Below are 230,686 nucleotides of genomic sequence, written 5' to 3'. Positions count from 1 at the left end.
GCTCTGGGCAGAACGGAAGGCGGACAAAAAATCGATTACAGTTTGATTGAGGCGCTGCCGGCCATGCAAATTGAAGCTCCGGCAGTTTGGGCTGACTGGTCGCGTGTCACTCCGAGCAATGATGTCAAACCTTTTGGCGCCACCGTATCTGGTACTTTCTTTCATGCTCTTATGGAGCATGTTACTTCTGTTCCAACCGGCTTGACCAGAGAGGTGATTGAGTCGCTGGCTTTTGCACAGGGCGACGTGGTTGCTCATCCGGATTCCCTGGCTCGCCTGGTTTCCGAGGGTGAGCGACTTCTGGCAGTTTTTCAAGACAGCAAACTATCATCACTGCTTAAGACATCCAGGCGACACTTTCATGAAATTCCGTATCTGCTGTTGGACGATGAAAACTCTTCCACCAAACGTCCGGATCTTTTAATTGAAGATGAGTCTGGAAAGTGGATTATTGTTGATTACAAAACGGACAAATTTCAACAAGAGAAAATGGTTCAGCAAGCCGCAAAACACCATGAACAGCTGACTGAATACGCTCGCGATTTGAATCGATTAACCGGGATAGAGGCTGAGACGTATATCTATTTCGCAGAGTTCGGCGTACTTTTTGATTCGACCAGACGCGCTGTTGTGTAGCCAGAGAATTTTGTCCTGTACATGATTAGAGATTGAATCCCTATTACAATTCGGGATATGACGATGGCAAGCCAGATTCCGCTGTAGCCAAATTCGAGTGTGACTGCGAAAAAATATGCCAGTGGCAGTCGACATAGAATGTATCCTGTGAACTGGGCAATGAGTGAGAGATTCGTTTCACCTGCGCCTTCCAGTGCGGCAATGAGTATTGAGCTTATGGCAATCAGAGGCAGTGATATGTTGGCCGACGCTGTGCTGATGAAGACTTGTTTCAAAACCGAGGCGTCGGCAGTAAAGAGTGCACCTAATGGCAGACCAGCGTTGCTAATCACGCTTCCGCAAATTAACATCCCCAGTGCTGCGGCGACTGTTAGTTGCCATCCAAGCCTTCTTGCTTGAATGAGTCGTTTTGCTCCAACTTGATGTCCTACTAGAGTGGCGCACACCGTCGATAACGCAAGTAGTGGAAGAATTCCAAATGTCTCTTCGATTTTCAAAGCGACTGTATATGCTGCTTGCAGTCTTTCGCTGTCGGGCAACCGGCCCAGGAGCGCATATATAGCGGCAAGTGACAACAGGCAGCAAGCTTCCGATAGAAGTACGGGAACACCAACGCTGTAGAAATTCTTCAACCTGGCCAGGCATTGACCGCTTTCCATGACTGGGTTTCTAGTGAACAATGTCTTCCCAAGGAAGTGTGCTGCAAGTCCCACACCAGCTACAGCTCCGATGTCCCACGCCACTGCCAGTGATGTCAGTGAGTTTGTCATTGTGGTTTCATTGCCGTAAAAAAGATAAAGTCCGCCGGCAATTGAGATGATTCCGATTAGACTCCAGAGTTTGAGACATTGTGCGGTGTGACCCATCGACCTCAGAATGGCTGCCTGGACAAGGACGATTGTGAACGGTAAATTGCCAAAGGCGCAGGTTTGCAGATATGGCAGTGCAACTGATTTCGTTGCCATTGTGCAGCCTGAAAATTCAATCAGTGCTTGGGCTCCCACGTAGCATGAGATAGATGCGAGTATCCCGATGCAAAGCGCCAGGAGAAGCCCATCGATTGCGTACTGGCGTGCTCTTGATGGCTGGTTTGCCCCCAGTGATTGGGACACGAAGCAACCAGTTGCCGCGGCTAAACCAGTGCCAATCAACATCGTCGCGAATATGCACTGGTCGGCAATGCCTACAGCGGCTTGTGCGGCGGCGCTTTGCCAACCTGCAATGGTCATATCGACGGCGCCAATCAAACAAAAAACAAATGATGTCGCTACTAGCGGCAGCGAAAGCCGCAATGCGCCAGACAGAGTCATATTGCTTTCGTCTAGATATGTCGTTTTGCCGATAGCCTTGCATTCCACTTCTGTTTCGTTTGGATGGTGTGTTTTTTCGTCCTCGAGCTCTTTCATTTCTCCTCCAAGACAACCTGTAGTCTGGGACCAAATCTGGACCCAGCCCGCAAAAATGTGGTATAACGATTGAACGTGGTAACGTTACCACGATTAATCGTTGTTGGCAAGGAGATCATTTCTGCCATGGCTGAAAAGCGCGTCGTGACCTGGTACGAAGCTCTTAACGAGCAGGTTGAGTGGAAAGACAGAGCCATGATGCTGGGCTGGCTGACTGATGTGTTTGGGCATGCGGTTGAGCCTGGTCCCGAGGCACTGGAGCAGTTCAGCGTTTCACTACGCCGCATGCGCCTGCAGCTAGGCGATGCCCACTTTGAAAAAAACTTTGATTTCGCCTGGTTGAACGAAGAGCTGAAGGAGTGTCGAATGCAGTTCGAGCGTCGCTCCGATAGTAAGCCTGATGATCGCCTGCCTGCTCTGATCGCTTCGCCGTGCACAGTTGACGATGTTAGTGCGCGCTCCGGCAGAGGCGTTAACTCAGATGTATGTTTGCGCAACCTGGATGCGGATTCACTGCTCGACATTTTGAGACGCACTCTGCTTTTACAATTCGCACAATTTTTTAGTAGTATCGTAGATGGTGGCGCTGATGACGCTCCGCGAATCGACCGATGCCGTGGACTTTATCGCGACGATTCAAGCGTGGCAGAGGAAGCGGCTTTTCCGCTCAATATTGAAAAGAGGTGGCGCGACGAAATTGAGCTGCTTGTACAGCATGAAAGAGTTGCCTCAGATATAGGGCGTTGCGAATATTTCTTTCCGCGCACGCCGAAGGGACGTTTCTGCTCTGACAGCTGTCGCTTCAGTACTTTCCAGATTACAAAGCAGCTGGAAGAGCCGAACTATCTGGCCGACAAGCAGAAGCGATATCGATCAAGCAAGAAAAGCTGATAGATATTGCGATCGATATCGCGATTGAATCAAGGCTCAAATATTCAGTAGCAGTTTATTTGACTGAGATTGACTGAACTACTTTATCGATCTCGTCCAGGTTCGGAGTGAAGCTACTTGACGGCAGAGCACTTAGAAAGGCTTTTGCCTTTTTCGATGGACAGTCTTTTGGAAAGCCGTTCGCCTTGACTGGAATTGAAAGTGAAACATAGTACTTCAGATCATCTGTAATACCCTGGTATGTGTAGAAGAAGTCTCCGTTATTGATCGGTGCTTCATCTTGCGCATATGCGGTCACGTAGGCGATGCCTTTGCCTTGCTTGAAAAGCAGATGTTTTACGTGTGTGTGAAATACTTGATAAGCTTCTATAGCTGGCAGCGCCGGTAGTTCTTTCATGCCGCCGTCTTCTTTTTTGGCAATCACTGTTTGTAGATTCCAGACTGTTTTATCAAATTGAGCTTTTTCTTTCCCTTTAAATAACTTGCCGTACTCGGCCAACGGGTAAACGACCAGCATCCGATCGCCAAGCCCTGTGTAGTCAGGCACTTTGTCGCTGTCGAATTGAACATAAAAGTGCTCTGGTTCGCCGTTCATAAAAGGCGGGCCGCTTGGGTCATTGGCGATTGCCGGCATGGTTTTTACTGTCACCTTTTTGGCGACAGTTCCAGGTGAAACCGTAAGGGTCACATTCTTGAGCGCCGATGGTTTTGCTGGAGACAAAGCCTGCACCATTGCTGGTGCGCAGTTGGCCAGCAAAATACCACTGCACAAAGTCAGCCAAATTCTCTTTTTAAGCATTGCTATCCCCCGTTTAGCATATCCAGAAAACTCTTGCTTTTCATCCAGGCTCCGCCATCTGCCGTCATTACATCGCCTGTAATGTAGCCAGCTTTCGATGAACACAAAAACAAAGCGAGGTCGGCAATTTCGTCTACCGTTGCCAGCCGTCCCAGCGGAACATTCTTCTCGATCACTTTCTGTGCTTGCTCGTTGTCGAACATCAGATTTTTGGACGCTCCCTCAGTCACCATAGCTCCCGGAGCCAGTGCGTTGACGCGGATTCCGTAGTGTCCCCATTCTGCGGCAAGCGTGCGTGTCATCGCCAATACACCAGCTTTTGCAGACGCAGAATGCACCACGCCTGGTGATCCCGTCATGGCATAGGTAGCAATGATGTTGAGGATGCAGCCGCTTTTTTGCTCAATCATCTGTTTGCCGGCTAAGCTGCTGCAAAACCAGGTGCCATCGAGAACGATTCTCACCACGGCATTCCAGCCGTTTGGCGTCAGTTTTTCGGAAGGTACCAGAAAATTTCCAGCTGCGTTGTTAATTAGAATGTCAATCCGCCCAAACTTTTCGACAGTTGTTTTGACGAGTGTTTCAACTTGACTATGGTCTCTCACATCGGTGGGCACTGCCAGAACAGTTCCGCCCTCAGCAGCAATGGCATTGGCTGTGGATTGTAGATGTTCCATACTGCGGCTGGCAATAACGACTTTCGCGCCTTCCCTTGCCAGTTTAAGAGACATTTCTTTGCCAAGACCTGTGCCGCCGCCGGTGACGATTGCGACCTGGTTGGCAAATTCTCTTTCTTTCACTGTTCGACCCAAATAAGGAAGAGCAGATCGTAATTTGCCGACGTGCTATGCGTCAAGCGCTTCATGCAAGGCGGAAAGTTGATGACTACTACTCAAATTCATGCTTTGATAGAGACGCTCATCTTAACGGCGGAGAAATTATGGACAGAATGTATCTCAAAAATACTTTGGAACTGCTGCAGCGCGAAAGAGATGCTCATGGAACCAAATTTGGAGACAATCCTGTTCATTCGAAATGCCTGCCAAATTTCGAAGCCGCGATCGCGAAACTGCAGAAAGAATTGGACAAATTCAACGACGAAAGTCCGTTACCAGGTTCCGGTGGCGCGACGGTCTAGTCGGCTTCGTCATCACCACGAGTTTCGCACTCTAAACCAACGGGTGCGGATAATCCCTGTTCGTCTTTTTTGATATCTTTTTTCGGTTCTTCAACTGCTTTTCGCCCAGCTCCCATCGAGAATGCTTCATCTCGCTCTTCTCTGGTTGGCTTTGGTTGACACTGCCCGGTTCGAGATTTGCTCACTTCGTCCATATCTTCTCCTCGAACGCCGTTCGCCTTCGCATCAGCGTTTCCACAATATTCTTCTTTGAAAGGGATTGGACGGATTGCTGCAACTATAGTTCCAGGCTGGGAAAAGAGCGGTTCGATTCATAAGAGCTGAACAGTTCTGACCAAATGAGTGAGTTCCTCAAAGCAGAAGAGCTCGACCGTAGCCGAGCTCTTCGGAATGTTTGAGGCGGCGCGAGACCGTTTAACGCATCATCTGCCACCAGACATGCTTGATTAGCCGCAGGAGTTCTTTGTTGATGAACAGGTTGAAGCCTCAGCCTTGCCTTCTACTTCAAAACCTTTTTCGGCGAATGAATTGAATCCGCCAACCAGTTCTTGCACTCTGTATCCTTTCTGAGCGAGCAATAGAGCTGCTTTTGCAGAGAGGTGGCAGGTGATGTCATAGCAGTAGACGATGGTATTTACGTCTTTGTTGAGTTTGGGCAAATATGCTTCGAGTTCGTCGTATTGTACGTTTACAGCTGTTGGAACATGACCTTTCTTAAACAGCTCTGGTGTGCGCAAGTCGATGACTTGTACCTTCTCTTTGTTCTGGATCAGATGATTCAATCCAACCGGACCCTGTTCATAAGCCAGTTTTGCTTCAAAAAATTTGACGGCGGCTTCGGTTGTTTCTTTTGTCAATGTGACAGACATTGTTCCTCCTTCATGAGCGATGCTCAGAGTTATATGTTCGAGTAACTGCAGCTGATCGTATGATCTTTGGTATCTATTCGCAAGCAGGCACTGAATTGTGCTGTAGTATGCCAATTGATACCAATGTGAACCTGAGCCGTATACGGGGTTTGCCGTAACGCGTCAGAAGTTGCCAGGGCATCAATATATCATGAATATGGTTTCAGAAATCAGTAAATTGCAACTTTCGATTTTGCGAAGTCTGGACGTTCATCCGCAGCTAGCTTCAACGATAAATTATCGAGATGTACAGGTTGCTTCGACTCGAGTTTGATTTCGAAGAATTCGTTGGGCTGGTTTAGAGATTCTCTGCTGAGGCTTCCAGAGAGTTTGAATTCTTTTCCGGTGATTGCTTTTATGCTGTTTGGAAGATTTAGATCGGAACCTAAATTTGTCATGTTGCGCACATCTACTTTGGAGAGAACGCTGACTGCTTCTTCTGCGAATGTGCCGCTTACAGTCACATTGATGAAAGTTGACTGGCCCAGTCCTTGAGGTACGGCATAACGTTTTACGAACGGATTTTGCGCTGAAATTATTATCGGAGATGATTCCAGCACAGAGTCCTGCAGCACTTTCGCTGTAGAACCCCCACCTTTTGACGGATTGGCGCCCAGGCACAAGAAGAGGCGATATTGCCCGGCCTGGTTTCCAAAGTCTGGTGATAAGTCATTGAATGAATCTTTGCTGTCTTTAGTCAGCCAACATTTACCCTTCGCAGCAGATGCAGTCAGTGGTTCTGAATATCTCGCGTCTAACTTGGGTTGAGTTTCACTGAGCAGCTTGCAGCCGCTGAATCCATTTAGTGTGGGGGCAACCAGCTTACCGTCTTCGGTGCGTATAAATGAACCATATATGGTGGCGTGCCCGTCTGGTGACGATATCGATATCGAATTCTCGCCGTTCTTAAGGAGGGAAAGCGGCACGACCACTCCACGCCATTGTCTCATCTGCTCGGGGTTCTTGTTGCTGACTCCGCCAAATACTGAGTAGTTGACCATCAAATTCTTGTCGGATGTGAACGTCGATAGAGGTGCAAGTGTTTCGCCTAATTTGGTTTTGTTTACTTCAATTACTGCATGAGTTATCGAAGTGTCTCCGTCGATTACGAGCATTGCCCAATCGGCTTTGTCGGGCGAAGTGAGCTGTACGGATCGATTGGCGATTGTGTTCCCTTTCAATTGACACTGCCACTCTGGAACGTTTCTGGCCGTGGTAGCAAAAGCACTGCAAATAATTGCCGCTGGAATAATTTGCAAGCAGAGACTGAGAGGAAACGCTTTCTTATTGCCTGTAACAGCAACGACAGCCGTGCTCATCGCTGCCGCCGCACAGACAAATAGCAACCAGATTACAAACTCTGTAAATTGCTCCAACTGACATGATTGCATGATGCTATGAAAGTCGAATGTGCATAGCGCAATCCAGATAGAAACTGCCAGTAACAGATAGCCGCCAACGACTTTTCTTTGTTTTGTCGATTTCACCGTCTGGTACAGCGCATAGCTGGCCAGTAAAACGATAAAGGGCATTGAAGTGAAGGCTTGCCGGGGACTGGCGTTGAAAATCATGTAGATCAGGTGGCTGACAAGGAGTGTAGCGCTCAGATAAATGACCGGGCGAACTAGTTTGTCTGTACTCTGGTCTTCCGTCTTGCCGTGAGTTTTGCTTTCATTTGGACTCTTCTTGAACATGATCAAAAGTGCCCCAAACGCTGCGAGGGACAAAATGATTTGATGCCAGATCCATTGCGCAGGCAGAGGCATGCCGAGGAATTTGCTCAGGCAGTCGTTCCATGGGCAGCTCCAGAGTCGGGCGACACGGCGTATGGCTATGTTCGAGAGGCGAGAAAAGTTCGCCTGCCATATACCAAGAAAGGTGCCGCCTTTATCACCATTGACGGTGTCGAATAGCTTGACGAAACCGGTTTCTGGATTTTCCGACCAGCCGTCGTTTTCGCTATTTCCACCGATGACGATGTTCAAAACCGGCTCGCGCTGAGCCGTGACTGAATAGCTACCGGTTGCTTCTTTCGTGAACAATAACCATGGTGCGAGAACAAGCATCAACCCGATCGCTGCGGACATCGCATGTACTAACAGCCGTTTGCACGTCCACGCTGCATCAGCTTCGCTATCTCTCCAGAGAATAAAAGCTACGACGATAAATCCTGCCAGAAGTCCCGGCAAGAGAGCTGCTTTGAGCAGCACCACTGTGGCTGCTATACAGCTCAGGGCGAAGCTGCGCAGATATCTGTCCGAAAGCCTGGAGGGAACCAGGCACGCAGCGGAAAGCAGCAACGTAGATGTGATGTTCTCGGTCATGAACCTGCCCGCACCGAGTACAGCCGACGGAAACGCCGCCCAGAGGAGCCCTGCGAACAACGCCCATCTGTTGTTGCGCAGCAGACGTCGGGCCGCTAAGTACATGCAGCACGCAGATGCCGCGTGCAATAAAGCTTGCAAAGCAAGCGCAGCTCTCATGTCGAACAGATCTGGACTTTTGTGGATGAGACTGAACCAGGCTGCGCCCAGCAACGGCAATACGGGACCATCCATCATTAGCGGTTCTTTCAAGGCGCTGCAAATCGTTTGCCATTCCTGTAGCGTGAAATGGTGAATGAATGTTGTTGCATTCATCACCATCTGAGTGCTTGAGATGTATTTGCCTGAATCAAACATCGGTGCTACGTCGAGAGCTGCATGCGAGAAGTTGGTTCGCAAACACAGAACCAGACCCGTGATAAAGCATATGCTGAGCCCCAGCGCATTGAATTTCCAACCGTCTAAATTTGTGTTCTTTTGAAATGGGGCAGTCGCTCCGTCACTGTATGTAGTGGCGGATGCTTTGGCGTTGGTATCTTCCCTGGTTTCAATCATTTTGATTTTCGCAACTCGACATGATTGGCTACCAGTGCCTGACTGAGCAGATCGAAGAAGCGCATTCCCCCCAGACCATTCAGATGTGCGGAGTCGGCAAAATATCCTCGATTGAAAGTACCGGGTAAGTTCATGTCAATCAACTTGCTATCGTATTTCGCCGACAGAGTTTGTATTTGCGTTAGATAGTTCTGGTAGAAACCTGGCGGCATCAGCGCCACGTTGTCGGACGTAAGAGGCATGTTGATCAGAACGACGTTGATTTTCTGGTCCTTGCCATACTGCAACAGCTGCTCCAGATAACCCAGTTGATTTTTGAACATCCTGGCATTCATGTGCGCGTAGCGCTGCCTGTATTCAGCGAGATTATCTAGATAAGGAACTGGCGGATCGCCATAGGGGCAAACCATTGTCTCGTTGCTGGCTACATCTTCGAGCAGATCCTTAAGAGCGATTCGACGTAATTCGAACGGCACCTTGTATGTGTCCAGGTTGCGGTGACCGATGCCTTCCAGCAACGACTTGAATGCATGCTGCTGCATGCACAGCAGATCTACCCGGTGCTTATAGATGAAGCTTATGTTTTCCAGCCCGCGGTCCATGACCTCAAAGAATGATGGCTTGGCAGCTGCGAATGTTTTCGAAAGATCTCCGACTCGAGCCAGATATCTGAATGTCTCGGTCGTTGTCACGTTTGTCAGCGTGTTGTCCATGAAATCGCGTGGAGCTATTCCATAGACGATTGTGGTTGGTTTGTCTTTTCCCCGCAGCAGGGTTGACGCAATCGCGTATGCGTCTGATGCCATTTGCCCGGCAATGGCGAATGAGAATGTGTGAGGCTTGTAGCCGAGTTTTGCTTGTAAGTCATCTTGCAGGCAGGAGCTTGTGTGGTGCAGTGAGACATTCTGCGCTTTGTGCAAATATGTCGCGTCGCCTGTATTAAGCGCCTCCAGCATCAGTGAAGATCCAAGCAGCACTATATCTGGTGTCTGTGGTTGTCTGTGAAAATCGCTGACCGCCCACCATATCCAGCTCTTATTGGGCGAGTCGAAGCGGTCGATATTCCAGTATTGATATGACAAGCGGGCGGATAGATCCAGAATAAAGAGAGCTGCCAGTGCCAGCAATCCATAGCTCAAGTAGTGCTTGCCACCAGCCGACTTCGCTGGTGCAGCCGGTTTTACTTGTGTTGGAGCTTTGGGAAGAGCCTGAACCATCTGTGCTTCCTAGAACTGGAAGTAAATAAAGCGAGGAGATTTGTCTGGCGAAAAGATCACGATGAGTAAGATCATCGCTACACACCATGCTGCTTTGACTAGCTTGGGCGAGTTTTCGACCAGATTGGTTTTATCGATTTTGCCCATAAGTATGTGGGCTATGGCCAGAATCGGAAGCACGAAATAAATGGCCGGATAAATGAGCGGATAGTTGATTGCTGGAAGACTCATAGCAAGCGGTGAGGCGTGCGCCTTCAGTGCATCGATGAAGAAGAGTTTCTCGAGAATTTGTCCGCAGCTTGCAATATCTTCAGCACGGAAGAGAACCCAGCCGATGCATACTGTATGGAAAGTCAGAAGCATTGAAAATGCTTTGCCCAGCCCGGTATCGAAGGCCGCGGAAACTGCTTTGACGGATTCTCTGAAAGTTGAGAACTCTTTGTGGGCAACCAGCAGAAGGCCGTGAAAAAGACCCCACAAGAGAAAGTGCATCGCCGCACCGTGCCAGAGTCCGCCGAGCGTCATGGTGATTACTAGATTACGCGCGTTCATCCATTTAGAACAACGGGAACCGCCCAGTGGAATGAACAGGTAGTCTCTCAGCCATGTTGAGAGTGAAATGTGCCAGCGGTGCCAGAATTCGGCGATACTCGTCGCCAGATACGGCAGGTTGAAGTTGATTGGCACCTTGTATCCGAACAGCATCGCTGAACCGCGGGCGATGTCTGTGTAGCCGGAGAAATCGAAGTAGATCTGGAAGGCAAATGCATAGGTAAAAATCCACAGATCGAGCCCGTGGAACAGTTCTGGATGGGCGAACCCGCCCTGAACAAAGAAGGCTAGATTGTCGGCGATCAAAACCTTCTTAAACAGTCCCAGCAGAATCAGGGCAATTCCATCATCGAAATGCTGAAGGCAAAATTTCGCAGGTGACATGAACTGCGGAATGAAGTCCTGGAAGCGTTTGATGGGACCGGCGATCTGAGTTGGAAAGAAGCTGGCGAAAAGTGCAAAGGCAAAGAACGATTTGATTGGTTCATTGCCTCTATAGACGTCAGTGCAGTAGTGAATGAATTCAAAGACGAAAAAGGAGATGCCGAGGGGCAAGATGATATCAAACGGTAGCTTGCTAACCGTTATACCAAGCGGCGCCAGGCAGCTGGCTGCCAGGTCGTCGAAGAAATATGCATATTTGAAGAAAGCCAGCGTTGCAAGATTAAGAACGACTGAAACGGTGAGCCAGAATTTTTTTCTGTTTTCACTTTTCCAGATGGCATTTGCCAGCAGGTAATTCACTACCGTAAGCGCGATGATCAGTACGATGAATGCCGGGCGCCAGCTCATGTAGAAGATGTAACTGGCGATGAGCAAAATCGGCACGCGCCACTTCTGAGGACTTGCCCAGAACAGCGCCACTACGATTGGCAAAAATATCGCGTACTTCAGTGAGTTAAAAAGCATGGCACCGTTGGGTTTAGCGACTCGCAGATAAGCTTGTCAATAATACCGACCACGGGCACGCGCCGCCTTAACCTAGTTACATCTAAAGGTTGTTGGCTGAAATCGATTTAAGGTGACGCTGGTACTAAATACGGTGCAACAGCAAAACCCGGTCTTGTGGACCGGGTTTCGAGGGAGGAGGGGGGTAAAACTGTTTGATCTGTAAAGCTGTTCAGGAGGTTAACGGTTCGTGATTTATTTCTCGCCAGCGCCCTGACAGCAGGCTGCACAGGTGCTCGAAGTGATGACGTGCTGATTTGACTTCGTTTCCATCGATTCGAATTGTCGGTGAACCTCCGATTTGTCCGGCTTCTTCCACCATCTCGATGGGAATCGGTAGTCGCTCGTCGGCGATCGCCATTTCCAAGGTCTTCCGCGCTTTTGCAAAGCTCGTGCATCCTGGAGCATACAGAAGTTCAACACGCATAGATTCGAACCCTCCTTTCAACAGTGGAAAAAGGGATGCCTGAGCCGCTCTCGGGATGGAGAGCTGCGGCGAGAAAAATATAAAGGAATCCTGAAAATCTCGCTTAACAGAAGTATAAGCGAACGATGTCCAAAGGCAAAATTAAAGCGTATCCAACGTCGGTTAACATTCACTCATAGTCTGCGGTTGTTCTGTTCGTGCCGGAATGATCTGAAACTAACGCCGCCGCTGAACAAGACGCGGCCGGCATAACTGCCAGGAAACTTTGATGAACACTGATCGTCAGTAGGTGAGTTGAGAGGTTTTTTTGCGCTATGAGCAAGCCGAGCATTGTAAGTTGTGCGAAAGCTCTGAGCTTGTCTTCGTTTCTCGCGGTGACAGCAGTTTCGGCTGCCAATTCTCCAACCGCTCCATCAACAAATCTGCAAGCTCAAAAGCCTGTTCTAGACATGTCCTTGCCGGCATCTTCATCCGTCCCAACGCAGAGGCGTGTTCCTGCTCCCAGTCTGGATGACCAGAGTGTTGCCGGACCAGACTATGGCAAGCCTCTCGGTGAAACAATCGAACGTGAAGCTGCGGCGCCCGTCTCTGAGCCCTCCAGTGTTGCGTCCGCAGCATCTGTACAAGCCGATGGCGCTACTCTGGCGCCATTTCATCGAGCCAACAATTCATTCGCACCTCTTCGTGGCATGCAGCTGCCGCGTCCGCTGAACATTCCTCGAGATGCGAGCCCGGCGTTGAAAGAGGCTGCCTCAATGATTTCCAATATGTCTGTGGTCTCACCTCATTTAATTCGCGGTGCGCAGCCTACGGTACCGGCGCTATCAGTTTTGAAGTCCGCGGGCGTGAAGACGATCATCAATCTGCGAAATGAACCGATTCTCGTCGCACAAGAAGCCGGAGCTGCAAAACGCGCCGGGCTCAACTACATCAATATTCCGATGGCATTATTCGAAACGCCGACTAAGCAGCAGTTTCAAAAATTCTTGAGCGCAGTCGACAATAATGGTCCCGTATTCGTGCACTGTCAGATGGGCGAAGACCGTACCGGTACAATGGTTGCGGTCTATCGTATGGCTCGAGAGGGCTGGGACGCTAATCGTGCTTATCAGGAGATGACTTCGATGGGCTTCAAGACCTTTCTCGGTTCGCTTAAGGGCGCCGTTTTCGAGTATTCTGCAATGCTGGGGCGCCCGGCACGTCTTCCTGCACCTGATTTCGGCGGTTTCGCTTCCATCTTGAGGCACTAATGCCTGGCCCATGAAGACATGAAGTTCTTGTGCCCTGGTGTTATTGATCACGTCTTGACCGCTGTTGACGTTGTGTCTTTCTGGCAGGCTATGCGCAATGAGCCGATATTCAGAGAATACCGGCTCATCTGCGTGAAACCTCACAACGAAGTGCATTACGGCGTTAGTCGATTTCTGTCTCTCGGAAAGAGGACCGCCAACTTAACTGTCGGTAGCCCGAGAAGCTGCTTGGTCAGCCGTTCCAGTCCGATCGCAAGACCGCCATGTGGTGGCATGCCGTAGCGGAAGCATTGCAAGTAATCGGCGAAATTCTCCGGCTCCAGTCCACGCGATTGCATAGACTCGATCAGTTCGTCGGCTCTGTGCAGGCGCTGCCCGCCCGTTGTTACCTCCAGTCCTTTGTAGAGCAAGTCGAAGCTGTGGCTCAGACCTTCTGCCGTCGGCATGGCGTAAAACGGACGTACGCTGCGAGGGTAGTGCGTCAAATACAAGAGATCCGAATTCTCCTTCTCTGCGAAGTATTGGCACAAGAGTCGCTCACCTTCAGGGTCGAGGTCGGTCGTATCGGCGCTCGGTTTCCAATTCAACTTATTCCGCAGAAGCTCCTGTGCTTCATGCAATTTCAGTTGAGGGATAGTTGAAAATCTGGGCACCGTCGCGCCAAACATCGCTAATTCGGCAGCGCACGTTTCTTCTACATGAGCGAAGATGTGCTGCATCAGCCTGATTTGCATGGCAATCAGGTCTTGTTCGCTCTCGATGAATCCCATCTCGAAGTCCAGGCTGATGTACTCGTTGAGATGCCTGGTTGTGTCGTGTTCTTCGGCACGATAGACCGGACCAATTTCAAACACTCGCTCAAAGGCGCCCACCATCATCTGTTTGTAGAATTGGGGACTTTGCGCAAGAAATGCTTGTTTGCCGAAATAGTCCAGCTTAAACAAGTTGGCACCACCCTCGGTTCCTGTTGAAACAATTTTCGGCGAGTGAATTTCAACGAAATCCTCGCTGGTCAGGAAGTTCGCGAAGGCTCGCCCTATTGCCGCTTGCACCTTGAAGACGGCGCGTACTTTAGGACTTCGCAGGGTCAGAGGACGGTAGTCCAACATCGCTGTTAGAGACAAGGTATCCATTTTCGATTGTTTGGAAATTTCCACCGGCGGCACTTCTGTCGGTCCTGAGAGCAACTCGATCGAGTCAGCGCGAACCTCGACTGGTGCATTCTTCTGAGGCGATTGAACGACGGCGCCTTTGATTACGACGGCGGTTTCTGCAGAAATGCCGCTTGCTTTTGAAATCAATGCTTTGTCATCAAGCACAACTTGAACACAGCCCGTGCGGTCGCGCACGGTGATGAACATCAGGTTGCCCAGGTCTCGAACCGCCTGTGCGTGCCCTTTTAGTTCGACTCTTTCACCAACGTGCAGCTGTATTTGTTGACTTTGAATTTCTACTGTTTGCATGATGACCTCATAAGCAAAAGACCGCAAGCTCTGTGTCTTGCGGTCGGAATATTGTTTGGGGTTTATAACGCCAGCAATCCGACCGCTAGAGGCGGTTATCGTCGCTATTGTTATTATTATTGAATGATGCAGGAGCAACTATGGCTGCCGTTTCTGGCAGCTCGCCGAGTTTTGCGCTAGTGATGTGCACTTTCACAGTTCGGTCCTACATAGATACTCTGCCCCTGAGGGGCGTTCTCGAATACTAGCCTAAGATGCAACCAGACGTCAATGAAATATCTCTTTCATTGCGAAAGAGGGAAGAGTTTTTCTTTCGCAGTGCAACAACTATTCGTGTGCGATTTTATTGCTGGTCTGATCAAACTGCAAAAGGTCGGACAGCATCCAATCGAAAATCTGCTTGGTGCCGGCGCCCGGGTCCATTTCGTCGCGGATCTCTGACGATGCATTCAACGGTCTGTAGCCGTCGATAAAAGTCAAATGGTCGATATTGCGAAAGACTCGAGCCAGGTAGACGTCTGTCGATGCTTTTAGCTTGGGCAATTCGTTTTCGTGTACCAGTGCGGAGCTCGCACAGGCGTCAGGGGGCAAGAAAACTGCGCTCGATACAGGCGTGATACCGTCGTTCAGTTGGTATACGAAATTCGAGCCGGTTTTAGTCCGCACCTTCTTGTCGGCAACTACAGTGCCCATATCGCGGTTAAGCAGCTTCAGCACAGGATGTTCGCGACCAAGGTGCGATGGGATTTTTACCGAGAGCAAGGTGTATGGTGCCGTCAAGGTTGTATCAATTTTGCGTTTCGCGTCAGGCATCATGTACGGGTTGAGGAGATAGCCGCTGTAAGTAATCAGTTTTTTCTTATCAAACGGCTGATTGTTCAAATCGGCCAGCCGTTTGTTGACATCGTTCTCTACAGTTAAATCGCCCTTAGGACCGAACGGCAACAGCGAGCGGAAAGATCCGACGTCTGGAATCGATTGATCTGTGTTGTCCCAGCCAAAATCTCGCACCAGACCATTGTTCTTGTGGAAATAGAATCGATATGCAAGTGAGTGATCTATGCGCGTCCATGGGAAAGAAAGATTCTTATAGACGCTGTATTGCAGCCAGTCCATGCAGAATATGGGTGACCCTCTGAATGGCGTCCCCAATGTGAAAGCAAGTCTGATAGCGTTGTCTGTCGCCTTGTCGTGCATAGCCTCGTAGACTAAGTTGCCGCCTATACTGAGCGCCAGAACGGTTATAGGGCGCTTCTGGCAGGCGTTATAGAGTGTGGCGATAGACTGCTGAAAGTCTGGAATTGAGCGAACCGTGGCGAGCGAGTCATGTCGCATTAAGTAGACTTTGTACCGACTGTCGAATTCCGGACTGCTCGTAAATTTCTTGATAATTTTTGCCCAGCGGAAGGAGCGATAGTACTCCCCTCTCAAACCGTGCACGAAGAGGAATGGAGCGCGGTTCCCCAGCGGCTTATCGTCCCATTGATAGATCTCCGCCCTGGTCGGTCTCTTCTTAAGCGCTTTCTTAACAGGCAGCGTGGGGAATTCGTTTTGAACGAAGCTTAGATTGCTCGAAAGGGCAGGCTGGCTTGCCGCTACAGAAGTAGCTTCTGCATTTGCCGCAGTCGATGGAGCGGCTCCGAATAAGGTGGCGCATGCAAAAGACAAGATCGCGTTGCGCATGGTGGATTTGTTTGCAGAATGGTACATTAGGCTAGGATTTGCATAAATAGGGAACAGAACTAGTGCAGTATCCTACCGTGCCTCGAACAAAATAGCCAGTTGGCTGCATTGGGGATTCTTTAGAAACAATGGCGAAATTCAAGATCGCGTTCTTTTTCTCCGACACTGGGGGCGGGCATCGAAGCGCTACAGAGGCGATCGAAGCAGGCATCAGAGAGATTGCCGCTCATGACGCACTTGGTCACGAATTCGAAATAGTAGCCGAGAACATCGTTGAGCACAGTCACCCGCTTAATCGTAAGTTTGTGGATTTTTATAACTACCTGTTGCGTCACAATCAGCAGGCGATGCAGTGGTACTACTGGTTCATCAACGCCTTCAAGCCGAATGATTCTGAGTTTGGCTACAAGCTCTGCGGGCAGTATGTCGAGAAAGTATTAATTGCGGCAGAACCAGATGTGGTTGTCTCAGTTCATCCGATGACGAATCAGTTCATCGCCCGGGCGCTTCAGGAAACCAAGCTTAATCGCACTTCAAAATTGGTCACCGTCGTTACAGATCCAAATGGTGATTTCTGGCGCGGATGGGCTTGTCCTTCGGCCGATTTGACGATAGTGCCAAACGAACTCGGTCGCCAGCAGTTGATTGCCTGGGGGGTTCCGGCGGAGCGGATCAGAGCACTCGGCATGGCGATCAATCCGGATTTCCTGAAACCTCCATCTATGGGGCGCGAAGAATTCAGGCATCATCTCGGACTTCATCGCGATAGATTGACCGTCTGTATCAATGCCGGATGGGCCGGCGGCGGCAATATGATGGAAATTTATCGAGAGCTTGCTCATGTAAAACGACAGATCCAGGTGATTTTTCTCTGCGGTCACAATCGCACTCTATACGAAAAAGCTAAACGCGAAGCTCGTAAATCTGACATTCCTACTGCAGTGTTGCCGTTTCACGACAAGATCTCTGATTTGATGAGTGCGGTAGATTTGATGGTCACCAAGTCTGGTGGCTTAACGACTTTTGAAGCTGTTGCTAAACGGTTGCCTATGGCGCTGGACATGTTAACTAAGCCGATGCCGCAAGAATTAGGAACAGCTAAGATCTTGATCGAGAATGGACTGGCGCAAGCGGTGCAGCAGAAGCAAGATATCATCAAGATCGTCGAGGAACTCGTTCCCGTCGAAGATCGAACGCAGGTTAAGCTGCCTACTAATTTGTGTCTCGATCGTGCCGGCGCTGTCTATGACATTGCCAGAGCAATCATGAGCTATTGTGATCCGCTCTATCAACCGAATCCCGAGCATCGACCAGTCGTCGAGCGAATCACCCCATAATTTTTCCGTGAAGCTGCACGTAACGACCGCTGGTCACCTAGATTTCAACAAAGGTAACCGCTCGGATGTGATTCTCATTCACGGCACCGGATCTGGTGCTGAGATGTGGAAGCCGCAAGTGGACATGCTGGTGCAAAGGGGATACCGCTGTTTCGTTCCTGATTTGCGTGGTCACGGATTGACCCATGACCCGGGTGAACATACTGACATTGAAGTACATATTGAGGACGTTCTTGAAACGTTTAAGGACTTAGATATTGAGTTTCCCTGTATTTTTATAGGGCATTCGCTGGGCGCAATTATTTCATTGACGCTGGCGGAGCGCCAGCCTGAGCTGTTTCAGCAGGTATTTGCCGTAGGGATGCCCGGTCGAGTATTGCCACCAATATCGATGGCATTCAGGCTGTTTCTGAATTCGCCGTACGAAAAATTGCGCGGCACAGCATTGCATGAAGCTATGTCATGGCGCCCTAAAACTATGATCAGCACTCACCGTAACGCACTCACTCAAATCGTGAACAATTTCGGTCAGCTCGACTATGTTTCCCGCGCATTAGACGTCAAATGCCCCGTGCACTTTGCCGTGGGTCGGTGGGATCCGGTTGCACCCCACTATTTCGTTGAAAAAATGCATCGTGCGCTTCCGGGCTCGACATTGCACGTTTTCGAATGGGCTGGTCACAACATGATGGACCAGTATCCACAACAGTTTAACGACTGGCTTTCGCGCTACTTAAGGGACCACAGAAAATCCGAGACGCACACTAGAGCTTGAGCGCGTCTTTCATCCAGCCCCAGAACCGTTGAGATTTGCCCATCAAGTCGTTGACTTCGAAAGGCGGCTGAGGCACTAATGTTTGCTGTGTTTTGCCGTTAGTTCCCGTGGGTTCGGTCTCACTTGCTTTTGGCATCAGCTTGGCCAGCAGAGACAAATTGTAGAGCAAATCGTCCGGGGTCAAAATATCTGGACGCCGCTGTTTCACGACTTCCTGCGCATCGCGCGGCAGGTATATGGTGCGGCGAACTGTCTGTCCGTCGGCCAGAAACAGTGTCGCTTCGCCGGTCTCTTCCGAGAACATGAAAGCCTCACCCTCTTTCAGAGTGCCCGTGCCGTGATCTGCCAGATAACGTAGTCTCACCGACCATGGATCATCGCTATTTGGTGCAATGATCGGTTTGTAAGGTTTGGGCTCTTCATTCAGTGGAGGTGCAGGTACAGGCTGCGCTGCCACCTCATCTTTGTTCTCGTTGCCGATGTTGTGTGTGTTCAACAGAGTTGAATTTAAATTGGCAAGATTTGGAAATTGGAAGTTGGTTTTGGCTGCGCTTGAAATTGCCGCGTTAGCCAGAGCTGCTACCTTTTCGACAATTTGTCGGGGCTGGTCAGGCTTTTCGAATGTCTCTACTTGTGTTGGAACCACGGGCGGTGGCTCCGGCTTGAGGGGTGGTATGCTTCTGACTATGGCGTCTCCGGGTTTGGAGTCGTCGTCGGCTACGATAGGTGGTGGTGCGGGCGGTGCCTGGTTTTGTTCTTCCTGGCTGGTATCTAGTGCCGTCATGATGCGCGAAAACCAGTTCTTCTTCGCGCGTTTGTGAGATTTTGACGTGCCGTTTCCGGCGCTTTTGTCAGGCTTTGATTCTCCCGGCGGCAAAGACGGAAGATGTGCAGCGTCAAGGTTCGCCGCTTCCTGAACTGTGTCTGCTTTTGAATTTGAATCGCCGCTCCACCCAGCCGAGTCTGATGGTGTGGAGGAGCCATTTTTTTCGTTGTCAGGGAAGAACATTCGCAGCGTATTGGGCAGGGCGTTGGGTAGCTGCGCCACTAAAGAAGCTGCGCTATTGTCGCTTCTTTTGGGCTCCATGATTTGAACTGTGTCTTCTTGAACTTTCTCAGGTTTGGGTTTGCTATTTTTGCGGGATTTTTTTGTGTTGCCCTTCTGTTCAGCTTTGTCTGCGGCTTTGTCGATGGAATTGTCAGATTTGCCAGAATTTCCAACGGTCAGTTTGCCGATGCCTTCAGCGACATTCTCTGGCAAAAGCGTATGCAAGGACTGCAAAACTGTTGATTGAGGTAATTCTTCCTCCTCATTGGTTTTGGGAGCTACGCTGATGCCCAGCGATTGCCCGAGCTGTTGCATTGCTCCTCCGACGTTGCCCTGCTGAATCTGAATGGTGGCAAGTAGGATGCGCCCTTCGTGATAATCCGGCTTCAGGGCAAGAGCTTGTTCTAATGCCGATTGTGCCAGTTTGAGATAGCCTCTTTCTCTGAAGATCAGAGCCTGCTCGTAAAAAGCTTTAGTCAAACGAGGATTTTCTTGAGTGGCTTTGAGAAATTCCACGAGGGCGTGTGACTTGTCGCCCTTCTGTTTGAAGTACATGGCCTTCTGGTAGTGGCTGCTTGGATATGCCGCCCGGGCCTTTTTGCGCAGTGATCGTTTTAGCGGCACCGGCGCACTCTTCGGCAGCGCAACGCTCTTCGGTAGCACCATGTTCGGTGCAGGCGCAATGAGAGTGCCGTTGGCGGCCAGTGATCGTTTGCTTGTTGAGGCTGATGGAGCGCCAAGATCCTGCGCTATAGCGTTTGAACATGCTAGCGCGCACGAAAATGATATGAGGGTATATGTGGTTGGCCTATTCAACGGAATCCCGCATGATTACCGGTTTTCAAACGTCCAGAGAAGCGTTTGCGCAACTCCAAACTAACTCAATCTGAAACTATTTTCAAGCGGAGAGTTTCATCTCACGGCTTGATAAAGCATCTTTCCAGTTTGCGGAAAAAGAGAACGTAAGACGGTTCGTTCATTGTCTTGAGCGGCCAGACGAGGATCGTTTTCATACCGGCGCGGTGACCACCCCAGACATCGGTAAGGGGGCGATCGCCTACGACAACCACCTGGTCTGCGGGCAGTTCGAACTCGTCAAGCACGCGAAGAAACAGTTTCCGACTTGGCTTTGCCGCCCTGCCAAGCACTGTCATGTTGAGATGCTCTTGCACCTTTTGTATATATGGATCGTTCTTGTTGTTGCTGACGACGGCAAGCTTGAAGTTTTCGCGAGCGAGTTCCAGCCATGTGGCGGTTTCGGCTGTAATTTTGCCCGAATGCGGCGCCATGATGGTGCTGTCGAGGTCGAAAATAATGCCTTTGATGCCGTCTCGTGTGAGCTGGTCGAGGTCGATATCGGTGACGTCACCGTCGATTAGATAGGTCGGGCGAAGGAATACCATGCACCAAGAATATTAATTGGCATCGCTAATGTCCAGAGCTGTCGCACCTTGTAAATCGTCGTATTGAGCATGTTGTTGTGCTGGAGGCTCGGGAAGCCTTTTAGATACACGAGTTGAGAGATTCTTTATTCTAGGATTTTTTTGAAACAGTCTGTTCACCAGACAAAGCATGGTTTTGCTGAGCCGGTTACAATGACATCGGAACTAATCGAGATGGGCAGGGGCTTGGCTAAGGCACCATCAAAACAGAAACCTGACAACAAACCCAATGTCGAAAAGGTGCAAGACGGCGGCGCTTTGCCGCTTGACCACGTCGCCATTATTATGGACGGCAACCGACGTTGGGCCGCAGATCGCCATCAGCCTCGCATGATGGGTCACAAAGCGGGCGTAAAGACTTTGAAAGAGCTCGTGCGTCATGTTGGACGGCTGCGTCTCAAGTTTTTGACTGTTTATGCATTCTCGAGTGAAAACTGGCAGCGTAGTAAAGAAGAAGTCGGATTTTTGCTCGACCTCTTTCAAAACGTCCTGGTTACCGAACTCGAGGAATTGTCGGAGAACAATGTGCGGCTGACTTTTCTCGGCGATCTCATGCAATTGCCTGAAAATCTGCAGGCATCGATGCGCCGAGCCATGGAGAAGACCAGCAACAACACAGGTCTGTGCTTGCAAGTAGCGATCAATTATGGCTCTCGTCTGGAAATCACCGAAGCGGTCAAGAAAATTGGTCGCGAGATTGCTGCTGGGCGGCTGCAGGTGGAAGAAATTACAGATGAGTTGATCAGCGCTCACTTATATACGAGCGGAATGCCTGACCCGGCTTTGCTAATTCGGACGGGTGGCGAGATGCGCCTGTCCAATTATTTGTTGTGGCAGGCGGCTTACACTGAGCTGTATGTGACGCCTATTCTCTGGCCGGATTTTACGCCTGAGGCTTTCGATAAGGCTATTGTTGAATTTTGCTCGCGCCAGAGACGCTGGGGCACGTAAACACGCTGGAGACAGCAGCAAGGGGCTGGGCCGGAGCAATACGCGGGACCAGTAGCAAAGGCGCCGGGCCGGTGGCGAGACTCTCGAGCGCGCAGAAAGTCTTGAGCCCTCGTTACTGCTGAGGTGGAGGATAGTAGCCAGCCGGTGGTTGCTGCAGCGGATACTGCGGACCGGGGTAGGCTTGTTGCGGCGGTGCGTATCCTTGAGGGTAGCCACCATACTGCGGTGGAGGTGCATAAACCGGCATCGCAGCAGTCACTTGCATGTTGTCGGTAAGTTTGACCGGTAAGGAAGAGCCCGCTTTGATTTTGATTTCGGAGCCCTTGCGTACGCCGGCTCCCACCAGCCCTACTCCGCCACCAAGGGCGGTGCCAAAGGCGGCTCCCATACCGGTTGAGCGACCTACTTGCCCGCCACCGGTAGCTCCGACGATAGCACCAAGAGCGGTGCCCAGAGCGGCGCCGCCACCGGCACCAACTCCTGTTGTGAGCAGGCTTTTGCCTACGCGTCCGCCGGTAGTGCCTCCGCTCAAGCTGAGAGAGTTTTCGTCGATAGAAGCACTGAGAGGAATTTTGCGACCGTCGGGCGTTTCGACGCTAGTGAATTTGATGTCGATTTTTCCGTTGGCTCCAAATTTGAAACGCTTTGCCGACACCACATTTGTGACGCTGCCAAGCACTTTGCTGCCTGCCGGAACTACTTCCACTCCGCCCTGCAGAATAGGCGCTGCGAGCGTCGCCTCTACCGGTTCACCAACTACAGTTGTTTCGGAGTCGAGACCATTTTTTAGTGTTGCCTGAAACTGTGTGCCGGAAGCGACCGTTGTGACGCGTCCTTGCAGCGGTGCGCCTGGTGGCGGATATGGTGCTGGCTGGGCATAGCCACCTTGCAGCGGTGGATACCCGGGCACAGGCTGTGCATAAGCGCCGGTCTGGTATGGCGCAGCAGGTGGGTATTGCGGCTGGTATTGAGGCGGTGGCAGATACTGTGGTTGAGCCTGGGGTGGATAGATGGGTGGTGGACTGGCAGCTACCTGTTGACTGACTCTCGCCTGGAACTGCTGGGGCGGATAGCCGTAACCATTAGCACCATAAGGAGGAGTGCCGCTGTAGCCTACCTGGGGTGGCATGCCGGCTGCTGTCTGTGTCGGCGGCACTCCATTTGACGGCGGCGCTCCAGCTGCTGGCTGTGGCGTTTCTGCCGCTGCCAGTGCCTGCTCAGTCGTGTCTTGAATAGTCTGATGTGTTACATATTGATTGAGGCGGTAGAGAAGACCGGCAGCTTCGCCTCGCGTACAAATCTTTGTCGCTTCAATCACTTTCGGATTGGGACCAACGATGATTTTCGCTATGGTTGCCTGGGCGATACCAACCTTAGCCCATTCTGGAATTTTGTTCTTGTCTGTATACGTCGAAAGAGTTTTATCTATCGCCGCTTTATCTGGTGTCGGTGCATTCAAGGTGCGGGCGATGATCGAAATCAGATCTGCCCTTTGAATTAGCTGGTTGGGCCGAAATCCATCTGCATAGCCTGATATGTAGTTGTTCTGACGAATGATTTCGATCGGCTTGTAACACCAATCAGTCACTTTCACATCAGCGAAGCTTGGCTTTCCTGACACCGGTTGAGTATCCAGACCCAGGACTTTGACCAGCCAGTAAGCAAAAACAGCTCGCGTAACGGGCTGATTGGGCAAAAATTTGCCGTCTGGCTCGGCGCCGATCACACCTTGATCCGACAACATGTTGATGTATTTTTCGGACCAGATTCCGCTCAGGTCTGTGAAACGGGCAGCTTGAGCCGACTGCGCTATCAAAGAGATGCAAATTGCTGTGGTTATCGACCTGAACAGAAGGGCTGAACGCATTTGCAGTTCTCGCGGCGTGACATGCTTCGACACTGTGCATACTTACAATATACCCAGCAGGTGCGGGTTCATGCTTGATGAGTGATGATCAAGCTGCGACAGTGCGGCATCGATGCGGAATTAGATCTCTGCTCTAGACCATGCGTGAAAGAGACTTGCCCTGCTCTTCCACTGAACGAATCAAGCCTTCCAGATTGATACGCTGACCCTTGGCCGTCAGGACAACGAGGAAATGTCCGTTTGCTTCGTAGAAGTGCAAGATTCCCTGATCGGTGAGCAATGTCATCTGGACGAGATTGCCGCGATTCATACGCTGGATCGAGACGTCATTGTTGGAGAACAGAGTGGCACTGAGAGCACCAATCATATGCACGTCGACTTCTGCAGGCAGCGACGATGAGACGACCGTGCCGTCTTTGGCAACCAGCAGGCAACCTAGAATGCCGTGTTTGCCATTCAGCGAAGTTAGAAGCTGCTGGATTTGCTGGATATCTGACATGTACATTCTCCTGAAACAACTTGTTCGCTGCGTGTCCTCACATATTGTAAGGCCTTGCTCTGCTATTCGTAGGCGTCGGTTTCGAACTAGGGCTTAACGTCTTTGCCTTTGATTTCGACTTCGGTATCGCCCGCTTTCTTGTCTTTGTCCTTATCTTTCTCTTTTTCTTCCGCGATCTTCTTGTCGTCTGGCGCTGCTTTCAGCAGTTTCAGGCGAAGCACGTCGACCCAGGGTTCGTCGAGCGCAGTGCTGAACTCTTTGCCTGTGATCTCAAGCTGGTCGCCATCTTTCAGTTTGGCGAGAAGGGTGTTTTCGGCGTCTTTTTCTTTCGGAATAGGCATCGCCAATTTCAATTCTGATAGCGGAATGTGTGAACCGTCTTTCAAAATCAGGAATGACAAGTGTGTTTTTGCCGGTCTCAACGCAGGCTTGTAATCAAGTGCCAGACTGCTGAAGGCAAAAAAGTTGGCGACGAATTTGACGTTCTTGTTCAGATAATCGTGAGGCTTGTCAACGAGTTGCTCGGCAGTCACGGTCACGACATTTTCAATGACTGGCTCCGGAGCCGGTTTCGTGGTTTTGTCGGCGGCTTTCTCGGGAGTCTTTTCTGCGGGTTTCGCCGGAGCTGGTTTCGCTGCTGGTGCGGGTGCGGCATAGAGTGGAGCTACACCTGTCGCTGCTGCAATCATCGCCACCGTCAATGTGGCCGCACGGAAAGTTTGTTTATTCATCATTTGTCGCCGTAAATAAATGCCTGAGCCATCTTTAATCATCAATGTTTTTGATATGCCTCATCGATATGCCTGAACCTTTCATATTACCAGAAGCTTATTATCGAAGCCGCGTTTCAGACTGTAATATTGAGCCTTGTGTCCGAGTCTGTCTTGCCTGAAGCAGCGGGGCGCTAAGAAGTTTCAAGTAGAGGATAGCAACGTGCCAGACGAGCCTGCAGCCAGCGCGCAGCTTTCGCCATTAATGCGTCAGTATTGGGATATTAAGTCGCAGAATACCGATGCGCTTTTATTTTTCAGAGTAGGCGATTTCTATGAGATGTTCGATGCCGATGCGCACGTCGCCTCTCGCGAACTCGACATTACTCTGACCAGTCGTCCTGAACCGAGCTATCCCAATGGCCGAATGCCAATGGCGGGTGTTCCTGCCAGAGCTGCCGATCTGTACCTGGGGCGCCTGGTTGCAAAGGGTTATTCGGTAGCTATCTGTGAGCAGGTAGGAATTGTCGGGGCGGAGAAAGGTCCTGTCGAGCGCCAGGTGACTCGAATATTGACACCAGGGACGGTGCTGGAGTCGCATTTGCTGCCGCAGCGCGAGAACAACTATTTGCTCTCCCTCGTCAAGGGCGGCGATTTGTGGGGATTGGCTTGTGTTGACGCTTCCTGCGGTGAGTTCTTCGTCACACAGCTGAGCGAAGAGCAATTGATTTTAGAAGTTGGACGCCTGGAACCAAAGGAAATTTTGGTGGCCAAGAAAATGGTCAAGCCTGGTCCAAATGAAGTGATGCCGCGTGAAGTGCTGGAAGTTCCTCAGTCTCTGCTTGCTTCTTCGTATCGATTCACCGGGCGTCCAGGCATGTTCTTTCAGTTCGAGCCTGCGCAAAGACGTATTTTGCAGACATTCGGAGTTGCCACGCTGGAGGGCTTTGGCTGTCAATCTCTGCCTCTTGCTGTCAGTGCCGCCGGTGCCGCGCTTGAGTATCTCGAAAAGACACAAGCGGCCGAGATGCCTAAATTCGCCGGTATTTCTGCCTATACGACAGATGGACATCTGACTCTCGACAGCAATACCAGGCGAAATTTGGAATTGACTGAGACTTCGCGAGATCGTGGATTTGACGGCAGTTTGCTGTGGACTCTCGACCAGACCCGATCCGGCATGGGCAGTCGTATGTTGCGCAAATGGCTGCTTAAACCGCTTTACTCGGTGCCCGCCATCTGGGAACGTCAAGATGCCGTTGCCGAACTTTCGCGCAATGCCCAGCAACGTGACGAAATAGGTAATGCTCTCGCCAGGTTGTCTGATGTGGAGCGTCTTTCGGTCAAGCTCACATCCGCTACGGTCTGCCCGCGCGATTTGATGGCAATTCAGTGTTCAATCGACGCGCTCGAGCCAATCAGCAAGGCTGTCAAAGATTCATCCAATCCATATTTGAGCTCACTGCAGGCGGTGCCGGCCAAACTGACTGAGCTGGCTGGTCTCATTTCACGTGCCATTGCGCCTGAACCTCCGCGCGAACTGACTGAAGGCGGTATATTTGCTGATGGTTACAATGCGGAAATCGATGAAATTCGCGCCTTGCTGGGTGGTGGCAAACAGTGGATTGAAGACTTCCAGCGCCAGGAGCAGGAACGCACCGGCATCAAGAGTTTGAAGGTGAACTTCAACCGCAACTTCGGCTATTTCATTGAAATCACCAATTCCAACAAACAGAACGCTCCTGCTGATTACATTCGCAAGCAGACTCTGACTAATGCCGAGCGTTTCATAACGCCCGAGCTGAAAGAGTATGAAGCGAAGATTCTCAATGCCGAGAAAAATCAGAATGATGTTGAATACAAGCTGTTCTTGGAATTCAGGCAAAGTCTCGTGCAATACGGGCAGGAATTGCTGCACTACGCAACTCGCCTGGCCAGTCTTGATGCGCTTCTTTCACTGGCGCAAGTGGCCGTTGAGCGCAAGTACGTGCGACCTACCGTGGACGATTCGCTTACGCTCGATATCAAGCAAGGGCGTCACCCTGTGCTCGAAAAGATTCTGCCGATGGGTAAGTATGTCGCTAACGACACGCGTCTCGAGGGCGACAGCGAAGATCATCAATTGATCATTCTCACCGGGCCTAATATGTCCGGTAAATCGAGCTTGCTGCGCCAGGTTGCGCACATTGTCATTCTTTCGCAGATGGGCTCATTTGTGCCTGCTGAATCAGCGCACGTGGGAGTCGTCGATCGTATCTTCACTCGCATCGGTGCGGTGGATGATTTGACTCAGGGCCAGTCGACATTCCTTGTAGAAATGGCTGAGACGACGCAGTGCTGCCTCTCTGCAACGCCGCGTTCGCTCATCTTGTTGGACGAAGTCGGGCGTGGTACGAGCACATATGATGGTGTCGCGATCGCCTGGTCAGTGGCTGAATATCTTGCTCGCGACGTGCGGGCACGCACTATTTTCGCCACGCATTATCATGAGCTAAACGGGTTGGCGAGTTTCTTTCCGCAGATTGAGAACTATCAGGTACTTGTGCGTGAGCTGGATGGACACGTTGAATTCATTCGATCGGTCGTACCGGGTGGGGCAAGCCGCAGCTACGGAGTGCAGGTTGCTCGCATGGCTGGTTTGCCTGCCAGTGTCATCGATCGTGCTCAATATCTGATGGGTCAGATGGAGAAGAAGGGCGCCGCTGCAAAAATTCTCGATGGACCGAAATTCCGCAATATTCCCATGGATGAAGTGATGCAACTATCGCTTTTCGAGCCAAAAGCAAGCGATAGGGTGGATAATGTGGCATTAATGAGTGGTGTGGAAGAAAAATAGTGCTGAGGGCTAGATGACTTCAAATGAACTAAGCAGCAATCGTTTGATCGCGAGGGCTTTAAGTTATGTCTTGACGGTTGCGACGCTGGGCAGTTGTCTGCAACCGCTCGCTGTTTATGCTAAAGATGAGCCTGCTGCGCCGACTGCACAGACAAGTGCAAGTCAGTCCGGCGATAGTTCCGATAAGAAGTCTAAGAAGAAGCATAAGTCGGATTCTGCTCAGAAGTCTGATAAGAATGACAGCTCCGAGACGAAAGACAAGCCCGAGACGACAGGCAAGTCCGAGAAGAAAGACAAGAAAGAAAAGTCTGCAAAGAAAGAAAAGTCCAACAAAAAGAAGACTGCAAAACACTCCAAGTCTGCACCATCCAGCACCGGACTTGACCAGCAAACGTTGAGTCTGATCAACCGTGGAGAATGGAAAGCGGCAGCCGAGCGACTCGAGACAATTGCTGCCGCACGTACCGAGATTGGCAAGCCCGAATCGTGGCTTGCTTTCGCTTACATGTTCTTAGGCAAATGCGATCCGCTCAAAGAACTGGCCAAGAAGGCTGGTATATCAGACAATCCGGATGCCCCCAGACCGGATAATATTCACGCCGTCGAGATCAAAGCCTACAATGAAATGTGTCAGCAGAAGCTTGATCTGGCCGACAAAACTTTGCAGAACATACCTGACACTTATGCCAACGATCCGACTGTGTTTTTCGCTCTGGCAGCCGTTTCCGGTAAGCAGGGTAAAGCATCGAATGCCATTGATTACACCAGGCAATGCGTCGATCTGGCACCTGACTTTGCCTGGGGCTATCGCACCATAGGCTTTTTGGAACAGCGCTTTATCAAAGACAACAAAAAGGCTGATGAAGCTTTCGCCAGGGCTTTTGAAATCGAACCTAATTTGAAAGAGGCGGCTGAAACGCTCATTGATTTGCGCCTTTCCAATAACAACTTTGATGGTGCGCTTGATGTTGCCGAGAAGGCTCTTCAAGCTAATCCAAATGAAGCATCAAATTATTATCGTATCGCTCAGATCTTTATTCAGCAGTGGCGTTTGCGGGAAGCTCTGGACGAGTTGCAGAGCGCCATTTCAATTGACCCCAACGACCCGCGCTTTTATCGCAGTCGTGCTTCGATAAAACGTTTTCAGGGTGATCTGAGCGGTGCCATCGCCGATCAGACTAAGGCTGTTGAATTCGGTAAAGATAAGGCTTTCGAGTTAGTTGAGCTGGCAAACATGAACTTGCTTGCTGGAAATAAGACGCCTGCCATTGCAAATTTGCAAGAGGCGTTCAAAATCGATCCCAAGAATTTGAACACTCGAGATAAGCTTGCCACGCTGCTCATGAGCGAGAAACGCTATGAAGATCTGGCAGCTTTGTATAAGCAGGAAATTGCCCAAAATCCTAAGGACGCAAAATTGCATCTTGGCTATGCGAACACTCTTGCTTTGATGGATCGCCTTGATGAAGCCGTGAAGGAGTTCGTCGCTGCTTCCAACCTCGATCCTCTCGATCCTGAACCGCATCGCTCCGTGGGCTCGCTGCGTATTAAACAGCGAGATTATTCTGCTGCGGCTGAGGAGTTCAAGAAGGCGCTCAGCATCAATCCTTCTGTCTCCGACCTGGTTGCGCTCGGTTACTGCTATGCCTTGAACCATGATTATGTCGAAGCGGAAACGGCACTTGTCACATCGCTGGCGTTGCAGCAATTGACGCAGGCGAATACACCAAACGCGGTGCCGACTCGTATTCAAATCAATCGCTCCCTTGCCGATCTGTGGTTGACAGAAGGACGCTACAGTGACTCAGTGGTAAGTTTTGAAGCGATTTATGCGACGACGAAGAATACTTCTGACGGACCAATGGACAATTTCGCCTTGTCTGAGGCCAAGGCATTGCGTGACCGCACCGCCAGCGCAGCAGACGCCCTTATATCCGCGTATGGTGCATTGAATGATAAGCAAAAGGCAGACAACAAGAACGCTGTAGTGGCAACTCTGCTCAAGCTGGAAAAAGTTCAAAACGCTCTTGCCATTGCCGGTGATTCCGAAACCGACGACCCGAATCTTAATTTGAGTCTGGCCAAAGCGGCTCGGTTGTCCAAAGATTACAGCAAGGCGGAAGCGATTGCATCGCGTGTGGTGGCATCGAGTAAAGTCACGGCTGAGCAAAAATCAGCCGCACAGGAAGAACTGGCCCAGATAGCGCTGGCGCAGGGAAACATCGACAAGGCTGATGAACTGGCTCGCAAAGCGGTGGAAAGTTTTTCGAAGAATTACGAAGCATACGAAACTATCGGTCGCGTTTTTATGAAGAAGAACGACTATAAGGGCGCTATCGATTCCGCTCTAACAGCCTCCAAGCGTAACCCGTACTACGCTAACGCGCTGATTTTGCTGGGCGATGCTCAATTGGCGTCAGGCAATACGAAGGAAGCATCTGCGACGTATCGCAAGGCTTCTGAGCTGTACCCGGGTTTGCTCGAAGCGCATAAATCATTGTTGCAGACTCTGGTCAAGCTTTCGATGAAAGAGGAAGCTCGTAAGGAAGAAGAACAGATTGCTCAGATGGAAAAGCAGCACTGAAAAGGCAGCAGCACTGAACAAACAGCAGCACTGAACAGGTAGCAGCACTGAACAAACAGCAGCGTTGAATCGGAAGCAGTATTGACCGAGCTTTAAGGGCGGCTGACTTTCTCTTTGATCCAACGAGCGCTGGACTTCATATGTTCCGCTTCCGCTTCGCGGTAGGTAAGCGAGAGCAGAGTGCCGTAGCCCTCAAGTGATTGTGCTACGTCTGGATGGTTCGGCCCGAGCACTTTCTGTCTGATTGCCAAAGCTCGCTGGTAGAGTGGTTCCGCCAGGTCGTAGCGGGCATCGAATCGCAGTGTTTCAGCGATATAGTGCAAACAAGTTGCCACTTCGGGATGATCTGGTCCGTATTCTTGCTCCCGCACATCGAGCAATGTGCGCCACATCGCTTCTGATTCTTTGTATTTACCTTGTTGGAATGTTGCGATAGCCAGGTTGTACAGGCAATCGTTGATGTCGTTGGGACTGGCCAGCGTCTTCTCTTTGAGCGTCTTCAGTCTGCGCCAGAATGGTTCTGCTTTGGCATATCTGCCGCTGCGTTGATAAAGCATGGCCAGATTCAAAACCGCAGTTTGCACATCAGGATGTTCGGGCGAGAGTGTCTTTTCACAAATGGTCAGGGCTTCTTTATACAGCGATTCCGCCTGGGCAAATTTTTGCTGCGCCTGATAGACCATGGCGAGATTGGAAATGTATCCGGCAATTTGTGGATTTTGCCGCCCCAGAGAGCGTTCCTTCATCGTCAAGATGCGCTTGTACAGTCGCTCTGCCTCATCAAGCCTGCCTTGATGGAAGTGAAATATCGCCAACTGTTCCAGTGAGTTGACCACATCCGGATGAGTCGGGCCCAGATTGATTTCTTTGATGGCAACAAGCTGCTGATAATAAGGAGCTGCCTGTCCTTCTTTTCCTTGAGCTTTGAGCACTGCAACCAGATTGTTGAGCGTGTCGGAGAGATCGGAGCTTTCCGCTCCCAGTGCCGCTTCAAGAGTGGTCAGGGCGCGCTCGTATAAGAGTTCCGCCTCGCTAAATTTATTCTGCTCGTGATAGAGACCAGCCAGATGATTCAGGCTCACGCCGACGTCTTGATGGTCCGAGCCGAGAGCTTTTTCCATGATTAAAAGGGCACGTTTGAATACCTGTTCAGATTCCTGATATTTGCGCTGTGCTTTCAGCAGAAGGGCGAGGTTGTTTAAGCTGGTTGCCACTTCCGGGTGGTCTTCGCCCAATACGTTTTCATAAATGGCGGTCAGTTGACGGCAAAGTGGTTCGGCTTCAGCGTGCTTTTCCTGGAAGAAGTAAAGAGCGGAGAGGTTGTTCAGGCTTGCCACAATCTCTTCATGTTCAGGCTCCAGCGTGCGTTCGCGGATAGTCAGTGAGCGCTGATAGAGCGGCTCCGCTTTGTCATATTTGCCCTGCTCAAAAAATACTTCAGCGAGATTGTCCAGGCTGAGCGCCAATTTCATGTCATCGCCCAGGGTCTCGGCTTCCATGACGGCGGCGTGCATGAAGTTTTCAGCGTCGCTGAACCGCCCCTCCTGGAACGCGGTGGCGCCGAGTTCGACGTACTCTTCCCAATTTTTGCTCATAGTCACCGTAGAAACAAAGACCTAATAACCTAAATGCCCGGTTCTCGACGAAATTATTCCCAGAGCCTTGGGCACTCAGCCGGGCGGCAGTCGCGCCCCATACCAGCCTGATGTGGACCTGGAGGTGCTCACACGCAGTGCGTGCGCCATCAGGATAGATTCTGGCATATTTCGCAGCGCTTGCCATCTGTTTTTGCAGAACTGATTCGCCTTTCGACGAAAATGGCACCATTTTTAGTTGTTGCTACACTTGCATTGTGAGTCGAGAAACATTTGTCTTTAAATCGTTGATACCGGCGCCCGCCCGGGAAGTTTTCAATTGGCACAAGCGGCAGGGCGCTTTTGAACGGCTGTCACCGCCATGGGTCGACTGCAAAATTCTCAGCCGCAGTGGCGGCATTGAAAACGGTGCGCAGGTCACCCTTTTAATCTCCAATGGACCGATAACTGTCAAGTGGTCGCTCGAGCATAAAGATTACGTGGAAGGGCGTCAGTTTTGCGACTTCCAAAGGGAAGGTCCATTCGCGTTCTGGCAACAAATTCACCGTGTTGTGCCTGAGACCGACACCTCGTGCTATCTGGAAGACATCGTTGAATACGAGCTGCCTGCCGGTGGACTGGGTGATCTTGCTGGTGGGCGTATCATTCATCATGAACTGGAGAGTCTGTTCAATTACCGCCATCGCACGCTCATTCAAGATCTTGTCTATGCCCGAGAGGCGAACATCAGACCGATTCGAGTGCTTGTCTCGGGCTCCACAGGTCTGATTGGCTCTGCGCTCGTGCCTTATCTGACGTCTCAGGGGCATGAGGTGGCACGACTGCTTCGACCGGGAACGGTCGTGCCCGACACTGACCACAACGAGCGGATTCGCTGGGACCCCTATGAACCCAAAGTCGACACCAGATTGTTGGAAGGTTTTGATGCCGTTGTGCATCTTGCCGGAGACAATATCGCTTCAGAGCGCTGGACTGATGCGAAGAAAAAGAAAATGATTTACAGCCGGCTGAAGCCGACTCAGTTTCTCTGTCAAGCTCTGAACTCTCTCAATAAACCACCGGCGGTGCTCGTGGCTGCATCGGCGATCGGCATTTACGGCGATCGAGGGCTTGAGGACCTTACAGAGGAGAGTCCGCACGGTGAGGGCTTCCTGGCTGATACCTGTGTTCAGTGGGAGGCGGCCGCGAGGGGCGTGGATACTGACGTGCGTCTGGTCAACCTGCGGCTCGGGGTTGTGCTCACACCCAGAGGTGGGGCGTTGCAGAAAATGCTCTTACCTTTCCAGATGGGTGGCGGCGGTCCGATCGGCACGGGGCAACAGTTCTTCAGCTGGATTGATATTGACGATGTTCTCGGTTCTATCTTTCACTCGATTGTCACCGGCACCGTATCTGGTCCTGTAAACGCAGTTGCACCGTATCCGGTGCAGAATGCAGATTATGCAAAAGTGCTCGGCAAAATCATTGGGCGTCCTGCAATCGTTCCAATGCCTGCTTTTGCTGCTCGTACAATGTTTGGTCAGATGGCCGATGAATGTCTACTTGCCAGTCAGAGAGTGTTGCCTGTGAAGCTTACAGAAACGGGATATGAGTTTCGTTATCCATACCTGGAAAAGTCTCTCCGTCACGTGCTGGGCAAATTCGCCGACTAGTTTCTGGTGATTGAAACTCGTGTCAAAAGGGAGCCACAATTACTGTGGCTCCCTCATGTCTCGTCGAGACGCGCTCAATTGAGTCTTACTTCGTCGGCACAGCGATCACGTCTTTCTTTGAACCGGACCAGGCCTCTACTTCATAGGGTGGTGGCACGGGTGCACCGGCACTCTGGCCGGGTGTGAGCAGCAAGTTTGGCTCCGGGGTTTCACCGATTATCGGGCGAGGCAACGGTGGCTGCGTAGTCAGCATCGACAATTCGCTCTGTTGAGCAACTGGTTTTGCGAACAGCGATGTCACGTCAACTGTGGCTACTGGTGTGTGATCCGAGTTGTTTCGCAAGGAGAGGTAGATCTTGCTTGCGAGGACAGCTTTGATCAATTTCTGTGCATCGTCTGGTGCGATGGCGACAGTGACGGAGCTGGCCGGCGCCGCCTGGGAAGCACCAGGTGATTTCTGGAATGTCTGTCCAACAGCAATTACTTCCACGTCTGAAAGTATAGGTTTCGCTTTGGTATCCGGACCTGAGCCCACCATGCTGATGATGTCGACGTGACTTTCAGGTGCTACAAATCCGGCGACACCGCTGTTGTTATCCACGGCGAACGTGACCGCTCTCATACCAGCTTTCAAGCGGGCTTCAAAACCCATCGAGATGCCTACTGCCAGCAGATCGTGCTGTGACACAATCGTTCCAGCCGAGATCCCATATTTGCAGACACGTCCGGCTGCCATTGCCGAAGAAGCTATCGCGTCTGCCGGTTGCTTTGCTGCATCGATCTGGCGCTCCTCAAGCGCTTCTGATGGAATTGTCTGTCCTTCCGGAATATCTCTGACTGCATAGACTACTGTAGATTTTTTCGACAGCTCTGCGGTCATAGCGTCCGTTTTTTGTTTGTAGGCATCCTCTTGTTGCTTCAATCTGTCTGTAACGAGAAAGGTGACACCAACTGCAAGCCCGATGATTGTGGCGAGCATAACGGCTGGTGGCATGCGCGAGATGCCAACGAACAGTGCGCGTAATGGATTCATTACGATTCCCCCTTGGGTTAGGAGAAAGACTAACCAATTCCATTTTTCTTCTCCGGTTCTCAAGCGATAACAGGGTAAACCCTGGGAACTGTCTCGTGTTTGATAAATCAAAATTCATACTTGTCTGTGCATGTTATGTCGGTGCATGCTTTCGTGACTGCACACCTGCTCGTCTGAAGCGGGCTTCGGATACGGCTTTTGTGCCCAGGCATAAAGTCAGAAAAAAAGCACGCCTTGCGAGCGTGCTTTTGAATTTCTAGTTAGCAGTGATTACCGTTCTGGAACGGTGATCAGGTCTTTCTTTCCACCGGACCAGGCTTCGATCTGGTGATTTTGTCTTTCCGGTGCAGGTGCTGAAGCCAGTTGGGGACCAGGACCGTCTGGTTCGTCGCCCGGCTCATAGTGGTGTTCCATCGGCATTGCAGGCGGCGGTGCCGGCACGCCGAAGTTCATGTTAGCTACAGCAGCCGTGTTCTTGCTGTTGTACAGCTGGGTCACGTCGACAGTGGCTACTGGTGTGTGGTCGTTGCTGTTGCGAAGCGACAGGTAGAGCTTGCTTGCCAGAACTGCTTTGATTAGTTTGGTTGTGTCTTCCGGAGTCACTGCAACGGTCACTGAACTGGCCGGGGTGGCGGTGGTGGTGCCGTTAGTCGTAGTGCGCTGGTATGTTTGCCCTACTGCTATCACTTCAACGTCGGAGAGAATTGGTTTGGCACGAGTGTCTGACCCTGAGCCGACCATACCGATGATGTCGATATGACTTTCGGGACTGATGAAACCGGCAACGCCACTGTTGTTATCGACGGCGAAAGTAACAGCGCGAAAACCGGTCTTCAAGCGTGCATCGAAGGAAAGGCTTTGACCTTGCGCTTGCAGGTCATGTTGCGAAACGATCTGACCGGCAGCGACACCATATTTGGTGACTCGTCCGCTCGCCAGTGTCGCTGATGTAATCGCATCCTCGGGCATTTTAGACTGCTCGATTTGGCGCTCTTCCAGAGCTTCAGAAGGAATCGTCTGGCCTTCAGGAATATCTTTGATTGCGTAGACGACGGTTACCTTTGCTGAATACTTGGCATCCAGTTCCTTTTGCTTTTCGGCATACATCTGTTCGCCTGAATTGATCTTGGTCGTCACCATCCATGCCACCACGAAGGCGAGCAGGACGATACCTGCAATCATGACAGCGGGAGGGATTCGCGTTAAGCCCATAAAGACTGAGCGTAGTGGTTTCATCGATGTTTTACCTTCTAGAAACTGGAAGACAAGAATTACCCACACATTGTATATCGACAAGGTGTGTCAGAAGGTGTGAAAAAGCCAGGAGACGGCTATGGTAAATAAATTACTTATCAGTGAAAGTAGTACAGCAGACCGGCAATGCCGGAAATGACTACGAACAATGCCCAGAATGCAGCTGCTCGCAAGCGCATGGTTCTCGCTTCCCAGTTTTGCAGTTGAGCGAATGTATCCTTGTCGATGAGCGCTTCTTCACTGGGTGGCTGACCTGCTTCGAAGCTGCGCATACGATTGAGAGTGTTAGCTCCCATCAGTTCTTCCAGGCTGACTGGCAAATCTGGAAGCTTGTTGATTAATTGAGTTAAACGAATCTTCAAGCCCTGGTTAAGATCCGGCACATCAACTTCGCTGTAGTCGAGATATTCGAACTTTCCGTCTTTGAGCATAAGGAGTGTGCGGATGGCGGCGTATCCATCAGCTTTGCCGTTTTTCAGTTTGCCGCCGACTACAAAAATTCCGTTGAGAATGCAAATTTCGCCTTCTATCGTGTCGTGCGGTCCTAACACGTGCAGAACGCCGACTGCGACTTTCTTGTACTTCATCACACTCCAGAGAATCTCTCGCGTCGTGCGATTAGCCCAGATTTTTCCCTGAGTTAGCAGTCGAACTTTCGGCATTTTGTTGGTTACCCTGGTCGCTTAGTCAGTATATGCCCACAACTTGCGTCGCTGTATGTCGCGCTTAACGGGCAGGCGGTTTTAGCGCTGTTAGGTTATTTAAACCGATTGAATGGTCAGGGCATAGGGGGCAACGTTTAATTCTTACCTGCACAATGAGAAAGAGCGGTGAGTGCTTACTCTCCGCTCTTTCTTTTAGTTTGCGTTTCTTATCGAATTGCACGTCTGCAACAAGCAGTTAGCCTTGCGACCAGACTGCGCGTGGCGAGATAGAACCTCAGGCTGTGACTGGCACTTTGCCGCAGGCTTCTGCAACACCGGCGTGAACGATTTCACCCTGGTGGATGTTGACACCGCGATGCAGTGAAGGATCATCCAAAACAGCCTGGTAGCCGAATTTGGCGAGCTTCAAAGCATAAGGCATGGTGGCATTGGTCAGGGCGCGGGTCGATGTCCATGGCACAGCACCCGGGATGTTCGCTACTGCATAGTGGAGAACACCTTCTTCAACATAGGTTGGAGCTGAGTGTGTTGTGGAATGGATTGTTTCGATGCAACCGCCCTGGTCAACGCTGACGTCAACGATGACCGAGCCCTGTTTCATCTTCTTGACCATGTTTCTCGTGATGATTCTCGGAGCTGTCTTACCAGGAATCAAAACGGCACCGATGACCAGGTCTGCTGTTGGCAGTACTTGTTCCAGATAGTGGCCGACTGAGAATACTGTGCGCAGTTGACCGTTGAAGATGTCGTCGAGATAGCGCAATCTTTCCAGTGAACGATCGAAGATTGTCACGCGTGCGCCCAGTCCCAGAGCGATTTTGGCAGCGTTGGTACCAACGATGCCGCCGCCGATGATGACGACTTCGCCAGGTTCAACACCAGGAACGCCACCGAGCAAGACTCCTCGACCACCCATTGGGCGCTCCAGGTAGTTCGCACCAATTTGAGTAGCCAGACGTCCGGCGATTTCACTCATCGGGGTGAGCAAAGGCAGATAGCCATTGTCGTTTTGTACAGTTTCATAGGCGATACAGGTGGCGCCTGTTTTTGCCAGGTCCTCTGCCAACTTCGGGTGAGCGGCGAGGTGCAAATATGTGAACAGCAATTGACCCTTTTTAAGGAGCGACACTTCTTTTGCTTGTGGCTCCTTAACTTTCAGGATGAGGTCTGCTTCAGCAAATACAGCTGCAGCGTCTGGCAAAATTTTTGCGCCGGCTGCTTTGTATTCTTCATCGGTGATACCACTGCCAACACCAGCATTTTTCTCAATGTAGACGGTGTTGCCGTCTGCCACGAGAGCGCTTGTCCCAGCCAGTGTCAATGCGACCCGGTACTCGTTATCCAAAATTTCTTTTGGCACTCCAACCTTAGCCAAGGTTCAGCCCTCCATTTATCAAAGCTTGTAAAGAAAGTTAATTCTAGCTCCATAGTATGACGTTTTAATATGCTCTTGATACTTGTTTTAGCTTTCAGTTCTGGCTGTTGGCAACCCTTTGGTAAAAGTGAGGCATTATGAGCGGCGATCTGGTTATCGTAAATGGCGCCCGTACGGCGTTTGGCGCATTTGGTGGTGGTCTGGCAGGTTTGAGCGCCACCGACCTGGCTGTCGCCGCTTCAAAGGAAGCCATAAGCAGATCGGGTGTCGACCCAGAGGCGGTCGATCAGGTGATCATGGGAAATGTTCTGCAGACGAGCAAAGATGCCATCTATTTAGCGCGGCATGTTGCCTTGCGGTCCGGTCTGAAGACCGAGACTCCGGGGCTTATTATCAACTTGCTATGTGGTTCGGGCATGCAAGCTGTGGCTAATGCTGAGATGCTCATCGATGCCGGTCACGCGGAAGTGGTCCTGGCCGGAGGCACAGATAGCCTGTCGCAGACACCATATATATCGTGGGGCACTCGCTGGGGCGGTCGCATGGGCAAGATGGAATTGTGGGATGGGCTTGATATTCGCGACACCTACGCCGGTTGCTCGATGGGCGAGACGGCTGAAAATCTGCGGGAAAAATTCAATATCAGTCGCGAGGAACAGGATAAATTCGCTCTGGAAAGCCAGCAGAAAGCAAAAGTAGCGATGGACAAAGGTCACTTGCGTGAAGAGATTGTGCCAATCGAGATCAAGGAAAAGAAAGGCGTCAAGACCGTTTTGCAAGATGAGCATGCCCGGCCCGATACCACTCTGGAGGGCTTAGCCAAACTGAAACCGGCTTTCCGAAAAGACGGAACTGTAACCGCCGGTAATGCCTGCGGTATTGTGGACGGTGCAGCAGCGTTAGTGGTGACAAAGGCTAAAACCGCTGAAAAATTGAATCTGAAACCTTTGACCAGAGTGGTGTCATGGGCGGTGACGGGTGTGCCGCCTGAGATCATGGGAATTGGTCCTGTACCAGCCATTCCACTTGCTCTTGAGCGGGCTAAGCTGACGCTCGATCAGATGGATTTGATTGAGATTAACGAAGCCTTTGCTGCTCAGTATCTGGCCTGCGAGAAAGAATTGAAATTGGATCGCAGCAAGGTGAATGTGAATGGTGGTGCCATTGCCATCGGACATCCTTTTGGTGCCACCGGTGCACGCTTGCTGCTCAGCACATCGCTTGAACTGCATCGCCGGAAGGCTCGCTATAGTATTGTCAGTGCGTGCGTAGGCGGTGGCATGGGCATCGCCATGATTCTGGAGCGCGTTTAGCAAAAAAGCCGCTGACGCGGCTTTCTATTAAATCTATTTGCCGGTTTACGATGCGTACCTTATGTTTTGGTATGCAGGTAAGTGATCACGTTGCGGTTTTGGGTTTTGCCATATTTGATCACTCGCGGCATATCGCTGGCGTCACGGGTGAAAATGTACTTCCGGTAAGGATTCTCAGGTGGTTTTTCTGCTACCTCTGCGTTCTGTTCAACACTGTCAGTGGTGCGTACACGAGAAAGATTCTCGGGCAGTATTGATGGCGCATATGGTGGCGGTGGCGGCACGAAGTAGGCTCCGCGTCCGGTGGCAACATGTTTTTTCGTTTTTGCTAGTGCCGGTTGATTAGTTCCGACCGAGACAAGCGCCGAAGCGACAAGCGTTGCGGAGAGAAGCATGGTGAAAAGATTCCGTGCCATTAAAAGACCCCCGTATTTCGGATTCGAGGCAAGCGGTCATAAACCAGACCTAGGAGATCTTACCACTGACAATCATTTGTCAAACCCGGGGTTTTTATCGAACCACTTTACTTGGCGAGCTTTATTGCGCTGGTCGTTATGCACATTTTTGCCATTTACATCGGGATCCCAAGTGGCCAGGGAATCGCCCCACCAGGATTTAAGATCGTGCACTGTGCCGTCTCCGGCGCGTTTTGGCTTCTGGTCGGCTGGCTGTTGTAAAGCCGTTTCTTCCTTCTTTACAGCTTTGGCAAGATCATTAACCAGCTGTGTTATCTCATCATGTTCTTTTGGAGTTGTCACGGAGATGACTTCATTTTTTCGTTCGTTGGCAAGCCTCATCAGGTCGGCTTCCCAGGGATTGACAGCAGGCGTATGCGCCTCTTGTTTCTTTCGGGCCGTCAGCGCGCCTTTGATAACAGCAACGGAGCGGATTAATTTCACGCGAACAAATCTAATCATGGGATGTTTCTCCAGAAACATGAGCCTTCCACGACCCATCATCCAGAGATATGCCCATGTCATATAGGCGGTAACGCAGGAGACTAAGATTAGCGCTGATTTATATTAACCATGGGGATAATATCGGACCTGAGATCATCTGTTGGTCCAAAATCCTCGACGAGCGACAGTTGTGGAGAGTTCGTGCGCTCGTTTCTAATTTCTGGTTGCAGAGCTTCCTCTGGCAGGCTGAGCTTTAGTTGGAATTCGTAAGGAGCTTCAAAGCAGTGCAAGCAGCGTGCTTCATACTGAGCGTCGCCTACTAATATTTGTTCGCTGGAATGGACCAGGCGCTGGGTGCGGCAGGCGAAATCAGACCCGCACTTCCTGCAGACTGCCAGAAGCTTGTCGACCCGGTCTGCTATTGCCAATAAATTGGGAACTGGTCCGAATGGTTTGCCTTTGTAGTCGAGGTCGAGACCAGAGGCAATCAGTTTCTTTTTCTGGCTGAGCAGAATTTGCACTACATCAATAATGTCATCGGAGAAAAATTGGCATTCATCTATACCTATAACGACGGCTTGAGATGAATACTTGAGGATGTCGCGTGGCGTATCGACTGAGATTGCCTGAGAGGCTAACCCATTTCTGGATTCCACGAAATTTGGTTTAGATCTGGTATCCATCGTCGGACGTACGATGATGGTCGGTAAGTAGGCCAGTCTGGCGCGTTCGATGCGACGAATCAATTCGCTGGATTTGCCGGACCTCATACAGCCGACAATCATTTCGAATCGATATCCAGTTAGCATAAAAACGTTTCCCCGCAATCGAAAAATGTGATTCTTGCGTTCTCTATATCTTGCGTTTTATCTTGCAAATATAGTCTAAATATCCTCATCTCGAAGAGATTCAGTGAAGAACGTGCCTCATATCGTAACCAAAAAGAATCGTGATCAGCTGATGCCTGAGTTTCACATTTCTTTATGTCTGATTCCGCTCTTATCTAGCAGTTCGTTGCACCTGCCCGTATTGGCTGAGACTCCGGCCAGGCATTTTTGATTGAAGGGATGTATGGCGTTTCTTAAAAGATCGACTGACTGCAGCAGATTATGGATTATCAAAGGCGTCATTGAATTTGATTCTAACTGCCCTGATTGTGCTGCCAGCGCAATTGTGTAGTCGTTGCCGAGAACTTGATAGCAAGCCATTATCAGGCATTCCGGCAAGTGCGGCAGTGTCTTCTCGGGCCAGTGTCCGGGACGCAGCGCTGTTGGTTGCGGTTGAATCGGCGGCAGAGAAATTTCACCAAATCCGCCACCAGGACCCGAGGAAAGCAATTTTAAGTCGTTGCATATCTTGATCAGGTCAACTGCCAGTCCGCGCAGGGATGACGAGAAGTCGAGAAAGTCAGACATGCTCTGGCTGACGCGGAAAAGATCTTCCGCCTGCCGCAAACGCAGATTTGTCATTTGCGAAAGACGCTCGATCATTTTTTTGCTTAAATTTGGATCTGCACCATATCCGGTGCCGGTCTCGGCGCTTCCTAAATTAAGCTCGAGCAAGTTCTGGCTCGATTCCTTAATGCGCCTTACGGAGCGCTCTACCGAGGAGCCGTAAGCATTGAACTCCTGTCCGAGTGTTACCGGCGAGCAATCTTGCAGATGTGTTCGGCCGACTTTCACGACACGGTCGAACTCCAGCGACTTTCTCCGCAGCAATCTTTCCAGGTCGACCAGTGTCGGCTCCAACTGTTTCAAGCTTAGCAGAAGAGCAATGCGCATAGCTGTCGGGTAGACATCGTTGTTGCAATGCCCAAAATTTACGTGCGTGTTTGGATCGAGGAAATCATAAGTGCCGACGCTGCCACCCACGATTTCAGCTCCGCGGTTGGCCAAAACCTCATTCACGTTTGCGTTCAGTCCTTCACCGGCGCCCCAGTGAAAGGCATCTGCGACGAATTGTTCTTTCCACTGCCCGCTGGCAATTTCATCGCAAGTTTGGGTAATCGCTCTGCTGGCTGCTGTCTCTATTGCATTCAGTTCACCATTGGTGATGGCAGCCGCTTTTTTTACGAGCACAAGGGCTTCAATTAACTTTCGATGTGTAGACAGACCGCTGACAGCACAATGTTCTTTCGTTCGTGCCGTTTGAGCACCCCAGTAGGCTCCAACTGGAATTTGTACGTCGCCAAGGCTGTCACGTTCAACTCTCAGGTCCAGTTTCTTGTTGACCATTATGTTCTCTGTGTTCTCTGCTGGGATTGCGGAGTCTTGCCGGTAATTGAAGTTGCCTGGATTGAAGTTACCTGGATTGGAATTGCCGGTGATGGAGTCTCGCCGGTGATTGCGCAGGCACCGGCTTAAGTGCGATACCAGGCGGCGATGTACGACAACTTGAATCCAGCATACATACAGATTGTCCGGCGGGTGGTTAAAAGCACTCAAGGTTGGGCGAAGCTACGGTCGTTTCAGCTCTGCTTCAAGGGCTCGAGCTTTTTCCATGACCGCCGTATTTTGTAATGTTCTTTGATTAGAGCTTATGAAAGTTTGGATCTGCGCCAGCGCCTCTGCTTTTGCTCCTTGCGCCGTCAGTGCAAGAGCGCGCAAATAGTCGATTTCAGGACTTGTAATCGAGTGGGTTGTGCAATAGTCGAATTCGCGATTGGCAGCGGGCCAGTCTTTCGTTTCAATATAAGTTCTAAGCAGGCCGATGTGAGCAACAGTCAAACTCGGATCGATGACCAGTGCTCTTTTGTAGTCGAAAATCGCTTCTTTATAGTAATTCAAACGGCAGAGCGTATTGCCAAGATCAACGCGCAGTTCGGCTGAGTCCATGCCGTGCATTTTTGCTGAGTTGAGGCAGTCGGCGTAGGCCTTGACTGCACCGTTTAAATCGCCGCTGCGCTCCAGGCAATAGCCAATCCAGAAATAAGGTCTACTGTCGACTGGTTGTATGCGCTGGGCGGTGCGAAATGTTTGCAGGGCGCCGACCAGGTCGTTTTTTGCGACTAGTTGCCGTCCGCGAATGACTGCCTCGTAACAATCTTCGTCTGCGGTGGCGAAAGCTTCTGTTGTTGCGATCAAGCTGACGGTGAGGACTGCAATCGATATCTTAGCGACGTTCCGTATTGTCGGGTTTTGCATCTTGCGCTGCCAGAGTTGAATATCCAACAATCGAAGGCTGGGGACGAACTGAAATGTCTTTGTACACTGGTGTGACGTTGTTTACGCGTCCTTCGACTTTCGAATCGACCAGAGGATTGAGTGAGCGCCCCTGGATGTGTTCGCCGAGCAAATCGACTTGAGAAACCTTGATCGGCTTGGCATTCAACTTAGCATAGATTTCGTCTTCAGGCAGAGTATCGCCGAACAGACCCGCCTTGTTCCATTTGTCTACGGGATGGAAGCGTGTCACCACTTTGTAAGCGCCGCCATCTTGAATGGCTTGATAAGAACCATCGGGCATTCTTACGCTCACGTCTGTAACGCGGTTCCACGGTTGTTTCGTGAGATCGAAGGAATATTTCATGCCGCTGACTTGAACAAAATTTCCAGGCTCGTCGAAGCGCGAGTTGGATGTATTTCCAAAGACTTGCGAGAGGCGCTGTCCGAGCGATGGGTTTTCTGCCAGTGGATATTCTCGGATACCGTATTCGAGCGCGTCTTTGATGTTCTTCCCGCTCAATGTGAGCATGACCAGCTCTTTCTGCTCGCCTTCCACATTTCCTGCGTTCATGAAGACGTTGGCGATTTCCTGCCTGGTGAGCGGCTGTCCACCTGGAATGGATGAACGGATGCCACCGGAATGCACCATGGCAATTTGTGGTGCCTCATCACCCATGCGTTTTTGCAATCCCGTTAGTGTTGCGTCTGCTATCAAGTTACCCAGAGCTGTTTCACGATTTCTGGCATTCGCCAGAGAGTATGATTGACTGGCAGTGGCGTCGTACCTTGTTGCTTTGAGTTGATTGATTTCGGCCGTTTGGGATTCAATGAAAGATTTCAGACCGGGATCTGGTGCAACATCTCTTACGCTATGCAGGCGCCCGGTAGTGAGCCAGCGATTGGCTGAGCCGTCCGCATTGAAGACGATGTGATTCTCAGCCAGATAGTTGCCGCTCGATCCTGCTTGTGTAATTGGAATTTCTCGAGGCGCTTTCCAGAATTGCAGTTTGTCTGCAAGCGTTTGTTGTTCTCGCACCCAGAGCGGGCTTGCGATCACATCATGTGTGTGTCCGCCTGAAATCTTTGCCACAACGAGGTTGTTGTCGAGCAAAGCTTGGGCTAGTTTCTTGTCTTCATCTAAACCTAAGTGCGTGAGCAGTTTGATGTTTTTGATGCCTTGATCGTTTAACTCACGCACTGTTTTGATTGCCGTCTGCGCCGCATCTTCATAGCGAATTTTTCCGACTGCGCCCTCTTCAGTGATCAATCCGACTGTGGCAACCTTTTCAGGTCCGTTCGGTCCCGGTATCTCGTGCACCACATATGGTTTGGTTAGTTTGGCATAGTCAGGATAAGCAGAAAGGTCGAGATTGGCATTGAGCAAGGAAATCTGTGGGTTTTCCTTGAGGATTGGCTCCATCACAGTCGGATATCGCTCCGGTATGAATTTACCGCCTGCAGCATCGTATTCATGATTGCCTGGAATTATGTTTTTCAAGCCCATTCTGGCCAGTGCTTGATTCTCGACTTCGCCACCTCTTGTGTAAGCGAAATTGACGTGTCCAGAGAGCGCGTCGCCAGCCACGTTGAACTCAGAAGATACGCCGCGGGCTGCAGACACTGCTGTGCGTTCATCGAGTTTTGTTTTTAATTGGGGAAGGCGGTCGAGGTTGCTGTGGAAGTCGTTGATGACGAACTCATTCATCTTCAGGTAGCTCTGGTCGCCTTTGATACCGGCCATGGTTCTGCCGACAATTTCTGGTGACCGGCGCAGTGCTGTCAATCCACCGCCGAAGACTCCACCTGTCGCGGCGCCGATAGCCGTATCTATGCCGACTCCCGTTAGAGTGGATGCAATGCCATCAACCGGGTTGCTTTTGATTTGATTCCAGTTGTCGTGTGTTTCGTGGAATGTGCTCCATGTTGCACTACCGGCTGCACCACCTGCCAGTCCCCGGAACACGTTGTATTGAATTCCTTTCCAGGCGTGCCCTTCCACTAGTTGTTTGCCGGCCAGCTCGGCTGTTTCGAGCGATGTTTGTGCACCTAATTCTTTGCGCCCCATGTTTCGCAGAAATGCTCGCGAAGCTCCCTGATCTGCCAGGCTGGCGCTTATTCCGGATGAGCCGTCTACTGCGCCCCAGGCTAGATCGGCACTGGAGAGCGTGTGATCTTTGTCGTCTAGAAATGCTTCTTGCAGTCCGCCTTTGGCACCATATTTGGTGACGCTGCCGGCCAGCATGGCGACCGGAATGCTCAGTGCCTTACCGTATGGTCCTGACGCTGACAGCAATCCATAGGCGACTGCGCCGCTGGTGCCGGCGGCGATGCTGCTCACCACTTCCGACGCGGCTTGTCTGAAGTGAACGCTGCCCAGTTCGTCGCGCCATTTCTGGCTCGAGTCTTTGGTGTCTAGCTGAGGCAATTGGTGTTCTTGAACAGTCAGCTTTTCGGCTGCCATCTTTAGGACTCCAGAGGTTGAATGTAGCGTATGTGAATTATTGGTGAGCGTATATCGGGAAAGTACGAACAGGAAGGCGTAAAATGCCGATCTGCCGTCCAGGTTTGAAAAATGGCTGATCAAGTAGAAGGGGTTCCGGTTCAGTGCAGCAAGTGCGGCGCTGCTCTCTGTCTTCGCAAACAGGTAATTAATTTGGCTCTGGGTAATGTCGAGGTGGTCTACTGTCTTGATTGCCTGGCTGCAATAGAGCAGGAAACGCCGCAGAAGCTTGTTTCTGGACTGGCCGGCTATATAATGGGCCGGGACTGCTTTCGTAAGGAATGGGTGCGCTACAAGGGCGTTGAGGATTGCCCGTCTCCTTCGACATGTATCCCTGAGACCTGCTTCAATAAGAGTAATGACTAAGCACGATCTCGATTTGCGCGGCGTCGCCTGCCCAATGAACTTTGTTAAGACCCGGCTCTTTCTCGATAAGGTGCCGTCAGGCGACGTTTTGGACGTTTTACTGGACGCAGGTGAGCCCGTTGAGAGCGTAACATCCAGTGTGGGTGCGGAAGGGCACACGATCGAGGCGCAGATTAAGTGCCCGGAAGGTCACTATCTCTTGAGTATTCGCAAAGTATGAGTGGTTTCCTGTTGACAAAAGACCAAAAAGCTAAGAGGATAAGCCGCGTTCGCGATTATTTTTCACCGGTTCAGGAGTGCGAAAGCCTTGCCCTGTTTACGTAAGGCAAACGATAGTAAGAGCAATTTGTGGGGGTCCGCTTTGCGGGGCTCCTTGTTGTCGTTTGCCTCTGGACTGATCGTCGTCGGCACGACCGCCGGGACGTTCGCAGGCACAGTCGCAGGTTTTGTGTTGGCCACATCGACCGTTGCCTCAGCTCAGCAGCAACACTCGCAATATTCGCAACACCCGCAGTCGGTTGACCCCGAAGCCGCCGTTGAAGCTGCTCGCCAGGTTGTGCAGCAATCGCCCGAAAACGCCAAAGCTCGGTATGAGCTGGGTCGAGCCCTGAGAATTGCCGGTAAGAATCAAGAAGCCGCCTCCGAATTGCTCGAGGCGACATCGATGGATCCATCTTTGTACGTTGCCTATCACGAGTTGTCTTTGACCAAAGCCCGTCCTCAGCAACTGGATGAAGCAATCGACCGATTGACGATTCTCAAAGACCAAAAACCGAAGGACCTGCTTTTGCGAGTGGCGCTCTCAGAGTTACTGGAAGCGAACGGCAAGGTTTACCAGGCATCGCGCATTCTCGTGGATCTGGTCTACCAAAACGCTGTTCCCGAAAAGTATGTTGCTCGTGTAAATGCGCGTATTCACTATCTTTTGTCCAAGGCGAAGGATGCGCACGCTGCAGAGAAAGTTGCTGCCGAAGATCCCACCGAAGAAGATTCGCTGCCTCCACCGTTGCCGGAGTCTAGCCTGCGTCGCAATCTTTCAGCTTCAAAAATCAAAGATTCAAAGTCAGTGCAAGGATTTGGACACGCTCCACTTCTGCCGTAAAGCTAGTTAGCGTTAATCTGTAAAATCAAGCTTGGAGCGCCGCTTCAAGGTATGCTTTAAACCGTAGGGCAATGCGTTTTGCCTGTTATTGGACGGTCACATGAAACGAACAAGCCTGTGGTGCTTTTCGGTTGCAACTGTGCTGCTAGCCGGCGGTTGCTCTAAAACCCTCACTACATCAGAAGCTACGAGAAAGGTAGAAAAGGGACAAAATCTTTACTACCGATCCGACGACGCTGCAAATCCGTCCAGTTCGTCCAGTTCGAGAGAAGCATCAGCATTGGTCGCTGCCCAGAATCAACAATTGAGTGGTTTTAACGCTGAGGTTGAAACTGCAGTTGCTGAGCAAAGCTTGATTGCCTGGCGAAAGGCTTTAGCCGGTGATGAGAAGGGCTCGCTTGCGATGCTCGACAAGCTTGATGAAAAATATCCGGATGTCTTGACGTTGAAGTTTATGCGTGGGCAGATTCTCGAGCACTTCGGCAAGAAAAAAGAAGCGCTGAAGTACTATCAAATGGCTGTAACAGGCAACGAATTCAGTTCCATTAAGTTGTTCAAGTTGGCTGAGATTAAGCGCACCACTGGTGATGCCAAAGGCGCCGTTGAAGACTATCGATTGCTCGTTCAGCGAGCACCAGACTTTGCCCCTGCCAAATTGGGATTGGCTCAGTCACTTTTGGCTCTTGATAAAAATTCTGAAGAAGGAAAAAAGTTGGTAGAAGAAGTGCTTGCAGCCGAGCCTGCAAACAAAGAGGCGAAAGCCATACAGTTGACGTTCAAAAGCAAGTAAGAGGATTGGTTAATGGCCAAAAATTCGGCGGAACTTGAGAGAGCTCAAGCAGTAAATGAAATCTCGGTTGATGGATTCGACCATGTCGAATTCTATGTCGGCAATGCGCTACAGGCTTGTTACTACTACTACCAGGGTTTCGGGTTCGACCTGATTGGTTACCGTGGGCTCGAGACTGGGGAAAGAACCAAGGTTTCGTACATTCTCAAGCAAGATCATGTGTTTTTGATTCTGACTGGATCTCTGAATGCTACCAGCGACGTCGCTGAGCATGTTCATCAGCATGGTGATGGAGTCAAATCTGTCGGGTTTAGAACTCGCGACGTCAAAGCGGCGTACGAGGCGGCCATAGCTCGCGGCGCAACCTGTGCCGGCAAGCCCGTTCAATTCGAGGATGAGAACGGTAAATTCATGTCGGCATCAGTCAGAACCTATGGCGATACAATCCACACGTTCGTGCAACGAAATGAGTGGAATGGACCATTCATGCCAGGTTTCAAACCCGTCACTAACAAGAAGGGCAAGTCAGTCGGTCTGGCTGCAATCGATCACATAGTTGGTAACGTCGAAGTCGATCACATGGAGAAGTGGGTCAAGTACTATCAGGACGTTTTTGGATTCTACGTCTATCAATATTTCGACGCCAGCGACATCAGCACGCAGTATTCAGCGCTTGTTTCCAAAGTTATGGCAAACAAGAGCGGCTCAATCAAAATGCCTATCAATGAACCTGCGGCAGGCAAGCGCAAATCACAGATCCAGGAATATCTCGACTATTACACCGCCCCTGGTGTGCAGCACATTGCCATTTCAACGAGAGACATCATTGCGACCGTTAGCGAATTGCGCAATCGAGGCATCGAATTCTTAACTGTGCCACAATCGTATTATGATGCGTTGCCTGAACGCGTCGGAAAAATCGATGAGGATATTGCGCAGTTGGCACCACTGGGAATTCTTGTAGATAGAGAATCTGATGGATACTTGCTGCAGATTTTCACAAAGCCCGTTCAAGATCGTCCGACTCTATTCTTTGAAGTAATTCAACGAAAAGGCGCTAAAGGTTTTGGAAAGGGTAACTTCCAGGCTTTGTTCGAATCAATCGAACTTGAACAAGAAAAACGAGGAAACTTGTAATTCAGAGACTTGCAACTCGGAAACTTGTTACTCAGATGATTGTAGTTCGGATGGTTGTTGTTCGGATGGCATATTGGGGATGGTCATAGTTCGCATGTTTGGTATCAAGCACCAGATACGCTGGTTGTTTTCGGTTCTGTACGCCTTCAGCGTATTTAGCGCCATTGTTGGATTTGCTTCGCCCGCGCTGGCAAATCCAAAAGTGCCGCGGATTTTTTCTGATGGCATGGTGCTGCAGCGTGATAAACCGATCCGTATCTGGGGTGCTGCGGAGCCGGGTGAGCTGATTGGTGTAAAGATTGCTGACCAGGCCTCTGTCGTCACTGCTGATGACAAAGGACGGTGGGGCGTAACATTGAAGCCCATTGCCGCTACCGGCACGCCGCTTGAACTGGTCATCCATGGGAAGTCAGAGATCGTCATTCATGATGTTCTGATGGGCGAAGTATGGCTTTGTGCCGGACAGTCGAACATGGGCTTGCCGTATCGCAAAATCGATCATAGTGAAAGCGATACTAATTTGGCCATGAATTCGACGCTCAGACTTTTCAAACTCAACAACGATGAAAGCGCCTTCGTTCCCCAAACTGATCCTCATGTTCACTGGACTGCTCCAACCAAAGAAGAGGTGGAAAAATTCTCGGGTGTTGGGTTGTTCTTTGGAATGGATTTGTATAAGAACCTGAATGTGCCGATCGGATTAATACAATCGGCTCACGGTGGTGCGTCGTTGGAGACTTTCGTAAGCCGCAAGTCAATCGATACTTCCAACGAATTCAAATCGATTGGTACCAATTCCGATAAGAGTTTCGCGCTCTATCAAGATTCGATGGATCAGTACAAGAAAGATTTGCAAACCTGGTTTGCAAACGGCAAGACAGGAAAGCAACCCGAAGAACCTTCTCCGCCAAGAATGAAGAAGGCATCGGTGGCTTTTGATACACTGTTGGCTCCCGTAGCACCGTTTGCCATGCGCGGAGCGATTTTCTATCAAGGGGAAGCAGACGTTTATCTATCTGCGTTGCGTTACAGAAGATTGTTTGCGCTGATGGTGTCAGATTGGCGTAATCAATTCAAAGATCCGACGTTGCCTATTATTTTTGTGCAGCTCCCTAATTATGGTGCCAAACAAAAGGCGCCTGAGGACAGTGATTGGGCGATTATGCGTGAGACGCAAGCGATTTGCCGCCGAATTCCATACACTTATATGGTGGTCACTCTTGACACCATTCCTGGTGCTGATGCCGGTATGCACGCCACACAGAAAAAGGAAATTGCGCGACGTCTGGCTTCCGTAGCACTGGCGACTCAGTATCATATTTCGAGACCCTATGCCAGTCCAATCTACGATTCCATGCAAATCGACGGCAATAAGGTACGAATCAAATTCAGATATGCAGATAAGGGTTTGATTTCAAATTCGTTGCCAATCACAGGTTTTGAAATCGCCGGCGAGAATAAGCGCTGGACAAATGCTGATGCGCAGGTCGATGGAGATTGTGTGATCGTCTCGAGTCCACGTGTTCCTTCTCCGACAGCTGTGCGCTATGGATGGGCTGATAACCCAACGGTGAATCTGTACAGCGCCGACAAGTTGCCGGTTACTCCTTTTCGGACTGATGATTGGCCGCGTCTGACTCAGAAGAAGAGCTACTAAGGAGCAGATGCACCAGATAGTTCTTTTAGAAGAAGAACCACTAAGGATCAGGTGCACCAGTTAGTTCTTTCATGCTGGTAGCGCTGAACTCGCCTTCTTTTGGAAATCCCAGGTTGCTAATCATCTGCTCGAACATGTGCCGGATTTCTGGATCCTTGATGTCTTCGATGTTATACGTAATCAAAGTCATCGGGATCTCCTTCCCATGGCGCACTACTGTCAATTCGACTGGAGTACCCACCCTTTTGAAAGCCACCGACCACAGTGGTTGGGCAGGATTTGCGCGTGCTTTATCTTCAACTGTTTGTGAGATGTGTAGATTCGTCACCTTGTCGCCGACTTTGATTCCGGCGCGGTCAGCAGGCGAATCTTCATAGACGGCTTCTACTACGCCTTGATTCTTGAAAAACTTACTGTAGACCTCATATCCCGTGATGCCTACGCCCAATGCTCGGTATTCTTCGGCATTTAGTTCTTCACCAGCCGTCAGTTTTTCCGCGGCAAGCTGAAACATCTGAGTGTGATGCTGATCGGTGGTTGTCTGGGCCGATCCACTGATTTCGGTTTCGGCATCGATTTTCTGGGCAGAGCCGAACAACCGATTTTCGACAGTTCTGGCTGTGTCCAGCTTCGCAGTTTGAGGTACTAAAGGCGTGGTCCGGTCAACCCGTTGCTCGCTGTTATGAGCGCAAGCAGCTAACTGCAACTGCGTGCAAGCTGCGGCTGTCAGGCTTATCCACATTGCGGTACGGCTCAGGCTTTTGTCGTAAATCATCAGGACCTCCGCCACTTCTGGCCTTTACACAGGGTATAACGGCTCTGCATGATTAATTAGGCGTGGCGCGCGAATCCAGATAGCTTGAGTTTGCCCAATGAAAAAGGCAGCCCGAAAGCTGCCTTCCCATTAATTTCGCTTGCTTACAATTACTTGATGAAAGTGATTGTTGCTTCTTTTTCGCCGAATTTGACTTCGCCTTTGAAGCCGAAAGCTTTAGCGGTTTCCATTACGCAGTTCTGGAATGAAGCACCAGCTTTTTCTTGTTGTTCTGGTGTCATGCAGCCCATTTTCTTTTCCATCTGGTTCCACATTGCGCATGAGAGGTAGTGGAGTTCAGCTTGCTTGTCGTCGCCGAAGATTTCGATCTTGCTGCCGAAAACGTTGGTTTCGGTTTCCGCCATGGCTGTTACCAATTCGATCGGGGTCTTAACACCGAGAGCTTTGTAGTGCTCGATCTTGCCCTGGCGAACTGTGTTTTCATACTTGTTCAGCAAAGCCATGTCGCCATGCTCCTGGAGAACTGACTTAGCTGAGAAACACATGTTTGCAGCCATTGCAGCAGCTGCTTCTTGGATCTGTTTGGTTGTCCAAGTCTGCTCTACAATTTTCTTTGTTGGTGTTGTTGTTGTCATTTCGTTTACGCTCCAATCTGGGGTATGTGCAGATTGTATGCCGCTTTCATGTTTAATGAGCCCGCTTTAAGAGATCATTCTGTATTCTTCTTGGCAAGCCTTGTCACTTATTTACTGCAAGCTCCATTCGCTTGAAGTTTTGATGAGAACTGGGTTTACTCTTCGCTCAGCAATTTATGAATGTCGATTATTGAAGACATAAAAGTACCTGGTTCTTGCTCAGTTCAAATTGCCAAAATCACTGAAACGTCGGCAACATCAGATTTCTAAAGGTATTGGTTTTTTGCCGTTTTATATGCCTTGTATATGCGAGCTGTTTGAGTTGGATACTCCGATCGCCTGGGAAATTGGTTGACGAACTCTTTACGACAATGTTGGAACGACGTTGCGCAAAGCTTTTACAAGCAATTCGTTCTCTTCCGGTTTACCTATTGTTATGCGGACGCATGTTGGGAGTCCGAATGCAGTCAATGGGCGAATCGCGATGCCGTGACGCAACAGTCCCTCGTGGATCTGTGCGACGCGCTCTGCTGTATCCATTTCGACAAGGATGAAATTGCCATGTGAAGGTACGCGCATTAATCCCAACTGATCGAGTTCTTGTTCGATCAATTTCATTCCGGCTTTATTGTTTGAGAGTGTTCGTTCTAAAAACGCGTCGTCAGCAAGTGCTGCTAATCCGGCAGCTTGTGCCAGGCAGTTTGGCTCAAACGGCAATTTGATGCGGTTGACGAAATCGATCAAGTATTCGTGACCGAGTCCGTATCCGAGTCGAATTCCGGCCATTGCATACGCCTTTGAGAATGTTCTCAGCGTAAGGACGTTGTCGAGTCTGTAGCTCATTGAATCTGGGAAGGCAGGGTTATCTCCGCTAAATTCGTAATAAGCTTCGTCCAGGATGACGAGAACGTGTTCTGGCACCTTCTTGATGAAGTCATCAAATTGGTTGCGAGTAATGATTGTTCCGGTTGGATTGTTCGGATTGCACAGATAGATAATCTTGGTGCGGTCGTTGATTGCTCCAGCAATCGCGTCCAGGTCGAATGCATAATTCTTCAGCGGCACCATGTTGAGCTTCACGCCCTGAGCGCGAACCAAAACGTAAAGACCAATGAAAGTGCCTTGAGACGTAAGTACTTCATCGTCGCCATGAAGGAATGCGCGCACGATGTTGGCCATGGTACTTTCCGAGCCACTGCCTAGCGCGACGTTTTCTACTTTCACGTTGTAGCGTTCAGCCAGGGCTGAGCGTAAACGCATGCCTCCCATCTCGGGATAGCGGTTCATGTCTTGCAGCGATTCTTGAATGATTTTGAGCGCGCTCTCGGGTGGTCCAAGAGGATTTTCGTTCGAGGCTAAGTTGATAAATCGGTCAATGCCGAGTTCTTTCTTGAGCTGCTCAGGAGGGCGTCCTGGTTGATAGGGTTTCAGGGCTTCGATGTGCGGAGGCACGAGCCGTTTAGGTATTGGCTGACCTGCGTTAGAAGCTGATATTTGGCTTGGATCTGACATTGCCGCGAGGCGTTGGATTAACGTGACCATGGATACCCTAGCAAGTTGAAGGTTCTGAGACAGCAAAAACCAGCCGCCTGGAAGACTATCTTCCCGAGCGACGTTCATTCAATTGATATACGAAGGCTATCATCCTAGAGAGCCGCAGACAAATTAATAACCTGCGTTTTCGGGCTTTCTCATAAATTCTTAAACTTGTTTGTAAAGCTAGAGATTCTCTCCACAAGCGGCGATCGAAGCCTTGATGTCAAGCCAATTTGTGTAAAGTAAAAACTGGTGCGAGTTTTGCAACTTTCTGTGTGGCTTTACAACCACTACTCGCTATCTATATGATACGATTGGCACCTATGCGGGTGTAGTTCAATGGTAGAACGGCAGCCTTCCAAGCTGCACACGCGGGTTCGATTCCCGCTACCCGCTCCAGTATTATTGTTGATGTGTTACTCGAAGAGTTGGTGTTCCACCTTCTCGAATTTTTTGTGAGCTGAAACATGTCAGAAGAGAAAATTTGCCTGGGCGATGTGCTGGTAGCTAAGAAGCGCATCGGAAAGTACATTGCCAACACGCCGCTCGTCAAAAGCAGCTGGCTGAGTAACCTCACTGGCGCCGACGTCTATATGAAGTTGGAAAACGTTCAGGTGACTGGCTCGTTCAAATACAGAGGCGCTCTGAATGCTCTCTTCTGGGCGAAAGAAAATCACATCAATAAGGTATTCACTGCCTCAGCCGGTAATCATGGACTGGGCGTTGCGGAGGCTTCTGTTCACACCGAAGTTCAAGCGACCGTCTGTGTGCCTCAAACTGCTTCGCCGTTGAAAAAGCAGAAGCTGCAGAGTTACAGCATTTCCCTGATTCAGCATGGCGATGAGTGCGATGTGACTGAAGCATACGCCCGTCGTCTGGCTAACGAAAAGAAAGGATTCTACCTTTCCCCATACAACAATAAAGAAGTAATCGCCGGTGCCGGCACAATTGCTTTAGAGATGCTGGAGGAGATTCCGACGCTGTCGACTCTCGTGGTTTCGGTGGGCGGAGGCGGATTGGCCAGTGGTATTGCAATTGCTGCAAAGTCCATCAATCCTGACATCAAAGTTATCGGTGTGGTTGCAGCTAACTCTCCAGTGATGAGCACATCAGTTGTAGCTGGTCGCGTTGTGCGCGCTTTCCAGGACAAAACGATTGCAGACGGCATTGCCGGAAATATCGAGCCTGAATCAATAACTTTCGACTTTGTTCGAGAATTGGTCGATGATTGGATTACTGTCGACGAAGAAGATATCGTCTCGACCGTTTTTGAATTCCTGGATAATGAAGGCATGTTGATCGAAGGTGCGGCTTCTGCAACCGTTGCCGCTATCAGTCGTAAGCTTTTGAAATTCGGCGCCAAAGAGAAAGTTGGAATTGTTATTTGCGGCGGCAATATCGCGCGTAATGATTGGCGTGAGATCTTAGTTCAGCATTTAGTCGGTGTGACGAAAGCCTAGAATTTGCGATGGCGGCTTTGCTGTAGCGTCTTACCAATATTTCTCAAGCCCGTAAACAACTCCGTCCACTTTGTTATTCTTGATTTGGAACCCGATGAGCTCAATGTACTTGCCGGTTTTCACTAAGTCTCCCTGCTGGAGCCGATAGAACAGAGTATTTGAATCGAACTCTTCTTTCCACGGGTCACCATCAGGCGAGCCAAGCAATCGTTCAAGTTCTGCCTGCGTGAGTCCGATGACTCTATTCTTCGTCAGCAAATCATGTTCCATATTTAGTCGCAGAGATACGTTCGATTTCCATAAATCTGCCTGAAAGTCTATGGGCAAAATGACTGCCCTGCAGCGTAGCATGTGAAGGCAAATGAAAGGGCTTAGCAGGATGAGAACGGCGAGCTTTGCTGGGAATTTGGTTTTCTCCCCCTTTCCTGCTGTTGCTCGAAGCAGTAATTGACTAATTGTCATTAAATTCTGCTCTGCCACCTGGTTTTGAGCGTCACTGCTAAACAGAAGCGTTTTTCGATATTAACATACTGCTCTGAACTCTTTCTTCAAAAGTCCTGTCATTTCTGGTTTGCTCGTTTTGATGTTTGGCGATTTGTCTCGTGTAAGACGAAGCGCTGGGCGAGGGCCCGCCGTCCAACAATTCGAAAAGTGTTGATCAGGAGAGCACTGAGGTTCGTTTGCGGTTACGCTGCAGAAATGAACCAAATCCCCAACATCATCACTTTCGTTCGTTTGTTTGCGGCAACAGCCATAGCTCTTGATTGTACGAATCCATCGTGCTGGAAGTCGTTTATTTATTGGTTCGTTGCTGCAGGAATTTCGGACATGCTTGACGGCGCTATAGCGCGACGGTTTAACTGGTGTTCTCAGTTCGGTGCGCGGTTGGATAGTATCTCCGATCTGGCGCTTTATATGGCGGTAACGCTCGCTATTTGTGTCAGTAGAGGCTATGCAATCAGTGAGAACTGCTTGCTCGTTCTTGTCGGGTTTGCTCTTCAGATTCACCATATATGGTACTGCTGGTCCAAGTTTCGGACATTCCCCGCCTATCATTCTGATTTGGCTAGATTGAGTGCGTACGGTATTTTCTTTCTTGTCGTATTTTTCTGGTGCTTTGGAAATACTTTGTTCATCACAGTTTCGCTGGCACTTTGGGTGTTGTGCTCCGTTGAGGGGGTGTTGATAACGCAAAGGCTACAGGAATCGCGCGAAAACGTGCCTGGATTGTGGGCTATTCAGTCGGCGAATTCGGAATCGAAGATAGGGAATTCGGAATTGAAGGTAGTGAATTTGGAATAGACGGATTCGGGCTAATGTGTCAGCTGGTGCCGTTCAAAGAATTTCCAAATTTCTTCGCTGGCATCTATCGCATGGGTCGTCTTGCCTACCAGTTCCTCAGGCAAATATTGCAAACCTGATGGCCAGGTGTGCCCGCCATTCTGTACCGTCAAGAGGACAACTTCTGTACCATTCTTTCCGCCTGCATACGCCGTCTTGACGATATGCGTTCCGTCGGGCGGCTTGCAATCAGGCAGTTTCGTAGTAGCAGGTTTGCTGCTTATCGAATCGGCTTTGGCCCAGTAGCCGACAGCTTGCTCGGCAGACATGGCTCGACGTGAGTTTTTTTCCTCCAACGTGCGTTCGACTCCGATTGAGCCCCCGGCGTAAGGCACGACGTCATCATCATCGCCATGAATAAACAGCACAGAGATTGGACCTGGCGGTTTGAAATTCTTGTATGTCGATTCCTCGATACTGGCTGCGACCGACGCTATTGCAGCTAGTGTTCCAGGCATGGTAATGGCCAGAAATTGGCTGAAGAAACCACCATTGGAGATGCCGACAGCATAGATTCTGTTCTTGTCAATTTTGTACTTCGATTGGATCTGGGCGACCACTGCCTTTGTGTAGTTGACATCCGTCAGTTCCGCCTCGGTTGTACCGCCTTGTCCTTCGTTCCAGCGCGTATTTTGACCTTCCAGATAGGCGACTATGAATCCATGTTTGTCGGCACAATCATTGAGATTGGTCAGTTGCGGCATAGCGCGCGCATGACCTCCTGCCCCGTGAAAAGCCAGTACGAGCGGCGCTGGTTTTGTTGAATTATATTTTGCCGGCATGTGCAAAAAGTACTTGCGCTGCACGCCATGAGAATTGACGGCGAACTCTTGAAGCATCAGCTCTTTGTTGCTTGTTTTGGGATCTGAAATGCCGTTCCGCAATGAATCTAGCAGTGGCGTGAAATTCTTTTTTGCTAAATTTGGTTGTGCCATTGCCGGTGGTGCCCAGTTTGAAATTTGACCGAGAAGAGTGGCGAGCACAATAGTAGTCAACCTTGACCTATCTAAGTGGCGATGTCGTTCATGCATATCAGGTCTCTAATCCGTCTGCTCCAGATTCCCATATCTTCGCACTAACGTGGACATTTCGTTCTTGCCCTCTGCTAGCAGATTTTTGTCGTCAAAGCTAAACATATTAAGACTGGCTGGGCACGATGACGGCTGCGCCCTTGATTTTGCCGTGCCTGAATTGGTCGATTGCGTCGTTCAATGCAGACAAGGGAAACCTTCGCACGTGTGTTTGGATTTGTACATCACTAATTCGTTTGAAAAAGTCGTGACCATCCGCTCGCGTCAAGTTTGCAACAGACCTGACAGTTCGTTCGCCCCACAGCAAGTCATAGCTGAAAGATGGAATATCGCTCATGTGAATGCCGCCACAGACGACAGTTCCACCTTTGCGAATGGCTTTCAGCGCCGTCGGAACAAGAGCGCCCACTGTAGCAAAAATGATTGCTCCGTCCAGCTCTTCTGGGGCGTTTTGATCTGAGCCGCCTGCCCAGGTACATCCGAGTTCTCTTGCGAATTCCTGTCGCTCTGTGTCGCCTGGAGAAGTGAAGGCAAAGACTTTTTTCCCTTCGCTCAAGGCGACAGGAGTAATCACGTGCGCCGCAGCGCCGAAACCGTAGATGCCCAGTTTATAAGCATCGCCTGTGAACCTCAACGAACGCCAGCCGATCAGTCCGGCGCACAGTAGAGGCGCGGCGTGTACGGAATCATAGTTATCGGGGATCCGAAAGCAAAATCTCGAGTCGGCTATTGTGTATTCTGTGAAGCCACCGTCTACGGTGTAGCCTGTAAATTTCGCTTCATCGCACAGATTCTCTTTGCCGTTTTTACAGTAGTCACATTGCAGGCAGGCAGAGGCAAGCCAGGGAATGCCGACTCGGTCTCCAACATGTAATTGATCGACGTTCTTACCAGCCTCTTCAATAGTGCCTACGATTTCGTGACCCAGTACGAGTGGATATTTGGGTGACGGCAGGTCTCCATCTATTACATGCAGATCTGTTCTGCATACAGCGCATGCGTCCACTCTGACCAATACGTCGTGTTCTTTTACCTTTGGCCGTTCTGCGTCTGTTAACTGTGGCTGTTGGTGCGCTTTACTCAGGATTGCTGTCTTCATATATGGTGGCGTCCATTGTCCAGATGCGTTTGGTAGAAACATCTCATTTGCTTGTACCGACCTGTGATTTCAAATAATGACATAATGAACAGTGATTTGGCTGTCATTTTACTCGTATCATGCCACCGTTATTGCATCCAGTTGAAGAATCCCGATTGAACGCTCTGCAGGAGCGACTCGAATCAATCAGCAGGTTGTCTGTTGACTTCCTCGTGCTGCTCGCTGGAGCAACTTTCATCGCCACCTTTGGGCTTTTTCAGAACAGTCCAGGTGTGATCATTGGCGCCATGATTATTGCGCCTCTAATGCGGCCGCTGGTTGGTCTTTCGCTCGCTACATTGACGGCGGATACCAAGCTGCTCGGGCGGGCTTTTCTCACGCTGGTGGTGGGAACGCTCACTACGATTCTCATCTCCGGCACACTGGGCATGGTCTTTCGATCTCTAGAGCTGACTCCGGAGATCCTCGGTCGCACGCAGCCGACGCTGTTGGATCTGGGTGTGGCAATGTTTGCCGGTGCTATCGGTGCTTATTGTCAGGCAAATGAAAAGCTTGCTGATACTCTGGCGGGGGTAGCGATAGCTGTTGCCCTGGTACCGCCCCTGAGTGTTGTCGGTATTGGTCTGGCTTTTGCTAACGCTGCCGTGTTCTCTGGCGCAGCTCTTCTTTATGTAACTAACTTGATTGGAATCACTGTATCTGGTGCGATTGTTTTTTTGTTGATGGGGTTTACGCCTTTGCACCGGGCGAAGAAGGGGCTTGTCATATCCGCTGTATTGAGCCTTTTGCTCGTAGTGCCTCTAGCACTGAGTATGAGAGAACTCGTCCTGGAGAATCAAATCAATGCCAACATCAAGCGAATTCTTCAAGAAAGGACGCATACGTTCCAGGATGTTGAGCTTCATGATGTTAGGGTGGAGCGATATAAGCGTCCTATGACGGTCAGCGCTACGGTGTTGTCGCCGGGGCAGCCGATTACAGTGAAGCAAGTGGCGTTAGTACAGGATTTTCTGATCCGCGAAACGGATATGCCACTTAAATTCCGGCTGCAGGTTATCCCCTCTATGCAGATCACCGCTGATGGAGTTTCCAGCGCTGACACTGGTGCTGTCAGAGATAAGTCCTCTGGAGAAGAGTCTCCAGATAGTCAATCTAAAAGTTTAGAAAGTCGATAACTGACCAGGCTAGCTCTTTATTAGGAACACCCTGGAATGCCAATGTGCCGGAATATTTAATATGTTTGATATATAACCAGTCAACGATATAGTGATATATTTGATTTAGGAAGAGTTGTAAAAGGTCCCGGCTAAAATGAATGTTCACTCGCTCAAAAAGCAATTGTGCTTTCTTTCAGCGGCAACCCTGCTGGGTCTATCGTTCGGAGTTGCAAACGCCGAGAACTGTTCGTCGCAGGTGGTTCCGTCGAAAGTTTCAGGCGTAAACTCAAGCGCTTCGAACAGCAAAACTTCAAGCGCCTCGTCAGACAGTGTTGGTGCTCTCTGTAAGGAAGATCCCTCGTGTGTCGTAGTTGGTGGAACGCATTTCCTGGAGTGGAAAAGTCCGACCCCCGCAAAAATGATCGTTGTTTGCATCCACGGCTTGGGTCTCTGTGCAAGGGCTTACAAGCCGTTAGCAAAGGAACTTTCTGAAGCTGGTATCGACGGTTTTGGTGTAAATGTCCGTGGGTTCGGGCCCGATCGCGACCAGCCCGATAGGGTCAAGCTTGATTGCGTCGATACAGTCGGCGATGTACGGCAGTTGTTGGAATCGATTCATAAAGCGCATCCAGATTACAAAGTATTCCTGGTTGGTGAGTCTATGGGCGGTGCTCTTTCCATTCGAATAGCGGCTGAGAACCCAAATCTTGTTGATGGCGTCGTGTGTTCAGCGCCAGCCTGGAAGTTGCTCAAGACTCATCGTACTGCCGCTAAGGGAATTGTTGAGCTGGTTTTCTTTCCGCATAGTGCGCCTGGTCCTGCCGGCAAAGCAATAATCCATCAGGCGACAAGCAATCCTGAGCTGACCCGGCACTGGCTCAACGATCACTCTCATAAGTTGAAGCTTACATTGGGGGAAGCGACGGCATTTCTCAACTTCATTTCGAAAACGGATGGTTACGCGAAGCAGTTGCAAACGCCGGTTCTGGTCGTACAGGGGCTTAACGATCACCTGGTCTCTCCAAAATCGGTTGCTCGGCTTTTCGCCGACATACCGGTTGGGAACAAAACTTTTCTTATTGATGGAACCGGTGAGCATCTGGTTCTTGAAGAAGGTGGCTACACTCCTGCCGTTATAGAAAAACTTGTCACCTGGATGAAAACCGGCGCAGTGAAAGAAGCGTCGACGCTGCAAATCGAATCTGTAGATAGTCTCGATTTATCCGCAAAAGAGAAGAAAAGGCTCTCTACATTGATGCGCATTGCTGGTAATTCGAAGCGCTTGTGAATCTCGGAGCCAGATCAATGCTTGTCGATTTCTTGTGAGATCCAAACGTTTGTGAATTTCGCAGCCAATACTACTTTAGGATGATTTGCTATATAACCAATTAGCGATATAGTAATTCAGTCCGGGCCGGAAATATAAGGAGCTTGAAAAATGTCAGCGAAAGAAGCCGCAACGAAGAAAAAAATTGTCATTGTTGGAGGTGTGGCTGGCGGCATGAGCGCGGCGGCGAGGGCGCGTCGTCTTTCTGAGCAGTCGGAAATCATAGTCATAGAAAGAGGCGCGCATGTTTCCTTCGCGAATTGTGGATTGCCCTATTTCCTGGGCGGTGAGATTGAGTCTCAAGATCGGCTGTTGGTAGTTAAGGAACCTGACCTCAGGAGTAAGTTGCGACTTGATATTCGTGTCAATAGTGAAGTTGTGTCTATCAATGCGCAAGAAAAATCAGTAGAAATTCGCGAAACGAAAAATTCCCGAGTTTATCAAGAGACCTATGATGAGTTGATTCTGGCGGTTGGTGCCGCGCCGCTCAAGCCTCGAATACCAGGAATTGATCTACCCGGACTTTTCACGATTCGTAGTCTTGAAGATGTAGAAGTGATTGAAGATTGGGTGCGCCGCCAAAACCCTCAAAGTGTGGTAGTTGCCGGTGGTGGTTTTATAGGGCTTGAAATCGCTGAGCAATATGCGAATAAGGGAATGGATGTAACTTTGCTCGATGGGCGAGATCACGTTTTGGCGCCACTAGATCCAGAAATGGCGGCGCTTGTTCAAGACGAACTGGAGAAAAATAAAGTCAGTCTCGTTTTGGGCTCTCCGATCTCAAAATTTCATGCTGCAGATCAAATCGTAAGCAAAGGCGTCAGTCCTAAATCCTGCTGGGTAGAGGCGGGAAGTCATGCCCCTATTCCTGCGGATATGGTTATTCTGGGGCTTGGTGTGCGTCCTGAGACAACGCTGGCACGTAGCGCCGGTCTGGAGATTGGCGAGCGAGGCGGAATTAAAGTCGATGCGCACTTGCAAACAAGTTCTCCTCATGTCTGGGCTGTTGGCGATGTCATTGAGGTGCGCCAACCGATCACTGATACACAGACTCTCATTGCTCTTGGAGGACCTGCAAATCGACAAGGACGAATAGCCGCAGATAATATATTCGGCAGAAATGAAAGTTACGATGGCACCATCGGCACGGCAATTCTCAGAGTCTTCGACCTTACTGTTGCCTCAGTCGGGCAGAACGAGCAGACTCTGAACGAATTGCGGATTCCGTACGAGGTTGTCTACGTACACCCCAGTCATCATGCCGGTTATTACCCCGGCGCGGAAAGACTAGATATGAAAGTGATTTTCCATGCCGAATCCGGAAAGTTGCTGGGCGCGCAGATAATCGGCAAGCACGGTGCTGATAAGCGCATCGATGTTATAGCGACTGCTATAAAAGCGAAAATGACAATCCGAGATCTGGCTGAGTTGGAACTGGCTTATGCTCCGCCGTTTGGATCTGCTAAGGACCCGATCAATCTCGCCGGTATGGTGGGGACAAATATTCTCGATGGTTTGGTTGTTCAAGTTGATTGGCGCCAGGCTGCTAAAGCTTTGAACGACAGCAACTTCGTGCTCGTCGACGTCAGAACCGACGCCGAAAGAAAGAGGGGATTCATACAAAACAGTATTCATATCCCTCTTCCTGAATTGCGGAACAGAGTTTCAGAGATCCCGAAAGACAAGCAAATAATTACGTATTGTCAGAGTGGGCAACGCTCATACATGGCCTATAGAACACTCAAGCAAATGGGCTTTGATGTGAAGAATCTGGCGGGTGGCTATTTTACCTGGATGTCCGCAAACCCTAAAAGCAAATTGGTTGATTCTCAGCGCTGCGTTGCGATTTGATTGATTCTTAACAACTGTGCTGCCGACTTGACACCTTCTTGCTGTGAAATGTTGTCTCATTGAATATGCAATACCAGTCGAGATACAGGTGTTATGAACGAACCATTTACTGAGGCAATGTTGCTTTCATTGTTTTTTCTTGGGGCCATGAAGATTGTTCAGGACAGACTCGAGCAGCTGGCGGAGGGGTATGTGCGACGATGTCAGAAAAAGCATGCGGCGGAGGGGGATGTACAACGACGTCAGAACAAACATGCGGCGAATGCGTTGTCACAATCGTCCTTTCAACATTCCATCCCAGTAGAAAACTGGTAAAACATAATTTTTCAACAGATACATAGAGTATCGCTCCTGGCTCTGGTCGAATGGAAATGTTTCTTGTGGTTGCAACGCATAGTCGAATTAGGCCAGGATTATACTTTTATAGCCTGTGACTAGAGGGCATGATGTGTAGCCGTTTCGGCACCGAAAAGCGATTTTCGCAGTCTGGCTGCGACCGAAATGCCGACGGTGCCACCGCCAACGATGACAAGTCGTTCTGCTTTTCTCATTCTAGTCACCCGGTTTAGATTGAGTGGCTGGGCTCTTTTATGCTCGGTTCGCCTCGAGATATATCGAAACCACTATTATTCCACGCTTTCATTCCTCCCAGCACATTCATCAAATTTGTAACGCCGGCTCTTTCAAGAATACTTTTGGCAATTGATGAGCGATATCCGCTGGCGCAAACAATTGCAAACTGTTTGTTCTCGGGAATTTCCTCACTGTGTCTGGGCAATTCAGCTAGCGGTATATTTCTGGCACCCGGTATGTGTCCTTCTTCGAACTCTCCTTTGCGCCGTACGTCGAGTATGTAGATATCCTGGTTTTCCTTCAGCTCCTCGTGCAGTTCCTCGACCGTAATTACCGGTGTTTGTGTGATTTCGAAGCCCCCATCACTCCAACTGATCATTCCTTTCTCCAGATAACCAATTACGTGTTCGATGCCTATGCGAGCCAACCTGAGGATTGCTTCTTGGACGGAAATTATGTCGTTCGCTAAAAGAACAATTGGCGCATTGATGTCGATCATAGTTCCGGCCCATGAGGCGAACTGACCACTCAGTGCAATGTTAAGCGAGCCTTTGACGTGACCGCTGGCAAATTCTTGTCCGCTTCTGACGTCAAGCAAAATTGCACCGCGCTGCATCTCCTTGTTGACCTCAGTGGCTTGCATCGCTTTGGGTTTGACCAGCTCATTGAGCGCATTCGCTCCGCGCTTATTCAGTTCGGCGTCTTTCGGGAAATATGCCGGAACCTCTGGAAGGTCGGTAGTCACCAACTCTATGAATTGTTCCTTTTTAATGCCGGGCTTGAAGGCATAGTTAAACTGCTTTTGTTTGCCTATTGTTGATGTTCGTTCATCAGAAAGTTGTTTACCGCACAGAGAACCGGCGCCATGGGCGGGATAGATTTCTGTTGCATCGTCGAGTTTTGCCAGTTTGTTGTAGAGGCTGTCGTACAGTAGAGAAGCCATTTCATTTTCTGAGTAACCTTTGACTGCCACCAGATCTGGTCGTCCCACGTCGCCGATAAACAAGGTGTCACCGGTGAATAATTTTGCCGCCGCACCCGTACCCGTACTTTCTTTTGCCAGAATACAGATGCTTTCAGGGGTGTGCCCGGGAGTTTCTAGTATCTCAAGTTCTACGTTGCCAATTTTGAGCACGTCTGCGTCTTTGGCGGCTATATGTTTGAAGGAGGCTCCTGCTCGAGAGCCGAAAACAATTTCTGCTCCCGTTCTTTTGGCAAGCTCAAAGTGTCCACTGACAAAGTCGGCATGCAGATGTGTCTCAATGATGTACTTGATCTTGAGATTGTTTTTCTCCGCTTCTTCAATGTACTGATCGACGTCTCTTTGTGGATCGATAACCGCCGCTTCTCCGTTTGACCCTAATAGATACGATCCATGAGCCAGGCAGCCTAGATAAAATTGTTTGAAATACATGTCTTTTCCCTCGTCAAAATCCTAGAAATTGTTTGGCCAGCATGAAGCCAGATAGAGCCAGTAAAGTGATGGCAAAGCCCGTTTTTAGCTGATTTTGCCGCACGTGATGCGCGAAGTGCCCGGCTATGGGAGCGGCGGCTATAGTTCCCGCTACAAATGGAAGAACTGTATTTCCGCAGCGCACGAAACTGGCATATGTTGCAGCGCCAACGAGGCTGTTCATGCTAATAACGAGCAACGAGGTGCCGACTGCTTCTCTGATGCTGAGACCGACCACGAACGTCAGCGCCGGCACGATGATGAATCCGCCACCGACGCCTAGCAGTCCGGTCAGGGCGCCGGCGCCACAACCTGCGAGCAATATTTTGGCGATCTTGTTTCCTTCAATAGAAGCACTTTCTGCAGGCAGTTTTTGCCGTTGCATGAGCATTAGCGCACCAATCAGAGCCATGGCTAAAGCGAACAAAATCAGTTGAGTGCTGTCCGACAGATTCTTTCCAGCAATCGCCCCCAGGTAGCTGCCAATGGCTCCGGCGCCTCCGAACAGAAGCGCGGTTCGAATCAGCACTGAATCTCTGCGATAGTGGCTGATTGCAGCTAGGAAGCTGGCCACTCCCACAATCACAAGGCTGGTGCCGATAGCGGCTTTTGCCTCGAGTCCCAGAATGTAGACCATGATCGGTACTGCGATTATGCTCCCTCCTCCGCCAAGAAGACCGAGCAGCCCACCTGTAAGAAGACCCAGTGCTATGCTCAAAAACAGCATGATTGATCAACCTCTAGCCGCCTGAGCAACAATTAGGTTTGGACGCCGCTGGGGACGCGGATGTGGGCGAGGGGGTCAGCTTGTTCCATGGAGCTTTTGCAAGAAGAATAGCGAGACCGCAGTTGCCTGTCAGTCCGGCGAATGTCAGACCAGCTCCAATGAACCCTGGCACGATGAACCAGTTTTTGTTGATAGTCCAGCCTGCTGCGACGCTAGACAACAAGATGGCACCTATTGTCAGTTGTACCTGTCTTTCCAGCGGCAATCGCTTTTTCCCTTGCTTAAGGCTGAGTCCTGCTTTTTTCCAGTCGTTAATGCCGCCGGTCAGAACGCCGACGTCCATTCCGTATGTGGCAAGCAAGTCGGCGGCGCGACCAGCGCGATTGCCTGTGCGACAAATCAGAATTTTTTGACACTCTTTTTTCAGTTCGCCGCCGCGATTGGCGAGGTCGTCAAGTGGAATGTTCTTGGACTCTTGAATGTGCTCGCTGTCGAATTCCATCGGTGTGCGCACGTCTATCAATTGAATGCCGCCGCCGCTAGCTAACAATGTTTGTACTTCGTTCGGGTTGAGCCGACTGATCGTGCCGATGCTAGGCATTTGAAGATTCTCCTTATTCAACTTTCCCAATTTCAATATATCGTTAATTGGTTGAATAGTCAATTGACGAATTAACGTTGTATTGCTACAGTGAATGGTAAGAAATGGAGGATGCAATGGTTTCGAAGAAAGTTGCTAAGTCGTCTGCCGGAAAAAAACAGCCGCTTTCCAAAGATGCGCTCGAGATCGTCGCTGCACGCTTTCGGGCGATGGGAGACGCTACTCGGCTTGAGTTGCTTCAATACTTAATGGATAAAGAACACTCGGTGCAAGAACTCTGCGATCTTACCGGGATGAGTCAAGCGAATATCAGCAAACATCTTTCATTGCTCGCGGATCAGGGCATTCTTAATAGGCGCAAGCAGGGTTTGTTTGTCTACTACTCAGTCGCCGATATGACGATTTTTCAACTGTGCGATCTTGTTTGTGGGTCACTTTCTGAGCGTTTCGCTAAGGTGCAACAACACTTCGCACAGGGCAGTTAGGTTTCCTGATCAATTTCTTGCGACGATGGGTGCGCGCTAGCTCGCCAGAGTTTGCGGAAGTAATCAATTGCTCGATCGCTGGGAAACAGTTTCTCGTTGGTTGCTTCTGTAGATACTGTTGGTCTTTGCGAAAGAACAACGCGACGATCTTGATCGAGTATTACGCTGTTCGATTTGTTGAAAAGCGGTGTTAGCAGTGGCACTATAAATGGTGCTGTCATAAACCGCTGGTAAGCGCGCAGGTACAGACGCGTTTTCGTATTTGAAACAGGCACAAAGCTTATGAATTGATAGAATTTGCCAGGTGCGATAGTAAGCAGCCATAAGTTCGGAAAAATGAATTGAATTGCTGCGGTGGGTGCATTTGCATCGCTCACATACATCGATATTCGATCGTCTACGCAATCGATTCTCCTGGTGCCTTTTACATCGACGTTTTTTCCAATTGTCGTTCTGTGAACAAAAGGCAAGTGTGCATAGTCGAGTTGATTTTCCACGCATCTTGTTATATGTGTCGGCCATTCATGCACTGACTCGTGCATGGCGAGACCAGAGTCGAGTTCTGCAAACCATGGTGGTGATTGCGACTGAGAGTTTCCATGCTTAATCCAAATGAAGCCGTTTTGTTCGAGTACTTGCCAGGTGTCTACGCATAGATTCGGGGACGCTTTGGCCGTTTCTGGAACAAATGTGCAACTTCCGGTAGTATCAAATCTGAATCCGTGAAACGGACAGCTTATGCAGTTTTCGCGCACTTCGCCTAAGCTCAGTTTTGCAGAGCGATGCGGGCAAGTGTCTGTCTGCATTACAACCTGTCCGGATGAATTTCGCCATAAAACGAAATCTGTGCCGAATAATTGTACGGGAAAAGGCGCTGCTCGAACTTCTGTGCTTGCAGCGACCGAATACCAGGCGCTGGGCACTCGCATTGGCACTTGCATTGCCGGTCGCACGGACGCGTTCGTCAGCTCGTCGTGCTGTTGCATTATTTTGCTATCGATTCGCTTGCCCGGCAGACTTTCAGTTTGATTGCTTGCATCCAAGAGGTAGTCATTCCTTAGAGAGATCCATTTAAGTTTATCTCGTCTGCCGGAGGAAAAGTACCTTTTGCCTTTACCCGTACGATCCAGGAGGTCACCATAGATCTCGGACCGCTACAGCGCTATCTGCAGACAGCTGCTCCAGCTAATTTCAGTGCACGTGGAAACAGAATATTGTTTTCTTTGTGCACGTGTTGGTGCATTTCCAATTCGAGTGCGGCAAGTGAATGCAGTAGGATTTTGAACGTGTTGCATGCGTCTTCTGGTGGAGTGTAATCGTTCGTCAGTTTGCTCATCATTGACAGCGCTTCTCCTGCATCGTCGTGCTCCTTTGTCATCATCTCTATCGGATGGTCAACAGAGCCACCACATCCGAAGTAAGTAGTTCTGCCAGATTCAATGCTTGTGATTGCAGGAAACAATATCAATTCTTCCTTTTGCATGTGCTGTTCAAGCTGTTCTCTGAATAAGTGAAAGATCCTTGAGACCTCAACCATTTCCGGATGATTCACGCCGTGGACTCGGGCAACTTTTTTTGTTAGTTCCGAGAGGCGAGGCAGTTCGATGCGCAAGCGTTCATGGTAGCGAGTGATGAGGTGCTCGATTAATGCACGCAGAGTGGTTTTGGTCCAATCTGGCTCTAGTTCTAATTGTTTGCTTTGCTCTGCTTCTATTTGATACTCATTCAATTTAGCAAGCAACTGATTCACGCTTATGCCCTTCTCATTGCACGCTTGCTCAAGCAATTTTTTTCCGCCGCAGCAATAGTCGAGACCATATTGCTCGAAGATGCAGGCGAATTCTGGGAGTTCGGTTACGATCGAACCGAGTGTCTGGTTGATAAGGAATGCCCTGTTCGTCCGATCGGAATAGACTGAGTCTGAGTGCTCATTGTCCGAGACGCTTACGCAAGAGCAGGGTTGAAACATTGCCTGATCGGCTCCGCAGTCGGGGCAGCGCCATTGTTCTGGCAGTTCTTCAAACTTTTGTCCCGCTCGAGTGCCTGGTGCACCGATCTTTTCGTCAAATATGTAGTTGCATACTGTGCAAATTGTTTTTCCATCAGCCATGACTGTCACCTCGCTAATTGTGGATATAAATGTCCTTAAATCTATAATAGCGACAGTGAATGGTTTGCGGTTCATCCTTCGGAATGATTGACGGACTCATTCACAAATTTTTGACTTATCCGATTAAGAGTTGGGAATTGACAGCTCACGAGTTGAGCCTTAGTTCTGTTTGCCAGGATTGGCTCAACAATTGCTAGTTTATGTCTGTTTGAAAAGCTTCGCTAAATTTTGCGAGCCCGTTCGAGGCAGCGACCAGATTGGCGAAGTTGTACAGCAGACGCGCTCCAACACTGGCGTCCCATTCATCGTTGCCCGGTGCGACTTCACAAATGTCGAATCCGATCAGTTTTCTTCCTGAGCGAAGCACTTCGTGAACAAGGAAAAGACTCTGTTCGAACTCCAGCCCTCCAGGTACTGGTGTACCTGTATTTGGACAAAGTTTCGGGTCGAGTCCATCGATGTCGAAACTGAGATAGACGTTTTGCGGTAAGTCATTGATTATTGATTGACAAATTGCGTGCCAGGATTCGCCGCGAAAGGCTCGGCTTTTCAGTGCTCGATCAGTGTGCATAACGATGCGTCCAGCTGAATTTTTTACCAGAGAAACCTCATCGTCACAGTAGTCTCGAATGCCAACTTGCACCAGCTTGCTTACATTTTTGATTTGCATCACATTGAACATAATCGATGCGTGCGAATAACGGAAGCCCTCATAGGCATCTCGCAAATCGGCATGTGCATCAATATGTAGTATGCCGAAAGTTTGATTCCTCCCCAGTTCCTCAATCAGTCCGAGTGGTGCGCTGTGGTCGCCTCCCAGAACGCAGACGAGTTTTCCACTATCGAGATATTGACGTGCATTTTTTCGTACCCAGTCGTTCATCTTTTCGCAGTCTGAATTTATTTCTTTGAGAAGGACATCGTCTTCAGTGCCATTCTCCGCAAGTGCTTGAAGATATCGCTCTGCTTTCGAGCGAGTCTCGGCATTGAGTTTGCTCAGTGTTTCCATGTCTTCATGCATTGCAATCCCGACTTTCCAGGCATCCTCAACAAACGGATCGTATAAGTCCACCTGCTTCGATGCTTGTAGAACTGCTTCCGGAGCTGATGCGGTGCCGGTGCGATATGATACTGTCGCTTCCCAGGCGACCGGCAGAATTACCTGAGCCGCTGTTATCGTGCTGAAGGGAAGACCAAAAATGCCGTCTAGTGTCGCCATGGCATTTGGATCGAAGTCGGATGTTGCAGTGTGCTGGCTCAATTTAGATGTCCTTGTCTGTATGCGATAAGGCTCTATTTAACGCTGCTTTTCCGTTTTCGTCAAAGTTGTTTCGCTATTGTGAAAGTGAATATTTCTGGATCTGGTGCCACTGATTTACCACCTGTCGTGTGAGGTGTTAACCAGCGGAGCATAATTCAGTGGGTGATCGGCCACAGTCAATTCATCGTGTAAACTTAGTCACATCGAGTTTTCAACTGGCGAAGAAGCAACGAGGTTCTGGATGGATAAACAAGTTAAAATTCTTGCTTCGACTGCTGCGTCGCTATTTTTACTTTTGATGTTTGCTGCGCCTTCTACTGCTCGCCGCGAAGTCTTTGGTGAAGGCGATGTTCACCTCGGAGCTTGTGATGGAGCAACTGCAGCCTATGTTCAGATAACTCCGCTTGAAGATGCCGATTCGCTAGGTCTGGGCGGGAATGATAGAGCCGCTTCATTGACTAACTTGGGAACAGGGCAGTCTGGTGTGTCGTTTTTTCCGCAGTACGATAGTTTGACTGCCGATCAAAAAGCTCAAGTACAGTTCAGTGTCGCTTCCATTTATTTCAAGAGCGATGCAAATGCGCTCAAGAATTCCAATATCAACGTATGTTTTAGCGACGGCAACTCAAAATCGATTCCTCTCAACAGCCTTAAGCGATTCAACGAGATACTGGGCTGGCAGAAAGTTCAGCTTGGTCCAACATCTTTCGGCATCAGTGATGCAAGCGCTCGACGACTAGACCGTCTATCAGTGACTCTTGCGGGAGAAGGGCATTTGTCAGTCGGAAATGTTGAAAGCTTCTGGGAGATTAACGCTCCCCGCGGTGGACAGTTATTTTTGGGCTGGAACTTGTACAGCAATTTGCACACAGATCTCCGCAATTGTTCGATTCTGACTGATTGCAAGTAAGGGCTCCTGTTTCGCGACAATGTCAGTTTGGGCAGGAAGGGCAAGAAGTTGCAAACTGAATCGCCTCGGATTGAACTCCGTCAGTCATAAGAACCTGGATCTTCATGATGAGCCGAACCCTGTTGTCAGCAGGGCTGTTGGAGTATAATCGACGCTCTTTACTCAACGGAGACCACACAGCAATGTCGCAGGTTCAATTTCGAGCGCTGTTCTTTTTGATTGTTTGCTTTCTGCTCAGCGCTCCATTCGCATCTGCTCAACAGACGACGGGAGTGGTTGGTTCGCCCAGTGCAACAACTACCATCGATGGCAAGCAACTGCCGGCTCCGGAGCCTGCCTTTGGCGGCGTCATCAAAGATACTGCCGCGCAATCTAAAGCCTGGTGGGCACCGCGCATAGTACCACCTAAAAGTGCCCCGAACGTTTTGCTTATTCTCACTGACGACGTTGGCTTCGGCGCCCCGAGTACTTTCGGTGGTGTAATTCCGACCCCGACACTAGACATGATCGGAAGAACTGGTCTGCGTTACACGAACTTTCATTCAACGGCGCTCTGCTCTCCGACCAGGGCTGCGTTTATTACCGGTCGTAATCATCACTCTGCCGGCTTTGGCGTAGTTTCGGAGCAGTCAACTGGTTTCCCCGGTTACAACAGCATTATTTCAAAGGATAAGGCGTCTATTGGACGGATTCTCAGAGATAACGGCTTCTCGACTTCCTGGTTCGGCAAGGCGCATAACACACCGACATTCCAGGCCAGTCAGATTGGTCCGTTCGATTTGTGGCCGACTGGCATGGGGTTTGAATACTTCTACGGGTTCCTGGGTGGCGATACCAGTCAATGGCAGCCAAACCTGTTTCGCAATACTACGGCTATAACGCCTTACGAGGGGCAAAAGGGCTGGAATCTTACGACGGCGCAAGCCGACGAAGCGATCCAGTGGCTCAACCAGCTCAATCAGATCGACCCCAGCAAGCCGTTCTTCTGCTACTACGTTCCTGGTGGAACACATGCACCGCATCATCCCACACCGGAGTGGGATCGCAAGATCAGTGATTTGCATCTGTTTGATAAGGGATGGAATGCACTGCGAGAGCAGATCTTCGCAAACCAGAAAAAATTGGGTGTGATTCCGCAAGACGCAAAGCTTACGCCATGGCCGCATGACCTTCTGAAGAACTGGGACGAACTGACTGCTGACGAAAAGAAGATGTTTATTCGTCAGGCAGACGTCTACGCGGCTTACTTGGCTTACACAGATCATGAAATTGGACGCGTCATCCAGTCTGTCAAAGATATGGGCAAACTAGATAACACTCTCATCATCTATGTCAGTGGAGACAATGGTGGCAGTGCCGAGGGTAGCCTTGTAGGAACGCCAAACGAAGTGGCGATGTTCAACGGAATGATGGTTCCAGTTGAGGAGCAACTCAAGCATTTCTACGATGTCTGGGGTACTGACCGCACTTATAATCACATGGCAGTGGGCTGGACCTGGGCTTTCAGTACTCCATATTCATGGACCAAGCAGATCGCCTCGCACTACGGCGGCACCGCTCAAGGCATGTGCGTCTCCTGGCCCGGACATATCAATGATGTGGGTGCGATTCGCGATCAGTTTCACCATGTAATCGATGTGGTGCCAACGATTCTCGAAGCCTGTGGTATTCAGGCACCAGACACAGTCGATGGCATTAAGCAAAAGCCAATTGAAGGTGTCAGTTTCGCTTATACATTCGATAAGGCCAATGGAGGTGCGTCATCGCGACATAAGACTCAATACTTTGAGATGATGGGCGATCATGCTATTTATCACGACGGCTGGATCGCCAGTACTAAAGTGGTGCGTGCGCCGTGGGTCACTGCGGGACCTGTCAACCAGGACCCAGTGAACAATGTAACCTGGGAACTCTATGACCTGACAAAGGACTGGACTCAATCTAATGACCTGGCCGCCACGAACAAGGCAAAATTGGAAGAGTTGAAGGCTTTGTTCCTCAGCGAGGCTAAGAAATACCAGGTGCTTCCACTCGATGCCACCTGCGCCACGCGTCTTGTCGCCGCCCGCCCGAATATCACTGCGGGACGCAGCGAGTTTGTCTACACAAAGCCTCAGACCGGCATTCCGCAGGGTGATTCGCCAGTCTTGCTGAACACATCCTACACGGTCAAGGCGAACGTAGACATTCCGGAAGGGGGAGCCGAGGGCATGCTGCTCACTTCAGGTGGACGCTTTGCCGGCTACGGATTCTATCTCCTTAAAGGCAAGCCCGTGTTCCTGTGGAATCTGGCTGATCTGAAACGCGTTCGCTGGGAAGGTCCTGCAGCGCTCAGCCCCGGTAAGCACGAGTTGGAATTTGACTTCAAGTACGATGGGCTCGGTGCCGGCACGATTGCCTTCAATAACATGAGTGGTATCGGACGCAGTGGCACTGGGACGCTCAAGGTAGACGGCAAAGAGGTGAGCACGCAGAAGATGGAAGGCACTCTTCCGTTGATTTTGCAGTGGGACGAAAGCTTCGATATCGGCTCCGATACGGGCACTCCGGTGTGTGATGAGGACTACAAGGTGCCGTTTGCTTTCACCGGCAAGCTCGATAAGCTGACACTCAAGCTCGATCGCCCAGAGCTGTCAGCAGCCGATATCAAACTGCTCCAGCAAGAATCGCAGCGTGATAACAAAGCCAGCGAATAGAGCCAAGTTATGGCTTTGTTTGGAAGATGAGGAAATACTGGTTCGGCAGTAGCGAGATATCCTCAGAAACTGCAAAGCCGGCCGTGTTCATTTCAGCCACCAGCTTCTCTTTGGAGATGCGGTGTTCGAGCGGAGGTCCTTCCGGAGATTCCGCGGTAAAGTCGATGATCGCAATTTTTCCATTACGGCGGAGTTGCTTTTTCAGTGCACTAAAGTATTTGACTCTGTCGTCGATATGGTGATAAGTGTCCACTACAAGGATCAAGTTCACTTTCCGTGGGAAGTGAATTTCATTGGGTTTCACCTTTAACGGTTTGTGGTTGGGCAGCAGTTCCTTTTTCGTCTGCTTTTTCATGTAATCGATCATGTCAGGTTCGACATCGGCTGCATACACTGTGACACTCGGAAATGCCCTGGCAATGCGCAGTGAGAAGTAGCCGGTGCCCGCACCGATGTCTGCTACTCGGTCGTTGTTATGAATGTTCAGGGCTGGGATCACAGCCTCCGGCTTCTGCCATCTATCGCGAGCAGGATCGTCGAATATTTTCACCCATTTCTGTGCATCGTCGAAACGCCTATGATAGCCCTGTTTGCTCGTTGGCAATGATTTCGCTGGTTCTGCCGGCGTATGCGCTCGGACTGCCGCCAGCATTGTTAAGGCCGATGTGAATGCTAGCAATGGAACAAATGCAAGTGCACCTGTTGAACCGGTCTGTGTGATTTTGTGGAGAAATCTATGGATATGCAATGTTTAAACCGGTAAGAGACGACTTACCAGATTATAGAGACAGAAGGGCATGCACTAATAGGCCAAATTTTTTTCTATAACATGACACTACACAACGGTACCGCTAAGACTGATGAGAATTAGCTTTTTGATAGAAACGGGCATTGACCGCTTATAGTCAGGAATTCGCTGACTATATAAACTCCTGATGGATGCTGTCACTAATTTCCATTCTTAATGTCGCTAAAAATTTTCCCAGGCTCCTTTTGAGGGCACCACGGGAATGAATTCGAATTCTACAAGGTCCTGCCATTGCAGTACCCATTGTTGAAGAAGTTTCGGATCGTCGCAGTTCATAAGTTGAAAGCAACGATCGTAATTCGCTTCTACCCAACTATCGACATAAGTGAGCCCTTCCGGCATCATGCGCCCCCGTTCAACAAAGCGCTTGTGAATCGCTCGCGCGTCTTGATTCTTGAAACGTTCAATGACCATGAAAAGCATATTTTGATCGCCTTTGAAAAACCTTGCTGTAGATGAGCTAACTGTAGTAGCTGTACGATTTTATCTGACTAGTAAATCAGAATGGAAGCGCGTCCAACCGGACGCGCTTCCACTCGTGTTTGCTATTTGTTTCGAAAGGCGGAACAGTTACTTGGTCCAGCCAGCTGCGCGCGAAGGAGTTATTGGCAATTGCAAACAACCAATATTATGGTTGATACCGGTGATACCTATTGGTCTGCCGTTAATTTGGAAGTTGCTGACAATAACGCTTCCGTTGGATTCGGCAGTGTAACGCACGCCAATCGCTCTCAGGCTGCCAAGATTTTGCACCGTGTTTACTGTGTACCGACCAGATGACGCACTTTCGATGCCGGTATCAAGCAAAAAAACAGCTCCATTGTCATAGTATCCAATGACTTGAATTACGTCTTGGACGTTTGGGGTATTGTTGATCAAATCAAATGAGGCAACCCCTTGAGGGATGGCAAAACCTGTTGGATTACCGAACTGATCGGTTGATCTGTAAATAAATTCTGCAGTGCTTGCAAACGCAGAATCTGGAGAGTTGCTTGAGCACTTAAGACCGGGTTTTCCATTAACGGTCACCAGTGACACAGAGGAATTGTTGCCAGCTGCGAGTTCACAAGTGCCAGGCAGGACGAAGTAATGGGGAGGGGCATTCGAGAATGCACCAGGAAGTGACATGGAGAATGCCGATAAAACTGACAAACTAAGTGAAACTGCTCTTGAAAATCTAGTCATATTTCCCATCCTTAACTAACAACAACTCAGCACTAAAGGATGTCTTCCTGACAACCACCTTTGGCAGATCATCTCGTGTCACTAAATTCTCTTGTCTGCGATTTCCGTCTTCGGGGATTGTATTTTCCTTCGATTCATTACCATCCTATTTCCAGTTATTGCAAGAATTGGCAAGGTGGCTCCAAGTAGCAACCATGACCATTTAGATGTTTCGCCGAATAATGTTCCGCTGTGGAAACTAATCAACCACTGAATGATTTTGTCTCCCGGTGCAGGACTTTCGGCTGGATAAAGAGAAATCACTTCGCCTGTCGTCGGTGACATACATATCTTTGTTTTGCCAACAACTTCGCCCTTGGAGTCGTCGTTGACAAGCCAGATTTGAACGGTGTTGTCGAACTTGTTCGGAAGCGCGATCCGCTCTATCGCCGAATCGGTTTTTATATGCGATTTGGCTTTTGCTATCAATTGATCGATTCGAGTGTTTGATTTTTGGTTCAGTGCTACTTGCGGCGTGGTCTTAACAGTTGTCTTGTTCGCCGCTATTGAGACGGTCTTGCTAGTTGGCTTCTGGCTCGAAACGGGGGCAATTGCATTTAGACTTTTTTGTAAGAAAGTCGGAAAGCAAAAATAAATACCGCTGATGCTTTGCATAATTAAAAAGGGAAAAACAAAAGTCCCAAGCAGGCTATGAGAAGTCCACTTTCGAGACGCGGGATTTGCTGATTGTTTTTTCCCTGGTTGCCTCCAAACGTTGTTCCAGTTTGGAAGTATCACCGCGATGCCGGTCGCAACCAGCATCAGTATGCATGCAGCTCCTGCTGCGTTGATTTTTCTGCCATTGCTTCCAAGCATCAAATTGAAATGAAGGTCACGCACAATCTCTATCCAGGCGTTTTCTTTTTTTAGACCCAGGCTTTTACCCGTGTACGGATCTGCGAGGCAATGAATCCAATTGTTTCCGTCCTTGGTTGCGAAAACATCGATTGGTTGGGTCTTGTCAGGGAGAAAGGATATTCCTGTAACGCTGTTACCAGGAAAGTTTTGTTCGACATCATGGACGATGTCGTCGATCGAAGCCGTTAGTTCTTGCGGTGCAAGTTTTGGAGTTGCACAAGTCAATTCTCCTATTTCATCGTCAAACAGCAGGATGATACCGCTTACGGTTACCAGCAGGATATAAAGAGCTGCAGAGGTGCCGATGAGGCTATGGATTCTGAAAAACATGGTGACTAATTGAAGCGGACTTTTGCTTTTGATTCAGAGCAGCTTACTTCATTGCCTGCGCACTTTCTGTAAGCACGATGATCAGTAAACGGGAAATTTTTATGAGTTAAAGCCAATTTTGTTTTACGCATTTTTCGGGTAACCTTTGCTTATATGGATGAGGGTGGATACAGCATGAAAAATCTAATTGGCCTTGTTATTTCACTCGCGACGGTGAGCAGTTTTGCCACCAAACCAGTGACCGCTCAAGAAATTGGCGATAACGCTAAGACAAGCGTTTCAAGTTCAGGAGATGCTTCGGGAAGCACATCATCGACGGTATCATCACCTGCTCATCGTCGGCCGCGTATCGGTTTGGCTCTAGGCGGCGGTGGCTCGCGCGGTGCTGCCCACGTAGGTGTTTTGAAGGTTTTGAAGGAACAGAACATTCCGATCGATATGATTGCTGGAACTAGCATCGGTTCTGTTGTAGGCGGTTTCTATGCTGCCGGAGTGCCGTTAGATCAAATAGGTGAGGTGTTCGAAAAAGGGACATTCACTAAAGAATTTGTGCCGATGCCGATTTTGCGACTTGCTTTAGAGCCAACCGCCCTGACTCTCAGAATGTTTGGTTATCGTCCGTATGACGGCTTGTACTATGGATGGAAATTCAGGAGATATGCCAATGAAGTGGCCGGCTCCAAGAAAATCGAGCAACTTAGTATTCCTTACGCTGCAGTTGTTACCAACGTTGTCACGGGCGAGAGTTGTCGGCTTACCCAGGGTGATCTAGGTTTGGCTATGCAAGCCAGCACCGCTGTACCAGAGCTGAAGAAGCCCGTGCAGATTGGCGACAAACTTTTTTGCGATGGCGGAGTGATTAACAACGTTCCTGTCAATCATGTGCGCGCGATGGGGGCTGACTTTGTTATCGCTGTGGACATCGATGAGCCTCTACCAGAAGTTCCTCTCAAAAACTTCCGTGCTCTTGGTTCAATGGGACGACAGGCGCTTCGCATTCAGTTGGCTACGTTTGATAAACCGAATTCTAAAAGCGCAGATTTGTATATACATCCCGATACGACCGGAATAAATCTGGTGTCTTTTAAAAAGGGCGACGGGAAGCGTGGTATCGAGGCTGGTGTTGTCGCAGCTCGCGCTGCAATGCCGGAAATCAAGCGAAAGCTGGCTGCCTTGGGTGTTGTTACAGGCACAGTTGCGAACACGGATATAGTTCACTAGGGATTGCCACCAGCAATATTTCGGCAAGTCTTATTCGAACCGGCAAGTAGGGTAAATCCTGGTCGGAGAAAAGGCGCAAACGATCGGTTATGCGATTGGGCGGAAAACCCGGGAGCCCCCCCACGGAGCGGCATCGACCGGAATCAAGGTGGTGACAAAATCACTGGCTTCTTGTCCGTTCGGTTCGACAATTGCAATGTGTCCATATTCTGAGTTGCCTTTGTTGTGAACGACTATGTCGCCTGGCTGGAGCTGCGAGTGCGAATCAATTTCCTGAAACTTGTCGGGCATGGCTGCAAGTTGATCGGCTGCTACATAGGCTGGCACTCCGGTTAATGTAATTCCACATTCCGCGGCCGCCCGGCCTACGCCTGTGTAACACAGACCCTGACTCTGGGTGCCGCCCATGCTCATAGCCACATCCATCGCGTCTTTTGCAAGCGTTGCGGCAAGCGGTCCGCTGGCAGCCGCACCAGATTGAGGCGTATCGTTTTGCTGCGCTTGTTGTTGTTTGAGCTGATCCATCCACACAATGAATTTATGAGCCAGATCATCAGCCATTAGATCTTGCACTTGTGGTGGCATAAAACGATCTATTTGTTCGGGATAAATATCACTGCCGTTGTCGACTGCAGTGACGAAGTTTTTCAATCCTTGTTGAAACTCCGGATTCTTCAGTTGTGCAGCATAGTCCGCAGGAATTCGACCAGCCTGAACACTTTGATCGATGCGTGCGTTATCGATCGGTTGTCCGGCAACGTCATCAATCCATGCCTGAATGTTTTCGCTTCCCATGCCATATTTGCCAACTGCGGGGTGTCCATCGCTATATCGATAGTCAGACGTTTCGTAAGGCTGCGTATCATTAGGATTCATGTTCGCTACGAGAGTGGCTTTGATCAATCCGACAGGGTCGCCGGCGTATTGCTGCTTTAAGGTGGCGGCATCGGGAGGTTGATTGAGACTTCTCAAAACAGGCGCCTCGGCTTGGCCCCCGCTCCAGCTGAAGACATCGAATTTGGGCAGATAGGCGTATGAAGAGTCGCCATAATAAGTGCTGCCGCGATAATTGCCACTGAAGTCATTGGTGCGCACCTCAGTTACGTGGTCCTGCAGCGTGTTGCGACAATTGTCGCCGCCGTCTCCGACGAGACAGCGATCGCTTTGACTGCGTTGATACGGTTGTTCCGAAGCGTGCCAGGCTGTATTTGCCATGTGGTAAGGTCCCGACCGCGCGCGACTTCGAACGCCGGCGTGAAGGCGCGTTAGTAATCAATAAGCAAGGGCCGTTGTATTGTGCGGCCAAACCAGCCAAATGTCAAGAGGGGTGTCGCGAACGTTCCACCACAAATGGAATACCCTGGCACAACTCCATTGTTGTCGAGTTTTCAATGTAGTGTAAAAGCTTGGCAAAAGACCTACATTCAAAAAAAGATGAATTTGGAACCTGTCTGATTATTCTGAACCCAATGTCGCGAGGCTAAAAATTTTGGAGCCATGATTATAATATTCAAGTAATTTGGGTCCTCTATGGGTAAAATACACTCATTTGGAACCTAAAAAGAACGATTTGGAACCACAAATGGACTTGCCTAGTCAGAAACCGGCTCTGTTTCAAGAATCGTCTTTGCCAACGGGCACCAGCCTTGCCGGACTATCCGCGCTCGTTCATGCCTTTAATGTTCGGACTCCTGTTCGAGAACTAAGTTGTATTTCCGAGCAAAATATAAAAGGACATATACGACAAGATCGCGGTTGGAAAATCTACAGCAAGCGGTACGAGCTTGAGCCCACTGTTCAGGCGCACTTAAATTTCGCAATGCGGCACGAAAAAATCGATCTGCTGGTTCTAAAGCGTGTGTTCCTTTCCCTTCCTGCGGAAGTAATTAAGCAATACGTGCTATCAGCCCCAAATAGTACGCTGACGCGTCGCGCCTGGTACCTCTATGAATTGCTTACTGGAACTATGCTTGCAGTCCCTGATGCACCTAATGTCACATCAGTCGACTTGCTGGATACCGACAAGTATTTCACCAAATCTAGTGGCACATTATCGCGTCGGCATAAAGTGCGTGATAATCTCTTAGGCACTGCCAGCTTTTGTCCGATCATCAGAAAGACGCCAACGCTGATGACCTATGTTGAAAGTGACCTTTCAAAATCCGCTCTCACAATCATCGGTCACGTAAGCAAAGGGGTTATTTCTCGCGCTGCAAGTTTTTTACTGCTGGCAGACAGTCAAGCCAGTTTTCAAATAGAGGGAGAGCGTCCGCCTCGGAATCGAATCGAACGATGGGGCCGAGCTGTCATGCAAGCGGGTAAAAACCCTTTGTCAGTTGAAGAAATAATTCGTCTTCATGGAGTTCTCATTGAAGACAACCGCTTTGTTCAAGGTGGGTTGCGTACCAATAATGTTTTCCTCGGCGAACACACTCCTGATGGTGAGCCGCTTCCCGAGTTCATCGGCGCAAAACCGGATGATCTTGCGGATCTGACGAGTTCACTAATCAAAACGAATATCCTCATGAAGGAAGGCAATTTAGATCCGGTTCTTCAAGCCGCCGCTACAGCTTTTGGATTTGTGTACGTTCATCCATTTGCTGACGGGAACGGAAGACTTCACCGATGCATAATTCATCACACCTTGTCAGATCGACAGTTCACGCCGCCTGGAATGCTTTTCCCTGTCTCATCTGTTATGTTGAACTGGATAGATAAGTATCGCGAGACGCTTCAGGCTCATTCAGCTCGACTTCTGGAGTTTATTGAATGGGAACCAACAGCCAAAGGAAATGTTCTCGTTTTAAATGATACTGCGGACCTCTATAGATACTTTGATTGTACTGAGGCTGCCGAGTTTCTCTACAGCTGTGTGAAGCGGACCATAGAGGTGGACCTTCCCAGAGAAATTGACTATCTCATGCGTAGGGACGAAGCCGTAAGGGATGTAATGAACATTGTTGAGATGCCAGATCTCATGGCTGAGCAGTTTGTGCTGTTTGTGCACAGAAATGGTGGCACGCTTCCGAACAATAGAAGGAAAAGAGAATTCGCTGCGTTAAAAGAAGAAGAGCTGGCTGAGTTAGAAGAAATAGTTCGAGACGCCTTTGATGGTTTTGACGATGTGTAAGTCAACAAATGATGATTCTCCAGCTGCTCGAATAAGGCACCAGATTCGGTGCTTTGTTCGACTTGCCGTTAATCTGCTGATTCCGAAGCAACCGATTGATTGGTAGGCAAAACGAGCTTAGGGTAAGCAATGGGCAATGGGTAACGCGTAGCGTGTTGCCTACCCCAGTAAAAAACCGGCACCTCTCTCGAAACTGCCGGTCCTTCTAAGCATTTAAATGGTTGCGGGGGACAGATTTGAACTGTCGACCTTTGGGTTATGAGCCCAACGAGCTACCGGACTGCTCCACCCCGCAAAGCTATCCTAACGTACCGGGGCGAATATTTCTCCAGGCAAATTTAAGGCAGGCGACCTTTTTTCGCTGCAGAAATCCCGGGGTGGTAACATAAAACGCCAATCCAGCCAGCAAAATGCGGATCGATGGCTGGTCTGGCGGCTCGATATATTTCTCTCAAGAGGCAGTTAGTATCTCGTAATGAAAGCGGTGTTGCAGCGCGTGAAAGGCGCCTCCGTCACGGTTGACGGGCAAATAATAGGTAAAGTTGGCAGTGGGCCGGGCGATCCGCAAGGCACAGGGCTGGTTGTGCTCCTGGGCGTTGAAGAAGGCGACCTGGACAAAGACAGCGTCTTCCTCGCGCAGAAAACCGCTGACCTGCGCATCTTTTCAGATAATGATGGAAAGATGAATTTATCGGTCAAGGACGTGGGCGGCTCAATTCTTGTGATTTCGCAGTTCACCTTGATCGCAGACTGGCGCAAGGGGCGGCGTCCAGGATTCTCAAGAGCGGCTGCGCCCAGAGAGGGTGAGCGATTGTATGAGCATTATGTCCAACAATTGCGAGGTGCCGGTTTGCACGTCGAGACCGGGTCGTTTGGCGCAGACATGGCTGTAGCTCTGGTTAATGACGGACCTGTAACACTGCTTCTAGAGAGTCGCATGGTTGAAGAATCTGCTACTTAGTGCCACCGCCTGCGGTGAGCGCGAGTTAATGGACGGGGAAACTTGCCACCTGTTCAGGGTTTAATCCATCGCCAGAGAATGCCAAGTATTATATAGTTTGCTGACGGCATCCATTTTTTAACGTTTCAAAGCTAGAAATTGTCAGGTAAAAGCATGCGTCGTTTACTTCTTCTTACCGCCCTGGCTGCAGTAGCCACTCAGCCCTGCTTTTCCAATGATGAGTTCAACGAGAAGCGACCTCGGGGAGAGGAGAGTTTTCCTCAGGCACTGGAAAATATGAGGAGAACATCGGAGCCTCGGAAGGAAACTGCCGTAAATACTGCAGACGAGCCCCCGCTTGATATCCATAAGGCAGATCCAGCCGTGCATGTTGCTCTCTCCAAGAAATACACAAAGGAAAAGAGATATCGCGAGGCTCTGATTGAAGTGAACCGGGCTCTGCTGTGCAATAAAAACGATTGGGATGCACACTTCCAGGGCGCTTTGATCTTGCAACTGGAAGGGCGAACAAAAGAAGCTATCCAGCGTTACAAGCGTTATCTGGTCGTTAAGCCGGATAATCTGCAGGCTCACATCAATTTAGGTGTGCTGCTTCGCAAAGAAGGCGAAATGACGGCCGCAGAAGAGGAGTACAAGAAAGCAATCGAATTGCATTATTACTCGCTGCAGCCGCACTACAATCTCGCCAATCTCTACATCGAAACGCATAAATTCGAAGATGCTTTGAAGGAACTGCGTGTGTGCGTAAAATTGGCGCCGACCAACGCCTGGGTGCACAATAATCTCGGCGTTGTTTTCCAACAGCGCGAATATTATGAGGAAGCCGAAGAGGAATATTTGAAGGCACTCAATCTCGAGCCTGCCAATAAAACATTCGAGAACAACCTTTCGGCGATTCGGCAATATCTGAAGAAAAAGCCCGTGAAGGCTTAATCGATCTGCACTCCAAGATCATTTGTCAGCAGCACTTCCAGTTCTTGACCTGGTGCTAATTGAACATTGTCGCCCGTTTTGAACAGAGCGACGGCAGAGCCACCAATTACGGTGGCAACGGCAGGCGCACCGAGCGTGGCAACGTTGGCTGCGATCAAAGCGCCTTTAGCTGCGCCCTTCGAAGTTCCGCCTGTGACTGCTTTCACGCCACCACCAACCCGCGTACCAAAGTTCGTGCCGGGGTCGAGTTGTCCTTTAGCGTTTGTTTGACCTTTATGGAATTCCAGTGCTGCGTCTAGAGGAATTACTTCTCCAGCGGGTGTATCGATTTGCTCTAACTTCAAGCCAATTTTGGCGGCGCGGCTAATCCATTTTGGTTTCGTTACCTCATAGACGCGACCTCTAACGAGGCTGCCTTTTGGCAAAAGCAGGCTGCTGCCAAGAAATAGATCATCGCGCACATGCGCTTCGAACAGGTCACCCGGTCTGCTTACTTTTGCATCCACAGGACTTTCTAAGACAAGCGTCAATCTCGTTGTTACCGGCAGAGTAGTCGATGCGGCGCCAGCCTTCAATGCTGTTCCGTCAGAACTCGAACTGCTCGATCCGAGATCTACTTGTGCACCATTGCCGCCACCATTGGCGAAGTCGGGCAGATTTTTGGGTTCGATTGAACGAGCTGAATTTTGGTCTGGAACATAGGCCGGAGCGTAACGCGGCAATCTGGAATCGATTCTGTTTCCTGCCAGTGACGGCGCCACCGGCGATATTGCTGATAAAGCCAGTAGTGTCGTAAGTGTTGTCGCGAATTTTGTATTCATTTTCATCTCTTCGAATTCGTTTCCGAGGGGTGGTGGTTTCGGGTTGAAGGCAGCCGGCTCGGTCCGCTGCCGTGCTCAATCTCACCACTGGACGCACAATTCAGATTGTATGCTATCTGCTCTAAACTTTCACTTTGAAGCCATTCTCGAGTTGCCGTATATGACTTGGATGTCTGCAACGAGTGCGCCCGCCCCTGTCTCGAGGGAGCTGATTCGGATTTAATATAAAACCATAAAGCCGACCGTTATTCCGAAAAAAGCCCCAATTAAATAGCCGAAAGGGCTTCCCAGTCAGGGATGCTTGTCAGATCTTAAGTTTTCGGTAATATTCTTATAAGTGGGACCCCTAAAATGTTCTCTTCCGTCAGTTGGGGATGTTAGGACACCTGCTATTACCAAACGACGAGGTGCTCCTGTGAACTGTTGTTGTTGCGGAAAGGACCATAACGGGCAATTTATGCAGAAACTAAAAACCGTCGAAACTGAATTGGTGGATGTCGCCAAGCGCTTTTTGAAGACCGCAAGTGATCCCTTTTCTGGTGTAATCAATTTCTTGCATGAGCGCCCAGACCACACGTCCATGCCGGGCTACCTCATCAACGGCATTTTGTTAGATTGTTTCGGCAGTCAGGAAGACATTCCGGGCTTGATTCGCATTTTATCCAGTCATGTCAAAGAAATTTGCCGTCACGCCAACGTTATCGACATTATTAACGAGCATGCGAGCGCTGAGAAATGGGGCACTTTTGTTATCAAACAGAAGGAACGCATCAAGTTTGAAATCGGTCGCGAGCGCGGGCTGATGGCGCTGAAGAATATCCAGGGATTGGTCGGCGTAGAGCACGGCATCGAACTGCCGCTCGAGAAAATTCTTGTCGAACCGCCAAAGCTTATTGTCACGGTCAGAATGGGATTGCTTCATCCGCAACGAGTTGTCGACATTTAAATGAAGTGGCCAAAAGTTTTTGCGCATCGAGGTGGTCGCAGGTGGGCGCCTGAGAACACTTTGATTGCTTTTCAGAAGTCGCTCGAACTTGGATGCGATGGTATTGAGCTGGATGTTCAGCGATGCGCATCCGGCGAGCTAGTCGTTATACACGATGATGATCTCAGTCGCACCACTAATGGTATCGGACTGATTAAGGATGCAACGCTCCCTGAACTGAAGCGATTGAGTGCTGGTGCCTGGTATGACAAGGAATTCTCTTCTGAGCGCATTCCGACACTTGAAGAGGTTTTGGAATTAGTTGCTGGACGACTTGTGATCAATATTGAAATCAAAAATGCTCCGGTTTCTTATGATGGAATCGAGCATGATTTGCTTGCCGTGCTTGATGGCTATGAGCACAAAGATCGGCTAATTATCAGCTCTTTTGATCACAACTTTATGCTTCGCTTGCATAAGTTGCAAACCGGATTGAAACTCGCGGTTCTGGCTGACGGCATATTGGTTGACCTTGGTGAGTACGCCGCCAAGCTGGGTGCAAAGTGTTGGCATCCTTGCTGGGGATCGCTTACCGAAGCGGCTATAGAAGACGCTCACGCTGCTAATCTTGAAGTTAATGCCTGGACAATGAATGAGCAACGTGACTGGATCAATGCTGCTAAATTCAACCTGGACGCCATTATCACCGACGATCCTGCCGGATTGAAACAGCTGATCGAACGAGCTTTGCAAGTTGACGTAATCAAATTTTGATTAGACTCATCGAAGATACTGATAGAGCTGTTCAAAATAACAATGTCGCTCTGCGAGCCAGTTTTGCTCAGCGAGCTAGTTTTGCTAAGCCCGTATGAGCCTTTCTTGAGAGCGTCGGTGAAGGATCATTTTTCAGAACAGCTCTGTACTCAGTTGCTGCCGCGTCGTATTTTCGTGTCAGAACGTAAATGATCGCTCTCAAGTAGTGAGCCTCGGCATTGCCGGGATTAGCGGCGATGATGTCATCTAATTGGGACAGGCTCTTGTCGTAGTTGCGCAGCTGCAGCTCCAGCAGCGCTCTCTTCAGCGGCGTGTCAACTGCGGCGCTGGGCGATCGTTCTGCTTTCGGTTTTTCCCGTTCCTCTGCTTTCTTCTGTGCTTCTATTTCCCGCTCCTTTTCTTCTCGCTCTCTCTGCGCTTCGATTGAATCGGGTGCTGTTGGAGGAGGGGGAAGATCAGGCGGTACATTGGGATTGACTGATCCCGGTATTGGATTTGATGAACCCGACGAGGACGACGCCGGAGCATACGATGAGGGCGATGAAGTTGATGACGAATACGAGGAAGCTGATGAATTCGATGAAGGGGAGTAAGACGAACCTGCCGATTCGAATTGCGACCGCCGGGAAGGTTCGGATTCATCGGAGCGACCTAGACCCTGAAATGGATTACCACCGCCGATTGCATCGGGCGCGGGTGGAATTATTTGTACATTGCTGGCGTTGTTGCTGTTCGATGTCCTTGATGAACTTGATGAACTCGAATCTTGGGCGATTGCTTGTGGCGCACAGGTTTGCAGGGTGAGTAAGCTGATCAAACAAGCGTACAGCCCGGCCCTGCACCAGGCCCGGTAGGTATTAAAACCAGAGAAACCCGACGAGCCCGAGAATCCTTTAGCAGCTTGCCTGACTGAACTGTTTCGCGAGCCTGTCATGCCACTACCGCATGTTTTGCCTGACCAGGGGCGATATAACTGGAATTTCGGCGTATTTCCCGAGGAACGCCATAATCATTCCGTAAATCATCAGCAGAAACCCGGCGTTGACTATAAGTTGGATTCCAAGCGTTATGTAGCTCAAAACAACACCCGGACTGCCCAGATTCAGCAAACCAAGCATTCCGCCGACAATGTTTTGCATGATACCGACTGTCAGGTTGATCAGGATTCCAAGTGCAACTAGAATCATCGACTGGAGAAAGTGAAAGCGAAAGAACATCGACTGCGAGCGGCTGCGAGAGATGATTATGTACAGAAGTCCGATAAGACCGCCGCTGAGATAGCAAAGCCCAGCGACAGTTCTTTCAACCGCAACTGGATTTTTTTGACTAAACGATGGCATATTGGTTCCTCGGAGCTTTTGTCATGCAAGTTGACTGGGAAAGCGTTCAGAAATCCATTTTAACTGGTAGAGTGAGTTTCGGCTGAGAAAAGCTATTAGAGATTGGCGATTACCATGGCGTGGCACATTAATAGCTGATATGCAATCCGCTCTGGACATTTCTAACCGCAAAGTACGCCTCTTATCCACAATGGAGCTTCAAGAGGTACAGTCCGTTGTCGCCGATATTGTGACGGAAATATGCAATCCGAAAGCCGTAGCAGTTCTCATGTGGGATGAGGACCTCGAACATTTCGGTAACAAAGTCTCATTTGGAGAGAAAAAGAAGGACATAGCCAAGCTGGTTGATGCTTTCTGCGAGGAAGAGCCTGAGATAGATGGAAAAAACAAGATTTCCGAGGTCGATTTAGAAGATCTCGGCGTCAATCTGCCAGCCTCACTCGACCCCGTGTGGTGTTATCAGGTCGTTAATAATGGGCGGTTGATTGCTTGCATCCTTTTGGTTGGTGTCGACGAAGAGTTCGAGTCGGACAAGCTTTTGGCTGAGCTTGAAGAATACCCGTTTGCGACCGCTCTCTACCATTCCTGGGAATTTTCGGAACTGCAACTGGAAAACGATCGTTTGCGCAGCCAGTATGAAGACATGGAATTGCAGACGCGGCGTCGCGTTGAGCAAATGGAAGAACAGACAAGAAATCTGATTCGTGACCTCACTTCTCGTGATCACTTGCGTACAAGACAGGTGGACCGTGAACGCCTGGTCTACTGGATTAGCAATGCCATTAGAAGCTCGCTGCACATTCAGGAAGTTCTTGATATGACGGTGGAAAAGATTGGTACCACTATTGGTGTCAGTCGTTGTCTTGCTTTGCGCGCTGTTGATACCTCCGATCGACTGGTCGTATTTGAGTGGCATCAAGACAACATTCAATCAGTCAAACATATGTTTCATTCTGACGAGGGCTTTGAGTTCGCGCAGGCCGCCTTAAGCACGCCCACCCCGCAAGACCTTGTCGATCCCGAGCTTGATACGCAGTGCAAATATGACAAAGAGTTTTTACGCAAGTTTGGTATTCGCTCAGGGCTGATTGTGCCCCTCGTTTTGCGTGACAATGTGCTTGGAGTTCTGTTCTTGCAAGATTGTGTTCATCCGCGAGAATGGACTATTGATGATGTTTCAATGATTGGATCGCTCGCAGACAACCTCTCGGTGGCTATTGAAAATGCAGACTTGCATCAGGAGCGCGAGCGGCAGGCTGTCACAGACGGATTGACCGGTGTGGCTAATCGCCGCAGTTTCAATGAAACATTTACTCGTGAATTTGAGCGCGCTCGACGCTACGGTGAATCACTTTCACTGGTGTTGATTGATCTCGATTACCTGAAAAAAATCAATGATACTTATGGTCATCAGGCTGGCGATGAGGCAATCAAGACTATCGGTCGGCTGCTTCGTGAGTCTTGCCGTTCGATCGATTCGGCGGCGCGATATGGCGGTGAAGAATTCTGTTTGCTTTTGCCGAACACAGAAGTTGAGATGGCTGAACAGCTGGCCGATCGCTTGAGGCGATTGATCAATGATGAACCAATTGAAGGTCCTGGACATATTTCGGCGAGCCTGGGGGTCGCTTGCTATCCGATGCACGCCGACAATGAGGAAACTCTCTTCCAGCGCGCTGACGAAGCTTTATACGCGGCGAAACAGGGCGGTAGAAATCAGGTGAAAATATCTTCGCCTGCTCCTGATGGTTTTGACATGAAAGCAACTCCTCAGATCGCAGAAGAAGCTAAAGCGACCGAAGTTAATGGCGAGAACAAACAAAACCCCAGCAAAGAGTCGACGGTGCTCGATATTAAGTAGATAGTGCTCGAAATTAACTAACCGGGTTGAGTCAAATCTGAGTTTTCACCACGAGACGAATATAGTGTTAACACTGGAGAGTTATCAACATCCAGAAGGTATAAAGAAGAAAGAGCCGCAGGAGATGCCAAATGACGATATTCGATGATTTAGTGCAAGGTATCACAAAAGAAGTTTCGAAAGTACAGACGCGTTCGCAAGAAATGCTTCAGTCGTACAATCTAGTCAATCAGGTCAAAGATTTGGAACGCAAACGCACCGCTAAGTTGCTCGAAATCGGACGTTTGGTGTGTGATAAATATCAGCGCTCAGCTGATGTCCCAGAAGATTTATTGAAAGATAAGACAAACGAAATTGCTGGTTATGAGCACGAAATAGGCTTGTTGCAAGCTGAAATTGATAGCTTGAAGGCTGCTGCCTCTGCTGATCCAGATGCGCCTTCGTCTAAGAGATCTGAAGCGAAAGCTGGATATACCGCAACACCAGGATTCGAGTGCCCACGTTGCTCTGCGCCTGCCAATCGCGAAAAGTCATTTTGCGCGGTCTGTGGTGAGTCGCTGAAACGTGGTGGTGACGACGTTGTCGATGTTGAGCCGAACATCGAAAATAACTAGGTGAGCACCGGAGACTATTCATCGTTCCGAATCAGTCTCGGTCGTTGCGTTTACGGACAAATGAAGAGCGAATTGTGCTGAGGCGCTTTCTGTTGAAGCGCGCAGGATGCAGGTCTTCGTCTCGTCCCTCATGAAATGCGTGATGGTGCGGTCGCGTGTTTCTTTGGCGTCATGGACGTGTACGGTGTGCCATTTTCAAAGATCGAGAATGCGCCGTATCCCCGTGGGACACAGCGCATTCGTCAGTAGCTTGCGACGTCGAACTCGTCAGATGCGAGCGTTCTTTCCGCAATCTGGACAGAAGAAGAATGATGGACTGATCTTCGAGTCACAGTGCGGGCATCTTCTCAACCCTTCGCTAGGCTCTTGCGTTGGGTAACGACCAGCCATAATTTCTTTGTACTGTTTGGTTTCAGACCAGAGTTTGATTTCCTTTGCTCTGTAGACTGGCACTGGATGCGTCAGCCACACTTCATTCATGAGTTTGTAGATCTTGTTCAATGTTGTGTGGTCGATTTCTTCGTAGTGATCTGCCTGGCGCAGAAATTCGTCGTGGTCTGTTTGTGCGTAAACGGCGTTCGAGCCACCTGCCAGCTTCATGTTGATTCTGATGCAAGTTTCGACGTCTTGAGTTACGAGTAATTCTGCCCTGTCTGCAGTCAACTCGGCTTTGCGCGACCAATCGTACATGGCTATACGAAGACCTAAAGATGCCATGCCGCCCAGTCCCAGGAATTGACGAGCTAGCTCGGCTAGAATCATAGCCATACTGCGATAAAGGACATGGCCGGCTTTGATGTGCCCGAGTTCGTGACCAAGAACTCCCAGAAGCTCTTCTTCTGTAAGCAGGTCGACCAATCCAGATTGAATGACGATAAACGGTCGTTCTACACCAAATGTGAATGCGTTGCGGATTGGACTGCCTGCCAGGAAAAGATCAGGCTCGTGCATATCGAGAATGTCTGCTGCTTCTTTGAACAGTTTGTAGACCTTCGAGCACTGTTTTGGAGTCACATGTATGGCACTACCCATCAGATTAATACGATAGATTCGCTCCAGTCCCAGTTCCAGGAACTTGGTAAGTACGACGTCGAATAGCGGAATCTTTTTCATCGCATCGAGAGCCGCGCGGTCCGCAGGGTGCTCAAATGCGCTTGACGTCAAATGTGGGAACCGACGTCTGGTTTTAGGTTCTGCGGATGTCATTGCTCCTCCAGTATCTGCGATCGCTCTAACGGGTTAAGGCTATCTTCTTCCTTTCTACCCTGAAACCATTGTGATGTACGTAATTCTTATGTAAAAGAGCCTTTGCGCCGTTAAAATTCTGGGGTTAACCCTGTGCTCTACTAACATGTTGAGTTAAAACACGGTCAGTTTGTAATAACTTCGTTTTTTGTTAGTTTTTATTGTTTCGATTGATGTGCACCGCTAATGGTGCAGCTAGCGCGACTGCTGCACGGTGTTATACACTTCCATGCAAATTGATTAGATCAAGCCGAATCAAATGACGTTCACAAGTTACTACCTCCCGAGATCCATTCATTCCGCCAGTTCACGAAGTCATGCACGGAGTCAAAATGCGTAAATTCTTGCTGTCAGCTTTGTTGTCGATGGTGACTGCCGCACCTGCTTTCGCCGATTCTCTTTTGTTGCAGAATGCCAATGTCGTTGACCCTAAAAGTAGAACGATTCAAAAGCGTGATGTCTTGATTCTTGATGGACGTATTAAGACACCCAATCCGAAATTGCCCAAGACTTATCGCACCATGAATATGAGCGGCAAGTACATTATTCCGGGCTTGATTGATTTGCATGTGCATTGCAGTGGCAATCCTTTTCCCGATGGGGAGCACGAAGATTTGAGTCCCGAGTTGACTGCGAGAGCGATGCTTTTTTCTGGCGTGGTTGCGTATCTCGATCTTTTCTATGGAGATTTTGCGCAAATTTTCAGGTCGCGGAAATTGCAACAGACCGAACCCAGTCAGCACCATCAGGAAGCAGATATCTATTGCGCTGGAACAGGATGGGGAAATTGGAATCTGACCAAAGATCCGCAAGCCGCTGTAGTGTCTTATATCGATCGATGGAAGCCTGATGTAATCAAGTTGATCTACGGACGTGAGGGACTGGACAAAGCCAATTTGCTCAAAGCTATTAAGGGGGCAAACAGTAAAAAGGTAAAGACAGTTGTGCATATCGGCTCCTGGGAACATGCACAGGATGCCATTGAAGGTGGCGCCACCGCCGTTACACATTTCTTTGATGATGAAGTAATCCCGCCGACTGTTCTGCGAGCGTGGGCTAAAGCTAAGACAATTTCAATACCAACAATGGCGGCACAGTGCGATCTTGCCAATCTGACAGCAAAGCCAGTCCTTCTGAAGAATCCCATTTTAAATGGGTTAGAGCCTTCGTCGCGCCTCTCTTCTTTTCTCCACGAAGATAAGTTCACCAAGAAAGCTTTAGAGACATTGAAGTGGCAAAAGGAAGATCGCTCTAATAACATGAAGAGTCTTAAAAAGTTGGCTGACGCGCATGTGCCTATTCTTGCCGGCTCGGATACGGGTAATCTGGGGACAATTCAAGGTTTTTCGCTCCACCGGGAGATCAAAATTATGCAGGATGCCGGCTATCCTGCTTGGGATGCGTTGGCGTCAGCGACTACGCGAGCTGCGGACTTCTTAGGACGACCTTCTGGTATCAGAGATGGTGATGTAGCCGAGCTGGTAATTTTGGATGCTAATCCAATTCAAGACATCGCTAATACGATGAAGATTAACGGTGTTGTTCATCATGGAAATCTCATAGATCGCTCTTCACTTGTCCCCAAGCATTGATTGAGCGTGCAGCTAAAAAGTAAGAGCCAGCCGGTCGGCTGGCTCTTTGGTCTTTTTTACAGCGACGCCGGAATCGGTGGCGGAGGCGGCGGTGGAGGTGGTGGGGGTGGAGGCGGTGGCGGTGGTGGAGGCGGGGGCGGAGGTGGTGGTGGAGGAGGAGGAGGAGGAGGAGGAGGAGGCGGCGGTGGGTAATAGCCTCCGTGTCCCGGATGCACCACTGGTTGCGTGGGCGGTGGGTTCTGTTGAGTTGGGAAAATTACAGGTTGCGGGTTGTTGTGATGGTGTCCGGCGGTCAGGGCGACAGGCACTGCGATCGCTGTTGCGATTACAGCACCGATAGCAACGATCACCGCAATCTTTGTGAGCGTCTTGCGATCGGGTTTAACGGCACCCATCTTCACACAAGTAGGAGAAAGCGTCAGTTTCTTGACTTGTGCCTGCGTTGAATCGATCAGAGTTTTGTAAGCACGCGGTGAGTGAATTGTTCTCACTGCACTCATTTGAATGGTTTGTCCCGCGATTGAGACATGATCTTGTGTAAGTTCCGATATTGCACCTTTGATGGTCTTGCCGTCGAGTAAATCGACACTTTCAGGGCAATTTTCGCTTGTTAAAGTCCCCAGACCAGGTCCGTCGTTGAACCACGAAGTCACTTCGGTGTGCGCTCTTCCGTTTGAAATCGTTGTTGTTGGTTTGACAAGAATTCCTTGCAACAAGTCCTGGGTTTGCGCCGAAAGCTGCGCTTTTCCAGAAATTGTTATAGTGCTTCCACTGATTGACGCGAATCCCTCTACGAGGAGCAGCGCACCCACCTTGTTTACAGGGGCTTTGCCCTGTAGTGTGAGACCGTCTCCCGCTTCGGCGAACACGTGAATCGGTAACAGCAGCTGCAGTAAAAGCAGAATGCTGAGAATCGATGCCACTACTTTCACAAAAACCCTCCAGGATCTATTGGTTGACAAGCATTGCGGGCTCGTCAGAGAGCAGTATTCGTGGTTCTAAGCGGCGGGTCAATGACGATGTCAGGATGAATGTGCGATGATGGCACTTATGCGTAACCACCAATGCGGCTAAGAGGGCAACCTGTGAGGCTCCGAAATCGGCGATAATGCAGTCGACATTCAGATTAATATTTCTTATGTCGTAAAAAAGCATGCAGTTTTGCTCCTAAAACTGGCGATAAGTGAGTTTTGATAAATAATGATTTTGAAAAAAATCGACATGTCTGGAGAAGTAAAACGAATGATTAGCGCAATTACTTCGGCGAGTAGATCGGCAAAGTGTCAACGGTTGCGGCGAGTGTTAACACTGGCGGGCGCCATGATTCTGGTGACTGGCGATCCGCATCCCGGCATGGCTTCGGATTTGCAGGGTGCGAAGACTGGCATGACTTCTAACTCTAAAATCGCGCAGACTGTGCCGGTTGGAAGTGGCATCGTAAAGCCTCCTGTGCCTGCTAAGCCTCTTCAACAGGTGACTTCGTTCAGAAATGCGGTGGGAAGCAAGCAGCTCACTTTTACAATGCATGGCGACGGTGTGCTCACTAAAACCGTGCAGCTGTCATTGACCAATACTACAAATAAGCCGTTGCGCGTTGTCATTCCCGCTAACGAAATTTTCAACCCAAATAGCCCTGCTTCTCAGACGATGATGTCGGCACGCGATCGCCTCGTCTTGATTCCGCCTAATACCACTGTTTCCACTGATTTGCCGACGTTGTGCGTTTCGCCGAGAAGCGTGCCGCCACCGCCACCATCGGGTGTTAACTATTCAGTTGGGAATTATCCTGACGCCGGTGAGTGGAAATCTTTTGCCGCCATCAACGCTGCTGCTGACCAGTTAAGCAGGCAAGGAAAATTCGATAATATCCACCTCAGTGATGTCAGAGGCACCATCGCGCAGTTTGCCGTATGGACCAAATTGGGACGGAAGTCGCAAAATCCGAACGATAAAGTCGATGAGAACACTTTTGCTGAACAGTACTTAAAAACATTAGGTGCTGAATACAAGCGGGACCCCGATAAAACAAAGAAGAAGTTTGGCGACTCATTTGAATTTGGCGCTGGCGGCATGGTCGTCGTTAAGGATCAAAAGAAGAAAAAAGAGATAGAGACTGCCAGCACAGCAATTTTTTCAGCTATCGATCTGACTTTGAACTTGAGCGATGATCCGAAACTGAAAGTACCTGGATTGCCGGGGGCTTCCAACTGGGAAACCTGCGTTCAAGTCGGTGAGCGTGCTTTCGAGAAGGGCGATTATGTCGAAGCGGAAGAGTTGTTGAATGCTGCTCTCGAGGAGGCTGAGAAATTTGGTGAAGGTGATCTTCGTCTTGCCACAACTCTTATTGATTTAGCGCGTGTCAGCACAGACCAGGGCAAGTATGCGGAGGCTCAGCCGAAGCTCGAACGCGCTTTGAGAATTCAAAATAAAGTAGCACCAGATTCGCCAGATGTAGCTGTGACCGAAAATTCCCTGGGTCTCTTGAACCTGCATATGGCTCGCCGTGATGCCGGCGGGAAGGGCATTTCGACTGATACAAAGACAACATTCGATGACGCCGAGCGCTACTTCTTAAAAGCCCGTGAATTGCGTACGAAAGTTCTCGGTGCTAGTTCTGCCGAGGTCGGCGAAACTCTCAACAATCTTGCCTACTTATACATCCTTGAAGACCGAGGCAGTGAGGCTCGACCGCTTTTGGATCAGGCTCTTGCGATTCGCTTGAAAGCATTTGGTCCAGATAGTCCGGAAGTTGGCGAGGTCAACAAGAATATCGGTTCTCTCTACGAGAAGCAGGGCAAATATCCGCTTGCCGAAAAGTTTTACAAGAATGCGCTGGTCATTGACGTGAAAGCACTCGGCAAAGAGCATCCATATGTTGCCACCATATTGGATGGCTTATCGAACCTTGCTCGTTTGCAAGATAAGACAGAAGAAGCCAGCAGTTTTAACAGCGCAGCTAAGGAAATTCGTAAAGTCAGCCTGGGGCAAAACGTAGACTTATTGGCGGCTTTGCCTGACGACTACGAGGCTCTGACGCGGATCAAGAATTTTGCTCAGGAAACTGACAAGATCGAAGCCAATACACAAATTTTCAAAGGTTTGATTGTTGAGAAGCCGAAGTCAAACAAACCGATCAAAGATAAGTGGGCTCTTGTCATAGGTGTTAGCCGGTTCAAAGACCCTTCGATGAATCTGCGTTATTCAGACAAGGACGCTCTTGCCTTCTACAATTATCTGATCAAGGACGCGCACTTCCGCCCTGATCACGTCCGCCTTCTGTTGAATGAGAAGGCTACACGCGAAAACATCATGTCGCAAATTGGTGACAAGTGGTTGGTGCGCGTGACCGGTCCTGATGACCTCGTTGTAATCTATTTTTCTGGACACGGCAGCCCTTCCACGCTTGACCAGAAGGGTGTTAATTACCTCGTTGCTTACAATACTGACAAAAACAGCCTCTTCAGTACCGGCATCAATCTCAAAGAATTCGCGGGATTAGTTCATGACCGAGTCAACTCGGAACGTGTCGTAATGGTGATGGATGCTTGTCATAGCGGTGCCGCCAGTGCTACTAAAGGTTTGACTCGCATTCACAATATGGATGCAGAATCGGTGGCACAAGGAACCGGGCAACTGGTGATTTGCTCCAGCGAACCGTCCCAGGTTTCATGGGAGTCTGAACGTTATCCAAACGGCGTTTTCACGCACTATCTAATCGAAGGCTTGAAGCTGAAAGGTCCGAACACGCCGCTTGGGGACGCATACGAGTATATGAAGAATAAGGTGCGCGAAGAAGTAGCTTTCGATCGCAAGGAACAGCAAGTTCCAGTTATCCGCAGTCACTGGGAAGGAAAGGACCTCGTCATGGGCGCGCCTCCAAGTGAAATTCGCCCGAGCTTGCCGCCTGATCCAAATGAAATTAGCACTGAATCTCCGAATGATGTGCAAATCGGTACTAAGGGCTTGGCGCCTAAGAAGCCGTCACCAGTGCAAGGAAAGGGTGCGACGGTTCGCCCGCCCGCCGGAAAAATTTAGCACGCACGCGCGACGAGTGCAGAGCTGTCCGCATCCTGAGTGTATGGACCGCACGCGTCCCGCGTGCTGGCTGGACGGTATCCGGAGTGCATGGAACGCACGCGTCCCGCGTCCATCGACGGGTTGTGCGGTAAAAATGTTCAATTTCATACCGAAGAGACTGGTCAGGAAAACTACCATTTATAGTCAATATTCACAATGTATGGGCGATTTCTGCGGCTTATCGTCCCTTGACAAATCAAATTAGACTAATTAGTATGATTTTAGAAGCTAACGAGGTGGATACTTCAATGATTGGACAAACAGAGATGCCGAGCAAGGCAATGACAAATAAGGCAATTAAATCCCCTATGACTGAACAATCAAGACCCTGGCCTCCTTATGATGACGAACCAGTTGCTACCGAAGGACGTGAATCCACAGAAGTTAGACCATTGTTGGACTCGCGGAAATTGGAATCTCGGAAATCAAAATCCAGCGGCGGGTCTCATATGTATGCTTTGTCATTCATTATTCCTGCCACAACTGTTTCGGCAATTTACTTACCAGATGCGATTCAATCTGGGAATTGTGCGCTTGCAACGATTCCTGCAGTGCTTGCGGGCTGCACAGCATTTGGGTTGTATCGATTTTGCAAATTTATCAAGCACAGAAAATAGTGCGGACTGGAAACAAATAAGGTATGGGCAAGAACTCGCGGCGCTTGAATCACCATCAAGCGCTTTCGGGCCAGTGCTCTCGCTGTCGAATTAACCCTGCTCATGGTCTTAAGCGAGAGTACTTTCTTTATAATCAGGAAATACTCAGAGCTAGACGAATGGAACCATCACTTAGTCCGCCTCAAAAGACTTTGCGAACTACAAACACCGGATTCGCCCTGATGGTGTTGGCTGTCTTTGTAGGAGTCTTATACGGCGCTATCCAGTCGGAGCAAGAGCCGCGTTATGGACAATTGGGAATAGATTGTGTTGCTACAAAATCAGAACGAGCCAGCAATCCCTTGATATACGATGGTGCTCGCCGCTTGGAAGTGCTGGTTTACCGGAGATAACTGAGTCCACCAACAATGTGTTACCGTGTTAGACTCATTAGTATGATTCACTAAAAACGTATGGTAGTGGCAGAACTAAAGCTATGTCCAGAGCGATCAATAGAACAAACAAACCGCACGGACTATCGGTCGCGCACGATGAAACCGATCGCGCTAAGCACAAGCGCGAAAAGATCATGCAAGGAGCCTTGAGAACGTTCCTGAGCTATGGATACTCCGCGAGCATGGATGCAATTGCTGCCGAAGCTGGAGTTGCTAAACAGACTTTGTACAGCTACTTCAACAATAAGGAAGACCTGTTCGCCGCTCTGATGGATCGTCTTCTCGAACACTTTGTAGATGCGGGAATGAAACCGGAATTGCGTTCACTGCCAACGCAAGCATTCTTGCGAAAACTGGCACAGATTACGCTTTCGCAAATGGATGACTGGGAGTATGTCTCCATGCTTCGCCTGGTTATAGGCGAATCAGGCAGATTTCCACAACTCTCGGAAGTGTATTTGACTCGATTGGTGAATCCGGGAATTCAAAAACTTACTCACTACATCAAAGAAAACGATGAACTTGCTTTTGGTGACCCAGAAGCAGTTGCGCGCATTATGCACGGTGCGTTGATCAACTTCATTATTTCCCAGGAGGTACTGGGCGGTAAGCACACGATGCCAATGTCGCGCGAACGAGTGATCAACTCGCTCATCGATATGGTTCTTTTTGCCGCACAGCAGAGCGCACAATCGCGCTGATAGTTGCGCTGAGGTGCACGCGAGACGCGTGCGCTCCATGAACGGGTGCGAGGTGCACGCGTCTCGCGTGCGGTCCATGGGGTCAGGTGGCTGACAGAAGATCCATTCCGCGTCCAGCCACAATCACAACCTGGTCCTTCATGGACACTGCGGATGCTGCCTCGATTGTTTGCACTGATGTTACTACTTTCGGTGCAGACGGATTTTTGAAGTCGATGAACGTGGCAAGGTCCTTGCCGTCCGGAGTACGACCCACGGCCACTGCTGTTCGATTGTACGCGGCCAGCGCCGCGCCGTCATGCGGCAAATCGGCTGAACCCAGTACGTGCAGATCCTTTTCGTCTTTGGACAAGATCAGACAAAATCCTTTTGAGGTTTGATCGATGGCGGAGATGACGATAAAGTCATCGAGAAGTACGACATCGCGCACGCCAAGATTCTCGAAATGGCGGCTTCCAACAAGTTCCGCCTTTTCGCCTAATTTGTACAGTGAAACATCATTGATTCCACCAAGCAAAATTGCGCCACCACCGGCGGAGGCGCGAGCAAAGACGCCGGGTACTTCAAAGACCTTTTCAGCGCTCAGGCTATTTGAATACACCTGGAATTTGTTCAAGCTAGTGGTGTTCTTCTTTGTTCCATCCTTGAGTACATAAGCCCGTTGTTGCTGTTTATCGAAGCACAATTGCTGTCCTGTGATTTTGACCGTAGCGATTGTGTCGTTCAGTTTGTCCATCTTGCGCAAAAGAATCGAATCTTTTGTCAGACAAATGACATAGCTGCCGGCACCGACTACTGACTTGACGGAACTCGTTAAGCTGGCAACGGAAGAGAGCGCCGGGTGGCTCGGTTGCTGGATGTTGTACAGTTTCAGGTCGGCGCCTGCCAGGACGACGGAGTCACCCCACGTCGCGAGGCTGGATGCCGGTAGTCGTGGAATTGAATAGTTGTATGCAAATGCCCAGTTAGTACCGACCTGTGAGAGCATTTGCACGCCAGCCCAACCTGAAGCTACATAGACGTTTTTGCCGAATAGCGAGACGCTGGAGTGAGAGCCGTATCCGCCATTCTGTTTTTCCAGGGTGATAACTTGTTCCCTGGTGAGAGTTTTGTTTTTGTTGAAGAGAAGCGACGCCAGCATACGGTCGTTGCTCGACTCTCCAAAAATCATGAAACGGTCTTTCTGTGCCGATGCGTCGAACACATTCAGCATCGGGTCAAGAGGCATTTCTGACACCATGCGCAGTTGCGGCTCCAGCGCGATTGATTTTGCTACACAGGCACCACCCGATGCTCCCAGTGCTGAGCTGGTACCAGCGATGATGGCAGCATCTTTGAATCTTGCCATTGCCTTGAAGTCACCTTCAAGCTTTACTGTGGCTCTGGTGGTGGGAGTTCGAGGATCGATCAATCCGAAATATTGAAGCTGCGAGTTGCTTCCACCTTCCAAAACGAGCAGATTGCGATCTTGCAGATCCATCAATGTTGCAGGCATCTCTGCTGTGATGGTTGAGAGCGGAGTCGCATCCATCTTTGCACCTTTAGTGCCGGCGTTATAAACGGCAATCAGATTTTCGCCTGCTGTTGAAGTGCCGGCTACGCAAACGAGGTCCAGGCTTGCGGCGATGCAAGTTGCTTCAGAAAATCGGTCGAGCGCAACTGATGTGAGAATCGATGGATCCGTAATTGGTGTCAAATTGACTGTGACGAGAGCGTACTGCGCTTCTGAGTTTTCCGACGCAGACAATACAAGTGCGTAGGCGCGTCCTAGATACACTTTGAAATCGACGATTTTCTTTCCCAGTCCGCCAAGCTCTGCAATCACTTTTGGTGGCGTTTTAGGATTGCTGGGCTTGCGCAAATCGACTATGGCAAGGCGTCCGTATTCGTCGGCGATGCAGCAGAAGCCCTTGTCTGCCATTCCCAGTCTGTCAGGCACAATTGCTGGAGGCCAGTCCAGCCTGGCCAGTGAATGCGGTCCAGCCTTGACTGGTTCGACTTTGGCTTTCTTAGCCAGCGCTGCGACACAATTGAATCCGGGGGCGAGTGTTGCCAGTCCTGCTAGATTCCCTAACAAGAACGATCTGCGAGAAAGCATTGAAGAATTTCTGACCTGCTCAGGGGAGAAGATGAGACACTAGCATTTCTACGCCCTGCAAGACAAATATCGCGATCATCGGAGATAAGTCTATGTTGCCGATTGGCGGAATAAGTTTGCGGAACGGCGCAATGATTGGCTGTACGCATTGGTCCAGCGCTTTGAATGGTTGATCGTACCAGCGAATGTTTGGAAACCAACTCAGCAAGCACCAAACTATAACGAGTAAATTAACAAGTTGGAGAAAGCCAATTACTATTTGTGCAATGGATGACACAATTCACCTGACTTTGGAATAATTCCGTTTTCTACGCGTTCTGAACGTCCCTATGTGCCAGATTGTAGCACCAACAACGGCGAGCGCGCCGTTCAAAGGCTTTTAAATGTCCGCAGAAAAACGCTTTTTTACACGCGAGCACGAACTGGTCGGAGCAATCAAGTCATGGACGGAAAGCCCGTTTATCGGTGATGACTGTGCTGTCGTTTCTGATGGAGATTTGTTGACGACTGACATGCTCGTTGAAGGCACGCACTTTTTGCTGCCTTTGATTTCCATGCGCGATCTGGGCTGGAAATCCATTGCCGTCAATTTAAGCGATATCGCGGCCATGGCTGGGCGACCTCGCAACATATTGGTCGGCATCACTGTGCCGCCCCACGTGGATAAGTCGGCTTTCCAGCAGCTCTATGAGGGCATGATCGACTGCTCCAGGACCTACGGAGCTCAGATTGTGGGCGGCGACCTGACCAAAGGCGCTGCTTTGACGCTCAGCATAACGGTGCAGGGAAAAGTGCATGAGAACGGCTGTTTACTGCGTTCTGGTGCTCAGAGCGGTGACATTGTCGTGGTCACTGGTGATTTTGGTGCAAGTCGCGCCGGGCTGTGGGTTTTATTGAATCAGCTAAACAATTCCAGTCAGTTTCCGCACTCCATCTCGGCTCATGTGCATCCGCTGCCACGGCTTTGTGAGTCCTGGTCCTTGATTCGACGCACCGGTAGCCGCGGAGCGCTCATGGATGCGAGTGACGGTCTGGCTGATGCCCTGACGCAGATTTGCCGCGCCAGCAATGTCGGTATGGATATAGATTTAGAAAAGTTACCGATTGACGTTGAAACTCTCTCAGTTGCGCATATAGCGGGCGCTGACCCGTTAGACTGGGCGCTGTACGGTGGGGAAGATTATGAATTGGTAGGTTGCATACCCGAAAGCCGGTTGAAAGACTGGGTCGAAGACAATCCCTTCAAAGTGATTGGTGTTGTAACCGCCGCTGATGAAATAAATTTGAAGTCTGGCGATAAGACTGCGTTGCAGTTAGACCTTTCCAAATGTTTTGAGCAAATTGAATTTTAGAGGAGCCTGAAGCAATGGTTTTGCAGGAACAATCGGTAGGACAGGTTATGGACGGAAAGGCGCTTGCTGCTTCGGTTCGCGAAGAACTCAAAGAGAAGGTCGCCAAAATCGTGGAGTCTGGCAAGCGTCGCCCCGGGCTCGCCGTCGTTCTTGTCGGCGATGACAAAGCCAGTGCCCTGTACGTTAAGAACAAAACTTCTTCGTGCAAGAAAGTCGGCATCGAAAGTTTTATGCATACGTTTCCGGCAAACACCGATATGGAAACACTTCTGGCTTGCATCAGAAGCTTGAATCAATCAGATGTTGTCGATGGAATTTTGGTTCAACTGCCTTTGCCGAAGCATCTTTCAGCAGATGTGGTTTTGGAAGTTCTCGATCCCGACAAAGACGTCGATGGTTTGACGACGGAGAGCATGGGGCGATTGTTTGCCGGTAAGACTGGCTTGCGACCTTGCACTCCTGTTGGTGTCATGGCTTTGCTCGACCGATATAAAGTTGAAATTGAAGGCAAGAATGCGGTCGTAATTGGTCGCTCAAACTTGGTCGGTAAGCCTATCGCGATTCTCTTGCAGCAAAAAAATGCCACCGTGACGATGTGCCACAGCCGTACAAAAGATCTGGATAAGATTTGCCAGAATGCGGATATTCTCGTGGTTGCAGCTGGTCAGCGTGAGTTCGTAAAAGGCTCCTGGATAAAGCCGGGTTCTACCGTTATCGATGTTGGCATACACCACACTCAAGGTCCAGACGGCGAATCGATTGTCTCAGGTGATGTGCAATATGCCGACGCAGCGAAGCTTGCTCGATTCATCACGCCCGTTCCAGGCGGCGTCGGTCCGATGACTGTGGCGATGCTCCTCGCCAACACGATTACCGCATACGAGCGTCGAACCGGTGGCAAGTGAGCGCGTCTCCAGACAACGATTGCCTCTGTGGGCAGCCCTGCTCATATTCTTTGTCGTATTGACAATCGGCTCCGTCAGCGCGACGGCGTTTTCATGGTTGATGTTGGCACGTCAGATTGTCATCGACGTTAATGTGCCTGAAAAAATGCAGGCGACAGCGCAGAAGATAGCCCAGTTTCCGCAACCGTTGCCAGAAGGTTACAAGTACTTGATGGCTGCGAATTTCGAGATCATGCAATGTATGGTGATCGAGCACGAACCGAGCGGGCAGCAAATTGCCTTTTACTCCTTGCCCGGGCCAACCACCGATAAGGATTCCAAGATTTTTCTCGATCGGGCCTTTGAGGCAGGAATCAACACCACTTATCTGGCTGCCAAGTTTCATGAAGTGAAATCAAATGGCACCATACCCCTGCTCGGTCAACAGATGAACTATTTGCTGGGTGAGTTTACTGACTTGTCAACCAACCACAAGGGTGATGGGTTCGTGGCCACAATTGGCCTTAACAAAGCCGCAAAAAACATTCTTATTTACTCATATCCAGTTCGGGACCACGCGTACAATCAACAAGTGACGATGAACCTGCTAAATTCTCTGAAAGGATTTTGAGCAGGTTGATTGAGTAAGGTTGTCATAAGGAGCTAGACGCATGAGCGCACCCACCCACAAGGATCCCAGCCAGACCTGGCTGATCTTCTTTTTCGTCTGCTTCACAATCACGGTCGGTATGATTGGTCTCTGGGCCTGCTTCTCGTACAAGGTTGACGACGCAACCGCTCCAGCCGGTGGTGGTGGACATGGGCACGGCATGATTTTGCCCGAGCAAATTCCGAATCCAGCTCCCATTTTCATCAGTTAGCTCGACGCCCCGTGCGTCACGCTGTTCGGACTTTGCGTCATGACGAGCAGAAGTGTATCGGCGCACAAACGGATTGGGTATTCAACGTACAAACGATTCCGAGGGCGGTCTGTGCAGCAATCAGGCTGAACGACTGAGTTAGGACTTTATGGCTACAGCAGAAACATTGTCAATCGGTACGGAACTCCTGCTTGGAGACGTACTCGATACGAACGCCCAGTTTCTCGCGATCGAGCTTGCTCAGCTTGGCATCAACTGCTTTTTCCGCACCACTGTTGGCGACAACAAGGAGCGTATCCATTCAATTCTGCGCGCTGCGCTGAACCGCGCCGATATAGTCATTACAACTGGCGGACTCGGTCCAACACCTGATGATCTGACCACTGAATCAATAGCCGATTTTTTCGGCGCTGAGATGGTGCTCGACGAAGCGGTGCTGGCACATATTCAAAAGCTCTTTGCGGCGCGCAATTTTGCCATGCCTGAGTCAAACAACAAACAGGCTCTTCTGCCTGTGGGCGCGAACTGGCTGCCCAACCCGAGAGGAACCGCACCGGGAATTGTCTGGAAGGTCTCTGAGTCTGACTTGCGCAAAGCAGAAATAGTCGATCCCTCCAGACCACGCACAATTCTTACTTTCCCGGGTGTGCCTTCCGAGATGAAGGCTATGTGGGCTGAGACGGCGCGCCCATATCTGCAGGCGAATTTTGTTGAGGGCACACTCTGGTCGTGCGAGTTGAAGCATTACGGTATCGGCGAATCAGCCCTGGCTGAAAAATATGCACATCTTCTTAGTAACGCCAATCCATCAGTGGCACCCTATGCTGGTCTTGGAGAATGTCGGTTGCGGGTTGCAGCCAAAGCTGCCACCATAGACGATGCCAAAAAAATTGCCGCTCCGGTTATTGAGGAAATCACGAAGAACAGTGGCAATCTTTGTTATGGCACAGACAAAGAAACTCTGGAATCAGTCGTCGGCAAGTACCTGACGCAGCGTGAGATGACTCTGTCGACTGCCGAATCGTGCACTGGCGGCTATGTAAGCAAGAGACTGACAGATGTGCCAGGCAGCTCTCTGTACACCACCTTAAACGTCGTCACATACTCAAATCAAGCCAAACATAAAATTCTCGGCGTCTCAGAATCGATATTGAAAGAGTACGGCGCAGTCAGCCCTCAGTGCGCCAAAGCCATGGCTCTCGGGGTGATGAAGTTCTCCCAGGCTGACATCGGAGTCAGCGTCACAGGTATCGCCGGACCAGATGGTGGAACAGATGACAAGCCGGTCGGCTTAGTTTATTTCGGGCTGGCAGCAAAAGGATTTCTCGCCTGCAAGGAAGTTCGTTTCAGCAGCAAATACAGCCGGGAAGAAGTGCGCTATCGCTCCGCCAGTGAGGCACTGAATATGGTGCGACTGTACCTGATCGATCCCCAGTCTTTTGAGAATGAGCATGTTGGAGATGTTCTCAGGCTGAATTATTTTATGAAAATCACGCGCGGCATCGTGCCCCAGTTCAAGGGCTGCGAATTGGATGTCGATAAGATGCCCCGAGACGAGGCGGAAAAGCTGCGCGAGCTGGTCGAACTGAGCGGCATCCTTTCAGTTCGTAACGGATTTGTGGAGCGAGCCGGCAATCTGGTGAGCTGGAAATTAATTGTGGAGTCTGCCGCCGGAACCCACACGGTGGCGTCCAGGGCGGGCGATCCGGAGCATGACGCCGAGGAGTCAGAACTCGACTTGACCGAACTTCTCGATTTTCTTGGTGCATATTTAGAAGAAAAGATGCCTTGAGGCTTTTAGTTTTAGCGAAGATCGCTTAAGCTAGGCGCTGGGACTTGATTGAAGTCGACCAGACGAAGGCGGGTCGGCACTGGAGTAGGGCAGAAAAATGCCAAAAGACGACGAAGATTTTGTCGGCAGAGACAACTTATTTCATCGACGAGTGTCGGATGTACGCAATAAGGTCGGATTAAACATCAACGAAGCAGAAGCTCTCGACTTGATTCGTAATCCTGGAAAGCCGAATATTTTTTCCCAGCCGCAGGTTCAACACGAAGATCTGACCGAAGAGGAAATCGATCGCCGGGCTTTCTTCGATCAGGATACCCCCACCTTCAACTTCCGCTATATGCTGCGTTCTCTGCGTCGCGAGCTGACCCGCGCTCGCCGATATAAGCGCGCTCTTTCGGTGTGTGTCGTCGTCATAGACGGCTATGCTGATATCTTTTACCAGTACGGCGTGCTGGCACGCGAGAGCGTTGTTAACAGCGCCGCTGAGACATTGATTCGGGCTTGTCGGGCTGACGTAGACATGGTTGGTCGTTACGGCGAGGACCGTTTCTTGCTGATTTTGCCTGAAACCCCAATCGAGGGCGCCGGCATACTGGCTGAGAGGATTCGCGCTAAGTTTCAGGACCAGAGCGTTATGGCTCAATGGAACAGAATCAAGCTTTCGGCGAGCATCGGCATTTGCCAATTTCCGGATGCCCAGGGGCTGGAAGAAATCATCGCTCAGGCGGAAATCGCTGCCGAAATCGTCATGGCTAAAGGTGGTAATGGCGTCTGCGTTGATATCCTGGCAGAGTCGACCTGAAACAGTCATTTTCTTAGAGAATCAGCATCGCATCGCCGTAACTGTAGAAGCGATAGCGCCGTTCGATAGCTTCATTGTATGCCTTGAGAATTTTATCGCGACCGGCAAAGGCGCTCACTAAAACCAGCAAGCTGGACTTGCTGAGGTGGAAGTTTGTGATCATTGCATCGACTATCTTGAACTCGTACCCAGGTTTGACAAATAAATGAGTGACGCCATCTTCTATAGGTTCAATTGTGCCGTGTGCACCGGCTGTTTCGAGGGCTCTCAGAGATGTGGTTCCGACGGCGATAACGCGCCGCATCTCGGACTTCGCCAGATTTATGGCAGCGGCCGTTTCTGCCGAAATCGAGAATCGTTCCGGTTCTATTTTGTGTTCTTCCAGTGAATTATTGATCGGTTTGAATGTGCCCGCACCGACGTGCAGAGTCAAGTAATGAACCAGCACTCCCTGGCTCTTAAGTCGCTCCAGGAGCGCCTCTGTGAAGTGCAGTCCGGCAGTCGGCGCTGCCACCGCCCCTGGTTCTTGTGCGAACACGGTTTGATAACGATTCAAGTCCGTTTCTCTTGAATGTGATTCGTTTGGATCTGCCGTTGCCTTTTCATAGTTGCGCAGAATGTAGGGTGGCAGAGGCGCGTATCCGGCTTGGTTCAATAACTGCCAGGCGTTGTCTGGTTCACCCAGATCTACAATCAGACGCTTAAATCCGTCGAATCCAACGTCGATATCGGCAACTGTGATTTGGAACTCTTTGCCTTTGTCGCTGGCAACGCTAAGCTTCTCACCCGGTTTGAGGCGTTTGATCGGGGTGACCATCGCTTCCCATTGGCGAGGTGAGCTGCCCGATTGTTTCAGCAAGAGTAATTTAATTGTGCCACCACTCTGGCGCTTCGCAATCACGCGAGCAGGCAAAACTTTAGTGTTGTTCAAAATCAACACATCACCAGCCTTCAGAAAATCGCTGAGGTCGGCAAACGTCTTATGTTCAGTTTCGCCCGTCGACTTGTTTAAGTGAAGCAGCCGGGAACTGGCTCTTTCGCGCAGCGGTTCCTGGGCTATTAATTCGAACGGCAAATCATATTCGAAGTCTTCGAGGCGGAAGGATTCTTCAGTTGCTTTGGTTGAAAGATCAGACACCGTGAAACATTCCTGATTGGTTTAAACTGGGCGAATGGGTATGAAGCAGAAAATTTTCGAAGTCGCTCAATCGTTAGGCTTTCACCGCACTGTGATTGGTTCGATTGAACCGATGGATGCGGAACGCAAGCAGTACGAGCATTGGCTTGCACAGGGATATGCCGCCGGCATGGAGTACTTGAAACGCAATCCTCATTTTAGAACATCGCCGCAACTTCTTTATCCAAACAGTCGTTCCGCAATCATCGTTTCGGTGAGTTACTTTACACAGTTGCCGCCCGACCCTGGTCCCTGTTACGGACGAGTAGCCAGATACGCAGTCGGGCTTGACTACCATCCCGTGATCAGGGCTCGTCTGCGAGAGCTGAAGTCACGAATCGAAGCTGAGATAGGGCGCCCTTTGATTGGAAAGCCCTTTACCGATGATGTTGCCCTCTACGAACAAGCATATGCAGCACGGCACGGGCTCGGGTTCTCCGGCAAAAACACGATGATTATTGGGCCGAAGCTATCCGGTTCATACTATTTCATCGCTGAGCTGTTCACAGATCTCGAACTTGATGCAGATGAGCCATATAGAGGTACCTGCGGCGCTTGCTTTCGCTGCGGCGAAGCCTGCCCAACCAGGGCCATTGTTGAGGCGGGTCAGATCGATGCAAATTTGTGTATTTCCTATCTGACAATCGAGAATAAAGGAGAGATTCCCGTTCATCTACGCTCAGCGCTCGGACGCTGGGTTTTTGGATGTGACATTTGCCAGGACGTGTGCCCTTACAATCAATCACCGCCGGAAGCGCCATGGTCAGAGTTTCAGCCTGGTTCGGGAAGTGGGCATTATCTGGATCTCCGTCAGATTCTTCGCATACATGACGACAACGAGTTTACCGTGCGTTTTGGTGCAACCAGTCCCTTGCGCCGACCGAAACGTTTGGGACTGGTTCGCAATGCGCTTGTCGTGCTGGGAAACAGCTTGCAGCGTTGTGTCGTGGAAGGCGATGAGAATAGTGCGCGAACGATTGAGAATGAATTGTCGGCTTTTGTCGAGCGCGAACAAAATCCCCTTTTGCTGGAACATGCACTCTGGGCTCTCTCCCGGAGTGCTCACGGGGCAACGCTTCTCAGACCATTGTTGGATAAGATGGTCGACCCCGCGATCCGCGGCAAGCTTTGTGAATACATGCTCTGATACTTTTATCCGGTGTGCTGGATTTTGTAGTCACTATTCTGCGGATAGAAGATCACCCTGTTGGGTGACAGGGACAATTTTGTTTGGGTGAAAAGATAGAAGTGGCGAAATTGGCTATAGGGGGGCATCCCGTGCACGATCAATTGGTATTTGCTTTGTCTTTAATTCTTCGAGAGAGACGCGAGTTTCTCGAAATTTCTCAGAGTGATCTTGCCAGGAAGAGCGGATTGCATCGCTCTTACATCGGCGATCTCGAACGTGGTTCGCGAAACATCTCGGTAAAAAACTTGAGTCGCCTGTCGTCAGCCCTGGAGGTGCCGGCTTCAAAAGTTATGGCTATGGCGGAAAAGCGCATGTCTGTTGATGGTCCATACAAACTCAAGAAAAAGAAAGCAGCAGCTCCAGCGAAACCTACTCGTATGGCCGCTAAGCCCGCTGCGAAACCCGCCGCTAAGGCCGCAAAGTCATCTGCGAAGCGTAAAGCAAAATAGGATCAGCTCTGCTTAGCTAAGTTACCTGGAGCGACAACGAAAATCGCTTGCATCGCGTTGACTTGCATCGCATCGACTCGGGATCGTTTAGTCGCGCTTGTGTTTGTTGATCAGCTCTGTAAGCGAGTCGATAATCACCTGGTCGCTCTTATGCTGCCAATCCAGTGCTGTCAGTAAATCTTGACGGGACATGATGCCTTTGGAGAGCACCAGCTCGCCGAAGGGCATGCCGCTCGACTCTTGCTCTTTGATTAATTCTTCGAGCTGAGCCAGGGTAATCATGCCGTGCTTAAGAAGCAGCTCGCCCAATTTCTCTGGGCGGGTGAGAAGCTCCCATTTATCTTCATCTGAGATTGGCGTGTGGTGCTTTTCTTGGTCGTCCATCTGCTTAATCCGTCGGCTTACCTTTACAAGGGGATCCCTTCCGGCTGATAAAACGCCTTCTCTGAATATTCCCACATAGAGGATAGAACAACTACGGGAAAAGAAACAGGTGTTTGAAGGTCAGTTTGTGTGAGTAATTTCAGGCTGTCTTGACTTTGCGTCCTTGCTTCATCTCGCGCCAGACGACAAGTAGGCAGCTGGCGTTGAAAATGGACGAGTAAGTTCCCGAGATGACTCCAATCAGCATCGCCAGCACGAAATCGCGGGTGGTGACGCCGCCTAGCAGGTACAGGGCAGTGAGAGTGATGATTACTGTCAGAGACGTGTAGATGGATCGTGCCAGGGTCTGGTTGACGCTATCGTTGGCGACATCACCGAAAGTCTTCTTGTAGTCGCCACGCACCGGGTCTGTTGCTTTGCTGCCGACATATTTTGCATTCTCTCGTATACGGTCGAAGACAACGATAGTGTCATGTACAGAGAAACCGATGACGGTGAGAATGGCGCTTATAAAGAGGCTGTCGACTTCAGTGCCGATGGCCAAGCCGAGAATTGCAAAGATGCCGCAGAGGGCGAGAACGTCGTGCACGAGCGCAACAATGGCGCAGATGGCGTAATCGAATTTAAATCGGTATGAAATGTAGGCCACCATCATGCCAAAGGTAATCAACATCGCTACCAGACCGCTCTGCAACAGTTCAGGTCCAATAGTGGCGCTCACCTTGTCGACTGAAAGCACCTTGAAGTCGCCAAGCTTCGATCTCAAGTTTTCGTCAAGTTTTCGTTTTTCTGCTTCATCGTCGAGGGCACGTGTACGCATGACGACTACTTCTTTGCCGCCTATTTCTGCTTGTTGCACCTGTGAGCCTGCCAGATCTGAGCTCTCAAGCACACTGCGAACCGTTTCGAGAGGGGCTGGTTTCTCAAATTGATATTGCAGGATGGAACCGCCGGTAAAGTCGATGCCCAGCTTCAGAGGAGCATGGAACTGCTGCAGGCACATGACGATGCCAATCAGTCCGGGAAGCAAAATCGCTCCGGAGATGCCAAACCAGATCCATCTGTATTTGACTAAATCTACGATGCCCTTTTTCACACTGCCTCCTTGGCCTTCACGTTGCTTTTCTTCTGATCGAATTTCGTACCGAACATTCCCCACTGTTTTGGTACCAGGTGGAGCAATGCTCTCGTTGCGGTAATGGCTGTGAACATCGAGACCGCGACCCCGATTGCAAGTGTCACGGCGAATCCTTTCACGATTGATGTGCCGAACATCATCATCACACCGCAGGCGATCATACTGTTGACGTTACTGTCGAAAATCGAGCTGAATGCTCTTCCGAAGCCGTTTTCAATGGCTCCGTATAGAGACTTGCCGGCTCGCAATTCTTCTTTTGTTCGTTCGAAAATGAGAATGTTTGCGTCTACCGCCATCCCGATTGAGAGAATGAAACCGGCTATACCAGCCAATGTGAGAGTGACGGGGATGGCCTGGAAAATAGCCAGAGTGGCAATCGTGTAGAGAATCAAGGCCGTGTCGGCAATGAACCCCGGTACTCCGTAGACAGCGATCATGAAGACCATGACGCAGGCGATACCAACACCACCGGCAACCAGACTCTTATGAATCGAGTCCTGACCGAGAGTAGCGCCCACTGTACGTTCTTCCAGAATTTTGACGGGTACAGGCAGTGCACCGGCATTCAATTTCACTGAAAGGTCGACGGCCTGATCTTTGTTGAAGTTACCTGTGATTTCGCCGGTGCCACCAAGAATCGGTTCACGCACCGTCACACCACGATACTCAGTGATTGGAACGGGTCTACCGTCTTGACCACGATCAGTCGGCTCTCCATCGAGGAAGATACCGATTTGCTTTCCGACAAGGCGCGAAGTCAACTCGCCGAATTTTTTTGCACCATCGGGTTTGAACTCGAAAGATACTCGCCACAAACCACCTGATACCATCGGTGAAGCCTGCGCATGTTTGAAATCGGCACCGGTGAGACCTACATCTTTCCAGGTCATCAAGCCGTTCGGCAGTACTTCCAGCTCTTTAAATTCGAGCAGGGCGGTGGTGCCGATTCTGTCTTTTGCTTGTTGGGGATCTTTGATGCCGGGAAGTTCGACGATCAGTCGATCTTTTCCGGAGCGCTGCACCAGGGTCTCAGACACACCGAGGCTGTTGATGCGGTTGTTGATGACAGTCTCGACTCCTCTCATCACTTCGGGCGTGATTTCTGTCACTGCCTGCGACGGCAATGCTTGCAGAACTAGCTGGCTGCCTCCGCGCAAGTCGAGACCGAGCTTGAGGCTCGTGAAAAGAACATAACCATTGACTTTGTGAAGAATCTGAATGTTGTTGGCAAGTTGTGCCTCATCCAGCAAGCGCTTCTGCGCGTCTTCTTTCTCGTATTCGTTCATTTTCGCGAAGTTCGGCAATGCCTGAATTCGCTTGTCAACTTCTGCTCTCAGCTCATTGGAAGGAAGATTGCCCAGTGCGATCCAGTCGTTGACCGTCTTTTCCGGTTCGACGTGAAACAACGTCACGAGCGACCAGCCCAGCGCGATGATGACTGCGATTGGCTTCCAATCTTTGATGAGTGGACCGGAGCGATTTTTTGCCATTGGTTAGTAAATTCCGTACAAACAACGCCTTCATTCTATCGCAGCCCTGCCGGCTCCCTGCCAAGGTGAAACAATCTCATAAGGTGTTGGCACTGGCTGGATCACTCTTCCGATGCCCATTGCTGCTGTCGTTAACAGTTTGCAGATTCTGGTGCGGGAAGGTCCGGTCGTGATGTGAACTAAGCTTTATAGTCCGCGGCGCTGCCGGAGCTGGGGATGCGCTAACGTTGATTTATAAGTGCAGTATCACGATCGCGACCTGACAATGCCGAACCTACTAGTTAAAGATGAGCGTTCCATTCAGGCGAATCGTCGCAATGATGCTGATGGTTGCTTGCCCGCCAGAGAATCGATTAGCTCGCTTTATACCTTTATCGTTGCTGCATACATTTGCGTGATCGTGCTTTCGATCAGTGCCTCGTCCAAGTTCATAGCCATGGGACCATTCACCATATGTGGTCGCACGACGATATGGCCGCTTACATTTGTGCTTAGTAATATCTTCACCGACGTTTACGGATACAGGCGGTCCAGGCGCATTATCTGGGCCGGGCTTGCTGCGCAGATTTTCACGGCCTTGGTTTACTGGGGCTTGGGAGTTCTTCCCGGAGCGGACTTCTGGCACAACCAGGGTGCTTACGATCAGATTCTTGGACAGGGTCCTCGCATTGTGCTGGCCACAGTTTTTGCTTACCTGGTCGGCGAATACATAACGGCTGTGGGCGTTTCGAAAATGAAATTCGCCCAGCGCGGAAAGTCAGGAGGGGCGCAATATCTGCGTTTCCTTTCTTGCACTACGGTGGGAGAATTTTGGGATACGTTGCTCTTCTATGTGATCGGATTTATTGGAGTGGTGCCTTTATCCGAACTGGGCAAGACAATGATCTGCATTTATCTGGTGAAGATTGCTTACGAGGCGGTCATGCTGCCTGTCAGCGCAATGCTGGCCGAGTATGTCAAACGCGCTGAACGCATCGATGTGACTGATGGCCCTGAGACGAATTACGCGATGTTTAGCTAGCTGGGTCGCTTTCCGCCCTGCGTGCTATACCGTGCAGACGCGGTCACCGCCGCGATTTTCCGCCATTTCCATGGCTTCCAGACCTCTCATCAGCAGTTCATCATGTTCGCGAGCATGAGCCGGGAAAGCAGCCAGACCAACGCTAGCTGTGACTTTGACATTGGACCAGTTGTGCGTGATTGTTTGCGTGCCGATGCGCTGGCGAATTCTTTCAGCCACGATAGAGGCGCCCGAGGCGTTCGTTTCCGGAAATATAATAGCGAATTGATCTGCGCTGTATCGAGCTGGAATGTCGACGTCTCTGATAGCGCCTCGCAACACCCCTCCAATCGCCTTCAAAACAGCATCGGCGGTCAGTGCTCCATACTGTCTGCTCAGTTCTTTGAATCCGTCGATGGTCACCATACACAGTGCCACTGGACGCTTGTAGCGTTTGGCGCGCTTCAGCTCATCCTTCATTTCTTTGATGAAAGTTCGCGAATTGTAGAGATCGGTTAGAGTGTCAAGCAAAGCCAGTCTTTCAATCTCTTCGCCTTTCACGTTTGACATGCGCGTCTCTGTGCTGGTGAGCAAAGAGCGTTGCTCAAGTTCCTTGACGCGCTCGATAACTTGCTGGTCCATAAAAGCTTTGCTGCCAAGTGCGGCTTTGTGCGGTGAATTTTCTAGAACCCGACAAAACATGCAGGTTCTTCCACTACAAATATGATCGTTGCGCCCCACCATTTGAATCTAACCTTCCTAATTTCGCAGAGATATAGCTATTCGCTACTTTCCCGGGGGCCGACAGCCTGAAACCCCAGACCACAGTATAGAGGAATTTAAGGGCTGCAACCATACGGGTGCCCCAGTTGACAGGGGGCAGGTCCGTGGCAGAGGCAGAGGCAGAGGCAGCGACTTTATCACTCATCTGACCTCTAACGCCTCTTATGAGCCCTATTCTTCGACCAGTTCGCCTCCGACCACCACAGCTCGTCCGTCCACGAACAGATCTTGCAGCCGGGACTTACCGTGCACAAGCAGGTCGTAAGGATTCTCTGTTCCATGCGTCCTGTGCTCAAGTTTGAAAACAGCTATGTCGGCCAGCTTGTCAGGCTCTATGGTGCCGATTTCATGATTGAGGTTGAGTATTCGGGCTGCATCACGAGTCATGCTTCCAATAATTCTTTCGGAGGTCCACTGCAATTCGGGATTAGCGGCCCGGTGAAGATCAACTGCAAAGCGAGCTTCGTTGAGCATGTTCAAATCGTCGTTCGACGCCAGTCCGTCAGTGCCAAGGGCAAATTCGATCTCAGCTGCCTGCAGTTTTTCGATGGCGGCGCGCCCGTTTCGCAATTTAGCGTTGCTGCGCGGGCAATGCGCCACTTTCACCTGGCACTGAGTCAGTAATTTGACATCGTCTTCGTCTAAGTGAACGGCATGGGCGGCAATGAGGTTGTTGTCCAGCAATCCATAATTTTTCAAATGTTTTGTTGGCGAGAGACCTCGACCCTTCCAGCGTATCTGACTCAACTCCTCCAGGATGCCTTTGTCGTTTAAGGGCAGAGCGGGATTGAATAGCCTTTTGACAAATGTCAGATATTCGTCGACCCGCCTGTTCTCGGACTTAATCCATTCACATTCATGGCGCGACTCCGAAAGGTGCGCCAGAAGCGGCAGACCCTTTTCTTGCGCCCAGGTCGCTGCTTTCAGCCATAAGGTCGGGCACACCGTATATGGTGCGTGTGGGGCGACTGTCAGTTTGATTTTTCCTGTCGCTGTGGCAACGCGAGAGCGCGATTCTGTGGTGTTTTTGAGTGTGTCGTATCGGTTCAGCCAGTGCCCCCAGACGGCGTTCGCTTCATCATCGCGCAGTCCGAACAGCTCGAGCCCGACCACTGCCCGCAACCCGGTGTCAGCCAGGGCATGAACAGACAGACCGCTGAATGAACTGTCGACTATGCAAGTAGTTCCGGAAAGGGCTGCTTCCCTGGCGCCGTAAGCGGCTGAACTGCGCCATTGCTCCGGGCTCCACCTGGAAGATCTTTCGACCAGCCCGCAAATCCAGTCGAACATGCCCGATTCGACATCTGAGCAGCGCAGCGCGGAATAATCGAGATGCGTATGCAGATTGATAAATCCCGGCAATATGATGGCATCGCCGTAATCATGCGGCTCTTCAGGGAGTTGTTCGAGGAACTGGGGCGGATATTTGTAGCTCAGTTCTTCTTTGAACAGCACGTCAACAATAGTGTCTCCTTCAATGACGACTGCCGCGTCTTTGAGAGGCGGTCCCGACACAGGCAGGACCCAGCGAGCGGAAATTATGCGACAGTCGCTCGGGTCAGGCGGCATTGATTCCTCTAAATATCGTTGGCAAGCGCGAATGGGCACTTGTGTTGTATATTATCCATCGTCAAGCGTGCAGTTCAGCGGGTAATGCAATCGTCACGCAGCACGGCTGTCGCAGTCGATATTGCCAGCCTGTTTGAAGCGAGGACCGGTCTGTCTGAGCGGGGAGGCGTTATTCGCCTCTAATGTCGTTTTCGGCGATTCCAAGGTGCTTTTGTGAAAGTCCAGATTGACGATTTAAAAGGGATGCCGCACCACAGGCTCGATTTTGTTTTTCGCGAAGATTTGCGTGAGACTCAAGCGATTAAACCGGCGGTGGGTGAACTTTCTGCCATCTGGAGCCCATCTGGCGTGCGGGTCGAGGGGCAAATCACGACGCTTCTCAAATTGAATTGTGATCGTTGCCTGAATCCATATTTTCAAAGTTTGAGTATCGACATTGATGAGCGCTTCGTTCAGACGACTTTTCTCGGGCGAGACTTCGAAAAGAACGAAAAGCACGACGGCGAGCTGCTCCATGACGATTTTGTCGAGCCGATCCCTGACGATGGGCTGCTTGACATCACAGACGTTGTGTATCAAGCTGTAACGTTGGCAACACCCACTTACTGCCTTTGCGGTGAGCAGTGCCCGGGCACCCCAGGACCCGCCACTGGCGGCGCTTCTGGCGGTAAAGCGGCGGCTAAATCTGGCGCCGGGACGTCGAAAACAGACGACCGTCCGATAGATCCGCGCTGGAAGAACTTAAAGACTCTGTTTCCAAATGAAGATTCCAAAGAAAATTCGTAGATAATAATCAGTTCCGGACCGATGGAGGATTCCAGCTACTCATGGCTCAGCCTAAGAAAAAGACATCACATCAGAAGCAGCACCAGCGCAGAGCGCACTGGAAAGCTGAATTGACCACCTTGACTAACTGCACGAACTGCGGTGTTACTTGCCGTCCGCATCATGTCTGCACTTCTTGCGGATATTATTCCGGTCGTCCAGCCCGTCGTGAAGAAAGAGTTCAAGGCACATAATCATTGAGCTGAGCGCTCGGCGCTTGGCAGCACTTGGGAGTCAGGAATGATTCGTATAGCAGTGGACGCCATGGGTGGCGACTACGCACCGCGCGAGGTAGTTCATGGCGCGGTGCTTGCTGCAAGAGAATATGGTGTCGCGATTCAACTCGTCGGCGTACCAGAAGCGATTCAGTCTGAACTGAAGAGGCATTCGACCGCCGGTCTGGAAATCTCCATTGTGCCGGCGACAGAAATCGTGGCAATGGATGAAAAGCCCAGCAGAGCGGTTACTCGCAAGAAGGATTCATCCATAGTCGTCACTACCAAGCAAGTCGCCGAAGGGCTGGCCGACGGCATGGTTGCGGCGGGTTCAACTGGAGCAGCTGCAGTTGCCGCTCAAATCGGGCTGGGGCGCATAAAAAATGTAGATCGGTCGGCGATCGCTTGCTTGATGCCGACGTGCACTCCCAATCGTTGCATCGTCATCGATGTGGGCGCGAATGTCGAATGCGATCCCAATCAGCTTTTACAGTTTGGTTTGATGGGCTCCATTCTCGCAAAAGGCTTGATGAATATTGACAAGCCTACTGTCGGATTGCTCAATATCGGCACGGAAGAGACCAAGGGCAATCAGTTAGTTCAGGATGCTTACAAGCTTTTAAAAGAACACGCCAATATCAATTTCATTGGCTTCGTTGAAGGTCGAGACTTCCCAATGGGGAAATGCAACGTCGTCGTCACCGATGGTTTCACCGGAAACGTTGCTTTGAAGACCGCTGAAGGCATCTCGAAAATGATTACTGTTATGCTGCGCCATGAATTGTTGCGCACCGTACCGGGAAGATTGGCTTCGGTTATGGCAAAACCTGCCCTTATCGCTTTGAAGCAACGCATCGACTACAACGAAGCCGGTGGCGCTTTGCTGGTCGGCGTCAAAGGTGTTTGTGTCATTGCTCATGGTGGCTCCCGATCGGTTGCCATCAAAAACGCTATTCGTGTCGCCAAAGACATGGTGGTGGCAGATGTGGTGCGCAAGATCGAAACAACGCTAAACGTAACGACAGTCTCTGCGTTGAGCGCGGCTTGTCTTGCCATTAGCCTGGGTTGCATAACGTGAGCATGCCGGTTGGCGCAAAATTGATAGGCGTCGGTGCCGGCATCCCGAGCGCTGTGGTTACTAACGCCGATCTGGAGAAGTTCATCGAGACTTCAGACGAGTGGATCGCCAGTCGCACAGGCATTCGCGAGCGTCGCATCGCCTCTGGCGAAGAGTCGACTTCATCGCTTGCCATCATGGCTGCCAAAGACGCTATTGCTTACGCTCAGATTGATCCCAGCATTATTGATTTGATTATCGTGGCCACTTCGACGCCAGATAATCTCTATCCGTCAACAGCTTGCGTGGTTCAAGCGGCAATCGGCGCGCCCCGCGCCGCAGCTTTCGACCTGGAAGCCGCATGTACAGGCATCATTTATGCTCTTGCAGTGGCACATCAATTTGTTGGTTCCGGCACTTTCAAAACTGTGCTTGTCATTGGCGTGGATGTTCACTCTCGCTTTCTGAATTGGGAAGACCGCAACACGTGCATCTTATTTGGTGATGGTGCCGGCGCGTTCCTGATGCAGGCGTCAGACGATGAAAATGAAGTGCTGGCTACTTATCTGCGAGCCGACGGCACAGGCTCTCATCTGTTGCATATCCCTAATACTGGAACAGCATATCCGCATGCTGGAACAACTCCACCCAGAGCGATGGACAGATTTTTGCAAATGAACGGCAGGGCGATCTACGAATTTGCTGTTCATGCAGTGCCCGAAGCTGTGCGGGCAACAGCTGCCAAAGCTGGTATCAGAGTCGAAGACATCGACTTCCTGGTGCCTCACCAGGCTAATCGGCGCATTATCAACTCTGCTGCCGAACGACTGAATATGCGGAAAGATCAGATTGTAAGCAATGTCGACGAGCTGGGCAACACGTCTGCGGCATCGATTCCACTGGCACTCTGGCAAGCGATTCGGCGCAACCAGGTGCAGTCGCCTGCCACTTGCTGCCTCGTCGGCTTTGGCGGTGGACTGACGTGGGGCGCGGCGATCGTCAAATGGACTGCAAAAGACAAGCGTGAAGAGATCAAGCTGGAGAATTCGGACACATCAGGTGATGCGAAAGATTCGTAGTAATTAGTTGTGACAGGTTGGTTAGTTGGCGTTGAGACAGAAGGAGAGATGAAGTGGGAAAAATTGCTTGCCTGTTTCCTGGTCAGGGATCGCAGAGTGTCGGCATGGGCCTCGATCTTTCGAATCAGTTCGAGGAAGCGAGACAGCTTTTCCATAAAGTCGATGAAGTGTCCGGCCGTTCCTTGAGCAAGTTATGCTTTGACGGACCGGAAGACGAGCTCAAGCGCACCATCAATACGCAGCCGACTATTTTGAGCGCTTCTCTTGCGGCATGGAAGTGTTATCAAAGTCTGGGCGGACCCAAGCCTGATTTTGTTGCCGGGCACAGTCTGGGCGAGTTCACTGCTCTGGTGGCAGCCGATGTGCTGACAGTCGATGAAGCGGTGACACTGGTCGAGAAGCGAGCACGTTTTATGGAAGAGTGCCCGAAAGGAGCTATGTCAGCAGTTCTTGGCGTTGCTGCAGACGTTCTCGAAAAATGCTGCCATGAGGCTCATAGTGAATTGAAAAGTGAGGGCGCAAAAGATACTGAAGCGGTCGTGATTGTTGCTAACTTCAACACGCGCGATCAGCTCGTCATCTCAGGTAATCCAGATGCAGTCGCGAAAGCCGGTGAGAAAGCTAAAGCGGCTGGAGGCAAAGTGATACCACTGCCGGTCGGCGGTGCCTTCCATTCACCTTTGATGGCAGCAGCTTCAATTGACTTCGCCAGCGAAATCAATGCCGTGCAGTTCAAAAATGCAAGCTGTGATGTTGTGCAAAACTTCGACGCACAACCATCAAAAGATGCCGCGGCCATTAAAGAGAAACTGAGCAGGCAGATGGAAAGTGCCGTGCGCTGGTGCCCGACGGTTGAATATATGCTGAGTCAAGGCGTCGATACTTTCATAGAGATAGGACCCGGCAAAGTGCTTGTCGGTACGGTCAAGAAAATAGATCGCAGCGCCAAGCTGTTCAATGTTTCAGATGCAGCCAGTCTCAATAAGACAATAGAAGAATTGAAGCACGCTCTCGTCTAGCAAAACTTTCGCTCAGCAAACTGCGTTTGTTAGCAAACTGCGTTCGTTAGCAAACTGCGTTGGCGATTGTTTTCTTAATCACTATATTGCGTTTGGCCAGCTCGTCAAAGAATCGCTGGCGAGGGATGCACACCTCTGGTGCCAATACCCCGTGCTCTTTGATCTCTCCGCGAGCAATCATCTGTGCCACTATGGATGGTGGTACTCCCGTATCCAATGCTCCGCAAGATACTTTCCATTTTTTGTCCGCGTAAATAATACTTTCCAGCCGAACCAGCTTATCGACGCCTTTGCTTGCGCCTTTCACGTCTACTCTTACCACTTCGCAGTCGTCTGGAGTTTGGGAGGGCGCTGGGAATTTCTCAATCATTTTTGCCAGCACTTTTCGTGGAATGATTTGATTGCCTTGCACTTCCACTGCTTCCGTACTGCCCAATCCTAAATCAACAAGCAGTTTTAGTTTTTCGTGAAATTCAGTAGGCAAGCCAAGCCTGAACGTGACGGACTTTATTTGCTTGGGCGCATAGGTTTGCGGCAGTGTCAGAACTTCTGAATGTAGTGTCAGAATCGCTTTTGACTTTCCAACTGGATGCGGGAAGTCAATCGTAACTTCTCCCGACATTGGTGGCATGGCTCGATACTCGCCCGCCTCGAAGACCATTGGTTGTTTCGTGTATTCGTCGAGAATCGTGTCGAGCGCATAGGGAGGCGCGAGCGGATGATCCGTTTTGACAAAATCTACGCATCCGACGTAGATGTCTATCGAATCAACGCGATCAAGCTCCTCTGCGCCTTCCGCGGCCATCACATTGGTCATGCCGGGAGCTGCGCCCATTCCCAGTATTGCCAGTAAATTCAGCTGTTTGAATTTATCGTTCAGTTGTTGTTGTTCTTTGCTCACATGGAACAATCCACCCAGATCCATGTAGTTGCAGCCTGCCTGGGCAGCTGCTTCCATCACTGCGGTGTTGAAGTAATACGGTGTCGAGTTGATCACCACAGTTGAGCCAGTCAAGAGAGTGACGAGATCGTTGTGCTTTGTCAAATCGGCGAATACGGCGCTGACCTTTGGGCTGCCCACTTCTGACTTGAGTTTTTCGGCTGCGTTCAGGTTAAAGTCTGCGATGACGACGCTGTCAACATCTGTTGATTCCGCGAGATCTCGAACGATAATTTGCCCCATGGCGCCAGCGCCGCCTAATACCACAATCTTTTTCAAGACGTCGTCCTCTTTGTGAATCGCCCCGCGCGGGCGTAGCCTGACTGACCTGCTAGTTTAGCATCCGTTCATGCAGAAGTCCTGTGCCTATCGTTCGCCAAATCACTTCGAGCGAGAAAATTGATGATGCCATTGCCTATGGTGCACGCTATCTGCAGCTTAAAGTTCTTCCCTGGTCGGAAAGTCCTTAGCACTAACGAGTCACGATCAGTAATTTACGTGTCCGGAACCGGCGCCTTCATACCGCAACGGTCCGCCGCCGCTGCTCTGAATGATTTGCTGAATTTGAGACGGTGGTTGATAACGCTGCTGCAATTGAATTTGATTTTGAATGAATTGCTGGTTGTTTTGATTGTTTCTGTAGTATCCGGGGTTCATGTCGCTGCGGATGCCGTCCCCAGCCGTTCCGATATTGGCGCCCCATTTCGAACTGGGCAGGCTTGGGGCTGTGAAATTGCCTCCACCGCCTCCCCGTCTTTGCTGCTGCACCGGCTGCTGGGCACCGATCCTGTTTTCTGTATATTGATTGTCGCCGGCGGTGCCGATATTGGCTCCCCAGGGCACTCTTGGCAGACCGGGGTTGGCTTGCGGTCCGTTCTGGCTCAGTCCGCGAGCGGAGGCGCTCATCGTGCCGCCCCCTATGTAAGAGCCGGAAGGGGCTGCCAGCCCGTTGCCGCCGTAAATGATGCGGGAGTCGACGCCATTGGCGTTATAAGTTTGAGCGAGCACACCTGAAGCGCAAAAGCTCATCAGGCAACCAAGTGTTGATGCAAAAGCCAGTTTTTTCATACAGTTTGCTTATCCTGAACATTCACTCTACTTCGATTGTAGTCGAGAGGGTGAACAATTGGGCAAGAAGCGTCAGGTGATTAATCTAGTAAGTGCCCAAACTATAGCATGTTGTCAAGATTTTGCAAATAAAAATACAACGGCAGCGGAACTAAAGAAGCCCAGTATCCATCTAATCCGAGGATAGTTTGCAGCCGAGCTGACTGACTGATCTCAAGGCAAAGAAGGAGAAACGGCATGAATCAAGAGACGGAGCACACTTCATCCCTGTGGTCAGATCAAGTCGAATTGCCGAAATTCCCGACTTTGACCGAGGCCAAAACCTGCGATGTTTGCATTGTCGGGGGCGGCATCACCGGTTTCATGTCCGCCTATTTGTTGGCATCCGAAGGGAAGCGCGTTATCGTCGTCGATGACGGGCCGCCTGGCGCTGGTGAAACAAATCGCACTTCAGCGCACGTGACAGATGTGCTTGACACGAGGTATCACGAAATCATTTCTAAGCACGGGGTGGAGGGTGCAAAGTCTGTATTTCACGCCTTTCGCGCCGGGCTCGATCAGATTGCCGGCATCATCAGGCAAGAAAAAATTGACTGCGATTTTGAAAAGCTCGATGGTTATCTGTTTCTTTCTCCCGATAGTCGTCTGTCTGAACTGGAGCAGGAACTGCGTGCTGTTTCTGAGGTTGGATTTGCCAATGTGCAGTTGGTTGATTGTCCACTATCACGCAAAGAAAAGACGCCTGCGTTGTGTTTTCCCAATCAGTACCGATTTCATGTGCTGAAATTTTTGGATGGACTTATTGATGCGTGTCTCGATCGCAATGTAGAAATTTACGCCAACACTCATATTGGTGGTATTGACGACGGTGACAGGGTTATCGTCAAGAGAACAAATCATGAAAACGTTGCAGTTACGGCAGATGCTGTGATAATTGCTACCAATTCGCCGATTCTCGGGCTTGGCATCAATCTCAAACAAGCTGCTTATAGAACTTACGCAATCGCAGGTAGGGTGCCGCTTGGAGCTATTCCTAAAGGACTCTTCTGGGACACAGCCGATCCTTATCACTATGTACGTACTCAACCAATCGAAGATGATCTCGAATACGAACTCCTCATCGTTGGCGGAGAAGACCATAAGACCGGGCAAGCCGATGACGGCGCTGAGCGTTTTGCGCGACTGGAGGAATGGACCAGGACCTGGTGCGGGAATTTCAGATCAATAGACTATAAATGGTCAGGCCAAGTGTATGAACCGTTCGACGGCATTGGTTTTGTTGGTAAGCAACCAGGTTCCAGAAGCATTTACATCGCCACCGGAGCCTCGGGCGTGGGCATGAGTTTTGCAGGACTTGCCGGAATTCTTTTGACTGATGAAATTTGTGGTCGAGAAAATTCTGCTGCCGAAATATTCAGCCCCGGCCGAGTTCCGCTTAGCAGCCCGATCGAGACGATCAGAGAAAATATCAATGCTGCTGTTCAATTTATTGATTACCTGACTAAGTCTGATGTCACTTCGGTGACTCAGATTCATCCTGGTGAAGGGGCGGTGATTACTCGTAACGGACAGAGAGTGGCAGTCTGCCGCGATGAGCATGGCAACCTCTGCGAGCGATCTGCAGTTTGTCCGCATATGGGCGGTATTGTTTCCTGGAATTCTCTTGAAAAGAGCTGGGATTGCCCTGTTCACGGTTCGCGTTTTGATATGAATGGAAAGGTAATAGATGGTCCAGCTAACGAAGATCTGGGCGAGCCGGCTTTCCATTTGGAAAGTGGAGGGGCGGAGTCGCCTTCATTTACACAGAAAAACGATTCAGCTAAAAAAGATTCGGAGAAGAAAGCCTCCTAGACAACCTGGGTGATTAAGCCGGCAGGGTCAGTGCACGTTTGTGAGCAGCATCTTCAGTAGCGTCATTGAGCGGGCTGAGTGCCACGGCACCATGTCTTCTTGCAAGAGCTTTAGTCAAAAGCTCGTCAGCAAAATGTGGATTTTTCGGCAAAATTGAACCATGCAAGTAGGTACCATATACAGTGCCGTGGGCGGCACCTTCGTACAGATCATCGCCATTGTTGCCATTGCCTGTCGTGGCTTTGCCTAACGGTTTCAAGTCCGATCCCAAAAAAGTTTTGCCGCTATGATTTTCGAAACCGACTAGAGTTGAGCCATCTTCGCGCTTGACGACAACATTGCCTATCATGCGTCGATTGCCAGCAACGGTGTGAGCATCCAGCAGCGAGATGCCTTTCAGTTGCGGACCTTCGTGGGGCTGATAATAATGGCCCAGAAGTTGGTAACCCCCGCATATAGATAGAATCACTGCGCCGGACTCTACAGCTTTGTGAAGTTCGGCAGAGCGCTGTACAAGGTCTTCGGCTATGGTCTGTTGTTGTTTGTCTTGTCCGCCGCCGATGAAATAGAAATCGAAATAATCAGGGTCGATTTTTTCACCCAGCCCGATTGGCTGAACTGTGGCGTTAATGCCACGCCATCTCGCCCTCTGGACCATCGTGATGATATTTCCACGATCACCGTAGATATTCAGAAAATGAGCGTAAAGATGAGCGATTCTTAGATCCATATATTTCCTTCCTCGTTGTACTCATTGTCGCATGCAAAGAGCCAACTTGACTGGTTGTAGGTTCCTGGTCAGTCTGCCGGGTTGCTTCTGGGCACATTCCGGTTTTACATCTCTCGTTGCCAGGAAATTGCCTGTGTGTGGCTGTACCTTGCTGCATTTTGCGGATTTACATAAGACAGGTTGAGGAAATGTATCTGTAGTCGATGTTGTCATGAGGCGGTTTGAAGCGCTCCTCTTGGGCACCATATTCGATACCTTTGAACGGCGTTATGCAGGCAACTGCACTACTTTTGGTGGCTTGAATTTGACGCACTCAATTTAGACTATTCGTCACACGTCTGATAATTACACATGTCACTCGCGGGGCTGAGTTCTTGATAAGCCGGTTGCCATGAAGCGAGTAGGGAACGGTCTTTCGGGGATCGACAAAAGATATATTTTGGGCGACCAAATGTTAAAATGTTAACGTTATTTAAGAATCCGTTTTGCAGCTGTACATGCGCCTTTTAGTGACTTGTTTTTTGTCGGAACAAAAATGGGGGTTTTAAGTCTACGTTGCTATGGAACATTTAGGCTATGATGGCGGACGTTAGATCGGGTCATTGCAAGGGAGTGATTACTAAGATGAAAAAGGGGTTTGCAGCGTTACTTACTGGACTAGTTGCCGTAAGTGCTAGCACCTTGATCAACGTAGCTCCGGCTAGCGCACAAGGCGCTACCAACGTGAGTGAGTTGACAGACGTTGTAGGAAACGAATGGGCCTACAATGCTCTCAAGGAGCTTGTAAACAATCCGTGCCACGTTCTCGTGGGTTATCCGGACAGAACATTCCGCGGACAAAAATCCGCAACACGTTTTGAACTAGCAGCTGCTCTATACAAATACGAGCAGTGTATTACTGAAAGACTCGCTACCAAAGCAGATAAAGCAGACTTGGAAAAGTTCGCAGCTTTGTTGGATGAGTTCAGAGGCGAATTGAATGCGCTCAAAGCGCGCGTCGATTCACTCGAAGCACGCATGAAGTTGGTCGAAGATAAAAACATCGAACAAGACATGCGCCTCGCTTATGCTGAACGCCAGAAAGGTTTCCTTTATGAGCGTTTGGTCAAGGGCACATTTATTGACGGTAGAGACATTGTGGTTGGTGTTGGACGCGGTCTCCGCGGCATTTACGAGTACTTGTTCTAAACAACAAGTAGTCGCCTTCACTGGCTCTATTCTGATGACCATGATCTACTTAGGAGCTCCCGAGACATCTGTCGCGGGAGTTCCTTTTGCGTCATGAATTCGGAACAACCACATTTGCATGTAAGGATGTGAAAAATGGAAAGAGAAAGTGGCCCGTTGCCGCTGCTTGACGCCTTCAGCGCCGAGCTGGTTTTTGCGCTTGACATATGCGAGCAGGCTTCTCGGGTCGCTCTGCCATGCTTCATCGAAGGTATCGCTACTACCGAAAAGGATGACGGCAGTCCTGTAACGGCGGCTGACAAGGAGTGCGAGCGCATCATCCGCCAGGCGATTGCATCAAGGTTTCCCAATGACGCCATTCTTGGTGAAGAAGAGGGGGAGTCGGCGGGTGCACCGACCGATGGTAAAAAACGTAAATGGATTGTTGATCCTATTGACGGCACTTATGGGTTTGCCCGCGGCATCCCCTTTTTTGCCACGCTACTTGCTCTTGAAATTGATGGAGAGGTGGTTCTTGGTGTCGTATCGGCACCCGGTATGAACGACATGTACTGGGCAGAAAAGGGGCGCGGCGCCTTCAAAAACGGTATGCGTCTGAAAGTTTCGGACAACAAAGAGTTTGCTCAATCGCAATTTTCTTTCGGCGGCGCTAATCGCATTCTCGCTGAAGGTTATTGGCCAGGGTTTACAAAATTGATCGAGAGTACGGCTCGCCAGCGAGGCTTTGGTGACTACCTTGGATTCGCCTATGTATTCGAGGGCAAGGCAGAAGCGCACGTCGAAATTGGTGTGAAACCCTGGGATCTTGCGCCGATGAAGATCCTCATTGAGGAGTGTGGCGGAAAGTATTCCGATCTCAGCGGCGGTCAATCAATTTACACTGGCAGTTGTATCGTCACTAATGGAAAGAATCATGATGCCTGGCTTTCCACGCTATTAAGCAAGTAAGCCGATGCCACGCGCACCGTTGGTGGTGCCAATTAAGTGGAGCCATTGATCGGGCACGTCGTGGTGCCAATTGCCCGGACCAGATGATCTGGAACTTCGTGGTGCCAATTAAAATTCTGCCCTTCTTCTTGAAAAGCGTCGAAAAGCGGGTTTTCAGATGTAAAATACTACTCTTATTGCTAAACTGGCGGTCCAGCGGATATACCTGGCCGCTGAAGCGCGAGCTGGCATTCCGATTGAAGGTTCGGTAGGAACAATGGGTAAGCACGAGTGGTGGAAGTCGATGAGAGCGCGAATGGCGCTTGTTATGTCGATTTCCGGCATTATCCCTATCGCTATTTGTCACATTATCGTTGCCAACGCCCTGGGCGGCATGTCTGGCAATATCTTCGAGGCGTTCTTTTACATTCCGCTCCTACCTGTCCTCTTTCTCGTCAACTGGCTTCTGGCTGGAGTGATGCTTCAGCCTATCAATCAGCTCTTGCAGGCCACTGAAAAGCTCGTCAACATGGATATTCGTCAGCGTCTGGATACAGACCCGAACGAACCGACTGAGACATCCGAGCTGCGCAAGTCTTTCAATCGTCTGTTAAACCGACTGGAAGAGAGTTTGAACATTCAGTGTCAGTTCGTTGCAGATGCCAGTCATGAGCTGAGAACTCCCCTTACATCGATTCAGGGCTACACCAAGCTGCTTTTGCGCCGAGGATCGAATATCGACGCCAACTTGCTCGGAGAGGCTCTGCAAACCATCTCGGACGAGTCTGGAAGACTGATTCGACTTGTCTCAGACCTGTTGCAGTTGGCTCGAGCCGATGCCGGACAGGCTGTCATCAATCAGCAAGAAATCGTCGATATGCGCGATGTGCTTGGCAGTGTCGAAGATACTGTTACTGTGATTGCGCCCGAGCAGATTGAGGTTCAATTCATTCTGTCACAGTCGCCAATTTACGTATTTGCAGATGGTGACAAGCTCAAGCAGGTGTTCTTGAACTTGACTAACAACGCTATTAAAGCAACGCAGGCCGGCGGCAAAGTGACTGTGACTCTGCGGTCAACGAACGGACAGGCCATCATTCGTGTCATTGATACCGGTATTGGTATCGCTCCCGCTGATCAGCAGCGCATTTTCAATCGCTTTTACCGCGTCGAAAGATCGCGCACCAGAAGCCGCTTGTATGGCGGAGGTACCGGGTTGGGACTGGCCATTGCCCTGACCATTATCAAAGCCCATAAAGGAACGATAGAGCTTGAGAGTGAATTGAACAAGGGTTCAACTTTCACTGTGCGTTTGCCGATCGGTGAGAAGAGCGAAAAATTGCAGCAACCGGCAACAACCGGCGGCAATCCAGCTATCTCAGAGAGAGCGAAAGAGATGGCGTCGGGTGAGCCTATGCGCACTCCTGAGCCAGGCAGTCAACTAACAGGCACCGCAGACGGTGTCAAATAGAAAGCTGATAGAGGCGGTTAAGGAGGTGGGCCGCCCCACGAACCTGTCGCCGGTGCGCCCGAAGAAAGTCCATTTGGATATTCAACAGCAGCCATGGCTGTGTATCTGATCGAAGCAGGCGGTCCAAGCCCGGGAACGCTGCCGATAAAGGGCACTGCGCTCAAGTTGCACAGTGGTCCTACCTGAAAGCTGGCGACGCAAGAGTATTCGTAGATGAATGCATTTGAGTCGATTGGCGGCGGAGCTTTGCTGTTTGGTCCACAAAACTGAATTGATGTTGGGCTACTTACATCTGTTTTTTCGATCCAGAGATCAGCTCCACAACCATTTGACCCTGCAATTGGTCTGAGGTTGAGGAAGTGACCGAACCCGGAATTGCGCACTTGGTTGACATCGCGTTCCATGGCTGTCAGCCCGGACCCATAATCAGCCGAGGCTGCAGCTGCCGCCGCGCCCTGCCGAGCTGCCAGAGAAATTGAAGCTGTTCCCACAGCTACTGCCATCAAGTCAAGTAGTGGGAATAGAGCAAAGAAGAGAAAGACAAAGAGTACCGGAGCGAATTCGGCCAGGGAGGAGCCTGACTGGCGACGTCTCTTTCTGAAGTTGAGCGAACGAGTTTGATACGACACCGAGATCTCCTGCGAGCGACAGGCCTACCTATGTCATACCATGCAGACGGGCGCCTGCATATACGTGCATGCTTAAATGTTGTGACGTGCCAGACTAAAGCACCATGATTTGCAGATCAACTGACAAGTACAAATCATGGCAGAGAAACTTGCAGCCGTTGTTGACTATTCTGCTTGAGCAGGAGCTTCCGCTGCTGCTGGTGCCGCTTCGGCTCCTGCTGCAGGTGCTCCGCCTTCTGCTACCGCGCGCGGTGCAACAACTTTAGCGATAATTTCATCGGCTGGATTCAAGATTTTGATGGTGTCGGCGACCTTGAGGTCTGAGAAGTGGATGGCACCTTCGATTTCGGTGATCATTGAAAGATCTACTTCCAGGAAATCAGGAATGTCGCCAGGCAATGATTCGATTTCGGCTTCCTGGAAGTTTTCTTGCAGTTGTCCGCCTTTGATCACAGCTTGAGATGTGCCCACAAATTTGAGAGGAACGCTCAAAGTCAGTTTGCGGTCCAGTCTGACTCTGTAGAACTCGACATGCATCAAATTGTGATTGATATTGCGACGTTGTACGTGTCTGATAACTGCGTTGACTTTCTGCTTGGTACCGAAATCAAGTTCGATCATGTGGCTGTAAGCAGCTGCCGGCAGGCGGCTGAATTCTTTGGCATCGACCTGTACGCTTTCAGAATCTTGTCCGGGTCCATACAAGGTCGCTGGGACGAGGCCGTCACGTCGGAGTGCGCGCGGGGTTTTGTCTTCGCGAGCTTGAACGGCTAACCTGATTTTCTCCATGATTCAATAACCTTCTGGAACTGTGTAGATACTGACTTCTTTTAGCGGCAAACATGCGCTGGGGCGACAGGATTCGAACCTATGGATGCCTGGATCAAAACCAGGTGCCTTACCACTTGGCGACGCCCCACCGTGTTGGCAAACTAAAATGTTAGCATGCGGGCTTGCACAGACTTTTCGGGCGCAGCTTTGAGCTTAAACTTCGTTACGAAGTGCCCATCAGGCGCCAATTTGCGGTAGTTGTCAGGCGCGCAGGTGGTTGGCTTGTTCCATTAGAGAGCGCGCGAAATTTAAAGCCACTTCTGCGTCTTCTTGCCCACTGGCCATGGATGCGAGCGATCGCAATCTCTGGTCCGCGTCGAGTTGCCGCGCGTAAACCTTCGTCAGATCTTTAGAATGTTCCTTCTGGACTTCTATATGGTTGTCGGCCACTGAGGCGATGATCGGTTGATGGGTGATGCACAGAATCTGGTGAGATTTTGCCAGCCTGGCTAGCTTATCCCGCATCGCTTGCAGCACTCGTCCGCTCAGCCCGGTGTCGATTTCATCGAAGATAACGGTTGAAACGCCGTCAGCACTGGCAAAAATAGATTTGACCGCCAGCATAACCCGTGACAGTTCTCCACCCGAGGCGATTTTTGCTAATGGCAGAAGGGGCTGACCGGGGTTGGGGGCAATCAGAAATTCGGCGCGATCTGCGCCTGTCGAGGTTACTTCGGGTGTCGCGTCGAACTTGATTTCAAATTTGCATCGTTCCATGCCCAGGTCAATCAGTTCGGAAAGCACCTGTTCGCTCAGTTTTTTGCCCAGCTTCTGACGTTTGTTGGAGAGTTCTGAGGCGCTCTCGTTTAAGGCTGCATCCAGAGCTGCCAGCTCTTCCTGCAAGCCTTCCGTAGCGGTCTGAGCGTTTTCCAGTTTGTCTACTTCTTCCGCTAATCTGGCTTGATTGGCGATTGCGTCTGTCAGTTCAGGACCATACTTTCTCTTTATTGAAGCGAGCACAGCCAGCCTGGCTTCTACATTGGAAAGTGCTTCGGGGTCGGTGTCGAGCCCCGCACCGTAGCGGCGCAGGTGGCGAGCCGCTTCTTCAATGTTTGCCAGGCTTTGCTTGAGCAGATCGGCCGGTTCATTCAGCTCCTGATCCAGACGGGCGCCTCGTTCAACTTCAGCCAGAGAGGTTTGCAACATATCAATTGTTGAGCTGTCGGAACTTTCGCCACCCATCAAAACTTCGTAAGCGAGAGCGGCGGCGCTGGAGAGCTGTGCTACGTTGGCCAGCACTTTCTTTTGCTTGCTCAGCTCCTCATCTTCGTCGGCATCAGTTAACTGTGCTTCGTTCAACTCAGTCAGTTGAAAGCGGATGAAATCCAATCGGCGCAATCGTTCATCTTCAGTCGTGTCAAGTTCTTTTATTTGCGCAACCAGCTCTTTGCGTCTCGACCAGAGGGTGCGCACTTTTTCCAACAATTTTCGGTGCGGTTGATCGCCCAGGCTGTCGAGCATCTCCAGCTGTGACTGTGGAGACATTAATGTGCGTGCTTCGTGCTGCGCATGAATTGTCAAAAGTAACTGTGATAATTCTTGCACTATCGCGCTGTTGACGAGTGTTCCGTTGATGCGTATGCGGGAGCCGGACTTTGTAATTTCGCGGCTGACGACAAGTGTAGACAGCTCTTCGTCGATTAACTCTTGCTTTTTCAGCCAGGCTGCAATGAGCGGATTAGTTTTGAAAGATGCCTCAATCGAGGCTTTCTCTGCGCCGGTGCGAATAAAGCTCGCTCCCGCTTTTCCCCCTAGCACCGCATTCAGTGCATCGATGATGATCGATTTTCCCGCGCCGGTTTCACCGGTGAGAATGTTCAAGCCAGGAGTCCATTCCACCCTGACGTTCTCTATGAGCGCGAATTCGCGTATATCTAAACTTTCGAGCATTCACCATATTTGGGGTCATGCCCCAATCGTATATATCGAGTGTCCAAACCCGCGTTTATCATAGCGCAGGAAAGGAATTTTGCACTTTAGAATAATTTGGAGCGCTTGTTTTGCGGACAATTTGAAGCAACTCTGTTACCGTGAATGACCGCTTTTCGTCATCCGAAGCCCGGAGTGATCTGAGACTGTTCTTCCCAGTCGGAATCTGACTAACCAGCGTCGCTGGTGAAATAGATGTTGGTGACGCGAGCGACTCTCAGTTCGCCCAGGCACTGATATAAGCCTGTACCTGGTGCCCAGATCACGTTGCCTGTGTATTCGGTGTGATGGTAACAACTGGGGCTGGTTCCGCCGACCACGTTATCCCAGCATGTATTGGGCGCATCTTGCATCGGATTTTCAGTCAAAACTGTTTTTTGTTGTCCGTCGAAATAGATTGGCATTTGAATCCAGCCCGGTAGCTCACCCGAGCCCACTACGGCAATCTGCATGGTGGGCTCGGTACAGTTTGGCCCGTTGTATTTGGGATAGATAATGAGCCGCGTCGAAGGCCTGTCGGTTACAGGTATGGTGACGCTTTGCATGAGACTCTGCATCTTCTGAAGGGTGAAGTTAGGGTCTATTTCCTTAACCCTCTGTACGAGTCTGTTTAGAGGCGCCTGGTGATCTCCAGGCAACGCGTTGAAAACATCCCAGGCGTCCGCATTTTTGTATTCATTACCCAGTGAGGCGTAACCGTCCATCTTACCGCCGATGCCATTTGGACCGGGCGCAGGGGGTGGCGGTCGAAGCCGCACTTGTTTGAGACCCCAGACAGTCTGCCCGGGTTGGGTTCCATATGGGATTTCTTTCCTGAGCATCCACTGTCCATCGTTTGGATTTTTGTCCAGATACCACCGGGAAAGATTGCTGAATACAATACAAACGAATGAGTGTGGAATAGCCAGTCCCCATTGCCGTTGCGGGTTGGCTTGAGCACAGGCGTTGGCTGTCAGTGTCGTGCTTCCTTCCGAAATGATGCCCGATTCCTCAAATGCATTTGGAATTGGAGCGGCTGAACCTAATTGACTGGTCAGATTCTGTTTGAACGTTTTGGCAGAAACGAGATGCGGCATTTCCCCGAGCCGGAAGGAAGGTAGATAGAAGTCTTTGCCGTTCACTGTCATCGCGGTGTATCCGCGGAAATAGGATCTGCCGCCTTTGTCGATGTTGCTGAAATTGGCTCCTGCACCTGGTGGCAGCTGAGTCGGATTGAAATACAAATTGCTTTCGGAGCCTTTATCCATCATTGCTGTCGACCACGTCGAAATAGAAGGCGCATCCTGGACAACGGCATTTTGTCCCAGCAATTTCGCTGGAGCGCTTTGTGCGATGGAGTTGAAATGATTTTTGAATGTGTTTTTGTCTTGCAGCATGGCCGACAATCCATTGTTCATCGATTGCGCTTCTAAGTAAGCGTTCTGCGCACTGGTTTGTGTATCGCTGTTTGCGGTACCTTCGCTTATCATGTCGGCCGCATTAGCATTAATGATGAAAGCCTTTCCCCAGACGCGACAGAGATTGCTGATGCTGACAGAGCCGTCGCTGTTTGCGACGTCGGCAAAGTTTCCGCTCGCCGGCATCTCCACGTCGATGGCATGCTTGCCGACGTTCAAAACTGCTGTATCGACTGCGTTGCGAACTTCCCGCGAACCACCCATGACGAGCATCAATTGAAAGGCAATCCAGATCAGAGCTATTAAACCGATGGCGCAGAGAGCGACGAGTATGATCGACGCGCCTTTCGCGCTCCTCCGGCTTGATCTTCGTTGAGGTGATTGGCTCATTGCTATATTCAATCTTATCCCGGTGAAGGATTCGTGAACCTACTATTTACCCATTTTCGAGCAAACCGATAAAGCGCCTTTAACGGCGTAAAGTCAGTGAATCGAAACCGTCTGAGTGTAATATAGACGTGTACAAAGGGACGACAATTTCATGCAGTCTTACAAAAAGGGCGACGTTGTTCTCGTTTCCTATCCGACGATGGTAGATGGTGTCACGCGTAATAAACGCAGACCAGGTGTGATTGTTTCAAACGACTACAACAACGCCAGGCTCGACGATGTCCTTTTGATACCACTGACTTCCAGTCCTTCTCGAGATGCTGATGATTTTTGTGTCTGTGTACGGACTGACAGTGACGAAGGTCGTGCTGCAGGATTGAGACTTGATTCTGTGATCGATTGCACTGTCATTGCCACCATACCCAAAACATTGTTGGTCGCAAAGATTGGCGAGTTTTCTGAGCCGATACTGGAACGAATCGACGACTGCATAAAGCGCAATATCGTTCAGTTCGGCGATGATGATAATTTTGCCGGCACCATGGTGCCTTGCTCTAAATAGCAGTACTTGCTAAACCGTGGTAGCCCCGAAGCAAATTGCAATCCGCTGCGCGTCAGCACAGGCGTAGAAAACGTGTTTCTCATCGCTTTGGTTTGTTTCAGGCTGCTGTCAGGCTGGTGTCAGGCTGGTGTCAGAGCGTGGATGCTTATCTGTGCTGCCACTTGCTTTGCGATACCGATGAAAGCTTCTGAAGTGCCGCTATTTGGTTCGGCAACGACGATTGGTTTGCCGACATCTCCGCCCTGCCGTATAGCTGTTTCCAGTGGCACTTCACCAAGGAATGGAACCTGCATTTCTTCGGCTAATTTTTTACCGCCGCCATGTCCAAAAATTTCATAGCGTTCAGTCGTGCCAGGTGGTTGGAAGTAGCTCATGTTTTCGACAAAGCCGAATACTGGCACGTCCATCTGTTTGAACATTGCCAATCCCTTTCGACCGTCGAGCAGAGCCACGTCTTGTGGCGTTGTGACGATTATTCCGCCGGAAACTTGGGTCGCTTGAATCAAGCTCAACTGCGCATCGCCAGTGCCCGGGGGCATATCGACAACGAGGTAATCGAGTTCGCCCCAGTTTACGTCGCGTAAGAACTGTTTGATTGCTTTATCGAGCATCGGACCGCGCCAGATTACCGGTGTGTCTCTCGATACGAAAAAGGCCATCGAAATCACTTTCACTCCGAAGTTCTCCGGAGGAATGATTTTGTCGTCTTTAGCTGTCGGCTGATAGTCGTCTACGCCCATCATCAGCGGCACATTTGGTCCTGTGATATCGGCGTCGAGAATGCCGACTTTAGCTCCAAGTCTGGCCAGTGCACAAGCCAGGTTGACTGCTACTGTGGTTTTGCCTACACCGCCTTTACCTGACGTGACCGCGATCACCTGTCGGATGCCTGGCACCGGTTCTTTGCCCGGTATTTTTCTTGTGCCGGCAACGCTTGCGCCCATTTCGATTTCGACTTCTTTAACGCCCGGAAGTTTCAGAACTTCTTCTTTGGCATCGCTTTCGATTTTTTCTTTGACAGGGCATGCCGGAGTCGTCAAGGTCAGTTTGAATGCGACTTTGTCACCCTCAATTTTGATTTCTGAAATCATTCCGAGTGTGACAATGTCAGTGTGGAGATCCGGATCCATGACCTTTGACAAGGCGCCTTTGACCTGATCTGGAGTTAACTTCTCTTCTTTTTTAGTCCCAAACATTTGCTATTCCTGACGAGTTTGACAACCGGCATTGAGGACGCAGGCTGCTGCGCCTGGCTTCCGATGGTCATGATAGCCTGTCGGTGGCGTGAATAATGCGTCCGTAAGGATTATATAAGCGTGTTTGGGCGCTTTCAGGCAATTGTTGCTGTGCTTGAGCTATGTGTTGCTTGTAGAAGTGTGTTGAATCAAGGTTGCGCAGGTAAGTTGCCGCCTGCCGGAACAGGTTCACCGACGAGTCGAACATGCTTTTTGCCCTGAATGTGGTCGACATAGAACAGTCTTTCAACGCCGCCAACCCATACTTTCGATCCATCAGCTAATTCGTACTCGTAGATGTGTATGCCGCTACCGATATCTCTGGCGGGCGCTCCAAATTCTTTGAGTACTGACTGCATATCAGCACCTTTCTTTAATCGGCTGAAATTTTCCAGTGTAAGTTTTGAATTGGACACAGGCGGTCTCTTTGGTTTTTGCGGGGAAACTTGGCGTGACTCAGAGTGCGCGGGAGCGGCTGAAGCTGGCTGTTGAAGCGCGATGGTCGAACCGGTTGTCGAAAAAGTGCAAACAAGTATTGTTGTGGACAATCGCCAGACAGCCTGAAGAATCGCGGGGCCTAGTGGTTCTGGAGGATGGGAATTCATCTGATAGTCCTGTACATGATCTAGACCAGGCGAGCCCTAGGTCCTTGGTGTTGTCGGATGCATGCTCACTAAAGAACGTATCGTAACGGGATGATTGGACCCGAGTGCGTCAGTTAGAATTTTTGTGCCCCGTTCCAGATCCTTTTGAGCCTGGGATGACTCATGGTTGAAACTTTCAGCACGGGCTCGATCGATCAAAGCTACGCCGAGATCCGGATGCTGTGGACTGAGCTTTTTTTCGCGAATTGCTAAGCACTTGTTCTGCATTTCCAGGGCTGCTTGCACCTGGTGTTTCGCGAGCAAAACACTGCCGAGCAGATTGTATGTCGTGGCAACGTCTGGATGACTGTCTCCCAAAAACCTGATCTGTATAGCCAGCACTCTTTCCAGAAGTATTTTGGCTCCGCTGAAATTTTGATGCTTCGCTTGCAGTTCAGCTATACCTGATAAAGTCTTTGCCACCAGTGGATGATTTTCTCCCAGTAGTTTTTCTCTGATTCTCAGTGCTTCTTTGTATAGTGTTGCAGCTTCGTCAAGCCGATTCTCATCACGATAGAGTCCGGCTAAGTTGTTCAAGTCGGTCGCCGTATAACTGTGTTCCTTTCCCACAGCGCTTGAATCGATTGCGAGCGCTTGCAAGTAGTATTTCTCAGACTTAGCAAACTGACCCTGATCTCGATACACTCCGCCGAGATTGGCTAGAATGACTGCGTTGTCTGCATCATTTTTACCCAGCAGTTTTTCCTTGATTGCTAATGATTGCAGATAATACGTTTCGGCTTCAGCATAGCGTCCCTGGTCGCGGAGGACTTTTCCTGTGCCGTTTAAAATCGCTGCGCGATTCGTATCGTCTTTCTTGATTCGCTCATCCCATATTTTGAGTGCTTCTCGAAATGTTTGTTCGGACTCGTTATATCGCCCCTCATCTCTGTAAAGCGTCGCGAGATTATTTAGGCTCATCGGTAGCTCTGGACGATTCTTACCAAGTTGGCGAGCTATTTCAACAGATTTGTTGTAATAGGGTTCCGCTTCGGAGAATTGAAAACGTGTTCTGTAGAGTTCAGCAAGATTGTTGTATGCCTTGGCACGGCGAGGATCGTTTTGTGAGTAATTCTGAGCTTCTTTCAAAGCTTCTTTGAATTTAGCCTCCGCTGTTTCGAGGTCGCCTTGTTTGTAAGCGCTTTCTCCGATGCCAATGGCGCTGTAGTACGGTACGGATTGAATCATCAGAACCGCAGCCCAGGAAAGTGATACCAGCCAGGTGCCTCTCTGATACCATTTGAACTTGGGATTGGAAAGTACTCTGGTTTGAAAAGCTTGCTGCCACTGCCGCACGCGAGTGATTGCATTGTCATCATTGTTGGATTTGAGCATGTTAATAGTCTAGTCTGATGGTAGCACTGGTGGTGCATTGAAAATGACAGGTTGTCGAACTTAGTAATCTTGTGGAAATGTTGCAAAGGCAGCATCTTTTCAATAGTAAGAGAAATGCCGTGCCCCGGATATAGGTTTTTCCCTGGAAGAGTTCTTGTCTGGATGAGTTATCCTCTGGGGGCGTTCTCCTCTGGACGAGTTCACCAGGTCAGGTTGTTTTCGTAGCTAACCGAACAGCAACTGGTCGTCGCCTTCAGACGAGGTAATCAAACTCATGTTCGGACGCCGCGAGTCGTAGGTCCATCGCAGCAAAATCTTTCGGAACGCCTCAACTGAGAAAGGTTTGCTCATGAAGTCATCCATTCCTGCGTGCAGGCATTCTTCGCGCAGCCCTGCAATGCCGCTCGCTGTAAGTGCCACGACAGGGGTATGTCGGCCGGTTCCTTTTTCCGTCATTCTAAATTTACGGACAGTTTCGATTCCGTCCATCCCTGGCAGATTGATGTCCATGATCACTGCCGCGTATTGCGCTATGCCAAGTGCTCCAAGGGCCGCTTCGCCGGTACCGACAATGTACGCATCGTAGCCAAACCGCTCACACAGCTGCTCGAACACGAACTGTTGTGGGTGATAGTCTTCGACGATTAGGATCTTTGGCCTCGACAAAATCTGACTCCCTTCCGGCATGCCACTTTTAACCCAGACATGCCACCATTATTCTAACGGTGTCCAACGCGATGCGCCATACCGAGAGTGAGGTATACCCTCTGGCGACCGGCTTGTCAGGCTGCTCAAGCCCGGTTCTGATAATTGTTCTTGTTGACTTTTGTCCGCAACGTCCTACGGTATTACGTCTGTAAAACTGGAGCATATTCATCGTCGTTCATGTTGAAGGTCCAGGCAACGGCGGCTTTTGCTGTGTTGATGTGTGGAGGCACTCTTAGAAAGTATTTTTTGAAAGTGCCGTCCGCTTCCGGTGTGGAATTAGTGACTTCAACCATGAGCAGCGGCTCGATTGCATCATGAACGACATGCCTGTAGAGCACCCCGTATTGATCGCGATCGATCTCTTTTGCTCCCACTTCGACCAGATATTCTTTTATTCCGTATCGGTCGAGCATCAGTCTGCGGATTTCTATGTTCTCTTCATTCTCGATATCATCCACGGTGATAGTTTCAGGCGCTTCGACGAGTTGCTTGTTCACTCTGATGCCATCGAGATGGTAAAGCTGCCAGCCGTCGCGCCAGCGGAGCGATGGTCCCTCCTCGTTATGTAGCGCACCATTTTCGTTCACGTGGAACTCATGAGGGTATTCGCTAACAATGCAAAAGTCGCGATGCATAAATATCAATCCACATTCGTTCCAGACCTTTTGCATTGCTTCATGGAGGTCTTGATTTGGCGGATTTGTAGTGAAGATTTTGGACAACGCGCACACTTGAAATTCGTCATATTCTTGAGTATTACAGTGCCTGAGAATCGAGCGACAGGACATGACCGCTTCGGTCAGCGCTTTATTTTGCCAGGCTGACCCACCAGTCAGAGTCTGAGTAAGCTGATCGAAAAGCGTTGTATCTGCTGCTCCTGATGCCAGGTCTTGCCCGCCGTCCGCTCTCGACCAGTTGACCGCGTTGACTGTGCATTTAAATATTTCTCGCGCCATTTTCGTCTCTAACGTAAAGTCTGCGAAATCTTTTGTGTTGAGAATTCCGCCTGAGTCTGATTGGATGGCTTGGATGGCGTCTGACATGGCGCAGCGAACGGCATCACCTGCGATGCCATTTGGAAATGTTCTAAATTGATTGATTTGAAATTCGTCCAATCTTTTGTCGAAGGCAGCTTGACGTTCGCGATCATAATAAATGTCGCGACATGTAAACGCCTTTTGCACAGTCAATCTGTATATGTCAGTGCCAACATTGACCTGCCGATCGGCTGCTACTGGATTCAATGGATTTATCGAATCGGAATTTCGCGCCGCAAGTGCAGCAGCAAACGACGCAGCTATTACAAATATTAGCGGATTAGAGGCATATACCAATCTGGGGGACGGCAGTCCTATCTGTTGATACAACTCATTGATGGATGTCTCTAGTTTCTTTTTGTCGATCGGTTTAGTTCGTCGAGCTCGAGCGACCCACTCATTGATAAATGCCTGAAGTTTCATTTCGTCAATGCGAATCACTGATTTCGCGGATGTAGTGTCACTGCGGTCCGCTGTCGAGATGTTGAAATCTTTGGCGCTTGCCTCATAGAGCCCTTCATCAAAGGCATTGTGTAAATCAGCTAAGCCACGCAATACGCTTCTTCGGGTTGCCCAGACCTCTTGTGAGGTGTCTTGCAGATTTTTCGTTCGACACATGCGAATGATGCTGTGGATTTCATGAATTCCCGGTTTCAGATTGGATTGGTTTAGTCCTTTCAGTGCTGCTCCTGCGCTTGTCTGCAGATAGACATTGTCTGACAATGTCAGAATCTCAGGCTCTGGATTCGTAATTCTTTCAAATTTTACATAGAGCCGGTCGTCCTTATCGCGCAAAAAGCTGGCTGTCATGCGCAAACGAACTATGTTTCCGCATGCGACAATAACGCGAGCGTTGTTAAACCAACTTTCGGCGCGAGCAGACTCTGCCGCGGAATGTTCGAGTCTTTTGAAAAGCACGTCGCCGTTGTGCATTTTGCCGCCCGTTCAGATCGCAGGACCACTGAGGCGCACTAATCGCTCACGTAGTTGGTCACAGTGCGTGGGTTGTATTCACGTTGCCTGATAACTTTGTAAACACCTGCAGGAAGCGGAATCGAATCATGTTCCTCGTGAACTAAATTCGCTTTTGTCTCAACTACAAGGTAGCTGTCTTCATTGTTGCGGAAGAGCTTCGCATCTTCGGTGCGCACGCTGTGCGAGTGACCGGTGACTTCTCCGTAGGCAAGAACTATTTTGTCTGAAGGTGCCTCTTCTTTTGCCTCAACTGGAAGTTCACTCACTTGCATGAGCAACACATCGCCCTGTCGATATTGTGCAGCCATAACAACCTCTCAATAAATCGCGTCGACAATATTCATCATAGGTCGCCATGTCACCGATCGGAGTCTGGATTATTGTTCCTTGCCGGATTAAATTCGAAACGTGTACATGAAAAAGCTCTCGGACCCCAGTGCCGAGAGCTTTTTCGATTGTGCATCAATCGCCCTTACGCGCGACCGGCTGCCAATTGTTTTGTTTTTTCGATGGCGTTGGCTAATTTCGGAGCTTTAGGCTGCCACCCGAGCTCTTGCTTTGCTTTCACTGCGCCGATTTTTTGATCGAGTGCGAAGGCGTCAGCAAAGATTGAAAGCGTCTTTCTTGCTTCTTCTAACGGAATAGATTTTGCCTGAGCCTGAGCGGCGCCAGCCACTAATTCGGCGATTTGTTTCGCCGGTAAGTAATCGCTGCTTGCATTGTACAGAGATCCTGCCTCGGCCTTTTCAATGGCTAGCAAATACAAGTCGGCAAGGTCTTCGACGTGCACGAGTGACCAGTAGTTCTGTCCTGTCGTGATGTAAGGCACCGTCTTGGTCTTTTCAGCTTGCTGAATCAGATTGGCAATAATTCCTTCCTCTCCACCGTAGACAATTACAGGGCGCAGCACGATTGCCTTGATTCCGTTCTGAGCCGCTTTTACGACTTGTTGTTCGTTCTCCGCACGCCAGGCAACAAATGGCAGAGGTTCATAAGGTGTCTGTTCGTCGGCAATGATGTCGCCTGTGTTTCCGAGCACCCAGGTGCCGCTTGTATAGATGAAGGTTTTGTTTGTTCCTTTCAGCGTTTCGATAATGCTGTTCACTGTCAGAGTGTCATACTTGCCAAAATCTTCGTCATTGGTCGCGGCTGTGTGTATTACCACGTCATATTGATTGAGGGTGTCAGTGTATTGTTCTGGTTTTTTTAAGTCGCCCGATACAGGTTTTACGCCGATCTTCTCCAGCTTTTGTGTGGCTTCTGGTGAGCGAGCCAGTGCTGATACTGAGTGCCCTTTGTTCAGTGCCGCTAAGGCGACTGCTTTGCCGATGTAACCTGTTGCGTTTGTCAAAAATACTTTTGCCATTTGAGTTTACTCCTGAATCAACGGCGCGCCGTCATGCGCCACCGTATGTAGTGTTGAACGGTTAGCTATCACTTGTTTTTTTCAATGTCTGAACAGGGCATCAAATGCCTGATGTTCCTGTGCAATACAATAAAGGTGTTTTAGATCCTGAGGATCGTGTCTTAATGTCCCGCTAGGGACAGTTCATGCAGCAGCACATGCAGACGTGGAACTCTGGAGCCGCTGCCGGGCTCGCTGGGGTGGTCATCGCTGAGTTGGTTTGATTACGCATGCTCTAACTAGATTCGAGTTCACGGTTTGATTATACACAAGCTTTTGCGGTGGAACGTTAGAAGTTACAGTTTGTGTTACAAGGTTGTTGAGGCAATTTGCTTTTTATTGTAGGGCGCATGGCACTGTATTTAGTGCTGTTGTCTTTTAAGCGCGGTGCCGGTAGATCGGAAACTTCGCATTTATTTTGCGGGAATGGCATTCATTTGTAATTCAACATTGCCTGTATTCGGTGTGTTTTTTGGCTAGATCTCACGTTTCCCGGTCCAGGCAAGCGCATGAATGAGAGTTGACGTAGAATGGTTGATCAGTTCGAATACGACCATTAAATACTGCCATGAACGCTTTATGGAGAGAATGATGACCATGATCGACAGTGAACAGGTAATTCGGTTTTATCGTGTAAGTGAAGACTATGGTTGTTTTTCGAACTTCTATGCTTCGCCTCTTTCCATCGATGAGCGTGTTTGGCCGACCGTCGAACACTACTTTCAAGCACAGAAGTTTCTTGACCTGGAAATTCAGGAACGCATCAGGGAAACTAAGTCACCAATGGTGGCGGCGCGGATGGGGCGTGATCGAAAGAAACCATTACGCGCCGATTGGGAGAGTGTGAAAATCGATTTGATGGTCGAGGCTGTGCGTGCCAAGTTTACTCAACATGAAGGTTTGCGTAAGATCCTTCTATCTACGGGGACGGCGACGCTTGTGGAACACACGAAGGGAGACAAATTCTGGGGCGACGGCGGCGATGGAACCGGCAAGAATATGTTAGGTGTCATTCTCATGCGTATTCGAGACGAATTTATTGAAAGCCTATAATCCGTCGTTGTCAGTTTGGAAAATTTTGTTTCTCGGCATCGCGGTCCTTGTCGGTTGTGTGGTCTGGGGAATGATTGATGCAAATCTTTTCGAGCAGCAAAATCCGCTCCATTCCGTTTGTGCCAACAAAGCTGCTAATGGTCTCTGGCTGCGCTACTACTGGTACGCAGGCAAGCATCAGTCGCAGAAAGAGTGGGATGATATGCTCGAACGGTTGCGCGTCAATCAAATTAAGTATGCATACTTCCATGTGCTGACAACGAAGTCTGATGGCAGTCTGAAAATGCGCCGTCAGGCAGGGGCAATTAAGATTACTAACGCTGTTCATGAGCGAGTACCGGGCACAAAAGCGATTGCCTGGGTTTATGTTGGTGCTGCTCCGCAGCGCGATGGGCTTGATTTATCCAAGCCCGATGTCCGAAAGAAACTTATTCAAGAAGCGCTCTGGCTGGTTAACGATTGTGGTTTTGATGGCATTCAGTGGGACTACGAGTTTTGTTCAAACGGCGATCGCGGATTGCTTGCGCTTCTTGATGAAACGCGAGCAGTCCTGAAGCCTACTCAACTACTTGGTGTTGACACTCCTATGTGGTATCCGAACACATTGTGGGGCTGGAATGATCAGTATTTCCGTGAAGTAGCAGCCAGGTGCGATCAGCTCTGCGTGATGTGCTATGACTCTTATCTTTATTTGCCGCGTGCTTACGCATGGTTGATGTCGCAGCAGGTCGTTCATGTCAGTCAGGCTGTAGCAGCCGCAAACAAGAGTGGAATGGCTCATTGCGAAGCGATCTTCGGGCTGCCCACTTATGAAGACGCGACACTGGCGCATCGCGCTCGTTGTGAAAGTCTGGCTAATTCTTTGCGTGGATTAAATCAAGGATTGAGTTCAGCCGAAACTGTTGGTGATGTTATTGGCGGCGTTGCTTTGTTCGCTGACTACACCACCGACGATGTGGAATGGGATACCTATAGAAAATACTGGCTACACTGCGAGCGCCCAGGCGATTGATGCGCATGGGTGATTTATGCACTGAGAGCCGGTTGATTCACTGAGGGCTGGTTGATGCACCGAGCTGGCTGATGCACCTAGGTATTTGGTTTGTCCTTTTGCGAAATTGCTTCTTTCAAAAGTACCCGTGCGTCGTTCAATTTCTTAACCACATCTGGTGTCTGCTTCAGCTTTTCCCAGATTGCAATTGCCCGCTTGTAGCTGTCTATTGCCACGTCAAATTTCTTCAATTTCGTGTAGTTCACCGCCTGATTTCGCAAGGACTCTGCCAATTGGGCTCTAGTTCCTTCGCGAGGATCAATTCTCAGGTGTTCTTCGGCAGAGACAACGCTGCGATTGTAATAATCCTGTGCTTGCTTATACATTTTCTGATTACTGTAAGCTTCGCCGAGCAGCGATTGTGCCAGGCACAAAATTGGTCTGTCTGCGCTATCTGGATCTGCCTCTATTTCCGCAGTTATGGGCAGGAGCATTGAAGTAATCTTCTCTGCGTTCGCAGACTTATGTGAGTCATCTTTTTCTTCACTAAGGCACCGGCAATAGTTGACGTAGTTAGCCCTCGGAAGAAGGATTTTTTTGTCGCGTTCGAAGATTTCTAGCGCCAATTGGTAGTAAGGTCTGGCGTCTTCAAAGTCGGATACTTCCATAAACTTGTCGGCAATGTCTCTGTATGCTTGAGCGGTCGAGAAGCTTTCCTTTCCGAATTTTTCTACAGCAGCCGTTCCTGCATTTTGAAATGAGTTGCGTGCGGCTGTTTTGTTTTTATCGGTGAGGAACTTGTTCCCTTCCGCAATTAGAGCTTCTACTTTTTTGTCACTGGCAAAGACAGGGAATCGCTGTAATTTGCTTTCCATCAACTGAATGTATTTTTTTGATGGATTGGCTTGTGCCTTCAGGTTTGCCAGTGCTTGCTCGTAAATTGGACGAGCTGCTTTGTAATCTCCGTGGCTGTTCAGATACTGCGCGTATGCAAGAATTCCCGTCCAGTTTTTATGTTTGATATCGTTGTTGTAGGCTTTCTTGAAGTATTCCTTTGCTTTGGTTTCATTGTGCATTTTGCTGTACAAATCACCAAGCTCGTAATAATTGGCGCTGAGCGACAGATAGACCAGGTTATTTAACGGTTTGACGTTCGGTAAGATACTCAAAGCACGTTGGTAATCCTTCTCTGCCTCCGCGTATTGCCCTTGAGTTGCCTCATCTCGCCCGAGATGGGTAGTAATCTCGGCTTGCATCCAGGCGTTGGTTCCTTGCGCCAGATCGAGCGCGAGCTTGAGGAAGCGTTTTGCTTGAGTGGTCTTTCCCATTCTTGAATAGTCCACGCCGGTTTGGTAGGCGACCATAGTCAAGTTGGTTAGATCTTCCTGGCTCAACGATGCCTTATGGAATTTTTCCAGATGAGCCATTGCCGCCAAATTGGTCATTAGATCAGCGTAGTTCTTTAGCCCCACATCTCGTGAATTGGCTGTCTTCATATGCATGAGCAGTGACATGAGCACCAGTTTCGGATTGGCTTTTCCGGCTTGATCCATCACACGTTGAGCTTCTTTATCTTCGTGCAAAGCCAGGTATATGGCGGCTTGAATGACGCGCGCTCGTCCAAGCCAGATTGATTCTGATTCGTGATCGAATTGGCCGTTTTTGACAAAGTCAAAGACAACCGCCAATTCCTTCTGGGCTTCTTTCGGTTGACCTTCTTCGAGCAGTGCCTTTGCTAGATCTGTTTGTGCATCAACGTACTCTACGGCCCGCTTTTTTCTCTGTGAGGCCAGGACAATTGCTTTCAACTGTAATCGACGTTTGGTGGCATCGATCTTGCCTTCATCGAATTCTTCTTGAATCAGTTTTGTTTCAGCCATCAAATCTTTAGTGGCATAGTCGCTGGCATATGCTTCCACCTGTAGTGGGTCTGCTTGTCCGTTTTTACCGGCTTTCACCAGCACAGAGGCAAGTTTGTTCGAGAAATTGCGCTGCAACTCCAGGCTACCCAGGTATTGATCGTTTCGTTCTATTGCAGAACGGTACCGCGCCTCTGCTTCTTCGTATTTGGATTCTGACGCCAGCAGGTCAGCCAGGTCGCCTTCGATTTGTGCATGCAGGTTTTGAGCACGTCTCAGATTCTCGAGTGTGAGGCGGTTTTTACCCTCTTGATCTATCTGTTGGTCCAGGTACGAAAGTGCTTTTCGATAGCAACTATCTGCTTCGTCTAGCTTTTGGCTCTGGAAGTAAGTTAAACCGAGAGCATGATAAACCTGCGCTTTCTGCATATCATCGGTAGATGAATCTGATATTTTCAGCGCGTCCAGGCAAAGTTTTTCGGCATCTGCCGATTGTTTTTTGTTGCGCAGCAATTCCGCTTGAGTCAGAAGAGTGGAGATGCGCGTTGCAGCAGGTGTCGCGTCTAGATTGAGCGGGTTAATGTACAGGAGTGCGGCAAAAATCAGTGCCAGCAGACCCAGCAAAGCATAAATGGCAAGCAGAAGTTTTGGCTGGTCCTTAATTGACATTATGCATTGAGATTAGAGTGCGCTTCCCAAACATAGTGAAAAGCGCACCCATGTGTTGTGCTCTACTTGTACGATGGTACCGCTAGTGGTGTACGATCCTTGAATTGCCACTGATGCCAGTAAGGGTAGATCGGGGTGATCTCGCTGGCGATGTCCAGTTTCTTTATCTGCTCTTCCGTCAGATTGAAGTCGACAGCCTGCAGATTCTGCTTTAGCTGCTCTTCATTTCGCGCACCGATAATGATGCTGGAAACTGTCGGGCGATGAGCGAGCCAGTTGAGTGCGATCTGAGGGATGCTCTTTCCGGTTTCCTTCGCTATTTCGTCCAGTGCATCGACCACATCGTACAGGTAATCGTCGTTGACTGGCGGACCCAGGTCTGCAGTCTTGTGCAATCTGCTTTCTGCCGGCAGTGGTGCGTTGCGGCGGATTTTGCCGGTCAGCCGTCCCCAGCCGAGCGGGCTCCATACGGTCGTGCCCACTTTTTCCGATAGCCCGAGCGGCATCAATTCCCATTCGAACTCACGACCTATCAGTGAGTAGTAGGCTTGATGCGAGACGTAGCGAGCCCAGCCATATTTTTCTGAAATGTCCAGTGACTTTTGCAGGTGCCATCCTGAGAAGTTGGAGCAACCGATATAGCGTACTTTGCCGCTTGTGACCAGAGTGTTGAGCGTGCTCAGCGTTTCCTCGATCGGCGTGGATGCATCCATGCCATGCATATGGTAGATGTCTATGTAGTCCGTTCCCAGCCGTCGCAGACTGTCTTCGCATGCTTTGATCAGATGGTGTCGGGACGAGCCTAAATCGTTCGGACCTTTGCCCATTTTGAATGTGGCCTTCGTCGAGATCAAAACTTTGTCGCGTCGCTTTTTAATTGCCTCTCCCAATATTTCTTCCGACATTCCATTTGAATAAATGTCAGCGGTATCGAAGAAATTTAGATCGGCATCGAGGCAGACGTCTACAAGGCGCGTTGCTTCTTTGACATCGCTTGCTCCCCACGCTTTAAAAAATTCATTGCCACCGCCGAAGGTGCCTGTACCGAAGCTGAGCACCGGCACTTTTAGTCCAGAGTTTCCGAGTTTCCTGTATTCCATTTTCTATTCCTCATCAATTTAGATCGGCCCGGCACGAAGCATGTGCGCTGATGCGACCAATTATCGTGCTCTGAAAATCTCGAGCAGCAGATCCTCGAAACCGGCTTTGTCCATGCCGGTCGCGACCTGAATTTTTTTGCCACCGAACATGACGCTGGATGTCTTGCCCATGCTTTTGCCTTGCGTGACTACTTCTATACGCATGTCTTTGAACGTAAAAAGCTCCGGCCTTATAGCTGCTGCTGCAGTAATCGTGTCCCAGAAGTAGTAGGTGAATCCTTTCACCAGTGACCAGAGTTTTGCCGCCAGCAGGGATGCTTTGTATTTGGCACTCTGTTCTTCTAATCGCTGCAAAAACTCTCGGGTGACAGGCACTTGATTGGTGACGTCAAGCGGGATCATTTTTACTTGCACGCCTGTTTCGAGCACCTGTTTGAACGCGACAGGGTCTGCATAGACATTCCACTCGGCGCTGCCGTCATGGTTGGCTTCCTCGACGTTGCCCGGCACCTGAATTGCTCCGCCCATGACGACGACTTCGGCAACCTTCTTGCGCAGGTCTGAATTTTTCAGAATTGGGGCAAGCACAGTCATCGGCCCGGTAGCCACAATCGTAAGCGGTTCTTTGGTGTGAGCGAGGCAATCGGCAAAGGCTTCTTCGGAACGTCTGCCTTTGCCTTGTTGGTATAACTTCTTGAGATAAATATCGCCGAATAGAGGCAGCTCGTTGATGATGTAGCTTTCGCGCCGCCAGTTGTCGGGGAATGGATTGGGTACAGGCTCGTCATTCCAGGCAATCTCGGGACCGTCGATGTCGAGATAGGTCGCCATTTTCAAGATCGCTTCGAAGGCCTGGTCGGCATAACAATCACCATTGGTGATGCCAACTGCTTGCAGATCCACTTCTTTGGCAAGCCACAATAAGATGCAGCTGAGGATGTCGTCGACGTGACCGTCGTGATCGTGTATGACCGGTTTTGGCATTGGTTGAGGTTAGGTGTCCGAGTTCTGCGCTGCATCCTTGACATTGCAACGGCACAACGACAGCGGAGCTAGTTTACTTCTAGCTGAACTGAGTTTCATTAGTTGGTGGGATTTTCCATAACTCGTCTTAACCCTACGGTGATTAATTGCCGCATGGTGCCCGATTTATCGAAATCCTACATAATTCCTAATTCCATCTTGGCGTCTTCACTTGCCATCAGGCGTGGATCCCAGCGGGGACTCCAGACGAGTTGCACTTTTACTTCTTTTGCCCAGGGTAGTTTTTTCACGGCGCTGTGAGCTTGTGCTTGAATAACCGCTCCGACCGGGCAGGCGGGACTTGTCAGTGTCATTTTGACAGTGACGTCGTTATCTTTGACCTCAATGCCGTAAATCAATCCCAGATCGACGATGCTCACGCCCAGCTCTGGGTCGACAACTGTGCGGAGATTTTCGCGCACTACATCTTCTTGCAGTGATGACATCGTTTACTTCGCCTCTTTTACTTTTTGTTCTGCCTGTGCCGTCTGAATACCTTCCAGAAGTGTGTTCCAGGGCAGCAGTGCACACTTTATTCTGACTGGATACTTGCGCACGCCTTGAAGAGCTTCAAGATCTTCCATCTCCTCAGGCAAACTGACATCGCCTGACTTTGACATCATCATTGATTTGAAGGCGTCGACTGTTTTCTTGACGTCGGCTATTGATTGACCGACTACAGCTTCACTCATCATTGAACCTGATGCTGTATTGATAGAGCATCCTTTCGCTGTAATCTTGACGTCCTTGACAGTATCTCCATCAAGTTGAATGTAGAGTGTCAGTTCGTCTCCACAAAGAGGATTTACGCCTTCGACTTTCGCCGTCGCATCCTCTATTTCACCGCGGTTGCGCGGGTTGTGGTAGTGGTCGAGAATGGTTTCTCGATATAGGTCATCTGCAAGCGACATGTCCTAAAACCTTATCTGCTTCTTTGAGGGCATCCAATAATATATCGACTTCTTCCTTTGTGTTGTAAACATAGAAACTGGCTCTGGCCGTGCCCATCACACCGAGGTCGCGCATCAATGGCTGGCAGCAATGGTGCCCGGCGCGAATGGCGATGCCTGCATCGTTGAGAATCTGCCCGACGTCGTGAGGGTGAACGTCTTTGAAGTTGAAAGAAATTACGCCACCACGTTTAGTGGCGTCGAGCGGTCCGTAAATATCGGCATCACCGAGCCCCTGAAGACCCTTGATGGCGTATTCAACAAGCTCTATTTCGTGGGCGCGCACATTATCCATGCCCAGGTCGTTGAGGTAATCGATAGCTGCGGCGCTGGCAATGACATCAGCAATATTCGGAGTGCCGGCTTCGAATTTCCAGGGCAATTCGTTCCAGGTGGTTTTTTCACGCGAGACGTAATTGATCATGTCGCCGCCTGTCATGAAGGCAGGCATTGCTTCCAGCAATGTTTCTCGACCCCACAACACACCAACGCCCGTCGGGCCCAGCAACTTGTGCATCGAGAACGCCAGGAAATCACAATCTAATTCACGCACTGATGTTTGCAAGTGGGGAATACCCTGCGCGCCGTCCACAAAGAGCACGGCACCGGCATCATGCGCCAGCTTAGCCAATTCGTTGATTGGATTTATGGTACCCAGCACATTGGACATTTGCGTAACTGCGACGATACGAGTTTTGTTTGTAATAAGCTTCTTCGCAGCGGCCAGATCTATTTGTCCATCATCTGTCAGAGGCAGGAAAACGAGCTTGGCTTCACGCTCTTTGGCCAGTTGTTGCCAGGGCACGAAATTGGAGTGATGTTCCATCGGCGTTATCGCAATTTCGTCGCCCGCGAGAACGTTCTGTCGTCCATAGGTTTGAGCCACCAGATTGATTGCTTCAGTGGCGTTCTTGGTGAAGATGACTTCCCGTGCCTCTGCCGCATCGATGAACTGGCGGATTTTCTCTCTTGTTACTTCAAAGGCTTCAGTCGCTTCCTCGCTCAATGTATGAATGCCGCGATGAATGTTAGCGTTGTAATTTTCATAGTAGTCTGTCAGCGATCGAATTACGCTGAGCGGCTTTTGCGATGTCGCCGCGCTGTCCAGGTAGACCAGCCGCTTGCCGTTGACCTGACGATCTAGTATTGGAAAATCTTTTCTGACTTTTTTGATATCGAACATTGTCTTAACCCTTACACCTTATTTGTGTTCGCCAGAGACGGCGACCCATAAATCTTCTCCGCGTTCTTCGCATGGGTATGTGGCGATCGGTACGACCGCCGGCATACACACCACCGCTCCGGTCTCCACATCAAACCGAGCACCATGGCGCGGGCATTCGATCGTGTTGTCGACTAGCTCGCCTTCTCCAAGCGGACCGCCGTCGTGCGTGCAGATATCCGCGACGGCAAAGAACTTTCCTTCGACATTGCAAACGGCGATGCGCTGATTCTCTACAGTGTAGACTTTGACGTGGCCTTCAGGCACATCATTTTTGTTTGCTACTTTGCTGAATTCAGCGCTCATCGATTTAGACCCCGTGAATTTTTTCAGCCAATACGTCGTAGACCCAGTCTTTGGCTCTGCCGATCGTGCATGCTTCCAAAATCTGTCTGAAGAAGCCTGTGACAATCAATTCTTCGGCAGCGGGCGCAGATAGTCCGCGACTCATTAGATAGAAGATTTGCTCGCGATCGACTGGACCAACTGTGGCTCCATGTGAGCATTTGACGTCATCGGCGAGAATTTCCAACTTAGGAATGGAATCAGCGCGAGCTTCATTGCCGAGCAGCAGGTTCTTGTTGCTCTGGAAAGCTGCAGTCTTCTGCGCAATCTTATCGACTTCGATAATTCCCTGATAGATCGATTGGGCGTTGCCTTTCAATGCCACTCGGAAGTTGATATTGGAGTTGGTATCAGGGGCGATGTGTTTCTGGATGGTGTTGAAGCTGTAATGTTCATCGTTGTCACCAAGAACGATGCCCTGCAGATCGCTTGTTGCTCCTTTAGCATTCAAGATCGTGGCAATGTCGCCCTTCAATTGTGAACCGCCGAGAGCAACTGTCAGTGACTTGACCGATGCGTCTTGTTCGACTTGATTGTGAGTGCGAGTAATGGCAAAGACGTTGGCATCGAATTTCTGAATTTCGAGATATTCGCATTTTGCACCGGCAGCAACGTGCACTTCGACGAGCGCATTGGCCAGTGAACGCAGAGTTGTCTTGGTTTCAGCGCCAGGCTCCGAGCTGATGATGTTGATCAAGTTGGCTTTGCTGTGACTGCCCAGTACGGCGATCAAGCGCGGAAAAATGGCCACGCCGTTGGGAGAGCCATTCGATGAAGTGAAGTGAGTGAGGCTGATGAAAGGTCCCTCTACTTCGACGTTGGCTGGAACGTAGAGGAAAGCGCCGCCGTTGAAGAGGGCTTTGTTCATCAAGACAAATTTCTGGTCGCACTCGATCTTGGAAAGATAGGGGCGGATCAATTCGGCATGATCGCGCAGGGCTTCTTTCAATGTGCAGAAGATGACGCCTTTGGCGGCTAATTCTGCGGGAAGTTTTGCCGGTATAGATGATTGTCCGACTTCTGCAACAACGCCTGAATTATCTTCGAAGAACGTCAGGGCAGTTTCGAACCATTCTGGTAATTTTGCTTTCGCGTCGCTCTTGGTCGACAGATCGATGGCGTTCAAGTTGGACAAATCCAAACTTTCGATATCAGTCTTGCGCCAATCTTCGTCACGACCTGTGGGCATGGGTGTCTGCAGATATGCTTCCCATGCAGATACCCTCAATTCTTTCAACCAAGATGGTTCGCCATTCTGGGACGCCAAATTATCCACGCGCTCCCGTGCAATTGTGTTTACCGACTTCGACTCTGACATTTGTCTTTCCTTGATTCCGCATTACTTCGGGCCGCTAAATACACTGCGCCAAATCTTTAGATCTGGCGGCAGTGCATAAAAGAATTCACGATTTCTACCCCACCGAACCTGACATTTCGAGCTGGATGAGCCGGTTCAGTTCAACAGCGTATTCAAGCGGCAGTTCTTTTGTGAACGGCTCGAAGAATCCATTGATGATCATGGCGGTAGCTTCGTCTTGTGTCAGTCCACGACTCATCAGGTAGAAGAGTTGCTCTTCACCGACTTTTGACACCGTTGCTTCGTGTTCGATGGTGACGTCTTTTTCGTCGATTTCCATAGTCGGGTAGGTATCCGACCGAGATTTTTCATCGAGCAGAAGCGCATCGCACTTGATGTTCGACTTGGCGCCTTTGGCGTTTGGATAGACTTTCACGAGACCGCGATACGAGGTTCTGCCGCCATTTTTCGAGATGGACTTGGAGACCACCATTGATGTCGTATTTGGTGCAGCATGCACCATCTTGGCACCTGCGTCTTGATGCTGGTCGTCGCCCGCAAAAGCGATCGACAGCACTTCGCCGTGTGCGCGTTCGCCGACCAGGTGAATAGCCGGGTACTTCATGGTCAGCTTGGAGCCGATGTTTCCGTCGACCCACTCGACCTTGGCATCGGTGTGAGCAACAGCGCGTTTGGTGACGAGGTTGTATACGTTCTTCGACCAGTTTTGAATCGTCGTGTAGCGAATGTGCGCGCCTGGCTTGGCAATCAGCTCAACTACAGCGGAGTGCAGCGAGTCGGTCGAATAAGTCGGGGCAGTGCAACCTTCGATGTAGTGAACGAAACTGCCTGGTTCAGCAATGATCAGCGTTCTTTCGAACTGACCCATGTTTTCCGCGTTGATGCGGAAGTAAGCTTGCAGTGGAATTTCCACCTTGACGCCTTCCGGCACCCAGACGAAACTTCCGCCCGACCAGACGGCCGAGTTGAGAGCTGAGAATTTATTGTCGGCAGCCGGGATAACGGTGCCGAAGTGCTTGCGCACTATTTCTTCGTGCTCGCGCAATCCTGAATCCATATCAAGGAAGACAACGCCCTGAGCTTCCAGGTCTTCGCGGATGGAGTGGTAGACAACTTCTGATTCGTATTGCGCGGTGACGCCGGCAAGGAACTTACGTTCAGCTTCTGGAATGCCCAGACGGTCGAAAGTCTGTTTGATGCCTTCTGGAACATCGTCCCAGCTTTTTTCAGTTCTTTCTGAAGAGCGCACGAAGTAAAAGATGTTTTCGAAGTCGATATCGTCGAGAAGCTGACAGTTGCCCCATCGTGGCATTGGCTTCTTGAGGAATATGTCGAGAGCGCGCAGTCTGTATTTCAACATCCACTCAGGCTCGTTTTTCATCGACGAGATCTTTTCTACGATCTCGCGAGTCAAACCTCTGCCTGACTTGAAGACATAATCTTCTTTGTCCTGGAAACCATACTGTGAGTAGTCGTTTCCGATGTTGCCGATTGATTGATCGTGAATTAGTTCCGCAGACATGGTCGCCTCCATCCGTAAATGTTATGAAACACCTGACGGCGTAAGTTCTTGTGATACCCAGTCGTAGCCACGAGCTTCCAGTTCTTTGGACAGGTCGGCGCCACCAGATTTGATGATGCGTCCGTCCTGGAAGACATGGACGAATTGTGGTTCCACATAGTTGAGAATGCGCTGATAGTGAGTAATCAGCAAAATTGCCGTTTCCGGATTAGCGAGGGTGTTGATGCCTTCCGAAACTGTCTTGAGCGCGTCGATGTCGAGACCCGAGTCTGTTTCATCGAGAACTGCAAGGGCTGGTTTGAGCAAAGCCAATTGAAGAATTTCCAGACGTTTTTTCTCTCCGCCTGAAAAACCATCATTGATATATCGGCTGAGGAATTCATTGGGAACTCCCAGGCTTTTCATTTTTTCCTTGAGCTCGGCTCTGAATTCTTTGACAGGAATCTCTTTGCCGCGCACGGCGTTCACAGAAGCGCGCAGGAAGTTCGAGACGGATACTCCAGGAATCGCCACCGGGTATTGAAATGCCAGCGCCAGACCGCTGCGAGCACGTTGGTCAGGCGACATCTCGATAATATCTACGCCTTTGAACAACACCTTGCCAGAAGTGACGGTGTAGCGAGGGTGCCCCATCAATGTGTATGAGAGGGTCGACTTACCCGAACCGTTACGTCCCATGATGGCGTGTACTTCACCTGGATAGATGTCCAGATTGACGCCTTTGAGGATTTCTTTGTCCTCCACCTTTGCGTGCAGGTCTTGAATGGAAAGTAGCGGTTGTTTAGCAGTCATGGAAGTTGCCTTTAGTGGTCAATGGTCTGTGACGAACGCGATCCTAGCTTTTTCGCGGCTTGGCACCGGATAGGGTAACCTTAAAAATGTCAAAGCTTAGGATTGTAGGCTTTTATAGATAAAATAGTATCAAAAATCTCAGAACTATTCGTCCTTCTTAAGGATCAAGTAGCGAACTGATACAAAAGTCCCAACCACGGGCGCTTTCAGAAGAGTAGAATGAGATAACGAGGCCATTCCGATGATTCAGCAGTTAGGCGACAATCCCGAACGTACCCAAGAAGCCGTGCTCGTGTTTATCAAGCGCATGGGCGAGGTCACTGTCGCCGACTTGTGTAAGGAGCTGGGCATCACGTCAATGGCGGTCAGGCGCCATATTGCCGCCCTTCAAAAGGACGGGCTGGTTCATTCGCGCATTGTGCGGCAGTCTCGCGGACGCCCGACTTATCACTATAAATTGACCGAAAAGGCGGAGGGGTTATTCCCGACTGGGTTCCAGAACCTGGCAGTCGATCTGCTCGACGTTGTGTATGAGCAGAGCGGAGACACTGGTGTCATGGATTTGCTCAGTCGCCGCAACGACAAAATGGCTGACCGTTTCAAGTCTCGTGTGATCGGCAAGGACATGAAGGGGAAAGTGGCCGAGGTTGCCAAAATCTTCTCGGAAAATGGCTATATGACTGAATGGGAGACTCTTCCAGACGGCAACTTCATTATTTTTCAAAGGCATTGCGCCGTGCACGATCTGGCGCTGCAATATCAGCAGCTGTGTGTTCTCGAACCTCAATTGATGGAAAATCTTTTAGGTGTAAAGGTAACGCGACAGCAATATATCCTCAAGAATGATCCGGTTTGCGGCTATGTCGTGCCGAATACCGACACCGCTCATTAGGCTGGAATTCTCAATCTGATCCTTTGACAGACCTCTTCTTCTGGCAGAGCTTCGTTTTGATGCTGCTCAACTGGCTGCTCACTGCGTAACCTTCCCGGTTGGGCGTGGGGGAAATTCCCGCCTTTTGATTGAATTACGAATTGTCCTGCAAAATCGCAGAGCCTAATCTATGATTGAGCACATGCTCAGGGGACCCGTGAATCCTTCCAGTGAAAGTAGAAGTAGTCCGAGCGATGGTAGTTATCGACCCGAATTTGAGCATTATGGAACTGCTGCAGATGGCGGCAGACAATCACCATAAAAAGATTGAGCTGGCCGAAGACGAGAAGCGCGAGCTGATAGCTGTCTTGAAGAAGCGCGCCATGGATGAACTGGAATACGGTCAGGAAATTGAGCTCGATACCGTACGTTTGATTCGTCGGGTGACCGGGGCTGTCGGCGTTTATTTCACTTGAGTTTAGTTCGCAAATAGTGATTGCACTTGCTCCACTGATAGGGGTCGGACCCGATAAGTGGTCACTTACTTACTGATCTATTGCTTATCAGCTAACAGGTTGGCGCGAAGAAGCTGACAGGTTGGCAAAATTGCCTGTCGTTGACAACCGTACAAGTTGGTAATGTCTCGGTAATATCCATTTCTTATACTGCGTTCACAAAGTTGAAGTTGGACTTACTACCGACTGCTTCGCCCCACCTGACAAAGCACCCGCCACCACCCCCAGTGGCACCGCTATTTCGCGGATACACACCCAAGTGAGGACCTATAAAAATGGCAAGAACCGAAGCTCCTACCAAAGAAGAGAAGAGAGGCACTGATCGCGTCGAGTCAGCTATTTCGAAAAGCCCTTCTGATCCAAGTCCATTCTTGAAAGAACTTGATTCCATTACGGGTCCATCACAGACAAAGGCATTGGCTCAACTTGATCGTGACGGCTACGGCACGCGCGCTGAAGGTCTGGCTGCTCAAAAGATTATGAGCGATTTGCACAGTGTCAAAAGCACTTTTGGTTATGGTCAAATCAGCAAGGAAGACATTCAGCAGTACGGTGACAAAGCCACGAGCCCAGCCGAAAAAGCGCTTGCCAAGCGACTGCAGGACCACTTTACTCAGATTTCCACTGATGGAAAGGTTATTACTCAAGGCGACATCACCAAGTACCTCGGGCAGGAACAAAACAAAGCCGACATGCGCAATCTGCATGCCAAAGATGCCAACGGAAAGACTCTTCTTGACTCTGTTGGTGACGGTAAGGGCGGAGTTTCCGGAGATAAGTTGGACAAGAGACTTGCTGATCCTTCTTTGTCTGACGCCGATAGAGCTAGCCTGGAGCGCCTCAACCAGCAGCGTGATAAATCGTACATGGGGCTTGGTTCGCGTACTGGCGACCTGACGGCAGATCAAGTTAAGAAACTGGACGAGAACGCCGGTTTGAAACCAGAAGACATCGCCAAGCTCAAAAAACAAGCCGAGCCACAAAGTGGAGATCAGCAACGTACCGCAGCAGCTCTCAGCGACCTGACTGCCAAGCCAGGCGGCAAGGCAAGCTTGCTCGATAAAGTCGGCGACGGCAAAGGTGGAGTTGATGAAGCCAAAGTTCAAGACTTTATTGCTCATCCTGAACGCCATAATCTGACAGCGGAAAATCAAAAGACACTGCAGGCACTCAACGATCAGATCACACAAAATCAGCTTGCCAACCCAGGCATGGACGGCAACATCTCACCTCGCACCAATCTGAGTCGAGCTGATTTGCAAAAGATGGGTGCTGATTCGGGTGTCAACTTCGATAAACTGGCTGCCAATCCAGCCAAGCCAGCTGAATCACCTGAGCAGAAAGCACGCGAACAACAATTTAGCCACCTCTTTGATAAGAAAGATGGTAAGCCAAGTCTCTACGATCAAATCAAGAGTCCTGATGGCGGAGTCAGTGGCGACAATCTCGATAAAGCTCTCGCTAATCCTAATCTGAATGCTGCGGATCGTGCTTCATTGAGCTACCTCAAGACACTGCAAGAAGATGGCAGATTGTACGGCAAGAAAGACTTCTCGAAAGATGAAATCGCTGCTAAAGCTCACGAGCACAACATGTCTGATGCGGCGCTGAAAAAAGGTGGATTGGATGCCACTCCAAAGCCAGTCGACGCAGCTCCGCCTGTAACAACTCCTGGTGGCGATATGAAGGCTGAGGCTCACAAAGCTCTCGTCGTACAGTCCGGTCAAGGCTACTATCACGTTGCCGAGCGTCTCCTCTCTGAAGCTCATAAAGGCGATAAGAAGTACGAACCAAGCCAGAAAGAGTTGAAAGAGTTGGTAAATCAACTGCGCCACGCCAACGGTAACCGCAAGTCGTTGAATAGCAAGGAAGAACTGAAGGTAGACGACGCCATCAAGCACAACCCTGCTTTAGCCGGATTGTTCGCATAGATTGGAACAGCGGAGCTGTCGATTTTATAGAGGTTACGTGACATGAGTACAGCAGCACACAGTATGCTCAACCGTTTTAGTCAGATCACTAATAATTCGACAGCTCCCGCTCCTGTAGGTTCGGATGCAACTTCTGTTCCGCAGGAGCCACGCAAAGACATCTTCATGCTCACCAGTCAGGCAATCGAAGAGCTGCTCAGTGGTATTCCTGATTCACTATTGCCGCCTCTGGCTCTTGCCGATGGAGGCAATGCCTTTGACGGAGATGCTACGAACGATTGGTTCTATCCCGGACGCAGTTTGAGAAATGGAACTTTGCCGGAAGTAGATCTGGTCGAAGTTCAGGTCATGGAATTTTCCGCACTGTCCTAACTTACCCTCACAAATTATGGAGGAAATCCGAGTCTGGAACCTGCGCTTGAAGGAGGATCTGACGAAAGCAAGAATCATTAACTGAACAATCCATTACTAAAATCAGCTAAGTACATCTGCCGTTGAGCGTCTGAAGCGTTTAACGGCAGATTTTTTGGCCGTTTCAAAGTTGTCATGCCTGCGACACAAGTTTTTTCGTATTCTCTTTGTGTAAGGCGAAACACAGCCCATCCACATATTTCGCCAAAACAATTACTAGCTTCAAATGACGTTGCCTGGCGGCGTCGCTTGAACGAACTCTTGCGCCCCCGTATTGAGGATTTTAAGAACATGGCTAATTCAGAAGTGCTAACTGGTGACCAGATCGCAAAACAGATTGCAGGCAGAAACGAAAACAGCAATTTTTCCGATATCGCCAGAGAAATTCACGACATGATGGACCACAGACCTAAAGGTTCTGGCGCAGAACTGGCTAAAGTCAACGATGCTCTCCATGCCGCAGGCATCTTGCCAGGTATCGAAATCACAGGCGTACAAGGTTCGGACCTGATCGGAAAAAATCCCAGCGGTGCGACTGTAAGACTTGATTCAACAGACCTCGGACATGCAAAGGTCGATACGACTAACACGATTACACAAATCAACGGGCGTGATGCCACCGTCACTGCAGATGGCTCCGGTCAGTTGACAGTAAAAGCCGGTGACTGTGGCTGGACGCTGGCAAGCGATGTGCTCAAATCTCAAGGCAATGCCAACCCGACTGACCGAGAAATTGCTAATCTCTCATTGCAGCTCGAGCAGCTTAACGGCAAGAACGCGATTCAGAACATGCACCCGGGGGATTCAATCAAATTCCCGCCAGCTCTGAAAGGTGGAGTCGAGACGAGCTTTGTGTCAGAACGAGCAGAAGATGCCGAAGCCGAGGCGAAAGATCAGATAGATTCCAATTATGATGCTGCTTATGCTGCTTACGAGAAAAATACAACCTGGCAGTTATTTGCCGGCTACAAAGTTTCTGAAAGTGATATCGATCGTTATCTCTCCAGTGATGACTTGACTGCTCAGGAGCGCCAGGGCTTCCAGTTCTTCAAAGACAATTGGAATATGCTTTCGCGTGACGGATACATCTGGGAAAACGAAGTGAACGCCTGGAAAGATACGGCTACCCGACAGGCTGAGCAAGATTCGTTTCTTGCACGCAAAGATGGTTGATCGGCAGCTTCCTTACAGTTCCCCAGTAGAACTTTTGGGCTGCCCCTGAATTCGCCAGATACCGGTTGATGCAGCAAATTAGAAGAGCCGCGTTGATTGCGTGGCTCTTCTAATTATGTTGTTAGTGTTCGGAGAGTTTGTAGCCGACGCCGTGAATATTTTGAATCAATGAAGGCACGCCTTCCGTGTCGATTTTGTTGCGCAGCTTCTTGACGGTTGATCTTATCGTTTCGGTCGATTTGTCCGAATCCGATGTCCACACTCGTTCAAGTAATTTATCTGTGCTAAATACCTGATCTGGATGACGCATGAGAAATTCGAGAAAGGTAAATTCCATGCGCGCCAGATGAATCGGTTCACCGTCCTTGGTGACTGTATGTTTAACGCAATCGAGCACCAGGTTGCCCGCTTTCAAGGTGTTTGAATTCAATGTCGTGGGGCGGCGCAAGAGCGCTCGTACTCGCGCCGAGAGCTCCTTCAGATGAAAAGGCTTTGTCAAGTAATCGTCAGAGCCGGCATCGAATCCAATTTCCTTTTCTGTAATTGTGTCTTTGCCGGTGAGCATGAGTATTGGCGCCCGCCCGCCGAAACTGCGGTATTGCTTGCAAACTTCTATTCCGCTCATCTTCGGCAGAGCCAGATCTAAAATTATCAGGTCATACTCGTAAGCGCGCATCATATCAAGAGCGTCGGTTCCGGTCTCAACATGCTCTACGAGGTACTTCTCGAAGAGCAACCAATCGCGCACAGTAGTTGCGACTTGCATGTCATCTTCGACGATGAGGATTTTTGCCATGGTTATTTTTCTGAAGGGAAGGCCTGTGATCTAGTCTGTTATAACTTATTTTATCGTTCCTTTGGACTGATCCGGCTATTTGGCAAGCCGGTCTACTGTTGAGCCTTGCGAGCACCTTCATGCGCCTTGATTTCAAGATAGCCCAGATTGGACTTATCCTAGTCTGTGTTCCGCTCGCCTTCGAATTGATATTTATTGGAATTTATAACTATCTCGTCCAACAGGCTGATGCGGAGATCAAATATCAAAGTTCCGTCAAAGACATCGTCTATACGGCGAGCAGCATCAACACGTTTGCCACGCAGATGGCCGCCAACGTCGGCGGCTACAGTCTGACGCATAGCGAATCTTTCCTCAACAAATTTCTTGAAAACGACGCGAAGTGCATTCAGGCTTTCGATCAGCTCGACCAGCAATTGCAAGATGATCCCGAGCATCTGGCCATGGCCAAGGAAGGGCGCAAGTACGGCATGCTTGGCTCCAGATTGTTGCACGATTTGTGCGACAGCATCTCGCGCGGCGCCGGTGGCAGAGACATGATCGCCGGTCCGGGAAAACTCGTCAGAGTGAAAAGGATAATCGAAGACCTGACTAAGTCCTTGCGTACTATTATCAAAGACTATCTGGTTGCCGCTGAAGAGAGTCCGAAGCGGGAAGCGCAGATTCGAAAGTATTTGGAAGTCGTGTTGGTGTTTGGCGTCAGTTTCAATATTCTGCTGGCCATTTTTCTGGCGATTTTATTCGGAAAGACAATCACATCCAAAATCAAGACGATCATGGAAAACACTGTCCGGGTGCCAAAAGGCTTGCCTCTGAATCAGCCCATGGAGGGCAGTGATGAACTCGTGCAGCTCGATCACATTTTTCACTCAATGGTCGATGAGTTGAATGATTCGAGAAAAATGCAGCAGTATCTAATTGCTATGGTCAGCCATGATTTGCGCTCCCCGCTTACGTCCTTGCAGGGCATGCTCACTCTTCTATCTGTTGGTGCACTGGGCGAACTACCTGAAAAGGCACAAGCCAAGGTCGAGTTGGCGGAGGCTGATTTGACGCGCTTGATCAAGCTGACTAATGACCTGCTCGATACCGAGCGGCTGGCCTCAGGTAAGCTCGATTTGAAAATTTTGTCTGCATCGATGGAGGAGTTGATTGACTCGGCACTTGACTCGGTGCGCTCATTTGCCGATCAGCATAAAATCAAGCTCAAGGCAGAAACAGTGCCAATTGAAGTAGAGATGGATCCCAGTCGTATACTGCAAGTTTTGTGTAACTTCCTCACGAACGCGATCAAGTACGCGCCTGAGGGCTCGCTTGTGATCGCGCGTTGCGAAAAAGATGGTGACTTTGTGCGTGCTTCGATTATCGACCAGGGGCGCGGTGTTCCGAAGGACAAGCAGCAGGTTATTTTTGAGAAGTTTCAACAGGTGGAAGAAGCTGACGCTCAGGTTTTAGGAGGGAAAGGGTTGGGATTGGCTATTTGTAAATCAATAGTCGAGCAACACGGCGGCACTCTCGGCGTTATCAGCGAGAATGGTAAAGGCAGCACTTTCTGGTTCCGCATTCCGATTGCACATCAGTGAAAGTGGCAACGGCAGCATCTTGTGGTTGCGCGTTCCGATTGGACACCAAAAATTCACTTTATCGAAATAGTATCGGGTTATCCGATTAAATAACAGATTTAGACGTCATGCGGAATTATGCTCTGCATAGCGTATCCCTGAAGTGGCGGCACGCCGACTCTTCAGAACAGTCTGGCGCAATTGTGCTGGACCGAAGCGCACTTACTACCACCCTAAACCCTTCGCTGCAGGTCATCTATGGGACGCTCAGATAGCTTTTCACTTCATCCGGAAATCGGCTTGCCTCCATCACAGACGCGGGACCAACCAGTTACATCCGAACCGCCCAGCGCGTTGATTGCCATGTTGCGCCAGACAGACAGGGTCGCAACGCAAGCGCGAGATGAGTTGCCGTTTTATGGACTATCGGTCTTGCCTGACTTGCGCATTGTTCGCCCCGGTGAGCCGTCAATAGATGCCGGTGAACAGCTCCGCAAGCCCGAACAACCGGCACAACGATTTGGCAGCAACGTAGTACTCGATGCCGACAATAGAATTTCCAAAATAACCTATCCAGCAGAAGGTAAAACGCGCGAGTTCGGTCGCGATGAGCACGGCGAGATCAATAAACTTGTGACAACGACTGAGCGCGGGCAGTTCAGCTACGTAAAGGAAAACGGGCAGTGGCTTTATCTTGCGCCCGACCACAAGCGCTACGCGGCGCCTCACTTTTCGCTGGACGACAATGGTGAATTTTCTAAAGGTGTGCGTGACGGCGTTGTACTGACTCAGCGCACCGACGGACGTTCCTTTGAAGAAGAGCGCACTGCACTTGGTGCCAGAATACAGCGCGATGCTGATGGTAATCCTCTCACTATTAAACGCCCTGATAACACGATGGTCTCTGCGACCTATGAGGACGGACGGCTGACCAAGCTGGTTGATACGTGCGAAGGGCAATCTACAACCTGGTTGCGGGATGGGAAGGGGAGCTGGCGCAGTGATGATGTGCCACCGCAAACGGTGCGCAATTTGCGAGTGGAAAGCAATGGTAATCTCTCGTATGCTGTAGACAATCTGAAATACACGATACGTGGCAATGGTGCCGAGATCAAGGAAGGACCAGGTCTGGCGCGATACACATTCGACGACCAGGGTCGAATCAGCAAAATCAGGTATCCGAATGATAAATCTACCCTTAGCTTCGGGTACACGGGTTCCGACGAAAAACCGTCATTCATTCAGGTGGATGACTTCGCCAAGCATCAAAGCAAACGTTATATCCATCAGCCCGAGAAGGGCGGTTGGACTGAGCTGGATCGAAACAACAATTTGCTTGGCACCTGGAAGGGCTCGGTCAAACTAAACGATGATGGTACGTATGCGGTCAAGCCTGCTGGTGACGTATGGACAACTTATTTGCCAGATGGCAAGACGTCCAAGGAGAAAGTTCAACAACAGCCGGAATCCGCCGATGGACGCGGCAAGCCGCATGGACCTGATTCACCGGATGCGAGTAGACCAGAAACACACAGACCGGAAACGCGGAGACCTGAAGCACCTCCCGAAACAAGCAGACCGGAAACGCGGAGACCTGAAGCACCTCCCGAAACAAGCAGACCGGAAACGCGAAGACCTGAAACACCTCTGGAAACGCAAAGGCCGGAACGACCTGCGGATCCAAACAGTGTCAATGAAATAACCGATCATTCCGTTCAACTCAAAGGTTATATGTTGCCCTCTCCAGATCAACTCGGTGCAGGCTCCTGTCTTTATATGTCTGCCACGGGAATTGCCGAGTACTTGATCAATAAATCCAAGGGCATCGTTAATCCGCAAGTCGGTGGCCCAACCGACCTGTCAGAGCAATGGACCCTTAACTTGAGTAAGACTGTTCAATTGGCCAACAACTACACTGATGCGCCTGAGTTGATAGCGAGGGGTCTTGGGCTTACTGATGCACGTATGAAGTTCAAAGACTATGGTGATTGCTCCTGGATGCGTGAGCCGATCATCCCTGGTCGCGGTACGGAAGCTGTACCGCCATATAAGAAAGATGTTCTCTTCAACTGTGGCGGGGAAGGAAGTCAAAACTCTTACGGTCAGATGCGTCAGGGCGATCTCGAACGCATCAAGAAATATCTGCGGGAGCAGCAATCTCCTGTGCTCTTCGTGTACAAGCCGCCGACGGCAAATTATTGGCACGCCAACATCATCACCGGATACAACGATAAGACCCAGACATTTACAGTGCGGGACTCTTCATTTGGGCGCAAGGTAACCAATGTCCCTGCCTACAACTATAATGGAAATCCTAAGTGGGGACCTCAACAATATCGAGACCAGACTGAAATGCCTTACTACCAGGTTCTTCAGTGGGGCAACCATGCCACCGGCTATCGGCTGGCTGAGAAGTAAGAAAGCTAAATGCCTTTCAATTCCCAGTAACTCGCAGGCACTTTCGGAGAAATCGTAGAAAGTTTGACGAAGTTCGCTGCGCCGCGGGCCGCAATCGGCAATCCGCCAGTGATGATTATGTTGTCCTTGGGCGAGACTAAGCCGCGCTTTAAGAGGGTTTCTTCTACCATCGATAGAGTCGATTCAGAGTCGCTCACCTCGGTCAACATCAATGGTGTGGTGCCCCAGACCAGACTCAACTGGCGATAGACGTGGACGTGTTGCGTGAGAGCAATGATCGGACCAGGCGGTCTGAACTGCGAAATCAATCGTGCCGTTGAGCCGGTCTTGGTGAAAGCGGCAATGACTCGCGCTTTCATATCGACAGCCATATTACAGGCGGCGTGAGCGATGGCGTGAGCTGATGTGGGCAGATCGTGTTGATGCAATTTCGAGTATTCAACACTTCCTTCGGCCGCGGAAGCAATTCTTCTCATCATGCGCACCGCTTCGACCGGGTATTCACCCATCGCACTTTCTTCTGAAAGCATGACAGCGTCTGTGCCGTCATAAATCGCATTAGCAACGTCTGATGCTTCTGCTCTTGTTGGGCGTGGGTTATGAATCATCGATTCGAGCATCTGCGTAGCTGTAATTACGGGTTTGCCTTTGGCATTAGCGCGTGCTGTAATGCGCTTTTGCACAGGAGGAACTTTTTCGGGCGGCAGCTCAACACCGAGATCTCCGCGGGCAATCATAACGCCATCAGCGAGATCAATAATCTCTTCCAGGTGATCGATCGCTTCCGGTTTTTCCAGTTTTGCAATAATTGAAACTGGCGGCCAGTGCTCTCCGATGAATTCGCGCAAATACAAAATATCTTGCGGGTCGCGAACGAACGACAGAGCGACAAAGTCTACGTCGTACTTCAAACCGAATGCTAAATCGGCTTTATCTTTTTCGGTCAAAGCTGGAATCGACAGTCGCACACCGGGGATATTGATACCCTGATGGTCTTTCAAATAACTGCCACTGACAATTTCGCATTCGACATCGGTGTCGGTGGTTTTCAGAACTTTCAGCTCGATCAAACCATCATGCAACAAGATGGTGTCTGAAGTCTTCACTTCATGAGCTAACTGCGGATAATTCGTGCTGACGATTTCGTCTGAGCCTTCAACGATTCTACTGGTAAGGGTGAACTTTTTGCCTGTAACCAGGTCGACTTTGCCACCTTTGACCTTTCCTGTGCGCAGTTTGGGACCGCAAAGGTCGAGCAGAATGCCCACTGATTGATCGAGTCTTTGACTTATTTCTCGAACATCTACAACAATCGAGGCAATGGAGTCGTGATCGGCATGCGAACAGTTGATACGCGCCACGCTCATACCAGCCTGGATCAGCGCTTCTAAAACCACCGGATTTCTACACGCGGGGCCGATCGTGGCAATAATTTTCGTTCTGGTCATCCGTTAACTCCGAGAATCCCTTGAAGGCCAATTCATTTTCTTCAAGTGAGGTCACATTGAAGAATCAGACAGTTAGCCTGTTTTTAGCTTCGCGTAGCTGACGTGTTTAACGCTGCAACGGCTGCATGTTTGAAATCTGCCGGCGAAATGATCGGGAAGCAATTGTCGATATCTTCGATTCCAGCCAGTTTCGCCTCATCGATTTTGTTCTTAGTGAGCATTTCAGTGAGCGTGTTGAAGCGCTCGACATGCTCGTTGAATCGCTCGATTGCGTATTGTTTAGCCTGTCCTGTTGTTACCAGGAATGGCCAGTCGCTTGATTCGAGTAACAGTAATTCTCTTCCTGCCTGTTTCAAGATGCGCTGTGTGAGCTCATCTGACTTACCGGCATACTGTTCAGCCAAACCGATCATGGTTTTTTCTGCATCGTGAATTATTGGCCACATCCAGCTTGTCTCGTTGTTCAGCCAGACTTGATAGTGACCACCTGAACCCCAGGAGGATTCGGGCAATTCAATAGCGCGTTGCGGTGGATTGGCAGTCAGGTACTCGCTCACAGTCTGAGGAGTAACTGCCGTGTACTGGCGCATCTTTTTCAAGACTTCTTTGATCCAGGCTACACCTTCGAACCACCAGTGACCAAACAGTTCTGTGTCGAAGCTAACCATTACAAGGCCAGGCTGACCTGTCTTTTTAAGCTGATCTGTCAGGGTCTGTTGAATGAAACCGACATAGTGGTCTGAGTTTTCTTTCATGCGATGCACTGCAGCTTCAGGGTTGTAGCGCTGCTTGTCGCCAAGGTCAGTGGTTTTGGAAGTCAGCTTCCAATAGTGCAATCCGGATTTGTCATCTTTCTTGTGGAACTCTCTGTAGTTTCCGTCGCCTGGATAACCTTGATCCGCCGACCATACCTGGTATCCGGCTTCTTCATGACGTCCGAGAACTGCAACTGGATATTCCTTCAACCAGAACGCTTCGAATGTATCGAGCCCTGTAGCTGGTCTTGGTGCGGCTGGAATGTATTCAATGTTTCCGTATGGTCCGAAGACTTTTCGTAATTCGGCTGTCTGACCGCCTTTAATAACGAATGATTCTGTAAAGAAATATTCCAGACCGAGATCGTGCAGCCATTTTTCTACACCTGGACGGTCCTTTGTAGCCGGTCTGTATGCGCATTCCGGCAGCCAGCATCCTTTCGGCGCGCGTCCGAAAAGACGCTTGTAAGACTCGATTCCGGTTTTGAACTGGGCGTAGAGTGACTCATCGGTTTCTAGAAGTGGAGAAAAACAGTGGGTCGCTGCTGACGTTGTAATCTCGATGGAGCCCAGGTCTTGATACTTTTTAAATCCGCCGATGATGTCGCGGTTCCATCTGTCGTGATAATCCTTACGGATTTGTTGGAACCAATTTAGATAGAAGCGTGCGAGATGGAGAAAGTCTGGATTTGGTGTCTCGCCACGCGGGCTGTAGCGCTGTTCATCCAGTTGTGCTGCTTCAATACGATCGGCGAGAAACTTTTCGAAACCTTTATTCAAGTGCGGGTCGGACAACTGTTCGCCAAGGATGGGTGTTATGCCGATCGTCAATTTCGCGGCTATGCCCTCATCCCACAGGTCACCAATCGCGTTCAATAGAGGAATATAGCTCTCCGCCATACACTCATAGACGCTTTCCTCACCGAAAGGCCACATCCCTGCTTTTCTGTAGAAGGGAAGGTGGCTGTGGAGCATGAAAACAAACGAACCTACACTCACTCGACAACTCCTGCGGGTTTACGAAGTCCAAAATATATAGCAATTCAATATTTCTTTCGCCCACTCCAGTCCAAACCGTAACTATTCTTCAGGACCGCGGTATCCTGTTGTCGTATCCCTTTACGCAGTGCCAGAGCCGAGCCGCAAAGACAAATGTCAGATTCAGAGCAATCTCCGGATGAGAAAAAGCCAAGTGCACCAAAACCGCCAGCGGCAAAGAATCCTGCGGATAACAAAGTGGTAAAACTTCTAGACAAAAATCCGCTTGGTATGACGTTGCCTGAAATGGCTGGTGGAGTCAGGCAGATGAAGAAGATTCGAATTCTCAGACCGATTCTGGGCGAGGCAATCAGATCCGGCCTGGTCATGCCGGTGAGTCAACGGGCTGGTCATACCGTCTATAGGTTAGTGAAATATCTGGGACCTCGATAGTCCTTCACATGGCTTTCAAAGGGATGCCGTACAATAGCTCTGTCTTGGAGGAATGATGGTGTCAGTAAAAATCGGCAATATAGATTTCGGTCCCGGCAATCCCTTTTTGATCATCGCCGGACCCTGCGTGATTGAATCTTGGGATGTAATCTACAACACAGCCCGGGCGCTGCAAGACATCTCTCGCGAGCTTGGCTTTTCCTTTGTTTTCAAGTCTTCTTTCGATAAAGCAAATCGCACCTCCATCGATTCTTTCCGCGGTCCTGGTCTGACGGAAGGTCTGAAAATGCTTGCCGAGGTCAAGGCTAAGCTTGGTGTCGAATTGCTGAGTGACGTTCATGAGGTAGCGCAGTGTGCCGAAGCCGGCGAGGTTCTGGATGTTCTGCAAATCCCTGCTTTCCTTTGCCGCCAGACCGATTTGATTGTTGCCGCGGCAAAAACCGGCAAAGCTGTTAACATCAAGAAAGGTCAGTTTGTTGCTCCGAAGGATATGGGTAACAGTGTTCGAAAAGTTTTGGATTGCGGTAACAAGAACATTTTTCTGACCGAGCGTGGTACCACATTTGGTTACAACAACCTGGTGGTTGACTTTCGCTCCATACCAATGATGCAGGAAACCGGATTTCCGGTTGTGTTCGATGCCACACATAGCGTTCAGCTTCCCGGCGGCGGCGGCACTGTATCCAGCGGTCAGAGGCAATATATTCCGACCCTTGCCAAAGCGGCGGTAGCAGCTGGTTGTGACGGTATGTTCATGGAAGTGCATCCTAATCCTGATGTGGCGAAGAGTGATGGTGCGAATCAAGTTCCACTGTCACAGGTAAAGGAATTGATTTCGCAGTGTTTGAAAATTCACCAGCTCAACCAATCGTTGCCGGAACTGAATCTGCCCCCGGCAGGCAAGTGTTCCGAAGCCGTTCTGGCCAAATAGGCCGCAATTTTGAGCAGATTTTGACGGCGGCACTTGCCGTCGTGCTTGCTTTCTCGTCGGTGGTTCCGAACGCCCTGGCGCAAGACGCTACTGCTTCAGCGGCTCCAGCTTCAGGTACTTCCAGTGCAGCTCAAGATGTGAAAGTGGACGATATCGTCACTCGCGCTCTGACTGCCTACGGCGGTCGAGAGGCGCTGACCGCGCTCGAGGCGAATAGCACCGCTTACGGCAAACAGACGGCAACCGACACGGGGCAGACACTTGTCTATCGCTGTGAACGTAAAGGTAATAAATGGCGCATCGATCTGGAAAGCTCATCAGAATCGGCTGACGCTGCTGTTACTGCCGGTGGTGATGCGGGAGCCGCTTCTTCGTCAGCGGCGCCACGCACGTCGACCAGCACTGCATATGATGGCGTCAATGCCTGGCAATCTGTGGGTGGCGAAGTCTCTAATCTCAGCCCCGACAAGCTGGTCTGGCTGGATGAGCAGCAGCAGCGCCAACCGACATTGCTGACTAGATTCCAGGAAAAGGGCTACAACTTTGTACTGATGGGAAGAACTCAATACAAGCAAATTCCTGTTTACGCGATCGAAGTCAGTAAAGAAGGTGCGAGTCCCACCACATTGTTTCTTGACCAGAACAATTATCTTGTCGTTGCCAGCTCTTATGACCTTGATACCGTATCTGGTGATGCAAAAGCGTCGGCGAAAATACCTGTATCAATCGAGTATAGCGAGTACAGACCGGCTGCCGGCACACTCGTTCCTTTCAAGCAACTGCAGTTCAGCAACAACAATCAGGTGTCGCAATTGGAGTTGAGCAGCGTCAACACTGCTACGCCTGTGGATGAAGGACTGTTCAATCGACCCACAAATGGTACGGCATATCGCGTTTCTCGCCCAGTCAGTGTGCCTTTTGACTATTCTCAGCGCGAAATCGTTATGAAGGGCCGAATCAATGGATCTGAGGAGCTGGAGTTTCTGCTCGATACCGGTGCCAGTGACACGATTATCGATCGTCGTGTCGCGGCTGAACATTATTTGACCAAGTTCGGTCAGTACGATATTGCCGCAATGTCGGGCATGGTGACGGCGCGCTCCTCATCAATCAAGCGCCTTGAACTGGGCAATCTTTTGATGAATGATGTTCCGGCTCGGATTCTGGATTTAAGCGCTCAATCGCGCCAGATGGGTAAACCAATCGCCGGAATTATTGGCACGAATGTGATTAGCAAATTTTTGGTCACACTGGATTATGGAAAGCCGGCGGTTATTTTTGCCGATATCGATTCAACACCTCGCCCGGCAAAAGCAGCCGCCACACCGTTTACGCAGAAACAAGCTCCATTTGTAAAAACCATTTTTAACGGCAAAGACGAGCAGGTCCTTTTGTTTGACACCGGAGCGGCTTTCAATCACATTCCACCTAATGTGGCACAGAGATATCTCGGCAGCGATCCTGCCAATGTTCGGCATAGCACTGAAGGCACGGGGCTGGACGGCAGACCGCTTCAACTTGGCACCGTCGTCATCGACAGTGTCACTATCGCGGGGTTGCCGGCGCGCAAAGTGAGCTTCACTTTTCCGTCTGGTGCCGAAGCTTTGAAAGCGGCAACTAAAAGCGGTGGAAGAGAAGGCGGATTCTTCCAGGATTCACGTCTTGGCATATTGGGCAATCCTTTTTTTCAGAACTTCATTGTCACTATCGACTACAAATTCAATCGCCTCCTGCTACAGCCGAATCCGGCAGTGAAATTGCATGCCGAAATCGAGCAGGCTCTTAATATGGGCGACGAAAAGTTAGTAGTGCGCCGAGACTTCAGATTAGCCGAGCTGGCTTATCAGAAGGCGATGATGATCGCTGACAGCAGCCATGACGTTAAAGAACAAGCGCGCCTGTCGGGACGGCTGGGGAATTTGCGCCGCGTCATGGCCAAAGACTTGAATCGACCGGAACACTCGAAAGCTGCTTACGATTACTTCGTCAGAGGTCAGGAGAAGGCGCGCAGTGTGCATGCGCAGGACGTGGAAGGACGAATCCTGGCTGATTGGAGCTTGCTCTACATAGACAACGGTCAGCTTGCCGAAGCAAAACAGACCATCGATAGAGCTCTTTTACTGGCTCCCCAGGATCCAAACGTGAACGTCGATATCGCCGTGCATCTCTATAAGCAACGGTTGTTCCCTGAAGCGCAGAAGTACATCGAGAAGGCTCTCTTTCTTGACCCTAATAACTGGCAGGCGCTGTGGTATCAAGTCAAACTGAGCGAGAACTTTTACGATACACCGCGGGTAGTGGCGACTCTGAAAGAGATTCTGCGCTTTTATCCCTGGAGTAAAACGGCAAGTGACAAGTTGCGCAGTTTGACGGGCTCAGGAGCTGCCGCAGCAGCTTCGCCTGCATCGGGACAAAGTGTCCAGCAACAACATCTGGTTGTTCCCGGTCGTTGAGTCGATTTTGTTGGATTGTGTGGAATGCGATGTCGGCGTAGATCGCGTCGACGCTCCGAAGCTATCTTATTGTTGCTTGCTTACCGTCACGTGCGTTGCTTTGTCATCTGCATATTGCTTGACTGCACCGGATAATTTGGTGAATTTAGTGTTGAAGAAATACTTTCGCATTTCCTGATAAGCCTTGTCGTAGTCATAGTTGTCGTGTGTGACCCGCCATATTCCAACCAGACAACCGGTGCGATCCGAGCCGTGGGCGCAGTGCAGAAAGACCGGACCCCCTTCGCCTTTCTCGGCTTTCTCGACTGCATCAATGAAAGTGTGCACCTGCGATTTCGTCGGTGCATGAGAATCCATCGTCATGTGCACATATTTCATGCCGAGCTGTTCGGCAATCGCTTTTTCTTCTTTCGGTTGGATCGGGTCGTCTTCCTTCGTTCTTTCTGACTTTGGCTTTCCTTCTGAAGGCGCTCGCAAATCAATGATTGTTTTGACGCCTTTGTCTTTCAGATCGTGCATCGATTTTTCTGAAGGACCCCCACCTCTATATAGATACGAGTGTACTTCGTGGAAATTCAGCAGCCCGGGCAGTTCCGTCGGCACGTTGCCGGCGAATGCTGCAACTTTGATGCTGAGCGCCATCAGTACACTGCCTGCGATATGGACGGGAAACTTGTCTGTCATTTGAACTTCTTTAAATTGGGGGCAACTGTGCAAATCCACATACGATCTGCACGAAATCAGTTTTAGCATGGGTAGGAGAACTTTAGTCATCCAGTCTGTATGCCAGAAGGGCGTGAGGAATTTGTGAGGTTTTTATTAACAATTTCTCATAATTGGCGTTTTGTTTGAACCATTTCTGCCCGGGTTACGTAGTTGTATATGAAACCAATTTTTTGGTTGGGGGATAGCAGTGGACCTTACCGATGAGGCCCTAATTGAAAACTTCCGGAGGACAGGGAACATCGTGATGTTTCAAACTCTGGTGCGGCGATATCAAAGCCGTATATTCACTGCATCCTTCCGCATCCTATCCAACGCTGAGGAGGCCGAAGAGGTTGTGCAAGACACGTTTCTGAGAGTTCACCAGAATATTTCCAAGTTCAGGAAGGACGCTTCTTTTTCGTCGTGGGTCTTTAAGATCGCGCACAACCAGTGCATGGATATTCTTCGCAATCGTCAACGCAAGAGAGGTTTTCGTCTTCTCTCTTTTGATCCTCAATCAAACAAGCCGGAGCCAACCGAAGATGGGATGGAGGCTTACACAATCGTCTCTCAACTCACTGATCCGGGCGCAGATCCATCTCAATCACTAGAATTGAATGAGCAGGGAACTATGGTCATTGAAGCTTTGAAGCGATTGACTGACACACAAAGAACGGTGGTCGTGCTGCATGACATTGAAGGGTTTCAATATCAGGAAATCGCCGAAATTGTCGGCACGAGTATTGGTACGGTGCGCTCCCGTCTTCATTATGGGCGGGTCAAATTGAAGGAATTACTGGAGCCCTATTTTTCTCATCACAACTTGTCCGCAGTATCCAGGTGATTGCTATGTCCAACGATTTTAATTGCGACCAACTCGAACCTCTTTTGAGCGCTTACCACGATGGTGAGCTTGCCGAGGTCGAGCGCGCTGCAGCGGAGAAGCATTTGAACGGCTGCACGGGGTGCCAGAATCGATTGCTAGAAATTGCCGCTGTCGCTAGTTCTCTTAAGTCGTTGCCGCGCCTGAATCCAAAAACTGATGTAGCCGCCAATATCGAGCAATTAATTGCCAATCAGCCAAAACCAACCGGTCGATTTGGCCGTCCGTTGGTCTGGGGATCGGTAGGCATTGCCGCTGCTGCTGCCGTTCTTATCTTCGCTGCAAATTTCAAGGATGTTAGTAATTTGTCGGGCGCGCCGCTTAGTGCCAGCTCGAATTCAAATCAGACTGGTACAAAACACGAAAAGGAGCATCAAGCATCGTTGCAGGTGGCAACAGTAAACGAACCCGTGAAAACACCCGTTCAAGAGCCTGATGGCTCAACCTCGTCGGCCCAATCGAACCCGGTTCCTGTCGTAGAAAATCGCAATGAAGAAAAGACTGGTGTCGCATCTGCTACTGCGAAGAATGAGGCAAAGAAAACTGAGCCTCGTGGAAAAACCAGTGGTGATGAGAATTCTAAGAACCTGTCTCGATTCAATCCGCATCAGGAGGTCGCCGAGAAAAGTCACGAGCTCGCGCCGGTCGCAGGCGGTAATGCTTCAGGTCATCACCTTGACGGCAGTGATGACCACTTGATCGCAAGCGCTAAAATCGGGCCCGGAGCAATTGCTGCCGAGACCAATCTTGTCGCGGTCTACGACACCGAGCAACATGGAGTCACTGAGGAACTAGGGATCACAACAGATGAGGATGGTTTGTATGCACTCAAGCTCTGATAAAGCTGCGCTTTTGAAGCGGTTGGCGTTAAGTCTTCTCATCGGCTCCTCGGTTGCCTTGAACGTCAACGCCCTGGCTCAGTCGGGAGCAGACAAGCTCAAGTGGAGGTCTGCTCAGCATCCATATCTGCTGGCACAAGGTGATGCCAGCTTGCCACCGCCAGATCCAAACTATCATCCAAAGTCCAGGTTCGATGCTGCCGGGCAGTCGCCTGCGGCACCCGGTGGCGCCGCATCTGGTATCGGTGCGGGCGCGGGAGACGGTGTTGACGGAGCGCTGATACGCCGAAGAATGCGCAGGCGGGCGCAGGCTCAAGGTGGATTCGGGGAAGGTGCGCCAGGTTTTAACGGTCTGCGTGGGCAAGTTGGCGCTGGAGTTGGACCGGGTTCTGGGCAGGGTCCTGGTCTGGGTGGTGGGGCGGTTGGAATGGGAGGCGGTGGCGGCAATTTCTTCGGAAAGAAAGCTCTCGACCTGACATCGCTCAACCTTAGCCCCGAACAAAAGCAAAAAATTCAAGAGATGCGTGGACAAGTTGCACCGAAGACTCGCGAACTGCGCAAACAGCTGGCTGCGAAGCGGGCAGAATTACGAGACATGATGTTCGAGGCTAACGCTGGTGACGACCAGGTTCGTGCCAAGCGAAAAGAAGTGCGACAGCTGCAAGACAAAATCGAAGATATGCAGCTCAACGACTTTCTTGGCATTCGTTCGGTCCTGACTCCGGACCAACGCTTGAAGTTGTCTGATTTGAAACCTGGAAACAAATTTGCCGCAGGAAATGGGGCCCAGCTTGTAGCACCAGTGGTGTCTACGCCGTAGGTCGCTAAATCCTATTTGCCTTTCTTTTTGGCGTTTGCGCCGCCCCAATCTAGCAAGAAGCTTGGATCTGATTCTTCACCACCAGAAGAACTGGCCGCTGTTGCTTTTGTTTCAGCAGGTGCTTCCTTGGCCGGTGCGGCTGGAGCTGGTTTAGGTTTCTTTGCTGCTTTAGGTACGGCCGGAGGCTGATACATCTGCGGTGGCGGTTGGAACATCCCCATCGGGTTGGCAAAAGATGGCACCAGGGGTGGTGGTGGTGGCACCATCGTGTTTGAGCGTTTTGAACTTTTCACGGCTGGTACTGCCAGCACTACTGGCGGTGCTGGAGGTGCGGCTGTGGGGGCGCTCTCAGCTGCCTCTTTCTTCTTTGGAATTGTCTTTGCAGTCGTTCTCAGTGCGGCAGTGCTGGCTTGCAGTCCCTCATCCGTCACCTGTTCTTGTGCCGGTTTACCTGGCTTGGCATGTTTTTCCTTTACCGGCTTATCTTTAGCAGGCTTTTGCTGCTTTGGCTCTTTCTTTGCTGAAACAGCTTTCTTTTCCGTCTTCTTGGACTCTGCAGCTTTTTTCTCTTCTTTCTTTTCGGCAGGTTTTTCTTTCGCTTCCTCTTTCTTTGGTTCAGCCTTTTTCTCTGGCTGCATCCATGGGAATAGCTTTAGAGGTGCTTTCACAGGAGGCTTTGTTGTGGCTTGAGCAGATGCCGGTGCCGATGTCGATGCAGGCGCCGGTATCGGTGTCGCCGCAGCGATCAGCGCCGGCTCAGCAGGTTTTGTCTCAGTCTTAGCGAGTACGGTCTGGCTTACGGGCGGAGCCACAGCGTTTCCAGCGGCCACTCTCGTTACGTTATATGACTCGTGGATGGCTCTTGCTGTCTTATGATTCGCTTGAAGCCAGATGACCAGTGCTTCTCTTGCTTCAGGAGAGTTGCTGTGTTTGGCCAGTGCTGCATTTATTTGTTGCAGCGCCTCTTCGTTTTTCCCTCGCAACTGCAGTAACTCTGCAAATTTGACCCGAGCCATTACTGAATTGGGATTGTGTTGCACTGCTTTTTGAAGGTAGCACTCAGAGCGAACGAATTTTTTTGCGTCGAGTGCCAGTGTGCCCATTTCGTAGTAGAGCTGCCCGATGTAGCTCGAGTCTTGTCCGTACTCTCGACTGGCTGTGTCGATGGCTTTCTGGTAGTAGTCGAGCGCTGCCTCGGTGTCGCCGCTCAGATAGTGCTCAAAGGCGATTGAGCGCAGTCCAGGGGCATCTGTTGATTTGGCTTCTGCCGCTGACCAACTGGTTATGCCAAGTAGAACTGAAAGACCAAGAAAAGTAAGTGCTGTTCGCAGCTTAGGAAGGTTATGCACTGTGCCGCCTGAAAATCCGCTTGTGTTACTCCATTCTAAGGAAAAATCAGCCAGAGTAAACGGGGGAAAAACCTAGATTGGCGACGATCGGGCACAATGGAGCGTTACGATCCAGGCTGCTAGCACCCAAAACCCTGCTAGAATTCAATTCCTTCCGACTTTACCGCTTTCAAGCGGCTGAAAAATTCTAATCAGGTGAACTAATGCGTCGACCAAGACAACAACGCACACGCGGCAACAGAGATTCCGCGCCACAAGGATCATCATCGAGTTCAAATCAATCCCAACCACGCCAGCTCAGTCAGACTCTCGACATCAACACGAACCTGGGTGAGGGCTATGGTCCATACAAAATGGAAAACGAATCAGACGTTCTTCCGTTTGTGACATCAGCGAACATAGCTTGCGGCGCCCATGCCGGTGATCCGCTCGTTATGGAAGCGGCTCTGGAAGAAGTGCGCTATTACGGGCTTTCTCTGGGCGCTCATATAGGTTATCCAGATATACAGGGATTCGGACGCCGGGAAATTCATCTCTCAACCGCTGAATTGCGTGCCAGTATTCTCTTCCAGCTCGGCGCTCTTTCTGGTTTGGCTCGCACCCTCGGTTTCGAGATCACCCAGGTTCGTCCACATGGTTTTCTGTACAGGCAAATCGCCAGTGACCCCAGAACCGCTGCCGTTGTAGCCAAAGCTGTCTCTGAGTACGATCGCTGGCTGGTTTTGATTGGTCCTGCCGGGAGCAGCCTGCAGGCTGCCGGAGAGCGAGCCGGGATACGTGTTGTCGGTGAAGCCTGGATAGATAGAGCCTACGATGCGAACGGTCATTTGCTTCCGCATAGCCACAGTCGGGCTATCATCAAAAACCCCAACGACATTTTGAATCAGGCTGCCAGTTTGATTCGCTATGGCACTGTAACAGCGATTGACGGCACGAAGGTGGCGCTCGACTTCGAGACCCTTCACTTGCACGGCGGCATGGCACAAGCTCGCCAGGTAGCCGAACAGGTTCGTAACATGATTCCTCATGCTGCGGCTCTCACAGCCGAGCCGTTTACGCTCGATGGAAACGAATCGAACGAGCTAGCATTCGGCGTCTACTAGTTACGCCGTAAAGGCACCTGTCCGAGCAGCACCTCCGCACGGCACCTGACCGCACGGCATCTGTCCGCGCTTCGTCTATCTGGACTTAAGGCAGCCTCTGGGATGTCGGCACGATTTCGTCGTACCAGCTTCCGTAATACTCAGGGTAGTCTTCGCCAGTAGTGGATGTGATCGTCTTTTGAAGGGCGCGACGAATCGCTCTGCGACCGCCTTTTTTATAGCGGTTCAGCCACTCCAATTCTTTTGGATCGACTGCAACGCCTGCTTGCATCAGCTCTTTGACTATATTGATTTCGTGAACAATCGCCTCTGTCTCTTCATCGATGCAGCGATCGATGAATTCCTGCCGCCCTGTTTTCCCTGGGATAGGGTCTATGGTTGGCTTGATGATTGCATGTACAAACTCATGAGCGATGCTGATCAGTTTGTAGTTGCGTGGACACCAGCGCCCGATGTAGATGGTGCGCTTCTTTCGGTCGTAATAGGCACGGCACGGACCGTCGACGAGCCTGATGCGCACCCCTTCGGCGCGGATACGTTCGATGTCCGCGATCAGAGTGGGCGACTTCAAAGCCGCTTCGACAAGGCGTTTGCCAAATTGCCGTCTTAAATTTCGTACGGGCGAGTTTCCCGCCATCGCAGTGGGCCCCCAATTCGTGAAGATATATTAATTCTACAACAAGAGGTTGTCAAATGGTACTGCTAAAAATTAGGCACGGGTGAGCAATTTGCCTGGTTGTCATGCTTTTGATGACCTGAATTTGAGATTAAATTTGCGTTTTGCGCCCAAATCTTGAACATTAAGTCCCTTTTGTCGGTTGGCTGCGTCAAATCCAGTACTCAACGGTTCGCAACAATTTATACGACCGCTGAAATTGGATAAATCACTTGTGCCTTAAGACGGTCGATCAAGTAGTTTATGGTTCATATGTTAAGCAGTTCGTTACAATTGCATCTGCTTTTGAGGCCCACTGCCGGCCAACCCGAAATCATTGCCGCATATGGTGCTAGCAGTCATTGGCATATGTAGGAAACCAGTATATGGAGATTCCATATGTTCTTCCCCTGGTGTGCGATTTGTTCTATGGTGGTTTTTAAGGACCACGTGCAGCTTTTTAGGCGTAATACCAATAGCCATGTCCGCGCAATCAGAAAAGAGTTCATCTAAATCACTTGAGTCCAAAAGCTTGCTCAAGCTGTTCAACCGCGTCACCAGGCTGCTCAAGGCCGGTGGTGACCAGACCGCTATTTATACTTCAATTGTTGAGTTGGTGGGCGTCGAACTGCGCCTCGACCGTTGCGCGTTGCTTCTCGTTGATGATGTTGAACGCACTTCTGATAGCCCGGAATTGTCTGTGGCGTCCGAATACTGTGTAGATGGCTTGATTCCAATAATCGACAAACACTACGCGTTGAAAGCAAATTCCGAACTCTTTCGTTTTTTTCAAGAGGCAAAACCCGTACCGTTGCAAGATGTCGCGCCCCGCAGTTCCGGCGCCAACCATGAACTCAATGCCCTTGGAGAGGACACCTGCTCCAAGTCGCTGATCGTGTTTCCAATAGTGGATGGACAGAAAATCCTGGGATGTTTGTCGATGCATTACTGCATCGAAGCGCACACTTTTTCTGATGATGTTCTGGAATTTGGCGAAGCTGCTTCGCTTGAATTAGCCAGGTTTCTGATTCGTGAACGAGCACAGTTTCAAAAGGAAGCTGAGGGGCGAATCTTCAAACAAACGAGTTTTCCTGCATTGGTGCTGGATAATTCCGGGCGGGTTCGCAAATTCAATGACGCCTTTCAGGCGATGCTGAAGTCATCGAGAAAAGACTTTGTCAATCAGTCTATTTTGGATGTGATACCAGATGGTCAGCGTGTGCTCGACGCAGTCCGGGGACTTTCTGAAGTTAGACCATTCGTCACTTTAGGTGAGGTATTGGTAGGCCGGTCTGAGGGAGCCTCCAGTCACTTTGATGTTTGCATCTCGTCTCTGTGCAGGCAGAACGATCTCGCAGATGCGCTGCTCATGTTTGTTCCTCCCGGCAGCAAGCAGGGCAGTATGTCTGCCGAGGCTGAAAATTCGAAAAGGGCTTCTGAACAGCTGGCTAACAGTCTTTCTCGTCAGATGAGCTGGGAGCGATGGGTTCGGCAAATTATTTGTAAGTTGCACGCAACGCTGGATCGCGACACTATCCTCCAGACAGTTGTCGATGGCTTTGGTCGTGCTCTTGGAGCAAGCCGATGTTTGATTGTGCGCACGGACGGACCGGCCTCGCCTCTGGTTACACACGAGTATGCAGAGCCTGATATTTCGCCTCTGGGATTGGGAAGAACAGGACAATTTCCCACCGTCGTGGTTTCTTATTTCAGGAGCAAAGTGGCATTTATACCGGATGTCGCCGCGCTGGAACGTTCACATGAGTTGTCTGCCGATGAATATGAATACTTCTCAGACAATGGCATAAAGAGTATGGCCGGTGCGCCTATTGTTTCGCATGGTATTAGTTATGGTGTCATTATAATTCTTGAGAGCGCCCCTTCCCGTCACTGGACTGCGCACGAACTAGACATGCTGGAAGTAGCCGCCAGTCAGACCGCGGTTGCTCTGTCGCACAGTCAGCAGTATTTGCAATTGAAGGACCAGCTATTCAATATGAATCTGTTGGGCAATTTGACGCAGCAGTTGACTAACACGCTCGAGCTGGTCAGTCGCAGCAAGATCGAAGCGGCAGAAGAGAGACGACCGACTGAAAGTGCGCCGCCTCTATCGCTTCGAGAGCTGGAAGTACTGAAATTGATAGCGTCCGGTTTAGCAAACAGAGAAATTGCGCAACGGCTTTTCCTGACTGAATCTACCGTTGAACTGCACGCCTCGCGTATTCGTAAGAAGTTAAAGCTGAAGAGTAGAACTGCGCTTGTAAAATTCGCTTGCGACAACGGCTTAGCCTGATCACAGGCGCGCTCTTGTTTTGATTTCGATGTAACTATCGACAAGCTTATTGCTCAACTCCTGTGGCGCGCAATCTAAGACCATACATCCGCGTCGTTGCAGTACGGTGAGAGCGAGTTCTCTCTGGGCTAGCAAATCAATTGCTATGGCTCTTTGGTATGCCTTTTCCATGTCAACTTCTGACACACCGGCTTTTTCACCCGGCACCACAACTTTGCTGTTTGCAATGTCTGTAACTTGACGATCCTTAAGCGTTACGCAAAATGGTAAGTGTCTTTTGCCGAGGCTGGCCAGCCCAGTCAATAGCGCTTGTGAGCCGACTGGGTCCGTCAGATCGCTGAGCACCACAATTAGTGACCTGCCCTTCTGGGCTGTGGCGAAGTAAGAGAGCATGCCTGCATAGTCAGGCTCCACCAGCCTTGGTTCTACATCGAATGATGCCTCGAGAATGTTTTTCAAATGCGATTTGCCCCGACGTGGTGGCAAATACATCAAGGGCTTATCCGCGAAAATTCCAAAGCCAACCTGGTCGTTATGTGCCAGGCCCGTTAGAGCAAGACACAGTGCTGAGTTGAGAGCGTGATCGAAGCGAGTCAGTCCCTCCAGGTCTGATGCCATCATTCGTCCTGCGTCAATGAGCACGAGCAAACGTTGCTCCTGCTCGGCCTCATATGTTCTCAGTACCGGCCGGTCTCTGCGTGCTGTTGCCTTCCAGTCGATTGCTTTGGAGTCGTCGCCGACCGTGTATTCTCTCAAGCTTGAAAAGTCCGTGCCCTGACCTCTTTTCCGCTGGTGCAGTTCGCCTAGCTCGGATGAATGACTGAGTTTCACCGATAAATCGTGCAGCGTTTTCAGGTCGCTGTACACTTTCACTGTTTGTTGGGCCGGCGCTTTCACCTCGTGCCAGAAGAGTTTGAGGTAGCTGAGGTAGCGAATGTTGATCAAGCCGAACTTGTAAGCGCCGCGTCGTCTGGGGAGAAGATTGTATTTCAGTGTACTGATGCCATTGGCCGGCAGTTCGAAATCAAACTCGCGCACATCAGACTGTATCGCTTGCGGAAAGTCGTCGCGCACCTTGCAGGTAAGCGGCATGCCACCTTCATTGGTGATGCGCAACTCGACACTGTTGTCTCTCCCGATCGATAGCCTCTCGGCAACGATGCGATTTGCTGAGATGAATTTCTTGTCCAACGTCAGTTGATAGTCGACGATCAGCAACACCAGAACGATGACGTCGACTGCATAGGCTGCAGTTTTCAGCGGTGCATACCAGTTGGCGGCGCAGAAGATGCAGGCGGCAGCAGCGAGCAGAATGTAGGTGAGTTTACTGGCAGTCAACGGACTTTTTATTTCCTCTTGCTATATCTTGCTATATCGCTTTTTTCTCTATAACCTTGTATCTTGTGTCGACTTTCTCTCGATTTGCCTTGCGTCGTTTTTCTTTTACTACCGCGGCACGGGTATCTGTTTGAGCAGATTGCCGATTACCTGGGAAAGGGTTACTCCGTCCAGCTCTGATTCTGGTGTGAGAATCAAGCGATGGCGAAGAACTGGTTCGGCAACGAACTTTATATTGTCCGGCGTGACGAAGTCTTTTCCTTCCATGGCGGCATGGGCTTTCGCTGCCGCCAACCAGCTCAGGGCAGAACGAGGGCTGGCGCCCAGTTGTAAATCAGAGAGGTTTCGAGACTTCTGCACGAGATCGACAAGGTAACCGAGTATGGTGTCATCCACTTTGATCGACTCCAGTGCGCTACGGCAATCTAATATCTCTTCGGCTGTTGTGACCGGGTCGAGTTGAACGGCATGCTTTTTGTAGGCACCTGCCTGCCATTTGGTCAGCATCAATCGTTCTGCTTCGATGCCCGGATAACCAATCAAAACTTTGAGCATAAAACGATCTAATTGAGCTTCGGGAAGTGGGTAAGTGCCTTCAAATTCCACAGGGTTTTGCGTTGCCACTACCATGAACAGGTCGGGCAGTTTTTCACTTCTGCCGTCAAGCGTGACCTGGCGCTCTTCCATGGCCTCGAGTAATGCTGATTGTGTTTTCGGTGGAGTGCGATTGATTTCGTCGGCCAAAAGCAGGCTCGTAAAAATGGGACCTCGTTTCATTGTGAATGTCTTGGTATTGAGGTCGTAAATGCTCGTTCCTAAAATGTCCGATGGCAGCATGTCCGGTGTCAATTGCACGCGTCCAAATTCTGTGCCGATCAGACTTGCAAGTGTTTTGACGAGCAGAGTTTTTGCCGTCCCGGGCACTCCTTCCAGCAGTACATGCCCTTCCGCCAGGAGCGCGATCAGCAGTTGATCGATGACAATTTCTTGCCCGACAATGACGTCAGAGAGACTTTTGCGAAGCCTTTGGAAAACAGTAGAGATTTGTTGACTCATGTCAGCTGCCTAACCTTTTTAGAGACGTAGTGTTTGACTGGTTGTTGAGATGATCGGCAATCTTGTCGCAGTTGATTATTAGCGATTTGAATTGCTGATCGGGAATGTTTCTTTGTTGTTCGATTGCGGCATCGAAGTCTGTTAAAAACTGCGGCACCAGGGCGGCGGCGGCGCCCGCCTTGTTGGGACTAGCTTCAGCATAGGCATTCCAGGCTTCGATCACTTTGCTTGTCTGTTCGTGTGGTGAGACAGACAGCAGTTTGCACAATCGATTGCGCAGAGTATGTCCTGTAATCTCGTAGATGGCACCATTGGCTTTCGCTCTGCGATATGCGTTTGAAAGTCCCGTGATGAATTCCAGGTTCGAAATCTTGCGAGCATCATTGAGAGTGGCGGTCGCTCCAAATCGTTTCGAGCAGCTGTATACAGCTACAGCGAGCATTAACACAAGTTGCAGGAAGACTGCGCCCCAGGGGCTCCTGCCGAGAACGACGAAGACATTGCCGCTTTCGCTGAAGCCGTGGCAGCGTTCGTCAAACATTATGTCACCGCTGGCAGTGCTCATCCAGTTAACCAGGAACTGGAAATTGGACCAGTCGTTCTTTTCGGATAGTCGGCGATTTGAACAAAGTGTCGGCGAAGTGCCAATCAGAATGCGCCCTTTGCCGTATTGTAATTCGCTGAATATTGCTTTGTCATCCACTTTTACAAGTGGTTCGCCGCCGTTTATATTCGTGTCGCTCGTAACAGTAAGTTTGGGCACGTAGGCAAATAGTTTTTTTGATGCGTCTACAGGCACTGAGCGATCGTGAAGCTCAGTGCCGTCTGTGATGGTGAGATTGATTTTCTCAAGCAGGCGGCGTGTCATTTTGAAGGAGAAGTGGTCGAGATAGACGAGATCGTTGCCGGCCTGCACCCATTTCAATATCTGCTCCGCTTCGAATTCCGCCGGAGAAGTGGAGGGCGCGACAATGACCAGCATGCCATGTGCATTTCTCAGGTTTCGATAAGGCAAAAGCCACGGATGCACGGTCAAGCCCACCTTTTTCATCACTTCCGATAGCCCGCTCAAACCGCTCGGCTTCTTGTTGAAGATGGAGGAGAGTACACGCTGCTCAGGCATGTAGTTCTGAATCTGTTCGTCGAAGGCACTGCCCACGTAAACTGCAACGGCACTAACCAGAATCAAAAAGGAGAGTTGCCACCAGATTTTTGCTCTGCTGATTTTTTCAGGAGATGTTGTGTTGTTCTGAGCTGACGAGTGGTTTTGAGCTGACGTGTCCTTCGTCTTCATGTGCGACCCGCCCTGTCACGAGTGTTTATCTCTTTGACGAAATTGCATTCCTCTTCCACTTTCTGCAGCTGAGTTTCAATGGAACGATAGTCTTCAACTGTCGCTTGTTTGTTGCCGAACCAGACCAGCTCCACCTGATTAGCTAGAGACTTGAAGGCACGAGCGAGCCCCTGACTGCGCGGCTCCAGGGCGTACCAGTATTCGTAATTGGTGCGGGTGGGAGTGAATTCGATCACTCCATTTTCATGCATGTTTCGCAGCGACGACATGTAGAGAGCGCGGCAGGCTTCTCGCCAGTCTTCCCTGGCGGCGAGCGTGGCGGCTTCGCTCTTCCAGCCGGCGGCATCGAGCAGGCGGTAAGCCGCCGATTGTCCTTTCTTCGCTAATTTCGCCTGGGCGCTCAACTGCCCCATACGGCGCATGGCGAAATAGACGATCACAAAGAGGCAGAGCGCACCTGATAAAAGCACCAGTATCTGCATGATATTGCCGACTACATTGGTATCTGCCATGCCCGGCATGTGCATTCGCAAAGACGAAAGCAGGTCGGCAACAAACCGCCACGCTTTGTCGAGCCATTCCTGAACTTGCAAGAACAGGTCGGGCGGTTTTTTGTATTGGTAGTTGCCTGCGACTGCGGCGATTTCCGGCGCAATATCTCGTGGATTCATAGACTATGCACCGCTGGCGATAAGTTGACTGAGCTTGTATTCGACGTCGAGACCTTCCTGCCGCACTTTTAAATCACGGTAAAAAAGCCCAGCCGACATGAAGCTGATTGGCACCAGAAACATATTTATGATCGCCTGCCAGAACTGACTCAAGACAAGACAGTAGAAGGGCAGTGCTTGAGCCGGGTCCATATGATTGGCTGGAAAACCACTGCGCAAAAGTTCAAATGTTGCCAGTGCCACTATCGGCAGTGACAGTGTCCATGAGAGGATGGTGATGATAATCGACAGCAGAATGCCAAAGCCGAAGGCTCGCCAGACATCGTGCGCAAGCAAGTGGAACACTCTTCCAAGCAACAAAGTCCAGCGTTCGTTTTCGCAAGCCAGTGCTGATGTCATCAAAAGGTAATAGATGCTGAGCAGTCCAATCGAGACAGTCATGCCGAGCAGCCCGATAGTAGCCCCAATTACTGCAATCGGTATAATTTTGGCGCCCAGAACAACCGAGAAGATCAGTTCCGCTCCCCAGACGACGAAAATGCCCAGACAGAAAAAATAAGAGAGGATGAACAAACCGACGATAGTCCACTTCTTGCTCATTGAGAATTTCAGGGCTTCGCGATAGTCAACTGAAAGTCCATTGGCAAGCCTGACGAAAGCAAACTGCTTGAGCGTCAAAAACCAGAAGCCGATTACTGAGATCACCATTCCAATTCCAAAACCGGCCAGACCCATAAGAATCAGACCGAAGTCCTTTGGGTTTTTCAGACCATAGGTGGCGGCAAACTGAATGATGATGTGTCCGACGGCCATGATTGTGCAGGGAGTGATTTGCTCCCTGAGAAGCAGCGGTGCATTTTGCCTGAAAAGTCTGAACGAGCGACCGATAATATCGCCGACTGACTGGGGATTTGCGGGGGGCGCATCGAACAATTTAGGTCTATCTCCGGTTTACAAGGATGCTGCGGACGGCATTTTGCTAAAGTAATCACCTACCGGCAAGTCTGAGCTTGCTAAATGAAATCTCCTCGGACTGCTTTCGACTCCATGTTAAATTCTGAACTCTATTCGCCGCATCCGCTGCCAGACATACTCAATATTCCCCGACATTTCACGGCAAGCGCGGTAATCATTTCGCAGAATCACATTTTATTGGTTCACCACCGACGAATCGGTGCATGGCTGCCGCCAGGGGGTCATATTGAACCAGACGAACTGCCCCACCATTGTGCCGAACGAGAGACGATGGAAGAGACGGGAGTGGCTATTGATATTGTCAGTCCGAGTTTGCCTTTCACAGGCGACCCGGAGGCGTTTTTGTTGCCGACACCGCTTTGCATTCACGGAGTGAAAGCCACCGAAAAGGGCGTTGATTATTACCATATAGACTTTGTTTTTCTGGGAAGACCCAAGCAGTTGGACGCTTTGCCCTCATTCGATCATACAGACGACGTTTATGAGGCGCGCTGGTTTTCTCTCGACAATCTGCATCAGGTGCCCCTGGCAAAAAATGTCGTCGAGGTCGTCGGAATTGCCCGTGAGCGACTTGCCAACAGCTAGATTTATCTTTCTGCTACTTCGGCTTGGTTATTTGCTCAGAAATTTGGGATACTAGGGGTGGCGTCCCAGCGCGGGGCAACAGTAATTGGCGACATACCGCCCTAGAGGACGGAACCGCTCCACATGAGCTCTGACCATCGCAGCGAATTTGTTCAACGACTTGCCGGTGTGCGAGATCTAAAAAAGATCTTGGAGACAACGGTCAAGGAGATGGGTGACATGTATCAGGCAGATTGCTGCCAGATCATGCTCAGCAATCCGCTCGACCCTAACGTGACCTCGATTTGTGAGTTTCGCGCTATGCCCGATGACGATGGACGCGGGCTGTCCGGGGTGACCATGCCGCTCGTATTGCATGGGCGCACATTTGGTTCGTTGAGCATGTCTCGACGTGCGGAGGTGACGCAGGACGAAGTCAATTCGATGCGAGTCATCCTTGGTGAACTTGGCGACATCGTGCGCCATGCCCAGATCAACGACATCGTTCAGCGCGACACTTTCCGCGATACGTTTCTTGTGGAAATCGGAAACGTCATGGCGTATTCGCTCGGCATCGGCGACGCGCTATTCATGGTCGTAAACATTCTCGGAAAAGTTTTGCAAGCCAGCCGTTGTTTGTTCGTCTGCACCGATGATAGTGCGGCTGGATGGAAGTGTTATGAGTTCTGGCAGCAGGAAAAAGTGCAAAGCTGCCAGGAGTATCGCTGGCCTACAACTGATTCGCCAGTGATTGCCCAGACTTTGTTGTCGACTGCACCACTGCGTGTTTTCGAGGGGCAGACCAATTCTTACGTCTCTCCTGTGCAGGAAGAACTACAGTTTATCGGCGTCAAGTCGCTACTTGGTGTTGCTCTGAAGAGTTCGACTGCCACACATGGTTGTGTGATTCTGCAACAGTGCGATTACAGGCGTGCCTGGACCCGCAATGAAGTGGACATGGTGCAGAAGGTTGCTGACAAAGTAGCTGATGCACTGGCTAAACTTCCGGCCGAAAAACGCGCCCGCGAGCCGATTATGCAGCTTCACCAGCGCATCGTCAGTGTGCCGGATCAACCTCAAGATGGAAAGACCTCTTACGATTCTGTTCGCAAAGCGCTCAAGGGCGCTCTCGGGCAGCAAGCCATCCCCAGTGCTCGTGCCACGTCCGCACCTCCTCCTCCGGCAAAACCTGCACCGGCGCCACCTCCGCCGACACCAACTCCGCCACCCGCACCAGCGGTACAGCCTGTGGCACCGCCACCTCCGGCTCCGAATGTCTCGCCTGCTACCACGCTGCAAGGACTTTTCCCAGCCGCGACTCCACAGACACCGCCAGCCGCTCCGGCCGCTGGTCCAACAATTTCACCTGTACAATCGCGTTCACAGACTCCGCCAGTAGAACCAGGCAGCAAGTCGTTGGGAAGCATTTTGGGCAATCAGGCCGCGCCACCGCAGGCGCCACCAGCTGCTCCTGTCCAACCTGTGGCGCCGGCAGCTCGTGGAGCGAGTGATCCTTATGCCGATCTCGATTTTGGCGATCTCGACAATGCTACTCCTGAGCAACAAGCCGCCGCAGGCCGAGCCGTGCCCGGCCGTCCCGGTCTGGACACAAGCAGAGATCCTGACGCAACATGGGGTAATCTGGACGCTATTCAGCCACCTCAAGGTCAATCACTGGCGCCTGAAAATGCTGCTACTGCTGCGCAGGTTCATCAGCAGATGGAAGCAGCTGCGCTGGCTGCACAGCTGCAGCAACAGGCCGCTGCTTCGGCACCGCCTGTGCCACCAGTAGCGACTCCGCAACCAGCTGTCGCTGCTACACTGAACCCCGCTGCAAATCCAGTTGCAGCACCTGCTCCTGTTCCAACTCCAGCCCCGCCGCCTGAAGCTGCACCTGCTCCAGCTCCCGTTCCTGTTGCCGCCTCCGCTCAGGCTGCACCTGCGGAATCTGGAGCCAGTCCCTGGGGCGACCTTGATGCCATCGCTGCTCCTTCCACGCCTCCTCGTGGTCTTGGCGGCTTCATCGGCAAAGCACGCGCGGTCGCTGCTGCGCCTGCCGGCAGCGCTCTGATGGCTTCTTTCCACAAGGACAAGTCCAGATTTGCCGCTACTGCAGATGCGCCACCAGCTCCTGGTGCGCCTCCTCAGCCGGCTGCTGCTCCGGCACCCGCACCGGCGCCGTCGCCTGCAGACGAAGCCGCAGCGGCCGCCAAGCTCGAAGAACTTCTGAAAGCAAAAACAAATCAAACCAGCGACTACATTTTTGCTACGCCAGGGCTAGATATGCGCATGCTCGGGCGCATAGATGGTTGGGTTTCGCAAATCGAGCAGAAAGATAAGTATGTTGGCGGGCACGCGCGGCAAGTGGCCGAGTTGTCTTGTGCGATAGCGCAAGAAGCCGGGCTCAGCGCTGCCGATGTCGATCTGGTTCGGCAAGCTGCCCTCGTGCACGATGTCGGCAAACTCGGCTCTGCTGCGCCTATCTTGCAAAAGCCTGACGAAGAGCTTTCAGACCCTGACTTGATCACTGTCATGAAGCATCCGCTCGATGGTGCCGAGCTGCTCGAGTCATTCCCAGATTTGCAACGTCTTGCTCCGATTGTGCGCTCGCATCATGAAGAGTTCAACGGAAACGGCTATCCGCAAGGTCTCAAGGGCGATGAAATTCCTGTCGCTGCGCGCATTATCCATGTCGCCAACAGCTATCACTCAATGGTCTGTCCGAAGCGATACGGGCCCGGCATGACTCCAGCAGCCGCTCAGCAAGAGCTGGTCAAAGGCGCAGGGCAACAGTGGGACCCTACGTTTGTCCAGATGTTGATTCAGGCCATTATGGGCAACAAAGTCTCCGCTTCGTTTTAGCGTCGGGTATTGCTAAGAGAGAGCGTCAGAAAGAGCTTAAGAGAGAGCTCCGAAAGAGCGCAAGAGAGCGCAGGAAAGAGCGCAAGAGAGCTCCGAAAAGGCTCAAGAAAAAAGCGCCCCTCATCTGAGAGACGCTTTCTAAGTTCGTTTGCGGGCTCTTAGCCGCCGATCAAATCGCTCACATCCATGCCTCTCAAGCTCAAGCTGATCTTGTGCTCTTTAGGAGAGAATTTCTTGATGATCGCTTTGACGCTCTGGCCAACTTGCACGACTTCTTCAGGCTTGATGTTTGGCTGTTCCGACATTTCGACGGTAGGCAGCAAGGCATCTACGCCTGGATAGATCTGAACGAAAGCACCGAAGCTTTGAATCTTTCTGACGGTGCCGTTAACGACCTGACCGTCCTGGAACTTGTCTTCGATTTCTTTCCACGGATCAGGCTGCATCTGCTTGAGGCTCAAGCTGATGTGACCTTTGTCGCGGTCCACTTTCAATACTTTGGTGGTGATTACCTGTCCTACTTTCAGAACATCTGAAGGGTGCGAGACACGCTCCCAGGAGATTTCCGAGATAGGCAGCAAGCCATCCAGTCCGCCCAGGTCGATGAAAGCTCCGAAGTCTGCGATTCTCACAACTTCGCCGCTGACTACCTGACCGGCTTCCAGTGTGTTCAAAATCTTTTCGCGCTGAGCGGCTTTCTCTTCCTGAACAGCGAGACGTTGGCTCAAAATGAGCTTGTTGCGCTTGGTGTCTGTTTCCAGAATCTTCATCGGGATTTCCATGCCGATCAATTCTTCCGGAGTGGTTCCCTTGACGCGCAATTGGCTGGCTGGAACGAATCCGCGCAGTCCGTACACATCTACAACTACGCCGCCTTTGACCACGGCTGAAATTTTTGCACGAATCGTATCGTCGTTCTTCTTCTGTTGTTCCAGAAGAACCCAGCCACGGGCTTGGGCGACGCGCTTGAGAGAAAGTGTGAGTTGACCATTCTCATTCTCTTCTCTAAGGATATAAAACTCAGCCTTTTCGTTGACTTTGATCACGTCTTCAACCTGATCAATCGGCACGTTGGAGACTTCTTTGATTGGCACGAATCCTTCAGACTTGCCGCCTACGTCAACCAGAATGCCGTCGCGCTCGATGCGTACGACCAGCCCTGGAACGATGTCGCCTTGTTCAAATTTGAACGTCAGGCTTTCCTCCAGGAGACGTTCGAATTCGGATTTCTGCTCATTTTGTGTCGTCACTGAGGTGGTTTCTCCTTTGACCTCTATAGTTTTTGGCATCGGATCGGTCAATTCCTTGTTATATGTGCGAAGCCTGGCAGTCCTGATCCGTCTCTGACGGTTGGTCGGGCTTCTGTGAGTACTCCGGTTAGGACAGAATCCTAATCAGTCGCAACAAACAGCCGCCAGGTTCTTGTGTAATCTGTCTGTGTGAGGTTTGAATTCCCGGCACACTACAGCTCACGCCAAGTTTAACGCTTGTTTGGCGAAACTACCAATATAAGACAAGTGAAGACTGGACTCAATACAAAGTACCAAGCTTTAACTGAACCTTTAGAGTCTTGCAATCAATCAACCTGTGGGGCTTAAGGGCGGCCGGGGCGATTGTCATTAGCGGCGTGACATGTTGCCGAAGGTTACGCACGCGATTTTGGGGACCGCCAGGCTGACCGGGCAGGTGAAATTCCTCTTTACCAATCGGCGCTGAAAACTGCCAACCATTATGCTGATTTCAGATTGTACCGGGCGGTTATTTTTAGACCGTGTTTGGAATTTTCGCAACTTATTTTCGTCAATGCGAAAAAGGAATTCGGTCTAAAGCAAAAGTGATTTTTCTTTGTCGTCTATCAGTGTCATGAGTCTGCAGTCGATTCAAAAATCGACCTGAGGCTGTTCGTCATCATCGAGCGTATATCGAATCGGCATTCGAGGTCTTTCGTAACACGCCTTGCAACCGGCTATATGCAATTCGCGTACGATCTGATTGTTTTGTATAAACATGCGGGATCGGCTGTATATCCTGATTCTGTAAGGGTTTTCATGTTTATCATTCGCGAGAAATTCTGATTATAATGCCGTCAGTACCAGCGCTAATGCGATGTTTTCATTCTCACCGAGTAGAGGCAATTTCATGATGTCACACACCCTCCTTAAACTAAGCCTGGCTGTCGGCTTACTTGCACCTGTTTTGCTTTCTGCCACCAGTTGCAGTGCTGCTGAACCGCTTAGCCCAATTCCAGCACCTGCAGTCAAGGCAGACAAACCAACCACACCGGCAGTTGATCTTGATCCTGCTTCACAGCGTGTGGAACAAGCGAAACTCAAGTTGGACCAGGCACGGGCTCAAGTCAGTGCCTCACGTGCCATGCTGCGTGCCGCCGAAGCAGAATTTCGCGCCGCTAAGGCTGATAGAGAAGCCCTCACAGCCAGAAATGAAGCCATTAAACTGGCTGATGCCTCTGGTTTGAAAGACGATGGCGTTCAGCCGGTTCAACCGCAAGCCGCTATCACTTTCGGAGCCAACCGTCTTTACCCAGCCGGAGTGGCAGGCGCTCCAGCTCCTTCTGCACCAGCAGCGACACCAGCGCCCGATATGTCGAGCACTAGAATCCAGCAAGCCGATTTCAACGCTCCTCAAAAAGAGGAAGCCGGTGCCGTTGCTGACTTGCGCCCGACAAAATCGGCCGAAGAAGCACCAGCTACTCCAGCTCAGTAGTCGGTCATTCAGTTCAAAAATAGTGAGCCGGTACGATCTATATGATCGTGCCGGTTCTTGTTCTGGTTCGTTTCTTGCTCTCGTTCCTGTTCCTGTTCGTAATTTCTCACGCCGCAGTAGCAAATTGGAAATGTTCTCTCTCTAAACTGCCAATCACCTAGAGGAATAATGGCAATGGCAAATCGTGCGTGTGAACAGGCAGCTACCCAGCCTGAATGGCTCGCAAAGCAAACTGCGGGCAAGAGTGAGGCCGATCAAAAAATCTGGACTTCCGCCTATGAGAAGATCCACTCTGAAAACCATTATCAGAAGGGAGAAGGTCCGATACAGGCTCTGGAGCGTTTGAAGGGTCAAGGTCTGCTTGCTGACGTATCCATCAAAGACATTCCGGCAGAAGCACACAAGCTGGAAAAGCAGCAAGGTCATGACGGACAACCGAAAACAGTTTTCACTACCCACGACGCAGTTCTTTCGACTCCGCGTGAACACCGCGAGATAAGTCATTTCGTCGAGAGACAGATAAAAGCCGAACAGTCCCAGCGTCTGGCTCCATCGACAGAAGCTATCCAATCAGTCATGACCCCTGAGCGTGCGGCTCAGATGAAAGCCGCGGGTCTTGAGGTCGACCCACAATGTCTGCATGACAAAATGGTCAAGCGCATGGTCGACGACAAAGGTCTGACCGGCACGCAACTGGAAAATATGAAATCGTTCCCGGTTGGCGCTCCATACGTTGCTACAGGAGCTATTACGGGTGTTCAGATGGATAGCGTGCTCAAAGAGCAGAAGGCGATGCGTGACACTAAGCGGGACGATCAAGCCTTTAAGGATTTGAAAGCGTGCAATCCTGAAGAGTACGCTAAGCAGTGGAAGCAGTATTTAAAGGACACTGATGTCGGGCAGCTTTTGCGAGTACATGCAAAGGAAGATCCTCACCACTACAAGCTGGCAAAAATTGTGGCGGCCGACTCAATGATTTCTGCGCTTAAGGATCAGGAAAAGCAGAAGCAGTAGAGTCCGCAACGCGGAACGGGCTGCATGATCTGAGAACAAGTGCTCAGCCAATCGCGACAACGAGTTGCGATTGGCTTTTTGTCGCGCTCAAGTCTACGGTGCGTGCGATAATGTTTGCGGCATTCTTCTTGGAAAAGTAACTTCTACTCTGCAGTAGTAACGCGTGTGCAAATAGTGGTACTGAATATAGTGCGCTTCCGTCGGTGAATGGCAAATGATGCGAGAGTCGCCTGATCGCCTGCAAATGGTTTTTATCATCGTTGTAGCGCTCGCAGCTGTGGCTGTGGCTTTGATCGGATCGCACATTGTCGACAGTTCGTACGAGCACGTGAAAGAGATCAAAAAAACGAACATCGAAGAGAGCAGCGACGATATTTCCATAGATATAGTCAAAAGCGCCGACGATGCAAAAACGATTCTTGCAAAGACTACAGGCGCCCCTAATGAGCTTCGCTTTACGGATCAGACCATTACCCGCGCTGACTTGAGGTTGTTTGTCGAGAAGCCGTCTTATACGAAGCTGAAGATACTCAGATGCGATTTTGATTCCAAAGACTTCGACATTCTCAAAGACTCGCAAATAAAAGTGATCAGCATGAGTGACGTGCCTGTCGATAAGACGCTCATAGATTATTTCGCGGCGATACCGAAACTGGGAACAATCGAGATGTTTCGCTGTGCCATCAATCCCAATGCCCTGGGCAACCTTGCCGTTTCGAAGGTGCGCCTGGTCAAGTTTCGAAAGTGCGGAGAAAATTCAGATCGTGTCTTCACTCGGGCTCTGGTAAAAGACCTTGCGAGAATGGAATCGCTCGTGCACGCTGAATTGAGTAAAAATACTTTCGAGGAGGGCGCATTAGAAGCTTTTGCTGGTGCGAAATGCCTCGTTCTCAATGTCTCAAAAACGAATGCAAGCGACTCTGATCTAGAGACCTTCAGGCGCCTGCCGCGTCTGCAATATTTGGACGTTGATGATTGTGCTTCGATCACTTGCAAAGGTCTGAAAGAGTTGGAGCAGAGTTCGACGCTCAAGCAAGTGCGAACGACTGTACCAGCTTCATCGTGCAGTTTTTCAGGAGCTGCAATAAGCAAATTCCAGCACAATCATTATCGTGTGCCAGACGAGTACCAGTTCGAGCATGATTAACGTCTGAGGCACCTTTCCAGGTTTCGCTCAGGCGGAGACTTCGCTGTGGCGCTTCTCTTGGATCGCTCTGGTCGCGTTAATGCGTTACGGTGAGCGGCTACTTAATTTCGGATGTCTCTGAAATGCCGGATCCCGCTACTTTTGGAGAAGGTTTCGCTCTCTTCTTCGAAAGCTCTTCCAGAGCGGCTTTGGCTGCTTCCTGCTCCGCCATCTTCTTAGAGTGTCCCGAACCTTCGGCAATGACGTTTCCGGCGATTGCCACGTTCACAAGAAAGGTCGGGTCGTGCGGTGGTCCATCCGTTTTCAAAACAGTGTAGATGGGCACCCCTTGCGCTTTAGATTGCGTAAATTCTTGCAATTCGGCTTTGTAGTTTTCTTTGATTTCGTCCCGGTCTACACTGGTGGCGAGATTGCCGAACAGCCGTACGACCAGATTCTGGGCGTGGATCAGACCCAGGTCTGTATAGACTGCGCCCAGCACCGCCTCGAACGATTGGGCAACGATGGACGGACGCATCTGCACCTGCCGACCGAGCAATATGTATTTGCTCAGGTTCAAGCTGCCGGCCAGTTCAGCCAGAGTTTTATCGCTGACCAGCACCGAGCGAATTTCGGTTAACTGTCCTTCATCGTAATCTGGAAATCTTTCCAGCAGATACTCGCTGATAACGAACTTTAGAACCGCATCACCAAAAAATTCCAGGCGCTCGTAGTCTTTCGCCCCCGGCACTTCGGCAGCGTAAGAGGAGTGGCAAAGAGCTTCGTGCAGAATTGCCATGCGACCGAAGTGCATGCCAAGACGATCGCAGAGCTGCTCAAGTTCTTTGAGCCTTTTTTGAGGAATTGTTTGTGGGTTTCCAGTCATGTGACTAACGCGGTAAAAAGAGGTGTCTATGCCAGTATGCAACATTTTCGATTCTTCTGAGGATGTCCGTTTTTAAAACGTTCCGGGGATTACCTTTTCGAGCAGCCTTAGCAGCGTTGTTTGTTGAGTAACGTGCAAGCTAAGCGGTTTCGCTGATCAATTGGACCGATAGTTTGTTAACCAATATTTCCGGCTCTCTTGATGCTGCCGCATAACAACTTACAACTACTCAGCAGGGTTGTAGTTGTTTGCGAAGAATTGTGGATTACCAAGAGAAACAAATGATTTTTCTTCGATCAGGCTGTAGACGCGCGTCTGCGAGCGATTTGAAGTGTCGGCAGAAAAATAAGATGGAGACTAGGTTTACACAAAATAATTGGTTTGATTACCTGGCTATAATTTGAAGTAGACGCTGGTACGTGTGTGGCCTGCTATTCTTTATCTGTCGTGAAAGCGGTTGCAAAACGGGCTTGCAAAGGACATAAGAGGCGCCATGTATCAATTGCAATTGGGTCAGATTGGGCTATTCGTGCTGGTGGGGTTTGCTCTGCCGGCTCTTGGAATGGTTCTGCTCGCCTGGATTTTACAGAATTTCCTTGGTTATCACAGACCGAGTAAAACTAAAAACCAGCCGTACGAGTGCGGTATGAAACCAATGCAAGCGGCGCATGTCCAGTTCGATATCCGCTATTACTTGTACGCACTTCTGTTCATTTTGTTTGATATTGAAATCGTTTTCATCGTGCCGTGGATACTGGCAACCGATGATATCGGACAGGCTGTTGGCTGGAAGTGGCTCGGTCCTGTCGAAATGTTGGTTTTCCTCGTCATACTCGCGTTCGGTCTTGCGTATGCCTGGAAAAAGGGAGCCCTGAAGTGGGAGTAATGTCATGACTGATTCAAATCCAGGTCCTCAACAAATCCCCTCGATGCCTGTTCCTGATGAGCTCAGGGACACTGTCACTTTGACAACAGTCGATCGCGCCGTTGAAATGTTGACCAAGCTGATCGATCCTATTGCCAACCTCGCTCGTGCAAATTCGGTCTGGCCGCTCACGTTCGGCACTTCATGCTGCGCCATCGAGATGATGAGTGTCGGCATGTCGCGCTACGACATCTCTCGTTTCGGTTCGGAAGTGTTTCGAGGCACTCCACGTCAGGCCGATTTGATCATCACGGCTGGTACCGTGACCAGAAAGATGGCACCGGCATTGATCACTTTGTATGAGCAGCTTCCCGAACCTAAATATGTAATTGCAATGGGTGCCTGCACAGTAACAGGCGGCATGTTCAACGATGCGTACTCGGTCGTGCAGGGAGTCGACAGAATTATTCCTGTTGATATCTACTTGCCGGGATGCCCTCCTCGTCCGGAAGGCATTTTGGATGCCTTGCTCAAGCTGCAACAGAAGATTCGCACTGAGTCTTACAACGAGCGTCGCAATCGCACTTATGCACAGAGTGCAGTTCGCTACGTCGATTACGATTGCGGACGTCCGCTGGAAGATCTGGTGGCAGAGGCTCAGCATGAGACCTCACTTATTCTCGCTACCGGCGAAGGCTTGAAAGAGAATTCAAAAGGCTCAGCAACATAGAGAATCGAGATGACTGAAGAAGAAAAGAAACCGGAAGAGTCAAAGGCTGAGCCTGCTAAAGGCGCAGAAAAACCTGCCGCCGAAGCTAAGCCCTCAGAAACAAAACCCGCAGCTGAAGCAAAACCCGCTGCCACCGCTGCCAAACCAGCCGCACCAGCAGCTGCAGCAGCACATGGAGCGGCCAAAGCAGAACCGGCAGCGCCACCAGCAGTTGGACCGGCAGGACAATTTTTGAAAGAGCATGGTATCAGCACCACGCCTTTGCCCGATTCTTGCGGCTGCGAAACTGCCGAGATTGATGGTGCTAATCTGGCTGCGGCTCTGCGTTTGTTGCGCAGCAGCTCTGAAATCGCTCTGGATTTTCTTGTCACCGTATCTGGTGTCGATAACGTCGATACGTTCGATTCGGTTTATCACTTGCAATCATTTTCTAACAAAAACGAGCTTGTTTTGAAGGTACGCATCAAGAAGTCCGATGTGCCTGAAGGCAAGTTGCCTAACGTGCCGAGCATCGCTAACTTGTGGCAGACAGCCAATTGGCACGAGCGTGAAACTTATGACCTTGTCGGTATCAGATATAACGGACATCCTTACCCCAGGCGCATTCTTAACACTTGGGACTGGGACGGATACCCGTTGCGTCGTGATTACAAACAACCGATCGATGCCTTGAACGATAAGAATCCCAACAGTATGCGCTAACGAAACCAGCAGCAGAGGCTAATTATGGCGACCGAGCTAAAAACACATTCGCTAAAAACCGATGAGATGATCATCAACATGGGACCGCAGCATCCTGCCACCCATGGTGTGCTGCGTCTGATTGTCACTCTCGATGGTGAAATCGTAAAACACGTCGAACCGGTGATCGGTCATCTTCATCGCGGTCAGGAATGGCAGGGGCAAAATCGCACCTGGTTTCAATATCAGGCATTGATCGACCGAGTCGATTATCTCTCCGGCATGTTTACTTCATGGGCGATGGCACGTGCTGCAGAGAAGTTGGATGGTCTGGTCGTTCCGGAACGCGCCGAATGGCTGCGCATCATCGCTTCCGAGATGAATCGCATTACGTCGCACTTGCTCTGGCTGGGAACGTATCTGATCGACCTTGGTGCCATGTTCGGCTTCCCCTTCTATCCATTCCGAGAGCGCGAAAAACTGTTCGTCTTGCTCGAGGAAATCGCCGGGCAACGCATGATGTTCAACTACATCAGAATCGGCGGTGTGCAGCGAGACCCTAAACCAGATTGGTTTAGACGCTTGAAGGAGTTCACTGATGAGTTTCCTGATCGCGTAGACGAATACGAAGCCATCGTCAGCGAAAATCCAATCTTCCTGAAACGTACTCAGGGCGTTGGTATTTTGCCTAAAGCCACTGCTATTGATTATGGTGTGACCGGTCCGACCTTGCGTTGTTCCGGTGTGAACTATGACTTGCGTCGCTTCAAACCTTATTCAATGTATGACAAATTGGAATTTGAAGTGCCGACTTTTGCAGGCGACGGCGATACACAGCAGCGCTATATCGCTCGCGTTCGCGAAATGCGTGAGTCGAACAAAATCATTCGTCAGTGCCTGGACATGATTCAACCAGGCGAAATCATGGCTAAGAAGCAAGTTGCCGGTATGCGTATCAAAGCCGGAGAAGGATTTGAAGCGGTAGAGGGCCCACGTGGAATTCTCGGCTGCTACATCATCTCTAACGGCAGTGATAAGGCTTTTCGTTTCCGCTGGAGAAATCCTTCTTTCAGCAATTTGTCTGTTTTGCCTGAGTTGCTGGTCGGTCATCCGATCGCGGACGTCATGGCAATTTTTGGTTCGATCGACGTAATCATTCCTGATGTAGACCGATAAAGGGAGCACTGCGAGCAACACAATGGGAAATACGGCAGAGATTTTCAAGTTCGTCAGGTTGAGCGCCTTTTGGCTCAGCGTGATCTTCATTCCGGTGTGGCTGGTCTCCTGGGCGGTTGGAATATTTATTCCGAACTTCATCATCAAAGATCCATCCAACATTCTTTTTGATCTGTGTCAGGCCCTCGTGCCAATCATTGCGGTGCTCGTGTTCATTCCGATCAATGCCATGTTCATGGTTTTGTTCGAACGAAGAGGTCTGGCATTATTCACGGTGCGAAGTGGACCGAATCGCGCCGGTTTCGATGGATTGTTTCAGACTGCTGCTGACGCTGTGAAGCTGCTGTTCAAAGAAGACATCACGCCGCGCGGTGCTGACATTGCTATGTTTACGCTTGCGCCGATTACCTTCTTCGCGCCGTCAGTGTTTGCAGCTATTCCTTTGCTTGCCGCAGTTACCAATGATCACCCGCTTTTCCACATCGTCAACTTGCCAACCGGTATCTTCTATGTACTGGCTGCATCATCGGTTCCTGTTGTCGGAATCGTCATGGGTGGCTGGGCGAGCAACAACAAATACTCCCTGGTTGGCGGCTTGCGCAGCGCTGCTCAAGCGATCAGTTACGAAATACCCCTTGTTTTGTCACTGATTTCCATCTGTATGATGGCGAAATCTCTAGATGTTGTTCAGATCGCCAATCAGCAATCGGGCGGCATACTTTCCTGGAATATTTTCGGTGGCGGAGCCCTGCGTGGTATCGATAAGTTCATTGCTCTCAATTTGACCGGCAACACCATCGAAGCCAAAACGATTCTCGATGCTGCTTATCCTGCTGGAATGCTTTCGTATGTTGCGGCTGCGGCGTTGATTGTCTGCACGGTAATCATGTTCGCGCTTTACCTTACCGGAGCGTGCGCCGAAATCAATCGTATTCCGTTTGACTTGCCCGAAGCGGAAAGTGAACTCGTCAGCGGTTACAACACTGAATATAGTGGCATCAAGTTCGCTATTTTCTTCCTGGCAGAATTCACAAATCTCTTTATTGTCAGTTCGATTGCTGTCGTCATGTTCATGGGCGGCGGCGGCAATCCTATTCCGTCATGGTTGCTTGACCCATGGTGGGGCAACGTTTCCAACAGTTTCGGACCTGTGTTTGACATGGTGACAAGCAAGGGGCTGATGCTCGTCGACGAGCATACATTCTTCCCTGCCTTGTGGGTTATTGCCAAGACTTATGCATTTGTATTCTTTGCTGTACTGATTCGCGGCACGTTGCCTCGTTTCAGAATCGACCAGCTCATGGATTTCGGTTGGAAGCGTTTAATTCCACTTTCCTTGATTGTGTTCTTAGTGATGGCATTTGCGAGAGTGCTCGTTAACGTACATCTCGTCATGCCTGCGGGAGGAGCCCCCTGATGCCAAACTTGATTTCGCGAGCTTTCGATAGTATTTATCAGGTTTTTAAGGGACTTTCGACAGTCGGCGGACATACGTTCAAAGAGCCGATCACCGAGCAATATCCTGATATGGCGCCGAATTTGCCGGCTGAATTCAGAGGACGTCTGGCTCTCAGCGTCAATCCTGAAACTGGCGAGCACTTGTGTATCTCCTGCCGTCAGTGCGAGCGTGTCTGCCCCGACAAATGTATTGAAATTACCGCACACAAGAGCCCAGAAACAAACAAGCTTGAATTGATCAACTTCAAGATTGACCACGGGCTTTGCATGTTCTGTGGTCTGTGCACTGAAGTTTGCCCGACTACCTGCATCATCAATACAAATGACTTTGAAATGGCTGACTACACTCGTGAGTCGCTGATTTACGACATCAAGAAATTGACTCTCAGTCAGGAAGAATCTGCGTATTACTTCGAGAAGAAAGAGATTCCGATTCCCAAGCCAAAACCAGCTAAAGCAGCACCTGCTGCGGCTGGCGCCGCTCCAGCAGGAGCTGCAGCTGCCAAACCTGCAGCCCCCGCTAAACCAGCTGCTGATGGTGCTGCGAAACCAGCTGAAGCGAAAGCAGACGACAAGCCTGCTGCTGAAGCAAAGCCAGCCGCTGAAGCTAAACCAGCCGAAGCAAAAGCCGACGATAAGCCAGCCGCCGAAGCAAAGCCTTCTGAAGCAAAAGCCGACGATAAGCCGGCCGCTGAAGCAAAGCCAGCCGAAGCAAAAGCAGATGATAAGCCTGCTGCTGAAGCCAAACCTGCCGAATCGAAACCGGAAGAAGAAAAGCCTAAAGAGTGATTGTCGTCATCGCGAAAAGTTACAGCAAGAGGATCGAGAAGTAAGAAATGGAAAACCTGGCAGCTTTTGTGGATGCGAATTCCGTATCAATTGAAACCTGGATGTTTTATGTCCTTGCCGCTCTGGCAATCCCTTTCGCCTTCGGTGTAATTCTCGACAAGGCCATTATTCGAAGCGGTTTCCTTTTGATCGGTGTTTTCGGTGCAATCAGCGGTCTCTTCTTGATTTTGCAAGCTCAATTCATCGCCATGGCGCAAATCATGATTTACGCCGTGGGCATTACGCTGGTTGTTGTAATCGCCTTGATGTTGACGAACCCTCGAATGGATCTGGACCTGAAGCCCGCTGCTGGAAACAGCAAATTGACCGGCTTCATAGTGTCCTTCGTCCTGTTCGCAGTCATTTATATGGCAATCCGCTCTGAATCCTGGGTGGTTAGACCGGAGGCGCCTGCAGCCAACAATGTAGCTGTCATCGGTGCTGCCATTACCGGACAGTACTCGCTACCGTTTGAATTTGCATCAGTGCTGCTTCTTGCAGCGTTGATGGGGGCAATTATGCTGGCTAAGAATGAGCCAGTCGAACCGGAAGTTTTGGAATACAGCGAAGCAACGGGAACAGCAAGTGATGCTGAAGCCGAAGCACTGACGACGGCGAGGTAACCATAATGCCGAAATTCTCTCAACAAACACTGATGGGCTTCGCGTATGCCCTCGTCGCTGCTGTCATCGCCATCACCTACTTCACAGGCTCTCTCGGTGCCGGGCTGGTTTCAGCCGGTATAACTTTTCCAGCTGAGGTTGCCGCATTCTCAATCATTGCCTTGCTGGCTGCCACAGCAATCTTCATGAACGCTTCGCCTGTAGTGGTGCTTTCGGCTGGCGCGTTTTTCGGATTTTTTGTTCTCACTATTCATCAGGATGAGCCTTTAGTGCGCTATCTGTCACTGGGCGCCGTGCTGTTTGCAATTGGTATGTACGGCATGGTTTCATCGCGAAACGCAGTGCGCGTCTTGATGTCGATTGAGCTTATGCTCAACGCCGTCAACATAAACCTTGTTGCTTTTTCACGCTACATCGACCCGTCCGAAGTGAAAGGGCAAGTTTTTGCCATCTTCATTCTCACCGTCGCTGCTGCTGAAGCTGCAGTAGGTCTGGCGATTGTTCTGGCGATGTACCGCAATACTGCGACTGTAGACATGGAGCAGTTCAACCTGCTCAAGTGGTAAGCGCGCAAGCAGCTTAGCAGGCAATTAGATAGAAGAGCTGAGGCAATTACAAGAACGCAGGCATCTGACGAGGAGCCTGCGTTTTGTTCATTTCTTTGAAAGGACGTTGGTTAGCTCAGAGGAAACTGATACGGCTTCGCTTTGCTTACCAGTGCTTCGCGCAAGAAGCCAAGGGCCCAGTCGTGCAGCTGATTCCAGCCCACAACTCTGCGCATTGAAGTCATGCGGCGACGTTTTTCTTCCACGCCCATGGTCAAAGCCTGGCTCAAGTTGCTGGCAAAGTCGTCGGGGTCGTGGGGATCAACAAGAAGCGCCCCTTGAGCTAATTCTGCCGAGCATCCCGCCAGCTTGCTCAAAACCAGAGCTCCCTGCTCATCTAAGCGCGAAGCAACATACTCTTTGGCAATCAAGTTCAGTCCGTCTTTGACTGAATTGACAGTCAATACGTCGGCTGCTTGATACCATGCAGCCAGATCTGTCTGGTCGAACTGACCGGGGATAAAGAGAATTGGCTTCCAGCCTGAGTTCTCATATTTATTGTTGATTGCTTCTACTTTCTCTTCCACAGCTTTTGCGTAAGAGACGAAGTCTGCTTCGTTCGAGAGCGGAGGCTGAGCCAGCTGAACGTAATGGAAGCGTTTATGCCAGTTCGTCTGCGTTTCGAGGAAGCGTTCCAGTCCGTGGAGTTTCTCCAGAACACCCTTGGAATAGTCGAGTCTGTCTACACCGAGCACGACTTGATTGGCTAATCGGTGCTTGACACCGATGGCTTCGGCTATTGGGCGCGTCGATTTGGCAAATTGTTGCCAGAGCGAAAAGTCGATGCCCAATGGCATGACGACAATCTTTGTGAGAGTGCTGCGACGTCGTACTTCCATCTTCAGAACGTCAACAATTGCATTTGGCAGTAGTTCTTGCACTGTGTTCAAGAAGTTGAGTGCGTATTCGGTTGTGTGGAAACCGATAATTTTGTTGGAAAGCAATGATTCGACCAGTTCTCTTGCCACTGGCGACTGAATCATCACAGATGGCGAAGGCCATGGCACATGCCAGAACTGGCAAAGTATTATGCCTGCCTGCATGGACATCAGCGGTGCCACGAGCGCCAGTTGATAGTCATGCAACCAACATAGAGTCGGGAAGCTTTCCGATGATACTTTCAAGCTTTCAGAGGCGATTAGCTCGCTGAGCTGTCTGAATGATTTCCAGTTTTCGGAATCGAACTTCGCTTTTTCAGGCATACCGTGAAGAAGCGGATAAAGATAGCCGTTAGCGATCTGGTTGTGCTTTTCGAGCAGCGGCTGAGGAATTTGTGGGTTATAGAATGCAAACGCGGCGCCTTGCGCTTCAGCGTGTGATGGTTGGGACGGAACACCGTCGATGGCAAACCAGTGCACCTTAGCACCCAGCCGTTTGACCACCGGTTCAAGGCTGGTCGGTACTCCTCCCGACTGACCGGGACCGCGGTATGAAATCACCTTCAAGGTGGGCAGGTAGAGCTGGAGCTGACCCAAATCATCAGTAGATACTGGTGACAAAAGTGGAGGCGATTTTGCGGAAGTTGGCATGAGCGATCCTCAGATGCGTACGGAAGGGAGATACGACAAGGGATGCAACAGGGTTGCAACTTGGATGCCTGGGAGAATCTGATTTCTGGTGGTTGCCCGCAAGTAGTCAAAACTGCTGACTACGATTCCTAATTTCAATGCCAGACGCGACCGCTTCAAAAAGTTGGCTAAGCCAGTCGCCAATAACGCCGTCTAAAACCGGGGCACTTCACAGACTGCTGTGTAATCGCACTACAACTACTAAAGATATGCTAAGAGCCTGGAGTAATCAAGCAGTTGTTAACCTATTTTATAAGAACTTAATACCGCTGGAAATTTCGGCTTTGAAACCCGGGCGAAAGAAAGTTCGTTGATGGTGGCGTATTCGGTGCGGGCGGGTGGATGCAGTTTGATACTAAATCTGGTGTCGTTGTCGGGCGTGGCGCTGGGTGCCTAATCGAGTAAACCTGGCAGTGCGACTACTTCTACGCGTCTTGCGATGATGTCTACAACGGGTACGAGGGCTTCTACGAATGGAACTAGAATCGGTTCCGCTTCGTCGTTGTCTTTCTTCTTAATCTCCAGCAGTTCACTGTTGGCGCCGATGATATCAGATACGGTGCCAATTTCGACACCGTCCGTGGTGAAGACGGGCAGCCCGATTAAATCGTCTACCCACCACTCGTTTTCCTCCAGGTTGCGGAGTTGAGCTCGGGTCGTACTGATGCTGGCATCCAGATATTTTTCAGCCGCAGTGCGGTCGACGCATTCTTTGAGCTTGAGAAACAACATGCGCTTTTCGAGGTAAATCGTGTCTACGTTGGCTTCTTCGATGGTGCCGTTGGGTAAAACCACCTGCACGGTTTCGATATCCAGTAACAGTTGTGGGTTGTTGCTGCTTGGTTTGATTTTCATGATGCCGCGCAGTCCGTGCATTCCCACGACTTTGCCAACCGGAAACAGTGAGTCGGCGCCGGGCAACGAGGCGTCGATTTCAGAGTTTTTTCCTAAATGAGCTTTGTTTTTAGGCATCTAGTGATCTTGCAAAACCTTAGACGGCATGGGCAATGGACGCGAATCTTCTTTCCATCGTTTGAATAAGCTGTTGTCGAAGCCGAATTGATCGAGCACCCTGCCGACCACGAAATCAATCTGGTCCGAGATCGATTGCGGGCGATGATAATAGCCGGGACAGGCGGCTGCCACTACGGCTCCGGCTTCAGACAGTGCAAGCATGTTCTTCAACTGTATCTGTCCGAACGGCATCTCTCGGACCAGGATCATCAGAGTGCGTCGCTCTTTCAGCGCCACTGCGGCGGCTCTGTGAATGAGGTTTTCAGTCAATCCGTTGGCGACTGCGCCGAGTGTGCCCAGGCTGCAAGGAACTATTGCCATGCCTCGGGTGCGATAAGAACCGCTGGCTACTGAAGCTGCGTAGTTTGTCAGTTTGTGCAGTTTGAAGGGGGCTGCGGCTGGTAATTCTAGGTATTGGCGCAGCCCTGATTCGATGTCTTCGCCCAGCGAAATATCATTCTCTTCTTTCATCACCTGAAGAGCTGCCCGAGACACGAGCAGATCGACCGGCTGTCCAATTTCCATCAGGTATTGAAGCAGCCGCAAACCGTAGATAGCACCGCTGGCACCGGTTATGGCTAAGACAAAAGGAAGTTCAGCAGCCCGGTCAGATGCTGTTTTTTCAGATTGAGCGGTCATAGTATCTAGAAGTCGCCTTTGGCAGGAGTGGCTGCCTGGCCAGCTGGTTGAAGTTGCCCGGGTGGCTGGGCTTGCATCGATTGCTGAGGTGGTGCAGCTTGCATCGGGGGTTGTTGCACCGGCTGCTGTGGCGGAATATATGCCGGCTGGCTGTGCGGCACATCAGGAAGTATACCCGGTAAAGGGTTCTCACCTGGAGCAATTGTTGGGTCGAGACCTTGCGGCTGAGGCGGTGCCGGTGCTTGCTTGAGGAAGCGCCGACCGAATGTGCCGTCTGGGTTTAAATCGACCTGTGGAGTCATTGCCGCCGCGGCACCGGCCGCCTGGCTTATGCCTATTTTGAAAGGAGCGTCGAGTTTTATGCTCACAGGTGAACCGCCATCTATGTAGAGCTCGCGCCCTCGCTTTACAAGAGAGCGTATCTTGGCGCCGCCCTGTTGTTGCTGATCGGCCTGATCGATTCCGTAAATCGGATCGCGCATCAGTTCGCTTTTCGTCATCATCTGCAGTCCATTGCTGCCACCGCCTCTGCGCCTTGCTTCGGTGCCCGGCGCCACTGCTTCGAAACTGGCTTGCGTGCCGACGTAGCCGATGCCGCCACCGAGATTCTTGTTTGCCATGCCTGGTCCGTTAGCGCCGTTATGCTGATATGTTTCACCCGCCAGTGAAGCGACAATTGGATAGGTTATGCCGTCGGGAGTACGCAAACTGGAAAGTTGCACACGCAGCTTTCCCGATGGCTTCATGCCTTTTGGATGCGGCACCGAGCCTGATGGGATTGCTTCTACGACTTCACCTGTAATCTTCGAACCTGCTGGAATGAGAACATCTGTGCCGTTGGCTAAAACCGGTGCTGACATGCTGATAGTGAATGGCTGCCCCTGTCTGCTCTTCGAACCAATCGTCTGATCCATTCTGCCTTCGAAGGTCGTGCCTCGAGGCATGATTACTGTCTTTCCATGCAGGCTGCTGGCACCCTGATAGTCTTGAGCATGCGATGTTTGCGGCATCATGCTGAACAGCGCGAGAGCTGTGGCAAGGCTCAGTATGGTGCGATTCGAGGTAGATGCGGTCATAGTACGTAGCTCCGTTGACTTCGAGTCAATCAATCAGGTGTCGGATGTGGTATCAGTTCCGGCCGCCGCTGGTTGTTGTGAATTAGCAGGCGGCGCGGATTTTGAGTTCTTCAGTTTGTAGAATGTGCGAACAACGACAGCGGCGCTGACGATCGCAACAAGAATGATAGCGAGCAGTCGGCCGATGCTTCCCAGATAGCCGAGCATATCTGGAAACATAATCAAGCAGGCGCCTGCCACGATCACACCGCCGCCAATCATCTTCAAAGTCTGTGCTGCTTGGGAATCGCGATTCAAAGTGGCATTATTCTCCCAAGTAACGAAGCTTAGAACTCTTGATTGAGATGCTTTTCAAAACGAATTGTCATCTGTGGCGCCACGATCTTAGTGCCTAACCACCATGAAAGCACAAGCACGCCAGGAAGCGCAAAGACGCGAATCAGTGTTGGCAAAAATGGATAAAAGAGACTGGTAATCAAAACGGCGCTGCCGATGGTGAGCGTCTGGCTCATTCTGACGATGAACTGCTCTTGCCCGCGTCGCGGTGTGTCGTGAAACTTAACGGCGAGGAAAGCCACGTAATTTTGCCAGGCTGCACGCGCACCTTTGACTGAGTCTTTGTAGACCTTGGTCTCCTGCAAATTGCGAGGCGAGCCGCCACGCATGTTAGGCGACGTCTCGGCGTCTGGAGTGGCGTCGATGAATTGGTCGTTGTTAGCGGTACCCCTGGAACCAGCCTTGCGCGGCCCTTTTCTCGAATTCATTTCAGCTCCTCTTTCGGCAGGTCGTTATTAGGATTCTACTTCTTCTTTTTCGGTTTACCACTATCGTGCTTCTTCAGTTTCAGAAGTCCGGTTTCGACTTCTTGCCTGAGAGGGTTGCTCTCGTCGGCTGCTTCCAGAAAACAAATGGCATTCTCATGAGCTTTATCGGGCTCGGGATTGTCACCCTTGGTAAATATGCTGAACAGACCGTAGTAAGCATCAGGATATTGGGGATCCGCAATCAATGCTTGCTTGTAATGGTCAATGGCGACCGTGGGCAGCTTCCATGTCGCATCTCCAAGTTTGGTTTGTCTGGCCGCCTCGTTTCTCTGGGTTACTATTCGGCTCATACCCTGTTCTGCCCTCGGCGCAACCTCCGGAATTTCTTTGGCCAGGGAGTAAGCTTGTTCGGCCGACTGGAAATCACCGTCGTTGAAGGCTTGTTCGCCCAGTGAAATCAGTTCGTACGGTTCATCTTTGTGCTCAGAGATGACCGTGCTGAAGCATTTACGGGCGTCGCGGAAGTGATGCTGAGTCAAAGCCGTTTCAGCTTCCGCCAGCAGTTTTTTCTCTTTGAAAGATTTTGCCCCCGATTTAATCACCTGACCGGACACGTTCTTTTCGCTCGTCACGGCTTTTTCGCTCATGATGTCACGCAACTGTTCCATGATTTTTTCGAAGTCGGGCGGATACTGCCCATCTTTTCGCGCTTTTCGGTTGCAAACGCGAGTCATGCCAAGCAAGGCGTTGGCGTCGTCTGGCTGAGTGGCGAGAATCGTTTTGTATTCAGTTTCGGCGACATCCAGCTTGTCTTGCCTGAGCGCCAGCTCGGCCAGGTCGTTTCTCATCTGCATGTCGTTGGGCAGAATTTCCAGAGCGTCATGCATGTGGGCAATAGCCATCTCACCGTCGCCGCGTTGTGCGTAGTATTCAGCTAAATGACGGTAAGGGTCCGGCATGTGTGGGTCGAGCCTGATCGCTTCACGATAAGCTGCCAACGCACCCGGTCCGTCTCCCTGCTTTTTGCAGATGTCGCCTTTGACTGTGTTCCACTCAGGCATCTCTTTGCGTTTGTCAGCCGGAATGTTATGCAGCTCCATGTAAGCATCTTCAGGCTTGCCCGAATTGTTCAGGATGATCGCTTTCTGCATGCGGGCCTGTGCATAGTCTGGTTTGTCGTGCACGACTTTGGTGATGATCTGCTCTGCTTCTTTATCTTTTGGGTCGATTTTGAGCAAGGCTTGCGCTAACAGTGTCAAATTTACAGGGTTTTCAGCCAGCCCGACTGACTTACGGAATGGCTCAACGGCTGACTCGACGTCATCTTGAGCCATTTTTACAAGACCTAATGTCTGCTGGGCAATCAAAATGTCGGGGTTGGCTTTGATGGCGCGTTTGCACAGATTCTCCGCCGCTTCCAGAAACAGATCTCGTTTTGCCGGTGAAGCCACTGTCTGTGAGTGCACGTATGACACGTAGCCACCAGCAGCGATGACATTTGGATTATCGGGAAACTTTTCACGAGCCTGGCGAAGAATGCGCTCCGCTTCAGTTATTTTGGCGGGAATTTCTTGCTTGGCTAGAGCGACAGCCAGCCCAGCAAATGAATCGCCCGTGTCGTCGCTTTGCAGTAAGGCACGATATGCATCTTCAGCTTCTTTAAATCGATTTTTGATCAAGTACTCGTCGGCTTCGGCAATCGACTGGGAAAGTGCGGGAAGTGCCGCGCTGTAAGACCATCCGCACAGCAAAGACGCACCCAATAGAAGACGACAAGACAGGTTTAACACTGACGTCTTAGCTACAGAAGCTCTGAAACTGTTGAAAGGACTCGCGTTCAACTAGGGTGCCTTGCCTCCTTTTTCAATTGCATCAGCTTTTGCCGTTTCCTTGTCTGCCTCTTTTGTGTCGCCTTGCAGCTTCAGCAGGTCCGCCAGTTTGCGATGAAGGTCTGCACTGTTAGGGGCGACATCGATAGCATCCCTGAGCGCAGACGCAGCGGCGACGTAATTTTTGGCGGCTAACTGTGTGCTGTATTCTTTCAACGCCGGTTCCGTTCTGCTGCGGTTGACCTGGTCTAGAGCGGCTTGAGCACCGGGTTCTTTCGAGTAAGAGGCCTGACGGAAACTAACCGAAGCCGAGTCGAGATCACCTTTCTTTTGTTGAGATAATCCCAGAAGCAGCCAGGCATGCCCATCTGTTGGAGTCTTGTCGATGATTCCTTCGAAGAATTTGATGGCGCCGTCGGTGTCATTAGCTGCTAACTTGCTTTCGCCCTCGGAGTAATTGACCGCAGGCTTGGGTGGGGTGGCTGGAGTTGCCGGAGCGCCTGCAACTCCGTTTGCGCCAGGAACGCCTGGTGCGCCGGCATTGCCTGGTGCACCGCCGGCACCTTTTTGAGCGCCAGGTGCTCCACCGGCGATGGCTGTGCCTCCTTTCGACGGTCCACCGCCCATCAATGCCGTCAGTCGCGGTTGCAGCTGTGGATGCACGTTTGGATTTATCTGTGCCGCTCTCTGATATGCAGCTATGGCTCCGTTAAAATCACCCAGTGTCTCTTTGCCTCTGCCGTAAATGTAGAGCAGCTCTGCATCTCCCGGGTTCGTGCGCAGTTGGTCTTCGATCTTCTGCATACTTTCGGCTACCATCGTCGGTGACGCCTGACTGCTTGAAACCACTGCCAGATGGAAGCTTCGGCGCGCCTGGGCGAGAGCCGGGTTCTGTTTGCCGATTTTGAAACACTCAATGTATTCGCGCTTGGCGTGTTCAAAATCAGGCACCAGCTGGTAAGCGCCACCGAGCATGAGATGGTTGTCGAAAGAAGGATTGACTTGAACAGCTTCGCGAGACACTTCGATCAGACCACGAATAGCGTCCGAGTTGAGCGGGTTCAGCGTTACGGCCCGGCGGTATTCCAGCCCGGCGTTGAGCATTCGTTTCAGTGCCACTTGTGTGCGCCCGTCATCACGGGCGGTGAAAGCAAGCTCCTTCAAGACGTCGCCAAGTTGCGCGTGACACTTTGAAAGTTCATTCTTTTCGCCTGGCTCCCACGGTTTTGTTACCGCAGTGCGCATCTCGATGTAGCCTTCTACTAATTTTGCAGGTACAGCGCTGCCCTGTTTGACCAGCACGCGTCCGAGGGCAAAGTGGGCTGCGCCGCTGTCTTTCATGCGCACATAGTGGCGATACTCAGCAATGGCCTGCACATAATCGCCGTTGATGTCGAAGTCGTCAGCCAGGTGCTGGCGCACATTTGCGTCGTCCGGATTTTTTCCCATGCCCTTGATCGCAGAACTCAAGAGCTCGTCAGACGATCTGTTTTCAGGGTCTACATATATTGACGTTCTTAGTTTTTGCGCCGCTTCTGCGTATTTATGAGCCGCAAGAAGTGACTGTCCGTAGCGCTGGTAAGCCGCAGAAAGATTTTGACGAAAAGTGAGATTGTAAGGATCACCGCGCAACGCCTCTTCGTGCTCGTGCACTGCTCCGTCCCACATGCCTTTGGAGCCGAGCTCGACGCCCCTGTTGTTGTGCTCGAGCGGATTAGTCGGGTTGGGTGTGACTAGGGAGACGCCGCCACCACCACCTCCGGTGCCGGCTCGAACCCGTCGGGCGGCAGCATCACAGTAACTCTGACAGATGATGACGAGCCCGAGCGAGAGCGCCACAGCTAATTTGGCATTATGGTAAAAAGTCATTTGTTCTTTCTGGTTATTTAGACGACGTGACTGCGATGGCTAAAGGACGCGCAGTCTATCAATTAGTAAATCCTTTACAACTTCATTCTACTGATCTTGCAATTTTATGCACGGAAAATTTTGCTGCGCCTCGTTTTGAGGCGCCTCTTTAAGATGAAATGTATTCTGCACAACAAATTAAGCTAAGAATCGTTATATGCATATTGACAAGGCGCTTAGAATCATTAAAAATTAGTCACTTCGCCAGCTGAATTGATATTGCACGCCCATTTTTCGGAGATTAAAATTACCAAAACTTGTTAGACTGAATCTTGATCATATAAGCCTCGCACCTTTGGCGTTATCCACTTACTAGACATTTATTGAGGCTTAGTGCTCGCGACTCCCAAAGTATCCTCTGGAGGGATATTTGTGAAAGTACAGCGTGCGCCGCTCGTGGCAGCAACTCTAATCTTTTTGGCAGGAGCAGTAATGCCCCCTGCATACACTCAACTTCCCCCGACGAACATGGGCAAGTGGGTGCATCAACCTGGCGATAATCAGTACGGTTCACAAGCTCAGGCTTCACGACATGCGCTTCCACCTCAGATGTCAGCTCCAGTTCAGACAGGTGGTGGTGGCGGCTATGTAGGCTGGACACCAACACCACGCCCGTTCAAGCCTGATGTTTCTCTAGACCCGATTGCAGCTGACGAACCTGTTCCTCCAGCTGGTTTTCCTCCGCTTCCTGAGCGGCTCGACCTGCCTGTTCAGAGCAGCTGGGCTGGTGGAGCGACTGGCGGCGGCGGCTGGCGAGGAGCCGGTGGCGGTGGTCAATCTTATGGAGGTGCATCAGCTCCAGGCATGTCTGGCGGCGGCGGATCGGCTCCTTCATATCAAGGAAGCCACCAGCACTACAATCACTACGACCCGGGCAGCTTTGGTCAGAGCGCCAGTCATGGCTATTACAAAGCCAACACCCCAGCTCCACCGAACTCCGATTATTACTCTTCCGGCGGTGCTCCAGGCATGGGCGGAGCCGCTCCCACAGACGCAGAGCGACAACTCCGGGCGATGGGTAAAGAGCCTCGTCTCAACCCTAAAGCAGATGTGAATGCGGCTCCTGAAGCGCCGCAACCGGTTGTTGTAAACCAGGCGACCACTCAAGATCTTTCACTGCCGGAAGACGATTTCGCCTACCAGAGACCAGGTCAGAACAACACAGTGGGTAAAAGGTTAGGTAGAAGCGTCAAGCGGGCGATTCTCAGACCGATAAATTCAGCCGGCAGTTATGCCGGTATCAATTTTTAAATGGCAAATGGCGCATGGGCAAAGGCAAGGAGTTTAGTATGACAGTTTCCAGATTCAAAATTTACAGTCTAGCGGTGCTGAGTTTCAGCTGCGTTGGCGCTTTGAGTGCGGTTGCTCCGGCCTGGGCGCAGGGCACAGTGTCAAAGAATGCAACTGAAAAATCGACCTGGCATGTGGCTCCCAGAGAAATTCAAATCATCGACGACAGACCGATTATTCGCGACTTCCGTGAAGCACCTGTGATGCCTCAACAGATCCAGCTGCCTCCAGGACCGGTTGGTTCTGGTGGTGGATATGGTGGCAACGGAGCCGGAGCTCTAGCCGGTGGTCCCGGAAGCACAATTCCGGCTGGTGGCATGCCTCTGGGCGGCAACCAGGGATACAGAACTCCGAGTGAGCCGATGGGGGCTCTGCCGAAGTCTGGATTCGGCGGCACTAACATTCCGGCTCGCGGTATGGGGCCGAAAGGTATGCTGCCATCTGGTTTCAGCACCAACGGCTTGAACGGCAAAATGCTCAATCAGAACAAAGCGTCAGGAGCCGGTGCCGGTGCTCCACATGGCATGGCGCCTTCGACCGGCAGGTCTAACGGAAATTACAACGGCCCGGCTGCTGCTACTTACAGCGGCGGATACGGAAACGGTTCTGGTGCCGGATACGGTGGCAGTGCCAGTCGAACGGAGTCAATGGTTCGCGGTTCGCTTCTGCGGAAATAATGTGAGGGAAAGGTTCGCTTGCGCTTAAAAGAGTTACTGCTGATTTCATCAATTTTTCTGGCCGGCTGTGCGCAGCAGGGCGGAGGAGGAAATTCGGCTGCAACTGTTTCGCAACCAGGAGCTGGTATTCTCGGCAGCTTGAGACCGAAAACCGACCCGGCTGTGGTTGAACGCATGCGACTGGAAGAGCAAGCGCGACTCGAAAAACAGAAGGCCCTCGAGGCTGCCGCTCAGAGAGCTGACAATCAGGTCAGTGCAGACGGCATGGGCAGAGTGTTGCCCAAGGTGTCGATGGATCCAATCGCGCCACCAGCTGAAGAAGTCGCCAACTCGAACGGTCCTATATTTACTCCCGCCAATCAGTCAGGTGCTTCTCCTATACCTGTGCCGACCGGCGGATCTTCAAGCAGTGCGCCTTCTGCCATGACCTATGGAGGCACCAGTGTTCCAGGACCACCGCCAGGAGGCGGTGTCGGCGGTGGGCTCGTGCCGCCACCACCGGCAGTGACATTGTCGACGCAAGCAAATATCGGAATGCCGGCCGGCATGCCGATGGACCCAGCTGCTATGTATGCGAATCCATATATGAATCCATATGCGATTCCTTACCCGATGCAAAACATGCAGGCCATGGTTCCGCCCGCTCCTCAGGTGGCGCTGGCCAGACCTTCAGGCAGTCCATTTGCCACAGGACCTCGTTCGTCTGCCGATGATGATGAGGGCGGTAGCGTCCAGGAGAAGAGGCGCGCCAACTTCGTGCCCATAACTCCGACTGGTATGGAGGCTCGCTCCGCATACAAGCAGCGTGATGATTTGAAAGCTCTATGGAACGGTGTTCTGAAGAGCAACGCCATGTCACTTTTGATGAAAGACGAGAAATTCGCCTCGCAGCTCGGTCAGGTAGACATCGGTCTGCCCGGCGAAGCGACGAGAGGCAGCTTCTCGATTTCGCAAAGACAGGTCGATGCAGTTTTCAAAAATAACTCGCTCGACAAACGCATTCTGCAACCTGTTCGAAAAGTACAATCAGACCTTGTTCAAGCTTACTATCGTTATCTTTACAGCTACAACAAATATGCCCTTGCCCAACAGACCGTAGCTGCCAGGAAACAAGAAGCGGAAGTGGCCAGCTCTGACTCAGAGCGACAGCGCGCCGCAGCCGATCAATCTCAGGCTCAATCTGATGTTGACTCGGCCAAAGACGATATGAAGTCTGCCCAAACTGAGTTGTCGATGATTGCAGGACCGCAAGCCGCCAAGTTCATTATCAGCAAGGTCTCGGGCGTGACGCCTACCAATGATGCCCTGGCATCATCAGGTGGTGATTCTTCAGATTCCAAATCTGGAAATTCAGGTGGCGGCATGTTCGGCTTGTTCCACTTCGGTGGTGGCGGCGGCAACGAAAAGAAGAAAGCCTCACCAGCGCTGACGGAAACCAAAGTGGCTTCTGCACCGGCTGACACAAAAAAGGAGAAAGAGACAAAGAAAAAAGGAAAGAAAGACTCCAGTGCCTCAAGAGAGAAGACAGCCGACCTGTCTCCCGCTCCTGAAGCATCTGAAAGCACCGCTTCTAGTGAGCCCGTGCCCCTGGCTCCAAACGGAATTAGCTTCGAACTCAAAAACGTTAACGTCACTGCTCGTAAGTCGATTTTGACCGTGAGCATTAGAAACGGCAGTGCTAATAGCTTCAGCTTTAGCCCCGATGTGATCTCCATCTCTGAAGGCAACCACAAACTTTCAGAAGCAGCCGTAAGAGCTGACTTCGACCAGACAATGGTGCAGCCTAATTCTGAAGTGAAAGGAACGATCACGATTTTTGGACGCCCCTGGAACGATAGATTGGCAGTCAGTCTCTCAGAGGGCGGCAAGACGATACAAATGAGTCGAAAACAGTAAAAAGCGCGATGCATACCCATTTCAGGTAGAAATATAATGAACACACCCACACTTACTAAGAGCCTGGACTTCAAAAAAGCCCTCGGGGGGATTTTGCCGGCTGTGGCTCTCATGATGGGAACAGCGACCGCAGGCTTTGCCGCTCCTAATGACCTTGTTACTAACGCCCAGGGGCAGATTGATGACGTCAATCCGAACACTGCCTACAACATTCGCGTCAGCTATGGAAAGCGTTTTCCTTTCATGCAGGAAGCCTGGAATCGCGACACGCTCGAGAAGATTCTCAACGGTCAGAGCAATGGTGATACCGGCGATGGCAACGGCCGTACAGCCGGGGCAGGTCGCAACCAGACTACAGGAGCCGCAACGGCAGGAGCAGGCACGGGCAATTCTGCAGGCGGCACAGAAGCAAATATCAAAAAGTCAAAGTTGACCACAGAGAAAGATGCGGTCAAAGTACTGGCTTACGACATCATGGTCAAGCCTTTCGGTCAGCCCGGTCACTACCTGCCTGGCGCCGATCCGCTGCACCAACCGCAGTATGCGAGTCAGGGCGATTCGCTCATACAATATGAGCAGCCAAAACTGGAAGCCATGGATCAACCAAAGACCATGCGCGACCTCGAGCTTTTCCAAAATTGTCTTACTACATTCGGATTGCCTTGCTCTGATACTCAGTTTCAGATGATCGATCGCGAAAATAACCAGCGTATGCTGGAGCTTGCTTTCGACCCGGAACGCTTCTACTGGGCCTCTACCATTCAGGGTCAGTTGCAAACGGCTTCACTGGCTAACGTTCTGGCCGGCTCTTCTGAAGCTGCTTTCAAACAAGCCACTGCGCGTATCGTGCAGGCTGACGGCGGCGGCGGTAACGGTGCCGGAGGCGGCGCTGGTGGCGCCGGTGGTGCACCTGTCGGAGCCCTGATCAACATCGCTAACGAGCAGTCGGGTGTGCCTACTGCCGCTGACAATCCGTACAAGACAGTGCCACAGGCTGTCTGGATGGTTCAGCAGATGTACAAGTTCGTTTTCGTGCCTCTTGCTATTCTCTTTTTGCTGCCGGGCGCAGTTATGACTCAGGTTAAGAGTCAGATCGTCCAGGGTTTCAGGCTCAATGCCGAAGACCAATCGAGCCCATTTGAAGGCATTTTGCGATCTGTAATCGCTGTGTTTTTGATTCCGGCTACTCAGCTTATAGTCAGTTATTCGATTGACGTGGGCAACTCGATGGCCTATAGCGTCAAAGACTGGGTTGATTTGCAACTGATCTTCGACTGGTCGAGAGAACTCACTTACAACACTCCCATCGATAAGAACAACAACACTATCAATGCCACGGGGGCTGCCAGAAATAACGGTGCCAACGGGCAGAACGGAGGCGCCGCTCAAGGCGGCGGTTTCCTGGGCAGCATCAGCGGATTCCTCGGCAGCATACCGATCGTGGGTGGTTTTCTGCAGAGCGGGTTCAACTCTCTCGCCAGTTTCCTTGGTGCATCAGGGGAGGGTCTGGGTAGCGATACTCCGGAGCAGCAAACAATCTACGAGAACCAGTCATGGTTGAGTTCCGCAATGGAAGCGGCGTTCAATATGGCTACGTATCTCTTCTCGTCGGCAGTCATAGTGTTGGGGGCGTATCAGCTCGTCTTCGTATGCTATCTCTATCTGCTTGGACCGTTAGCCGCAGCTTTCTTCGCCTGGCCTCGCATTCAAGCGCAGTCATCGCAGAAGTTGTTCACAGACGTTTTTTCCAACTGGGTTAACGCCGTCATCGTCGTGTCGCTCTGGCGATTCTACTGGATGGTTCTGCTGGCGATCATGACTCAGCGCATCCTTTATATCCAGGATTCGGGTGGCGCCAGCAACCTGCAATGGGAAGTGGCCGTGTTTACCTGCTTGCTCGGTTTGATGATGTGGGTTCCATTCAATCCATGGAGTTTCGACCCTGCCGCAGCATTTGAGACCGCTAACGCTGCCGGTCAACAGATGATGAAGGGAGCGTCTGGCGCCATGGGCTCCGCCGCTCAAGCCGGTGGCATGCCTGCTCAACAAGTGCAGGCGATGCAGGGTCAGATTAATCAGGCTCTGCAACCGATGCAGCAAGTGGCCCAACAATTTGCCATTGCTTCTAACGGTCCGAGCGGTACTGGTTCCGGCTTGTATCAGGGCACCGGCTCTATGGCCGGTATGACTAACTCGGGCGGCACCAGTCCGGGCACCGGCAATGCCAATATGGCAAATGCAAACGTGACGCCGCCGCCAAGCGCCAACTTCGCTGCCGCTGCTCCGGCTGCGAATGCGCCAGTCAGTACGGAAAGTCAACCTACAACAAGTCAGCCGCCGACAAGCGAGTCAGCGGCCGGCAACAATGCAAATCTTGCACTTGCACAAAGTGAAAACCCGACGATTCCGGTCACACCCATGGCCGAGTCGACTCCTCTTACACCTTCCAACGGTGCGACCATGGCAGTGAATACTAATGCTTCGACTGGCGACGTACAGAACGCCATGCCTGAAGCACAGAGCACGATGGCGAGCCTCGGCGTAGAAGCACCTCTTACCAGCGATGGTAACACTGGAGGCGGAAACGATGGCGGTGGCTCCGCCAATATGGTTGCTATGTCTAGCCCACCGATAAGCGGTGCGCAAGACGCAGGCGGCTTGCAAGAACAGAGCGGCGGCACTGGTGGTGGCACTAGTGGTGGTGGCTCTGGCGATTCTTCGATACAGGTGGCGACGTTGGCGGCAGCCAGCAACACGGGCAACTCGAACTCAGGCGGAAGAACTAGCAGTAGTCCGCCGATCGATACCCCTCCTCCACAGGGGAACAATGACCAGACCCCTCCACCCACAGCCTACGCTTAACATTCGCCCCGAGATGCCAGAGATGAGGAAAGATTGTATGAACGTCAAAAGAACGGCCGCTACTCTGATTTTAAGAGTCCTTGCGCTGTTGATGGTGGCATATGCGGTGCCCGGGCTGAGCGCAAGTGCTGCGCCAGCGGCCGGCAACACTACAGGTGACCTCGACGTCAACCCCGGTTACGCAGCTTACCAGCGTGAAATGTACTTCCAGAGATTCCCCGCCGCCCGTGAAGGTGGACCGACTGAAATGGGCGGTCACGACAAGATTCAAGATAAGAAATCTATGGGTCCGGGTAACGTCATTCACAGTAAGTCTGGTCCTGTGTTTAGCTGGCCCATATCCATTCCGACTGCCACGTCGCAAGTGCCGACAAAGCGTGACGAAATGGTCAACGACGACATGTTCAAAACGTTTGGTTACCCGGTTTCAGACACACAGTTTCAGGTAATTCAGCGTTACAACCAGAACAGAATGCTGGAGCAAGCTTTCGACCCAGAAAAGATCATGTGGGCAAGCACCGCTACAGCAGGTATGCAGGCTACCTCGGCTGCAAACAGTGCTGCTTCGGCATCAGTCAACCAGGCTCAAAGCGCTATCGACTTTACTAAGAAGTATTTGACCAACTTCACGGCCGAAGCCGGTAACCGCTGGCAGAAAATTCGCGATCAGTTGTTCATTCCGATGGCAATTCTGCTCTTGCTGCCAGGCGCAGTTCTCGCTCAAGTCAAGGCAATCGTTTCGCAGGGCTCGCCAGTATTGGGTGATACCAATCCTTTCGAGGGTATCTTGCGGTCCATCATCGCCATCTTCTTGATTCCCGCTACTTTCCTCGTCATCAACTACGGTATCGACGTATCCAACTCGATCACGTTTACGATTGCCGATGAGTACAAGCGCATTTTCGGATCAGATATGTATGAAGATGCTCAGTGCGCTCAGAAGAGAGCTTTCCCGGTCAACCCATCCGATAGAAACGATAACGCCGTTATCGCCGGTGAAAATCCGCCTAACGGACAGGGCAACACTGCCTGGGATCCTTATGAAGCTCTGACCTTGAACTTACGTCAATACGACCCTTGCGCCAAAATCGACAGAACTAGAACTCCTGACGAACGAGTGCGCGACGCCAAGAAAATTACGCGTTTGATGATGAACGGTGCCAATGCCGGTTTGACTGGCACCTGGAACGTTATGTGCGCATTTCAGATGGCGTTCCTCTATTACTTGTGGTGCATGGGACCGATCGCCGCGGCTCTCTGGGTCTGGCCGATGCAGCGTCTAAGAGGCGCTCTGCCAAGCTGGATTGAGGGTGTTGTGACACTCTGTTTCTGGAGCTTGTTCTGGAATACGACCGTGCTTCTGATGGCATGCTTCCGCGGTGTCGGTGACTCCGGTACTGTAATCATGTCTGCCTTGAACTTCCTGGCAAACGTTTGCGTCAAGTATGCGTTCGACTTCACTTCTCTGGTCTGTCAGGGAGGTGCCAGCGGCGTCTCCAACGCCGTTCAGCAAGCCATGCAAGGCGGAGCTGCCGCTGCAGGCGGTGCCGGTGGTCATGGTGGCACGGCTGGTGCTCCGGGTGCCAATGCCGGTGCGACAGCAGCCGGAGCGCATCCGGGCGGAACGACAGCTGGTGCTCATCCTGCTGGCGCCGCTGGTCTGAACTCTGCCTTGCGCACAGCCTCGGCTCAGAATGCACATTCTGGTGTCATGGGGAACGCCTCGGGCATACCAGGCCTGACTGGAGACCACGGCGGAATGCCGCTGGCCAGTAGCCTCAGCACTGGTAATACCGCGCTCACTGCCAACCACGGAGGCATGCCGGGCTCCGGTGCCCTCGGTGTCGGTCAGGAAGCAGGGCTGCCTCCAGGCATCAGCGGTCCAGCGGGCAGTCCGACGGGCGGTTTGCCAGGCGGTCATGGAAATGACGGCGGCATATTGCCTGCTTCATTCGCGGGCGGCTCATCTCCGTTCACTTTCGCATCGACAAGCAATGCCGGCCTTGGTGCCGGGCATCCAGGTGGTGGTGATTTCAGTGCTAATGCACTGAGCCAGGGCGCCAATTCACTCGGCTTGCACATGAATAACGGTCATCTGCAGGTCAACCCGAATGCCTTGCATAACTTGCAGAACGGTATGAACGATCCAAATAGTGCCGCTCATCGTGAGTTGGCTGGTGCGATGAACGCGCTTCAGCACGGCGACCCGAGAGCTCTGGCGCAACTTGCCCAGCAAGGTGCTCAGGGTATAAACGGGCTCGACCCGCAGACTTCGCGCGCGCTCGGTGCGCTGGCGATGGATGCTCAACAGATGTACGCCCAGGGATCATCAGGTCTATCCGCTGCTGACATGAGCGCTGTGCAACAGTTCGCCTCGGGCCAGCTGGGACCAGACGGCATGCCGGCACTTGGTTTCAGTCCTGACGGTACTCTGACCAACAACCTGACCGGTGCACCGATCGACTTCTCGAATACGAATCTGACCAACCTGAACAGCATGGCGCTGAATGGTTTGCCAGGTTCCGACCCGACGATGAGCCCCGGCATTACATATGATCCGACTACCGGTCAACCGATGAACAATTCGTTTGCTCAGATGATCGCAGACGGCTCAATGCAGCTGTTGCCGACCAACGGTTTCGATGGGCTGGCTAATACAACCGGTACCAACCTGGCCAATATGAATCTGGTCGACGCAAGCGGCAACCCGCTCGGCGCCGGCATGATCAACGCTCAGGGAGGCTTCGCTAACGGGTTTACACCAAGCAGTGATGTCTACGCCTTGAGCTCGACATCAGGTACGCCGATGGCCATGTACAATGCCGAAACGCATCAGTGGCAAGCCACGAACGCTCAGGGTGTGCCAAACGGCATCACTATGGGTGCCAACGGCGATTGGGTCGCTCCGAGCGCTAATGGATCAGTACCTGTTACTTACGATAACGGTAGTCAATCCTGGTATACATCCAACAGCGGTGGCAATGTCGTATACGACCAGAACGCCGGCGGATTCATCACACCGCAGGGTGTGGCTCTGAATTATGACGGTAATACATATACTGCTCAAAATGACAGCGCCATTCGTTATAACCAGGATCAGAACAGCTTCGTTAGCACCACTACCGGTGCGCCTGTGCAAACAGGTACAGATGGTCAGTGGTACGGCGCCGGCTCGAACGGTTCCGTTGTGCTCAACACGGCTGACAACAATCTGTATATGGCTGGTTCCAACTACGGTGCGCCAGTCTCGTACAGCGCCACCAGTGATTACGGTGGCGGCACGTATGTCGCTGCCGGTGGACAGGTCTACTACGACAACGCCAAAAACTCGTTTGAAGTTGCTGGTAGCGGACCAGCCGGTGGTGCGGCAGTCTCGTACTCCAACGGTACGTGGTATGCCAACGACACGAGCAATCAAGTCGTCTACAATCCTCAGAGCCAACAGCTGGAGGCTACTGGTTCAAGCGCAGCTCTACAATATAACTCGCAGACCGGCACGTACTCCTCTTACGACAATCAGATTCAGTACAACGCTGCTTCTCAGTCGTTCCAGGCTGGCGGACAGAGTGTCACCGCCACCGGTGACCAGTGGTATGCTGCCAACTCGAACTACACTGTTGCCTACGATCAACAGAACCACCGGTTCGAAGCATCAGGCACCACACAACCGCTCGTCTACGGCGAGACACAAGGTGGTGGTCAGGGATGGAGTGCCGCCGGCACTAACGGTGCGGTAGTGTACGATACATCCACGGGCACTTATGCTTCTGCGGGCAATCAGGCACCAGTCTATTACTCGCCGGGAACGTCGGGTGATGGTGGTGGCACTTACTTCGCCTCAGGCACCAATGGTAGTGTCTACTACGACACTTCTGCTCAGACATGGGCTGGTGCAGGAAGCTACGGTCAGCCAGTCGCTTACAGCTACGACAGCACTTCTCACACATGGGCTCCGGCTCAGGGTGGAGGTGGCGGCAATGAATATCGTGTTGATACTTCTGCCGCGCAGCAACAAGCGCAGCAGCAACAACAATACGATCAGCGACAGTTCGCCGATCAGAGCCAATACGCTCAACAAGCGCAGATTCAGCAACAGTACGCTCAATATGCCGCTCAACAACAGCAGCAAGATCAGCAGAATTTTGCGCAGCAGCAACAGCAGCAACTGATTCAGCAGCAGCAAGACTATGCTCAACAACAGCAACTCGCGCAGCAACAAGCTATTCAGCAGCAGCAGCAAGACTACTACGGCCAGCAACAGCTGAATGCGCAGCAGCAAACTGCATATCAGCAAGAGCCGCAGTATCCGCAGTATCCGCAGCAGCAGCAATATCAGAACGTTGCCTTCGACCAATCGGGCGGCGGCTCTGGTGGCGGCTCGAGCGGCGGCGGTGGATTCGAGACCCGTGTCGAAAGCCCGACCAGTTATGGGCAGTCATACGGTTCGGTCGAGAATCAGTTCCTTGCCAACGCGGCCCTGCCCAGCGACGCGGTCGTGCACCACGAGACGCCGCATACGCATCATCACGAGCCGGAGCCGATCGAGCACGCTCGTGCTCAACCGCAAGATTGGGGCTACCAGGGTCACGCCGAGACGGCGAATCATCCGACGTCATCAGCTGACTACTACAGCCGTCCTGCTCAGCCAGGCGGTGGCCAGCCTAAGCCATCAGGCGGTTTAAACGCTTTCGTGCCCGTACCGGCGATGCGACCTCGTCAGCAGCAACCTCAGCCTGGTGCCGGTGGCGGTAAGCCTGTGCCAAAACCACCGCAACAGGGTCAGCATCCGCAGGAGCACCCGCCTGAAGGACCAGTAATCAGGAAAGGCGCCCTTGATATGAATGCCAAGCAGGGTGGGTATGTCACTGATGATGAAAAGCGGAAACGCCAGCAGGAACTGCTGAAAGAGTCATGGGCCGAATATCAAGAAGGACAAAATAACGAAGGAGAAGCCTAGAGCCTGACAGTCTTGATGAATACGACTAGGGTTAACCTGGTTGCATAATTCAGCTAAATCCGTATCATCGTCCACGTGGACAAGGAAAATTCGCGCTTGACCCGCTCACCCGGTGAGCGGGGCTGACGAAGAAAGAATGCACTTAGCAGACATCGCAGTCAAATGCCCAAGCTGTGGGGTTAAATTCAACTCCCGCCAGCTCGTTGTCACCATCGACACGGGTCGACGCAACAGCGAACTAAGGCAAGACTTCGAAGGCCGGGCTGAACAGTATGAACCGTACACTGTTTGCACCTGCCCGAGCTGTGGCCGAGCTGATTGGACGGCACGATTCGAGCCGACCCAGGAAGTAGTGACGCTGCAACAGCCAAACTCCACGCCTCACTTGCAGTTTCGTGCTGCCGCACTGGCTGCGGAGAGAAGCGGCAGAGACTTCTACAACGTCGGGTTGCTCTATTTGCATGCCGCCTGGTGTGCCGACGACAATCGCGCTTATCCTCAGGCTCGGGAGTATCGGAGGCTCTCGGCTGATTCCTTCAAAAAGTCTCTTTTCGACGTTTCGTGTCCCGTCGACCAGCGTATGGAAATAGAATATCTAGTAGGTGAGTTACTCCGGCGCTCCGGCGATTTCGAGGCGAGCAAAATGCACTTCAGGCAGGCTATTCCTCGACTTTCCGCGAAATATGCCTATATGGCCAGAAAGCTCATGCGGCTGGCAGAGGCATCCAGCCTCGAGTCGATAAGGTTCGAGAATGAAGGTAATTAGATAAATGTCGCAAGTTCACAAGGTCATTATTCTCAATAAGCCGCTCAAAATTTTCGACTTTACGCCGATTCAGTTGATCATGCACGTCATTGCCATCATCAGCGGGCTGCTTTTAGCCAGCAACATGCCCAAGGACTGGAAGTTTAACAATGTGCCTGCCGGTGTATTTGTTTTCGTCGCAGTGGTCGGAGCATCCATCGTTCTGGGCAAAATGTCAGAGGTGAAGCCCTGGCTGTGGTGGAAGAACATGGTCATGTATCGACTCGGTCTCGTGCCCAACCTTTTTGTGCCAAAGCCCGAACCTGCACCGCTTTACCCAGATCCCAATATAATTGAAAGTAAGAGGAAGACCGAGCAGTACTACGTTGAAGCTCAGGATCAAGCCGCCCCTCGCTAAATGGCTGATAAAACGAGAATTCAACTGCCAAAATGCCAGTATCGCTTAACTGGCGCTTCGGATAGGCTATTCTAAGAACACGCAAGACAATTTAAGAACACGCAAGTTTTCGCATCGGGTATCAAACAATGGCAGAGGGAGCACGACCAAGAGCAAACAGAAGAGCTGCTCCGTCGCGCCCATCTAAAGGTAAATCGAAGCCATCCGGTGGTAATGGAAACGGAAACGGTGACGGCGGACGGACAATTCCGCTTACTCCTGAACCTTCACTGAACAATGTAATCGGCGGCTTCTACAACTCTTTGCCCCCAATGGTAAGAGAGCTTTTGCCCTTCGGCACCACAGGCGGTGGTGGCGGCGGCGCTGACGATGAAGGGGGAGAGCCGCCCAAAGACAAGCGGGGCGAGACGAGTTGGCAAGATGTCTGCTTCGTGCACTCGATTCCCGGCGACGATCAAGATGAAGGTCTCGTCGTGCTGGCAGACGGCAGTATGCGCCGGTACATCATCTGCAAGGGCATAAACGCTTTGCTGTTCGATGAAGCCGACCGCGAAATGATGGCGCGTAACTTCGCTCACTTTGCCAATTCTTGCGATTCGGACATTCAAGTCATTATCAAAGCCCGAAACCTGCCTGTCGATGAATATCTGTCGCGATACCAGATTTTGATCAAGACAGAGAACGATTACTTGAAATGGTACGCGGACTACACCGACAAGTGGTTCAGGCGCGTACAAGACGTTCACTTCGTTCCACAGCGCGACTTCTATGTGGTGGTCAGTTATCAACCGCCTGATTGCAAAACTTCTTCAGGAAAGCCGTGGCACGGCAGACGATCGATTCAAAAACACGAGGAATATCTCGAGACTCTCAATCGATTGACTAAAACATGTTTGGAACAGTTGCGCGCCTCCAACTTGCGACCAGTGACTCTGTCGCGACGCGAAGTGCGCAATTTGCTTTATTCAGATTTGAATCCAAGCCTCTCGCAACGCGAGCCTGAGGCGCCGCCGAGCCGAGCCGGTGTCTCTGAAGCATCATGTCTGGCCGGTTCTGCCATGAAGGTCGCTGATGAGCATCTCTGGCTGGACGGACGATTCATCGGCACTCAATACATGCAACAGCCTCCTCACGAAACGTGGATGGGATGGCTTGTAGACTTGCTCACGCTCAGCGTTGAGTACACGTTGTCGATGTTCATTCATACATGCGATCAAGATAAAGTCCGCAACTCTCTGAAGATGAACTATCGACTCGGCGTTGTCACCAGTACACAACTTGCTACTCCCGACCTTGAAGGTCTGGAATCGACAAGACGCGCAGCATCAGCTATTCAAGAGTTTTTGCGCAGCTCGAACAAAGCTTTCGACATAAGCATGTACATCACGACCAGCGCAGAAAGCCCTGAACGTCTTGCTCAGAACACAGACGAAATTCGGCGCGTTTTCAAAAACCGCGGTGCTATTCTCGACCGCGCACAGCTTCTCCAGCTTGATGCCTGGCAATCTACACTCGCCTCGGGTGTGGACAAACTTGCCATCGTTCATCGTGTCATGTCACCAATCGTTGGAACGTTCTGGCCGTTCTTCACTGCCAGTTGCGGAACTCCAGACGGTGTGCCGTTTGGCTTCGCTATCGCCTCGCGAGAACCTGTGCTCCTCAATCCGTTTTTCAGAGGCGCGGGTAAAGACGCGAACAACATGTTCGTTGTAGGAACTACCGGTGCCGGTAAATCTTTCGCTGTTTCCATGCTGATCTTGCGTCTGCTGCCGCTTGGCACGCGCTTTGTATTGATTGATAAAACCGTCGACAAAAAAGGTGCATATCGATTCATCACCAAAATTCTCGGTAGTGAATTGAGTGACTACATCGACCTTGGTCCCAACTCTGGAAACATGATCAATCCGTTCGACTTGAGCGCCGACGATCAAATGGAGTACGGGCCTGATGGCGAGAAGCGCCGTGCAGGCGAACCTTCTGCCGATAAGATAAGCTCGCTCTTGTCGCTGCTAGACTTGATGCTCGCGCCTGAAGGTCGCGAGGAATTGAACGTAGAAGAGAAGTCTCTTCTTGATGGATTGATACGCGTTGCGTACATGGACGCACACTTCCGCGGCACTGTGCCGATTATGTCAGACCTGGCGAGAGTGACTGCTCAAGCGGCTGCCGATGAGGTCGATCCGCTTCAGCGCGACCGCTTGCAGATGTTCGCTCGTGGACTATCGTTGTACACCAAAACTGGTGCCTTCGGTGGTCTTGTAGACGGTCATACCAACATCGACGCTGAAAAACTTTTGCTCGTGTTCGACACAAGAGAAGTGAACGAGCCGCGTCTGGAGCGTATTGCCGTATTTATTCTGGCAGAATTCATCCGGCGCCGAGCCGCTCATTGCAAGGCGTTCAATATGCGTTTCGCCGCCATCATAGACGAAGCCGCAACACTGATGCGATTCAAAGCCGGAGCCAGGCTGCTCGATGACCTTTCACGAAGAGCCCGACACTACGGTATGATGCTCGTCTCCATTACGCAGCAGTTGAAGGACTTCTTCAGGCAGTCTGAGCAAGCTGATTCGGTCGTGAAGAACTCGCATATGAAACTGATATTGCGGCAAGATCCCAGTGACTTGAAGCTGCTTAAGGAAACGCTGCGATTGACCGATGCAGAAGTCGTCTCGATTGAGAACTTCTCCAAAGACGAAGAGAAGCGCCGAGACAGCCAATGTCTGCTTATCGTTGGCGCGGTGCACGGTACGATTCGATTGGTGCCGAGCCCTATGGACTACTGGATCTGTACTTCCGAGCCTATCAACGATATTCCGAAACGCGAAGGCATGATCAAAGAAGTGCAGCTGAAAAATCCGAAGCTGACGGAAACTGACGCGTGCCGTCAAGCCGTGTATTATTTAGGCGTGCAGCATGAATCCTGATCCTAGAAAAGACTAGTGTTTATCCTATGGAATTGCTTTCTTTTAAAAGTAAGCTTGTAGAGACCGATGGGTGTGAGTAGAAATGGAAAAACTCTTCCGCCCAAATAAATGGTTCGTCGGTTTCTGTGCATTACTCATTATTGTATTCGTATCGTTGCAGTCAGTGAGCCGTATGCGCTTGCAGGGGCTGGCGCAAGCCTGGGGAGCGGAAATTTATACCTGGGACTGGCCGGGGCTGAAACTGCATTCACGCGCGAAGATGACGAAAGCAGATGTTGTGAAGAAAACAGAGTCCGATGCAGTAGTAAAAGTCACCGGCATACAAACGCTGGATTGGTCGGGTGAACAGCCTCAACATAGTGAAACCGAATGTGGTGCGCTATTGACTTTCTATAAGACCAATAATGATTGGGTGCTGGGTAAAGTGGAGCTGCAGTAGATGTACTGGCGAGTAAGAAAATCGAGCGTCGATCAATTAGTGCGTCAGTACGGCGTGCATGTCCTTTTGATTTTCAGCGTGCTCCTTAATGCTCTTCTGATTGTTACGCGCCCGAACCCAGGCAAAACTATCACCAAAGATCAGCGAGTTAACTACGAAAATTTTGCGCGCACAGTTACCCAGCATTTACTTGATACTAATTACATCAGCTATAAAGAGTCGACGCTTGCTCTCATCGAAAAGGAGCTTGCACCTCCTGTAGTGCAAGTGCTCTCCAAAAACGGCATGTTGGCTGCTACGCAGGATGAACTGGCGGCCCAGGCTAAGAGTTTGACAGACTCCCGTCAACTGTCTGCAATCCGCATTGACGAGGTGAACACCAGCGAGCCTAATGCCAAAGGATTGATTCCGATGGATGTGCGCGGAGTGGTGGCAATTCATTCGGCTGAAGAGAGTGGACCGAGCGGTCCCGTCAATTTCAAATTTCGCTATCTGATCGGTAACAAGAGCGACAAAAATGGTCAACCTGTAATGGGCCCTGACGGCAGACCGATGGCTCTTGTGGCTGGGTTTGAAGACCTGTCAAGCAAGGGTGATAATCCTCAATAGCAGTTCGTCCTGTCCAGCTTAGTGAGATCTCTATATCCGACAATCTGGTTTGGAACGATATGACTTCCCAAGGTTAATTGTTCATCGAGTCACCACGAGTTGATGAGTTTAAGCTGGTAGTAACCTTCAGGTGCTCATCCTGAAGCAGTCTGTTTACTCCTTCAGGATGAGCAAATTGAAGAGCTTCAATGGTCCACCTTTCGGCGGTGTTTGAGCGATTGAGCCCGTGGTATATTGGGTGCGACACGGCGCGCAAAACCGTGCACTATAGCAAAGTACTTGAGGTGTTTGCGATGCAATTTAGAAAGGTCGTTTCCGCTGTCTTCAGCACATTAGCAGCAATGGCATTCATCGGTGGCACTACTAACGGTGCATATGCATCACAGCAAGTCAGTGGTGTCGCGATACCTGGTCCCAGCACTAAAGGGAGCAGCGTTTTTGTTTCGAAAGAACCAGCCTTGAACACATACAATTCCTATCTAATTAACTGTCTGAATTTGGGCAAATATGGCGCCGGTGTTAACATTCCGACTCTTTATAGTGGTGACGTAACTAACCTTGGCTATTTCAGCTTTAGTTACATATATTACGAAGTACCAAACAACGGTGCTCCAGTGAATTCAGGCTTTTCTGTTGTAATCCAAACGGATGACGGATTCAGTCGTATTGCTACTAATCCGGCTTCGACGTTCTTTCAAAATAGTAATAACTACAACGTGTATTACCTGTTCATGCCGACCACAGCCTTTTCACCCTCATTCAATGCTCATCAAACCGTTCTTAAAACTGAATCGGTCAGGTACAACGGTTCAGCTGGACCCCTCTATATGTTCTATCCAGTTGTAATTGGTGACAATGGAAGTCTATACAACGAGTTTTCCTTCAAAACGAACCCCGATGCTCGTTTCAATAATCAGTAACCGGTAACTTGTGAAAGCAGCTGTGCTGGATATCCTGGTGATGTCGACTATGAGATATCTATTTGAATGATTTCCAGCGACGTGGCTGTTTGGTCAGGTATGAACGTGATATAGTTCTCAGCTAAAGACTGCTACGGGAAACCCAGTTGTCAGCAAATGCAGGAGCCAACAATGCAACTCAGAAAAATTGTTTCGACTTTACTTGGTACACTAACAGCCGTGGGCTGCATCGTTGGCACCGCGGGTGGTGCACAGGCGGCATCGAATGTCGTGAGCGGTGTTGCCCTGGGTGGCAGTTTCAAAGGCACGAGCACTTACCTGCCGAGCGACCCTGCATACGGCGCCGGCTTCAACTATCACACATACCTGATCAATTCTCTGAAAGGACGTGTGGCTTGTGGAGTCAATCTTCCGACTGTTGAGGCAGGTGTTCTTCCAGATCTCGGTGGATTTCAAGAGTTTCAAATTTATTATGACGTACCAGGGCTGGGGCCAGCTGCGGATCCGGGGCTGAGCGTCGTTATACAGACGGCGGATGGTTTCACACGCATCGCAAATGTCGTTTCCAGTCCCTACGCAACATTCAACAATTACAATGTCTATCAAGTCGATTTGCTTCCAACTGATTTTTCGCCGTCTTTCAACGTCAACCAGACTGCGCTCAGACTGGCCTCAGTGCGTTATAACGGCTCTGGAGGTGCAATCTACATGTTCTATCCTGTTGTCGTAGGTCAAAATGGAATATTAGAAAACAGCGATTTCGCGTTCAAAACAAATTCTGACTTTCGCTTCAACAGCAACTAGGTATTGAACCGTATCGCTATTAAGTCTGAAAAAGCATGACTGACCTCAGTCATGCTTTTTCATCTACTTCGTTCTCACGATCGGGAATGTGTAAGTCTGCGTAAAAGTGAACGAGCCATTTTTTAGGAAGACCGGTCCTTCGAAAAATACAAGAGGAGCAAATGGAGCTCGTGCTGTTGTTGAAGTGGTGACCGTGACGTATGGCGCTTCCTGGGCTGGCGGGTTGCCGCCGTAATCGTTGTAGATCAGGTTTTGTAGTGTTGGAACTTTGATGTAGTTGCCGTCACCCTGGTGCGCCTTCAGAATCGCTCTTATCAATTGAGTACTCTGTGTCGCGTCTTGCCCCTGCGCTGCGGCTCTGGCAGCGTCTCGACAGGCGCGATCGTTGAATTCAGCACCATAAATCAGCACACCTATGTCAGCGGTAAGGATTGTGAATACAAGCATCATGAAACACGAGCACGACAATTCGATCAGAATGCTCGCTCGTTGACTGCGCACTCGTGGACTTATGGCTTGTTTAGTGCCCGAGAGTTCAATGCGCTTTGTGCTCTTCGTTCTTGATGCGGTGAGTGGCGAATGTTTTCGCATGAGTGATTTCCTGACTGAGTAGTGCGTTTCGGGAGAATTGAGCCCGTTCAGCCTGATGCGACAAGCTCAACCAGGTGACGCGCAATCTTTTCGAAGGTCTTGCGCAGCTGACTGCTGTTCGTAACCAGGTTGAATGTTCCTCCATGTCCGGCGATGGCTGCCATGCCACCGCTGGCAGGGTCGTTGTTTGTGTCGTTCAGAATTGCCGTTTCAGCAGCGATGATCGCTGGGTTCTGCGCCAATCCGATAGTGTAAACAGGAATGCCGGCATCTCTCGCTTCAATTGCTGCTTTTCTAGCATTTGTGAGTGGGTTGGAGTCGAGCGGTCCCCCTGGGTTTGTTGGTTGACCATCGGTGAAGAGAACGATCGCTTTCACGCTGCCAGGTCTCGCGTGCATTTGTAGCTCGTGAACAGCTTTGTCGACTGCTGCGCCGATGTTGGTCGAACCCAGCGCAACGCAAGACTTGATTGCGTTATTGACGGTGTTGTAATTTGTATTGCCCGGGGCGGGGTCGACAGGCACCATTGGAAGTGCGAACGGTTTTGCCGGTCCGTAAGGCGTGTTCTGGTCGATGCTGTACCATGATTCCATCGAGTTCGCATCTGTACCGATTTCGCCGTCGAAGGCAACAAAGCCGAAGTGGCAATCGGTATCGGTGTTGATTATATCTGTGAACATCGTTGAGGCATCTTTTGCATCCTTCATCGGTTGCAGTCGTGCTGCCGCTGCTTGTTGATATGCATTTTGATAGCCTGCTTGTGGGCTGACGGTTACGGCGGTGTAGGCTTTACTCTGCATAAAAACAGTCTGGTTCTCTAAGTTGCCGCGCGCTGCCTCAACTAAAGTGGCGCGATCGGGAAAACGATAGCCGTTGTATGTGAATCCTGAAAAGCTCTGGTTGCCGTCAATGTTGACGACGAGGTCGGTGAATGCGTTGTTATAGCCATCCCAGGTTGGCGCGGTTCCGGGTGGGCAGTTGCCTGGAGGCTTGCCCTGATCGGGGTATCCGTTCAGAGAGCGCAGCCCTGGAACGCCGGCTTCGCGTGCAAGATTCTCGGTGAATTGCATGTTGAATGCTTGATCCAGAAGTTGAGGTTCCGCCGCGTTCAGGCTTGTGCCTCCTGAACCGGGTTGAAGAATATCGAAGATTTTGCCTTGAGCACTGCCACTGCTTGCGGTGGCGACAGTGTAGACTATTTTGTTTTGGTTCACGTCCCATTTTCGTTTGATAAAGGTGACCGGCGTCTGGTCATCCATTGAGCCTGACACGTCGAAGCAGAAGACAATGTCTAGCTGTGGAACGGCTCCTTTTGCCAGGGCGTTGACGTTCAGATCTTTGATACCCAGATATTTGCCGAATGCTGTAAACGTGCTGAAATTGCTGTATACGCGCACGATTTTTGCATTGGGGCTGGTCAACGGTTCGACCTTGCCGGTTAGTGGATTGACGAATTCGAAAAAGATGTTTGCGCTTCCGTTGTTGGGCACCAGATCTTTGCTGCTGACGATATCTGTATTAGTCAGAGCGGTACCGAGAACGAAATTCTTTTTGAAAATTCCCAGCGCTGTTTGCATGGCGTCGATATGTGCAGCTTGAGGATTCAAGTTGTCTCCACTCGCCAGCGTGGCGACGGCGGCAAGCGCTGCGGCATCCGATGCATTTTGTAGTTGTTGTTTGGCCAGGTGTAATCGACCCACTTCGAATGTGAATATGCCGAGCATAGGAATTAGAACCAGCCCCGCCAGCATGACCAGCGCAATCATCGATTGTCCTTGTCTTTTGCGGAAACTGGAGCGCATCGTCACGTGGGTGATGTTGTATTTCATGTGGGCTGCTGATTCTCAGAATTGGTCGGCGGGGTATTGTGTGCACCATTGGCGATGGCGATGCTATTTATTCAGTCCTTGTGGGTTTTCGCAATATTGACGGTCTGTAAAAGTCAGTGACATAGGCTGAGTTAGTCCAGGTATGTTGGCCAGGTCGCTGCCGTTGTAGAGGATCAGCGGATCGACCGATCCATTGATGGCGACTTCGATTTGATAACTGTTGAGGGATGAATCCGCCGGTTTCGAGAGCGCTGATGACTGCCTCGACTGGTTCAGCGTTTTCAGCTCCGTCGTAATGATGCTTGTTTTGATGGAATTGATTTTGACGCCGGTGAATGATCCAACCACTCTCTTGCTCGCGTAATCTGCGAGTTGAACTGCTGATGGCATTCCGTCTAGGCTGTTTTGATATGTGTGCGCTCTTGCGGCTTCCCATGCGGCATTGTGAGTCGCCGCGTAAAGGAATGTGGTGCGCAGAGTTATGGTCGCTAAATCCATGAATGGAAAAACGAAGAAGAATAGAAACAAAAACAGTGCGAAAGGTCCTTCAACAATGAAGCTTCCGCGGTTCGATCTCGATTGCGT

General features: G+C 50.6%; 203 protein-coding genes, 3 tRNA genes and 2 pseudogenes (2 of these 208 running past the window's edge). 100 read left to right on the top strand and 108 right to left on the bottom strand.

Annotated features, from left to right (window positions below; all coding sequences use genetic code 11):
- A protein-coding gene (locus tag EKK48_02230) for a hypothetical protein (protein RTL46176.1) crosses the window boundary here: on the top strand, positions 1–636 show its 3' portion. Its footprint begins 2,670 nt before the window's first position; 636 of the gene's 3,306 nt are visible here — the last part of the coding sequence; its start codon lies off the left edge, out of view; the stop codon is at positions 634–636.
- On the opposite strand, the gene EKK48_02225 is transcribed toward EKK48_02230, so the two are convergent.
- Positions 582–2,042 carry a hypothetical protein gene (locus EKK48_02225; GenBank protein RTL46175.1) on the bottom strand — a complete coding sequence of 487 codons (1,461 nt, stop codon included), beginning with the start codon at positions 2,040–2,042 and terminating at the stop codon, positions 582–584. The two genes, EKK48_02230 and EKK48_02225, sit on opposite strands and share 55 nt — an antisense overlap.
- 126 nt (positions 2,043–2,168) lie before the next feature.
- On the opposite strand from EKK48_02225, the gene EKK48_02220 reads away from it, so the two are divergent.
- On the top strand, positions 2,169–2,933 hold the full coding sequence (locus EKK48_02220; protein RTL46174.1) for a hypothetical protein: 765 nt from the start codon (positions 2,169–2,171) through the stop codon (positions 2,931–2,933).
- Positions 2,934–2,988: 55 nt separating this feature from the next.
- Here EKK48_02220 and EKK48_02215 read toward each other — a convergent pair whose 3' ends face one another.
- Together EKK48_02215 and EKK48_02210 are read right to left on the bottom strand one after the other, a co-directional pair.
- On the bottom strand, positions 2,989–3,732 hold the full coding sequence (locus EKK48_02215) for a hypothetical protein (GenBank protein RTL46173.1): 744 nt from the start codon (positions 3,730–3,732) through the stop codon (positions 2,989–2,991).
- Between the two features lie 2 nt (positions 3,733–3,734).
- Positions 3,735–4,532, bottom strand: a complete 798-nt coding sequence (locus tag EKK48_02210; protein ID RTL46172.1) for a 2,4-dienoyl-CoA reductase — start codon at positions 4,530–4,532, stop codon at positions 3,735–3,737.
- 140 nt (positions 4,533–4,672) lie between these two features.
- Here EKK48_02210 and EKK48_02205 point away from each other — a divergent pair, with 140 nt between their 5' ends.
- Entirely contained in the window at positions 4,673–4,870 is a 198-nt protein-coding gene (locus tag EKK48_02205; GenBank protein RTL46171.1) for a hypothetical protein, read from the top strand.
- Here EKK48_02205 and EKK48_02200 read toward each other — a convergent pair.
- From EKK48_02200 to EKK48_02175, 6 genes are all read right to left on the bottom strand, one after another.
- Positions 4,867–5,064 carry a hypothetical protein gene (locus EKK48_02200; GenBank protein ID RTL46170.1) on the bottom strand — a complete coding sequence of 66 codons (198 nt, stop codon included), beginning with the start codon at positions 5,062–5,064 and terminating at the stop codon, positions 4,867–4,869. The two genes, EKK48_02205 and EKK48_02200, sit on opposite strands and share 4 nt — an antisense overlap.
- Before the next feature lie 252 nt (positions 5,065–5,316).
- The gene (locus tag EKK48_02195) at positions 5,317–5,739 is read right to left on the bottom strand and encodes a rhodanese-like domain-containing protein (GenBank protein RTL46169.1); all 423 of its coding nucleotides are present in this window, start codon (positions 5,737–5,739) and stop codon (positions 5,317–5,319) included.
- Positions 5,740–5,948: 209 nt separating this feature from the next.
- Complete coding sequence (locus EKK48_02190; GenBank protein RTL46168.1) at positions 5,949–8,657, bottom strand: hypothetical protein; 2,709 nt, start codon at positions 8,655–8,657, stop codon at positions 5,949–5,951.
- On the bottom strand, positions 8,654–9,874 hold the full coding sequence (locus tag EKK48_02185) for a hypothetical protein (GenBank protein ID RTL46167.1): 1,221 nt from the start codon (positions 9,872–9,874) through the stop codon (positions 8,654–8,656). The genes EKK48_02190 and EKK48_02185 overlap by 4 nt, the downstream gene beginning before the upstream one ends.
- Positions 9,875–9,883: 9 nt before the next feature.
- On the bottom strand, positions 9,884–11,335 hold the full coding sequence (locus tag EKK48_02180) for an MBOAT family protein (GenBank protein ID RTL46166.1): 1,452 nt from the start codon (positions 11,333–11,335) through the stop codon (positions 9,884–9,886).
- A gap of 211 nt (positions 11,336–11,546) precedes the next feature.
- Positions 11,547–11,801, bottom strand: a complete 255-nt coding sequence (locus EKK48_02175; protein RTL46165.1) for a hypothetical protein — start codon at positions 11,799–11,801, stop codon at positions 11,547–11,549.
- A 314-nt stretch (positions 11,802–12,115) separates the two neighbouring features.
- Here EKK48_02175 and EKK48_02170 point away from each other — a divergent pair, with 314 nt between their 5' ends.
- Complete coding sequence (locus EKK48_02170) at positions 12,116–13,051, top strand: hypothetical protein (GenBank protein RTL46164.1); 936 nt, start codon at positions 12,116–12,118, stop codon at positions 13,049–13,051.
- A gap of 155 nt (positions 13,052–13,206) precedes the next feature.
- Here EKK48_02170 and aspS read toward each other — a convergent pair whose 3' ends face one another.
- Positions 13,207–14,514, bottom strand: a complete 1,308-nt coding sequence (gene aspS, locus EKK48_02165; protein ID RTL46163.1) for an aspartate--tRNA(Asn) ligase — start codon at positions 14,512–14,514, stop codon at positions 13,207–13,209.
- A 327-nt stretch (positions 14,515–14,841) separates the two neighbouring features.
- Entirely contained in the window at positions 14,842–16,197 is a 1,356-nt protein-coding gene (locus EKK48_02160; GenBank protein ID RTL46162.1) for a hypothetical protein, read from the bottom strand.
- 128 nt (positions 16,198–16,325) lie between these two features.
- On the opposite strand from EKK48_02160, the gene EKK48_02155 reads away from it, so the two are divergent.
- Both EKK48_02155 and EKK48_02150 read left to right on the top strand, forming a co-directional pair.
- Positions 16,326–17,534 carry a hypothetical protein gene (locus EKK48_02155; protein ID RTL46161.1) on the top strand — a complete coding sequence of 403 codons (1,209 nt, stop codon included), beginning with the start codon at positions 16,326–16,328 and terminating at the stop codon, positions 17,532–17,534.
- Positions 17,535–17,601: 67 nt separating this feature from the next.
- On the top strand, positions 17,602–18,309 hold the full coding sequence (locus EKK48_02150; GenBank protein RTL46160.1) for an alpha/beta hydrolase: 708 nt from the start codon (positions 17,602–17,604) through the stop codon (positions 18,307–18,309).
- Here EKK48_02150 and EKK48_02145 read toward each other — a convergent pair.
- Both EKK48_02145 and EKK48_02140 read right to left on the bottom strand, forming a co-directional pair.
- Entirely contained in the window at positions 18,299–20,023 is a 1,725-nt protein-coding gene (locus EKK48_02145) for a hypothetical protein (GenBank protein RTL46159.1), read from the bottom strand. The genes EKK48_02150 and EKK48_02145 overlap by 11 nt on opposite strands.
- Positions 20,024–20,274: 251 nt before the next feature.
- The gene (locus tag EKK48_02140) at positions 20,275–20,760 is read right to left on the bottom strand and encodes a YqeG family HAD IIIA-type phosphatase (GenBank protein ID RTL46158.1); all 486 of its coding nucleotides are present in this window, start codon (positions 20,758–20,760) and stop codon (positions 20,275–20,277) included.
- 213 nt (positions 20,761–20,973) lie between these two features.
- Here EKK48_02140 and EKK48_02135 point away from each other — a divergent pair, with 213 nt between their 5' ends.
- Positions 20,974–21,750: an isoprenyl transferase gene (locus tag EKK48_02135; GenBank protein ID RTL46254.1), complete on the top strand. Its 777-nt coding sequence runs from the start codon at positions 20,974–20,976 to the stop codon at positions 21,748–21,750.
- Positions 21,751–21,862: 112 nt separating this feature from the next.
- Here EKK48_02135 and EKK48_02130 read toward each other — a convergent pair whose 3' ends face one another.
- From EKK48_02130 to EKK48_02120, 3 genes are all read right to left on the bottom strand, one after another.
- Positions 21,863–23,617, bottom strand: coding sequence for a hypothetical protein (locus EKK48_02130; protein ID RTL46157.1), 1,755 nt, complete (start codon positions 23,615–23,617; stop codon positions 21,863–21,865).
- 133 nt (positions 23,618–23,750) lie between these two features.
- Entirely contained in the window at positions 23,751–24,122 is a 372-nt protein-coding gene (locus EKK48_02125) for a hypothetical protein (protein ID RTL46156.1), read from the bottom strand.
- A gap of 80 nt (positions 24,123–24,202) precedes the next feature.
- On the bottom strand, positions 24,203–24,850 hold the full coding sequence (locus EKK48_02120; protein ID RTL46155.1) for a hypothetical protein: 648 nt from the start codon (positions 24,848–24,850) through the stop codon (positions 24,203–24,205).
- A gap of 199 nt (positions 24,851–25,049) precedes the next feature.
- Between EKK48_02120 and mutS the strand changes: the two genes are divergently transcribed.
- A complete protein-coding gene (gene mutS / locus EKK48_02115) occupies positions 25,050–27,662 on the top strand; it encodes a DNA mismatch repair protein MutS (protein RTL46154.1) in 2,613 nt (870 codons plus the stop codon).
- Positions 27,663–27,675: 13 nt separating this feature from the next.
- Complete coding sequence (locus EKK48_02110) at positions 27,676–30,246, top strand: tetratricopeptide repeat protein (GenBank protein ID RTL46153.1); 2,571 nt, start codon at positions 27,676–27,678, stop codon at positions 30,244–30,246.
- Positions 30,247–30,338: 92 nt separating this feature from the next.
- Here EKK48_02110 and EKK48_02105 read toward each other — a convergent pair whose 3' ends face one another.
- On the bottom strand, positions 30,339–31,841 hold the full coding sequence (locus EKK48_02105; GenBank protein RTL46152.1) for a tetratricopeptide repeat protein: 1,503 nt from the start codon (positions 31,839–31,841) through the stop codon (positions 30,339–30,341).
- A 257-nt stretch (positions 31,842–32,098) separates the two neighbouring features.
- Here EKK48_02105 and EKK48_02100 point away from each other — a divergent pair, with 257 nt between their 5' ends.
- Positions 32,099–33,493: a TIGR01777 family protein gene (locus tag EKK48_02100; protein RTL46151.1), complete on the top strand. Its 1,395-nt coding sequence runs from the start codon at positions 32,099–32,101 to the stop codon at positions 33,491–33,493.
- A gap of 85 nt (positions 33,494–33,578) precedes the next feature.
- Here EKK48_02100 and cpaB (EKK48_02095) read toward each other — a convergent pair whose 3' ends face one another.
- The 4 genes from cpaB (EKK48_02095) to ald all read right to left on the bottom strand — a co-directional run bounded on the left by cpaB (EKK48_02095) (position 33,579) and on the right by ald (position 37,820).
- Positions 33,579–34,526: a Flp pilus assembly protein CpaB gene (cpaB, locus tag EKK48_02095; protein RTL46150.1), complete on the bottom strand. Its 948-nt coding sequence runs from the start codon at positions 34,524–34,526 to the stop codon at positions 33,579–33,581.
- Positions 34,527–34,796: 270 nt separating this feature from the next.
- A complete protein-coding gene (cpaB, locus tag EKK48_02090; protein ID RTL46149.1) occupies positions 34,797–35,762 on the bottom strand; it encodes a Flp pilus assembly protein CpaB in 966 nt (321 codons plus the stop codon).
- A 116-nt stretch (positions 35,763–35,878) separates the two neighbouring features.
- Entirely contained in the window at positions 35,879–36,442 is a 564-nt protein-coding gene (locus EKK48_02085) for a DUF4388 domain-containing protein (GenBank protein RTL46148.1), read from the bottom strand.
- A 277-nt stretch (positions 36,443–36,719) separates the two neighbouring features.
- A complete protein-coding gene (ald, locus tag EKK48_02080; GenBank protein ID RTL46147.1) occupies positions 36,720–37,820 on the bottom strand; it encodes an alanine dehydrogenase in 1,101 nt (366 codons plus the stop codon).
- 137 nt (positions 37,821–37,957) lie between these two features.
- Between ald and EKK48_02075 the strand changes: the two genes are divergently transcribed.
- Positions 37,958–39,133 (top strand): acetyl-CoA C-acetyltransferase, encoded by a 1,176-nt coding sequence (locus tag EKK48_02075; GenBank protein RTL46146.1) that lies wholly within the window; start codon positions 37,958–37,960, stop codon positions 39,131–39,133.
- 59 nt (positions 39,134–39,192) lie between these two features.
- On the opposite strand, the gene EKK48_02070 is transcribed toward EKK48_02075, so the two are convergent.
- The 6 genes from EKK48_02070 to EKK48_02045 all read right to left on the bottom strand — a co-directional run bounded on the left by EKK48_02070 (position 39,193) and on the right by EKK48_02045 (position 45,657).
- The gene (locus EKK48_02070; protein ID RTL46145.1) at positions 39,193–39,549 is read right to left on the bottom strand and encodes a hypothetical protein; all 357 of its coding nucleotides are present in this window, start codon (positions 39,547–39,549) and stop codon (positions 39,193–39,195) included.
- A 72-nt stretch (positions 39,550–39,621) separates the two neighbouring features.
- A complete protein-coding gene (locus EKK48_02065) occupies positions 39,622–40,071 on the bottom strand; it encodes a hypothetical protein (GenBank protein ID RTL46144.1) in 450 nt (149 codons plus the stop codon).
- A 68-nt stretch (positions 40,072–40,139) separates the two neighbouring features.
- On the bottom strand, positions 40,140–40,841 hold the full coding sequence (locus EKK48_02060) for a thymidine kinase (GenBank protein RTL46143.1): 702 nt from the start codon (positions 40,839–40,841) through the stop codon (positions 40,140–40,142).
- Between the two features lie 162 nt (positions 40,842–41,003).
- Entirely contained in the window at positions 41,004–42,266 is a 1,263-nt protein-coding gene (aspA, locus tag EKK48_02055) for an aspartate ammonia-lyase (GenBank protein RTL46142.1), read from the bottom strand.
- Between the two features lie 222 nt (positions 42,267–42,488).
- A complete protein-coding gene (locus tag EKK48_02050) occupies positions 42,489–43,175 on the bottom strand; it encodes a tetratricopeptide repeat protein (GenBank protein ID RTL46141.1) in 687 nt (228 codons plus the stop codon).
- Positions 43,144–45,657 carry a hypothetical protein gene (locus EKK48_02045; protein ID RTL46140.1) on the bottom strand — a complete coding sequence of 838 codons (2,514 nt, stop codon included), beginning with the start codon at positions 45,655–45,657 and terminating at the stop codon, positions 43,144–43,146. The genes EKK48_02050 and EKK48_02045 overlap by 32 nt, the downstream gene beginning before the upstream one ends.
- Positions 45,658–45,768: 111 nt before the next feature.
- On the opposite strand from EKK48_02045, the gene EKK48_02040 reads away from it, so the two are divergent.
- The 6 genes from EKK48_02040 to EKK48_02015 all read left to right on the top strand — a co-directional run bounded on the left by EKK48_02040 (position 45,769) and on the right by EKK48_02015 (position 50,748).
- A complete protein-coding gene (locus EKK48_02040; protein RTL46139.1) occupies positions 45,769–46,062 on the top strand; it encodes a hypothetical protein in 294 nt (97 codons plus the stop codon).
- The gene (locus tag EKK48_02035; protein RTL46138.1) at positions 46,055–46,282 is read left to right on the top strand and encodes a sulfurtransferase TusA family protein; all 228 of its coding nucleotides are present in this window, start codon (positions 46,055–46,057) and stop codon (positions 46,280–46,282) included. Before EKK48_02040 ends, EKK48_02035 begins: the two co-directional genes overlap by 8 nt.
- A gap of 87 nt (positions 46,283–46,369) precedes the next feature.
- Positions 46,370–47,164 (top strand): hypothetical protein, encoded by a 795-nt coding sequence (locus EKK48_02030; protein ID RTL46137.1) that lies wholly within the window; start codon positions 46,370–46,372, stop codon positions 47,162–47,164.
- 100 nt (positions 47,165–47,264) lie between these two features.
- The gene (locus tag EKK48_02025) at positions 47,265–47,954 is read left to right on the top strand and encodes a tetratricopeptide repeat protein (GenBank protein RTL46136.1); all 690 of its coding nucleotides are present in this window, start codon (positions 47,265–47,267) and stop codon (positions 47,952–47,954) included.
- A gap of 12 nt (positions 47,955–47,966) precedes the next feature.
- The gene (hppD, locus tag EKK48_02020) at positions 47,967–49,091 is read left to right on the top strand and encodes a 4-hydroxyphenylpyruvate dioxygenase (GenBank protein RTL46135.1); all 1,125 of its coding nucleotides are present in this window, start codon (positions 47,967–47,969) and stop codon (positions 49,089–49,091) included.
- Positions 49,092–49,170: 79 nt separating this feature from the next.
- Entirely contained in the window at positions 49,171–50,748 is a 1,578-nt protein-coding gene (locus EKK48_02015; GenBank protein ID RTL46134.1) for a hypothetical protein, read from the top strand.
- A gap of 40 nt (positions 50,749–50,788) precedes the next feature.
- Here the strand turns inward: EKK48_02015 and EKK48_02010 are convergent, their stop codons facing one another.
- From EKK48_02010 to EKK48_02000, 3 genes are all read right to left on the bottom strand, one after another.
- A complete protein-coding gene (locus EKK48_02010; GenBank protein RTL46133.1) occupies positions 50,789–51,523 on the bottom strand; it encodes a PDZ domain-containing protein in 735 nt (244 codons plus the stop codon).
- Between the two features lie 149 nt (positions 51,524–51,672).
- Entirely contained in the window at positions 51,673–52,158 is a 486-nt protein-coding gene (locus tag EKK48_02005; GenBank protein ID RTL46132.1) for a hypothetical protein, read from the bottom strand.
- Positions 52,159–52,521: 363 nt separating this feature from the next.
- The gene (locus tag EKK48_02000; GenBank protein ID RTL46253.1) at positions 52,522–53,670 is read right to left on the bottom strand and encodes a histidinol-phosphate transaminase; all 1,149 of its coding nucleotides are present in this window, start codon (positions 53,668–53,670) and stop codon (positions 52,522–52,524) included.
- Positions 53,671–54,019: 349 nt separating this feature from the next.
- Between EKK48_02000 and EKK48_01995 the strand changes: the two genes are divergently transcribed.
- Together EKK48_01995 and EKK48_01990 are read left to right on the top strand one after the other, a co-directional pair.
- Positions 54,020–54,093, top strand: a tRNA-Gly gene (locus tag EKK48_01995).
- Between the two features lie 68 nt (positions 54,094–54,161).
- Positions 54,162–55,154 (top strand): threonine/serine dehydratase, encoded by a 993-nt coding sequence (locus tag EKK48_01990; protein ID RTL46131.1) that lies wholly within the window; start codon positions 54,162–54,164, stop codon positions 55,152–55,154.
- 30 nt (positions 55,155–55,184) lie between these two features.
- Here EKK48_01990 and EKK48_01985 read toward each other — a convergent pair whose 3' ends face one another.
- On the bottom strand, positions 55,185–55,634 hold the full coding sequence (locus EKK48_01985; protein RTL46130.1) for a hypothetical protein: 450 nt from the start codon (positions 55,632–55,634) through the stop codon (positions 55,185–55,187).
- 219 nt (positions 55,635–55,853) lie between these two features.
- On the opposite strand from EKK48_01985, the gene EKK48_01980 reads away from it, so the two are divergent.
- Positions 55,854–56,456 carry a CDP-alcohol phosphatidyltransferase family protein gene (locus tag EKK48_01980; GenBank protein RTL46129.1) on the top strand — a complete coding sequence of 201 codons (603 nt, stop codon included), beginning with the start codon at positions 55,854–55,856 and terminating at the stop codon, positions 56,454–56,456.
- Between the two features lie 11 nt (positions 56,457–56,467).
- On the opposite strand, the gene EKK48_01975 is transcribed toward EKK48_01980, so the two are convergent.
- Both EKK48_01975 and EKK48_01970 read right to left on the bottom strand, forming a co-directional pair.
- Positions 56,468–57,526 carry a hypothetical protein gene (locus EKK48_01975; GenBank protein ID RTL46128.1) on the bottom strand — a complete coding sequence of 353 codons (1,059 nt, stop codon included), beginning with the start codon at positions 57,524–57,526 and terminating at the stop codon, positions 56,468–56,470.
- A gap of 106 nt (positions 57,527–57,632) precedes the next feature.
- Positions 57,633–58,625, bottom strand: coding sequence for a zinc-binding alcohol dehydrogenase family protein (locus tag EKK48_01970; GenBank protein ID RTL46127.1), 993 nt, complete (start codon positions 58,623–58,625; stop codon positions 57,633–57,635).
- A gap of 119 nt (positions 58,626–58,744) precedes the next feature.
- Between EKK48_01970 and EKK48_01965 the strand changes: the two genes are divergently transcribed.
- The 3 genes from EKK48_01965 (at position 58,745) to EKK48_01955 (ending at position 62,960) form a co-directional block, all read left to right on the top strand.
- Positions 58,745–59,800 carry a DUF389 domain-containing protein gene (locus EKK48_01965; protein ID RTL46126.1) on the top strand — a complete coding sequence of 352 codons (1,056 nt, stop codon included), beginning with the start codon at positions 58,745–58,747 and terminating at the stop codon, positions 59,798–59,800.
- A 136-nt stretch (positions 59,801–59,936) separates the two neighbouring features.
- Entirely contained in the window at positions 59,937–61,070 is a 1,134-nt protein-coding gene (locus tag EKK48_01960; protein ID RTL46125.1) for an alpha/beta fold hydrolase, read from the top strand.
- 150 nt (positions 61,071–61,220) lie between these two features.
- The gene (locus tag EKK48_01955; GenBank protein RTL46124.1) at positions 61,221–62,960 is read left to right on the top strand and encodes a CoA-disulfide reductase; all 1,740 of its coding nucleotides are present in this window, start codon (positions 61,221–61,223) and stop codon (positions 62,958–62,960) included.
- Between the two features lie 270 nt (positions 62,961–63,230).
- Here EKK48_01955 and EKK48_01950 read toward each other — a convergent pair.
- The 4 genes and pseudogenes from EKK48_01950 to EKK48_01935 form a co-directional block, all read right to left on the bottom strand.
- A pseudogene (locus EKK48_01950) lies at positions 63,231–63,419 on the bottom strand (pyridine nucleotide-disulfide oxidoreductase).
- Between the two features lie 106 nt (positions 63,420–63,525).
- Entirely contained in the window at positions 63,526–64,947 is a 1,422-nt protein-coding gene (locus EKK48_01945) for an MBL fold metallo-hydrolase (GenBank protein RTL46123.1), read from the bottom strand.
- A gap of 13 nt (positions 64,948–64,960) precedes the next feature.
- Complete coding sequence (locus EKK48_01940; GenBank protein RTL46122.1) at positions 64,961–65,713, bottom strand: sulfite exporter TauE/SafE family protein; 753 nt, start codon at positions 65,711–65,713, stop codon at positions 64,961–64,963.
- A 13-nt stretch (positions 65,714–65,726) separates the two neighbouring features.
- Positions 65,727–66,314 carry a DUF2892 domain-containing protein gene (locus tag EKK48_01935; protein ID RTL46121.1) on the bottom strand — a complete coding sequence of 196 codons (588 nt, stop codon included), beginning with the start codon at positions 66,312–66,314 and terminating at the stop codon, positions 65,727–65,729.
- Positions 66,315–66,430: 116 nt separating this feature from the next.
- On the opposite strand from EKK48_01935, the gene EKK48_01930 reads away from it, so the two are divergent.
- Complete coding sequence (locus tag EKK48_01930; GenBank protein RTL46120.1) at positions 66,431–66,799, top strand: ArsR family transcriptional regulator; 369 nt, start codon at positions 66,431–66,433, stop codon at positions 66,797–66,799.
- On the opposite strand, the gene EKK48_01925 is transcribed toward EKK48_01930, so the two are convergent.
- From EKK48_01925 to EKK48_01915, 3 genes are all read right to left on the bottom strand, one after another.
- On the bottom strand, positions 66,796–67,842 hold the full coding sequence (locus EKK48_01925; GenBank protein RTL46119.1) for an aromatic ring-hydroxylating dioxygenase subunit alpha: 1,047 nt from the start codon (positions 67,840–67,842) through the stop codon (positions 66,796–66,798). The two genes, EKK48_01930 and EKK48_01925, sit on opposite strands and share 4 nt — an antisense overlap.
- Positions 67,843–67,961: 119 nt before the next feature.
- Positions 67,962–68,984, bottom strand: a complete 1,023-nt coding sequence (gene ric / locus EKK48_01920; GenBank protein RTL46118.1) for an iron-sulfur cluster repair di-iron protein — start codon at positions 68,982–68,984, stop codon at positions 67,962–67,964.
- A gap of 118 nt (positions 68,985–69,102) precedes the next feature.
- Entirely contained in the window at positions 69,103–70,128 is a 1,026-nt protein-coding gene (locus EKK48_01915) for an agmatinase family protein (GenBank protein ID RTL46252.1), read from the bottom strand.
- Positions 70,129–70,411: 283 nt separating this feature from the next.
- Here EKK48_01915 and EKK48_01910 point away from each other — a divergent pair, with 283 nt between their 5' ends.
- Both EKK48_01910 and EKK48_01905 read left to right on the top strand, forming a co-directional pair.
- The gene (locus EKK48_01910) at positions 70,412–71,080 is read left to right on the top strand and encodes a hypothetical protein (GenBank protein RTL46117.1); all 669 of its coding nucleotides are present in this window, start codon (positions 70,412–70,414) and stop codon (positions 71,078–71,080) included.
- Between the two features lie 182 nt (positions 71,081–71,262).
- Positions 71,263–73,776, top strand: a complete 2,514-nt coding sequence (locus EKK48_01905; GenBank protein RTL46116.1) for an arylsulfatase — start codon at positions 71,263–71,265, stop codon at positions 73,774–73,776.
- A gap of 7 nt (positions 73,777–73,783) precedes the next feature.
- Here the strand turns inward: EKK48_01905 and EKK48_01900 are convergent, their stop codons facing one another.
- The 4 genes from EKK48_01900 to EKK48_01885 form a co-directional block, all read right to left on the bottom strand.
- A complete protein-coding gene (locus EKK48_01900) occupies positions 73,784–74,428 on the bottom strand; it encodes a methyltransferase domain-containing protein (GenBank protein RTL46115.1) in 645 nt (214 codons plus the stop codon).
- Positions 74,429–74,746: 318 nt separating this feature from the next.
- Positions 74,747–75,007 carry a DUF3303 domain-containing protein gene (locus EKK48_01895; protein RTL46114.1) on the bottom strand — a complete coding sequence of 87 codons (261 nt, stop codon included), beginning with the start codon at positions 75,005–75,007 and terminating at the stop codon, positions 74,747–74,749.
- A gap of 147 nt (positions 75,008–75,154) precedes the next feature.
- On the bottom strand, positions 75,155–75,769 hold the full coding sequence (locus EKK48_01890; protein RTL46113.1) for a hypothetical protein: 615 nt from the start codon (positions 75,767–75,769) through the stop codon (positions 75,155–75,157).
- 81 nt (positions 75,770–75,850) lie between these two features.
- Positions 75,851–76,996 (bottom strand): hypothetical protein, encoded by a 1,146-nt coding sequence (locus EKK48_01885; GenBank protein RTL46112.1) that lies wholly within the window; start codon positions 76,994–76,996, stop codon positions 75,851–75,853.
- A 153-nt stretch (positions 76,997–77,149) separates the two neighbouring features.
- On the opposite strand from EKK48_01885, the gene EKK48_01880 reads away from it, so the two are divergent.
- Positions 77,150–78,217 carry a hypothetical protein gene (locus tag EKK48_01880; GenBank protein ID RTL46111.1) on the top strand — a complete coding sequence of 356 codons (1,068 nt, stop codon included), beginning with the start codon at positions 77,150–77,152 and terminating at the stop codon, positions 78,215–78,217.
- An 87-nt stretch (positions 78,218–78,304) separates the two neighbouring features.
- On the opposite strand, the gene EKK48_01875 is transcribed toward EKK48_01880, so the two are convergent.
- Positions 78,305–79,432: a hypothetical protein gene (locus EKK48_01875; protein RTL46110.1), complete on the bottom strand. Its 1,128-nt coding sequence runs from the start codon at positions 79,430–79,432 to the stop codon at positions 78,305–78,307.
- Between the two features lie 367 nt (positions 79,433–79,799).
- Here EKK48_01875 and EKK48_01870 point away from each other — a divergent pair, with 367 nt between their 5' ends.
- Positions 79,800–81,347 (top strand): cell filamentation protein Fic, encoded by a 1,548-nt coding sequence (locus EKK48_01870; GenBank protein ID RTL46109.1) that lies wholly within the window; start codon positions 79,800–79,802, stop codon positions 81,345–81,347.
- 218 nt (positions 81,348–81,565) lie between these two features.
- Here EKK48_01870 and EKK48_01865 read toward each other — a convergent pair.
- A tRNA-Met gene (locus EKK48_01865) sits at positions 81,566–81,642 on the bottom strand.
- A gap of 180 nt (positions 81,643–81,822) precedes the next feature.
- On the opposite strand from EKK48_01865, the gene EKK48_01860 reads away from it, so the two are divergent.
- A complete protein-coding gene (locus EKK48_01860) occupies positions 81,823–82,308 on the top strand; it encodes a D-tyrosyl-tRNA(Tyr) deacylase (GenBank protein RTL46108.1) in 486 nt (161 codons plus the stop codon).
- A gap of 153 nt (positions 82,309–82,461) precedes the next feature.
- Positions 82,462–83,241 carry a tetratricopeptide repeat protein gene (locus EKK48_01855; protein RTL46107.1) on the top strand — a complete coding sequence of 260 codons (780 nt, stop codon included), beginning with the start codon at positions 82,462–82,464 and terminating at the stop codon, positions 83,239–83,241.
- Here the strand turns inward: EKK48_01855 and EKK48_01850 are convergent.
- Entirely contained in the window at positions 83,238–84,062 is an 825-nt protein-coding gene (locus tag EKK48_01850) for a TrbI/VirB10 family protein (GenBank protein RTL46106.1), read from the bottom strand. The genes EKK48_01855 and EKK48_01850 overlap by 4 nt on opposite strands.
- Positions 84,063–84,519: 457 nt before the next feature.
- Here EKK48_01850 and EKK48_01845 point away from each other — a divergent pair, with 457 nt between their 5' ends.
- Positions 84,520–85,008 carry a hypothetical protein gene (locus EKK48_01845; protein RTL46105.1) on the top strand — a complete coding sequence of 163 codons (489 nt, stop codon included), beginning with the start codon at positions 84,520–84,522 and terminating at the stop codon, positions 85,006–85,008.
- The gene (locus EKK48_01840) at positions 85,009–85,761 is read left to right on the top strand and encodes a glycerophosphodiester phosphodiesterase (protein RTL46104.1); all 753 of its coding nucleotides are present in this window, start codon (positions 85,009–85,011) and stop codon (positions 85,759–85,761) included.
- Positions 85,762–85,828: 67 nt separating this feature from the next.
- On the opposite strand, the gene EKK48_01835 is transcribed toward EKK48_01840, so the two are convergent.
- On the bottom strand, positions 85,829–86,695 hold the full coding sequence (locus EKK48_01835) for a tetratricopeptide repeat protein (GenBank protein ID RTL46103.1): 867 nt from the start codon (positions 86,693–86,695) through the stop codon (positions 85,829–85,831).
- A gap of 4 nt (positions 86,696–86,699) precedes the next feature.
- Positions 86,700–87,101, bottom strand: coding sequence for a hypothetical protein (locus tag EKK48_01830; protein RTL46102.1), 402 nt, complete (start codon positions 87,099–87,101; stop codon positions 86,700–86,702).
- A 139-nt stretch (positions 87,102–87,240) separates the two neighbouring features.
- Between EKK48_01830 and EKK48_01825 the strand changes: the two genes are divergently transcribed.
- Together EKK48_01825 and EKK48_01820 are read left to right on the top strand one after the other, a co-directional pair.
- On the top strand, positions 87,241–88,962 hold the full coding sequence (locus EKK48_01825) for a sensor domain-containing diguanylate cyclase (protein ID RTL46101.1): 1,722 nt from the start codon (positions 87,241–87,243) through the stop codon (positions 88,960–88,962).
- Between the two features lie 131 nt (positions 88,963–89,093).
- Positions 89,094–89,576 carry a hypothetical protein gene (locus EKK48_01820; protein RTL46100.1) on the top strand — a complete coding sequence of 161 codons (483 nt, stop codon included), beginning with the start codon at positions 89,094–89,096 and terminating at the stop codon, positions 89,574–89,576.
- Between the two features lie 267 nt (positions 89,577–89,843).
- Here the strand turns inward: EKK48_01820 and EKK48_01815 are convergent, their stop codons facing one another.
- The gene (locus EKK48_01815) at positions 89,844–90,782 is read right to left on the bottom strand and encodes a peptidase M48 (GenBank protein RTL46099.1); all 939 of its coding nucleotides are present in this window, start codon (positions 90,780–90,782) and stop codon (positions 89,844–89,846) included.
- Between the two features lie 356 nt (positions 90,783–91,138).
- Here EKK48_01815 and EKK48_01810 point away from each other — a divergent pair, with 356 nt between their 5' ends.
- Entirely contained in the window at positions 91,139–92,413 is a 1,275-nt protein-coding gene (locus EKK48_01810; GenBank protein ID RTL46098.1) for a hypothetical protein, read from the top strand.
- A gap of 56 nt (positions 92,414–92,469) precedes the next feature.
- On the opposite strand, the pseudogene EKK48_01805 reads toward EKK48_01810, so the two are convergent.
- Positions 92,470–92,601: pseudogene (locus tag EKK48_01805) on the bottom strand (DUF2497 domain-containing protein).
- A 1,012-nt stretch (positions 92,602–93,613) separates the two neighbouring features.
- Between EKK48_01805 and EKK48_01800 the strand changes: the two are divergent.
- The 4 genes from EKK48_01800 (at position 93,614) to EKK48_01785 (ending at position 98,242) form a co-directional block, all read left to right on the top strand.
- Positions 93,614–96,448 carry a tetratricopeptide repeat protein gene (locus EKK48_01800; protein RTL46097.1) on the top strand — a complete coding sequence of 945 codons (2,835 nt, stop codon included), beginning with the start codon at positions 93,614–93,616 and terminating at the stop codon, positions 96,446–96,448.
- A 230-nt stretch (positions 96,449–96,678) separates the two neighbouring features.
- Positions 96,679–97,107 carry a hypothetical protein gene (locus EKK48_01795; protein RTL46096.1) on the top strand — a complete coding sequence of 143 codons (429 nt, stop codon included), beginning with the start codon at positions 96,679–96,681 and terminating at the stop codon, positions 97,105–97,107.
- Positions 97,108–97,265: 158 nt separating this feature from the next.
- Positions 97,266–97,499 (top strand): hypothetical protein, encoded by a 234-nt coding sequence (locus EKK48_01790; protein RTL46095.1) that lies wholly within the window; start codon positions 97,266–97,268, stop codon positions 97,497–97,499.
- 83 nt (positions 97,500–97,582) lie between these two features.
- Complete coding sequence (locus tag EKK48_01785; GenBank protein RTL46094.1) at positions 97,583–98,242, top strand: TetR/AcrR family transcriptional regulator; 660 nt, start codon at positions 97,583–97,585, stop codon at positions 98,240–98,242.
- 82 nt (positions 98,243–98,324) lie between these two features.
- On the opposite strand, the gene EKK48_01780 is transcribed toward EKK48_01785, so the two are convergent.
- The gene (locus EKK48_01780) at positions 98,325–100,340 is read right to left on the bottom strand and encodes a hypothetical protein (GenBank protein ID RTL46093.1); all 2,016 of its coding nucleotides are present in this window, start codon (positions 100,338–100,340) and stop codon (positions 98,325–98,327) included.
- Between the two features lie 19 nt (positions 100,341–100,359).
- The gene (locus tag EKK48_01775) at positions 100,360–100,620 is read right to left on the bottom strand and encodes a YggT family protein (GenBank protein RTL46251.1); all 261 of its coding nucleotides are present in this window, start codon (positions 100,618–100,620) and stop codon (positions 100,360–100,362) included.
- Positions 100,621–100,723: 103 nt separating this feature from the next.
- Between EKK48_01775 and thiL the strand changes: the two genes are divergently transcribed.
- The 6 genes from thiL (at position 100,724) to EKK48_01745 (ending at position 106,051) form a co-directional block, all read left to right on the top strand.
- Complete coding sequence (thiL, locus tag EKK48_01770) at positions 100,724–101,692, top strand: thiamine-phosphate kinase (protein RTL46092.1); 969 nt, start codon at positions 100,724–100,726, stop codon at positions 101,690–101,692.
- A 14-nt stretch (positions 101,693–101,706) separates the two neighbouring features.
- On the top strand, positions 101,707–102,597 hold the full coding sequence (gene folD, locus EKK48_01765) for a bifunctional methylenetetrahydrofolate dehydrogenase/methenyltetrahydrofolate cyclohydrolase FolD (protein RTL46091.1): 891 nt from the start codon (positions 101,707–101,709) through the stop codon (positions 102,595–102,597).
- The gene (locus tag EKK48_01760) at positions 102,587–103,207 is read left to right on the top strand and encodes a hypothetical protein (protein RTL46090.1); all 621 of its coding nucleotides are present in this window, start codon (positions 102,587–102,589) and stop codon (positions 103,205–103,207) included. The genes folD and EKK48_01760 overlap by 11 nt, the downstream gene beginning before the upstream one ends.
- A gap of 40 nt (positions 103,208–103,247) precedes the next feature.
- Positions 103,248–103,457: a hypothetical protein gene (locus tag EKK48_01755; GenBank protein ID RTL46089.1), complete on the top strand. Its 210-nt coding sequence runs from the start codon at positions 103,248–103,250 to the stop codon at positions 103,455–103,457.
- Between the two features lie 148 nt (positions 103,458–103,605).
- Positions 103,606–105,249, top strand: a complete 1,644-nt coding sequence (locus EKK48_01750; GenBank protein RTL46088.1) for a competence/damage-inducible protein A — start codon at positions 103,606–103,608, stop codon at positions 105,247–105,249.
- 97 nt (positions 105,250–105,346) lie between these two features.
- Positions 105,347–106,051, top strand: a complete 705-nt coding sequence (locus EKK48_01745; protein ID RTL46087.1) for a GGDEF domain-containing protein — start codon at positions 105,347–105,349, stop codon at positions 106,049–106,051.
- A 13-nt stretch (positions 106,052–106,064) separates the two neighbouring features.
- Here EKK48_01745 and queA read toward each other — a convergent pair whose 3' ends face one another.
- A complete protein-coding gene (queA, locus tag EKK48_01740; GenBank protein RTL46086.1) occupies positions 106,065–107,189 on the bottom strand; it encodes a tRNA preQ1(34) S-adenosylmethionine ribosyltransferase-isomerase QueA in 1,125 nt (374 codons plus the stop codon).
- Between the two features lie 34 nt (positions 107,190–107,223).
- Between queA and queG the strand changes: the two genes are divergently transcribed.
- A complete protein-coding gene (gene queG / locus EKK48_01735; protein RTL46085.1) occupies positions 107,224–108,375 on the top strand; it encodes a tRNA epoxyqueuosine(34) reductase QueG in 1,152 nt (383 codons plus the stop codon).
- A 143-nt stretch (positions 108,376–108,518) separates the two neighbouring features.
- Positions 108,519–108,866 carry an XRE family transcriptional regulator gene (locus EKK48_01730; protein ID RTL46250.1) on the top strand — a complete coding sequence of 116 codons (348 nt, stop codon included), beginning with the start codon at positions 108,519–108,521 and terminating at the stop codon, positions 108,864–108,866.
- 87 nt (positions 108,867–108,953) lie between these two features.
- On the opposite strand, the gene EKK48_01725 is transcribed toward EKK48_01730, so the two are convergent.
- The 3 genes from EKK48_01725 to secD form a co-directional block, all read right to left on the bottom strand.
- Entirely contained in the window at positions 108,954–109,250 is a 297-nt protein-coding gene (locus EKK48_01725) for a hypothetical protein (GenBank protein RTL46084.1), read from the bottom strand.
- 139 nt (positions 109,251–109,389) lie between these two features.
- A complete protein-coding gene (gene secF / locus EKK48_01720; GenBank protein ID RTL46083.1) occupies positions 109,390–110,346 on the bottom strand; it encodes a protein translocase subunit SecF in 957 nt (318 codons plus the stop codon).
- Positions 110,343–111,878, bottom strand: a complete 1,536-nt coding sequence (secD, locus tag EKK48_01715) for a protein translocase subunit SecD (GenBank protein ID RTL46082.1) — start codon at positions 111,876–111,878, stop codon at positions 110,343–110,345. The genes secF and secD overlap by 4 nt, the downstream gene beginning before the upstream one ends.
- Before the next feature lie 265 nt (positions 111,879–112,143).
- On the opposite strand from secD, the gene EKK48_01710 reads away from it, so the two are divergent.
- Positions 112,144–112,899, top strand: coding sequence for a VUT family protein (locus EKK48_01710; protein ID RTL46081.1), 756 nt, complete (start codon positions 112,144–112,146; stop codon positions 112,897–112,899).
- A gap of 24 nt (positions 112,900–112,923) precedes the next feature.
- Here EKK48_01710 and EKK48_01705 read toward each other — a convergent pair whose 3' ends face one another.
- Both EKK48_01705 and EKK48_01700 read right to left on the bottom strand, forming a co-directional pair.
- A complete protein-coding gene (locus EKK48_01705; GenBank protein RTL46080.1) occupies positions 112,924–113,622 on the bottom strand; it encodes a GGDEF domain-containing protein in 699 nt (232 codons plus the stop codon).
- 210 nt (positions 113,623–113,832) lie between these two features.
- A complete protein-coding gene (locus tag EKK48_01700; GenBank protein RTL46079.1) occupies positions 113,833–115,230 on the bottom strand; it encodes a hypothetical protein in 1,398 nt (465 codons plus the stop codon).
- A gap of 213 nt (positions 115,231–115,443) precedes the next feature.
- Here EKK48_01700 and EKK48_01695 point away from each other — a divergent pair, with 213 nt between their 5' ends.
- The 5 genes from EKK48_01695 to fabD are packed head-to-tail and all read left to right on the top strand — an operon-like array spanning position 115,444 to position 119,425.
- On the top strand, positions 115,444–116,016 hold the full coding sequence (locus tag EKK48_01695; protein ID RTL46078.1) for a DUF177 domain-containing protein: 573 nt from the start codon (positions 115,444–115,446) through the stop codon (positions 116,014–116,016).
- 41 nt (positions 116,017–116,057) lie between these two features.
- Positions 116,058–116,249 (top strand): 50S ribosomal protein L32, encoded by a 192-nt coding sequence (locus tag EKK48_01690; protein RTL46077.1) that lies wholly within the window; start codon positions 116,058–116,060, stop codon positions 116,247–116,249.
- 46 nt (positions 116,250–116,295) lie between these two features.
- Entirely contained in the window at positions 116,296–117,348 is a 1,053-nt protein-coding gene (gene plsX, locus EKK48_01685; GenBank protein ID RTL46076.1) for a phosphate acyltransferase PlsX, read from the top strand.
- 2 nt (positions 117,349–117,350) lie between these two features.
- Positions 117,351–118,406, top strand: coding sequence for a ketoacyl-ACP synthase III (locus EKK48_01680; GenBank protein ID RTL46075.1), 1,056 nt, complete (start codon positions 117,351–117,353; stop codon positions 118,404–118,406).
- Positions 118,407–118,459: 53 nt separating this feature from the next.
- Complete coding sequence (gene fabD, locus EKK48_01675) at positions 118,460–119,425, top strand: [acyl-carrier-protein] S-malonyltransferase (GenBank protein RTL46074.1); 966 nt, start codon at positions 118,460–118,462, stop codon at positions 119,423–119,425.
- A gap of 46 nt (positions 119,426–119,471) precedes the next feature.
- Here the strand turns inward: fabD and EKK48_01670 are convergent, their stop codons facing one another.
- Both EKK48_01670 and EKK48_01665 read right to left on the bottom strand, forming a co-directional pair.
- Positions 119,472–120,644: a hypothetical protein gene (locus tag EKK48_01670; GenBank protein RTL46073.1), complete on the bottom strand. Its 1,173-nt coding sequence runs from the start codon at positions 120,642–120,644 to the stop codon at positions 119,472–119,474.
- A 207-nt stretch (positions 120,645–120,851) separates the two neighbouring features.
- On the bottom strand, positions 120,852–121,433 hold the full coding sequence (locus EKK48_01665) for a hypothetical protein (protein RTL46072.1): 582 nt from the start codon (positions 121,431–121,433) through the stop codon (positions 120,852–120,854).
- 237 nt (positions 121,434–121,670) lie between these two features.
- Here EKK48_01665 and EKK48_01660 point away from each other — a divergent pair, with 237 nt between their 5' ends.
- The gene (locus tag EKK48_01660) at positions 121,671–123,284 is read left to right on the top strand and encodes an FAD-dependent oxidoreductase (GenBank protein RTL46071.1); all 1,614 of its coding nucleotides are present in this window, start codon (positions 121,671–121,673) and stop codon (positions 123,282–123,284) included.
- Between the two features lie 13 nt (positions 123,285–123,297).
- On the opposite strand, the gene EKK48_01655 is transcribed toward EKK48_01660, so the two are convergent.
- Positions 123,298–124,014, bottom strand: a complete 717-nt coding sequence (locus EKK48_01655) for a glutamine amidotransferase (protein ID RTL46070.1) — start codon at positions 124,012–124,014, stop codon at positions 123,298–123,300.
- A gap of 576 nt (positions 124,015–124,590) precedes the next feature.
- Between EKK48_01655 and EKK48_01650 the strand changes: the two genes are divergently transcribed.
- The 3 genes from EKK48_01650 (at position 124,591) to EKK48_01640 (ending at position 127,600) form a co-directional block, all read left to right on the top strand.
- Positions 124,591–125,202, top strand: coding sequence for a hypothetical protein (locus tag EKK48_01650; GenBank protein RTL46069.1), 612 nt, complete (start codon positions 124,591–124,593; stop codon positions 125,200–125,202).
- Positions 125,203–125,337: 135 nt separating this feature from the next.
- Positions 125,338–126,150 carry an inositol monophosphatase gene (locus EKK48_01645; protein ID RTL46068.1) on the top strand — a complete coding sequence of 271 codons (813 nt, stop codon included), beginning with the start codon at positions 125,338–125,340 and terminating at the stop codon, positions 126,148–126,150.
- A 256-nt stretch (positions 126,151–126,406) separates the two neighbouring features.
- Positions 126,407–127,600, top strand: coding sequence for a HAMP domain-containing histidine kinase (locus tag EKK48_01640; GenBank protein RTL46067.1), 1,194 nt, complete (start codon positions 126,407–126,409; stop codon positions 127,598–127,600).
- Positions 127,601–127,617: 17 nt separating this feature from the next.
- Here the strand turns inward: EKK48_01640 and EKK48_01635 are convergent, their stop codons facing one another.
- The 5 genes from EKK48_01635 to EKK48_01615 all read right to left on the bottom strand — a co-directional run bounded on the left by EKK48_01635 (position 127,618) and on the right by EKK48_01615 (position 132,776).
- On the bottom strand, positions 127,618–128,229 hold the full coding sequence (locus tag EKK48_01635) for a hypothetical protein (GenBank protein ID RTL46066.1): 612 nt from the start codon (positions 128,227–128,229) through the stop codon (positions 127,618–127,620).
- Between the two features lie 165 nt (positions 128,230–128,394).
- A complete protein-coding gene (locus tag EKK48_01630) occupies positions 128,395–129,018 on the bottom strand; it encodes a 50S ribosomal protein L25 (protein ID RTL46065.1) in 624 nt (207 codons plus the stop codon).
- Between the two features lie 58 nt (positions 129,019–129,076).
- A tRNA-Gln gene (locus EKK48_01625) sits at positions 129,077–129,148 on the bottom strand.
- Between the two features lie 113 nt (positions 129,149–129,261).
- Entirely contained in the window at positions 129,262–130,950 is a 1,689-nt protein-coding gene (recN, locus tag EKK48_01620) for a DNA repair protein RecN (protein ID RTL46064.1), read from the bottom strand.
- A 209-nt stretch (positions 130,951–131,159) separates the two neighbouring features.
- Positions 131,160–132,776 carry a hypothetical protein gene (locus tag EKK48_01615; protein RTL46063.1) on the bottom strand — a complete coding sequence of 539 codons (1,617 nt, stop codon included), beginning with the start codon at positions 132,774–132,776 and terminating at the stop codon, positions 131,160–131,162.
- Positions 132,777–132,927: 151 nt separating this feature from the next.
- Between EKK48_01615 and EKK48_01610 the strand changes: the two genes are divergently transcribed.
- The gene (locus EKK48_01610; GenBank protein RTL46062.1) at positions 132,928–133,338 is read left to right on the top strand and encodes a type II toxin-antitoxin system PemK/MazF family toxin; all 411 of its coding nucleotides are present in this window, start codon (positions 132,928–132,930) and stop codon (positions 133,336–133,338) included.
- 119 nt (positions 133,339–133,457) lie between these two features.
- Here EKK48_01610 and EKK48_01605 read toward each other — a convergent pair whose 3' ends face one another.
- The 7 genes from EKK48_01605 to EKK48_01575 all read right to left on the bottom strand — a co-directional run bounded on the left by EKK48_01605 (position 133,458) and on the right by EKK48_01575 (position 140,638).
- On the bottom strand, positions 133,458–134,534 hold the full coding sequence (locus tag EKK48_01605; GenBank protein ID RTL46061.1) for an iron-sulfur cluster carrier protein ApbC: 1,077 nt from the start codon (positions 134,532–134,534) through the stop codon (positions 133,458–133,460).
- Positions 134,535–134,722: 188 nt separating this feature from the next.
- Entirely contained in the window at positions 134,723–134,989 is a 267-nt protein-coding gene (locus EKK48_01600) for a hypothetical protein (protein ID RTL46060.1), read from the bottom strand.
- 225 nt (positions 134,990–135,214) lie between these two features.
- On the bottom strand, positions 135,215–136,552 hold the full coding sequence (locus tag EKK48_01595; GenBank protein RTL46059.1) for a tetratricopeptide repeat protein: 1,338 nt from the start codon (positions 136,550–136,552) through the stop codon (positions 135,215–135,217).
- Positions 136,553–136,777: 225 nt separating this feature from the next.
- Positions 136,778–137,239: a response regulator gene (locus EKK48_01590; protein ID RTL46058.1), complete on the bottom strand. Its 462-nt coding sequence runs from the start codon at positions 137,237–137,239 to the stop codon at positions 136,778–136,780.
- Between the two features lie 161 nt (positions 137,240–137,400).
- The gene (locus tag EKK48_01585) at positions 137,401–139,230 is read right to left on the bottom strand and encodes a hypothetical protein (GenBank protein RTL46057.1); all 1,830 of its coding nucleotides are present in this window, start codon (positions 139,228–139,230) and stop codon (positions 137,401–137,403) included.
- Between the two features lie 38 nt (positions 139,231–139,268).
- Complete coding sequence (locus EKK48_01580; protein RTL46056.1) at positions 139,269–139,580, bottom strand: hypothetical protein; 312 nt, start codon at positions 139,578–139,580, stop codon at positions 139,269–139,271.
- A 164-nt stretch (positions 139,581–139,744) separates the two neighbouring features.
- On the bottom strand, positions 139,745–140,638 hold the full coding sequence (locus EKK48_01575) for an NAD-dependent epimerase/dehydratase family protein (protein ID RTL46055.1): 894 nt from the start codon (positions 140,636–140,638) through the stop codon (positions 139,745–139,747).
- Between the two features lie 636 nt (positions 140,639–141,274).
- Here EKK48_01575 and EKK48_01570 point away from each other — a divergent pair.
- Both EKK48_01570 and EKK48_01565 read left to right on the top strand, forming a co-directional pair.
- Positions 141,275–141,730, top strand: a complete 456-nt coding sequence (locus tag EKK48_01570) for an NADAR family protein (GenBank protein RTL46249.1) — start codon at positions 141,275–141,277, stop codon at positions 141,728–141,730.
- Positions 141,731–141,800: 70 nt separating this feature from the next.
- A complete protein-coding gene (locus tag EKK48_01565; GenBank protein RTL46054.1) occupies positions 141,801–142,742 on the top strand; it encodes a hypothetical protein in 942 nt (313 codons plus the stop codon).
- A 77-nt stretch (positions 142,743–142,819) separates the two neighbouring features.
- On the opposite strand, the gene EKK48_01560 is transcribed toward EKK48_01565, so the two are convergent.
- From EKK48_01560 to sufC, 10 genes are all read right to left on the bottom strand, one after another.
- Positions 142,820–145,249: a tetratricopeptide repeat protein gene (locus tag EKK48_01560; GenBank protein ID RTL46053.1), complete on the bottom strand. Its 2,430-nt coding sequence runs from the start codon at positions 145,247–145,249 to the stop codon at positions 142,820–142,822.
- A 62-nt stretch (positions 145,250–145,311) separates the two neighbouring features.
- Positions 145,312–146,349, bottom strand: a complete 1,038-nt coding sequence (locus tag EKK48_01555) for an aldo/keto reductase (protein RTL46052.1) — start codon at positions 146,347–146,349, stop codon at positions 145,312–145,314.
- Between the two features lie 60 nt (positions 146,350–146,409).
- Positions 146,410–147,333, bottom strand: a complete 924-nt coding sequence (locus EKK48_01550; protein RTL46051.1) for a hypothetical protein — start codon at positions 147,331–147,333, stop codon at positions 146,410–146,412.
- A 176-nt stretch (positions 147,334–147,509) separates the two neighbouring features.
- Positions 147,510–147,818, bottom strand: a complete 309-nt coding sequence (locus tag EKK48_01545) for a DUF59 domain-containing protein (GenBank protein RTL46050.1) — start codon at positions 147,816–147,818, stop codon at positions 147,510–147,512.
- 3 nt (positions 147,819–147,821) lie between these two features.
- Positions 147,822–148,283 (bottom strand): SUF system NifU family Fe-S cluster assembly protein, encoded by a 462-nt coding sequence (locus EKK48_01540; protein ID RTL46049.1) that lies wholly within the window; start codon positions 148,281–148,283, stop codon positions 147,822–147,824.
- On the bottom strand, positions 148,267–149,505 hold the full coding sequence (locus EKK48_01535; protein RTL46048.1) for a cysteine desulfurase: 1,239 nt from the start codon (positions 149,503–149,505) through the stop codon (positions 148,267–148,269). Before EKK48_01535 ends, EKK48_01540 begins: the two co-directional genes overlap by 17 nt.
- Positions 149,506–149,523: 18 nt before the next feature.
- Complete coding sequence (locus EKK48_01530; GenBank protein ID RTL46047.1) at positions 149,524–149,850, bottom strand: non-heme iron oxygenase ferredoxin subunit; 327 nt, start codon at positions 149,848–149,850, stop codon at positions 149,524–149,526.
- A gap of 4 nt (positions 149,851–149,854) precedes the next feature.
- Positions 149,855–151,207 carry a Fe-S cluster assembly protein SufD gene (gene sufD, locus EKK48_01525; protein ID RTL46046.1) on the bottom strand — a complete coding sequence of 451 codons (1,353 nt, stop codon included), beginning with the start codon at positions 151,205–151,207 and terminating at the stop codon, positions 149,855–149,857.
- 94 nt (positions 151,208–151,301) lie between these two features.
- Positions 151,302–152,741 carry a Fe-S cluster assembly protein SufB gene (sufB, locus tag EKK48_01520; GenBank protein RTL46045.1) on the bottom strand — a complete coding sequence of 480 codons (1,440 nt, stop codon included), beginning with the start codon at positions 152,739–152,741 and terminating at the stop codon, positions 151,302–151,304.
- 9 nt (positions 152,742–152,750) lie between these two features.
- Positions 152,751–153,521, bottom strand: coding sequence for a Fe-S cluster assembly ATPase SufC (gene sufC / locus EKK48_01515; GenBank protein RTL46044.1), 771 nt, complete (start codon positions 153,519–153,521; stop codon positions 152,751–152,753).
- A 241-nt stretch (positions 153,522–153,762) separates the two neighbouring features.
- Between sufC and EKK48_01510 the strand changes: the two genes are divergently transcribed.
- The 5 genes from EKK48_01510 to EKK48_01490 all read left to right on the top strand — a co-directional run bounded on the left by EKK48_01510 (position 153,763) and on the right by EKK48_01490 (position 158,422).
- A complete protein-coding gene (locus tag EKK48_01510) occupies positions 153,763–154,413 on the top strand; it encodes a MarR family transcriptional regulator (GenBank protein RTL46043.1) in 651 nt (216 codons plus the stop codon).
- Positions 154,414–154,622: 209 nt separating this feature from the next.
- On the top strand, positions 154,623–154,868 hold the full coding sequence (locus EKK48_01505; GenBank protein RTL46042.1) for a hypothetical protein: 246 nt from the start codon (positions 154,623–154,625) through the stop codon (positions 154,866–154,868).
- A gap of 314 nt (positions 154,869–155,182) precedes the next feature.
- Complete coding sequence (locus tag EKK48_01500) at positions 155,183–156,838, top strand: hypothetical protein (GenBank protein RTL46041.1); 1,656 nt, start codon at positions 155,183–155,185, stop codon at positions 156,836–156,838.
- Positions 156,839–156,880: 42 nt separating this feature from the next.
- Positions 156,881–157,210, top strand: coding sequence for a hypothetical protein (locus EKK48_01495; protein RTL46040.1), 330 nt, complete (start codon positions 156,881–156,883; stop codon positions 157,208–157,210).
- A 330-nt stretch (positions 157,211–157,540) separates the two neighbouring features.
- Entirely contained in the window at positions 157,541–158,422 is an 882-nt protein-coding gene (locus tag EKK48_01490; protein ID RTL46039.1) for a hypothetical protein, read from the top strand.
- 121 nt (positions 158,423–158,543) lie between these two features.
- Here the strand turns inward: EKK48_01490 and EKK48_01485 are convergent, their stop codons facing one another.
- Positions 158,544–159,218, bottom strand: a complete 675-nt coding sequence (locus EKK48_01485; GenBank protein ID RTL46038.1) for a response regulator transcription factor — start codon at positions 159,216–159,218, stop codon at positions 158,544–158,546.
- 119 nt (positions 159,219–159,337) lie between these two features.
- Between EKK48_01485 and EKK48_01480 the strand changes: the two genes are divergently transcribed.
- Both EKK48_01480 and EKK48_01475 read left to right on the top strand, forming a co-directional pair.
- Complete coding sequence (locus tag EKK48_01480) at positions 159,338–160,801, top strand: HAMP domain-containing histidine kinase (protein ID RTL46037.1); 1,464 nt, start codon at positions 159,338–159,340, stop codon at positions 160,799–160,801.
- 237 nt (positions 160,802–161,038) lie between these two features.
- A complete protein-coding gene (locus EKK48_01475) occupies positions 161,039–163,198 on the top strand; it encodes a hypothetical protein (GenBank protein RTL46036.1) in 2,160 nt (719 codons plus the stop codon).
- Between the two features lie 5 nt (positions 163,199–163,203).
- Here EKK48_01475 and pyk read toward each other — a convergent pair whose 3' ends face one another.
- Positions 163,204–164,646: a pyruvate kinase gene (gene pyk / locus EKK48_01470; GenBank protein RTL46035.1), complete on the bottom strand. Its 1,443-nt coding sequence runs from the start codon at positions 164,644–164,646 to the stop codon at positions 163,204–163,206.
- 83 nt (positions 164,647–164,729) lie between these two features.
- Positions 164,730–166,400 carry a DUF1957 domain-containing protein gene (locus EKK48_01465; protein RTL46034.1) on the bottom strand — a complete coding sequence of 557 codons (1,671 nt, stop codon included), beginning with the start codon at positions 166,398–166,400 and terminating at the stop codon, positions 164,730–164,732.
- A gap of 153 nt (positions 166,401–166,553) precedes the next feature.
- Here EKK48_01465 and EKK48_01460 point away from each other — a divergent pair, with 153 nt between their 5' ends.
- Genes EKK48_01460 through EKK48_01450 form a run of 3 tightly spaced genes read left to right on the top strand, consistent with a single transcriptional unit; the run spans position 166,554 to position 170,216 of the window.
- Complete coding sequence (locus tag EKK48_01460) at positions 166,554–166,832, top strand: hypothetical protein (GenBank protein RTL46033.1); 279 nt, start codon at positions 166,554–166,556, stop codon at positions 166,830–166,832.
- A 55-nt stretch (positions 166,833–166,887) separates the two neighbouring features.
- Positions 166,888–167,763 carry a 3-deoxy-8-phosphooctulonate synthase gene (locus EKK48_01455; protein ID RTL46248.1) on the top strand — a complete coding sequence of 292 codons (876 nt, stop codon included), beginning with the start codon at positions 166,888–166,890 and terminating at the stop codon, positions 167,761–167,763.
- Positions 167,764–167,783: 20 nt separating this feature from the next.
- Positions 167,784–170,216, top strand: a complete 2,433-nt coding sequence (locus EKK48_01450; GenBank protein ID RTL46032.1) for a hypothetical protein — start codon at positions 167,784–167,786, stop codon at positions 170,214–170,216.
- A gap of 66 nt (positions 170,217–170,282) precedes the next feature.
- Here EKK48_01450 and EKK48_01445 read toward each other — a convergent pair whose 3' ends face one another.
- A complete protein-coding gene (locus tag EKK48_01445; GenBank protein RTL46031.1) occupies positions 170,283–170,990 on the bottom strand; it encodes a hypothetical protein in 708 nt (235 codons plus the stop codon).
- 196 nt (positions 170,991–171,186) lie between these two features.
- On the opposite strand from EKK48_01445, the gene EKK48_01440 reads away from it, so the two are divergent.
- From EKK48_01440 to EKK48_01430, 3 genes are read left to right on the top strand one after another with little or no spacing between them, the layout of a single operon-like run.
- The gene (locus tag EKK48_01440) at positions 171,187–171,765 is read left to right on the top strand and encodes a sigma-70 family RNA polymerase sigma factor (GenBank protein RTL46030.1); all 579 of its coding nucleotides are present in this window, start codon (positions 171,187–171,189) and stop codon (positions 171,763–171,765) included.
- 5 nt (positions 171,766–171,770) lie between these two features.
- Positions 171,771–172,643 (top strand): zf-HC2 domain-containing protein, encoded by an 873-nt coding sequence (locus tag EKK48_01435; protein RTL46029.1) that lies wholly within the window; start codon positions 171,771–171,773, stop codon positions 172,641–172,643.
- Positions 172,612–173,463, top strand: coding sequence for a periplasmic heavy metal sensor (locus tag EKK48_01430; GenBank protein ID RTL46028.1), 852 nt, complete (start codon positions 172,612–172,614; stop codon positions 173,461–173,463). Before EKK48_01435 ends, EKK48_01430 begins: the two co-directional genes overlap by 32 nt.
- Positions 173,464–173,474: 11 nt before the next feature.
- Here EKK48_01430 and EKK48_01425 read toward each other — a convergent pair whose 3' ends face one another.
- The gene (locus tag EKK48_01425) at positions 173,475–174,812 is read right to left on the bottom strand and encodes a hypothetical protein (protein ID RTL46027.1); all 1,338 of its coding nucleotides are present in this window, start codon (positions 174,810–174,812) and stop codon (positions 173,475–173,477) included.
- Between the two features lie 203 nt (positions 174,813–175,015).
- Here EKK48_01425 and EKK48_01420 point away from each other — a divergent pair, with 203 nt between their 5' ends.
- Positions 175,016–175,915, top strand: a complete 900-nt coding sequence (locus EKK48_01420) for a LamB/YcsF family protein (GenBank protein RTL46026.1) — start codon at positions 175,016–175,018, stop codon at positions 175,913–175,915.
- 85 nt (positions 175,916–176,000) lie between these two features.
- On the opposite strand, the gene EKK48_01415 is transcribed toward EKK48_01420, so the two are convergent.
- Entirely contained in the window at positions 176,001–176,552 is a 552-nt protein-coding gene (locus tag EKK48_01415) for a hypothetical protein (protein RTL46025.1), read from the bottom strand.
- A 364-nt stretch (positions 176,553–176,916) separates the two neighbouring features.
- Here EKK48_01415 and EKK48_01410 point away from each other — a divergent pair, with 364 nt between their 5' ends.
- Positions 176,917–178,863, top strand: a complete 1,947-nt coding sequence (locus tag EKK48_01410) for a GAF domain-containing protein (protein ID RTL46024.1) — start codon at positions 176,917–176,919, stop codon at positions 178,861–178,863.
- Here the strand turns inward: EKK48_01410 and EKK48_01405 are convergent, their stop codons facing one another.
- The 5 genes from EKK48_01405 to EKK48_01385 all read right to left on the bottom strand — a co-directional run bounded on the left by EKK48_01405 (position 178,864) and on the right by EKK48_01385 (position 184,155).
- Positions 178,864–180,201 carry a DUF58 domain-containing protein gene (locus tag EKK48_01405; protein ID RTL46023.1) on the bottom strand — a complete coding sequence of 446 codons (1,338 nt, stop codon included), beginning with the start codon at positions 180,199–180,201 and terminating at the stop codon, positions 178,864–178,866. It abuts the gene before it with no gap.
- A gap of 108 nt (positions 180,202–180,309) precedes the next feature.
- Complete coding sequence (locus tag EKK48_01400; GenBank protein RTL46247.1) at positions 180,310–181,245, bottom strand: MoxR family ATPase; 936 nt, start codon at positions 181,243–181,245, stop codon at positions 180,310–180,312.
- Positions 181,246–181,258: 13 nt separating this feature from the next.
- Complete coding sequence (locus EKK48_01395; protein RTL46022.1) at positions 181,259–182,551, bottom strand: DUF4350 domain-containing protein; 1,293 nt, start codon at positions 182,549–182,551, stop codon at positions 181,259–181,261.
- Positions 182,548–183,222, bottom strand: coding sequence for a DUF4129 domain-containing protein (locus EKK48_01390; GenBank protein ID RTL46021.1), 675 nt, complete (start codon positions 183,220–183,222; stop codon positions 182,548–182,550). The genes EKK48_01395 and EKK48_01390 overlap by 4 nt, the downstream gene beginning before the upstream one ends.
- A gap of 3 nt (positions 183,223–183,225) precedes the next feature.
- Positions 183,226–184,155: a hypothetical protein gene (locus EKK48_01385; protein ID RTL46020.1), complete on the bottom strand. Its 930-nt coding sequence runs from the start codon at positions 184,153–184,155 to the stop codon at positions 183,226–183,228.
- Between the two features lie 84 nt (positions 184,156–184,239).
- Between EKK48_01385 and EKK48_01380 the strand changes: the two genes are divergently transcribed.
- Positions 184,240–184,782: an NUDIX domain-containing protein gene (locus EKK48_01380; protein ID RTL46019.1), complete on the top strand. Its 543-nt coding sequence runs from the start codon at positions 184,240–184,242 to the stop codon at positions 184,780–184,782.
- Positions 184,783–184,905: 123 nt separating this feature from the next.
- The gene (locus EKK48_01375; GenBank protein RTL46018.1) at positions 184,906–187,623 is read left to right on the top strand and encodes an HD domain-containing protein; all 2,718 of its coding nucleotides are present in this window, start codon (positions 184,906–184,908) and stop codon (positions 187,621–187,623) included.
- Between the two features lie 158 nt (positions 187,624–187,781).
- On the opposite strand, the gene EKK48_01370 is transcribed toward EKK48_01375, so the two are convergent.
- The gene (locus tag EKK48_01370) at positions 187,782–188,912 is read right to left on the bottom strand and encodes a 30S ribosomal protein S1 (protein ID RTL46017.1); all 1,131 of its coding nucleotides are present in this window, start codon (positions 188,910–188,912) and stop codon (positions 187,782–187,784) included.
- Positions 188,913–189,762: 850 nt separating this feature from the next.
- On the opposite strand from EKK48_01370, the gene EKK48_01365 reads away from it, so the two are divergent.
- From EKK48_01365 to EKK48_01355, 3 genes are all read left to right on the top strand, one after another.
- Complete coding sequence (locus EKK48_01365; protein ID RTL46016.1) at positions 189,763–190,347, top strand: hypothetical protein; 585 nt, start codon at positions 189,763–189,765, stop codon at positions 190,345–190,347.
- 174 nt (positions 190,348–190,521) lie between these two features.
- The gene (locus EKK48_01360; GenBank protein RTL46015.1) at positions 190,522–191,361 is read left to right on the top strand and encodes a hypothetical protein; all 840 of its coding nucleotides are present in this window, start codon (positions 190,522–190,524) and stop codon (positions 191,359–191,361) included.
- A gap of 214 nt (positions 191,362–191,575) precedes the next feature.
- Complete coding sequence (locus EKK48_01355) at positions 191,576–192,508, top strand: hypothetical protein (protein ID RTL46014.1); 933 nt, start codon at positions 191,576–191,578, stop codon at positions 192,506–192,508.
- A gap of 97 nt (positions 192,509–192,605) precedes the next feature.
- Here EKK48_01355 and rnc read toward each other — a convergent pair whose 3' ends face one another.
- Positions 192,606–193,418 carry a ribonuclease III gene (gene rnc, locus EKK48_01350; protein ID RTL46013.1) on the bottom strand — a complete coding sequence of 271 codons (813 nt, stop codon included), beginning with the start codon at positions 193,416–193,418 and terminating at the stop codon, positions 192,606–192,608.
- Positions 193,419–193,866: 448 nt separating this feature from the next.
- On the opposite strand from rnc, the gene EKK48_01345 reads away from it, so the two are divergent.
- The 8 genes from EKK48_01345 to nuoK all read left to right on the top strand — a co-directional run bounded on the left by EKK48_01345 (position 193,867) and on the right by nuoK (position 200,300).
- Complete coding sequence (locus tag EKK48_01345) at positions 193,867–194,259, top strand: NADH-quinone oxidoreductase subunit A (protein RTL46012.1); 393 nt, start codon at positions 193,867–193,869, stop codon at positions 194,257–194,259.
- Between the two features lie 43 nt (positions 194,260–194,302).
- Positions 194,303–194,968 (top strand): NADH-quinone oxidoreductase subunit B, encoded by a 666-nt coding sequence (locus tag EKK48_01340; GenBank protein RTL46246.1) that lies wholly within the window; start codon positions 194,303–194,305, stop codon positions 194,966–194,968.
- 9 nt (positions 194,969–194,977) lie between these two features.
- Positions 194,978–195,670 (top strand): NADH-quinone oxidoreductase subunit C, encoded by a 693-nt coding sequence (locus EKK48_01335; GenBank protein RTL46011.1) that lies wholly within the window; start codon positions 194,978–194,980, stop codon positions 195,668–195,670.
- 24 nt (positions 195,671–195,694) lie between these two features.
- On the top strand, positions 195,695–196,825 hold the full coding sequence (locus EKK48_01330; GenBank protein ID RTL46010.1) for an NADH-quinone oxidoreductase subunit D: 1,131 nt from the start codon (positions 195,695–195,697) through the stop codon (positions 196,823–196,825).
- A gap of 22 nt (positions 196,826–196,847) precedes the next feature.
- Positions 196,848–198,242, top strand: a complete 1,395-nt coding sequence (locus EKK48_01325) for an NADH-quinone oxidoreductase subunit H (protein RTL46009.1) — start codon at positions 196,848–196,850, stop codon at positions 198,240–198,242.
- Positions 198,242–199,072, top strand: coding sequence for an NADH-quinone oxidoreductase subunit I (locus EKK48_01320; GenBank protein ID RTL46008.1), 831 nt, complete (start codon positions 198,242–198,244; stop codon positions 199,070–199,072). Before EKK48_01325 ends, EKK48_01320 begins: the two co-directional genes overlap by 1 nt.
- A gap of 47 nt (positions 199,073–199,119) precedes the next feature.
- Positions 199,120–199,734 (top strand): NADH-quinone oxidoreductase subunit J, encoded by a 615-nt coding sequence (locus tag EKK48_01315; protein RTL46007.1) that lies wholly within the window; start codon positions 199,120–199,122, stop codon positions 199,732–199,734.
- 185 nt (positions 199,735–199,919) lie between these two features.
- Positions 199,920–200,300, top strand: coding sequence for an NADH-quinone oxidoreductase subunit NuoK (gene nuoK, locus EKK48_01310; protein ID RTL46245.1), 381 nt, complete (start codon positions 199,920–199,922; stop codon positions 200,298–200,300).
- Positions 200,301–200,410: 110 nt separating this feature from the next.
- Here nuoK and EKK48_01305 read toward each other — a convergent pair whose 3' ends face one another.
- From EKK48_01305 to EKK48_01270, 8 genes are all read right to left on the bottom strand, one after another.
- Positions 200,411–201,868 carry a trehalose-6-phosphate synthase gene (locus EKK48_01305; GenBank protein ID RTL46006.1) on the bottom strand — a complete coding sequence of 486 codons (1,458 nt, stop codon included), beginning with the start codon at positions 201,866–201,868 and terminating at the stop codon, positions 200,411–200,413.
- A 432-nt stretch (positions 201,869–202,300) separates the two neighbouring features.
- Positions 202,301–202,879 (bottom strand): 16S rRNA processing protein RimM, encoded by a 579-nt coding sequence (gene rimM, locus EKK48_01300; GenBank protein ID RTL46005.1) that lies wholly within the window; start codon positions 202,877–202,879, stop codon positions 202,301–202,303.
- Positions 202,880–203,560, bottom strand: a complete 681-nt coding sequence (locus EKK48_01295; GenBank protein RTL46004.1) for a UbiX family flavin prenyltransferase — start codon at positions 203,558–203,560, stop codon at positions 202,880–202,882.
- Positions 203,561–203,565: 5 nt separating this feature from the next.
- Positions 203,566–204,636: a TrbI/VirB10 family protein gene (locus EKK48_01290; GenBank protein ID RTL46003.1), complete on the bottom strand. Its 1,071-nt coding sequence runs from the start codon at positions 204,634–204,636 to the stop codon at positions 203,566–203,568.
- A 33-nt stretch (positions 204,637–204,669) separates the two neighbouring features.
- Positions 204,670–204,933, bottom strand: a complete 264-nt coding sequence (locus EKK48_01285) for a hypothetical protein (protein RTL46002.1) — start codon at positions 204,931–204,933, stop codon at positions 204,670–204,672.
- Between the two features lie 29 nt (positions 204,934–204,962).
- Positions 204,963–205,400: a hypothetical protein gene (locus EKK48_01280; GenBank protein ID RTL46001.1), complete on the bottom strand. Its 438-nt coding sequence runs from the start codon at positions 205,398–205,400 to the stop codon at positions 204,963–204,965.
- Between the two features lie 35 nt (positions 205,401–205,435).
- Entirely contained in the window at positions 205,436–207,241 is a 1,806-nt protein-coding gene (locus tag EKK48_01275) for a tetratricopeptide repeat protein (GenBank protein ID RTL46000.1), read from the bottom strand.
- Positions 207,242–209,098, bottom strand: coding sequence for a tetratricopeptide repeat protein (locus tag EKK48_01270; GenBank protein ID RTL45999.1), 1,857 nt, complete (start codon positions 209,096–209,098; stop codon positions 207,242–207,244).
- A gap of 411 nt (positions 209,099–209,509) precedes the next feature.
- On the opposite strand from EKK48_01270, the gene EKK48_01265 reads away from it, so the two are divergent.
- From EKK48_01265 to EKK48_01210, 12 genes are all read left to right on the top strand, one after another.
- Positions 209,510–210,388 carry a hypothetical protein gene (locus tag EKK48_01265; GenBank protein RTL45998.1) on the top strand — a complete coding sequence of 293 codons (879 nt, stop codon included), beginning with the start codon at positions 209,510–209,512 and terminating at the stop codon, positions 210,386–210,388.
- Positions 210,389–210,426: 38 nt separating this feature from the next.
- Positions 210,427–211,104: a hypothetical protein gene (locus tag EKK48_01260; GenBank protein ID RTL45997.1), complete on the top strand. Its 678-nt coding sequence runs from the start codon at positions 210,427–210,429 to the stop codon at positions 211,102–211,104.
- An 18-nt stretch (positions 211,105–211,122) separates the two neighbouring features.
- Positions 211,123–213,000, top strand: a complete 1,878-nt coding sequence (locus EKK48_01255) for a TolC family protein (GenBank protein ID RTL45996.1) — start codon at positions 211,123–211,125, stop codon at positions 212,998–213,000.
- Positions 213,001–213,036: 36 nt separating this feature from the next.
- The gene (locus EKK48_01250; protein RTL45995.1) at positions 213,037–215,862 is read left to right on the top strand and encodes a hypothetical protein; all 2,826 of its coding nucleotides are present in this window, start codon (positions 213,037–213,039) and stop codon (positions 215,860–215,862) included.
- A 37-nt stretch (positions 215,863–215,899) separates the two neighbouring features.
- Positions 215,900–220,819: a hypothetical protein gene (locus tag EKK48_01245; protein RTL45994.1), complete on the top strand. Its 4,920-nt coding sequence runs from the start codon at positions 215,900–215,902 to the stop codon at positions 220,817–220,819.
- 136 nt (positions 220,820–220,955) lie between these two features.
- Positions 220,956–221,585, top strand: coding sequence for a hypothetical protein (locus tag EKK48_01240; protein ID RTL45993.1), 630 nt, complete (start codon positions 220,956–220,958; stop codon positions 221,583–221,585).
- Between the two features lie 4 nt (positions 221,586–221,589).
- Complete coding sequence (locus tag EKK48_01235; protein ID RTL45992.1) at positions 221,590–221,982, top strand: hypothetical protein; 393 nt, start codon at positions 221,590–221,592, stop codon at positions 221,980–221,982.
- Between the two features lie 128 nt (positions 221,983–222,110).
- A complete protein-coding gene (locus EKK48_01230; GenBank protein RTL45991.1) occupies positions 222,111–224,909 on the top strand; it encodes a hypothetical protein in 2,799 nt (932 codons plus the stop codon).
- An 82-nt stretch (positions 224,910–224,991) separates the two neighbouring features.
- The gene (locus EKK48_01225; protein ID RTL45990.1) at positions 224,992–225,348 is read left to right on the top strand and encodes a hypothetical protein; all 357 of its coding nucleotides are present in this window, start codon (positions 224,992–224,994) and stop codon (positions 225,346–225,348) included.
- A complete protein-coding gene (locus EKK48_01220; protein RTL45989.1) occupies positions 225,349–225,957 on the top strand; it encodes a hypothetical protein in 609 nt (202 codons plus the stop codon).
- Between the two features lie 293 nt (positions 225,958–226,250).
- The gene (locus EKK48_01215; protein ID RTL45988.1) at positions 226,251–226,877 is read left to right on the top strand and encodes a hypothetical protein; all 627 of its coding nucleotides are present in this window, start codon (positions 226,251–226,253) and stop codon (positions 226,875–226,877) included.
- 171 nt (positions 226,878–227,048) lie between these two features.
- Entirely contained in the window at positions 227,049–227,681 is a 633-nt protein-coding gene (locus EKK48_01210; GenBank protein RTL45987.1) for a hypothetical protein, read from the top strand.
- A 63-nt stretch (positions 227,682–227,744) separates the two neighbouring features.
- On the opposite strand, the gene EKK48_01205 is transcribed toward EKK48_01210, so the two are convergent.
- The 3 genes from EKK48_01205 to EKK48_01195 form a co-directional block, all read right to left on the bottom strand.
- On the bottom strand, positions 227,745–228,272 hold the full coding sequence (locus EKK48_01205; protein RTL45986.1) for a hypothetical protein: 528 nt from the start codon (positions 228,270–228,272) through the stop codon (positions 227,745–227,747).
- A 47-nt stretch (positions 228,273–228,319) separates the two neighbouring features.
- Positions 228,320–230,101, bottom strand: coding sequence for a VWA domain-containing protein (locus tag EKK48_01200; GenBank protein RTL45985.1), 1,782 nt, complete (start codon positions 230,099–230,101; stop codon positions 228,320–228,322).
- Positions 230,102–230,164: 63 nt separating this feature from the next.
- Positions 230,165–230,686, bottom strand: partial view of a hypothetical protein gene (locus EKK48_01195; protein RTL45984.1) — the 3' portion only. It continues 15 nt past the right edge of the window; the window shows 522 of its 537 coding nt (coding positions 16–537); its start codon lies off the right edge, out of view; the stop codon is at positions 230,165–230,167.

The sequence above is a fragment of the Candidatus Melainabacteria bacterium genome, from assembly GCA_003963305.1.
Lineage (GTDB): Bacteria > Cyanobacteriota > Vampirovibrionia > Obscuribacterales > Obscuribacteraceae > PALSA-1081.
This window is presented reverse-complemented; position numbering and strand designations above follow the sequence as displayed.

What these genes read in the sequence shown, in the direction of transcription:
- EKK48_02225 (RTL46175.1), bottom strand. Translation starts at nt 2,042, where the DNA reads ATGAAAGAGCTCGAGGACGAAAAAACACACCATCCAAACGAAACAGAA.
- EKK48_02130 (RTL46157.1), bottom strand. Translation starts at nt 23,617, where the DNA reads ATGCGTTCAGCCCTTCTGTTCAGGTCGATAACCACAGCAATTTGCATC.
- EKK48_01210 (RTL45987.1), top strand. Translation starts at nt 227,049, where the DNA reads ATGCAACTCAGAAAAATTGTTTCGACTTTACTTGGTACACTAACAGCC.
- EKK48_01230 (RTL45991.1), top strand. Translation starts at nt 222,111, where the DNA reads ATGGCAGAGGGAGCACGACCAAGAGCAAACAGAAGAGCTGCTCCGTCG.
- EKK48_01700 (RTL46079.1), bottom strand. Translation starts at nt 115,230, where the DNA reads ATGCCGCCTGACCCGAGCGACTGTCGCATAATTTCCGCTCGCTGGGTC.
- plsX (RTL46076.1), top strand. Translation starts at nt 116,296, where the DNA reads ATGATTCGTATAGCAGTGGACGCCATGGGTGGCGACTACGCACCGCGC.
- EKK48_01605 (RTL46061.1), bottom strand. Translation starts at nt 134,534, where the DNA reads ATGTTTGGGACTAAAAAAGAAGAGAAGTTAACTCCAGATCAGGTCAAA.
- EKK48_01435 (RTL46029.1), top strand. Translation starts at nt 171,771, where the DNA reads ATGTCCAACGATTTTAATTGCGACCAACTCGAACCTCTTTTGAGCGCT.
- folD (RTL46091.1), top strand. Translation starts at nt 101,707, where the DNA reads ATGGTTTTGCAGGAACAATCGGTAGGACAGGTTATGGACGGAAAGGCG.
- sufD (RTL46046.1), bottom strand. Translation starts at nt 151,207, where the DNA reads ATGTCAGAGTCGAAGTCGGTAAACACAATTGCACGGGAGCGCGTGGAT.
- EKK48_02140 (RTL46158.1), bottom strand. Translation starts at nt 20,760, where the DNA reads ATGGTATTCCTTCGCCCGACCTATCTAATCGACGGTGACGTCACCGAT.
- EKK48_01630 (RTL46065.1), bottom strand. Translation starts at nt 129,018, where the DNA reads ATGGAGAAAATCAGGTTAGCCGTTCAAGCTCGCGAAGACAAAACCCCG.
- EKK48_01935 (RTL46121.1), bottom strand. Translation starts at nt 66,314, where the DNA reads ATGCCTAGCATCGGCACGATCAGTCGGCTCAACCCGAACGAAGTACAA.
- EKK48_01550 (RTL46051.1), bottom strand. Translation starts at nt 147,333, where the DNA reads ATGCCAAAACCGGTCATACACGATCACGACGGTCACGTCGACGACATC.
- EKK48_02135 (RTL46254.1), top strand. Translation starts at nt 20,974, where the DNA reads ATGGGCAGGGGCTTGGCTAAGGCACCATCAAAACAGAAACCTGACAAC.
- EKK48_02075 (RTL46146.1), top strand. Translation starts at nt 37,958, where the DNA reads ATGAGCGGCGATCTGGTTATCGTAAATGGCGCCCGTACGGCGTTTGGC.
- EKK48_01655 (RTL46070.1), bottom strand. Translation starts at nt 124,014, where the DNA reads ATGGATCTAAGAATCGCTCATCTTTACGCTCATTTTCTGAATATCTAC.
- EKK48_01315 (RTL46007.1), top strand. Translation starts at nt 199,120, where the DNA reads ATGGAAAACCTGGCAGCTTTTGTGGATGCGAATTCCGTATCAATTGAA.
- EKK48_02220 (RTL46174.1), top strand. Translation starts at nt 2,169, where the DNA reads ATGGCTGAAAAGCGCGTCGTGACCTGGTACGAAGCTCTTAACGAGCAG.
- EKK48_01250 (RTL45995.1), top strand. Translation starts at nt 213,037, where the DNA reads ATGAACACACCCACACTTACTAAGAGCCTGGACTTCAAAAAAGCCCTC.
- EKK48_01895 (RTL46114.1), bottom strand. Translation starts at nt 75,007, where the DNA reads ATGCTTTTCATGGTCATTGAACGTTTCAAGAATCAAGACGCGCGAGCG.
- EKK48_01225 (RTL45990.1), top strand. Translation starts at nt 224,992, where the DNA reads ATGGAAAAACTCTTCCGCCCAAATAAATGGTTCGTCGGTTTCTGTGCA.
- EKK48_01680 (RTL46075.1), top strand. Translation starts at nt 117,351, where the DNA reads ATGCCGGTTGGCGCAAAATTGATAGGCGTCGGTGCCGGCATCCCGAGC.
- EKK48_01240 (RTL45993.1), top strand. Translation starts at nt 220,956, where the DNA reads ATGCACTTAGCAGACATCGCAGTCAAATGCCCAAGCTGTGGGGTTAAA.
- EKK48_01710 (RTL46081.1), top strand. Translation starts at nt 112,144, where the DNA reads ATGCCGAACCTACTAGTTAAAGATGAGCGTTCCATTCAGGCGAATCGT.
- EKK48_01750 (RTL46088.1), top strand. Translation starts at nt 103,606, where the DNA reads ATGGCTACAGCAGAAACATTGTCAATCGGTACGGAACTCCTGCTTGGA.
- EKK48_02050 (RTL46141.1), bottom strand. Translation starts at nt 43,175, where the DNA reads ATGCAAAACCCGACAATACGGAACGTCGCTAAGATATCGATTGCAGTC.
- EKK48_02125 (RTL46156.1), bottom strand. Translation starts at nt 24,122, where the DNA reads ATGTACATGTCAGATATCCAGCAAATCCAGCAGCTTCTAACTTCGCTG.
- EKK48_01460 (RTL46033.1), top strand. Translation starts at nt 166,554, where the DNA reads ATGTCAGATTCAGAGCAATCTCCGGATGAGAAAAAGCCAAGTGCACCA.
- EKK48_02085 (RTL46148.1), bottom strand. Translation starts at nt 36,442, where the DNA reads ATGCCGAAAGTTCGACTGCTAACTCAGGGAAAAATCTGGGCTAATCGC.
- EKK48_02180 (RTL46166.1), bottom strand. Translation starts at nt 11,335, where the DNA reads ATGCTTTTTAACTCACTGAAGTACGCGATATTTTTGCCAATCGTAGTG.
- EKK48_02120 (RTL46155.1), bottom strand. Translation starts at nt 24,850, where the DNA reads ATGATGAATAAACAAACTTTCCGTGCGGCCACATTGACGGTGGCGATG.
- EKK48_01320 (RTL46008.1), top strand. Translation starts at nt 198,242, where the DNA reads ATGCCAAACTTGATTTCGCGAGCTTTCGATAGTATTTATCAGGTTTTT.
- EKK48_01260 (RTL45997.1), top strand. Translation starts at nt 210,427, where the DNA reads ATGACAGTTTCCAGATTCAAAATTTACAGTCTAGCGGTGCTGAGTTTC.
- EKK48_01910 (RTL46117.1), top strand. Translation starts at nt 70,412, where the DNA reads ATGGATAAACAAGTTAAAATTCTTGCTTCGACTGCTGCGTCGCTATTT.
- EKK48_01335 (RTL46011.1), top strand. Translation starts at nt 194,978, where the DNA reads ATGACTGAAGAAGAAAAGAAACCGGAAGAGTCAAAGGCTGAGCCTGCT.
- EKK48_01585 (RTL46057.1), bottom strand. Translation starts at nt 139,230, where the DNA reads ATGCACAACGGCGACGTGCTTTTCAAAAGACTCGAACATTCCGCGGCA.
- thiL (RTL46092.1), top strand. Translation starts at nt 100,724, where the DNA reads ATGTCCGCAGAAAAACGCTTTTTTACACGCGAGCACGAACTGGTCGGA.
- EKK48_01975 (RTL46128.1), bottom strand. Translation starts at nt 57,526, where the DNA reads ATGCATGAACGACATCGCCACTTAGATAGGTCAAGGTTGACTACTATT.
- EKK48_01745 (RTL46087.1), top strand. Translation starts at nt 105,347, where the DNA reads ATGCCAAAAGACGACGAAGATTTTGTCGGCAGAGACAACTTATTTCAT.
- EKK48_01560 (RTL46053.1), bottom strand. Translation starts at nt 145,249, where the DNA reads ATGTCAATTAAGGACCAGCCAAAACTTCTGCTTGCCATTTATGCTTTG.
- EKK48_02010 (RTL46133.1), bottom strand. Translation starts at nt 51,523, where the DNA reads ATGATTTACGACAAAAGCCTGAGCCGTACCGCAATGTGGATAAGCCTG.
- EKK48_01580 (RTL46056.1), bottom strand. Translation starts at nt 139,580, where the DNA reads ATGGCTGCACAATATCGACAGGGCGATGTGTTGCTCATGCAAGTGAGT.
- EKK48_01280 (RTL46001.1), bottom strand. Translation starts at nt 205,400, where the DNA reads ATGAATTCGAGAAAAGGGCCGCGCAAGGCTGGTTCCAGGGGTACCGCT.
- EKK48_01205 (RTL45986.1), bottom strand. Translation starts at nt 228,272, where the DNA reads ATGCGAAAACATTCGCCACTCACCGCATCAAGAACGAAGAGCACAAAG.
- EKK48_01340 (RTL46246.1), top strand. Translation starts at nt 194,303, where the DNA reads ATGCCTGTTCCTGATGAGCTCAGGGACACTGTCACTTTGACAACAGTC.
- EKK48_01820 (RTL46100.1), top strand. Translation starts at nt 89,094, where the DNA reads ATGACGATATTCGATGATTTAGTGCAAGGTATCACAAAAGAAGTTTCG.
- EKK48_01840 (RTL46104.1), top strand. Translation starts at nt 85,009, where the DNA reads ATGAAGTGGCCAAAAGTTTTTGCGCATCGAGGTGGTCGCAGGTGGGCG.
- EKK48_01830 (RTL46102.1), bottom strand. Translation starts at nt 87,101, where the DNA reads ATGCCATCGTTTAGTCAAAAAAATCCAGTTGCGGTTGAAAGAACTGTC.
- EKK48_01940 (RTL46122.1), bottom strand. Translation starts at nt 65,713, where the DNA reads ATGCTGTTTTTGAGCATAGCACTGGGTCTTCTTACAGGTGGGCTGCTC.
- EKK48_01615 (RTL46063.1), bottom strand. Translation starts at nt 132,776, where the DNA reads ATGAGCCAATCACCTCAACGAAGATCAAGCCGGAGGAGCGCGAAAGGC.
- EKK48_01825 (RTL46101.1), top strand. Translation starts at nt 87,241, where the DNA reads ATGCAATCCGCTCTGGACATTTCTAACCGCAAAGTACGCCTCTTATCC.
- EKK48_01595 (RTL46059.1), bottom strand. Translation starts at nt 136,552, where the DNA reads ATGCTCAAATCCAACAATGATGACAATGCAATCACTCGCGTGCGGCAG.
- EKK48_01980 (RTL46129.1), top strand. Translation starts at nt 55,854, where the DNA reads ATGAACCAAATCCCCAACATCATCACTTTCGTTCGTTTGTTTGCGGCA.
- EKK48_01380 (RTL46019.1), top strand. Translation starts at nt 184,240, where the DNA reads ATGAAATCTCCTCGGACTGCTTTCGACTCCATGTTAAATTCTGAACTC.
- EKK48_01660 (RTL46071.1), top strand. Translation starts at nt 121,671, where the DNA reads ATGAATCAAGAGACGGAGCACACTTCATCCCTGTGGTCAGATCAAGTC.
- rnc (RTL46013.1), bottom strand. Translation starts at nt 193,418, where the DNA reads ATGTTGCATACTGGCATAGACACCTCTTTTTACCGCGTTAGTCACATG.
- EKK48_01875 (RTL46110.1), bottom strand. Translation starts at nt 79,432, where the DNA reads ATGGCAAATACAGCCTGGCACGCTTCGGAACAACCGTATCAACGCAGT.
- EKK48_01535 (RTL46048.1), bottom strand. Translation starts at nt 149,505, where the DNA reads ATGTTCGATATCAAAAAAGTCAGAAAAGATTTTCCAATACTAGATCGT.
- EKK48_01965 (RTL46126.1), top strand. Translation starts at nt 58,745, where the DNA reads ATGCCACCGTTATTGCATCCAGTTGAAGAATCCCGATTGAACGCTCTG.
- EKK48_02045 (RTL46140.1), bottom strand. Translation starts at nt 45,657, where the DNA reads ATGGCAGCCGAAAAGCTGACTGTTCAAGAACACCAATTGCCTCAGCTA.
- EKK48_01220 (RTL45989.1), top strand. Translation starts at nt 225,349, where the DNA reads ATGTACTGGCGAGTAAGAAAATCGAGCGTCGATCAATTAGTGCGTCAG.
- EKK48_02015 (RTL46134.1), top strand. Translation starts at nt 49,171, where the DNA reads ATGGTCATAGTTCGCATGTTTGGTATCAAGCACCAGATACGCTGGTTG.
- EKK48_01375 (RTL46018.1), top strand. Translation starts at nt 184,906, where the DNA reads ATGAGCTCTGACCATCGCAGCGAATTTGTTCAACGACTTGCCGGTGTG.
- EKK48_01645 (RTL46068.1), top strand. Translation starts at nt 125,338, where the DNA reads ATGGAAAGAGAAAGTGGCCCGTTGCCGCTGCTTGACGCCTTCAGCGCC.
- EKK48_01305 (RTL46006.1), bottom strand. Translation starts at nt 201,868, where the DNA reads ATGCCAACTTCCGCAAAATCGCCTCCACTTTTGTCACCAGTATCTACT.
- EKK48_01415 (RTL46025.1), bottom strand. Translation starts at nt 176,552, where the DNA reads ATGGCGGGAAACTCGCCCGTACGAAATTTAAGACGGCAATTTGGCAAA.
- EKK48_01990 (RTL46131.1), top strand. Translation starts at nt 54,162, where the DNA reads ATGTCAGAAGAGAAAATTTGCCTGGGCGATGTGCTGGTAGCTAAGAAG.
- EKK48_01890 (RTL46113.1), bottom strand. Translation starts at nt 75,769, where the DNA reads ATGACTAGATTTTCAAGAGCAGTTTCACTTAGTTTGTCAGTTTTATCG.
- EKK48_01970 (RTL46127.1), bottom strand. Translation starts at nt 58,625, where the DNA reads ATGAAGACAGCAATCCTGAGTAAAGCGCACCAACAGCCACAGTTAACA.
- EKK48_01545 (RTL46050.1), bottom strand. Translation starts at nt 147,818, where the DNA reads ATGTCATCACTGCAAGAAGATGTAGTGCGCGAAAATCTCCGCACAGTT.
- queG (RTL46085.1), top strand. Translation starts at nt 107,224, where the DNA reads ATGGGTATGAAGCAGAAAATTTTCGAAGTCGCTCAATCGTTAGGCTTT.
- EKK48_01495 (RTL46040.1), top strand. Translation starts at nt 156,881, where the DNA reads ATGAGTACAGCAGCACACAGTATGCTCAACCGTTTTAGTCAGATCACT.
- EKK48_01410 (RTL46024.1), top strand. Translation starts at nt 176,917, where the DNA reads ATGGTGCTAGCAGTCATTGGCATATGTAGGAAACCAGTATATGGAGAT.
- EKK48_01855 (RTL46107.1), top strand. Translation starts at nt 82,462, where the DNA reads ATGCGTCGTTTACTTCTTCTTACCGCCCTGGCTGCAGTAGCCACTCAG.
- EKK48_01610 (RTL46062.1), top strand. Translation starts at nt 132,928, where the DNA reads ATGCAGTCTTACAAAAAGGGCGACGTTGTTCTCGTTTCCTATCCGACG.
- EKK48_02110 (RTL46153.1), top strand. Translation starts at nt 27,676, where the DNA reads ATGACTTCAAATGAACTAAGCAGCAATCGTTTGATCGCGAGGGCTTTA.
- EKK48_02190 (RTL46168.1), bottom strand. Translation starts at nt 8,657, where the DNA reads ATGATTGAAACCAGGGAAGATACCAACGCCAAAGCATCCGCCACTACA.
- EKK48_01800 (RTL46097.1), top strand. Translation starts at nt 93,614, where the DNA reads ATGATTTTGAAAAAAATCGACATGTCTGGAGAAGTAAAACGAATGATT.
- EKK48_01960 (RTL46125.1), top strand. Translation starts at nt 59,937, where the DNA reads ATGAATGTTCACTCGCTCAAAAAGCAATTGTGCTTTCTTTCAGCGGCA.
- EKK48_02200 (RTL46170.1), bottom strand. Translation starts at nt 5,064, where the DNA reads ATGGACGAAGTGAGCAAATCTCGAACCGGGCAGTGTCAACCAAAGCCA.
- EKK48_01780 (RTL46093.1), bottom strand. Translation starts at nt 100,340, where the DNA reads ATGCTTTCTCGCAGATCGTTCTTGTTAGGGAATCTAGCAGGACTGGCA.
- EKK48_01725 (RTL46084.1), bottom strand. Translation starts at nt 109,250, where the DNA reads ATGGACGACCAAGAAAAGCACCACACGCCAATCTCAGATGAAGATAAA.
- EKK48_02215 (RTL46173.1), bottom strand. Translation starts at nt 3,732, where the DNA reads ATGCTTAAAAAGAGAATTTGGCTGACTTTGTGCAGTGGTATTTTGCTG.
- EKK48_01880 (RTL46111.1), top strand. Translation starts at nt 77,150, where the DNA reads ATGGATGAGGGTGGATACAGCATGAAAAATCTAATTGGCCTTGTTATT.
- EKK48_01575 (RTL46055.1), bottom strand. Translation starts at nt 140,638, where the DNA reads ATGGCAAAAGTATTTTTGACAAACGCAACAGGTTACATCGGCAAAGCA.
- EKK48_02065 (RTL46144.1), bottom strand. Translation starts at nt 40,071, where the DNA reads ATGTTTCTGGAGAAACATCCCATGATTAGATTTGTTCGCGTGAAATTA.
- EKK48_01390 (RTL46021.1), bottom strand. Translation starts at nt 183,222, where the DNA reads ATGAATCCACGAGATATTGCGCCGGAAATCGCCGCAGTCGCAGGCAAC.
- EKK48_01365 (RTL46016.1), top strand. Translation starts at nt 189,763, where the DNA reads ATGATGTCACACACCCTCCTTAAACTAAGCCTGGCTGTCGGCTTACTT.
- sufB (RTL46045.1), bottom strand. Translation starts at nt 152,741, where the DNA reads ATGGAGGCGACCATGTCTGCGGAACTAATTCACGATCAATCAATCGGC.
- pyk (RTL46035.1), bottom strand. Translation starts at nt 164,646, where the DNA reads ATGACCAGAACGAAAATTATTGCCACGATCGGCCCCGCGTGTAGAAAT.
- EKK48_02035 (RTL46138.1), top strand. Translation starts at nt 46,055, where the DNA reads ATGACTAAGCACGATCTCGATTTGCGCGGCGTCGCCTGCCCAATGAAC.
- EKK48_01370 (RTL46017.1), bottom strand. Translation starts at nt 188,912, where the DNA reads ATGCCAAAAACTATAGAGGTCAAAGGAGAAACCACCTCAGTGACGACA.
- EKK48_01955 (RTL46124.1), top strand. Translation starts at nt 61,221, where the DNA reads ATGTCAGCGAAAGAAGCCGCAACGAAGAAAAAAATTGTCATTGTTGGA.
- EKK48_01270 (RTL45999.1), bottom strand. Translation starts at nt 209,098, where the DNA reads ATGACTTTTTACCATAATGCCAAATTAGCTGTGGCGCTCTCGCTCGGG.
- EKK48_01570 (RTL46249.1), top strand. Translation starts at nt 141,275, where the DNA reads ATGATCGACAGTGAACAGGTAATTCGGTTTTATCGTGTAAGTGAAGAC.
- EKK48_01455 (RTL46248.1), top strand. Translation starts at nt 166,888, where the DNA reads ATGGTGTCAGTAAAAATCGGCAATATAGATTTCGGTCCCGGCAATCCC.
- EKK48_01755 (RTL46089.1), top strand. Translation starts at nt 103,248, where the DNA reads ATGAGCGCACCCACCCACAAGGATCCCAGCCAGACCTGGCTGATCTTC.
- EKK48_01360 (RTL46015.1), top strand. Translation starts at nt 190,522, where the DNA reads ATGGCAAATCGTGCGTGTGAACAGGCAGCTACCCAGCCTGAATGGCTC.
- EKK48_01490 (RTL46039.1), top strand. Translation starts at nt 157,541, where the DNA reads ATGGCTAATTCAGAAGTGCTAACTGGTGACCAGATCGCAAAACAGATT.
- EKK48_02195 (RTL46169.1), bottom strand. Translation starts at nt 5,739, where the DNA reads ATGTCTGTCACATTGACAAAAGAAACAACCGAAGCCGCCGTCAAATTT.
- sufC (RTL46044.1), bottom strand. Translation starts at nt 153,521, where the DNA reads ATGACTGCTAAACAACCGCTACTTTCCATTCAAGACCTGCACGCAAAG.
- EKK48_01355 (RTL46014.1), top strand. Translation starts at nt 191,576, where the DNA reads ATGATGCGAGAGTCGCCTGATCGCCTGCAAATGGTTTTTATCATCGTT.
- aspA (RTL46142.1), bottom strand. Translation starts at nt 42,266, where the DNA reads ATGGTCAACAAGAAACTGGACCTGAGAGTTGAACGTGACAGCCTTGGC.
- EKK48_01705 (RTL46080.1), bottom strand. Translation starts at nt 113,622, where the DNA reads ATGGTGGGGCGCAACGATCATATTTGTAGTGGAAGAACCTGCATGTTT.
- EKK48_02170 (RTL46164.1), top strand. Translation starts at nt 12,116, where the DNA reads ATGAGCAAGCCGAGCATTGTAAGTTGTGCGAAAGCTCTGAGCTTGTCT.
- EKK48_01790 (RTL46095.1), top strand. Translation starts at nt 97,266, where the DNA reads ATGGAACCATCACTTAGTCCGCCTCAAAAGACTTTGCGAACTACAAAC.
- EKK48_01900 (RTL46115.1), bottom strand. Translation starts at nt 74,428, where the DNA reads ATGCTGGCGGCAGTCCGAGCGCATACGCCGGCAGAACCAGCGAAATCA.
- EKK48_01845 (RTL46105.1), top strand. Translation starts at nt 84,520, where the DNA reads ATGCAGAAACTAAAAACCGTCGAAACTGAATTGGTGGATGTCGCCAAG.
- EKK48_01945 (RTL46123.1), bottom strand. Translation starts at nt 64,947, where the DNA reads ATGTATTTCAAACAATTTTATCTAGGCTGCCTGGCTCATGGATCGTAT.
- EKK48_01690 (RTL46077.1), top strand. Translation starts at nt 116,058, where the DNA reads ATGGCTCAGCCTAAGAAAAAGACATCACATCAGAAGCAGCACCAGCGC.
- EKK48_02060 (RTL46143.1), bottom strand. Translation starts at nt 40,841, where the DNA reads ATGCTAACTGGATATCGATTCGAAATGATTGTCGGCTGTATGAGGTCC.
- EKK48_02145 (RTL46159.1), bottom strand. Translation starts at nt 20,023, where the DNA reads ATGGTGCTACCGAAGAGCGTTGCGCTGCCGAAGAGTGCGCCGGTGCCG.
- cpaB (RTL46149.1), bottom strand. Translation starts at nt 35,762, where the DNA reads ATGAAACCACTACGCTCAGTCTTTATGGGCTTAACGCGAATCCCTCCC.
- EKK48_01650 (RTL46069.1), top strand. Translation starts at nt 124,591, where the DNA reads ATGATGGCGGACGTTAGATCGGGTCATTGCAAGGGAGTGATTACTAAG.
- recN (RTL46064.1), bottom strand. Translation starts at nt 130,950, where the DNA reads ATGCTCGAAAGTTTAGATATACGCGAATTCGCGCTCATAGAGAACGTC.
- EKK48_01905 (RTL46116.1), top strand. Translation starts at nt 71,263, where the DNA reads ATGTCGCAGGTTCAATTTCGAGCGCTGTTCTTTTTGATTGTTTGCTTT.
- EKK48_01290 (RTL46003.1), bottom strand. Translation starts at nt 204,636, where the DNA reads ATGACCGCATCTACCTCGAATCGCACCATACTGAGCCTTGCCACAGCT.
- EKK48_02025 (RTL46136.1), top strand. Translation starts at nt 47,265, where the DNA reads ATGAAACGAACAAGCCTGTGGTGCTTTTCGGTTGCAACTGTGCTGCTA.
- hppD (RTL46135.1), top strand. Translation starts at nt 47,967, where the DNA reads ATGGCCAAAAATTCGGCGGAACTTGAGAGAGCTCAAGCAGTAAATGAA.
- EKK48_01860 (RTL46108.1), top strand. Translation starts at nt 81,823, where the DNA reads ATGAAAGCGGTGTTGCAGCGCGTGAAAGGCGCCTCCGTCACGGTTGAC.
- EKK48_01395 (RTL46022.1), bottom strand. Translation starts at nt 182,551, where the DNA reads ATGAAGACGAAGGACACGTCAGCTCAAAACCACTCGTCAGCTCAGAAC.
- EKK48_01485 (RTL46038.1), bottom strand. Translation starts at nt 159,218, where the DNA reads ATGGCAAAAATCCTCATCGTCGAAGATGACATGCAAGTCGCAACTACT.
- nuoK (RTL46245.1), top strand. Translation starts at nt 199,920, where the DNA reads ATGAACGCTTCGCCTGTAGTGGTGCTTTCGGCTGGCGCGTTTTTCGGA.
- EKK48_01475 (RTL46036.1), top strand. Translation starts at nt 161,039, where the DNA reads ATGGGACGCTCAGATAGCTTTTCACTTCATCCGGAAATCGGCTTGCCT.
- EKK48_01325 (RTL46009.1), top strand. Translation starts at nt 196,848, where the DNA reads ATGGGAAATACGGCAGAGATTTTCAAGTTCGTCAGGTTGAGCGCCTTT.
- EKK48_01245 (RTL45994.1), top strand. Translation starts at nt 215,900, where the DNA reads ATGAACGTCAAAAGAACGGCCGCTACTCTGATTTTAAGAGTCCTTGCG.
- EKK48_01540 (RTL46049.1), bottom strand. Translation starts at nt 148,283, where the DNA reads ATGTCGCTTGCAGATGACCTATATCGAGAAACCATTCTCGACCACTAC.
- EKK48_02005 (RTL46132.1), bottom strand. Translation starts at nt 52,158, where the DNA reads ATGACAACAACAACACCAACAAAGAAAATTGTAGAGCAGACTTGGACA.
- EKK48_02205 (RTL46171.1), top strand. Translation starts at nt 4,673, where the DNA reads ATGGACAGAATGTATCTCAAAAATACTTTGGAACTGCTGCAGCGCGAA.
- EKK48_01815 (RTL46099.1), bottom strand. Translation starts at nt 90,782, where the DNA reads ATGACATCCGCAGAACCTAAAACCAGACGTCGGTTCCCACATTTGACG.
- EKK48_01420 (RTL46026.1), top strand. Translation starts at nt 175,016, where the DNA reads ATGCGTCGACCAAGACAACAACGCACACGCGGCAACAGAGATTCCGCG.
- EKK48_01810 (RTL46098.1), top strand. Translation starts at nt 91,139, where the DNA reads ATGCACGGAGTCAAAATGCGTAAATTCTTGCTGTCAGCTTTGTTGTCG.
- EKK48_01665 (RTL46072.1), bottom strand. Translation starts at nt 121,433, where the DNA reads ATGAAAAAACTGGCTTTTGCATCAACACTTGGTTGCCTGATGAGCTTT.
- cpaB (RTL46150.1), bottom strand. Translation starts at nt 34,526, where the DNA reads ATGAATCCATTACGCGCACTGTTCGTTGGCATCTCGCGCATGCCACCA.
- EKK48_01480 (RTL46037.1), top strand. Translation starts at nt 159,338, where the DNA reads ATGCGCCTTGATTTCAAGATAGCCCAGATTGGACTTATCCTAGTCTGT.
- EKK48_01200 (RTL45985.1), bottom strand. Translation starts at nt 230,101, where the DNA reads ATGAAATACAACATCACCCACGTGACGATGCGCTCCAGTTTCCGCAAA.
- EKK48_01885 (RTL46112.1), bottom strand. Translation starts at nt 76,996, where the DNA reads ATGTTTTTCAGAATCCATAGCCTCATCGGCACCTCTGCAGCTCTTTAT.
- EKK48_01330 (RTL46010.1), top strand. Translation starts at nt 195,695, where the DNA reads ATGGCGACCGAGCTAAAAACACATTCGCTAAAAACCGATGAGATGATC.
- EKK48_01345 (RTL46012.1), top strand. Translation starts at nt 193,867, where the DNA reads ATGTATCAATTGCAATTGGGTCAGATTGGGCTATTCGTGCTGGTGGGG.
- EKK48_02175 (RTL46165.1), bottom strand. Translation starts at nt 11,801, where the DNA reads ATGCGTGTTGAACTTCTGTATGCTCCAGGATGCACGAGCTTTGCAAAA.
- EKK48_01915 (RTL46252.1), bottom strand. Translation starts at nt 70,128, where the DNA reads ATGGCGACACTAGACGGCATTTTTGGTCTTCCCTTCAGCACGATAACA.
- EKK48_01430 (RTL46028.1), top strand. Translation starts at nt 172,612, where the DNA reads ATGAGGATGGTTTGTATGCACTCAAGCTCTGATAAAGCTGCGCTTTTG.
- EKK48_02155 (RTL46161.1), top strand. Translation starts at nt 16,326, where the DNA reads ATGGCGAAATTCAAGATCGCGTTCTTTTTCTCCGACACTGGGGGCGGG.
- secD (RTL46082.1), bottom strand. Translation starts at nt 111,878, where the DNA reads ATGGCAAAAAATCGCTCCGGTCCACTCATCAAAGATTGGAAGCCAATC.
- EKK48_01785 (RTL46094.1), top strand. Translation starts at nt 97,583, where the DNA reads ATGTCCAGAGCGATCAATAGAACAAACAAACCGCACGGACTATCGGTC.
- EKK48_01640 (RTL46067.1), top strand. Translation starts at nt 126,407, where the DNA reads ATGGGTAAGCACGAGTGGTGGAAGTCGATGAGAGCGCGAATGGCGCTT.
- EKK48_01215 (RTL45988.1), top strand. Translation starts at nt 226,251, where the DNA reads ATGCAATTTAGAAAGGTCGTTTCCGCTGTCTTCAGCACATTAGCAGCA.
- EKK48_01590 (RTL46058.1), bottom strand. Translation starts at nt 137,239, where the DNA reads ATGCCGGAAGGGAGTCAGATTTTGTCGAGGCCAAAGATCCTAATCGTC.
- EKK48_02185 (RTL46167.1), bottom strand. Translation starts at nt 9,874, where the DNA reads ATGGTTCAGGCTCTTCCCAAAGCTCCAACACAAGTAAAACCGGCTGCA.
- EKK48_02105 (RTL46152.1), bottom strand. Translation starts at nt 31,841, where the DNA reads ATGAGCAAAAATTGGGAAGAGTACGTCGAACTCGGCGCCACCGCGTTC.
- EKK48_01510 (RTL46043.1), top strand. Translation starts at nt 153,763, where the DNA reads ATGATTCAGCAGTTAGGCGACAATCCCGAACGTACCCAAGAAGCCGTG.
- EKK48_01295 (RTL46004.1), bottom strand. Translation starts at nt 203,560, where the DNA reads ATGACCGCTCAATCTGAAAAAACAGCATCTGACCGGGCTGCTGAACTT.
- EKK48_01835 (RTL46103.1), bottom strand. Translation starts at nt 86,695, where the DNA reads ATGACAGGCTCGCGAAACAGTTCAGTCAGGCAAGCTGCTAAAGGATTC.
- EKK48_02160 (RTL46162.1), bottom strand. Translation starts at nt 16,197, where the DNA reads ATGCGCAACGCGATCTTGTCTTTTGCATGCGCCACCTTATTCGGAGCC.
- EKK48_01565 (RTL46054.1), top strand. Translation starts at nt 141,801, where the DNA reads ATGATTGATGCAAATCTTTTCGAGCAGCAAAATCCGCTCCATTCCGTT.
- EKK48_01445 (RTL46031.1), bottom strand. Translation starts at nt 170,990, where the DNA reads ATGACTAAAGTTCTCCTACCCATGCTAAAACTGATTTCGTGCAGATCG.
- rimM (RTL46005.1), bottom strand. Translation starts at nt 202,879, where the DNA reads ATGCCTAAAAACAAAGCTCATTTAGGAAAAAACTCTGAAATCGACGCC.
- EKK48_01850 (RTL46106.1), bottom strand. Translation starts at nt 84,062, where the DNA reads ATGAATACAAAATTCGCGACAACACTTACGACACTACTGGCTTTATCA.
- EKK48_01870 (RTL46109.1), top strand. Translation starts at nt 79,800, where the DNA reads ATGGACTTGCCTAGTCAGAAACCGGCTCTGTTTCAAGAATCGTCTTTG.
- EKK48_02000 (RTL46253.1), bottom strand. Translation starts at nt 53,670, where the DNA reads ATGTCAGATCCAAGCCAAATATCAGCTTCTAACGCAGGTCAGCCAATA.
- EKK48_01235 (RTL45992.1), top strand. Translation starts at nt 221,590, where the DNA reads ATGTCGCAAGTTCACAAGGTCATTATTCTCAATAAGCCGCTCAAAATT.
- EKK48_02070 (RTL46145.1), bottom strand. Translation starts at nt 39,549, where the DNA reads ATGGCACGGAATCTTTTCACCATGCTTCTCTCCGCAACGCTTGTCGCT.
- EKK48_01500 (RTL46041.1), top strand. Translation starts at nt 155,183, where the DNA reads ATGGCAAGAACCGAAGCTCCTACCAAAGAAGAGAAGAGAGGCACTGAT.
- EKK48_01930 (RTL46120.1), top strand. Translation starts at nt 66,431, where the DNA reads ATGGTTTCGAAGAAAGTTGCTAAGTCGTCTGCCGGAAAAAAACAGCCG.
- EKK48_02040 (RTL46139.1), top strand. Translation starts at nt 45,769, where the DNA reads ATGGCTGATCAAGTAGAAGGGGTTCCGGTTCAGTGCAGCAAGTGCGGC.
- EKK48_01440 (RTL46030.1), top strand. Translation starts at nt 171,187, where the DNA reads ATGTTTCAAACTCTGGTGCGGCGATATCAAAGCCGTATATTCACTGCA.
- ric (RTL46118.1), bottom strand. Translation starts at nt 68,984, where the DNA reads ATGAACCGCAAACCATTCACTGTCGCTATTATAGATTTAAGGACATTT.
- EKK48_01530 (RTL46047.1), bottom strand. Translation starts at nt 149,850, where the DNA reads ATGAGCGCTGAATTCAGCAAAGTAGCAAACAAAAATGATGTGCCTGAA.
- aspS (RTL46163.1), bottom strand. Translation starts at nt 14,514, where the DNA reads ATGCAAACAGTAGAAATTCAAAGTCAACAAATACAGCTGCACGTTGGT.
- EKK48_01555 (RTL46052.1), bottom strand. Translation starts at nt 146,349, where the DNA reads ATGGAATACAGGAAACTCGGAAACTCTGGACTAAAAGTGCCGGTGCTC.